Source organism: Geodermatophilus bullaregiensis, assembly GCF_016907675.1.
GTDB classification, from domain to species: Bacteria; Actinomycetota; Actinomycetes; order Mycobacteriales; family Geodermatophilaceae; genus Geodermatophilus; species Geodermatophilus bullaregiensis.
This window is the reverse complement of sequence record NZ_JAFBCJ010000001.1, coordinates 3,767,928-3,993,817: the sequence shown is the minus strand read 5'-3', so window position 1 is coordinate 3,993,817 and position 225,890 is coordinate 3,767,928. Positions and strand designations below refer to the sequence as shown.

Annotated in this window: 218 protein-coding genes, 4 tRNA genes and 11 pseudogenes (1 of these 233 only partly in view); 119 read left to right on the top strand and 114 right to left on the bottom strand. The window is 74.2% G+C overall.

Annotated features, from left to right (window positions below):
* Together JOD57_RS19135 and JOD57_RS19130 are read right to left on the bottom strand one after the other, a co-directional pair.
* On the bottom strand, positions 1-643 hold the 5' portion of the coding sequence (locus JOD57_RS19135; RefSeq protein WP_204693475.1) for a nucleotidyl cyclase domain-containing protein. It extends 248 nt beyond the left edge of the window; 643 of the gene's 891 nt are visible here — the first part of the coding sequence; it begins with the start codon at positions 641-643; its stop codon lies beyond the left edge, outside the window.
* Positions 603-749, bottom strand: coding sequence for a hypothetical protein (locus JOD57_RS19130; protein ID WP_204693474.1), 147 nt, complete (start codon positions 747-749; stop codon positions 603-605). Before JOD57_RS19130 ends, JOD57_RS19135 begins: the two co-directional genes overlap by 41 nt.
* 79 nt (positions 750-828) lie before the next feature.
* Between JOD57_RS19130 and JOD57_RS19125 the strand changes: the two genes are divergently transcribed.
* The 3 genes from JOD57_RS19125 (at position 829) to JOD57_RS19115 (ending at position 3,148) form a co-directional block, all read left to right on the top strand.
* Positions 829-1,704, top strand: coding sequence for a hypothetical protein (locus tag JOD57_RS19125; RefSeq protein ID WP_204693473.1), 876 nt, complete (start codon positions 829-831; stop codon positions 1,702-1,704).
* Between the two features lie 216 nt (positions 1,705-1,920).
* Complete coding sequence (locus JOD57_RS19120) at positions 1,921-2,970, top strand: NlpC/P60 family protein (protein WP_204693472.1); 1,050 nt, start codon at positions 1,921-1,923, stop codon at positions 2,968-2,970.
* Positions 2,971-3,075: 105 nt separating this feature from the next.
* Positions 3,076-3,148 (top strand) — tRNA-Arg (locus JOD57_RS19115).
* A gap of 67 nt (positions 3,149-3,215) precedes the next feature.
* Here the strand turns inward: JOD57_RS19115 and JOD57_RS19110 are convergent.
* Positions 3,216-3,848: an alpha/beta hydrolase family protein gene (locus tag JOD57_RS19110; protein WP_204693471.1), complete on the bottom strand. Its 633-nt coding sequence runs from the start codon at positions 3,846-3,848 to the stop codon at positions 3,216-3,218.
* A gap of 110 nt (positions 3,849-3,958) precedes the next feature.
* Positions 3,959-4,450: a hypothetical protein gene (locus tag JOD57_RS19105; protein ID WP_204693470.1), complete on the bottom strand. Its 492-nt coding sequence runs from the start codon at positions 4,448-4,450 to the stop codon at positions 3,959-3,961.
* A 152-nt stretch (positions 4,451-4,602) separates the two neighbouring features.
* Here JOD57_RS19105 and JOD57_RS19100 point away from each other — a divergent pair, with 152 nt between their 5' ends.
* On the top strand, positions 4,603-5,331 hold the full coding sequence (locus tag JOD57_RS19100; protein WP_204693469.1) for a winged helix-turn-helix transcriptional regulator: 729 nt from the start codon (positions 4,603-4,605) through the stop codon (positions 5,329-5,331).
* 228 nt (positions 5,332-5,559) lie between these two features.
* Positions 5,560-6,216, top strand: a complete 657-nt coding sequence (locus JOD57_RS19095; RefSeq protein ID WP_204693468.1) for a DUF4333 domain-containing protein — start codon at positions 5,560-5,562, stop codon at positions 6,214-6,216.
* A gap of 46 nt (positions 6,217-6,262) precedes the next feature.
* Here the strand turns inward: JOD57_RS19095 and JOD57_RS19090 are convergent, their stop codons facing one another.
* The gene (locus tag JOD57_RS19090) at positions 6,263-7,309 is read right to left on the bottom strand and encodes an LLM class flavin-dependent oxidoreductase (protein WP_204693467.1); all 1,047 of its coding nucleotides are present in this window, start codon (positions 7,307-7,309) and stop codon (positions 6,263-6,265) included.
* Between the two features lie 132 nt (positions 7,310-7,441).
* Between JOD57_RS19090 and JOD57_RS19085 the strand changes: the two genes are divergently transcribed.
* Positions 7,442-9,430 carry a putative bifunctional diguanylate cyclase/phosphodiesterase gene (locus JOD57_RS19085; protein ID WP_307824792.1) on the top strand — a complete coding sequence of 663 codons (1,989 nt, stop codon included), beginning with the start codon at positions 7,442-7,444 and terminating at the stop codon, positions 9,428-9,430.
* Positions 9,431-9,455: 25 nt separating this feature from the next.
* On the opposite strand, the gene JOD57_RS19080 is transcribed toward JOD57_RS19085, so the two are convergent.
* Both JOD57_RS19080 and JOD57_RS27045 read right to left on the bottom strand, forming a co-directional pair.
* On the bottom strand, positions 9,456-10,250 hold the full coding sequence (locus JOD57_RS19080) for an SGNH/GDSL hydrolase family protein (protein WP_204693466.1): 795 nt from the start codon (positions 10,248-10,250) through the stop codon (positions 9,456-9,458).
* 28 nt (positions 10,251-10,278) lie between these two features.
* Positions 10,279-11,703, bottom strand: a complete 1,425-nt coding sequence (locus JOD57_RS27045) for a dihydrolipoyl dehydrogenase family protein (protein WP_204693465.1) — start codon at positions 11,701-11,703, stop codon at positions 10,279-10,281.
* Between the two features lie 35 nt (positions 11,704-11,738).
* On the opposite strand from JOD57_RS27045, the gene JOD57_RS19070 reads away from it, so the two are divergent.
* Both JOD57_RS19070 and JOD57_RS19065 read left to right on the top strand, forming a co-directional pair.
* Positions 11,739-12,242, top strand: coding sequence for a flavin reductase family protein (locus tag JOD57_RS19070; protein ID WP_204693464.1), 504 nt, complete (start codon positions 11,739-11,741; stop codon positions 12,240-12,242).
* 57 nt (positions 12,243-12,299) lie between these two features.
* Complete coding sequence (locus tag JOD57_RS19065; protein ID WP_204693463.1) at positions 12,300-14,903, top strand: bifunctional FO biosynthesis protein CofGH; 2,604 nt, start codon at positions 12,300-12,302, stop codon at positions 14,901-14,903.
* A 115-nt stretch (positions 14,904-15,018) separates the two neighbouring features.
* Here JOD57_RS19065 and JOD57_RS19060 read toward each other — a convergent pair whose 3' ends face one another.
* The 3 genes from JOD57_RS19060 to JOD57_RS19050 form a co-directional block, all read right to left on the bottom strand.
* A complete protein-coding gene (locus JOD57_RS19060) occupies positions 15,019-15,630 on the bottom strand; it encodes an Rv0361 family membrane protein (RefSeq protein WP_204693462.1) in 612 nt (203 codons plus the stop codon).
* Between the two features lie 122 nt (positions 15,631-15,752).
* Positions 15,753-17,606 (bottom strand): putative bifunctional diguanylate cyclase/phosphodiesterase, encoded by a 1,854-nt coding sequence (locus JOD57_RS19055; protein ID WP_204693461.1) that lies wholly within the window; start codon positions 17,604-17,606, stop codon positions 15,753-15,755.
* A 74-nt stretch (positions 17,607-17,680) separates the two neighbouring features.
* Positions 17,681-18,583 (bottom strand): ATP-grasp fold amidoligase family protein, encoded by a 903-nt coding sequence (locus JOD57_RS19050; protein ID WP_204693460.1) that lies wholly within the window; start codon positions 18,581-18,583, stop codon positions 17,681-17,683.
* A 137-nt stretch (positions 18,584-18,720) separates the two neighbouring features.
* On the opposite strand from JOD57_RS19050, the gene JOD57_RS19045 reads away from it, so the two are divergent.
* The 3 genes from JOD57_RS19045 to JOD57_RS19035 all read left to right on the top strand — a co-directional run bounded on the left by JOD57_RS19045 (position 18,721) and on the right by JOD57_RS19035 (position 21,478).
* Complete coding sequence (locus tag JOD57_RS19045; RefSeq protein WP_204693459.1) at positions 18,721-19,053, top strand: hypothetical protein; 333 nt, start codon at positions 18,721-18,723, stop codon at positions 19,051-19,053.
* Positions 19,054-19,071: 18 nt separating this feature from the next.
* On the top strand, positions 19,072-20,094 hold the full coding sequence (locus tag JOD57_RS19040; RefSeq protein WP_204693458.1) for an NADPH:quinone reductase: 1,023 nt from the start codon (positions 19,072-19,074) through the stop codon (positions 20,092-20,094).
* Positions 20,095-20,221: 127 nt separating this feature from the next.
* On the top strand, positions 20,222-21,478 hold the full coding sequence (locus tag JOD57_RS19035; protein WP_239568642.1) for an IS30 family transposase: 1,257 nt from the start codon (positions 20,222-20,224) through the stop codon (positions 21,476-21,478).
* A 221-nt stretch (positions 21,479-21,699) separates the two neighbouring features.
* Here the strand turns inward: JOD57_RS19035 and JOD57_RS19030 are convergent, their stop codons facing one another.
* Positions 21,700-22,530, bottom strand: a complete 831-nt coding sequence (locus JOD57_RS19030) for a cyclase family protein (RefSeq protein ID WP_307824791.1) — start codon at positions 22,528-22,530, stop codon at positions 21,700-21,702.
* A gap of 247 nt (positions 22,531-22,777) precedes the next feature.
* The gene (locus JOD57_RS19025) at positions 22,778-23,932 is read right to left on the bottom strand and encodes an acyl-CoA dehydrogenase family protein (protein WP_204693456.1); all 1,155 of its coding nucleotides are present in this window, start codon (positions 23,930-23,932) and stop codon (positions 22,778-22,780) included.
* A gap of 147 nt (positions 23,933-24,079) precedes the next feature.
* Between JOD57_RS19025 and JOD57_RS19020 the strand changes: the two genes are divergently transcribed.
* Complete coding sequence (locus tag JOD57_RS19020; protein WP_307824790.1) at positions 24,080-24,703, top strand: SACE_7040 family transcriptional regulator; 624 nt, start codon at positions 24,080-24,082, stop codon at positions 24,701-24,703.
* A gap of 36 nt (positions 24,704-24,739) precedes the next feature.
* On the opposite strand, the gene JOD57_RS19015 is transcribed toward JOD57_RS19020, so the two are convergent.
* Both JOD57_RS19015 and JOD57_RS19010 read right to left on the bottom strand, forming a co-directional pair.
* Positions 24,740-26,554 carry a hypothetical protein gene (locus JOD57_RS19015; protein WP_204693455.1) on the bottom strand — a complete coding sequence of 605 codons (1,815 nt, stop codon included), beginning with the start codon at positions 26,552-26,554 and terminating at the stop codon, positions 24,740-24,742.
* Positions 26,555-26,681: 127 nt separating this feature from the next.
* Positions 26,682-27,899, bottom strand: a complete 1,218-nt coding sequence (locus JOD57_RS19010) for a hypothetical protein (RefSeq protein ID WP_307824789.1) — start codon at positions 27,897-27,899, stop codon at positions 26,682-26,684.
* 168 nt (positions 27,900-28,067) lie between these two features.
* Between JOD57_RS19010 and orn the strand changes: the two genes are divergently transcribed.
* From orn to JOD57_RS18980, 6 genes are all read left to right on the top strand, one after another.
* Positions 28,068-28,757: an oligoribonuclease gene (gene orn / locus JOD57_RS19005; protein WP_204693454.1), complete on the top strand. Its 690-nt coding sequence runs from the start codon at positions 28,068-28,070 to the stop codon at positions 28,755-28,757.
* 58 nt (positions 28,758-28,815) lie between these two features.
* Positions 28,816-28,888 (top strand) — tRNA-His (locus JOD57_RS19000).
* A gap of 71 nt (positions 28,889-28,959) precedes the next feature.
* Positions 28,960-30,585 carry a peptide chain release factor 3 gene (locus JOD57_RS18995; RefSeq protein WP_204693453.1) on the top strand — a complete coding sequence of 542 codons (1,626 nt, stop codon included), beginning with the start codon at positions 28,960-28,962 and terminating at the stop codon, positions 30,583-30,585.
* A gap of 93 nt (positions 30,586-30,678) precedes the next feature.
* Entirely contained in the window at positions 30,679-31,632 is a 954-nt protein-coding gene (locus tag JOD57_RS18990; RefSeq protein ID WP_204693452.1) for a 3-hydroxyacyl-CoA dehydrogenase NAD-binding domain-containing protein, read from the top strand.
* A complete protein-coding gene (locus JOD57_RS18985) occupies positions 31,632-32,369 on the top strand; it encodes an acetoacetate decarboxylase (RefSeq protein WP_204693451.1) in 738 nt (245 codons plus the stop codon). The genes JOD57_RS18990 and JOD57_RS18985 overlap by 1 nt, the downstream gene beginning before the upstream one ends.
* Before the next feature lie 22 nt (positions 32,370-32,391).
* Positions 32,392-33,603 carry a CaiB/BaiF CoA transferase family protein gene (locus tag JOD57_RS18980; RefSeq protein ID WP_204693450.1) on the top strand — a complete coding sequence of 404 codons (1,212 nt, stop codon included), beginning with the start codon at positions 32,392-32,394 and terminating at the stop codon, positions 33,601-33,603.
* Here JOD57_RS18980 and JOD57_RS18975 read toward each other — a convergent pair.
* From JOD57_RS18975 to JOD57_RS18960, 4 genes are all read right to left on the bottom strand, one after another.
* Complete coding sequence (locus JOD57_RS18975; RefSeq protein ID WP_204693449.1) at positions 33,600-34,193, bottom strand: GNAT family N-acetyltransferase; 594 nt, start codon at positions 34,191-34,193, stop codon at positions 33,600-33,602. The genes JOD57_RS18980 and JOD57_RS18975 overlap by 4 nt on opposite strands.
* Positions 34,194-34,262: 69 nt before the next feature.
* A complete protein-coding gene (locus tag JOD57_RS18970) occupies positions 34,263-34,463 on the bottom strand; it encodes a DUF1918 domain-containing protein (protein ID WP_204693448.1) in 201 nt (66 codons plus the stop codon).
* 97 nt (positions 34,464-34,560) lie between these two features.
* Positions 34,561-35,310: a hypothetical protein gene (locus JOD57_RS18965; protein WP_204693447.1), complete on the bottom strand. Its 750-nt coding sequence runs from the start codon at positions 35,308-35,310 to the stop codon at positions 34,561-34,563.
* The gene (locus tag JOD57_RS18960) at positions 35,307-36,221 is read right to left on the bottom strand and encodes an ABC transporter ATP-binding protein (RefSeq protein WP_239568636.1); all 915 of its coding nucleotides are present in this window, start codon (positions 36,219-36,221) and stop codon (positions 35,307-35,309) included. Before JOD57_RS18960 ends, JOD57_RS18965 begins: the two co-directional genes overlap by 4 nt.
* 109 nt (positions 36,222-36,330) lie before the next feature.
* Between JOD57_RS18960 and JOD57_RS18955 the strand changes: the two genes are divergently transcribed.
* Both JOD57_RS18955 and JOD57_RS18950 read left to right on the top strand, forming a co-directional pair.
* Positions 36,331-37,461 (top strand): sensor histidine kinase, encoded by a 1,131-nt coding sequence (locus JOD57_RS18955; protein WP_204693446.1) that lies wholly within the window; start codon positions 36,331-36,333, stop codon positions 37,459-37,461.
* Positions 37,458-38,108 (top strand): response regulator, encoded by a 651-nt coding sequence (locus JOD57_RS18950; protein ID WP_204693445.1) that lies wholly within the window; start codon positions 37,458-37,460, stop codon positions 38,106-38,108. Before JOD57_RS18955 ends, JOD57_RS18950 begins: the two co-directional genes overlap by 4 nt.
* Here the strand turns inward: JOD57_RS18950 and JOD57_RS18945 are convergent.
* Positions 38,078-39,364, bottom strand: coding sequence for an MFS transporter (locus JOD57_RS18945; protein ID WP_239568634.1), 1,287 nt, complete (start codon positions 39,362-39,364; stop codon positions 38,078-38,080). The two genes, JOD57_RS18950 and JOD57_RS18945, sit on opposite strands and share 31 nt — an antisense overlap.
* Before the next feature lie 316 nt (positions 39,365-39,680).
* Between JOD57_RS18945 and JOD57_RS18940 the strand changes: the two genes are divergently transcribed.
* Positions 39,681-39,926 (top strand): hypothetical protein, encoded by a 246-nt coding sequence (locus JOD57_RS18940; protein ID WP_204693443.1) that lies wholly within the window; start codon positions 39,681-39,683, stop codon positions 39,924-39,926.
* Positions 39,927-39,938: 12 nt separating this feature from the next.
* On the opposite strand, the gene JOD57_RS18935 is transcribed toward JOD57_RS18940, so the two are convergent.
* From JOD57_RS18935 to JOD57_RS18920, 4 genes are all read right to left on the bottom strand, one after another.
* A complete protein-coding gene (locus JOD57_RS18935) occupies positions 39,939-40,226 on the bottom strand; it encodes a MoaD/ThiS family protein (RefSeq protein WP_307824788.1) in 288 nt (95 codons plus the stop codon).
* The gene (locus JOD57_RS18930; protein ID WP_204693442.1) at positions 40,223-41,305 is read right to left on the bottom strand and encodes a WD40/YVTN/BNR-like repeat-containing protein; all 1,083 of its coding nucleotides are present in this window, start codon (positions 41,303-41,305) and stop codon (positions 40,223-40,225) included. The genes JOD57_RS18935 and JOD57_RS18930 overlap by 4 nt, the downstream gene beginning before the upstream one ends.
* Before the next feature lie 111 nt (positions 41,306-41,416).
* Entirely contained in the window at positions 41,417-41,848 is a 432-nt protein-coding gene (locus JOD57_RS18925; RefSeq protein WP_204693441.1) for a hypothetical protein, read from the bottom strand.
* A 65-nt stretch (positions 41,849-41,913) separates the two neighbouring features.
* Positions 41,914-43,101, bottom strand: a complete 1,188-nt coding sequence (locus JOD57_RS18920; protein WP_307824787.1) for a L,D-transpeptidase — start codon at positions 43,099-43,101, stop codon at positions 41,914-41,916.
* A gap of 171 nt (positions 43,102-43,272) precedes the next feature.
* Between JOD57_RS18920 and JOD57_RS18915 the strand changes: the two genes are divergently transcribed.
* Both JOD57_RS18915 and JOD57_RS18910 read left to right on the top strand, forming a co-directional pair.
* A tRNA-Lys gene (locus tag JOD57_RS18915) sits at positions 43,273-43,345 on the top strand.
* A gap of 466 nt (positions 43,346-43,811) precedes the next feature.
* Positions 43,812-44,771, top strand: a complete 960-nt coding sequence (locus JOD57_RS18910; protein WP_204693440.1) for a collagen-like domain-containing protein — start codon at positions 43,812-43,814, stop codon at positions 44,769-44,771.
* A gap of 367 nt (positions 44,772-45,138) precedes the next feature.
* Here JOD57_RS18910 and JOD57_RS25670 read toward each other — a convergent pair whose 3' ends face one another.
* The 13 genes and pseudogenes from JOD57_RS25670 to JOD57_RS18850 form a co-directional block, all read right to left on the bottom strand.
* Positions 45,139-45,453, bottom strand: a complete 315-nt coding sequence (locus JOD57_RS25670) for a hypothetical protein (RefSeq protein ID WP_239568631.1) — start codon at positions 45,451-45,453, stop codon at positions 45,139-45,141.
* A gap of 65 nt (positions 45,454-45,518) precedes the next feature.
* Positions 45,519-45,739: pseudogene (locus tag JOD57_RS27345) on the bottom strand (glycosyl hydrolase 115 family protein); the annotation flags it as partial.
* 472 nt (positions 45,740-46,211) lie between these two features.
* Positions 46,212-47,459, bottom strand: a complete 1,248-nt coding sequence (locus JOD57_RS18900) for an MFS transporter (RefSeq protein WP_204693439.1) — start codon at positions 47,457-47,459, stop codon at positions 46,212-46,214.
* A gap of 99 nt (positions 47,460-47,558) precedes the next feature.
* Positions 47,559-48,668 (bottom strand): ABC transporter ATP-binding protein, encoded by a 1,110-nt coding sequence (locus tag JOD57_RS18895; RefSeq protein ID WP_204693438.1) that lies wholly within the window; start codon positions 48,666-48,668, stop codon positions 47,559-47,561.
* A 92-nt stretch (positions 48,669-48,760) separates the two neighbouring features.
* On the bottom strand, positions 48,761-49,876 hold the full coding sequence (locus JOD57_RS18890; protein WP_204693437.1) for a mandelate racemase/muconate lactonizing enzyme family protein: 1,116 nt from the start codon (positions 49,874-49,876) through the stop codon (positions 48,761-48,763).
* Positions 49,877-49,949: 73 nt separating this feature from the next.
* Positions 49,950-50,834 carry an NAD-dependent epimerase/dehydratase family protein gene (locus JOD57_RS18885; RefSeq protein ID WP_204693436.1) on the bottom strand — a complete coding sequence of 295 codons (885 nt, stop codon included), beginning with the start codon at positions 50,832-50,834 and terminating at the stop codon, positions 49,950-49,952.
* On the bottom strand, positions 50,831-51,670 hold the full coding sequence (locus tag JOD57_RS18880) for a sugar phosphate isomerase/epimerase family protein (protein WP_307824786.1): 840 nt from the start codon (positions 51,668-51,670) through the stop codon (positions 50,831-50,833). Before JOD57_RS18880 ends, JOD57_RS18885 begins: the two co-directional genes overlap by 4 nt.
* Positions 51,667-52,833, bottom strand: a complete 1,167-nt coding sequence (locus tag JOD57_RS18875; protein ID WP_204693435.1) for a dihydrodipicolinate synthase family protein — start codon at positions 52,831-52,833, stop codon at positions 51,667-51,669. The genes JOD57_RS18880 and JOD57_RS18875 overlap by 4 nt, the downstream gene beginning before the upstream one ends.
* On the bottom strand, positions 52,830-53,999 hold the full coding sequence (locus tag JOD57_RS18870) for a Gfo/Idh/MocA family protein (RefSeq protein WP_204693434.1): 1,170 nt from the start codon (positions 53,997-53,999) through the stop codon (positions 52,830-52,832). The genes JOD57_RS18875 and JOD57_RS18870 overlap by 4 nt, the downstream gene beginning before the upstream one ends.
* Complete coding sequence (locus tag JOD57_RS18865; protein ID WP_204693433.1) at positions 53,996-55,408, bottom strand: Gfo/Idh/MocA family oxidoreductase; 1,413 nt, start codon at positions 55,406-55,408, stop codon at positions 53,996-53,998. The genes JOD57_RS18870 and JOD57_RS18865 overlap by 4 nt, the downstream gene beginning before the upstream one ends.
* Positions 55,409-55,490: 82 nt before the next feature.
* Positions 55,491-56,828, bottom strand: a complete 1,338-nt coding sequence (locus tag JOD57_RS18860; RefSeq protein ID WP_204693432.1) for an ABC transporter substrate-binding protein — start codon at positions 56,826-56,828, stop codon at positions 55,491-55,493.
* 50 nt (positions 56,829-56,878) lie between these two features.
* On the bottom strand, positions 56,879-57,772 hold the full coding sequence (locus JOD57_RS18855; RefSeq protein WP_204693431.1) for a carbohydrate ABC transporter permease: 894 nt from the start codon (positions 57,770-57,772) through the stop codon (positions 56,879-56,881).
* Positions 57,762-58,661 (bottom strand): carbohydrate ABC transporter permease, encoded by a 900-nt coding sequence (locus JOD57_RS18850; protein ID WP_204693430.1) that lies wholly within the window; start codon positions 58,659-58,661, stop codon positions 57,762-57,764. Before JOD57_RS18850 ends, JOD57_RS18855 begins: the two co-directional genes overlap by 11 nt.
* Positions 58,662-59,208: 547 nt before the next feature.
* Between JOD57_RS18850 and JOD57_RS18845 the strand changes: the two genes are divergently transcribed.
* Genes JOD57_RS18845 through JOD57_RS18830 form a run of 4 tightly spaced genes read left to right on the top strand, consistent with a single transcriptional unit; the run spans position 59,209 to position 63,477 of the window.
* Positions 59,209-60,363 carry a Gfo/Idh/MocA family protein gene (locus JOD57_RS18845; protein ID WP_307824785.1) on the top strand — a complete coding sequence of 385 codons (1,155 nt, stop codon included), beginning with the start codon at positions 59,209-59,211 and terminating at the stop codon, positions 60,361-60,363.
* 2 nt (positions 60,364-60,365) lie between these two features.
* The gene (locus JOD57_RS18840) at positions 60,366-61,286 is read left to right on the top strand and encodes a DUF6807 domain-containing protein (RefSeq protein WP_204693428.1); all 921 of its coding nucleotides are present in this window, start codon (positions 60,366-60,368) and stop codon (positions 61,284-61,286) included.
* The gene (locus tag JOD57_RS18835) at positions 61,283-62,383 is read left to right on the top strand and encodes a LacI family DNA-binding transcriptional regulator (protein WP_307824784.1); all 1,101 of its coding nucleotides are present in this window, start codon (positions 61,283-61,285) and stop codon (positions 62,381-62,383) included. The genes JOD57_RS18840 and JOD57_RS18835 overlap by 4 nt, the downstream gene beginning before the upstream one ends.
* A gap of 17 nt (positions 62,384-62,400) precedes the next feature.
* Positions 62,401-63,477, top strand: a complete 1,077-nt coding sequence (locus tag JOD57_RS18830; protein ID WP_204693427.1) for a M24 family metallopeptidase — start codon at positions 62,401-62,403, stop codon at positions 63,475-63,477.
* A gap of 58 nt (positions 63,478-63,535) precedes the next feature.
* Here the strand turns inward: JOD57_RS18830 and JOD57_RS18825 are convergent, their stop codons facing one another.
* Positions 63,536-63,790 carry a hypothetical protein gene (locus JOD57_RS18825; RefSeq protein WP_204693426.1) on the bottom strand — a complete coding sequence of 85 codons (255 nt, stop codon included), beginning with the start codon at positions 63,788-63,790 and terminating at the stop codon, positions 63,536-63,538.
* Between the two features lie 446 nt (positions 63,791-64,236).
* Between JOD57_RS18825 and JOD57_RS27465 the strand changes: the two genes are divergently transcribed.
* Positions 64,237-64,488, top strand: coding sequence for a DUF8691 family protein (locus JOD57_RS27465; RefSeq protein WP_504739273.1), 252 nt, complete (start codon positions 64,237-64,239; stop codon positions 64,486-64,488).
* Positions 64,469-66,127 carry a nitrilase-related carbon-nitrogen hydrolase gene (locus JOD57_RS18820; RefSeq protein WP_204693425.1) on the top strand — a complete coding sequence of 553 codons (1,659 nt, stop codon included), beginning with the start codon at positions 64,469-64,471 and terminating at the stop codon, positions 66,125-66,127. Before JOD57_RS27465 ends, JOD57_RS18820 begins: the two co-directional genes overlap by 20 nt.
* Here the strand turns inward: JOD57_RS18820 and JOD57_RS18815 are convergent.
* The 3 genes from JOD57_RS18815 to JOD57_RS18805 all read right to left on the bottom strand — a co-directional run bounded on the left by JOD57_RS18815 (position 66,077) and on the right by JOD57_RS18805 (position 70,193).
* Positions 66,077-68,347: a helix-turn-helix transcriptional regulator gene (locus JOD57_RS18815; protein WP_204693424.1), complete on the bottom strand. Its 2,271-nt coding sequence runs from the start codon at positions 68,345-68,347 to the stop codon at positions 66,077-66,079. The genes JOD57_RS18820 and JOD57_RS18815 overlap by 51 nt on opposite strands.
* 103 nt (positions 68,348-68,450) lie before the next feature.
* On the bottom strand, positions 68,451-69,032 hold the full coding sequence (locus JOD57_RS18810) for a hypothetical protein (protein WP_204693423.1): 582 nt from the start codon (positions 69,030-69,032) through the stop codon (positions 68,451-68,453).
* Between the two features lie 12 nt (positions 69,033-69,044).
* Positions 69,045-70,193 (bottom strand): zinc-dependent alcohol dehydrogenase, encoded by a 1,149-nt coding sequence (locus tag JOD57_RS18805; protein ID WP_204693422.1) that lies wholly within the window; start codon positions 70,191-70,193, stop codon positions 69,045-69,047.
* 203 nt (positions 70,194-70,396) lie between these two features.
* Here JOD57_RS18805 and JOD57_RS18800 point away from each other — a divergent pair, with 203 nt between their 5' ends.
* From JOD57_RS18800 to JOD57_RS18775, 6 genes are all read left to right on the top strand, one after another.
* Positions 70,397-70,582 carry a hypothetical protein gene (locus tag JOD57_RS18800; protein WP_204693421.1) on the top strand — a complete coding sequence of 62 codons (186 nt, stop codon included), beginning with the start codon at positions 70,397-70,399 and terminating at the stop codon, positions 70,580-70,582.
* A gap of 40 nt (positions 70,583-70,622) precedes the next feature.
* Positions 70,623-70,970, top strand: coding sequence for a hypothetical protein (locus tag JOD57_RS18795; RefSeq protein ID WP_204693420.1), 348 nt, complete (start codon positions 70,623-70,625; stop codon positions 70,968-70,970).
* A gap of 39 nt (positions 70,971-71,009) precedes the next feature.
* The gene (locus JOD57_RS18790; protein ID WP_204693419.1) at positions 71,010-72,092 is read left to right on the top strand and encodes an FAD-dependent oxidoreductase; all 1,083 of its coding nucleotides are present in this window, start codon (positions 71,010-71,012) and stop codon (positions 72,090-72,092) included.
* 139 nt (positions 72,093-72,231) lie between these two features.
* Complete coding sequence (locus tag JOD57_RS18785; RefSeq protein WP_204693418.1) at positions 72,232-73,152, top strand: ABC transporter ATP-binding protein; 921 nt, start codon at positions 72,232-72,234, stop codon at positions 73,150-73,152.
* Positions 73,149-73,967 carry an ABC transporter permease gene (locus tag JOD57_RS18780; RefSeq protein ID WP_204693417.1) on the top strand — a complete coding sequence of 273 codons (819 nt, stop codon included), beginning with the start codon at positions 73,149-73,151 and terminating at the stop codon, positions 73,965-73,967. The genes JOD57_RS18785 and JOD57_RS18780 overlap by 4 nt, the downstream gene beginning before the upstream one ends.
* A 114-nt stretch (positions 73,968-74,081) precedes the next feature.
* Positions 74,082-74,429 (top strand): hypothetical protein, encoded by a 348-nt coding sequence (locus JOD57_RS18775; RefSeq protein ID WP_204693416.1) that lies wholly within the window; start codon positions 74,082-74,084, stop codon positions 74,427-74,429.
* Positions 74,430-74,505: 76 nt separating this feature from the next.
* Here JOD57_RS18775 and ocd read toward each other — a convergent pair whose 3' ends face one another.
* Entirely contained in the window at positions 74,506-75,543 is a 1,038-nt protein-coding gene (gene ocd / locus JOD57_RS18770; RefSeq protein WP_204693415.1) for an ornithine cyclodeaminase, read from the bottom strand.
* A gap of 124 nt (positions 75,544-75,667) precedes the next feature.
* Here ocd and JOD57_RS18765 point away from each other — a divergent pair, with 124 nt between their 5' ends.
* Entirely contained in the window at positions 75,668-76,099 is a 432-nt protein-coding gene (locus JOD57_RS18765) for an Lrp/AsnC family transcriptional regulator (protein ID WP_204693414.1), read from the top strand.
* Positions 76,100-76,176: 77 nt separating this feature from the next.
* Here the strand turns inward: JOD57_RS18765 and JOD57_RS18760 are convergent, their stop codons facing one another.
* The 3 genes from JOD57_RS18760 to JOD57_RS27040 all read right to left on the bottom strand — a co-directional run bounded on the left by JOD57_RS18760 (position 76,177) and on the right by JOD57_RS27040 (position 80,008).
* Complete coding sequence (locus tag JOD57_RS18760; RefSeq protein ID WP_204693413.1) at positions 76,177-77,331, bottom strand: MFS transporter; 1,155 nt, start codon at positions 77,329-77,331, stop codon at positions 76,177-76,179.
* A 74-nt stretch (positions 77,332-77,405) separates the two neighbouring features.
* Entirely contained in the window at positions 77,406-78,059 is a 654-nt protein-coding gene (locus JOD57_RS18755; RefSeq protein WP_307824783.1) for a response regulator transcription factor, read from the bottom strand.
* The gene (locus JOD57_RS27040; protein WP_204693412.1) at positions 78,056-80,008 is read right to left on the bottom strand and encodes a sensor histidine kinase; all 1,953 of its coding nucleotides are present in this window, start codon (positions 80,006-80,008) and stop codon (positions 78,056-78,058) included. Before JOD57_RS27040 ends, JOD57_RS18755 begins: the two co-directional genes overlap by 4 nt.
* 172 nt (positions 80,009-80,180) lie before the next feature.
* Between JOD57_RS27040 and JOD57_RS18745 the strand changes: the two genes are divergently transcribed.
* The 4 genes and pseudogenes from JOD57_RS18745 to JOD57_RS25655 all read left to right on the top strand — a co-directional run bounded on the left by JOD57_RS18745 (position 80,181) and on the right by JOD57_RS25655 (position 81,861).
* Positions 80,181-80,663, top strand: coding sequence for a hypothetical protein (locus JOD57_RS18745; RefSeq protein WP_204693411.1), 483 nt, complete (start codon positions 80,181-80,183; stop codon positions 80,661-80,663).
* 27 nt (positions 80,664-80,690) lie between these two features.
* The gene (locus JOD57_RS18740) at positions 80,691-81,185 is read left to right on the top strand and encodes an allene oxide cyclase barrel-like domain-containing protein (protein WP_204693410.1); all 495 of its coding nucleotides are present in this window, start codon (positions 80,691-80,693) and stop codon (positions 81,183-81,185) included.
* Between the two features lie 144 nt (positions 81,186-81,329).
* Positions 81,330-81,488 (top strand): annotated as a pseudogene (locus JOD57_RS27035) (DUF488 family protein); the annotation flags it as partial.
* Between the two features lie 37 nt (positions 81,489-81,525).
* Positions 81,526-81,861 (top strand): DUF488 domain-containing protein, encoded by a 336-nt coding sequence (locus tag JOD57_RS25655; RefSeq protein WP_239568625.1) that lies wholly within the window; start codon positions 81,526-81,528, stop codon positions 81,859-81,861.
* Positions 81,862-81,880: 19 nt separating this feature from the next.
* Here the strand turns inward: JOD57_RS25655 and JOD57_RS18730 are convergent, their stop codons facing one another.
* From JOD57_RS18730 to JOD57_RS18720, 3 genes are all read right to left on the bottom strand, one after another.
* Positions 81,881-84,223, bottom strand: coding sequence for an ATP-binding cassette domain-containing protein (locus JOD57_RS18730; RefSeq protein ID WP_204693409.1), 2,343 nt, complete (start codon positions 84,221-84,223; stop codon positions 81,881-81,883).
* A gap of 152 nt (positions 84,224-84,375) precedes the next feature.
* Positions 84,376-86,001 carry an L-glutamate gamma-semialdehyde dehydrogenase gene (gene pruA / locus JOD57_RS18725; RefSeq protein ID WP_204693408.1) on the bottom strand — a complete coding sequence of 542 codons (1,626 nt, stop codon included), beginning with the start codon at positions 85,999-86,001 and terminating at the stop codon, positions 84,376-84,378.
* A gap of 13 nt (positions 86,002-86,014) precedes the next feature.
* Positions 86,015-86,947 (bottom strand): proline dehydrogenase family protein, encoded by a 933-nt coding sequence (locus JOD57_RS18720; RefSeq protein WP_204693407.1) that lies wholly within the window; start codon positions 86,945-86,947, stop codon positions 86,015-86,017.
* Between the two features lie 130 nt (positions 86,948-87,077).
* Here JOD57_RS18720 and JOD57_RS18715 point away from each other — a divergent pair, with 130 nt between their 5' ends.
* The 3 genes from JOD57_RS18715 to JOD57_RS18705 all read left to right on the top strand — a co-directional run bounded on the left by JOD57_RS18715 (position 87,078) and on the right by JOD57_RS18705 (position 91,311).
* Entirely contained in the window at positions 87,078-88,217 is a 1,140-nt protein-coding gene (locus tag JOD57_RS18715) for a helix-turn-helix domain-containing protein (protein ID WP_204693406.1), read from the top strand.
* Between the two features lie 98 nt (positions 88,218-88,315).
* A complete protein-coding gene (locus tag JOD57_RS18710) occupies positions 88,316-88,936 on the top strand; it encodes a biliverdin-producing heme oxygenase (RefSeq protein ID WP_239568619.1) in 621 nt (206 codons plus the stop codon).
* Positions 88,933-91,311: a SpoIIE family protein phosphatase gene (locus tag JOD57_RS18705; protein WP_204693404.1), complete on the top strand. Its 2,379-nt coding sequence runs from the start codon at positions 88,933-88,935 to the stop codon at positions 91,309-91,311. Before JOD57_RS18710 ends, JOD57_RS18705 begins: the two co-directional genes overlap by 4 nt.
* 42 nt (positions 91,312-91,353) lie before the next feature.
* Here the strand turns inward: JOD57_RS18705 and JOD57_RS18700 are convergent, their stop codons facing one another.
* The 4 genes from JOD57_RS18700 to idi all read right to left on the bottom strand — a co-directional run bounded on the left by JOD57_RS18700 (position 91,354) and on the right by idi (position 93,995).
* Entirely contained in the window at positions 91,354-91,620 is a 267-nt protein-coding gene (locus JOD57_RS18700) for a hypothetical protein (RefSeq protein ID WP_204693403.1), read from the bottom strand.
* 39 nt (positions 91,621-91,659) lie between these two features.
* Entirely contained in the window at positions 91,660-92,433 is a 774-nt protein-coding gene (locus JOD57_RS18695) for an SDR family NAD(P)-dependent oxidoreductase (RefSeq protein WP_204693402.1), read from the bottom strand.
* Positions 92,434-92,564: 131 nt separating this feature from the next.
* Positions 92,565-93,347, bottom strand: a complete 783-nt coding sequence (locus JOD57_RS18690) for a polysaccharide deacetylase family protein (RefSeq protein ID WP_204693401.1) — start codon at positions 93,345-93,347, stop codon at positions 92,565-92,567.
* Between the two features lie 105 nt (positions 93,348-93,452).
* Positions 93,453-93,995, bottom strand: coding sequence for an isopentenyl-diphosphate Delta-isomerase (idi, locus tag JOD57_RS18685; protein ID WP_204693400.1), 543 nt, complete (start codon positions 93,993-93,995; stop codon positions 93,453-93,455).
* A gap of 60 nt (positions 93,996-94,055) precedes the next feature.
* Here idi and JOD57_RS18680 point away from each other — a divergent pair, with 60 nt between their 5' ends.
* From JOD57_RS18680 to JOD57_RS27030, 4 genes and pseudogenes are all read left to right on the top strand, one after another.
* Positions 94,056-94,889 carry an alpha/beta fold hydrolase gene (locus JOD57_RS18680; RefSeq protein ID WP_204693399.1) on the top strand — a complete coding sequence of 278 codons (834 nt, stop codon included), beginning with the start codon at positions 94,056-94,058 and terminating at the stop codon, positions 94,887-94,889.
* Positions 94,890-94,908: 19 nt separating this feature from the next.
* Positions 94,909-95,040, top strand: a pseudogene (locus tag JOD57_RS18675) (Hsp20 family protein); the annotation flags it as partial.
* A gap of 107 nt (positions 95,041-95,147) precedes the next feature.
* A complete protein-coding gene (locus JOD57_RS18670) occupies positions 95,148-95,906 on the top strand; it encodes an alpha/beta fold hydrolase (protein WP_204693397.1) in 759 nt (252 codons plus the stop codon).
* A complete protein-coding gene (locus JOD57_RS27030) occupies positions 95,903-97,237 on the top strand; it encodes a cytochrome P450 (RefSeq protein WP_204693396.1) in 1,335 nt (444 codons plus the stop codon). The genes JOD57_RS18670 and JOD57_RS27030 overlap by 4 nt, the downstream gene beginning before the upstream one ends.
* A gap of 16 nt (positions 97,238-97,253) precedes the next feature.
* Here JOD57_RS27030 and JOD57_RS18660 read toward each other — a convergent pair whose 3' ends face one another.
* Together JOD57_RS18660 and paaK are read right to left on the bottom strand one after the other, a co-directional pair.
* A complete protein-coding gene (locus JOD57_RS18660; RefSeq protein WP_204693395.1) occupies positions 97,254-97,862 on the bottom strand; it encodes a TetR/AcrR family transcriptional regulator in 609 nt (202 codons plus the stop codon).
* Positions 97,859-99,196, bottom strand: coding sequence for a phenylacetate--CoA ligase PaaK (gene paaK / locus JOD57_RS18655; protein WP_204693394.1), 1,338 nt, complete (start codon positions 99,194-99,196; stop codon positions 97,859-97,861). The genes JOD57_RS18660 and paaK overlap by 4 nt, the downstream gene beginning before the upstream one ends.
* 106 nt (positions 99,197-99,302) lie before the next feature.
* Here paaK and paaA point away from each other — a divergent pair, with 106 nt between their 5' ends.
* The 6 genes from paaA to JOD57_RS18625 all read left to right on the top strand — a co-directional run bounded on the left by paaA (position 99,303) and on the right by JOD57_RS18625 (position 103,627).
* A complete protein-coding gene (gene paaA, locus JOD57_RS18650) occupies positions 99,303-100,268 on the top strand; it encodes a 1,2-phenylacetyl-CoA epoxidase subunit PaaA (RefSeq protein WP_204693393.1) in 966 nt (321 codons plus the stop codon).
* Complete coding sequence (gene paaB / locus JOD57_RS18645) at positions 100,265-100,633, top strand: 1,2-phenylacetyl-CoA epoxidase subunit PaaB (RefSeq protein ID WP_372440253.1); 369 nt, start codon at positions 100,265-100,267, stop codon at positions 100,631-100,633. Before paaA ends, paaB begins: the two co-directional genes overlap by 4 nt.
* Before the next feature lie 85 nt (positions 100,634-100,718).
* On the top strand, positions 100,719-101,630 hold the full coding sequence (gene paaC, locus JOD57_RS18640) for a 1,2-phenylacetyl-CoA epoxidase subunit PaaC (RefSeq protein ID WP_204693392.1): 912 nt from the start codon (positions 100,719-100,721) through the stop codon (positions 101,628-101,630).
* Positions 101,627-102,139, top strand: coding sequence for a 1,2-phenylacetyl-CoA epoxidase subunit PaaD (gene paaD / locus JOD57_RS18635; RefSeq protein ID WP_307824782.1), 513 nt, complete (start codon positions 101,627-101,629; stop codon positions 102,137-102,139). The genes paaC and paaD overlap by 4 nt, the downstream gene beginning before the upstream one ends.
* Positions 102,139-103,218 carry a 1,2-phenylacetyl-CoA epoxidase subunit PaaE gene (gene paaE / locus JOD57_RS18630; protein WP_204693391.1) on the top strand — a complete coding sequence of 360 codons (1,080 nt, stop codon included), beginning with the start codon at positions 102,139-102,141 and terminating at the stop codon, positions 103,216-103,218. The genes paaD and paaE overlap by 1 nt, the downstream gene beginning before the upstream one ends.
* 4 nt (positions 103,219-103,222) lie before the next feature.
* Positions 103,223-103,627, top strand: coding sequence for a thioesterase family protein (locus JOD57_RS18625; RefSeq protein WP_204693390.1), 405 nt, complete (start codon positions 103,223-103,225; stop codon positions 103,625-103,627).
* Between the two features lie 18 nt (positions 103,628-103,645).
* On the opposite strand, the gene JOD57_RS18620 is transcribed toward JOD57_RS18625, so the two are convergent.
* The gene (locus JOD57_RS18620) at positions 103,646-103,972 is read right to left on the bottom strand and encodes an EthD family reductase (protein ID WP_204693389.1); all 327 of its coding nucleotides are present in this window, start codon (positions 103,970-103,972) and stop codon (positions 103,646-103,648) included.
* Positions 103,969-104,391: a nuclear transport factor 2 family protein gene (locus JOD57_RS18615; protein ID WP_204693388.1), complete on the bottom strand. Its 423-nt coding sequence runs from the start codon at positions 104,389-104,391 to the stop codon at positions 103,969-103,971. The genes JOD57_RS18620 and JOD57_RS18615 overlap by 4 nt, the downstream gene beginning before the upstream one ends.
* A gap of 106 nt (positions 104,392-104,497) precedes the next feature.
* Here JOD57_RS18615 and JOD57_RS18610 point away from each other — a divergent pair, with 106 nt between their 5' ends.
* The 7 genes and pseudogenes from JOD57_RS18610 to JOD57_RS27335 all read left to right on the top strand — a co-directional run bounded on the left by JOD57_RS18610 (position 104,498) and on the right by JOD57_RS27335 (position 110,568).
* Positions 104,498-104,689, top strand: coding sequence for a hypothetical protein (locus tag JOD57_RS18610; protein WP_204693387.1), 192 nt, complete (start codon positions 104,498-104,500; stop codon positions 104,687-104,689).
* 153 nt (positions 104,690-104,842) lie between these two features.
* Complete coding sequence (locus JOD57_RS18605) at positions 104,843-106,180, top strand: MFS transporter (RefSeq protein ID WP_204693386.1); 1,338 nt, start codon at positions 104,843-104,845, stop codon at positions 106,178-106,180.
* 49 nt (positions 106,181-106,229) lie between these two features.
* Positions 106,230-106,814 carry a helix-turn-helix domain-containing protein gene (locus JOD57_RS18600; RefSeq protein ID WP_204693385.1) on the top strand — a complete coding sequence of 195 codons (585 nt, stop codon included), beginning with the start codon at positions 106,230-106,232 and terminating at the stop codon, positions 106,812-106,814.
* The gene (locus JOD57_RS18595) at positions 106,811-108,073 is read left to right on the top strand and encodes an MFS transporter (RefSeq protein ID WP_204693384.1); all 1,263 of its coding nucleotides are present in this window, start codon (positions 106,811-106,813) and stop codon (positions 108,071-108,073) included. The genes JOD57_RS18600 and JOD57_RS18595 overlap by 4 nt, the downstream gene beginning before the upstream one ends.
* Positions 108,074-108,118: 45 nt before the next feature.
* Positions 108,119-109,237, top strand: a complete 1,119-nt coding sequence (locus tag JOD57_RS18590) for an NAD-dependent epimerase/dehydratase family protein (RefSeq protein WP_204693383.1) — start codon at positions 108,119-108,121, stop codon at positions 109,235-109,237.
* Positions 109,238-109,393: 156 nt separating this feature from the next.
* Positions 109,394-110,233 (top strand): annotated as a pseudogene (locus JOD57_RS27340) (DUF222 domain-containing protein); the annotation flags it as partial.
* A 140-nt stretch (positions 110,234-110,373) separates the two neighbouring features.
* Complete coding sequence (locus JOD57_RS27335; RefSeq protein WP_372440252.1) at positions 110,374-110,568, top strand: HNH endonuclease; 195 nt, start codon at positions 110,374-110,376, stop codon at positions 110,566-110,568.
* Positions 110,569-110,688: 120 nt separating this feature from the next.
* Here the strand turns inward: JOD57_RS27335 and JOD57_RS27330 are convergent, their stop codons facing one another.
* Together JOD57_RS27330 and JOD57_RS18575 are read right to left on the bottom strand one after the other, a co-directional pair.
* Positions 110,689-111,003 carry a PaaI family thioesterase gene (locus tag JOD57_RS27330; protein ID WP_372440304.1) on the bottom strand — a complete coding sequence of 105 codons (315 nt, stop codon included), beginning with the start codon at positions 111,001-111,003 and terminating at the stop codon, positions 110,689-110,691.
* 411 nt (positions 111,004-111,414) lie between these two features.
* Positions 111,415-112,569, bottom strand: a complete 1,155-nt coding sequence (locus tag JOD57_RS18575) for an acyl-CoA dehydrogenase family protein (protein ID WP_204693381.1) — start codon at positions 112,567-112,569, stop codon at positions 111,415-111,417.
* A gap of 200 nt (positions 112,570-112,769) precedes the next feature.
* Between JOD57_RS18575 and JOD57_RS18570 the strand changes: the two genes are divergently transcribed.
* Complete coding sequence (locus JOD57_RS18570) at positions 112,770-113,261, top strand: STAS domain-containing protein (RefSeq protein ID WP_204693380.1); 492 nt, start codon at positions 112,770-112,772, stop codon at positions 113,259-113,261.
* A 45-nt stretch (positions 113,262-113,306) separates the two neighbouring features.
* On the opposite strand, the gene JOD57_RS18565 is transcribed toward JOD57_RS18570, so the two are convergent.
* A complete protein-coding gene (locus JOD57_RS18565) occupies positions 113,307-114,161 on the bottom strand; it encodes an aldo/keto reductase (RefSeq protein ID WP_204693379.1) in 855 nt (284 codons plus the stop codon).
* Positions 114,162-114,287: 126 nt separating this feature from the next.
* Between JOD57_RS18565 and JOD57_RS18560 the strand changes: the two genes are divergently transcribed.
* A complete protein-coding gene (locus tag JOD57_RS18560) occupies positions 114,288-114,869 on the top strand; it encodes a histidine phosphatase family protein (protein WP_204693378.1) in 582 nt (193 codons plus the stop codon).
* Here JOD57_RS18560 and JOD57_RS25645 read toward each other — a convergent pair.
* Complete coding sequence (locus JOD57_RS25645; RefSeq protein ID WP_204693377.1) at positions 114,847-115,977, bottom strand: EAL domain-containing protein; 1,131 nt, start codon at positions 115,975-115,977, stop codon at positions 114,847-114,849. The genes JOD57_RS18560 and JOD57_RS25645 overlap by 23 nt on opposite strands.
* A 142-nt stretch (positions 115,978-116,119) precedes the next feature.
* Between JOD57_RS25645 and JOD57_RS18550 the strand changes: the two genes are divergently transcribed.
* Positions 116,120-116,737 (top strand): TetR/AcrR family transcriptional regulator, encoded by a 618-nt coding sequence (locus JOD57_RS18550; RefSeq protein ID WP_204693376.1) that lies wholly within the window; start codon positions 116,120-116,122, stop codon positions 116,735-116,737.
* Between the two features lie 3 nt (positions 116,738-116,740).
* Here the strand turns inward: JOD57_RS18550 and JOD57_RS18545 are convergent, their stop codons facing one another.
* Complete coding sequence (locus JOD57_RS18545; RefSeq protein WP_204693375.1) at positions 116,741-117,238, bottom strand: DUF427 domain-containing protein; 498 nt, start codon at positions 117,236-117,238, stop codon at positions 116,741-116,743.
* An 8-nt stretch (positions 117,239-117,246) separates the two neighbouring features.
* Complete coding sequence (locus JOD57_RS26450) at positions 117,247-117,537, bottom strand: DUF3618 domain-containing protein (RefSeq protein WP_204693374.1); 291 nt, start codon at positions 117,535-117,537, stop codon at positions 117,247-117,249.
* 90 nt (positions 117,538-117,627) lie between these two features.
* On the opposite strand from JOD57_RS26450, the gene JOD57_RS18535 reads away from it, so the two are divergent.
* Positions 117,628-117,708: transfer RNA gene (locus JOD57_RS18535), tRNA-Leu, on the top strand.
* Positions 117,709-117,848: 140 nt separating this feature from the next.
* Positions 117,849-119,951, top strand: coding sequence for a GDSL-type esterase/lipase family protein (locus JOD57_RS27025; RefSeq protein ID WP_204693373.1), 2,103 nt, complete (start codon positions 117,849-117,851; stop codon positions 119,949-119,951).
* Positions 119,952-119,977: 26 nt separating this feature from the next.
* On the opposite strand, the gene JOD57_RS18525 is transcribed toward JOD57_RS27025, so the two are convergent.
* Complete coding sequence (locus JOD57_RS18525; protein WP_204693372.1) at positions 119,978-120,898, bottom strand: DUF6910 family protein; 921 nt, start codon at positions 120,896-120,898, stop codon at positions 119,978-119,980.
* Between the two features lie 43 nt (positions 120,899-120,941).
* Complete coding sequence (locus JOD57_RS18520; protein WP_204693371.1) at positions 120,942-122,978, bottom strand: putative bifunctional diguanylate cyclase/phosphodiesterase; 2,037 nt, start codon at positions 122,976-122,978, stop codon at positions 120,942-120,944.
* 331 nt (positions 122,979-123,309) lie between these two features.
* Here JOD57_RS18520 and JOD57_RS18515 point away from each other — a divergent pair, with 331 nt between their 5' ends.
* The gene (locus JOD57_RS18515; RefSeq protein WP_204693370.1) at positions 123,310-124,194 is read left to right on the top strand and encodes a hypothetical protein; all 885 of its coding nucleotides are present in this window, start codon (positions 123,310-123,312) and stop codon (positions 124,192-124,194) included.
* 9 nt (positions 124,195-124,203) lie between these two features.
* On the opposite strand, the gene JOD57_RS18510 is transcribed toward JOD57_RS18515, so the two are convergent.
* The 3 genes from JOD57_RS18510 to rph all read right to left on the bottom strand — a co-directional run bounded on the left by JOD57_RS18510 (position 124,204) and on the right by rph (position 126,802).
* Positions 124,204-125,292, bottom strand: a complete 1,089-nt coding sequence (locus JOD57_RS18510) for an HPP family protein (protein ID WP_204693369.1) — start codon at positions 125,290-125,292, stop codon at positions 124,204-124,206.
* A 155-nt stretch (positions 125,293-125,447) separates the two neighbouring features.
* Positions 125,448-126,056, bottom strand: a complete 609-nt coding sequence (gene rdgB, locus JOD57_RS18505; RefSeq protein ID WP_204693368.1) for an RdgB/HAM1 family non-canonical purine NTP pyrophosphatase — start codon at positions 126,054-126,056, stop codon at positions 125,448-125,450.
* Positions 126,053-126,802, bottom strand: a complete 750-nt coding sequence (gene rph / locus JOD57_RS18500; RefSeq protein WP_204693367.1) for a ribonuclease PH — start codon at positions 126,800-126,802, stop codon at positions 126,053-126,055. Before rph ends, rdgB begins: the two co-directional genes overlap by 4 nt.
* 86 nt (positions 126,803-126,888) lie before the next feature.
* Here rph and JOD57_RS18495 point away from each other — a divergent pair, with 86 nt between their 5' ends.
* The gene (locus JOD57_RS18495; RefSeq protein WP_204693366.1) at positions 126,889-127,293 is read left to right on the top strand and encodes a YjbQ family protein; all 405 of its coding nucleotides are present in this window, start codon (positions 126,889-126,891) and stop codon (positions 127,291-127,293) included.
* A gap of 74 nt (positions 127,294-127,367) precedes the next feature.
* Entirely contained in the window at positions 127,368-127,856 is a 489-nt protein-coding gene (gene bcp, locus JOD57_RS18490) for a thioredoxin-dependent thiol peroxidase (protein WP_204693365.1), read from the top strand.
* Between the two features lie 10 nt (positions 127,857-127,866).
* Here bcp and JOD57_RS27020 read toward each other — a convergent pair whose 3' ends face one another.
* Positions 127,867-128,454, bottom strand: coding sequence for a QsdR family transcriptional regulator (locus JOD57_RS27020; protein WP_204693364.1), 588 nt, complete (start codon positions 128,452-128,454; stop codon positions 127,867-127,869).
* A 150-nt stretch (positions 128,455-128,604) separates the two neighbouring features.
* Between JOD57_RS27020 and gnd the strand changes: the two genes are divergently transcribed.
* Complete coding sequence (gene gnd / locus JOD57_RS18480; protein ID WP_204693363.1) at positions 128,605-130,041, top strand: NADP-dependent phosphogluconate dehydrogenase; 1,437 nt, start codon at positions 128,605-128,607, stop codon at positions 130,039-130,041.
* Positions 130,042-130,065: 24 nt separating this feature from the next.
* On the opposite strand, the gene JOD57_RS18475 is transcribed toward gnd, so the two are convergent.
* The 7 genes from JOD57_RS18475 to JOD57_RS18445 form a co-directional block, all read right to left on the bottom strand.
* Positions 130,066-130,545 (bottom strand): DUF4262 domain-containing protein, encoded by a 480-nt coding sequence (locus tag JOD57_RS18475; RefSeq protein ID WP_204693362.1) that lies wholly within the window; start codon positions 130,543-130,545, stop codon positions 130,066-130,068.
* A gap of 104 nt (positions 130,546-130,649) precedes the next feature.
* Positions 130,650-131,603, bottom strand: a complete 954-nt coding sequence (locus tag JOD57_RS18470) for a DNA polymerase domain-containing protein (protein WP_204693361.1) — start codon at positions 131,601-131,603, stop codon at positions 130,650-130,652.
* Positions 131,604-131,753: 150 nt separating this feature from the next.
* A complete protein-coding gene (locus tag JOD57_RS18465; protein ID WP_204693360.1) occupies positions 131,754-132,491 on the bottom strand; it encodes an MBL fold metallo-hydrolase in 738 nt (245 codons plus the stop codon).
* 73 nt (positions 132,492-132,564) lie between these two features.
* On the bottom strand, positions 132,565-133,329 hold the full coding sequence (locus JOD57_RS18460; RefSeq protein WP_204693359.1) for an HAD-IA family hydrolase: 765 nt from the start codon (positions 133,327-133,329) through the stop codon (positions 132,565-132,567).
* A complete protein-coding gene (locus tag JOD57_RS18455; protein ID WP_204693358.1) occupies positions 133,326-134,276 on the bottom strand; it encodes a PLP-dependent cysteine synthase family protein in 951 nt (316 codons plus the stop codon). The genes JOD57_RS18460 and JOD57_RS18455 overlap by 4 nt, the downstream gene beginning before the upstream one ends.
* 48 nt (positions 134,277-134,324) lie before the next feature.
* Positions 134,325-134,603, bottom strand: a complete 279-nt coding sequence (locus JOD57_RS18450) for a ubiquitin-like small modifier protein 1 (protein ID WP_204693356.1) — start codon at positions 134,601-134,603, stop codon at positions 134,325-134,327.
* 172 nt (positions 134,604-134,775) lie between these two features.
* Positions 134,776-135,249, bottom strand: coding sequence for a M67 family metallopeptidase (locus JOD57_RS18445; protein WP_204693355.1), 474 nt, complete (start codon positions 135,247-135,249; stop codon positions 134,776-134,778).
* Positions 135,250-135,345: 96 nt separating this feature from the next.
* On the opposite strand from JOD57_RS18445, the gene JOD57_RS18440 reads away from it, so the two are divergent.
* Complete coding sequence (locus tag JOD57_RS18440; RefSeq protein WP_204693354.1) at positions 135,346-135,702, top strand: hypothetical protein; 357 nt, start codon at positions 135,346-135,348, stop codon at positions 135,700-135,702.
* Here the strand turns inward: JOD57_RS18440 and JOD57_RS18435 are convergent.
* A complete protein-coding gene (locus JOD57_RS18435; protein ID WP_204693353.1) occupies positions 135,641-136,138 on the bottom strand; it encodes a DUF2017 family protein in 498 nt (165 codons plus the stop codon). The genes JOD57_RS18440 and JOD57_RS18435 overlap by 62 nt on opposite strands.
* Positions 136,135-136,431, bottom strand: a complete 297-nt coding sequence (clpS, locus tag JOD57_RS25630; protein WP_204693352.1) for an ATP-dependent Clp protease adapter ClpS — start codon at positions 136,429-136,431, stop codon at positions 136,135-136,137. The genes JOD57_RS18435 and clpS overlap by 4 nt, the downstream gene beginning before the upstream one ends.
* 36 nt (positions 136,432-136,467) lie before the next feature.
* Between clpS and JOD57_RS18425 the strand changes: the two genes are divergently transcribed.
* Together JOD57_RS18425 and JOD57_RS18420 are read left to right on the top strand one after the other, a co-directional pair.
* Entirely contained in the window at positions 136,468-137,751 is a 1,284-nt protein-coding gene (locus tag JOD57_RS18425; protein ID WP_204693351.1) for a nicotinate phosphoribosyltransferase, read from the top strand.
* A 16-nt stretch (positions 137,752-137,767) separates the two neighbouring features.
* Positions 137,768-138,343 (top strand): isochorismatase family protein, encoded by a 576-nt coding sequence (locus JOD57_RS18420; RefSeq protein ID WP_204693350.1) that lies wholly within the window; start codon positions 137,768-137,770, stop codon positions 138,341-138,343.
* A gap of 18 nt (positions 138,344-138,361) precedes the next feature.
* Here JOD57_RS18420 and serB read toward each other — a convergent pair whose 3' ends face one another.
* Both serB and ctaD read right to left on the bottom strand, forming a co-directional pair.
* Complete coding sequence (serB, locus tag JOD57_RS18415; protein ID WP_239568610.1) at positions 138,362-139,639, bottom strand: phosphoserine phosphatase SerB; 1,278 nt, start codon at positions 139,637-139,639, stop codon at positions 138,362-138,364.
* Between the two features lie 88 nt (positions 139,640-139,727).
* Positions 139,728-141,485 (bottom strand): aa3-type cytochrome oxidase subunit I, encoded by a 1,758-nt coding sequence (gene ctaD / locus JOD57_RS18410; RefSeq protein WP_204693349.1) that lies wholly within the window; start codon positions 141,483-141,485, stop codon positions 139,728-139,730.
* A 203-nt stretch (positions 141,486-141,688) separates the two neighbouring features.
* Here ctaD and JOD57_RS18405 point away from each other — a divergent pair, with 203 nt between their 5' ends.
* On the top strand, positions 141,689-141,970 hold the full coding sequence (locus tag JOD57_RS18405; protein WP_307824781.1) for a GlsB/YeaQ/YmgE family stress response membrane protein: 282 nt from the start codon (positions 141,689-141,691) through the stop codon (positions 141,968-141,970).
* Between the two features lie 108 nt (positions 141,971-142,078).
* On the opposite strand, the gene JOD57_RS18400 is transcribed toward JOD57_RS18405, so the two are convergent.
* The 3 genes from JOD57_RS18400 to JOD57_RS18390 are packed head-to-tail and all read right to left on the bottom strand — an operon-like array spanning position 142,079 to position 144,714.
* A complete protein-coding gene (locus JOD57_RS18400; protein WP_307824780.1) occupies positions 142,079-142,936 on the bottom strand; it encodes a putative RNA methyltransferase in 858 nt (285 codons plus the stop codon).
* Positions 142,937-142,949: 13 nt separating this feature from the next.
* Positions 142,950-144,188 (bottom strand): MFS transporter, encoded by a 1,239-nt coding sequence (locus tag JOD57_RS18395; RefSeq protein ID WP_204693348.1) that lies wholly within the window; start codon positions 144,186-144,188, stop codon positions 142,950-142,952.
* A 10-nt stretch (positions 144,189-144,198) separates the two neighbouring features.
* Positions 144,199-144,714 (bottom strand): metallophosphoesterase family protein, encoded by a 516-nt coding sequence (locus JOD57_RS18390; RefSeq protein WP_204693347.1) that lies wholly within the window; start codon positions 144,712-144,714, stop codon positions 144,199-144,201.
* Positions 144,715-144,794: 80 nt separating this feature from the next.
* On the opposite strand from JOD57_RS18390, the gene JOD57_RS18385 reads away from it, so the two are divergent.
* Positions 144,795-146,384 carry an MFS transporter gene (locus tag JOD57_RS18385; RefSeq protein ID WP_204693346.1) on the top strand — a complete coding sequence of 530 codons (1,590 nt, stop codon included), beginning with the start codon at positions 144,795-144,797 and terminating at the stop codon, positions 146,382-146,384.
* A 22-nt stretch (positions 146,385-146,406) separates the two neighbouring features.
* On the opposite strand, the gene JOD57_RS18380 is transcribed toward JOD57_RS18385, so the two are convergent.
* The 3 genes from JOD57_RS18380 to JOD57_RS25625 form a co-directional block, all read right to left on the bottom strand.
* Positions 146,407-147,369 carry a cytochrome c oxidase assembly protein gene (locus JOD57_RS18380; RefSeq protein WP_204693345.1) on the bottom strand — a complete coding sequence of 321 codons (963 nt, stop codon included), beginning with the start codon at positions 147,367-147,369 and terminating at the stop codon, positions 146,407-146,409.
* Positions 147,370-147,490: 121 nt separating this feature from the next.
* Positions 147,491-148,402, bottom strand: a complete 912-nt coding sequence (locus tag JOD57_RS18375; protein ID WP_204693344.1) for a cation diffusion facilitator family transporter — start codon at positions 148,400-148,402, stop codon at positions 147,491-147,493.
* 234 nt (positions 148,403-148,636) lie between these two features.
* Positions 148,637-149,557 carry a M23 family metallopeptidase gene (locus JOD57_RS25625; RefSeq protein ID WP_307824779.1) on the bottom strand — a complete coding sequence of 307 codons (921 nt, stop codon included), beginning with the start codon at positions 149,555-149,557 and terminating at the stop codon, positions 148,637-148,639.
* A 550-nt stretch (positions 149,558-150,107) separates the two neighbouring features.
* Here JOD57_RS25625 and JOD57_RS18365 point away from each other — a divergent pair.
* From JOD57_RS18365 to JOD57_RS18355, 3 genes are all read left to right on the top strand, one after another.
* Entirely contained in the window at positions 150,108-151,289 is a 1,182-nt protein-coding gene (locus JOD57_RS18365) for an alcohol dehydrogenase catalytic domain-containing protein (RefSeq protein WP_204693342.1), read from the top strand.
* Between the two features lie 170 nt (positions 151,290-151,459).
* On the top strand, positions 151,460-152,674 hold the full coding sequence (locus tag JOD57_RS18360; RefSeq protein WP_204693341.1) for an MFS transporter: 1,215 nt from the start codon (positions 151,460-151,462) through the stop codon (positions 152,672-152,674).
* Between the two features lie 41 nt (positions 152,675-152,715).
* Positions 152,716-153,609 carry an aldo/keto reductase family oxidoreductase gene (locus tag JOD57_RS18355; RefSeq protein ID WP_204693340.1) on the top strand — a complete coding sequence of 298 codons (894 nt, stop codon included), beginning with the start codon at positions 152,716-152,718 and terminating at the stop codon, positions 153,607-153,609.
* 78 nt (positions 153,610-153,687) lie between these two features.
* On the opposite strand, the gene JOD57_RS18350 is transcribed toward JOD57_RS18355, so the two are convergent.
* From JOD57_RS18350 to JOD57_RS18330, 6 genes are all read right to left on the bottom strand, one after another.
* Entirely contained in the window at positions 153,688-154,083 is a 396-nt protein-coding gene (locus JOD57_RS18350; protein ID WP_204693339.1) for a hypothetical protein, read from the bottom strand.
* A 457-nt stretch (positions 154,084-154,540) separates the two neighbouring features.
* Complete coding sequence (locus JOD57_RS18345; RefSeq protein WP_204693338.1) at positions 154,541-156,160, bottom strand: ABC-F family ATP-binding cassette domain-containing protein; 1,620 nt, start codon at positions 156,158-156,160, stop codon at positions 154,541-154,543.
* 42 nt (positions 156,161-156,202) lie between these two features.
* Complete coding sequence (locus tag JOD57_RS18340; RefSeq protein WP_204693337.1) at positions 156,203-156,409, bottom strand: hypothetical protein; 207 nt, start codon at positions 156,407-156,409, stop codon at positions 156,203-156,205.
* Between the two features lie 91 nt (positions 156,410-156,500).
* Positions 156,501-156,926 (bottom strand): DUF1801 domain-containing protein, encoded by a 426-nt coding sequence (locus JOD57_RS18335; RefSeq protein WP_204693336.1) that lies wholly within the window; start codon positions 156,924-156,926, stop codon positions 156,501-156,503.
* 14 nt (positions 156,927-156,940) lie between these two features.
* Entirely contained in the window at positions 156,941-157,066 is a 126-nt protein-coding gene (locus tag JOD57_RS26445) for a hypothetical protein (RefSeq protein WP_275582099.1), read from the bottom strand.
* A 10-nt stretch (positions 157,067-157,076) separates the two neighbouring features.
* Positions 157,077-157,676 (bottom strand): class I SAM-dependent methyltransferase, encoded by a 600-nt coding sequence (locus JOD57_RS18330; protein ID WP_204693335.1) that lies wholly within the window; start codon positions 157,674-157,676, stop codon positions 157,077-157,079.
* Between the two features lie 38 nt (positions 157,677-157,714).
* On the opposite strand from JOD57_RS18330, the gene JOD57_RS18325 reads away from it, so the two are divergent.
* A complete protein-coding gene (locus JOD57_RS18325; RefSeq protein WP_204693334.1) occupies positions 157,715-158,779 on the top strand; it encodes a winged helix DNA-binding domain-containing protein in 1,065 nt (354 codons plus the stop codon).
* Between the two features lie 133 nt (positions 158,780-158,912).
* Entirely contained in the window at positions 158,913-159,884 is a 972-nt protein-coding gene (locus JOD57_RS18320; protein WP_204693333.1) for an aldo/keto reductase, read from the top strand.
* Positions 159,885-159,938: 54 nt separating this feature from the next.
* On the opposite strand, the gene JOD57_RS18315 is transcribed toward JOD57_RS18320, so the two are convergent.
* Positions 159,939-160,385, bottom strand: a complete 447-nt coding sequence (locus tag JOD57_RS18315) for a nitroreductase family deazaflavin-dependent oxidoreductase (RefSeq protein ID WP_204693332.1) — start codon at positions 160,383-160,385, stop codon at positions 159,939-159,941.
* An 84-nt stretch (positions 160,386-160,469) separates the two neighbouring features.
* Here JOD57_RS18315 and JOD57_RS18310 point away from each other — a divergent pair, with 84 nt between their 5' ends.
* A complete protein-coding gene (locus JOD57_RS18310; protein WP_204693331.1) occupies positions 160,470-161,018 on the top strand; it encodes a dihydrofolate reductase family protein in 549 nt (182 codons plus the stop codon).
* 9 nt (positions 161,019-161,027) lie between these two features.
* Here JOD57_RS18310 and JOD57_RS18305 read toward each other — a convergent pair whose 3' ends face one another.
* Both JOD57_RS18305 and JOD57_RS18300 read right to left on the bottom strand, forming a co-directional pair.
* Positions 161,028-162,254, bottom strand: a complete 1,227-nt coding sequence (locus JOD57_RS18305; RefSeq protein ID WP_204693330.1) for a glutathionylspermidine synthase family protein — start codon at positions 162,252-162,254, stop codon at positions 161,028-161,030.
* Positions 162,255-162,258: 4 nt separating this feature from the next.
* Positions 162,259-162,645: a hypothetical protein gene (locus JOD57_RS18300; RefSeq protein ID WP_204693329.1), complete on the bottom strand. Its 387-nt coding sequence runs from the start codon at positions 162,643-162,645 to the stop codon at positions 162,259-162,261.
* Positions 162,646-162,795: 150 nt separating this feature from the next.
* On the opposite strand from JOD57_RS18300, the gene JOD57_RS18295 reads away from it, so the two are divergent.
* The 3 genes from JOD57_RS18295 (at position 162,796) to JOD57_RS18285 (ending at position 165,460) form a co-directional block, all read left to right on the top strand.
* Entirely contained in the window at positions 162,796-163,641 is an 846-nt protein-coding gene (locus JOD57_RS18295; protein ID WP_204693328.1) for a formate/nitrite transporter family protein, read from the top strand.
* 105 nt (positions 163,642-163,746) lie between these two features.
* Complete coding sequence (gene ypfJ, locus JOD57_RS18290) at positions 163,747-164,661, top strand: KPN_02809 family neutral zinc metallopeptidase (protein WP_204693327.1); 915 nt, start codon at positions 163,747-163,749, stop codon at positions 164,659-164,661.
* A 4-nt stretch (positions 164,662-164,665) separates the two neighbouring features.
* Positions 164,666-165,460, top strand: a complete 795-nt coding sequence (locus tag JOD57_RS18285; protein ID WP_204693326.1) for an enoyl-CoA hydratase/isomerase family protein — start codon at positions 164,666-164,668, stop codon at positions 165,458-165,460.
* A 13-nt stretch (positions 165,461-165,473) separates the two neighbouring features.
* On the opposite strand, the gene JOD57_RS18280 is transcribed toward JOD57_RS18285, so the two are convergent.
* Positions 165,474-166,316, bottom strand: a complete 843-nt coding sequence (locus tag JOD57_RS18280; protein WP_204693325.1) for a siderophore-interacting protein — start codon at positions 166,314-166,316, stop codon at positions 165,474-165,476.
* A gap of 298 nt (positions 166,317-166,614) precedes the next feature.
* Here JOD57_RS18280 and JOD57_RS18275 point away from each other — a divergent pair, with 298 nt between their 5' ends.
* The 3 genes from JOD57_RS18275 to JOD57_RS18265 are packed head-to-tail and all read left to right on the top strand — an operon-like array spanning position 166,615 to position 168,830.
* A complete protein-coding gene (locus JOD57_RS18275) occupies positions 166,615-167,475 on the top strand; it encodes an ATP synthase subunit B family protein (RefSeq protein ID WP_204693324.1) in 861 nt (286 codons plus the stop codon).
* Between the two features lie 2 nt (positions 167,476-167,477).
* A complete protein-coding gene (locus JOD57_RS18270) occupies positions 167,478-168,080 on the top strand; it encodes a phage holin family protein (protein WP_204693323.1) in 603 nt (200 codons plus the stop codon).
* Positions 168,081-168,128: 48 nt separating this feature from the next.
* Positions 168,129-168,830, top strand: a complete 702-nt coding sequence (locus JOD57_RS18265) for a DUF3618 domain-containing protein (RefSeq protein WP_204693322.1) — start codon at positions 168,129-168,131, stop codon at positions 168,828-168,830.
* Between the two features lie 99 nt (positions 168,831-168,929).
* On the opposite strand, the gene JOD57_RS18260 is transcribed toward JOD57_RS18265, so the two are convergent.
* The 9 genes from JOD57_RS18260 to JOD57_RS18220 all read right to left on the bottom strand — a co-directional run bounded on the left by JOD57_RS18260 (position 168,930) and on the right by JOD57_RS18220 (position 178,848).
* Positions 168,930-170,105 carry an acyl-CoA dehydrogenase family protein gene (locus JOD57_RS18260; protein ID WP_204693321.1) on the bottom strand — a complete coding sequence of 392 codons (1,176 nt, stop codon included), beginning with the start codon at positions 170,103-170,105 and terminating at the stop codon, positions 168,930-168,932.
* 109 nt (positions 170,106-170,214) lie between these two features.
* The gene (budC, locus tag JOD57_RS18255) at positions 170,215-170,988 is read right to left on the bottom strand and encodes a meso-2,3-butanediol dehydrogenase (RefSeq protein ID WP_204693320.1); all 774 of its coding nucleotides are present in this window, start codon (positions 170,986-170,988) and stop codon (positions 170,215-170,217) included.
* Positions 170,989-170,998: 10 nt separating this feature from the next.
* On the bottom strand, positions 170,999-171,937 hold the full coding sequence (locus JOD57_RS18250; protein WP_204693319.1) for an arginase family protein: 939 nt from the start codon (positions 171,935-171,937) through the stop codon (positions 170,999-171,001).
* Positions 171,938-171,988: 51 nt separating this feature from the next.
* Positions 171,989-173,509 carry a phospholipase D-like domain-containing protein gene (locus JOD57_RS18245; RefSeq protein ID WP_307824778.1) on the bottom strand — a complete coding sequence of 507 codons (1,521 nt, stop codon included), beginning with the start codon at positions 173,507-173,509 and terminating at the stop codon, positions 171,989-171,991.
* Between the two features lie 165 nt (positions 173,510-173,674).
* Positions 173,675-174,541, bottom strand: coding sequence for an ATP-grasp domain-containing protein (locus tag JOD57_RS18240; RefSeq protein WP_204693318.1), 867 nt, complete (start codon positions 174,539-174,541; stop codon positions 173,675-173,677).
* Complete coding sequence (locus JOD57_RS18235) at positions 174,538-176,052, bottom strand: aldehyde dehydrogenase (NADP(+)) (protein ID WP_204693317.1); 1,515 nt, start codon at positions 176,050-176,052, stop codon at positions 174,538-174,540. Before JOD57_RS18235 ends, JOD57_RS18240 begins: the two co-directional genes overlap by 4 nt.
* A 75-nt stretch (positions 176,053-176,127) precedes the next feature.
* The gene (kdgD, locus tag JOD57_RS18230) at positions 176,128-177,042 is read right to left on the bottom strand and encodes a 5-dehydro-4-deoxyglucarate dehydratase (RefSeq protein ID WP_204693316.1); all 915 of its coding nucleotides are present in this window, start codon (positions 177,040-177,042) and stop codon (positions 176,128-176,130) included.
* Between the two features lie 130 nt (positions 177,043-177,172).
* Positions 177,173-178,063 carry a LysR substrate-binding domain-containing protein gene (locus JOD57_RS18225; protein ID WP_204693315.1) on the bottom strand — a complete coding sequence of 297 codons (891 nt, stop codon included), beginning with the start codon at positions 178,061-178,063 and terminating at the stop codon, positions 177,173-177,175.
* Between the two features lie 206 nt (positions 178,064-178,269).
* A complete protein-coding gene (locus JOD57_RS18220) occupies positions 178,270-178,848 on the bottom strand; it encodes a GNAT family N-acetyltransferase (RefSeq protein ID WP_204693314.1) in 579 nt (192 codons plus the stop codon).
* A 100-nt stretch (positions 178,849-178,948) separates the two neighbouring features.
* Here JOD57_RS18220 and JOD57_RS18215 point away from each other — a divergent pair, with 100 nt between their 5' ends.
* Positions 178,949-180,187, top strand: a complete 1,239-nt coding sequence (locus JOD57_RS18215; RefSeq protein WP_204693313.1) for an FAD-dependent oxidoreductase — start codon at positions 178,949-178,951, stop codon at positions 180,185-180,187.
* Between the two features lie 30 nt (positions 180,188-180,217).
* Here the strand turns inward: JOD57_RS18215 and JOD57_RS18210 are convergent, their stop codons facing one another.
* Positions 180,218-180,988 carry an alpha/beta fold hydrolase gene (locus tag JOD57_RS18210; RefSeq protein ID WP_204693312.1) on the bottom strand — a complete coding sequence of 257 codons (771 nt, stop codon included), beginning with the start codon at positions 180,986-180,988 and terminating at the stop codon, positions 180,218-180,220.
* A 232-nt stretch (positions 180,989-181,220) separates the two neighbouring features.
* On the opposite strand from JOD57_RS18210, the gene JOD57_RS18205 reads away from it, so the two are divergent.
* Positions 181,221-182,204: an ATP-binding cassette domain-containing protein gene (locus tag JOD57_RS18205; protein ID WP_204693311.1), complete on the top strand. Its 984-nt coding sequence runs from the start codon at positions 181,221-181,223 to the stop codon at positions 182,202-182,204.
* Complete coding sequence (locus tag JOD57_RS18200; protein ID WP_307824777.1) at positions 182,201-183,043, top strand: ABC transporter permease; 843 nt, start codon at positions 182,201-182,203, stop codon at positions 183,041-183,043. The genes JOD57_RS18205 and JOD57_RS18200 overlap by 4 nt, the downstream gene beginning before the upstream one ends.
* A gap of 76 nt (positions 183,044-183,119) precedes the next feature.
* Here JOD57_RS18200 and JOD57_RS18195 read toward each other — a convergent pair whose 3' ends face one another.
* Positions 183,120-184,049, bottom strand: coding sequence for a glycosyl hydrolase (locus JOD57_RS18195; protein WP_204693310.1), 930 nt, complete (start codon positions 184,047-184,049; stop codon positions 183,120-183,122).
* Between the two features lie 34 nt (positions 184,050-184,083).
* On the opposite strand from JOD57_RS18195, the gene JOD57_RS18190 reads away from it, so the two are divergent.
* Positions 184,084-184,407, top strand: a complete 324-nt coding sequence (locus JOD57_RS18190) for a hypothetical protein (protein ID WP_204693309.1) — start codon at positions 184,084-184,086, stop codon at positions 184,405-184,407.
* Between the two features lie 1,055 nt (positions 184,408-185,462).
* Here JOD57_RS18190 and JOD57_RS18185 read toward each other — a convergent pair.
* Positions 185,463-187,088, bottom strand: coding sequence for a flavin-containing monooxygenase (locus JOD57_RS18185; protein ID WP_204693308.1), 1,626 nt, complete (start codon positions 187,086-187,088; stop codon positions 185,463-185,465).
* A 64-nt stretch (positions 187,089-187,152) separates the two neighbouring features.
* Positions 187,153-188,073: an alpha/beta hydrolase gene (locus tag JOD57_RS18180; protein ID WP_204693307.1), complete on the bottom strand. Its 921-nt coding sequence runs from the start codon at positions 188,071-188,073 to the stop codon at positions 187,153-187,155.
* Positions 188,074-188,374: 301 nt separating this feature from the next.
* On the opposite strand from JOD57_RS18180, the gene JOD57_RS18175 reads away from it, so the two are divergent.
* From JOD57_RS18175 to JOD57_RS18155, 5 genes and pseudogenes are all read left to right on the top strand, one after another.
* Positions 188,375-190,171 carry a sigma-54-dependent Fis family transcriptional regulator gene (locus tag JOD57_RS18175; protein ID WP_504739272.1) on the top strand — a complete coding sequence of 599 codons (1,797 nt, stop codon included), beginning with the start codon at positions 188,375-188,377 and terminating at the stop codon, positions 190,169-190,171.
* Between the two features lie 692 nt (positions 190,172-190,863).
* Positions 190,864-192,474: a serine/threonine protein kinase gene (locus JOD57_RS18170; RefSeq protein WP_204693305.1), complete on the top strand. Its 1,611-nt coding sequence runs from the start codon at positions 190,864-190,866 to the stop codon at positions 192,472-192,474.
* Positions 192,475-193,367: 893 nt separating this feature from the next.
* Positions 193,368-193,478: pseudogene (locus JOD57_RS18165) on the top strand (IS5/IS1182 family transposase); the annotation flags it as partial.
* A 657-nt stretch (positions 193,479-194,135) separates the two neighbouring features.
* Positions 194,136-195,044, top strand: coding sequence for a hypothetical protein (locus JOD57_RS18160; RefSeq protein WP_204693304.1), 909 nt, complete (start codon positions 194,136-194,138; stop codon positions 195,042-195,044).
* 882 nt (positions 195,045-195,926) lie between these two features.
* Positions 195,927-196,286 (top strand): hypothetical protein, encoded by a 360-nt coding sequence (locus JOD57_RS18155; protein WP_204693303.1) that lies wholly within the window; start codon positions 195,927-195,929, stop codon positions 196,284-196,286.
* Here the strand turns inward: JOD57_RS18155 and JOD57_RS18150 are convergent.
* The gene (locus JOD57_RS18150) at positions 196,258-197,400 is read right to left on the bottom strand and encodes a hypothetical protein (protein ID WP_204693302.1); all 1,143 of its coding nucleotides are present in this window, start codon (positions 197,398-197,400) and stop codon (positions 196,258-196,260) included. The genes JOD57_RS18155 and JOD57_RS18150 overlap by 29 nt on opposite strands.
* 247 nt (positions 197,401-197,647) lie before the next feature.
* Between JOD57_RS18150 and JOD57_RS18145 the strand changes: the two genes are divergently transcribed.
* The 11 genes from JOD57_RS18145 (at position 197,648) to JOD57_RS25620 (ending at position 205,764) form a co-directional block, all read left to right on the top strand.
* A complete protein-coding gene (locus JOD57_RS18145) occupies positions 197,648-197,992 on the top strand; it encodes a hypothetical protein (RefSeq protein WP_204693301.1) in 345 nt (114 codons plus the stop codon).
* Positions 197,992-198,207 (top strand): hypothetical protein, encoded by a 216-nt coding sequence (locus JOD57_RS18140; RefSeq protein WP_204693300.1) that lies wholly within the window; start codon positions 197,992-197,994, stop codon positions 198,205-198,207. Before JOD57_RS18145 ends, JOD57_RS18140 begins: the two co-directional genes overlap by 1 nt.
* A gap of 2 nt (positions 198,208-198,209) precedes the next feature.
* Positions 198,210-198,377, top strand: coding sequence for a hypothetical protein (locus JOD57_RS18135; protein ID WP_204693299.1), 168 nt, complete (start codon positions 198,210-198,212; stop codon positions 198,375-198,377).
* A 436-nt stretch (positions 198,378-198,813) separates the two neighbouring features.
* On the top strand, positions 198,814-200,970 hold the full coding sequence (locus JOD57_RS18130) for a type IV secretory system conjugative DNA transfer family protein (protein WP_204693298.1): 2,157 nt from the start codon (positions 198,814-198,816) through the stop codon (positions 200,968-200,970).
* A gap of 124 nt (positions 200,971-201,094) precedes the next feature.
* Positions 201,095-201,802, top strand: a complete 708-nt coding sequence (locus tag JOD57_RS18125) for a replication-relaxation family protein (RefSeq protein ID WP_204693297.1) — start codon at positions 201,095-201,097, stop codon at positions 201,800-201,802.
* Positions 201,803-201,928: 126 nt separating this feature from the next.
* Complete coding sequence (locus tag JOD57_RS18120) at positions 201,929-202,114, top strand: hypothetical protein (RefSeq protein ID WP_204693296.1); 186 nt, start codon at positions 201,929-201,931, stop codon at positions 202,112-202,114.
* A 218-nt stretch (positions 202,115-202,332) separates the two neighbouring features.
* Positions 202,333-202,707 (top strand): helix-turn-helix domain-containing protein, encoded by a 375-nt coding sequence (locus tag JOD57_RS18115; protein ID WP_204693295.1) that lies wholly within the window; start codon positions 202,333-202,335, stop codon positions 202,705-202,707.
* Positions 202,708-202,722: 15 nt separating this feature from the next.
* Complete coding sequence (locus JOD57_RS18110) at positions 202,723-202,944, top strand: hypothetical protein (RefSeq protein WP_204693294.1); 222 nt, start codon at positions 202,723-202,725, stop codon at positions 202,942-202,944.
* Positions 202,945-202,961: 17 nt separating this feature from the next.
* A complete protein-coding gene (locus JOD57_RS18105) occupies positions 202,962-203,420 on the top strand; it encodes an ImmA/IrrE family metallo-endopeptidase (RefSeq protein WP_204693293.1) in 459 nt (152 codons plus the stop codon).
* Complete coding sequence (locus tag JOD57_RS18100; protein ID WP_204693292.1) at positions 203,417-205,432, top strand: recombinase family protein; 2,016 nt, start codon at positions 203,417-203,419, stop codon at positions 205,430-205,432. The genes JOD57_RS18105 and JOD57_RS18100 overlap by 4 nt, the downstream gene beginning before the upstream one ends.
* Complete coding sequence (locus tag JOD57_RS25620) at positions 205,318-205,764, top strand: helix-turn-helix domain-containing protein (protein ID WP_307824776.1); 447 nt, start codon at positions 205,318-205,320, stop codon at positions 205,762-205,764. The genes JOD57_RS18100 and JOD57_RS25620 overlap by 115 nt, the downstream gene beginning before the upstream one ends.
* Here JOD57_RS25620 and JOD57_RS18090 read toward each other — a convergent pair.
* Positions 205,709-208,414 carry an ATP-binding protein gene (locus JOD57_RS18090; RefSeq protein ID WP_204693291.1) on the bottom strand — a complete coding sequence of 902 codons (2,706 nt, stop codon included), beginning with the start codon at positions 208,412-208,414 and terminating at the stop codon, positions 205,709-205,711. The two genes, JOD57_RS25620 and JOD57_RS18090, sit on opposite strands and share 56 nt — an antisense overlap.
* 19 nt (positions 208,415-208,433) lie before the next feature.
* Between JOD57_RS18090 and JOD57_RS18085 the strand changes: the two genes are divergently transcribed.
* The 5 genes and pseudogenes from JOD57_RS18085 to JOD57_RS25615 form a co-directional block, all read left to right on the top strand.
* On the top strand, positions 208,434-209,780 hold the full coding sequence (locus tag JOD57_RS18085; RefSeq protein WP_204693290.1) for an FAD-dependent oxidoreductase: 1,347 nt from the start codon (positions 208,434-208,436) through the stop codon (positions 209,778-209,780).
* Between the two features lie 1,369 nt (positions 209,781-211,149).
* Positions 211,150-211,965, top strand: a complete 816-nt coding sequence (locus JOD57_RS18080) for an alpha/beta fold hydrolase (protein ID WP_204693289.1) — start codon at positions 211,150-211,152, stop codon at positions 211,963-211,965.
* Positions 211,966-213,188: 1,223 nt separating this feature from the next.
* The gene (locus tag JOD57_RS18075) at positions 213,189-213,644 is read left to right on the top strand and encodes a hypothetical protein (protein ID WP_204693288.1); all 456 of its coding nucleotides are present in this window, start codon (positions 213,189-213,191) and stop codon (positions 213,642-213,644) included.
* Positions 213,645-213,657: 13 nt separating this feature from the next.
* Positions 213,658-214,518 (top strand): transposase, encoded by an 861-nt coding sequence (locus JOD57_RS18070; protein WP_307824775.1) that lies wholly within the window; start codon positions 213,658-213,660, stop codon positions 214,516-214,518.
* A gap of 447 nt (positions 214,519-214,965) precedes the next feature.
* Positions 214,966-215,160, top strand: a pseudogene (locus JOD57_RS25615) (IS5/IS1182 family transposase); the annotation flags it as partial.
* 51 nt (positions 215,161-215,211) lie between these two features.
* Here JOD57_RS25615 and JOD57_RS27015 read toward each other — a convergent pair.
* A pseudogene (locus tag JOD57_RS27015) lies at positions 215,212-215,370 on the bottom strand (hypothetical protein); the annotation flags it as partial.
* 786 nt (positions 215,371-216,156) lie between these two features.
* Here JOD57_RS27015 and JOD57_RS18060 point away from each other — a divergent pair.
* From JOD57_RS18060 to JOD57_RS18050, 3 genes are all read left to right on the top strand, one after another.
* Entirely contained in the window at positions 216,157-216,846 is a 690-nt protein-coding gene (locus tag JOD57_RS18060) for a GAF and ANTAR domain-containing protein (RefSeq protein WP_204693287.1), read from the top strand.
* 500 nt (positions 216,847-217,346) lie between these two features.
* Positions 217,347-217,694 (top strand): hypothetical protein, encoded by a 348-nt coding sequence (locus JOD57_RS18055; protein WP_204693286.1) that lies wholly within the window; start codon positions 217,347-217,349, stop codon positions 217,692-217,694.
* An 83-nt stretch (positions 217,695-217,777) separates the two neighbouring features.
* Positions 217,778-217,957: a hypothetical protein gene (locus JOD57_RS18050; protein ID WP_239573226.1), complete on the top strand. Its 180-nt coding sequence runs from the start codon at positions 217,778-217,780 to the stop codon at positions 217,955-217,957.
* 778 nt (positions 217,958-218,735) lie between these two features.
* Here JOD57_RS18050 and JOD57_RS18045 read toward each other — a convergent pair.
* Positions 218,736-218,960: a hypothetical protein gene (locus tag JOD57_RS18045; protein WP_204693285.1), complete on the bottom strand. Its 225-nt coding sequence runs from the start codon at positions 218,958-218,960 to the stop codon at positions 218,736-218,738.
* Between the two features lie 497 nt (positions 218,961-219,457).
* Between JOD57_RS18045 and JOD57_RS18040 the strand changes: the two are divergent.
* From JOD57_RS18040 to JOD57_RS27010, 4 genes and pseudogenes are all read left to right on the top strand, one after another.
* Positions 219,458-219,949: pseudogene (locus JOD57_RS18040) on the top strand (transposase); the annotation flags it as partial.
* A gap of 433 nt (positions 219,950-220,382) precedes the next feature.
* Positions 220,383-220,625: pseudogene (locus JOD57_RS18035) on the top strand (transposase); the annotation flags it as partial.
* Positions 220,626-220,896: 271 nt separating this feature from the next.
* The gene (locus tag JOD57_RS18030; protein ID WP_204693284.1) at positions 220,897-221,232 is read left to right on the top strand and encodes a DUF6092 family protein; all 336 of its coding nucleotides are present in this window, start codon (positions 220,897-220,899) and stop codon (positions 221,230-221,232) included.
* Positions 221,229-221,834 (top strand): nitroreductase family protein, encoded by a 606-nt coding sequence (locus JOD57_RS27010; protein WP_204693283.1) that lies wholly within the window; start codon positions 221,229-221,231, stop codon positions 221,832-221,834. Before JOD57_RS18030 ends, JOD57_RS27010 begins: the two co-directional genes overlap by 4 nt.
* 154 nt (positions 221,835-221,988) lie before the next feature.
* Here the strand turns inward: JOD57_RS27010 and JOD57_RS18020 are convergent.
* Positions 221,989-222,839 (bottom strand): annotated as a pseudogene (locus tag JOD57_RS18020) (HARBI1 family protein).
* A 677-nt stretch (positions 222,840-223,516) separates the two neighbouring features.
* Between JOD57_RS18020 and JOD57_RS18015 the strand changes: the two are divergent.
* Complete coding sequence (locus tag JOD57_RS18015) at positions 223,517-224,719, top strand: serine hydrolase domain-containing protein (protein ID WP_307824774.1); 1,203 nt, start codon at positions 223,517-223,519, stop codon at positions 224,717-224,719.
* 56 nt (positions 224,720-224,775) lie between these two features.
* On the opposite strand, the pseudogene JOD57_RS18010 reads toward JOD57_RS18015, so the two are convergent.
* Positions 224,776-225,360 (bottom strand): annotated as a pseudogene (locus JOD57_RS18010) (IS982 family transposase); the annotation flags it as partial.
* 364 nt (positions 225,361-225,724) lie between these two features.
* Positions 225,725-225,820: an Lsr2 family DNA-binding protein gene (locus JOD57_RS26435; RefSeq protein ID WP_204693282.1), complete on the bottom strand. Its 96-nt coding sequence runs from the start codon at positions 225,818-225,820 to the stop codon at positions 225,725-225,727.
* Positions 225,821-225,890 lie beyond the last annotated feature (70 nt).

The following is a 225,890-nucleotide window of genomic DNA, read 5'->3' as shown; positions in this document are numbered from 1 at the left end:
TCTCCGGCAGGATCGCCCCGAACTCGTCCGGAGGGGACGCGAACGGCACGTCGGTGTCCCGCAGCATGCTCTCGACCAAGCGGGCGACCGCGCGCTGGGCCGAGGACCGGGCGTTGACGTCGAGACCCGGATCGGTGGTCGTCACGCGGATCACGACGACGCTCAGCGGCCGGTCGTGACTGCGTGCCCTCATCACCTCCTCGTCGAGGCGGGCCTCCGCCGCCTCCGCGGTCACCAGCCCGAGCGATCCGTACGCGGGCCTCGCCGTCCCGCCGCCGTCGTCCTCGCCCACCCGACGTGCGTGGATGCCGGCGGAGACCATGCCCGTCAGCCACCCCGAGGCCACGAGGCCGAGGACCAGGGCCAGGTCCGTCACGAAGGAGGCCGTTGTCCAGCGGTCCGACAGGCGGAGCGCGAGGACCACCGCTGCCGCGGTCGCGAACCCGAGGACCAGACCACCGAAGGCGTCCAGGAACAGGGCGCAGACGGCGGTCACGACCACCGCGGCCACCCCGTACAACGAGTAGGGCGCCGCCACTGCCATCGCGACCGCGCCGGTGAGGGACGCGGCGACCAGGGCCAACGCCACCGGGACGTGCTGCTCAGTCCAGGCCGACATCAGCTTGCGCATCCGGCGCCTCACGCTCCCTCCATCGCCAGCGGGCGGCAAGGAAGAGTCCGGCGAACGCGATGGACGAGACGCCACCGAGCAGCAACGCCTCTGGCCACGTCGAGAGGTCGAGCTCCATGTCCGCTCCCTCTACCCTGGGCGGTGGCCGAATGGACGCCGTCGCCCTTGGGAGGCCCGTGCCGAGGAGCCGACCCATTGTGACTGCGTCCCGCCCCGGCCGCGCGGTGACGGCCGCGGCCGTCGCGACCGCCGTCCTCACCTCCTGCGCCGCCCCGGTCGGCTTGGGCGTAGTCGTCGAACGGGTGGTGGACAGCGGCCCCGGACGGGACTCATCCGCCTACCGAGCTCCCGACCCCGTGGACGCCCACCGGCTGGGCGGTGCGGTACTGGCCGTCCTGGCCGGGGCCGACGACCCCTCCCTCCCCGACGGCACCCAGGTGGTCGACGCCGTCGACGCCGACGGCCGGCCGGTCCAGGTCGTGACCGAGGGGGCGGACGGGGGACCGCCCCGGGGCTGGGGCGTCTACGCGGTCCGAGCGGGCGCAGGCGCTCCTCCGGGCCTCGTGGTGGAGGTCCCGCACCCGCGCGCCGACCGCTGGACCGAGGACCTCGGCGTCGAGCTGTTCACGCTGCTCGACGCCGATGCGCTGTTCGTGGCCGGGGCGCACCGCACGGCAGGCGACGGTGCGGCCGACGTGGCGCACCGGCCGGCCAGCGCCTTCGCGGTGGTCGACCGCGCCGTGGTGGGAGCCGGGACCGTCGTCCTGCAGGTGCACGGCTTCGACGAGTCCCGTCATCCCGGCGAGGCGCAGGTCGTCCTGTCGAGCACCGAGTCCCGTGCCGACCCGCTCGTGGAACGGCTCGCCGAGGGGTTCGAGGACGCGGGTCTCGGGACCTGCGTCTACGACGGCGAGCGGTGCTCCGCCCTGGCGGGCACACGCAACGTCCAGGCTGGGCACGCCCGGACGGTGGGAGCGACCTTCGTCCACCTGGAACTGGCGGCCGACCTCCGCACGACCGCGGCAGGGCGTCAGCGGGTGGTCGACGTGCTGGCCGCGGTCCTCGGCTCCTGACACCCGACCCCACCACCACACCACGCGGACGGCGTCGCCACCCCCGACCTGCGGGCGGACGCGCCGTCTGCCTGCCCCGTGCGGGTGGACTCCCTCCTCCCCCGGGGTGAGCCGTGCGCGCCGCTGCTCAGCAAGCAGGCGCCCCCGACCGATCCGGTCCCCACGACATCGGACGATCTGGCGCTCCTTCGCAGCGCCGGCTGGGGGACGGCACGGATGCTGGCTGGGATCGAGCAGGCGACACCGCGGCGCGGACGGCGGACCTTGGCAGCGGGCCTGCTCGCCGTGGTGGTGGGCTCCGTCGCAGCCGACACGGCGGTGGCCCCTGAGAGCGCCCCGGTCTGGGCCGCGCAGGACAGCACCGTCCCAACCGGCACGGTCGCCGCCTCCGTCGGCACGGACCCGGGGACGGCGACCAGCGGGCCGCTCCGCGAGGAGCGGCTGACGGCGCCGGACCGGGTCGTCGTGCGCGACGACCTCGGGGTCGTGGCCACCTTCACCGTGGGGTCACGCTCGGTGGCGCTGCGCGGCCCGCAGCGGGTCTTCGCCGAGTCGACCACCACCGCGACGGTCACGACGACGACCTGGGTGAGGCTCCTGACCCAGCCGTTCACCGGTGCGGTCGACCACGGCTGGCTGTCCGGACGACTGACCGACCGGAGCGACGACGTCCTCGAACTGGCACGGCAGTACGTCACCGGGGCCGGCGAGCGGTACGACGCCTCGGGCCGACGCATCGCCGGCGACGCCTCCTACGGCCCCCTGCAGGCCGACGGGACGCGCGAGGAGGGATCCGACTTCAACGACTACCTCGGCGTCCCCTGGACCTACGGCTCCCGCGTGGACCCGCCGGAGCCGGGGCAGTTCGCCGCCATGGACTGCTCTGGCTACGTCCGCACGGTGTACGGCTACCGCGCCGGAGTGCCCCTGTCACTCCAGCCCGACGGTGTGACACTGCCGCGGCGTGCAGTCCAGATGGCAGAGTCCGCTCCCGGGGCGGTGATCGTCCCCGACACCGGCCGGCGCCCCGCCGGCACCTCCACGCTGCTGCCAGGGGATCTGTTGTTCTTCGACGCCAGCACGGACGACGGCACCCTGGTCGACCACGTGGGCATCTACCTCGGCCTCGACTCGCAGGGAGCGGCACGCTTCCTCTCGAGCCGGAAGAGTGCGGACGGGCCGACCATGGGTGACGTCCGTGGCCGCTCCACGCTCTCGGGGACGGGCCTCTACGCGACCTCGTTCCGGAGCGTTCGGCGTCTGTGAGACCGACGGGTGGCACCGCACGACCACCCGTGATCGGTCGACCTGCGGGCGGACGACACGGGCATCTCGGCCGGACGCCGTCGAAGTGCGATGATCGGCGGCCGAGCGCCCGTAGCTCAGCGGATAGAGCAGGTGCCTTCTAAGCACTTGGTCGCAGGTTCGAGTCCTGCCGGGCGCACCCGATCTCCCAGGTGGTGATCCGCCTCGCCAGCCGCGATGTGAGGGCGCTGGACACGTGGGCTGTGTCAGCCCGGCATGAGATCGCCAGAGGTCCACGATGGCGACGGTCGGGTCGAAGTCGGTCGGCGATCGGCGGACCCGCTCGAGGTGGTGGGGGGCGGCCAGTTGTGTCCGCCGTTGACGATGGTGATCTGGAGGAACGCCTCGTTCCTGAGGAACAGCTGCGTCACCACCTCGGTGACGCCGGTGCTGCCCGGGACGAGGGAGGTGCTCGCCACGGGCGGCGCAGGGACGTTGTTGCGCGTCAACATCTCCCGGACGGTGAAGAACGGCAGCGTCTCCTCGAGCGGAGTCTCCTCCTGGGTCAGGGGTGGGCGGAAACCACGATCGGCAGTGCCCTGCACGTGGACCACGGGTGCCGGCGCGGGCTCCACACCTCCCCCCAGCTGGGCTCGGTGGTGCCGCGCCTTCTCGGGGTCGAGGGCCTTTCCCACCATCGCGACACCGCGGAAGGACGCGGCCAGGTCGGAGTTGGACAGCTGCCACGCCATGCCGGCGCCGTCGGAGAAGCCCGCGGCGTACACCAGGGTCGGGTCGGCCTTGACGTGGGGAACGGTGGCCGAGCCGGTGGCGTACGTCCGGGTGGTCAGTTCGAGCTTGCGGGCATAGACGGTCGTGCGGGCGTTAGCGTGGGCCACAGAGACCTCCGGTTGGAAACGGCGACGTCAAGCACCGCCACTCCTTCCGGAGGTCTCCTTCGCGATCAAGGCACCACGCCGACTGTCAACAACGTCCCTGGTCACGACGGCTAGAGCAGCAGTCTTCCCGTGCAGCGACTCTGCGACCAGCTGGTGCCGTTGCTGCTGGTCTCCGTGCAGATCTCCACCTGGACGACCTGGAGCTGGTCCGGGGAGCGGAGGTCCACCGACCAGCTGACGTGGCTGTTGTTGTTGGGTGCTCGCACCTTCCCGCCGTGGATGGTCCCCAGCGAGGTCCCGGCCCCGTCGAAGTACTCCATGTGCATGCGGCCGTACTGGAGCGGGACGTTGTCGAGGTGCAGGCGTCCTGTCAACGTCGCTTGGTAGAACCCGTACTGGTTGACGGCCCAGTTGACCGACCCCGACCCGAGGGGCGCTCCGAGCACGAACGTGTTGTCACCGAAGTCGACGCCCGGGGCTGTGAGGCGGACAGGATCAGGAGGGAAGACGGCCGCCTGGGCCTGCCCGGGGACGGTGACCGCGGTCATCACCGCGGCAGCAAGGGCCACGGCAGCCCGACGGATGATCGGTCCGGTTCTCATGTCGTTCTCCTCGATGGGTCTCTCCCCGTGCGGACAGGAGGTACGAGGAGAAGCGTGGCGGTGAGACGGAGGCGTCCTCCAGTTCAGGACCTGTAGCAGTCCAGTACCGGATCTGTACTACCGCCGAGGCCCACGGCTGCCTACCGTGAGGTGTGCCCACCACCTACGGGCAGTTCTGTCCGATCGCCAAGGCGATGGAAGTGCTGGACGAGCGGTGGATGATGCTCGTCCTCCGAGAACTCCTGCTGGGCAGCCGACACTTCAACGAGGTGCGTCGCGGTGTGCCGCGGATGTCGCCGACCCTGTTGTCCAAGCGACTGCAGACCCTCGTCAGAGCCGGAGTCGTCCAGCGGCACTGCGAGGGCAAGCAGGTGACCTATCACCTGACGCCGGCGGGCCAGGAGCTCATGCCGATCCTCGAGGCCATCGGCCGCTGGGGACTGCGCTGGATGCAGGACCTGCACGACGACGACCTGGACCCGTACTACCTGTTGTGGGACATCCGACGCAGCATCGACCTGGAGGCGGTGCCGGACACCACCACGGTGCTGAGCTTCAGCTTCTCCGACGTCGACTCCCCGGTGCGGCACTGGTGGATGGTCATCCGCAGACAGGGCGTGGACATCTGCGACTTCGACCAGGGCCACGACGTGTGGGCGCACGTCCGGACCACGCTGCGCACCCTCACCCAGCTGTGGCGGGGGGACTTCAGCTGGAGCGAGGCGTTGCGGTCGGGTGACGTGGTCATCGACGGCCAACCCGCCGCTCGCCGTGCCGTTCCCCGATGGCTCGGACGGTCCTTCCTCGCCGACACCCCACGGCCCGTCCCGCCGGACCTGGAGCAGGTGCCCACCACCCCGGGGACTCCTCGGTTGCCGTGAGATCGAGGACCGGTGCCGTACGGCGACGATCCCGCCGCACGACCGCAGGTCAGCACGGCGTTCGGCTCCGGACGGCTCCTGAGCACCTGGTCGCCGGTTCGAGATCGACCGGACGCGGGCGGGTGGTCGGTGCACTGCAAGTGGGCTGCCAGGGCGCTGCAAGTCGGCCCCGGCACGGTGCTCGCCGAGCACCCGGGGACGGCCCCGGGATCGACCGAGGAGCCCGCCATGACGCAGGTCCACGACCCCCGCCAGCCCGGCCAGCCGCCCTACGCCCAGCCCTACGGGGTCCCGGCGCCCGGTTACGGCGCCCTGCACGGCTTCGGCCACGGCCAGCCGCCGACCCAGCCCAAGAGGAGTGCCCTCCCCAAGATCCTCGGCGTGATCGGGGCGGTCGTCGTCCTGGCCGGGCTCGGCGTCGGCGCCCTCTTCCTCTTCGGCAGCCAGCAGCTCGACACGGCCGAGGCCGAGCGGCAGATCGTCTCGATCACCGAGGAGCAGACCGGCGTCACCGTCACCGACGTCAGCTGCCCCGACGACGTCGAGCTGGCCGCCGGCACCGTCACCACCTGCACCGCGATGGTCGAGGGCCAGGAGGTCACCTACACCGTCGAGCAGACCGACGACGAGGGCAACGTCCGCATCGACGGTGAGCAGGTCTTCGTGCCGGTGGCCGACGTCGAGTCCGCGCTGACCGATCAGTTCGCCAGCGAGGCCGGCCTGTCGGTGGTCTCCACCTGCGACGCCGGTGAGCGCACCGTCCTCGTCGCCGCCGACGGCCTCGAGCTGACCTGCGAGGCCAGCCTGGTCGACGACCCCAGCGACACCGGCACCGTGACCGCCCTGATCGACGCCGAGGGCAACGTCACCTTCGACGCCTCCTGACCCCGGGCGTCCCTGGGCGCCGGGCTCCCTCGCGGGGGCCCGGCGCTCAGCGCTGTCCGGCGGGCACCCACCCGATCGCCGGGGCGACGTGGCGGGCGACGTTCTCCAGCAGCGCGGCGTTGTACTCGACGCCGAGCATGTTCGGCACCGTGATCAGCAGGGTGTCGGCCTCGCGGACCGCGGCGTCCTTGGCCAGCTCCTCGGCCAGCCGGTCGGGCTCGCCGACGTAGCTCTTGCCGAAGCGGGCGCGCACTCCCTCCAGCACCCCGACCTGGTCGGAGGAGGACCGCTCGCTGCCGAAGTAGGCGCGGTCGAGGTCGGACACGACCGGGACGACGCTGCGGCTCACCGACACCCGCGGCTCGCGCTCCCAGCCGGCGTCGGCCCAGGCGGCCCGGTAGCGGGCGATCTGCTCGGCCTGCAGCTCGTCGAAGGGCACGCCGGTGTCCTCGACCAGCAGCGTCGAGCTCATCAGGTTCATCCCCTGCTCGGCGGTCCAGACGGCCGTGGCACGGGTGCCCGAGCCCCACCAGATCCGGTCGGCCAGCCCCGGCGACTGCGGCTGCACCGCCAGCCGGCCGCGGGCGCCGCCGGTCATCCCGGGGTCGGCGTCGACGACGGTCGCCCCGCGGACCGCGGCCAGGAACAGCGCCGTCTTCTCGCGGGCCAGGTCGGCGTCCGAGGACCCCTCGGGCGGCACGTAGCCGAAGGCCTCCGAGCCGTGCAGCGCCGTCTCCGGGGATCCCCGGCTGACGCCCAGCTGCAGGCGCCCGTCGGCGAGCAGGTCGGTGGCCGCCGCCTCCTCGGCCGTGTACAGCGGGTTCTCGTAGCGCATGTCGATGACGCCGGTGCCCAGCTCGACCCGGGAGGTCCGCGCCGCCATGGCGGCCAGCAGCGGGAACGGCGAGGCCAGCTGGCGGGCGAAGTGGTGCACGCGGACGAAGGCGCCGTCCAGGCCGAGCTCCTCGGCGGCGACGGCCAGCTCGACGCTCTGCACCAGCGCGTCACGGGCGGTGCGCACCCGGGAGCCGGGGATCGGCTGCCAGTGACCGAAGGACAGGAACCCGATGCGCTTCTCCGTGCCGGTCGTCATGGACCGACCAGCGCGCCCACCGGGGCGGGTGTTCCCGATGGGACGGGTTCGTCACCACATGTGACCGGTCGACCACGACTCTCCGTGCACCGGTTCCGTCACTCCGGGCGTCCGGTCGGCCACCCTGTCCGGGTGACTCTCAGCGCTCCCCACGTGCCGCGGCCCCGGGACGACCAGCCCGGGCAGCCGGGCGGCGCACCGACGGGGACGCGGCTGCGGGCCATCGACACGCTGCTGGCCGACCGCGGCCAGCTGTTCCGCGCCCTCTTCCTCTCCTCGCCGGTCCCTCAGGCGCTCGTCGACCTCGACGGCCACCTGCTGGTGGTCAACGACGCGCTGTGCGCGATGGCCGGCCGCGGGATCGACGACATGGTCGGCCGGCACGTCGACCTGCTGGCCCACCCCGACGAGGCGCCGCTGCCCGACGGCGACGGGCCGCTCACCGGGGAGCTGCGCCTGGACCCGTGGCTGCGCCAGGACGGCGAGCGCCGGCTGCGCCGCGCCGACGGCAGCGAGCTGTGGGTGCAGCAGTCGCACGACGTCGTCCACCGCAGCAGCGGCGAGCCGCAGTTCGTCGTCCTGTCGCTGGTCGACGTCACCGACCGGCGCCGCGCGGAGGAGGACCTGGTCCGCCGCGCGTTCACCGACGCGCTCACCGGGCTGCCCAACCGCCGGGCGCTCATCGACCGGCTGCACCACGCGCTGGCGCTGTCCCGTCGGCGCGGGCTGCAGGTCGGCCTGGTGCACCTCGACCTCGACCGGTTCCAGGCGGTCAACGACACCCTCGGCACCGAGGCCGGCGACCAGCTGCTCAGCCAGGTCGCCGACCGGCTGCGCTGGAGCACCCGCGTCGAGGACACCGCCGTCCGGCTGGGCGCCGACGAGTTCCTCATCCTCGCCGAGGACGTCGAGGACCTCGACGGCCTGCGCGCGCTGGCCGACCGGCTGCTCTCGGTGCTCGACGACCCGTTCCCGGTGGCCGGCCGGGAGATCGTGCTCTCGGCCAGCGTGGGCCTGACCCTCGGCTCCGACGTCGCCCCCGACGACCTGCTGCGCCAGGCGCACAGCGCGCTGACCCGCGCCAAGAGCGACGGCAGCCGGGCGCGCATCGAGGTGCACGACGGGGTGCTCACCGACGACGAGGTCGACCTGCTGCAGCTGGAGACCGACCTGCGCCGCGCGCTGGACGGCGACGAGCTGCGGCTGTTCTACCAGCCGATCGTCGACCTCTCCGACGAGACGCTGCTGGGCTACGAGGCGCTGATCCGCTGGCAGCACCCCACCCGCGGCCTGCTGCCGCCGGGCGCCTTCCTCGACGCCGCCGAGAACAACCGGCTGACCTCCCGGCTGGGCGCCTGGGTGCTCCACCGCGCCTGCGTGGACGCCGCCGGCTGGCCGGCCGGGCTGCGGGTGCACGTCAACGTCTCCGCCCGGCACCTCGCCGAGCCCGGCTTCAGCGACCTGGTCGACGCCGCGCTGGCGGAGTCCGGGCTGGCCCCCGACCGGCTGGAGCTGGAGATCACCGAGTCGACGGCGCTGTTCGCGGAGGAGGCGACGCTCAAGGCGGTGTCGGAGGTGACCGCACGCGGCGTGACGCTGGCGCTCGACGACTTCGGCACCGGCTACTCGGCGATCACCGCGCTGCACCGGCTGCCCATCCACACCGTCAAGATCGACCGCTCGTTCGTCGCCGACGTCGTCACCCAGCCCTCCACCGCGGCACTGGTGCAGGGCCTGCTGCAGCTGGGCCGGGGCATGGGCCTGCAGGTCATCGCCGAGGGCATCGAGGACCTCGACCAGGCCGACTGGCTGCGCCGGCACGGCTGCGCGATGGCGCAGGGCTACGCGTTCGGCCGGCCCGCACCGCTGCCCAGCCGGGCCGAGGCGCTCATGGCCGAGGTGCTCGTCGAGCAGGCCGCCGAGGAGGCCGCCGCGGTCCTGGAGGCCGTGACCGGCGAGCTCGAGGCGGTCGTCGCCGAGCTGCCGCCCGTCCCGCCGCCGGCCGGCGCCGACGGGCTCGACGTCTTCCCGCTGGACGACGAGGACGAGCCGCCGGTCCGCCCGTTCGTCGTGGTCGTCGACGACGACGCGTCCGGCGACGAGGACGACGACCGGCACTGAAGCCGTGCACCTCCGCGGAGGTTCCCTACGCCGGCGTCAGCGGGACCGGGCGCTTGGGTTCCCGGCCGTCGCCGGACGAGCGGCCGCGCAGCCGGCGGGCGATCCACGGGGCGACGAAGCCGCGCAGCCAGGCGGCCTCCTCGGCCAGCGCCACGCGCAGCGCCCGCGGTGGCGCGGGCGGCAGCGGGGTGCGCCAGTCGCCGCCGTCGTCGACCGGGACGCCGAGCGCCGCGGCCGCGGCCAGCGCGATGCGCCGGTGCCCCTCGGCGGTGAGGTGGATCCGGTCGCCGTCCCACAGCCGCCAGTCCTGCAGCCAGTCGGCGCCCCACTGGTCGAGGACGACGGCGCCATGCCGCGCGGCGATCGACCACAGCGAGGCGTTGAAGACGGCGACCCGGCCGCGGGTGCGCCGGATGATCGGCGTCAGCCGCGGGTCGACGCCGGTGGCCAGCAGCACGTCGGCGCCGTCGCTGCGGAAGCCGGCCACCGCCTCCTCCAGGGCCGCGGCCAGCCGGTCGGGGTCGGCGCCCGGGCGCAGCAGGTCGTTGCCGCCGGCCACCAGGCTGACCAGGTCCGGCCGCGCGGCCCGGGCCACCGGCACCTGCTCGGCGAGCACCTGCGGCAGCAGCCGCCCCCGGATCGCGAGGTTGGCGTACTCGACGTCGACGTCCGGCCGCGCCGCCGCCAGGTGCCCGGCGAGCCGGTCGGCCCAGCCGCGGTACCCGCCGGGACGCTCCGGGTCGGGGTCGGCCAGCCCCTCGGTGAAGGAGTCGCCGAGGGCGACGTAGCGGCGCCGGGAACGGTGGGACGGGACGGGCACCCCTCCACTCCAGCACGACCCCCCGGCGTCAGCCGCGCCAGGTCTCCAGCAGCCGCAGCCAGACCTCGCTGACCGTGGGGTAGGCGGGGACGGCGTGCCAGAGCCGGGCGATCGGCACCTCCCCGACGACGGCGACCGTCGCCGCCTGCAGCAGCTCGGCCACCGCCGGGCCGACGAAGGTCACGCCGAGCAGCACCTCGCGCTCGGGGTCGACCACGGCGATCGCCGTCCCCTCGTAGTCGTCGGCGAACAGCGCGGCGCCGGCCACCGAGCCGATCGGGTACTCGACGACGCGGTGCGGCCGGCCCGACTCGCGCGCCTGCGCGCTGGTCAGGCCCACGCTGGCCACCTGCGGGTCGGTGAACACGACCGACGGTGTGGCGGCACGGTCGGCGGTCGCGGTGTACGGCGACCAGTCCTCGACGGCGACCTGCTCGCCGCGGGCGCGGGCCACGATCGCCGCGCCGGCCTGGCGGGCCTGGTACTTGCCCATGTGGGTCAGCTGCCGGCGGCCGTTGACGTCGCCGACGCCGTAGAGCCAGGGCAGGCCGCGGACCTGCAGGGTGTCGTCGACGTCGAGGTAGCGGCCGGGCTCGAGGCCGACGGTGTCGACACCGATGCCGGTGGTGCGCGCCTGCCGGCCCACGGCGACCAGCACCTCGTCGCCGCGCAGCTCACCCTCGGCGGTGACCAGGACCACCTCGTCGTCCTCCCGGCGGGCGGCCCGCACGTCGGCGCCGAGCCGGACGTCGACGCCGCGGTCGCGCAGCGAGGCGAGCACCGCCTCGCCGGCCTGCGGCTCGGCGCCGGGGAGCAGCCGCGGCCCGCGCTGCAGCAGGGTCACCTGCGAGCCGAGGGCGTTCCACGCGAAGGACATCTCGCAGCCGACGTAGCCGCCGCCGACCACGAGCAGCCGGCGGGGCGCCTCCTTGGCGCTGGTCGCCTCGCGCGGCGTCCACGGCTGCACGTCGGGCAGGCCCTCGACCGGCGGGACGGCGGCGGCGGACCCGGTGCACACGGCGACGGCGTGCCGGGCGGTCAGCCGCGTCGTCCCGCCGTCGGGCCCGGTGACGACGACGACGCGCTCGCCGTCGAGCCGGGCGGTGCCGCGGAGCAGGTCGATGCCCGCGCCCTCGACCCACTCCACCTGCGAGGCGTCGTCCCAGTCGTGCGTGAAGGAGTCGCGGCGCTCCAAGGTGGCGGCGACGTCCTGCTCCCCGGTCACGGCGGCCGCCGCGCCCTTGACCGCCCTCGCCTCCTCGATGGCCTCGGTGCCGCGGATCAGCGCCTTGCTCGGCATGCACGCGTAGTACGAGCACTCGCCGCCGACCAGGTGCTCCTCCACCAGGGCCGCGCTCAGCCCGCCGCGGACGACGACGTCGGCCACGTTCTCCCCCGTCGAGCCGGCGCCGAGCACGACGACGTCGTAGGTCTTCTCCCCTGAGCTGCTCACGGGCGTGATCCTCGTCGTGTGGTCGACTGGCCGCCATGGCCTCCGTCGACGCCGTCGCCTACGCCGCCGCGCTGCGCCAGTACGCCGCCGGGGTCGCGCTGATGACCGTCCGCGACGACACCGACGACGTCGGGACCACGGTCACCTCGGTGATGAGCGTGTCGGCCGACCCGCCGCTGGTCGCCGTCGGCCTGACCGCCGAGGGCTACCCGGCCGAGGTGCTCGAGGCGGTGGGCAGCTGCGCGCTCACCGTGCTGGCGGCCGGGCAGGCGATCCTGGCCAGCCGCTTCTCCTCGGCCGGCCGGCCCGGCGCGCGGCACCTGCTGGAGTCGGTGCCGTGGTCGCGGGCGGCCGGCAGCGACGCGATCGTGCTCGACGGCGGCGTCGTCGCGCTGGACTGCCGGCTCGACCGCCTCGTCCCGGCCGGCGACCACGTGCTCGCGCTGCTGCTCGTCGACGACGTCCCGGTGCTGCGCCCCGACGCCGCGCCCCTGCTCCGCCTCCGCGGCCGCTACGTCGACGCCCCGGGGACCCGGTAGCGCGACGGAGGCCCGTCCCGTCCGCACGGCCGGCCGCCCGGACTACGTTCGCGGGTGATGAGCCAGCCGCAGACCCCCGTGCCGTCCGCGCTCCGGCGCGCCCTCGCCCGTGCCGAGCGGGGGGTGACCCTCGACGCCGGCGAGGCCGAGATCCTGCTGTCGGCCCGCGGGCTGGGTGAGGGCGCGCCGCTGGACCGGCTGCTCACCGCCGCCTCCCGGGTGCGCGACGCCGGGCTGGCCTCGGCCGGGCGCGCGGGGATCGTCACCTACAGCCGCAAGGTGTTCATCCCGCTCACCCACCTGTGCCGCGACCGCTGCCACTACTGCACGTTCGTCACCACGCCCGGGCAGCTCCGGGCCCAGGGCAAGGCGCCGTTCCTCTCCCCCGACGAGGTGCTCGACGTCGCCCGCGCCGGCGCGGCCCTGGGGTGCAAGGAGGCGCTGTTCACCCTCGGCGACCGCCCGGAGGACCGCTGGCCGGTCGCGGCCGAGTGGCTGGCGGCGCACGGCTTCGACTCCACGCTCGGCTACCTGCGGGCCATGGCCATCCGGGTGCTGGAGGAGACCGGGCTGCTCCCCCACCTCAACCCCGGCGTGCTGACGTGGGAGGAGGTCCAGCGGCTCAAGCCGGTCTCGGCGTCGATGGGGATGATGCTCGAGACGACGGCGACCCGGCTGTGGTCGCAGCCCGGCGGCCCCCACTTCGGCAGCCCCGACAAGGAGCCCGCGGTGCGGCTGCGGGTGCTCGAGGACGCCGGCCGCTCCGCCGTCCCGTTCACCACCGGCGTGCTGCTGGGCATCGGCGAGACGCCGGCCGAGCGAGTCGACGCCGTCCTGCGGATCCGGGCCGCGCACCAGCGCCACGGGCACGTGCAGGAGGTCATCGTCCAGAACTTCCGCGCCAAGCCGCGCACCGCGATGGCCGCGCACGACGACCTGGCGCTGCAGGAGTACGTGGCCGCCGTCGCCGTCACCCGGCTGCTGCTGGGCCCCCGGGCGCGGGTGCAGGCCCCGCCGAACCTGAGCGACTCCACCGAGCTGGGCCTGCTGCTGCGCGCCGGCGTCGACGACTGGGGCGGGGTCTCCCCCCTCACGCCCGACCACGTCAACCCCGAGCGGCCCTGGCCGCACGTCGACGAGCTCGCCGCGCTCACCGCCGAAGGGGGCTTCGCCCTGCGCGAGCGGCTGGCCGCCCAGCCGCCCTACGTGCTGTCCCCCGAGCCGTGGCTCGACCCGCGGGTGCGCCCGCACGTGGCCGCGCTGGCCGGCCCGGACGGGCTGGCGGTCGAGGGCCGGATCCCGGCCGGGCTGCCGTGGCAGGAGCCCGACGAGGCCTGGGTGTCGACCGGCCGGACCGACCTGCACGTCGAGGTGGACACCGTCGGGCGCACCGCCGACCGGCGCAGCGACTTCGACGCCGTCTACGGCGACTGGGCCGAGCTGCGCGACCGGACGACGGCCGCGCGCGACGGGCACAGCACCGCGCTGGCCGTCGGCGACCCCGAGGTGCACGCCGCGCTGCGGGCCGCCGAGCGCGACCCGGCCGGCCTCTCCGACGCGCAGTACCTGGCGCTGCTCGGCGCCGACGGCCCCGACCTCGGGGCGCTGTGCGCGCTGGCCGACGCCGTCCGCCGCGACGTCACCGGCGACGACGTCACCTACGTCGTCAACCGGAACATCAACTTCACCAACGTCTGCTACACCGGCTGCCGGTTCTGCGCCTTCGCCCAGCGGCGCACCGACGCCGACGCCTACACGCTCTCGCTGACCGAGGTCGGCGACCGGGTGGACCAGGCGTGGGCCGCCGGCGCCACCGAGATCTGCATGCAGGGCGGCATCCACCCCGACCTGCCCGGCAGCGCCTACCTCGACCTGATCGGCGAGGTGAAGCGGCGGCAGCCCGGCATCCACCTGCACGCCTTCTCCCCCATGGAGATCGTCAACGCGGCAGCCCGCACCGGGCTGTCGTTCGCCGACTTCCTCACCGCGGCGAAGGAGGCCGGGCTCGACAGCGTGCCGGGGACGGCGGCGGAGATCCTCGACGACGACGTCCGCTGGGTGCTGACGAAGGGGAAGCTGCCCGCGGCGACCTGGCTGGAGATCGTGCGGACGGCGCACCGGGTGGGCCTGCCGACGACGTCGACGATGATGTACGGCCACGTCGACACCCCCGCGCACTGGGTGGCGCACCTGCGCACGCTGGCCGCGGTGCAGGACGAGACCGGCGGGTTCAGCGAGTTCGTGCTGCTGCCGTTCGTGCACCACAACGCGCCGATCTACCTCGCCGGCGTGGCCCGGCCGGGCCCGACGGTGCGGGAGAACCGGGCGGTGCACGCCGTGGCCCGGCTGCTGCTGCACGGGCGGATCCGGAACGTCCAGACGTCGTGGGTCAAGCTCGGCGAGGCCGGCACGCGGGCGGTGCTGCAGGGCGGCGCGAACGACCTCGGCGGCACCCTGATGGAGGAGACGATCAGCCGGATGGCCGGCAGCGAGAACGGCTCGCTGAAGACCATCGCCGAGCTCGAGGCGGTCGCGGCGTCCATCGGCCGGCCCGCGCGGCAGCGCACCACCGAGTACGGGACGCCGTCGGCCGAGCGGATGGCCACCGCCCGCTCCGACGAGGGCCGCCGCCGCCTCACCCTCTCGATCGCCCCCACCTGACGCGCGAGATCGGCGATGTCGTCGTCATCAGCGTCTGATGACGACGACATCGCCGATCTCGCGGGAGGGGTCCGGCGCGCAGGCTGCCCGTGCGCCGGGCCCGGGGCCGTGCGGCTCAGAGGGAGTCGGCCAGGTCGTCGCAGACGCGGAGCTCGCCGTCCTCCACGACGACGTCCAGCGGGGTCTCGTCAGTGCCGAACACGGTGGAGATGCGGACGTCGACCTCCCAGCCCTCGCCGTCCTGCTCGACCTCGACGACACGACCGGGGGCGCTGAGCAGGCCGCCCAGGTAGTGGTCCATGTCCTCGGCGAACTCGTCCGCGTCGTCGTAGTCGTCCCGCTCCTCGCGGCACAGCGACTGGTAGGCGGTCGTGTAGTCCCCGGACTGCAGCGCGTCCACGTACCCGACGGCGACCTCACCCGGCGTCGTCGACCCTCCGCTGTCGGCAAGGACCACGGTGGTGACGAGCACGCCGACGGCGAGCACGGCGGCGCCGGCCACCAGCCGCCGGTTGCGGGCGGGCCCGGCCGGTCCGGGGACCGGGGACGGGCCAGCCGGCACGCCCGCCAGCCAGGACGGCGGGGTCGCGGGCGGGACGGGCGGGCCCCAGCCGGCGGGCCCAGCGGCGTGCGGAGCGGCGTACGGCGCGGCCGGCGGGCCGGCGGGCGGGACCCAGCCGGCCGGCCCCTGGGGGGGCGGCGACGGCAGCGACGGTGGGGTGGTCATGGCGGTGTACCTCCTGGTGGGTGGGGTGCTGCGGTGGTGGGAGTGGTGGTGGTGGGAGTGGTGGTGGTGGGAGTGGTGGTGGTGGGAGTGGTGGTGGGAGTGGTGCGGTCGTGTGCGGCCGGTCAGCCGACGGCGACCGGGGTCCGGGGCGCGGGGACGACGGACGGCGTGTGGTCGTGGGCGGGAGCGGGCTGCGGCCGGCCGAACAGGTAGCCCTGGGCGTGCGAGCAGGCCAGGTCGCCGAGCACGGCGTGCTGCTCCTGCGTCTCGACGCCCTCCGCGACGACCTCCAGCTGGAGGCTGCGGGCCAGCTCGATGATCGAGGCGACCAGGGTGGTCGAGCGGCCCTCGCTGCCCAGGTCCTGCACGAAGCTGCGGTCGATCTTGACGATGTCGGCGGGTAGCCGGCGCAGGTAGGACAGGCTCGAGTAGCCGGTGCCGAAGTCGTCGATGGCGATCCGCACACCCAGCCCGCGCAGGTCGCGCAGCTGGTCGACGACCTGGTCGACGTCGCGCAGCAGCACGCCCTCGGTCACCTCCAGGGTGAGCTGGCCGGCGGGCAGGCCGTGCCGGGCGAGGACGGCGTCGACCAGCCCGACGACGTCGTCGTCGACCAGCTGGCGCGGCGAGAGGTTGACCGCCATGCCGACGGGGCGGCCGGACTCCGCCGTCCAGACGGCCGCCTGGCGCACCGCCTGCTCGAGCACCCAGCGGCCGATCTCGACGATGTGGCCGCTCTCCTCGGCCATCGGGATGAACTCCACCGGCGGCACCATCCCGCGCCCGGGGTGGTGCCAGCGCAGCAGCGCCTCGTAGCCGGTGGTGCGGCCGTCGGCCAGCGCCACCGTCGGCTGGTAGTGCACGGCGAGCTGGCCGGCCGCGGTCGCGGCGACGAGGTCGGCGGCCAGGGTGGCCTTGTCCTCCGCGGCCTGGGCCATGCCCGGCGCGTAGCGGACCAGGCGGTTCTTGCCCTGCGACTTGGCCTGGTACATGGCCAGGTCGGCGTTGCGCAGCAGGGTCCCGGCGCGGCGGTCACCGGCGGTGGCGGAGTCGGCCACCCCGATGCTGACGTGCACCGTCAGGGGCCGCCCGCCGACGAGGACCGGCTCGGCGAGGGCGGCCAGCACCCGCTCGCCGATCGCCGTCGCCACCTCGGCGCCGCCGTCGACGACGATCGCGAACTCGTCGCCACCCAGCCGCGCGACCTCGTCGCCGGAGCGGGTGCAGGCCTGCAGCCGCTCGGAGACCGTGGTGAGCAGCTGGTCCCCGGCCGCGTGGCCGCGGGTGTCGTTGACGTCCTTGAAGTCGTCGAGGTCGAGGAAGAGCACGCTGACGGCGCCGCCGCGGCGGGCCAGCAGTCGCTCGGTGGTCTCGTGCACCAGCGTGCGGTTGGCCAGCCCGGTGAGCGGGTCGCGCAGGCCCTGCTGCTCGTTGAGCCGCCAGGACGCCAGGTGGGCCAGGCTCGCGGCCAGCACGAAGGCGCCGTGCACGAGGGCCCACAGCCACGGGTCGTGGTAGGCCGCGGCGTGTCCGAACACCGAGTGCGGGAACAGCGTGCCGAGCACCCCGTGGTGCAGCACGACCACGCCCAGGGCCAGGCCGAAGGGCGCCCAGCTCTGGTACAGCGAGACCAGGCCGACGACGACGAAGAAGTGGAAGTGGGACTCGGTCAGCCCCTCCAGGAGGTGCACGAGGAGCGCGGAAGCGGTCAGCAGGCTCACCGTGGTCCCGGCGGCCCGCAGCATGCGGCCTGCGCCGGGGAGCAGCGTGAAGGCCAGCGGGTAGGCCGTGGCGGCCGTCATGAGCACGGCGGCCAGGACCGAGCGGCCCAGACCGAGCGCCATCACGCCGATGCCGGCGGCCTGCACCGCGGACACCCGCACGAGCAGCAGGTGACGGCTCCGCCAGATCTCCCCGGGCAGCATCCGCCCCTCAGGCAGGTGACTGCGCAGGTGGGGGAGCACGCGGAGGTCCATGCGTCGTCCATCGGCCCGTCCGCGGGGCCGCTCCACGCGGCAGGGGACACCCCTCACCCGCGGGGGTGAGCGGGTCAGCGGCGCGGGAGGGCTCCCGCCGGGGCCGGCAGCAACCGGCGGGCGGGCGAGCGGGCGGTGCGCGCGGCCGGCAGCGTCCACCAGTTCCCGAGCAGCGCGTCGAGGTCCGGCTCGAGCCGGCGCAGCCCCGCGCCCGGGTAGGGCGTCAGCTCGCCGGCCCACAGCTGCCCGGCGTGCCGGTAGAGGTCCACGCGCAGCATGTCGAAGTCGGCGGCCACGGCCGCGGCGGCGGCGAGCAGGTCGGGCAGCCAGCCCGGGCGGGGCACGTCCGGACCGGCCGGGTACCCCCAGGTCCACGGCAGCGGCTCCCAGTCGGCGCCGTACAGCCGCGCCCGGTGCTCCCCCCGCCGGCCGGTGTGGACGCCGACCAGCCGCGGCACGCCGTCGAACACGAGGACCTTGAGGTCGGCGGGCGCCTCGCCGGGCCGGCCCACGTGCTCCTCGGCCAGCAGGAACGGCCGCGCGTGCCGGTAGGCCCACTCCTCGCTCTTGCGCCAGTAGCGCTCGGGCCCCCAGCCGGCGGTCCGCGCGGCGAGGTCGGCGACGTCGGGCCGCCCCTCCCCCACGAGCACCCGGCGGCACGAGTGGTTGGGCTTGAGCACCCACCGCGCGGGCAGGTCGACGCCGGCCAGCCCGGTGACGTCGGTGCCCGTCCAGTACGTCTCGGGGACCCGGACCAGTCCGGGCGCCCGGCGCGCGACGTGCTCCTTCCCCGCGAGCTTGTCGCACGTGGGCGCCAGCAGCGGGCGGCGGTCGCGGGTGATCCGCCAGTTCAGCTTCTCGGTGAACGTCCGCGGGTCCCGCAGCGGCGGCAGCCGCCCGTGGTGGCGACGGTAGAGCAGCGCGCGGCGCAGCGGCGGCACGACGCGGGCCAGGCGGGCGGGGTCCTCGACCGTCACGGGCGCCGTCCTACCCCGGAGCGGCGGCGGTAACGGTTCGGCCGCGGGAGGTCACGCCGGCCCCGCCGCCGGCCAGCCGTCCGGACCATGGCCCCCACCGCCGGCGAGCCGACGCCGGCCGAGGACCGGGAGCGCCCGTGGCCGAGCGCCTGACCCTCCGCGACGGCTACCTCTACGCCGTCTGCCTGGTCACCCTGGTCATCTCGGTCTTCGCGGCCGTGCAGCTGGTCCGGGGAGTGGTGGGGATCGCCTACCCCGACCCGGGCGTCGGCTACTACGGCGACCCGGCGCTGGACGACGAGGAGGAGCAGCGCCTGGCCGAGCGGTCGCTGGACTCGCAGCGCCGCTTCGAGGTGCTCGAGGTGGTCGGTGCCGGGACGACGCTGCTCATCGCCGGGCCGCTGTACCTCTACCACTGGCGGCGCATCCAGTCCGAGCGCGCCGCCGCCCGGGTCGTGCCCACCGCCTGACGTTGGCAAGGTGGCGGTGTGCGCGCCATCAGCTACCGCCGCACCGGCGGCCCCGACGTCCTGGAACTGCTCGACCTGCCCGTGCCCGACCCCGGCCCGGGCGAGGTGCGGGTGCGACTGGCCTTCTCCGGCGTGAACCCCACCGACTGGAAGTCGCGGTCGGGTGCCACCGCCGGCGCGCCGGCCGGGGAGGCGCAGGTGCCCGGCCAGGACGGCTCCGGCGTGATCGAGGCGGTCGGGCAGGGCGTGACCCCGGCCGTCACCGGCCAGCGCGTGTGGGTGTGGGAGGCGGCCTGGCAGCGTCGCTGGGGCACGGCGGCCGAGCACACGGTCGTCCCCGCGCGGCAGGCGGTGCTGCTGGGCGAGCAGGCGCCGTTCGAGCTCGGCGCGGCCCTCGGCATCCCCTTCCTGACCGCGCACCGGTGCCTCACCCTCGGCGAGTCGCTGCCCGACCGGCTCGGCCCCGGCGCGCTGGCCGGCCGCACGGTGCTCGTGCAGGGCGGCGCCGGGGCCGTGGGCAACGCCGCCATCCAGCTCGCCCGCTGGGCCGACGCCACCGTCATCGCCACGGTGAGCAGCCCGCACAAGGCCCAGCTGGCCGCGGCGGCCGGCGCCTCGCACGTCGTCGACTACCGGCAGCAGGACGTCGTCGCGGAGGTGCGCAAGGTCGCCCCAAGGGGCGTCGACGTCGTCGCCGAGGTCGCCCCGGCGGTCAACGCCGCCGTCGACGCGCAGGTGATCGGCCCGCACGGCGCCGTCGCGGTCTACGCCAACAACGGCGGCGACGAGGTGACCCTGCCGGTCCGCACGCAGATGGGCCCCAACGCGCAGTGGCACTTCGTGCTCGTCTACACCGAGCCCGAGCGCGCCAAGGTCATCGCCGTCGAGGACGTCAACGCCGCCGTGCTGGACGGCGCGGTGCGGGTCGGGGAGGAGGCGGGGCTGCCGCTGCACGTCTTCCCGCTGGCCGAGACCGCCGAGGCCCACCGCGCCGTCGAGGACGGCGCCGTCGGCAAGGTGCTGGTCGACGTGACGGCCTGACAGCGGTGTGCCGATTGGTTGGCGGCCGTGGCCTCCGACGCCGGCGGTGATGTGCGCCGAGGGCTCGTCCTGGAGACCCGGGTTCAAGGGGTCCACGCAACGCCCTCGATGGCCTGGGGTGGTTGCGATGGCGCGGATGGGGATCTCGCGTGAGGTCGAGCGGGGATTCTGGCGGTTGATCAGGAAGGGGCACTCGATCGAGCGGGCAGCGGTCGAGGCAGGTGTGTCGATCACCCAGGGACGACGGTGGTTCGCCAACGGTGGCGGCGTGGCGCTGATGTCGTTGGCCGAGCCGAGCGGCCGCTATCTGTCCGCCGCCGAGCGGGAGACGATCGATCTGTGCTGGGCGGAGGGCTGGACCCAGGCCCAGATCGCCCGCGAACTGGGCCGGCACCGCTCGACGATCTGCCGGGAGCTGGCGAACAACCGGCTGGCCCGCGGCCGGCGCAAGCCACTGCTGCCCGCGGGCCGGCGGCGCCGGCCTGGCCCGGTGCCGGGGCACCGGTCGCGGCCGCACTATCGAGCCGCCAAGGCCCAGCAGCGCGCCGAGCTCACGGCGCGCCGCCCGAAGACTCGCAAGCTGGCCGACCACCCCGCGCTGCACGCGTGGGTGCAAGACAGGCTCGAACAGCAGTGGAGCCCGGAGCAGATCTCGGCGCGGCTGCGCCAGGAGTTCCCCGACGATGAGTCCCTGCGGATCAGCCACGAGGCGATCTACCAGTCGATCCACGTGCAGGGTCGCGGAGCGCTGCGCCGGGAGCTGGCCGCCTGCCTGCGCACCGGGCGGACGCTGCGCAAGCCGCGGCGACGTGTCGATGGCCGGCGGGAGCGGATCAAGGACAAGGTGATGATCTGCGAACGCCCGGCCGAGGCCGACGACCGAGCCGTGCCCGGCCACTGGGAGGGCGATCTGATCGTCGGGGCGAACGGCCGCTCGGCCATCGGCACCCTGGTGGAGCGCAGCACCCGGTTCGTGCTGCTGCTGCACGTGCCTGGCGGCCCCGGCGACGCCCTCGCCGTCCGCGATCAGATCGTGGCCGCCATCGGCACCTTGCCCGCTGCCCTGCGCCGCTCGCTGACCTGGGACCAGGGCCTGGAGATGCGCCGGCACGTCGAGGTCAGCATCGCCGCCGACCTGCCGGTCTACTTCTGCGATCCGCACTCCCCGTGGCAACGGGGCAGCAACGAGAACACCAACGGATTGCTCCGCCAGTACTTTCCCAAGGGCAGCGACCTGTCCGTGCACAGCCCGGCCGACCTCGCCGCGGTCGCCGATCGGCTCAACGGCCGACCGCGCAAGACCCTGGACTTCCAGACCCCAGCCGAAGCCCTCAGCCAGCTACTCTCCGAAGATCAACAAGCTGGCGTTGCGACGACCCCCTGAAACCGCCTCTGCAGAACGAGCCCTCAGCGCACATCGCTGCAGCTCACGCCCCCACTGTGGTCGGCCGACCGGCACCAGCGCCCGCCAGCGTGCGAGCCCGGGCCAGCACCTGGCAACCAAGACCACACCGCTGTGACAGGGTCGCGACGCGCCTTGCGTCTTCCTCTCCCTGGACGAGTTCGAGGATCGCCCACCGCCGCCGGCGCGCCGCGCCCGCCGGTTCACCAGGAGGCGAAGACGCGCGCGGGACCGCCCGAACCCTCCTCGAACGGGATGAGGCCGACCACGATCGTCGCGCCCGTGGGTGGGATGCGGTCGAGGTGGGCGAGGTTCTCCAGCCCGTAGCGGTCGGCGCCGGTGAGCACCAGGTGGGTGTCGAAGGTCGTGGACACGCCCGGGTCGATGCTGAGCGTGTCGACGCCGAGGCTGCGGATGCGCCGGTGTTCCAGCAGCCACTCGCAGGTGTCCGCACCGAAGCCTGGGAAGTGCAGCGTCCCCATCGCGTCCGCGCCGCGGTAGGCCACCGGATCGCCGATCCTGGTGCCCCAGCCGGAGTTCATGAGGACGGCGGCGCCGTCCGGGATGCGGCCGTGGCGCTGCTCGTGCGCGTGGACGTCGTCGATCGTCACGACGGTGTCGGGCTCGTCCGCCGCCCGCGTGCTGATGTCGATGACGACGGCGGGCGTGACGAGCTCGTCGATCCGCAGCTCGGGCGCGAGGCGACCGCCCGGCGTGAAGTGTCCCGGCGCGTCGACGTGGGTGCCGGTGTGCTCGAAGACGCGCCACTCCTGCAGGTAGTAGCCATCCTCCTCGATCGTCACGACGGTGCGGCGGGACGGCGCCTCGGCCGGGACGAACATCGGCAGACCGGTGGTCAACGGGTGCGTGAGGTCGCACAGGCCGCGCCCGCCCCAGCTCGGGGTTCGCGGTGTCCGGTCCTCGGCCCGAGCGGTACCGGCCAGCGCAGCGGTCACGGCCGCGGCCGCCCCGCCCACCAGCGCTGCCCGCCGGGAGAAGCCGGCTCCGGTCCCGGCGCGCTCCTGCTGCGCCACCCTGCCTGTGTGCTCCGTGCACATGCGCGCTCTCCGTCGCCCCCGTCGTGACCGGGTGCCCCTGGGCTCGGGTGCCCGCGCACCATAGCCCTGGGACCGGCCGCGGGACCGCACGGTGCCGCGCGGTGCCCACCGCCGCGCAGGCGACCCCCCGACCCGGGGGATCGCCGCTCCGGCACGGCCACGGGTGCCGGTGCGTACGAGACCGGCGATGTCGCCGGGTGCGGGCCCTGAGGGGGTCCTCGGATCAGCCGACGCCGAGGTCGCGGGCGATGAGCATCCGCTGCACCTCGCTGGTGCCCTCGCCGATCTCGAGGATCTTGGCGTCGCGGTAGAAGCGGCCGACCGGCGTCTCGTTCATGAAGCCGTACCCGCCGTGCACCTGGGTGGCGTAGCGGGCGTTGTCCATCGCCACCTCGGAGCTGTAGAGCTTGGCGATGGAGGCCTCGCGGCGGAACGGCTCGCCGCGCAGCATCTTCTCCGCGGCCCGGTAGTAGGCCAGCCGGGCGGTGGACGCCCGGACCTCCATGTCGGCGATCATGAACTGCACGGCCTGGTTGCGGCCGATCGGCTGCCCGAACGCCTCGCGCTGGGCGGCGTAGCGCACCGACTCGTCGACGCACCCCTGCGCCAGGCCGACGGCGAGCGCGGAGATCGCCACCCGGCCCTCGTCGAGGATGGACAGGAACTGCGCGAAGCCGCGGCCGCGCTGGCCGACCAGGTTCTCCTCGGGCACGCGGACGTCGGCGAAGGACAGCTCGCGGGTGTCGGAGGCGTTCCAGCCGACCTTCGAGTAGCGCGGGCCCACGGTGAAGCCCGGCGTCCCCGACGGGACGGCGATCGCGGAGATCTCCTTGCCGCCGTCGGGACGGGTGCCGGTGACCGCCGTGACGGTGACCAGCTCGGTGAGGTCGGTGCCGGAGTTGGTGATGAAGGCCTTCGACCCGTTGACCACCCAGCAGCCGTCCTCCAGCCGTGCGGTGGTGCGGGTGGCGCCGGCGTCCGAGCCGCCGCCGGGCTCGGTCAGGCCGAAGGCGGCCAGCGTCTCGCCCGCGCACAGCCGGGGCAGCCACTCCTTCTTCTGCTCCTCGGAGCCGAACCGGTAGATGGGCATGGCGCCGAGCGAGACGCCGGCCTCCAGCGTGATGGCCACCGAGCTGTCCACGCGGGCCAGCTCCTCCAGCGCCACGCACAGGTCGAAGTAGGTGCCGCCCGAGCCGCCGTACTCCTCGGGGAAGGGCAGGCCGAACAGCCCGAGCTCGCCCATCTGCCGCACGATCTCGGTGGGGAACTCCTCGCGCTCGTAGAAGTCCCCGATCTGCGGTGCCACCACCTCCTGCGCGAAGTCGCGGACGGTCCGCCGCAGGGCCTCGGTCTCCTCGTCGAGCCGGTAGTCCAGCACGTGTGCTCCCTGGTGGTCGCGGGCGCCGGCGGGGTCACCGCGGGGCCGCCCGTGCAGCCGTCCCGGTCGGTCGGCCGCTCGACGCCATGTTAACGACCGTTCACATCGGGGTCCAGGGCCGGCGGGACGGCGGCTAGCATCCGCGGCGTGATCGCCAGCGCGCCCGACGCCGGGACCGGCACCGCGACCGACACGGCGCTGTCGGCCGACGCCGCCCGGCCCTCCCGGCGCGAGCAGATCCTGCGGGCGGCCGCGCAGCTGTTCGCCGAGCGCGGGTCCCGGGCCGTGGGGGTCGACGACGTCGGCGCCGCCGTCGGCGTGACCGGACCGGCCATCTACCGCCACTTCGCCAGCAAGGACGCGATGCTGGCCGAGATGCTGCTGCGGATCAGCGAGCGGCTGCTGGCCGGCGCGACCGACCGCGTGGCCGCCGCCGGCCCGGACCCGGCCGCGCAGCTGCGGGCGCTGGTCGCCTTCCAGGTCGACTTCGCCCTCGACAACCCGGCGCTGATCACCGTGCAGGACCGCGACCTGGGCTCGCTGCCGCCCGCCGACGCGGCGACCGTGCGCCGGCTGCAGCGCCGCTACGTCGAGGTGTGGGTCGGCGTCCTGGAGCGGCTGCACCCCGAGGAGGGCACCGACGCCAGCCGGGCCCGCGCGCACGCCGTCTTCGGGCTGGTCAACTCCACGCCGCACAGCGCCGGGCGGCTGCCGCGGCCGGCGATGGCCGGCCTGCTCGCCGCGATGGCCGAGGCCGCCGCCACCGCCTGACCGGGGCGCCTCCCGCGCGGGGAAGCGGGTTGGGCGTCAGTCCGTGGTGGGGGCGGGCATCGGGAGGGCGAGGGCGGTGCCGGCGACGAGGTCGAGGTCGGCCGAGGTGCCGGTCCCGCCGGGGGCGGCCCAGGCGGTCTCGACGACGGTGACCACGGACCCCTCCACCGCGCTGGCGTACTCGGCGCCGGAGAGCTCGGCGGGGCCGCCGGCGTAGCGGACGCCTTCGCGCAGCAGGTCGCTGACGTTGCCGCTGCCGTCGCGGTCGGTCAGAGCCCGCAGCGCGCCGGCCCCGGCGGCGTCGCCCGTGTCCACCGCCACCACCGAGACCACCGCGGGGCGGCCGGCGACGTCCGTGGAGTACAGCGCCCGCGCCAGGCCGGCGCAGTCGCGCTGCTCGAAGAAGTCGGCCACCGCGCCGTAGGCGTTGCCGGTGCAGGTGTCCTCGGTGCGCACCTGCTGGAGGACGAACGTGGTGCCGTCGAGCACCGTGCGCTGACCCGGCTGCGGCCCGGCCGGCACCTGGGCGGCGGGGGACGCGCTGACCGCGGCGGGCTGCTCCGGGGCGGCCGAGGCGGTGTCGTCGTCGCCGGTCAGGCCGACCACCGTGCCGACCACGACGGCGAGCAGGGCCAGCGCCGCGGCGACGAGCAGTGCGAGCCGTCGCCGGGCGGCCGGGGACCGGCGGCGCGGGCCGACCAGCGGGAGCGGCGGGTCCGCGGGCCCGGCGGCGGAGGGGACGGCCGGCTCCGGGGGCGCCGCCGCGGGGGCCCACCCGGTCGCGGCCGGCGCGGGGTCGTGCTCGCCGCCGCCGAAGAGCCCGCCGATGCCGCCGGTCTCGTCGGCGGGGACCTCCGGGGCGCCCGCCGGCGGGAGCACCGCGGGCTCCGGCGTGGCGAGGCGGGCGGTGGGCGCCCACCCCCGCGGCACGGGCGGGGCGGACGGCGGCGCCGCGGCCGACACGGCGCCGACCGGGGCGGGCAGGGCGGCGATCCCCGCCGCGGCGCGCGCCGCGGCCTCCTCGTCGGCGCGGATCGCGGCCACGGCCACCGCGGCGGCCGCGACCGGGTCGACCAGCGGCCCGGCCGGCGCGGCGGCGGGCGCGAACGCGGACGGCACGGCGGCGGGCACGGGAGCGGGAGCACCCAGCGCGGGGCTCGCGGCCATGGCCGCCGGTGCCAGCAGCTCGCGCTTGCGCAGGACGTAGGGCGAGTAGGGGAAGCCCTCGCCGTTGAGCTCCTCGACCGAGGGGCCGCGGCCCGGCAGACCGAGTGCGGTCAGCGCGGCGCGGACGTCGGCGGTGGTCCACAGCCGCGGGTTGTCCACGCCGGCGTAGCGGGCCGACCGGGCGATGCCCAGCAGCAGCGAGCGGGGTTCCAGCAGCGCCACCTGGTCGCCCTCGCCGAGGTCGCCGTCGGCGGGCACCAGGCCGGTGAGGTCGCCGACGAGGACGGTGAGCCGGGCGATCCGGCCGGGCTCGAGGCCGGCGCCGCGCAGCCGGACGGCGGCGTCCATGCCGGCGCGCATCAGCCCGTCCAGCGGCGAGGACCCGCCCCCGGCCAGCTGGAGCACCTCGCCGGGGCCGGCGCCGGGGCCGATGGTCCAGGAGCCCTCGGGGGCGGCGGTGACCACGCCGCTCTGGCGCACCACCTCGACGATGCGCACGACCGCCAGGCCCTCGGGCACGAAGAGGACGGCGTCGGCGACCCGCCGCTCCATCGGCCCGTCCACGACGGGGATCGACGCGACGACGGCGCCGCGGACGCTGCCGCCGCGGTCCCATCGGGTCAGCTCGGCGAAGAGCGCGCGCTCCCCCGCCGTCTGCAGCGGCGCCGCGGTCAGGGGCAGCACGTCGTCCTCCGGAGGTCGGGTGCGGTGCGCAGTCGCCGGAGGCGCACGGGGGCGGTCGTCGGACCCGCCGGGCACGCCGGAGCGGCCGCGCCCGACGTTACGTCATGTGACGGGGCGGTCCGGCTCCTCAACGCGACGACGCGCCGCCGGCGTCGGGCACGGCGGCGAGGACGTCGGCGGCGCGGCCCGGCTCGACGGGGCGCCGCCAGGCGGCGAAGGAGGAGCTGCGGGTGACCAGGTCCACCGCCGTCCAGAGGGCGGTGAAGCCGACGAGGACGAGCGCGACGGACCACCAGGAGAAGTCCCAGGGCGGCAGCAGGCCGGCGGCGTCCTGCACCCAGGCGGCGGCGTAGACCGCGGCCACGGTGGCGGGCGCGGCCGACCAGCCGGGCAGCCGGTGGGTGACCGCCAGGTCGACGCACACCGCGCCGACCAGCAGCACGAACGGCAGCACCGACGGCGGGAAGTCCAGCGCGACCAGGCCGAGCCACACCACGGCCCGGTAGGCGAGGTAGGTGCCGACGACGACCGACGCCGTCCACCGCAGGCCGACGACCTTCCGCGCGACGACGAGCGACAGCAGGCCGGCACAGACGAGCCAGGCCGGGTGCACCCAGGGGGGCACCGGGAGCATGAACATCGTGGGCGTCTGGCCCTGCGCGGCGGCGAAGTCGAGCAGCTGCGGCTCGGCCGTCGTCGCCCCGGCCTCGTAGGCGCGCAGCGACAGCACGCCGTACTCCTGGTGCTGGTTGGGGAAGACCGCGTTCTCGACGAAGAACAGCCACAGCCCGAGCGAGACCAGGTCGCGGGTGCGGCCCGGCGCGGCGTACAGCCACCAGCCGCGGATCGCCCCGGCCAGCATGATCGCCGTCCCGAGGTAGAGCAGCGCGTGGCTGGGGCTCCAGCTGGTGATGTCCAGCCCGTTGATCCGGTGGTTGACGATGTCGATCGGGACGGCGATCAGGAAGGTGCCGATCCCCCACTGCAGGAGGTGCAGCGCCCGCCGGTCGACGCCGTGGCCGGTGTAGCTGTGGAACACCACGAGCGCGACGACGACGGCCGTGCCCGCCGAGTTGAGCAGGTGCGGGGGCGCGAGGTCGTCGCGCAGCCACCGGAAGTGCCAGGAGACGTCCCACGAGGAGCCCAGCATCTTGAGCAGGAAGGCCCCGAGCCAGGCGGTGTAGATCCAGCGCAGCTCGGTCTGGCCGGTCGGCCGGCCGGGCTGGCCCGGCGTCGTGTGGGCCGACCAGAGCCAGCGGAGCAGCGCGACGGGGTGCCGGAGCCCGGCGGCCAGCGAGCCCGGCGCGGGGGGCACCGCTCGGGCACGCGCGGCAGGGTGGGGCACGGAGGGACTCCCAGGGGTGCGGGACGGGAAGGGCCGAGCCTATCGGCGGGACCGGCCGATTCCGACCCCCCGCGGAACGCCGGTGTGGCGGCTGCGTCACGGAGCGGACACGCGTGGCGGCCGGGACGGACGGGACTGCGCGACGGGCGCGACGTAGGGTCGGGCGTCGTGGCGGACACCGGCGGGCACCTGGTCTGGATCGACTGCGAGATGACCGGGCTGGACCTCACGAGGGACAAGCTGATCGAGGTCGCCGTGGTCGTGACCGACTCCGAGCTGCGGGTGCTCGACCCGGGGCTGGACCTGGTGATCTCCGCGGAGGACGCCGACCTCGACGGCATGGCCGACGTCGTCACCGAGATGCACGCGAAGTCCGGGCTGACCGAGGCGGTGCGCGCCTCGACGCTCACCCTCGCCGAGGCCGAGCAGCAGGTGCTCGCCTACGTCAAGCGGTGGGTGCCCGAGCGGCGCACCGCCCCCCTGTGCGGCAACTCGATCGCCACCGACCGGGGCTTCCTCGCCCGCGACATGCCCGAGCTCGACGACCACCTGCACTACCGGATGGTCGACGTCAGCTCGGTGAAGGAGCTGGCCCGCCGCTGGTTCCCGCGGGTGTACTTCGCCCAGCCGCCCAAGGGCCTGGCGCACCGGGCGCTGGCCGACATCGTGGAGAGCATCCGCGAGCTGGCCTACTACCGGCGGACGCTGTTCGTCGACGCACCCGGGCCCTCGACGTCGCAGGCCCAGCGCGCGGCCGGGGAGGTCTCGACGACCTTCGCCGACGTCCTCGCCGCCGCCGACGCGAGCGTCCCGGTCGAGGCGGTGGACGGCACACCCCCGGCGGCGTCGGGGAGCTGACCGGCTCCGGTATCGTTCTGCGTGCTCCCCGGCGCCGCAGGCCCCGGGAGTGCACGCGGTGGGTGTAGCTCAGCTGGTAGAGCACCAGGTTGTGATCCTGGGTGTCGCGGGTTCGAGCCCCGTCACTCACCCCTCGGAGAGGCCCCGGTCGGTTCGCCGACCGGGGCCTCTGCGTTCCACGCACCACCAGGGAGAGGCACCGATGACCACGACCGCCCCGACCCGCCCGGACGGCGCCGGCCCGACGCCGTCCGACGTGGTCGCCGAGGCCGCCCGCCGGCGGACGTTCGCCGTCATCAGCCACCCCGACGCCGGCAAGTCGACGCTGACCGAGGCGCTGGCGCTGCACGCCCGGGTGATCGGGCAGGCCGGCGCGGTGCACGGCAAGGCCGGTCGGCGCGGCACGGTGTCGGACTGGATGGACATGGAGAAGGCCCGCGGGATCTCGATCACCTCGGCCGCGCTGCAGTTCTCCTACCGCGACACCGTGGTGAACCTCCTCGACACCCCCGGGCACGCCGACTTCTCCGAGGACACCTACCGGGTGCTCACCGCCGTCGACGCCGCGGTGATGCTCGTCGACGCCGCGAAGGGCCTCGAGGCGCAGACGATGAAGCTGTTCGCCGTCTGCCGGCACCGCGGCATCCCGGTGGTCACCGTGGTCAACAAGTGGGACCGCCCCGGCAAGGACGCCCTGGAGCTGATGGACGAGGTCGCCGAGCGGACCGGGCTCACGCCGACGCCGCTGACCTGGCCGGTGGGGATCGCGGGCGACTTCCGCGGCGTGCTCGACCGGCGCGACGGCGGCTACCGGCGCTACACCCGGACGGCCGGGGGTGCCACGGTCGCCCCCGAGGAGCTGCTCTCCCCCGCCGAGGCCGCCGCCCGGGAGCCCGACGCCTGGGCCCGGGCGTGCGAGGAGGCCGACCTGCTGGCCGCGACCGCCGGGGAGCACGACCAGGACCTGTTCCTCTCCGGCGTGACCACCCCGGTGCTCTTCGCCTCGGCGATCTCCAACTTCGGCGTCGGCGCGCTGCTCGACGTCCTCGTCGACCTGGCCCCCGCACCGGCCGGCCGGCCCGACACCGACGGGGTCCCCCGTCCGGTCGACGCGCCGTTCAGCGCGTTCGTCTTCAAGGTGCAGTCGGGCATGGACGCCGCCCACCGCGACCGGCTGGCCTACGTCCGGATCTGCTCCGGGGTGTTCGAGCGCGGCATGGTGGTCACCCACGGGCCCACCGGCCGCCCGTTCGCGACGAAGTACGCCCAGCACGTCTTCGGCCGCGAGCGCGAGAGCATCGACGTCGCCTACCCCGGTGACGTCGTCGGGCTGGTCAACGCCTCGGCGCTGCACGTCGGCGACACGCTGTACGCCGGGCGCCCGGTCGCCTTCCCGCCGCTGACGACGTTCGCGCCCGAGCACTTCGCCGTCGTCCGGAGCCTCGAGACGGCCAAGCACAAGCAGTTCCGCCGCGGGATCGAGCAGCTGGAGTCCGAGGGCGTCGTCCAGGTGCTGCGCTCGGACCGGCGCGGGGAGCAGGCACCGGTCTTCGCCGTCGTGGGCCCGATGCAGTTCGAGGTGGCCACCCACCGGATGGAGCACGAGTTCTCCGCCCCGGTGCGGCTCGAGCCGCTCCCCTACACCCTCGCGATGCGCACCGACGAGGCCTCGGTCGCGGGCATCACCGCCACCACCGGCACCGAGGTGGTGCAGCGCAGCGACGGCGAGCTCCTCGCGCTGTTCACCAACAAGTGGGTCATGGGCGTGGTGCGCAACGGCAAGCCGCAGCTGACCCTCGAGCCCCTGGTCGCCGCCCAGCTCGGCTGACGCCGCACCGACGCGGGTGGGACGGAGGTCGCGTCCGGCGGGCGGATGTGTTCCGATGCAGGCGGGGAGCGGACGAGCGCACCGGGGGCGCACGTGGACCGGAGCAGGGGCACCGTCGCGGTCATCGGAGCCGGGACCATCGGGGTGTCGTGGGCGGCGCTGTTCGCCGCGCACGGCCACCCCGTCCGCGTGCAGGACCCGCGGCCCGACGTCGGCCCCCAGGTCGAGGCGGCCGTCCGCCACCTCACCCGGCTGCAGCCGGGCACCGGGGACGCCGCGGACCTGCTGGCCCGCATCGAGGTGGTCGACGACGTCGGGACCGCCGTCGCGGGTGCCGACGTCGTCCAGGAGAACGCCCCCGAGCGGCTGCCGCTCAAGCAGGAGCTCCTCGCCCGCATCGAGGCCGCGGTCGGCGAGCGGACGCTGATCGCCTCCTCGACCTCGGCGCTCATGCCCAGCGACCTCGCGCGGGGGATGCGCACGCCCGAGCGGCTCGTGGTCGGCCACCCGTTCAACCCGCCGGAGGTGCTGCCGCTGGTCGAGGTGGTGCCCGGTGAGCGGACCGCGCCCTGGGCGGTCGAGGCGGCGGTCGACTTCTACCGGTCGGTCGGCAAGAAGCCCGTCGTCCTGCACCGGGAGATCGGCGGGTTCGTGGCCAACCGGCTGCAGTCGACGCTGTTCCGCGAGTGCGTGTGGCTGGTGACCCAGGGCGTCGTCAGCGCCGCGGAGCTCGACGAGATCGTCACCGAGTCGATCGGCCCCCGGTGGGCCACGGCCGGCCCGTTCGAGAGCTTCCACCTCGGCGGCGGACCGGGCGGCATGCGGCACTTCCTCGAGCACCTCGGCCCCGGCATGGCGCGGCGCTGGAAGGTGGTCGAGCAGCCCGAGCTCGACGAGGCGACCGTCGAGCTGATCAGCGGCCAGGTGGAGGAGCGCTTCGCCGGGCGCGGCTACGAGGAGCTGACCGAGGCCCGCGACCGGGCCCAGCTCGCGGTCATCCAGGCCCGGGACGCCGCCCGGGACGCCGCCCGGGGCGGGCGCGGCTGATGGACGTCGAGGAGGTCCGCCGGCAGTCGACGACGCCCCTCGGCGCGCCCGCCTACCCGTCGGGGCGCTACCGGTTCACCGGGCGCGAGTACCTCAACATCCTGTACCGGACCGACGCCGAGGCGATGCGGCGCGTGGTGCCCGAGCCCCTGACGGTCGCCGACCCGCTGGTCAAGTTCGAGGTGATGCGGATGCCCGACGTCACCGGCCTGGGGTCGTTCACCGAGTCCGGGCAGGTGCTGCAGGTCCAGTACGAGGGCGAGAGCGCCGACTACCTGCACGCCATGTACGTCGACAGCCTGGCCTCGATCGCCAGCGGCCGGGAGATCAGCGCCTTCCCGAAGAAGGCGGGCACGCCGAGCCTCTACGTCGACTCCGACACCCTCGTCGGCACCCTGGACTACGGGACGCTGCGGGTGGCCACCGCGACGATGGGCTACAAGCACGCGCCGATGAGCGACGAGGACGCCGTCGCGGAGATCGGCCGGCCCACCTTCGGGCTGAAGGTGCTGCCCGGCTACGACCGGCGCCCGCGGATCCTCGAGCTCGTCCGCAGCCAGATCACCGACATCACCATCCGCGGCGCCTGGACCGGCCCCGCCCGGCTGCAGCTGTTCGAGCACGCGCTCGCGCCGCTCGCCGACCTGCCGGTGCGGGAGATCGTCTCGGCCAGCCACGTCCTCACCGACCTCACGCTGGGCCGGGCGAGCCTGGTCTTCGACTACCTGCAGGACTGACCGTGCGAACGGAGGACCGGCGATGGCCGCACCGCTGGAGGGCGTGCGCGTGGTCGAGGTGGCCACCTGGATGGCCGCCCCGGGAGCCGCCGCGCTGATGGCCGACATGGGGGCCGACGTCGTCAAGGTCGAGCCCCTCCGCGGGGACCCCATGCGCGGGGCCACCCGGCAGCCGCGGGTCCCCGAGGGGGAGGCGCCGGTCGACGCCGCGTTCCAGATGGACAACCGCGGCAAGCGCAGCATCGCCGTCGCGCTCGACGAGGCGCAGGGTGCCGACCTCGTGCGGCGGCTGGCGGCCCGCGCCGACGTCTTCCTGTGCAACCTGCTGCCCACCCGGCAGGCCCGCTTCGGGCTGGACGCCCCCGCCCTGCACGCCCTCAACCCGCGCCTGGTGCACGCCACGCTCACCGGCTACGGCCCCTCCGGACCCGACGCGGCCCGCCCCGGCTACGACCTCACCGCCTTCTTCGGGCGCGGCGCCGTCCTCGACGCGATGAGCGAGCCGGCCAACTCCGCGCCGCCCCGGCTGCGCCCCGCCCAGGGCGACCACACCGCCGCGCTGGCCCTCTTCGGCGGCGTGCTCGCCGCGCTGCGCCTGGTCGAGGCCACCGGCGAGGGGCAGGTCGTGGACGTCAGCCTGCTCGCCGCCGCCGCGTGGACCATGTCCAGCGACCTGTCGGCCACGCTGGTGGACGGGGTCACCCCCACGCCGCAGGGCCGCATCGCCCGGCCGCACGCCCTGCACGGCGGGTTCCGCTGCGCCGACCGCCGCTGGATCCTGTTGTTCATGCCCGAGCCCCGCTGGTGGCCGCCGTTCTGCGAGACCGTCGGTCACCCCGAGTGGGTCGACGACGAGCGGTTCGCCACCGTGGGTGCCCGGGCCGCGAACATGCCGGAGCTGACCCGGCTGATGGACGACGCCTTCGCCACCCGGCCGCTGTCGGAGTGGAGCGCGCTGTTCGACGAGCGGGGCTTCATCTGGGGACCGGCGTCCACGGTCTCGGAGTTCGCCGCCGACGAGCAGGCCGCCGCCGACGGGCTGTTCCCGACGATCGAGGAGCCGTCCGGACGGCGGTTCCGCACCGTGCGCGCACCGCTGCGCCTGCGCGGCGGCGACGTCGGCCCGCGCGGGCCCGCGCCCGGGGTGGGCGAGCACACCGCCGCCGTCCTCACCGAGCTCGGCGTCACCGGGGACGACCTGGCGGCGCTGACCCGCGACGGCGTGATCGCCTAGCCCCGCGCGGTCTCCTGCTGCGCGACCGGCGGAGCCAGGTCGCCGACCTCCACGACGAGCACGCCGGGGCCGTCGCGGTGCGTCGTCGTCGTGCCGTGCCGGGCGAGCATCGCCAGCGAGGCGCGGTTGTCCGCGGCCACCGTCGTCCGGAGCCGGGTCACGTCCGCCGGCCGGCGGGCCAGCAGGGCGGTCATGAGGGCGGTGGCGACCCCGCGGCCGTGCCAGGCGTCGGTCACCGTCACCGCGACGTCGGCCACCGAGGGCTCGTCGGGGTAGCGCACCAGGCGGGCCACGCCCACCGGCCGCGCCGGCTCCCCCTCGGGCAGCACCGTCAGCAGCAGCGCCAGGTGGTCCACGCCGTCCACGCCGTCGACCAGCAGCCGCAGCATCGAGTCGGAGAGCTCGGGCACGGGCGCGAGGAAGCGCCGCTGCCGCGAGGCCGGGGAGAGCTCCGCGTACCCCGCGCGCAGCAGGTCGTGGTCGTTGTCGAGCAGGGGCCAGATGAGCGCTGCCGTCCCGTCCCGCAGCGTTCCCTCGGTGAGGGGGCTGGGCGCGGTACGGACACGCGCGACGGTCCCCGGGGTGCTCATGTCCGGTGCAACGCCCCGCCGCGGCCGGACGATCCGCCCCGTGGGCAACGCCACCCCCTCGGGGGTCCCTCAGCTCCGGGACGGGTCCGGCTCCACGACGACCGCCGTCCCGGCCGGGTAGAAGAGCCCGGTGTGCCCGTCGGGCTCCCACCGCACCCGGTACGGCGGCCCCCCGTCGGGTTCGTGGCACTCGAGGACCACCCCGGTGCGCTCCGGCTCCCCCTGGTGGGTGGAACGGATGACGATCCTGTCCCCGACGTGAGCTTCCACGGCGGCCTCCCGGCGCAGTCCCCGGCCCGTGTCCTGGTCACAGCCTGCTCGCCGAGCCGGGAGCGGGCAAGGAGTTCGCCCCTCGTCCTGCCGGCGGTCAGGCGTCCCGGCGCTGCAGGGCCCACCGCGCGACGAGCACGGCGGCGCCCGCCCAGAGCACGCAGATCCCCAGCCCGGTCACCGGGCCGAAGAGGTCGACCGGACGCCCGTACGTCCGGATGGCGACGGCGCCGGCACGGTCGGGCAGGAACTGGACGGCGTCCTGCAGCACGGGGACCAGTTCGATGACCGGCGAGACGAGGAAGAAGGGCACCAACAGGCTCAGCGCCCCGGACTGGTCGCGCATGAGCACCCCGACGGCCATGCAGGACACGGCCAGGATCGTCGGCTGGACGACGGCCGCGACCAGCGAGCGGACCGCCCCCGGCGCGGCCAGCGTGATCCCCGCCGGCCCCAGCAGCGCCTGGGTGGTCAGGAAGGTGGCGACCGCGGTCCCCGCCGCGGTGAGCAGCACCAGCCCGGCGCCGACGCCGAACTGGGCGGCGAGGAAGACGCCACGGCGCGGGACGGCGGTGAGCGAGGTGTGCACGGTGTGCTGCCCGTACTCGCCCGCGGTCAGCAGCACGGCGAACACGATCACCGCGACGTGCCCGAAGTTCAGGCCGTAGTAGGCGAGCACCGCGGGGTCGTAGTCGGCCTGGGCCGCCTGCGACCGGCCGATCGCGGCCACGGCGCCGACGCTCACGCCGAAGACGGTGACCGCGTAGGCCAGCAGGCAGGCCCACGTCGACCGGAGGGTGGTGGCCTTGAGCCACTCGGCGCGCAGGGCCGGGACGACGGTGGTCACGCGGTACCCCCCGCGGCGGTCAGGGCGAGGAAGGCGTCCTCCAGGGACCGCTCGACGGCGGTGAGCTCCAGCAGCGGCAGGCCGGATCCGGCGGCGACCGCGCTGACGCGCTCCGCGGGCAGGCCGGAGACGAGCAGTACCCCGTCGTCCCCGGTGGTGACGGTCGCGCCGTCGGCGGCCAGCAGGTCGTGCAGCCGCCCGGCCCGGGGACTGCGGACGCGCAGGAGGTGCCCGGCGGAGCCGGCGAGGAGCTCGCGCAGCGGCGTGTCGGCGAGCAGCCGGCCGCGGTCGATGACGAGCAGGTGGTCGGCGGTGAGCGCCACCTCGCCCATGAGGTGGCTGGAGACCAGGACGGTGCGCCCCTCCCGGGCCAGGTCGCGCAGGGACGTGCGCAGCCAGCGGATGCCCTCGGCGTCCAGGCCGTTCGTCGGCTCGTCGAGCAGCAGCACCGGCGGGTCGCCCAGGAGCGCGGCGGCGATGCCCAGCCGCTGGCGCATGCCGAGGGAGAGGCCCCGGACCCGGCGGCCGGCCACCGCGGCGAGGTCGACCAGGTCGAGCACCTCGGCGACCCGGCGGGCGGGGATGCGGTTGCTGGCGGCCAGCCAGCGCAGGTGGTCGCGGGCGGTCCGGCCGGGGTGGGCCGCGGCGCTGTCGAGCAGGGAGCCCACCGTGCGCAGCGGCGCGGGGAGGTCGGCGTACGGGCGCCCGCCGACGTGCGCGCTGCCGCTGGTGGGCCGGTCCAGGCCGAGCACCATCCGCAGCGTGGTCGACTTGCCGGCGCCGTTGCGGCCGAGGAAGGCGGTCACCAAGCCCGGGTGCACGTCGAAGGTCAGGTCGTCCACGGCCACCGCGTCGCCGTACCGCTTGCCCAGTCCGCGGACCTGGACCACGGGCTCGTTCCGGGATCTCATGGCGCCCACGCTCGCGGGCGGCGCCGCCCGCGCGCCTCCCCCGCGGGGTCCGGCCGTCTCCCTCTCCAGCGGGAGGTCCGCGGCGACCGGGGCACGAGAGGATCGGACCGTGCGCAGCGTGCTCCGGCGGGGAACCTGGTCGCGGGTGCTGCACCTGGCCCTCGGCGCGTGGTTCGCCGTGGCCTGCGCGATGGTGTGGCCGGGGCTGCCCGATGCGTCGCCCCGGACGCTGGCCGGCCTGTTCCTCGCGCCCCTGCCGGCGCTGGCGGTGCTGGCCTGCGTGCCGGTGGTGCGCCGCAGCGAGGGCGTGCAGGCGCGGGCGCTGCTGCTGCCGGGCGACGACGAGGTGACCGTCGAGCCGTCGTGCACGTGGTCCGACCGCGGCCGGCTGCTGCTGTGGCTGTGCGTCCGCGTGGAGCTGGGCGTGCTCGCCTCCCTCGCCGTCGCCGGGGCGGTGTCCCTGCTGCCGGGCCGGCTGCCGTCCTGGGCGTGGGCGCCCGCGGCCGCCGCCGTCCTGCCGTGCCTGGTCCTCGTCCTCGCCGGCCTCGGCGCGCTCGCGGCGGCGGCGGCCCGGCGGCTGCTGCACCCGTCGCTCGCCGAGCGGCTGCGGGCACAGGAGGCGCGCACCGGGCGGCTGCTGGAGCGCACCCGCCTGGCCGCCGAGCTGCACGACTCGATCGGCCACGCGCTCACCGTCACGCTGCTGCAGGCCGGCGCCGCCCGGGAGGTGGCCGGCCGCGACCCGGCGTTCGTCGACGCCGCCCTCGCCGCCGTCGAGGACCGCGCCCGGCAGGCCGCCGCCGACCTCGACCGCGTGCTCGCGCTGCTCCGGGACGGCGCCCCGCCCCCGGACGCACCGACGCTGGCCGACGTCGACCGGCTCGTGGGCGCCGCGCGGGCCGCCGGCGCCGACGTCGACCTCCGGGTCGAGGGGCCGGTGGCCGGTCTGCCGCCGCTGGTCTCCCGCGAGGCCTACCGCATCGCCCAGGAGGCCCTCACCAACGCGCTGCGGCAGGCCGGCCCGGTGCCCGTCGCGCTGCGGGTCGAGGTGCACCCCGACGCGCTGGAACTCGACGTCCGCAACCCCGTGCCCGTGCCCGCGCCGGCCTCGGCCGGGAGCGGCAGCGGGGTGGCCGGCCTGCGCGCACGGGCCGCCGTGCTCGGCGGGACCGCCTCGGCCGGCCCCGTGGACGGCGGCTGGCGGGTCGCCGTCCGGCTGCCCCTGGCCGGGCCGGCGTGACGATCCGGGTGCTGCTCGTCGACGACGAGGAGCTGGTCCGCGGCGGGCTGCGGGCCATCCTCGACGCCCGCGACGACATCGAGGTCGTCGGCGAGGCGGCCGACGGGGCGGTCGTGGTCCCGCTGACCGCCTCGCTGCGCCCGGACGTCGTCGTCATGGACATCCGCATACCGCTGGTCGACGGCATCCAGGCCACCCGCGACCTGCGGCGCCGGCTCGACGAGCCGCCGCGGGTGCTCGTGGTCACCACCTTCGGCGACGACGAGAACGTCTACCCGGCGCTGCACGCCGGCGCCGACGGCTTCCTGCCCAAGCGGGCGCGCCCGGCCGAGATCGTCGACGCCGTCCGCGTCGTCGCCCGCGGCGACAGCCTGCTCTTCCCGGCCGCCATCCGGGCCCTCGCCGCCCGCCACGCGCCGGTGCGCGCCCGCGGCGGCCGCGCGCCGGCCGTCCTGACCGCGCGGGAGCGGGAGATCCTCACGCTCATGGCGCGGGGGCTGTCCAACGGCGAGATCGCCGGCGAGCTGTACCTGGGCCTGCAGACGGTGAAGACCCACGTGAGCAGCCTGCTGCGCAAGCTCGGCGCCCGGGACCGCACGCAGGCGGTCATCACCGCCTACGAGTCGGGGCTGGTGCCGCTGGCCTGAGCGGGCACGGCCGGCCGGTCCAGCGGGTGCGCGCGCTCGTCGGCCGGCAGCCGGGCGGCCAGCAGCAGGACGACAGCCAGCACCGGCGGGGCGAGACCGGCGACGAGGAAGGTCGCGGTCAGCCCGAGTCCCTCGCTGAGCAGCCCGGCGACGGCCACCGACACCGGCACGAGCGCGCCCGAGAGGACGAAGTCGAGGCTGGACACCCGCCCGAGCAGGGCGCCCGGCACCCGGCGCTGCAGCAGCGTGCCCCAGATGACCATGCCGCCGTGGATGCCGGCGCCGGCGACCAGTCCGGCGGCGACCATGACCTCCACCCGGGTGGCCGTGCCGAACACCGCCAGCGGCAGGCACCCGAGCGCCCACAGCAGCGTCATCACCGACAGGTAGCGCCGGGGCAGCGGCCGAGAGGCGACGGCCAGCGAGCTGAGCGCTCCCCCGACGCCGAAGGCGGCCAGCACCAGCGCGTGCTCGACCGGCCCTCCCCCGGCGCGGTCGCGGATCGCGAAGGGCGCGAGCACCTGCAGCGGCCCGGTGGTCAGCAGCAGCATCAGGGAGCCGAACAGCAGCGTGGCCAGCAGCCAGCGGGTGCGCAGCAGGTAGCCGCACCCCTCGCGCAGGTCGGCCAGCAGCGCCCGGGCGGGGTGCCCGTGCCCCGCTTCCCGCCGCACCGGCAGCACGGGCAGCCCGAGGACGCAGAGCGTGGCGCCGAAGGAGGCGGTCGCGGTGGCCAGCAGGGCGGCGCCCGGGGACGCCGCGGCGACCAGCAGCCCGGCCGCGGTCGGGCCGGCCACCTGGTACAGCGCCGGGCGCAGCGCCCCCTCGAGCCCGTTGGCCGCCAGCAGCTCCCCCTCCGGCAGCAGCGCCGGCACCAGCGCGGAGTAGGCCGGGTAGTGCAGCCCCAGGGCGACGCCCCCGAGCAGCCCGACGACGGCGAGCAGCGGCAGCGGCAGCGCTCCGGCCAGCGACAGGACGCCGGCCGCGGCCACCGGCACCGCCGACAGCAGCGTGACCGCGAGCAGCAGGTGCCGCTGGGGCACCCGGTCGGCCAGCACCCCGCCGGGCAGGGCCACCGCCAGCGTCCCGGCCGCGGACAGGCCGCTGACCAGCGAGAGCTCCGCCGGGCCGCCACCGAGCGCCACCACCTGCCAGACGGCGGTGACCGCCCACGCGCCGTTGGCCACCAGGGACAGGCCCAGGGACAGTGCGAGGCGGCGGTAGGCCGGGGAGCGCAGCGGCGCCAGAGCCGTCGGCATCCGCGCCACCGTGCCCCCTCCCCGCCGCCGTCCCGGCCCTCGTCCCGCCATCGTGCCCGGGGTCCGGCGGCCGTCCCCCACCCGTCCGCCGAGGGCGTACCGCCGCGGGCTCGTGCACGCCCGGGCCCGCCGACACGCCGTCCGGCTCCGTCCCGGGGATCGACGCCCACTCGGCGCGGGTCAGCACGGGTCCGCGGCCCGCCTGGTGACCACCCGCAGCCGTGCCCCCGTGCCGGGTGGGACGGTTGGGTCGGGTGCGCCGGACACGCGCCGGCAGGTGCTGGCCGGGCCCCGCGCGGGCTCGGACCCTGGCGCCATGACCACTGCCTACTCCTACGGGACCGCGCACGCGGTCGTGATGGTCGGCTCGGTCGGTAGCCCCGACGGCCTCCAGCCCCGCCAGATCGGCCCGGCGCACGCCACGATCGGCCGGGTCAACGGCCGCAGCCGCAAGTCGCTGTGCGGCGCCTACGTCGCGGTCGACGAGCAGACCCAGTGGCCGCCGGAGGACCACGAGGCCGACCAGCTCTGCCCGGAGTGCACCACGCTCGCGCTCCTCTGACGCCGCCCCGGGTCAGCCGCCGGCGACCGAGGGCAGCACCTGCACCACCGCGCCGCCGGGCACCGCGGCCGCCAGGCCCCCGGTGAAGCGGACGTCCTCGCCGTCGACGTAGACGTTGACGAACCGGCGCAGCGCCCCGGCCTCGTCCCGGATCCGGCGCTCGAGGACCGGGTGCTCGGCGCCCAGGGCATCGAGCAGCCCGGCCAGCGTCGCCTCGGCCGGGCGCACCTCCAGCCGCCGGAGGCCACCGGCCAGGTCGGCCAGCACGCCGGGCAGCAGCACCTCCACCCCGCCGGTCACGGCAGCCGCGCCGCGCGCACACACAGGACGTCGGGCAGGTGGGCGGCCACGAGCGTGAACGTGTCGCCCTCGTCGGCGCTGGCGTACACGCACCCGTCCCGGGTGCCCACGTAGACGCCGGTCGGGTCGGCCTCGTCGACGCAGGCGGCGTCGCGCAGCACGGCGGTCCACGAGGCGTCGGGCAGGCCGGCGCCGAGCTCGGTCCACGTCGCGCCGGCGTCGCGGGTGCGCTGCACGCGCAGCCGCCCGCCGGGTGGCACCCGCTCGGCGTCGGCGACCAGGGGCACCACCCAGGCCGTGCCCGGCGTCCGGGGCGAGGCGACGACGGGGAAGCCGAAGTCGGCGGGCAGCCCGCCGGCGATCGACGTCCACGAGCCGCCGGCGTCGTCGGTGCGGAAGACGCCGAAGTGGTTCTGCGCGTAGAAGCGGTCCGGGTCGCCCGCGTCGGCGGCCACCTTGTGCACGCACTGGCCGTACTCGGGCGCCGGCTCGGGCAGGAAGACGGCGCTGATCCCGGAGTTGCGCGGCTCCCACTTCTCCCCGCCGTCATCGCTGACGTAGACGCCGCCGGTGCTCATCGCGACCGTGACCCGCTCCCCGGTCGGGTGCGGCAGCACGGTGTGCACGGCCCCGCCGCCGGCGCCCGGGGCCCAGGTCGGCCGGTGCGGGTGGTCCCACAGGCCGCGAACCAGCGCGAACGTGCGGCCGCCGTCGTCGCTGCGCCACAGCGAGTGCGGCTCGCACCCGGCCCAGACGACGCCGGGCCGCTCCGCGGTGTCGGGCCGCAGCTGCCAGACGCGGGCCAGCGCGGCCCCGGTGTCGGCGGGGAACCGGATGGCGCCCTCGTCGGTCTCCGACCAGGTGCGGCCCAGGTCGTCGGACCAGGTGACGGTCGGTCCCCAGTGGCCGTACTGGACGCCGGCCAGCACGCGCGGCACCGGCCCGCGGACGTCGACGCCGACCGCGGCCACCTCCTGGGCGAGCAGGTGCGGGCCGTCGAGCGTCCAGGTGCGGCGGTCGTCGCCGCTGCGGGCCAGCCACAGCCCCTTGCGCGTGCCGATGGCGAGCAGGTCGGCCACGGTCCCTCCCGGTCGTCCCGGGGACCGGCGCGGCCCCCTCCTCCGAGGACAGACCGGGCTGGGCGGCGGAACTGAGCGGAGGGGACCGCCGTCAGCGGGAGCGCACCGCCGTCAGCGGCGGGTGGCACCCCCGGGGCCGTCGTCGGCCACCGGCGCGCGCCCGTCGGCGTTCCGGGTGCCGTGCCCGTCGGCCAGGCCGGGAGCCACCTTCTCGGCCTCGGCGCGCAGCCGCTCGGCGGCCGAGGCGTGCTCCTGCGCGGAGGCCGCGCGCTGGCGGGCCTCCTGCTCGGCCAGGCGGGTGCGCTCCTCGACCTCGGCCCGCTCGCGGCGGGCGCGAGCGGCCTGCTCCTCGGCCAGCGCCTGCTCCTTCTCGGCCTGCGCCCCCCGCAGCCGTGCCTCCTCGAGGTGCTCGCGCGCCTGGGCCCGCTGCTGCTCGCGGCGGCGGGCACCGGCCACGCGGCTGCGCTTGGCCAGCGCGAGGCCGAGCAGTGCCAGCAGGACGAGTGCGACGACGACGATGAGGACGATCACCCAGGTGTCCACGACTGCTCCCCTTCCCGAAGAGAACGCCGGGAGGGTGCCCCCCGCCCGACCTCGGGAAACGGAGATCACCTCAGCGCGCTACCGGCCTGCCACCGGTCCCACGGGATCGTCCAGTCGGAGATGTCCGAGGTGAGCGTCCCGGCGTCGGAGTTGCGGATCTCCACGACGTCGCCGGGCTGCGAGAAGTCGAAGAACCAGCGGGCGTTCTCGGTGGAGAGGTTGATGCAGCCGTGCGAGACGTTCTCCCGGCCCTGCTGCGCCACCGACCACGGGGCGGCGTGCACGAACTCGCCGCTGTCGGAGAGCCGGACGGCCCACTGGACCGGCGTGCGGTAGCCGTCGGGGCTGTCGACCGGCACGCCGTAGGTGCTGGAGTCCATGACCCGTTCGGTGTTCATCTCGGTGACCACGTGCGGTCCGTTGTAGCTCGGGGTGTCGGGGCTGCCGGCGCTCATCGGGAAGGTCTGGACGAGCCGGTCGCCGTCGTGGACCTCGAGGGTGTGCGTGGCGGCGTCGGCGATCGAGACGTGCCGGTCACCGACGGAGAAGGAGACCGTGCGGTCCTTCTCGCCGAAGACGCCGTCGCCCAGGCCGACGCCCTCGAGGTCGGCCTCGAGGGTGACCTCGGTGTCGGCCGGCCAGTACTCCGACGGCCGGAAGTGCACCTCGGTGTCGCTGAACCAGCTCCAGACGCCGTCGGTGGGGGTGGAACTGGTGACCAGCAGGTGGCTCTCGGCGGCGGCCTTGTCGGCCACCGGCTCGTCGAACCAGACGCGGATGGGCATGCCGACGCCGACCGTCGTGCCGTCGAGCGGGCCGATCGAGGGGGTGGTCAGCGTCTCGGGGATGGCAGTGGTGAAGGTGCTGGTCGCCTCGACCGGCTCGGCGGCCCCCTCGGCGGTGGCGGTCAGCGTGTAGGTGGTGCCGTAGGCCAGTGGGGCCTCCGGCGTCCAGACGTCGGTGTCCTCGTCCTCCCCGTCGGCCATCTCACCCGGTACCGCAGCGCCGGCCCCGTCCACGACGGTGACGTCGGCCAGCTCGCCGTCGGTCACGGAGATCTCCACCGGGGTGGCCGGGGCGACGTCCACCGAGCCGTCGGCGGGGGTCAGCTGCACCTGCGCTGGGGCGCTGGACGCGGAGGACGCGGAGGACGCGGAGGACGGAGCCGCCGCCGGCGCCGCGTCGCCCCCGTCGTCGCACCCGCCGAGCAGGACCAGCGCCCCTGCCGTGACCAGTGCCGCTGTCCGTCGCACCGTGGGTCTCCTCGTCGTCGCGAGCCGCGCCGGGAGGCGGCGCGGCCGTGCCCGGTCCAGTGTCCTCGCTGCTGCGGGGCGGGCGGTCCGGTCCCGTGACGGGACTCTCGGTCGGCTCTCCGCCGGGCGCTGGTATCGTTCCCTCCCGTGGCCCGGCCAGCCGGGAGACACGCGCCATTAGCTCAATTGGCAGAGCAGCTGACTCTTAATCAGCGGGTTCGGGGTTCGAGTCCCTGATGGCGCACATCGCAAGATCCCGACCAGCGGCGATGCCCACCGACGTCGCCGCTTCGTCGCCTCTGGGACTCCGATCCCCACTCATCTCCGGTTCTGGCCGTGGAAGCCCATCGACTCCGGCGATCTGGCACGGCCGTCAGCTGCTGCTCCACGTTCCAGCCAGCGGGTTGCTCGTCCTCGTCGAACCGAGGACACCCCTGAGCGCTCGGTGACGCCAGTGATCATCCGGGGTGACCGGCCCGTGGTCGGACGGCCTGCGCCAGCTGTCGTCGTGGTTCGTCTCACAGGGGCCGGGCGCTTGCTGCCGCTGGCACAGGGCATGGTGAGGCTGAGCGGATTTCGGGCCAGACCCGTCCGATGCCGGCCGGGCCGACACCAGCACGACTCGACGCGGGCCCGAGCGGGCCGATCCGCGGGTTGCCATCCAGACGCCGCCTGCCACCCGACCACCTACACGAGAGGCCGTTTCCACCATGGCGCAGTCCAAGAGCACGACACGCAGCGAGACCGTTGCGGTTCCCGTCGACGTCACCGTCGAGGAGGGCGACCGCGGTCGCAAGGGCCCGACCGGTCCGGTCGGTCCCGCCGGCGAGCCCGGTGACAAGGGCCCGACCGGTCCGGTCGGTCCCGCCGGCGAGCCCGGTGACAAGGGCGACAAGGGCCCGGTCGGCCCCGCCGGCGAGCGGGGCGACAAGGGTGAGAAGGGCCAGACCGGTCCGATCGGCCCGGTCGGTGAGCGCGGCGACAAGGGCCCGATCGGCCCGCAGGGCCCGCCCGGGCTGCGCGGCGAGACCGGCCCGCGGGGCGAGCAGGGGCCGGAGGGAGCGACCGGCCCGCAGGGCGAGCAGGGTCTGCCCGGCTCCACCGGCCGCCCCGGGGAGCAGGGCGAGCAGGGCCCGCAGGGCCTGCGCGGCGAGACCGGCCCCCAGGGTGTGGTCGGTGAGCGCGGTGAGCAGGGGCTGCAGGGTGAGCAGGGCCTGCGCGGCGCCCAGGGCCCGCGCGGTGTGATCGGCGAGACCGGTGAGCAGGGCGAGAAGGGCCTGACCGGTCTGCAGGGCCTGCCCGGCCTGCAGGGCGAGCAGGGTGCCGCTGGTGTCCGTGGCCTGCAGGGGCCGCAGGGCGAGCAGGGCGCGGCCGGTCCGGTCGGCCCGGTCGGCCTGCCTGGCGTGCAGGGGCCGCAGGGTCCCTCGGGTCCGGCCTGGCTCTACCAGCCCAGCACCGCCGAGCTGGCGTCCAAGGTCAAGCAGGCGGCGCTGGACGTCACGCCGCGCACCGTCTTCGACCCGCGGCTGGGCGTGCGCTACCTGGCCACGCTGACCTCGCGGCTGATCAAGCTGCAGGGTGGGCTGTTCCTCCGCGCCATCGTCGACACCGACGCCGCGGCCAACAACCAGACCGGCCCGGACCTGTCCAACGTGCGCTCCATCGCCTGACCGACACGGCACCCCCAAGGGCGCCTCGGGCCGTTTCAGCGGACCGGGGCGCCCTTCGCCGTCCGAGCCACCCCGGCTCGACGTGGCAGGCCGGGCCGGCCGACAGACACGATCACGCCATCCCCGGAACAGGAGTCGAGCACGGATCCTCTGGCGCGCCGGCCTCTGCGCACGTCTGCCGTGGGTGACGCGATGACCGCGCCCGGATCCCGCCAGCAGCAGCACCCAGGTGTAGCAGGAGCCGCTCCCGTCGTCTCGGCGGTCCGTGTGCCGGGGGTGTGCGCCGGTGCGGCATCCCGAGGCCCGGGGTGCGGCGCGGGCGCACCCGCTCGACCCGGACGGCCGCGGAGCCGACCTCGCCGGCGCCTCACTGCTCGGCGAGCCGCGGACTGCTCCGCCAGGACGCGTCCGCGGGGGGCCGCTCGTCGCCCGTGGTCAGGTGGATCCGGTCGATCCGGAGACGCGACTTGCGGGCCAGGACGGACAGGACGTGCTCGCCCCGGCCCACCTCGAGGTCGGTCAGGAGCGTCCAGCACCGCACCTGCGTCGTGGCGACGCCGAACAGGTCCCCACCCCAGAACTGGGCGTCCAGGGGCTGCGGGGTCCCGTCGAGGGCGAGCCAGCACGAGTCGTCGTCGCTGTCGTGCTTCGTATCGAGCAGTCGTGGGCGACGTCGGAGCACCCCTTGCTCTCCAGCCAGGGACGCCACTCGTTCTGGTTGCTGCGCAGCAGCACGTCGCAGTGGCTGGTGCCGACGACGATGCCCATCTCCTCGGCCGGGCGGCCGTTCTCCGGGTCCCCGTTGACGTGGGTGACGTGCATCGCCGGCCAGACGAGGTTGCCCTGAGCCGCAGGACCAGCTCGAGGACCCGCGCGTGGGTCTCCGGCCCGATGGTGCCGTCCGCGGTGTGCGCCGCCCACGCCTCGAGCTGTTCCTCGTCGTCGAGGAGGATGCCGCGGTACCTCACCGACGGGTGGTCGGCCAGGAGACCGTCGGCCCGGACGCGGATGCTCTCGCGGCGCCTCACCGGCACGTCGGCGGAGAACCCCCACGGCGAGACGCCGATCGCCTCGCAGACGTCGTAGATCCCGACGACGGTCCCGCGCCGGTCGGCGCCGACGACGTACAGGCAGTCGTCGACGACCTGGACGAGGAAGCCCTCCCACCCGCAAGGAGCCGTCCGCCTCGCGCAGCTCCGAGCCGGTGAGCCTCCCGGCGGCGATCACCGCGTCGACGTGCGGACTGACGCCGACCGTCCCGACGGCGATCCGGTGGCCGCCGGCCGTCCGGGGCGAGGCGCGCGTCGCAGCGGCAGACCCTCCCCAGGTCGCCGGCGGCGCGCCGGACGGCCGGGCTCTCGGCCGGGTCGACGTGGACCCTCGTCGTCCCCCCGGTCTCGGCGATGAGGGTCCCGCCGGACCCCGGGTCGGCCAGGTAGGTCATCTGCTGCGCTCCCCTCCGGCTCCGGTGACCGGTCCGCGTCCCGCGGCGGTGTCGCCCGCGCCGGTGGCCCGGCCCGGAGGGGGTGTCACGTCGTCGTCCTCCTCCACGTCGTGCCGGGCACCGACGATGGCGACGCCCAGGAGTGCACCGAGCAGCCAGAACGCGGCGGACAGCCCGGTGGTCCCCGCCAGGAGCCCGGCCGCCGCCGGCGTGCCCACGAGCCCGATCCGGTTGCCGACCAGGCGGAGGGCGAGGGCGGCCCCCCGGGCGTCCTCGGGGACCGCGCGGACGATGACCGTCATCATCAGCGGCTGCCCCACGCCCAGCAGGAAGCCGATGCCGGCGAGCAGCACGGCCAGGACCGCCACGTTGCCGGCCGCCGGCAGGCACGCCACCGCCAGACCCGACCCGACGGTGCTCAGCACCACCAGGCGGGGCCGGCCGAGCCACCGCAGCATCCGCGGCACCAGCACCCGGGAGGCCACCGTGGCCCCCGCGCGGACGCTCAGCAGGACCCCCACCGTCGACGGCGCGATGCCGCGGCTCTCCCCGAGCAGCGGGAGGTAGGCGGTCAGCAGGTCCACGGCCGCGGCGAGGACCAGGCTGGTGAACACCCCCGAGGGGACGCCGGGCAGCCGCAGGATCCGGGAGGCGGGCAGCGACTGCTCCCCCGGCCGCCCCTGCGGAGCGGGGAACCGCCGCCGGATCGCCAGCCAGACCGCTGCGGGCAGGCCGAGCGCACACAGGCCCGCGCTCACCAGCAGCGCGCGGGAGGTGCCGGAGGACAGGTCGCCCGGAGCGGTCGAGAGCACGAACCCGGCCAGCGCGGGCCCGACCAGCTGCCCGCCGGAGACGACGGCGGTGAACAGCCCGAACCCGCCGTCCAGCTGTGCCGGTGGCAGCCGGGCGACGACGTTCTCCCCGCCGACGATGCAGCCGAGGTTGCCCAGCCCCAGGACGACGTTGCCCGCGGCGATGCCGGACAGGGAGTCGCTGACCGCCAGCAGCACGCAGCCGGCCACCAGCAGGGCCAGCCCGCCCACGAGGATCGGCTCGGGACGGCGCCGGTCGGCCAGCCGGCCCAGCGGCAGCGCCACCAGCATCGGCAGGAGCGCGAAGGCACCGGTCAGCAGTCCGACCGCGAGCGCCCCCGCCCCGAGGTCGATGGCCCGGTAGGTGGTGACCGGCCGGGCCACCGCGATCCCGGCCTGGATGAGCGCCATGACGGCGAGCAGCTGCAGCAACCACCGGGGAAGCCGACCGCGCGGCGCGCGCCGGTCGTCAGGTGGCAAGGCTCAGGGCCGGGGCGGCCGGACGTCGGGGCAGGGCGGAGGGGTCCTCCCTCAGTGCGGGAGCCGCCGGCCGGTGCTGGTCGAGAAGACGTGCTCCTCGCCCTTCCGGATGGTCAGGCGGACCTGCTCGCCCTTCGCCGGGGGACGCCGGCCGTCCACCCGCGCGACGATCTGCTTGGTCTCGCCGCCGTGGAGGTACTCGGCCAGGTCCTCGTCCAGGAGGGACGCGTAGACGTACGCGTCCGAGCCCAGTTCCTCGACCAGGTCGATGCGGGCCGCGAAGCCCTCCCCCGCCGGCGACACCTCCAGCGCCTCCGGCCGGAAGCCGAGCGTGAGGGTGCGGTCGCCGCCGGCGGCCGACAGGGTCTCGCGGGACAGCGGCACGAGCACGTCCCCGAGCCGCACTCCCCCGTCAGTGACCGGGACCTCGGCGAGGTTCATGGCGGGCGAGCCGATGAAGCCCGCGACGAACACGTTGCTGGGGCGGTCGTACATCTCCCGCGGGCTGGCGACCTGCTGCAGGACGCCGTCCTTGAGCACCGCGACCCGGTCGCCCATGGTCATGGCCTCGACCTGGTCGTGGGTGACGTAGACGGTGGTGATGCCGAGCCGGCGCTGCAGGGAGGCGATCTGGGTGCGGGTCTGCACGCGCAGCTTGGCGTCGAGGTTGGACAGCGGCTCGTCCATGAGGAACACCTGGGGCTTGCGGACGATCGCCCGGCCCATGGCGACCCGCTGCCGCTGCCCGCCGGAGAGGGCCTTGGGCTTGCGGTCCAGGTAGGGCTCGAGGTCGAGCAGCTTGGCGGCCTCCTCGACCCGGGCGCGGCGCTCCTTCTTGCCCACCCCGGCGATCTGCAGCGCGAAGCCCATGTTGTCCGCGACGCTCATGTGCGGGTAGAGCGCGTAGTTCTGGAACACCATCGCGATGTCGCGGTCCTTGGGTGGGACGTCGCTGACGTCGCGGTCGCCGATCCGGATCGCGCCGCCGTCGACGTCCTCCAGACCGGCGAGCATCCGCAGCGACGTGGACTTGCCGCACCCGGACGGGCCGACGAGGACCAGGAACTCGCCGTCCTGGATCTCGAGGTCGAGCTGGTCGACCGCCGGCTTCCCGCCTCCGGGGTACACCCGGGTCGCCTTGTCGTAGGTGACCGATGCCATGAGAGCTCCCTCTTCCGGTGCCGTACACGCCGGCCCTGTGACTGTCCCCACAGTACGGCAAGCGCTTTCCCAGGGTCAATGCCCGAGCAGGATCAGTCCATCTCCTCGAGCCGGTCGGTGGCGAACACCAGGCCGTGGCCCGGACCGGTCTCCGCACGCAGCACGCCGCCGGCGACCGTGACCCCGCTCGGCTGCGCCAGCGCACCCAGCGCGGCGAACGAGGCGTCCTCGACGTCCTCGACCATCGTCGTGTCCGGCAGGCACAGCGCCAGCTGCCCGGAGAGGTCCGGCAGCAGGTGCGGCGCCACCGGCACGCTGGCCGCGCGGGCGAGCTGCGCGATCCGGAGGAACGGGGTGATCCCGCCGACCCGCACCGCGTTGGGCTGCACGACGTCCGCGGCGCCGGAGGCGAGCAGGTGGCGGTACTGGTAGGTGGTGTAGACGTTCTCCCCCACCGCGATCGGCACGCCGAACCCGGCGTCGTGCAGCCGCGAGAGCGCGGGCAGGTCGTCGGCCACCAGCGGCTCCTCGACCCAGTACAGGTCGAACCGCGACAGCGCGCGCACCGCCCGCAGCGCGGTCGGCAGGTCCCACCGCTGGTTGGCGTCGACCATCAGCTGCCGGTGCGGACCGATCACCTCGCGGACGGCGGCGACCCGCTCGACGTCCTCGGCGAGGTCGGGCCGGCCCACCTTGATCTTCACCCCGCGGCAGCCCTGGGCGACCCAGCGGCGGGCCTGCTCGCGCAGCTCGTCGAGCGGGTAGTGCAGGTTCACCCCGCTGCCGTAGGCGGGCACCGACTCCCGGCGGCGACCCAGGTGGTCGACCAGGCTGCGCCCGGCCGCCCTGGCCCCGAGGTCCCACAGCGCGATGTCCACCGCGGCGATCGCCATGGTGGTCAGCCCGCCGCCGCCCGCCTCGTGCAGGTGCCACCACAGCCGGTCCCAGACGACGCCGGGGTCCGTCGGACCGCCGACGACGACCGGCGCCACGTCGTGCTCGACCAGCGCCTGCACCGCGCGGGCGCCGATGGACGGCGTCCAGCTGAACCCGGTGCCGGTGCGCCCGTCGTCGGTGGTCAGCTCGGTGACCAGCAGGTGCAGCGCCGGGACGTCCTCGCCCCACGGCCGCGACAGCGGCAGCCGGAACAGCCGGCTGGTCAGCTGCTCGACCACGGGCGGCCGGGTGCCCACGGTCAGCGCGCTCACGCGTCCTCCTCGCCGGCGCTCGTCGTCCGCGTTCGCGGTGCTGCCGTGCCCGTGCGTGAGCTCGCGAGCTCGCTCACGACAGCTCCGTCCGCCAGCTGCGCGACGCCGTCCAGCCGAGCAGCTTCTCCGCCTTGGCGGTGCTGAACGCCGGCGCCGTCCCGGTGAGCCCGGCGGCCAGCTCCGGCGCCACGCCGGAGTACCGGGGCAGCAGCTCGGCCAGGGGCGCCTCGGCCAGCGCGTCCTGGGCGCCGACGAAGAAGACCTCGCCGTTGGGGATCTCCCCGGCCCGGCGCAGCAGGGTGTCGAGGAAGTCCGCGGCGTCCCGGGCGTCGACGTAGTTGAACAGCGCGACGGCGCCGTGCCGGGGATCGGCGATGCGCTCCCGGACGGTGTGGCCCTGCTGCGTCGGCGCGCCGTCCCACTCCTCCGGCGCGATCACGAAGCACGGCCGGAAGGCGGCCAGCCGCACCCGGTCGCCGTGCTGGGCGGCGAGCATCTGCACGGTCTGCTCGGCGGCCAGCTTGGACAGGCCGTAGGCGTTCCACGGCCGCGGCGGGTGGTCCTCGTCCAGCGGCAGGTAGGCCGGCGACCACCCCGCCGGGCTGCCGTAGCCCATGACCGTGGGGCTGCTGGCGGTCACGACCGTGCCGACGCCGAGGTCGACCGCGGACGTGAGCACGTTGTAGGCCAGCGCGGTGTTCGTGGCGTGGATGACCGACTCGGGCCGGCTGAACGGCACGGCGATCGCGGCCAGGTGGACGACGGCCTCGGGGCGGTACCGCGCCACCACGCCGTAGGCCTGGCCGAGGTCGGTGAGGTCGGCGGGGAACGTCGCCGCCGCCCTGCCCGGCGGCACGGCCACGACGTCCACCGAGACGACCTCGTGCCCGGCGTCGGCGAGCCCGTCGACGACGCTGCGGCCCAGGCGGCCGGCGCCGCCGGTGACCAGGACCCTCATCCCGGCACCACCACGTCGAGGTAGCGCTGCTTCACCGTCTCCACGACCTGGGCCTTGGGCTGCGCCCAGACGTCGGTGTTGAAGATCTCCACCTCGACGTCGCCGGTCCAGCCGGCGGCCTCGACCGCCGCCACGAACGGCGGGAAGTCGATGACGCCGTCACCCATGTAGCCGCGGGCCATGAGCACGTCGGCCGGGATCGGCACGAGGAAGTCGCAGACCTGGAAGGAGGCGATCCGCTCCCCCGCCCGCTCGATCGACCGCCAGACCTCCGGGTCCCACCAGACGTGGAAGGTGTCGACGACCACGCCCACCTGCTCCACCGGGAACGGCGCGGCGAGGTCGAGCGCCTGGGCCAGCGTGGAGAGGACCGCGCGGTCGGCGCAGTACATCGGGTGCAGCGCCTCCAGGGACAGCCGCACCCCGCGCTCCCCGGCGTGGGGCGCGAGCTCGGCCAGCGCGTCGGCCACCCGCTCCCGGGCGCCGGCCAGGTCCCGCGACCCGGCCGGGAGCCCACCGACCACCATCACCAGGCTCTCGGCGCCCAGGGTGGCGGCCTCGTCGATCGCCCGCCGGTTGTCCCCGACCGCCGCGGCCCGCGCCTCCGGCTCCACGGCGGTGAGGAAGCCGCCCCGGCAGTGCGAGGAGACCCGCAGCCCGGCGTCGCGGACCAGCTTCGCCGTGCGGTCCAGGCCGTACTCGGCGACCGGCTCGCGCCAGGTGCCGATCGCCTGCAGGCCGGCCGCGGCGACGCCGTCGACGAAGTCCGGCAGCGCCCAGCCCTCGACGGTCTTGTGGTTGATCGACAGCCGGTCCAGCCGCGGGTCGACGCTCACCGGTCCACCCCCACGGTCTGCAGGTAGGTGCGCATCCGCGTCGCCGCGAGCTCCGGGTCGGGCAGGAGGCCCGCGGCGTCGGCGAGGCGGAAGACCTCCGCCAGGTGCAGCGGGCCGCGGGCACTCTCCAGGCCGCCCACCATCCGGGAGCCGCGCTGGTGGCCGGCCAGCCAGGCGAGGAAGACGATCCCCGTCTTGTAGTAGTAGGTGGGCGTGCCGAACAGGTGCCGGGACAGCGCCACCGTCGGCTCGAGCAACCGGTCGTAGGTGGCGAGGTCGCCGCGGTCGAGGGCCTGCAGCGCCGTGGAGGCCGCCGGCGCGATCGCGTCGAAGATGCCCAGCAGCGCGTGCGAGTACGACTCGCCGTCCCCGCGGACGAGCGCCGGGTAGTTGAAGTCGTCCCCGGTGTAGAGCCGGACGCCCGCCGGCAGCCGGCGGCGCATGTCGACCTCGTGCTCCTCGTCGAGCATCGACACCTTGATGCCGTCGACCTTGTCGCTGTGGTCGGCGATCACCGCGAGCACCGTGTCGGTGGCCTCGGCCAGCTGCGCCGAGCCCCAGTAGCCGGCCAGCGCGGGGTCGAACATGGGGCCCAGCCAGTGCAGGACCACCGGGCGCGAGACCTGCTCGAGCAGCCGGCCGTAGACCTTGGCGTAGTCGTCGGCGCTGCGCGCCACCCGGGCCAGCTGGCGGCTGGCCATGATGATCACGTTCGCGCCGGCGCCCTCGATGACCTCGATCTGCTCGGTGTAGGCGGCCAGCACCTCGTCGATGCCGGCCAGGTCGGCCGGCGCCTGGTCGGTGCCCGCACCGCAGGCCAGCAGCCCGCCGCAGGCGGCCGCCTCGGCGGCCGAGCGGCGGACGAGCTCCGCCGTGGTGCTCCACGGCATCCCCATGCCGCGCTGCGCGGTGTCCATCGCGTCGGCCACGCCGAGCCCGTAGGACCACAGGTGGCGGCGGAAGGCCATGGTGGCCTCCCAGTCGACGTCCACCGCGCCGCCGGGGGTGTTGTCGCCGAACGGGTCGGCGACCACGTGCGCCGCGGCGTAGGCGGTGCGGCTGGTCAGCGGGCCGTCCGGGCGGGTGAAGGCGCCCGGCTGGCCGAGCCGGTGCTCGGCGAGCGTCCCGTCGGGTCGTGGCAGGTGGACGACCGGCGCGCTCACGCGGTCAGCTCCGGGATCTCCAGGCGCCGGCCCTCGGCCGAGGACTGCAGGCCCAGCTCGGCGAGCTGCACCCCGCGGGCGCCGGCGAGGAAGTCGTAGGGGTGCGGGGCGTCCTCGAGGACGTGGCGGAGGAACTGCTCCCACTGGATGCGGAACCCGTTGTCGAGGTCGGCGTTGTCCGGGACGACCTGCCACTGGTCGCGGAACCGCTCGGTCACCGGCAGGTCGGGGTTCCACACCGGCATGGGGGTGGTGGCCCGGTGCTGGATCCGGCACTCCCGGAGCCCCGCCACGGCACTGCCCTCGGTCCCGTCGACCTGGAACTCCACCAGCTCGTCGCGGTACACCCGCACCGCCCAGGACGAGTTGATCTGCGCGACGACGCCGTCCGGGAGCTCGAAGATGCCGTACGCCGCGTCGTCGGCGGTGGCCTCGTAGGCCTCCCCGCGCTCGTCGCGCCGGGTGGGGACGTGTGTGACCGCCTTCGCGGTCACCGCCTGCGGGCGGCCGAAGAGGTTCTCCAGCACGTACGCCCAGTGGCAGAACATGTCGACGACGATCCCGCCGCCGTCCTCCTTGCGGTAGTTCCAGCTGGGCCGCTGGGCGGGCTGCCAGTCGCCCTCGAAGACCCAGTAGCCGAACTCGCCGCGCACCGACAGGATGCGGCCGAAGAAGCCGCCGTCGATCAGCCGCTTGAGCTTCACCAGACCCGGCAGGTACAGCTTGTCGTGGACGACGCCGTTCTTCACACCGGCCTCCCTGGCCAGCTTCGCCAGGTCGAGGGCGCCGGCCAGCGACTCCGACGTCGGCTTCTCCGTGTAGACGTGCTTGCCCGCCGCGATGGCCGCCTTGATCGCCGCCTCGCGCGCCTGGGTGACCTGCGCGTCGAAGTAGATCGGCGCCGAGTCGTCGGCCAGGGCCTCGTCGAGGTCGGTCGTCCAGCGCTCGATGCCGTGCTGGGCCGCGATCTCGGCGAGCTTGCGCTCGTTGCGGCCGACCAGGACCGGCTCGGGCACGACCCGGCGGCCGTCGGCGAGCTCGAGGCCGCCGGAGTCGCGGATGGCGAGGATCGACCGCACCAGGTGCTGGCGGTAGCCCATCCTCCCGGTGACGCCGTTCATGATGATGCCGAGCGGGGTGGACACGGTGCCCTCCAGGGGGGTCATCGGGCGCTCCCCGCGGGAGCGGGAGCGGGAGCGGGGCGCAGGGGGATGCCGAAGTCGGCGAGGTGGACGATCCGGCCGGTGGCCAGGGAGCGGTTGGCGGCCGAGCCGACGAGGACGCTGCGGACGCCGTCGAGCCAGCCCGCCGCCTGACCGAGCGGGTCGGGTCGGGAGCCGGGGCGGAACAGGTCGTCGAGGAGGAGCGCGTCGCCGCCGCCGTGGGCGCCGGGGCCCTCGGGGACGGCGATCCGGCGGGCGGGCTCCCAGCGGCGCTGGAGCACCAGGTCGGTGCCCTCGACCCGGGCGCCGGTGGCCGGGGTGACCTCGTCCGGCGTGGCGCTCGGGTCGACCGCGACGCCGAAGCCGCCGATGACGTCGTCCGCGGCCAGCACCGCCGCCCGCTCGACGACGGACAGCTCGAGGCGGCCCTCGGTGCCGTTGACGCTCACGCGGTAGCCCTCCCACGGGCCGTGGGCGTTGAGCGAGTAGCTGAGCATCGCGCCGCCGCCGTAGCGCAGCAGCAGCGCCATGTTGTCCTCGATGGTGATGCCGGGGGCGAAGACGTCCTGGTCGCGGATGTAGCCGTCCTCGACCTCGGCGTCCAGGTACAGCTGCCGCAGCCGGTCGTTGCCGGCCAGGTCCAGGGCGAACGGGTCGCGTCCGACCTCGGGTGAGCCGTGGCTGCGCGCCGGGCGCTCGCCCAGGCCGCGGGCCTTGGCGTTCTGCTCGCCGTAGAAGCGCAGCTCGCCGAGCGCGAACACGGTCTCGGGGACGTCGCCGACCCACCAGTTGACCAGGTCGAAGTGGTGGGTGGCCTTGTGCACGAACAGGCCGCCGGACCGCGACTTGTCCCGGTGCCACCGGCGGAAGTAGTCCGCGCCGTGCACCGAGTCGAGCACCCACTCGAAGTGCACGGAGGTCACCTCGCCGATCGCGCCGTCGGCGATGAGCTGCCGGACGGCCGCGTTCCGGGGCGAGTAGCGGTAGTTGAAGGTGACGACGAGGTCGCGGCCGGTCTCCTCGACGGCGTCGACGATGGTGCGGCAGCCCTCGGCGTCGACGGTGAGCGGCTTCTCCGTGATGACGTCGCGGCCGGCGCGCATCGCCCGGGAGACGTACTCGGCGTGCGTGGCGTCGACGCTGGCGACGACGACGACGTCGGGCTGCTCCCGGTCGAGCATCGTGTCGAGGTCCTCGGGCGCGTAGGCCGGCAGCGGCGCGGCGCCGGGGTGCGCCTCGGCGTGCTGGCGCTGGTAGTACGCCATGCGGGTCCGGTTGGGGTCGCACAGTGCGACCAGCTCGCCGGCGTCGGCGTGGGTGCCCAGCAGCGCCGCGGTGTACATCTCCGCGCGGTGGCCGGTGCCGACGACCGCGTAGCGGCGGCGGGGCGCGGACGGGTCGGTGGAGGTCACGTCTCCCTCTCCGTGGAAGGCGGGTGGCAGGGGAGGCAGTGCCAGGGGGCGGCCGGCGGACGCACCGCCCCCTGGCCCGCGGTCAGGCGATCGCCGACTGGACCTCGGTCATGAACTGCTCGGCGGCGTCCTCCACCGAGACCTGGTCGAACAGGATCTGCTCGGTGTAGCGCTGCATGATCGCCTGCACCTCACCGGCACCCTGCGGCGGCAGGGCCGGCGGGTCCTGCAGGTCCGGGGTGATCTCCTCGACGAAGGCCACGGCGGCCTGGCCGGCCGGGTCGAGCTGCGGGGCGATCTGGTCACGCAGCTCGGTGTTCACCGGCAGCCCGCGGTCGGCCTTGACGATGTTGACCGCCTCCTCGGAGTTGATCAGCCAGTTGACGAGCAGCGCGGCCTCCTGCGGGCTCTCGCAGTCGCTGCTGATCGCCCAGAACATGGCCGGCTTGAGGTACATGCCGGTCTGGCCGTCGCCCTCCTCGGTGGGGAACCGCATGAGCTGCAGCTCCCGGCCGGCCCCCGCGGTCAGCGCCGGGAGCTCGTTGGTCCACCAGAAGCCGGAGGCGCCCCGGGCGGTGGCGACCAGCGCCTGGTCGACGCCGCCGTTGAAGACCTCGACCGTGGTGGACGGCGGCGGCTCGGCACCGGACTCCGACGCCTGCTTCTCGATGGTCCACCAGTCGGCGAGCGTCTCGGCGGTGAAGCCGATCTGGCCGTCCTCGTCGAACAGGGCCTCGCCGTGCTCGCGGGCGTAGATCTCGAAGTTGGTGTCACCGCCGTTGAGGCCCATCGCCTGCATGCCCCACGCCTGGCCACCGGTGGCCTGCGTCACCTGGGCGGCGGTGTCGACCATCTCCTCCCAGGTCCACGACGCGTCGTCGGGGACCGGCACGCCGGCCTGGGCGTAGACCGCCGGGTCGATGACGGTGGAGAACGCGTTGACCCCGGTCGGGATCGCGTAGGTCGCGTCCTCGACCTTCCCCGTGTCGGCGACCGCCTCGTCGAGGTTGCTGGTGTCGATGGTGCCGTCCTCGATGTACGGCGTGAGGTCGAGCAGGGCGTTGCGGTCGGCGTACTCCCGGACGTAGCGGGTGTCCTGCTGCTGGACGCAGGGGGCCTCGCCGCCGGCGGTGCTGGTGGCGAGCCGGTCGAAGTAGTCGGCGAAGCCGGTGAAGTCGCCCTCGATGGTGACGCCCTCGTTCTGCGACTGGTACAGGTCGATCAGCTGCTGGGTCGCCGCGTGCCGCGTGTCGCTGCCCCACCAGGACATGCGCATGGTGACCGGCCCGTCGTCCCGGGTGGTCCCCTCCTCGGCGGCCTGCCCGCCGCCCCCGCCGTCGCCGCCGCCGCACGCGGTGGTCAGCAGGAGTCCGAGGACACCGCCGGCCACACCCAGGCGGGTGGGCCACGTGCGGCGCACCCCGCTCCTCCGGATCGTTCGCACGTTCCATACCTCCTTGTTGGTGGTGGTCACTTGAGCCCCGTGGTGGCGATGCCGCGCACCAGGTAGCGCTGGCCCGCGAGGAAGAAGCCGAAGACCGGCGCCAGGGCGACGATCGACATGGCGAAGACCGGACCCCACGGCGTCTGGCTGGTCGCGTCGACGAACGTCCGGAGGGCGACCGGCACGGTGTACATGTCGGGGTCGGTCAGGAAGATCAGCTGGCTGAAGAAGTCGTTCCAGGTCCAGATGAAGGTGAAGATCGCCGTGGTGGCGAGAGCCGGCACCGACAGCGGGATGACGATCCGCCAGAAGATGGACCAGTGACCGCAGCCGTCGATGCGCGCGGCCTCGTCCAGTTCCCGCGGGATGCCCCGGATGAACTGCACCATCAGGAAGACGAAGAAGCCGTCCGTGGCGAGCAGTTTCGGCACGATCAACGGCCAGTAGGTGTTGATCCAGTCCAGCTGCGAGAACAGGATGTACTGCGGGACGATCACCACGTGGATCGGCAGCATCATCGTGCCGAGCATCACCGCGAACCAGAACTTCTTGAACCTGAACTCCAGCCGGGCGAACGCGTACGCGGCCAGCGAGCAGGCCAGCAGGTTGCCGATGATGGAGCCGGCGACGATCACCGTCGAGTTCAGGATGTAGTGGCCGAAGTCGCGGGGCAGCGCCGTCCAGCCCTCGGGGTAGTTCTGCCCGGTGACGCGCTCCGGGAGCAGCCCGGTCTGACTGAAGATGTCCTCGGTGAACTTGAAGGAACTCGAGACCATCCAGAGCAGCGGGTAGAGCATGGCGATCGCGCCCAGGATCAGCACGGTGTGCGCCAGCCACCGGGGCCGCTGCTTCTTCTCGCGGCGGGAGGGGAGCTTCTCCGTGGCGGCCAGCGGCTCGGCCACGGTCAGGTCAGTCGCCATAGAACACCCAGTACTTCGCTGCGATGAAGTTGACCGCGGTCAACCCACCGACGATGAGCAGGAGGACCCAGGCGAGCGCCGACGCGTATCCCATGTCGAAGTTGCCGAAGCCGCGCTGGTAGAGGTAGAGCGTGTAGAAGAGCGTCGAGTCCGCGGGACCACCCGTTCCGCCACTGACGATGAACGCCTGCGTGAACGACTGGAACGCGTGGATGACCTGCAGGACCAGGTTGAAGAAGATGATCGGCGAGAGCAGCGGCAGGGTGACCTTGAGGAACTGGCGCACCTTCCCCGCCCCGTCCAGCGACGCCGCCTCGTAGTACATCGCCGGGATCTGCCGCAGGCCGGCCAGGAAGATCACCATCGGGGCGCCGAACGTCCAGACGTTGAGGATGATCAGCGTGCCCAGCGCGTAGCTGGGGTCGGAGACCCAGCCCGGCGGGTCCTCCGCGCCCAGGAAGCGCAGGACGCCGTTGAGCAGGCCCTGCGCACCGAAGATCTGCCGCCAGAGGATGGCGATCGCGACGCTGCCGCCGATCAGAGAGGGCAGGTAGTAGATCGACCGGTACAGCGCCAGGCCGCGCAACCCCCGGTCGAGGATCATCGCCAGGAACAGCGCGAAGGCCAGCTGCAGCGGGACCGAGACACCGACGTAGATGAACGTGACCTTGAGCGACTGGTAGAAGCGCGGGTCGTCGAGCATCCGCTGGAAGTTCTCCAGCCCCGTCCACTCCGGTGAGCCGATGAGGCTGTAGTCGGTGAAGGCCAGGTACGCCGAGGCCAGGATGGGACCGGCGGTGATCAGGGCCAGCCCGGTGAACCAGGGGGCCAGGAACAGGTAGGGCGCGAAACGGCCCGGGTCCTTCTTCTTGCGTCTCGCGCGGGGCACCGGCTGACCGGCCTCCCGTGGAGCCTCGTCGTGCGGGTGTTCGCGCGACGAGACGTCGAGCGTTGACGACACGGGCTCTCACCTCTCTGAGGAGCTCGTCGGACTGGGGTGCGTCCGGATCGGCGGGTGTGCGAGCGGTCACATCCCGGTAAGCGCTTTCTAACCTTCTACCGGGGTCCTGTCAACGATGCGTCGCGGGCTCCCGACCTCCCGGTGCGGCCTGTGCGCTGCACCACAGTGGGCAAGCGCTTTCTACGCGGCGACGGTGAGTCCTGTCAACGGGCACGCCGCAGGCTCGCCGGCCGGTCGCCGTGCCGCACCGTCCGGCACCCGGTTGGCCTGCGGTTTCGTCCGACCGGTCGGCCTCCCAGGTGCTCGAGGCCGACCCGTGGCGTCGCCATACTCGGCAAGCCCTTTCTAAGAAGGACGCTCTCCGGTTACGCTCCGCCGTGGTCGAGACCGCCCCGGCGGTGCGGCCGGACCACGTGGACCGGGTCGAGGGGGATCTGTGTCGGACACGCCGGAACCGAGCGGCCGAGTCGTGCTGGTGGGTGCCCACGGCCACGGTCGCTGGCACCTGGAGAACCTGCGCCGGCTGGCCGCCACGAGCGGCGTGCGCCTGGTCGGCGTCTGCGACCAGCGCCCCCTGGAGGGCGAGCTGCGGGAGCTCGCCGGCGACGTGCCCGTCTCGGCTTCGCTCCCCGGCCTGGTCGCGGACACCGCCCCCGACGTCACGATCGTCTGCACGCCGATCCACACCCACACCGACCTGACGCTCGCGGCCGTGGACGCCGGCAGCCACGTGCTGCTGGAGAAGCCCCCCACCCCGACGCTGGCCGAGTTCCACCGGCTCGTCGCGGGGATCGACGCCTCCGGGAAGGCCTGTCAGATCGGCTTCCAGAGCCTCGGGTCCGAGGCCATCGGACGGGTGCGGTCCCTGCTGGAGGACGGGGCGATCGGCGACGTCCGCGGCATCGGCGGGGCCTGCGCCTGGATCCGGGACGCCAGCTACTACGGGCGCGCCGCGTGGGCCGGCCGGCGGACGGTCGACGGTGTGCCGGTCGTCGACGGCGCCCTCACCAACCCGTTCGCGCACGCCGTCGCCACGGCGCTCGCGGTCGCCGGCGCGACCGGCCCGGAGTCGCTGCGCACGGTGGAGGTGGAGCTCTACCACGCCAACCCCATCGAGGCCGACGACACCTCCTGCCTGCGGGTGCGCACCGCGGACGGCCTGGTCGTCACGATCGCGGCCACGCTGGCCGCCGAACGGCCCCGCACGCCCCGGCTCGTGGTCCACGGCAGCACCGGGCGCATCACGCTGGACTACAAGACCGGGACGGTCCGGCTGCAGGCCGGCGACGTCGACGAGACGACCGTCCACCCGAGCACCGACCTGCTCGAGAACCTGCTCGCCCACGTCCGCGACCCCCGCGTCCGGCTGCTCGTGCCCCCGCGCGCGACGTCCTCGTTCATGGAGGTCGTCGAGGCCGTCCGCTGCGCCCCGGAGCCCGTCGGGATCCCCCCGGAGCACCGTCGCCCCGAGGGCGGCGGCCGGACCGCACGCCAGGCCGTGCCGGGGATCGACGACCTGGTGGACGATGCGGCCGAGACGCTGCAGGTGTTCTCCGAGCTGGGCGCGCCGTGGGCGCGGCCGGGCACGATCCGGCGCCCGGACGCCGCGTACGCCGCGCGAGGGAGGTGACGGTGGCCCTGAAGGAGCAGCACCGGGGACACGTCCCCGAGCAGGCCGTCGCACCCGGCGCGACGATCGCGACCCTGGCCGTGGACGACGTGGTGGTGGCCTCCTACTGCGACGGCGCCGGGCTGCCGGCCGTGCTCGCCCCCCGCCCCTTCCTCCACCCGGTCACGACCCTGGCCGGCACCCCCGTCACCGACGCCCAGCCCGAGGACCACCGCTGGCACCTCGGGATCTCGGTGACCCTGCAGGACGTCGGCGGCGCCAACGTCTGGGGCGGCCGGACCTACGTCCGCGACGAGGGCTACACCTGGCTGGCCGACCACGGGCGGCAGGTGCACACCGACTGGCAGGAGCGGACGGACTCCGGCTTCCGCGAGACGCTGACGTGGGAGGGCCCCGACGGGCGCTCCCTGCTCGTCGAGGAGCGGGAGGTGCGCGCCTCCCGCGCGGACCTGCCCGGCGCGTGGCTGCTGGACCTCCGCACCTCCCTGCGCAACGCCACCGGGGTGCCGCTGACCCTGGGCAGCCCGGCCACCAACGGCCGCGCCGGCGCCGGCTACGGCGGCCTGTTCTGGCGGCTGCCCGCGGTCCGTGCGCCCCGCGTGTCCACCCCGGACGCCGAGGGCGAGGACGCCGTCCACGGCTCCTTGAGCCCGTGGGTGGCCCTCAGCTGCGGCGGCTCCTCCCCCTTCACCGTCGTGCTGGCCGGGCGGGACGCGGCCACGCGCCGCGACCCCTGGTTCGTGCGGGTGTCGGACTACCCGGGCCTCGGCGCGCAGCTGGCCCCGGAGCAGCCGGTCGGCCTGCCACCGGGGGACTCGCTCACCCGCAGCTTCCGGGCCCTGGTCGCGGACGGCGTCCTCGGCCCCGACGACATCGACCGCGGACTCACCGCTTCGGCAGCCGGGAACGGGAGCAGACCGTGACGACCGAGCCCCAGAGCCCTGCCCGGCGACGGCGCCGGCACAGCCGGGAGCCCGGCGAGGACGGCACCGGAGCCCGCCGCAACGGCCCGGTGCTGCTCTCGGAGGTGGCGGCCAGGGCGGGCGTCTCGCTGGCCACGGCCTCCCGCGTCCTCAGCGGCAGCCGCTCGGTCGGTGAGCCGTACCGCGGCCGCGTGCTCGCCGCCGCGCGCGAGCTGGAGTACACGCCGAACGCGCAGGCGCAGGCCGTCGCCCGCGGGGCCAGCAACGTCGTCGGGCTGCTCATCCACGACGTCCTGGACCCGTACTTCTCCAGCATCGCCAGCGGGGTCATGCGGCACGTCGAGGAGCGCGACCTCGTCGTCTTCCTCGCCTCCACCCACAGCGACCTCGACCGGGAGCTGGAGTACGTCGCCACCATGCGCTCGCACCGCTCGCGCGGCCTCATCCTCTGCGGCAGCCGCACCACCGACCGGGCGCACAACGAGCGGCTGGTCAAGGAGCTGGAGGGGTACCGGGCCGCGGGCGGGCAGGTGGCGGTGATCAGCCAGAACCGGCTCGGCACGCACGCCGTCGTCCCGCAGAACCGCGCCGGGGCCCGCAAGCTCGCCCGCGAGCTGTGCCGGCTCGGGCACGAGAGGTTCGCCGTGCTGGCCGGGCCGACCAACGTGCTCAGCTCGCGGGACCGGGTCACCGGCTTCCTCGAGGGCCTCGCCGACGCGGGCTGCGACCCCGACGCCGTCCAGGTGCTGCACGGGAGGTTCACCCGGGAGGGCGGCGAGCGGCTGGCCGCCGAGCTCGTGACCGGGGGCCTGCGGGCCACCTGCGTCTTCGCGGTGAACGACGTCATGGCCCTCGGCGCCCTCGCCGCGCTGCGCCGGTCCGGGATCCGGGTCCCCGACGACGTCTCCCTGGCCGGCTTCGACGACATCACCACGTTGCGGGACGTGGTCCCGACGTTGACGACGGTGCGCCTGCCCCTGGAGGAGATGGGCGCCCGGGCCGCGCAGCTGGCGCTGGACTCCGACCCGGCGTCCCCACCCCGTGCGGTGAAGGTGCACGCCGACGTCGTCCTGCGCGACAGCACCCGTCCCCTCTGAGCCGGCGGGGGCAGCACGTGTCACGGGTCCCGGCACCGGACCGCGAGGCCAAGCGCGAGCGGGTGCTCGACCTGCTGCGCAGCTCCGGGCACGAGCGCCTCGTCCTGACCGGCGTGGGCACCCTGGCCTGGTACCTCGACGGCGCCCGCCCCGCGGTCCGGCTCTCCGCGGAGCGCGGTGTCGTCGCGGTCGTCGTCGACCGGGACGGCGACACCGTCGTCGTCCCGGCCAACGAGGTGGACCGGCTGAGGGCCGAGGAGCTGCCCGGCGACGTCGCCGTGCGGGTCACCGACTGGTGGGCGCCGTTGCTCGGCCCGGACCTGGCCCCGGGCACCCCGGGCGTGCTGCACGAGGACGAGGCGGCGGCCGCCGAGGGCCTGCGGGCCGCCCGGGCGTCGCTGCTGCCGGGGGAACGGGCGCGCTACCGCTCCCTGGGCCGGGACACCGCCGAGGCCCTGACCGCGACGGCGCTCACGCTGCAGCCGGCGACGAGCGAGCGGCAGGCCGGCGCCCGCGTGGGAGCCGAGCTGATGGCCCGCGGGATCGACCCGGTCGTCGTCCTCGTCGCCGGCGAGGAGCGGCTGGGCTTCCGGCACGCACTGCCGACCACCGGTCCCCTGGGCCGGCGGGCGGTGCTCGTCGTGTGCGCCCGGCGGCACGGGCTGATCGCCAACGCGACCCGGTGGGTGTCCTTCGTCCCGCTGGACCCGGCCGGGCTCGAGGCCGTGGCGCGGATCCGCGCGGTCGAGACGGCCTTCCTGTCGGCCACGCGGCCCGGACGGACCCTCGGTGAGGTCTTCGCCGACGGCGTCCGCGCCTACGGCGAGCACGGCTTCGCGCCCGACGAGTGGACCCGGCACCACCAGGGCGGGCCGACCGGCTACGCCGGGCGCGACCCGGTCGCGACACCGGACAGCGCGGTGCCGGTCGTGCCGTGGCAGGCCTTCGCCTGGAACCCGTCCGCTCCGGGAGCCAAGACCGAGGACACGGTCCTGCTCGAGCCCGACGGGCCGGCGGTGCTCACCGCCGACGGCGTGTGGCCCACGACGCCCGACGACCTGGGGCTCCCCCGGCCGGACGTCCTCGTCCGCTGAGCCACCCTCCCCGCGACGCCGGGTCGGGGTGCCGGCGCACCGGCACCCCGACCGGTCCTCAGGAGAGCCCGCCGGCACCCGCCCCGGCCCGGACCAGGGCGGGGACCGCCTGGGTCGGGTCGATCCGCTCGTGGAAGGTGGGCGACCAGCTCACCGTCGTCGGGATGTCGGGGTCGTGCGCGGCGTGGTAGGCGTCCACCAGGCTGGTCCGCGACGCCGCCGACCGGCCGTCCAGCAGCGTGCCCGACTCGTCCAGACCGGCGTCGGTCAGCACGGCACCGCGCCGGTCGCGGACGAAGGTCGCCGGGTCCACCCCCCGAGGGCTCGGTCCCGGTGCCCCACACCGCCGGGGCGTAGGCGTCGACGTACTGCTGCAGGTCGACGCCGGGGACCTCGTAGGAGGCGCAGTCGACGCGGCCGTCGGCGGTCCGCCGGTCGGCGTCGAGCACGCCGTGGACGTAGACGATGCGCGGGGTCACGTCCCCGCGGGCCCGGGTCCCGCCCAGCGCCGCGCGGAACTCGTCCCACGTGTCGACGTGGTGGACCTGTTCCGGCGCGGCCGCCGAGCCGCCCGTGGTCCCTCCCTCGGCGGCGGCCCACCCGTCCTGTGTGCCCAGCACCTGCCGGCCCAGGTCCTCGTCGGCGGCCGCGGCGGTGGTCGGAGGTCCGGTGCCCCGCCCACCCGGGGTGGTCCTGCCGCGCGGGTGGTGTGCGCGCGGGAGGGCGGCGGCACGGTGGTCCTGACCGCAGGAGGCCACCGTGGGATCGACGTACTGCCTGGTCCTGAGTGGCCCGCTGCCGTCGGCGGTCGTCGGTGCCGTACGGGACCGGTTCGAGGACGTCCGTGTCTGCGCGGCACCGGCCGGCGTGGTCATCGAGTGCTCCATCCCCGACCAGGCGGCCCTGAGGGCGCTCCTGACCCAGGTCTGGGACGTGGGGGGCGCGGTCGTCCTGGTCGCCGTGGTGTCCAGCAGGAGTGAGAGGAGTCGACATGGCCACGATCAGCGGTGACCCGATCGCCAGGCGCACCGGTGAAGCGGACCTGCGCCGGCCTCGCCGGGTGCCCCCGCCCCACCCGGTCTCCCGGTGGCCCTGGCTGTGGCTGGTCGTGGGCGCGGCACTGCTGCCGTTCGCCGGTCTGCAGACGCTGGTGCCCCTGACGGCGTGGGTGGCGCCGGTCTTCCTGATGCGCTTCACGCGCAGCCGGCGGCCCGTGGTCGGCCTGCCCGTCCTCGTGGTGGCGATCTCCCTCGCGCTGCTGGTGGGCCTCCGGGGCGGGTTCTTCCCGGTCGAGGACGGGATCGGGTACTACGTCTTCGTCGCCGGCCTCGGCCTGGGCGGTGCGCTGCCGTTCGCGGTCGACCGCCTGCTGGCACCGCGGTTGACCGGCCTGTCCCGCACGCTGGTCTTCCCGGCGGCCGTCACCACGGTGGAGTTCCTGAGCACGTTCGTGAGCGCCTACGGCACCGCCGGGAGCGCGGCCTACTCGCAGTACGCCGGCCTCCCGCTGGTGCAGCTGGTGTCCGTCACGGGCATCTGGGGGCTGACCTTCCTGGTGAGCTGGCTGGCGCCGGTGGTCAACCAGCTCTGGGAGCGCGGGTGGTCGGCGCCGGGCGGGAGGACCCCGACCGTGCTCTTCGCCGCGGTTCTGGCCGCGGCACTGCTCTTCGGCGGAGCCCAGCTGGCGTTCGCCGCACCGGCTGCCGAGACGGTGCGCGTCGCCGCCCTCGCTCCCGACCGGCGGCTGTCCGAGCTCGCCTACTCCGCGCCGGCGGTGCCGCCCGGCGACGCCGCCGGGCGCGCGGCGGTCCGGGACGAGTACTTCCGCCCGGTGCTCGACGAGCTGTTCGCGCGCTCGGAGCGGGAGGCCGTCGCCGGGGCCGAGGTCATCGCCTGGTCGGAGGCCGCGGCTCGCACGCTCGAGGAGGACCAGGCCGCCGTCGTGTCCCGCGCGGCCGACGTGGCCCGGCGCCACGGGGTCTACCTGCAGGTCTCGATGATCGTGCAGCTCGCCTCCGGGACCGGGTCGGACGGGGGGCCGGTCAACGAGAACCACGCCGTCCTGCTGGACCCGGACGGCACGGTCGTGTGGGACTACCTGAAGTCCCGGCCCGTGCCCGGCGACGGGCACGACCCCGGCCCCGGCGTCGTGCCGACCGTCGACACGCCCCACGGCCGGCTGGCCACGATCATCTGCCAGGACGACTTCTTCCCCGGCCTGGTGCGGCAGGCGGGCAGGGCGGGGGTCGACATCCTGCTGGTGCCCTCCAGCGACTGGCGCGGCATCGCCGCGTGGCACGCCCAGCAGGCACCCTTCCGGGCCGTCGAGAACGGTGTCGCCCTGGTCCGCCCGACCCGCCAGGGCATCTCGTTGGCCACCGACGGGCAGGGACGGCTCCTCGGCCACAAGGCCGACTACGACCTCGCCTCCGACCAGACCCTGGTGGTGTCGGTGCCGACGCAGGGGAACGACACCTGGTACGCCCGGATGGGGGACACCGTCGCCTTCGCCAGTGCGCTCGGCCTGCTCGCCCTGACCGGGGCGGCCTGGCGCTCCCGCCGTCGTCCGGGCGGGGACGCGGGAACGGCACGGACCGGCTCAGACCAGGCCGAGCGCCCTGCCCCGGTCGACGGCCTCCCGGCGCGATGACGTGCCGAGCTTGCGGTACAGGCTCTTGGTGTAGCCCTTCACGGTGTTCACGGACAGGAACAGCGCGGCGCCGATCTCGCGCTGGGTGGCCGGGCCGGTCATGGCCCGGAGCACCGCGAGCTCCCGGTCGGTGAGGTCCTCGTGGAGGCCACCGAGGCGCCGTGCGGCCCGCACGGCGCCTCGGCCGAGCCGGGTCTCGACGGCCTGCAGCTCCTCGGCGGCCAGCCGTCGGATCGGCGCCGCGTCCGCGACCTCGCGGGCCCGGGTCACCGCCGCACGGGCGGCGACCCGGTCGCCGGCGGCGAGCTCCGCCTCCGCCAGGCTGCTCAGCGCCGTCACCAGCTCGACGTTCCTCCCCCAGACCTCGGCGAGCTCGACCGCGCGGCGCAGGCGGAGCCGGGCGACGGACACCTGCCCGTCCCGGTGAGCGAGGCGGCCCGCCGCCAGTCTGAGCCAGGTGACCGACGCGGCGGCGGCAGCACCCCACACGGCCTCCACGGCGTCGGCGGCCTCCGCGACCTCGTCGCAGACCTCCCGCGCCGCCTCCGGCGCACCCACGTGCACGAGGTCCAGGGCCAGCAGGCCGGCGGTCTGCAGCAGCGCGGGCGTCGGCAGCGCCTCCCGGGAGGGGCACCGCCAGGCCTCCTGGAGCAGGGCGACCGCCGCCCCGTGCTCCTCGGCGCGCGTGTGCGCGCCCGCCAGCGCGACCCGCGCCAGCACGTAGCCGGGGCGCCCGGGGTCGGTCTCGAGCTGCACGGCCCGGCGTCCCTCGATGACGGCGGCCGACGCCGGTTCGCGCTCCTCGTGCCCGTAGGCGGCCCGCATCGTGAGCAGGCACGCGCGGGCGCTGCGCCACCCGTCGATCGGCGGCGTGCGGTCGTCGACCAGGCGCTCGGCGGCGTCACACCAGTGGCGCACCCGGTCAAACCGGCCGCTGAGGACGGCGGCGTACGCCAGCATCACGAACACCTCGGCGTCGGCCGGTCCTCCGGCCGACGCCGCGTCCTCACCGAGCTGCAGGTAGGCGGCTGCGGCACCGGTTTCGAAGAACCACGCCTGCGACGACCGGAGCAGGTCCATCGCACCGGCGACGTCCCCGGCGGCGATCAGGAGCCGGGCGGCCTCGTCCATCCGGCCCTCCCGCGCGTACCAGTCCGCGGCGCGACCCAGCAGCGCCGAGGCGGCGTCGGGACCGGTGGACTCGAGCTCCCGTCGCAGCACCTCCCGCAGGAGGCCGTGGCACCGGTACCAACGCCGACCGGGGTCCAGCGCGGCCACGAAGAGGTTCGCGTCCTCGAGGTCCTGCAGGATCCCGGCCGACCCCGTGCGCCCGAGGACCGCGTCGCACAGGGGGCCGGACAGGCGCTCGAGGACCGACGTCCGCACCAGCAGGTCGCGCCACACCGGGTCCAGGGGGTCCAGGACCTCCGTCACGAGGAAGTCCAGGACGTGACGGTCGTCGCCACGCAGCCGGGCGACCGTCGCCTCGGGCTCGTCGGAGCCCCGGACGGAGAGCGCGGCGAGCTGCAGCCCGGCCGCCCAGCCCTCGGTGCGCTGCCACAGCCGGGTCACCGACGCGGGCGGCAGCCGGATCCCGGCGACCGCGGCGACCACGGCCGACGACTCGGCGGCCGTGAACCGCAGGTCCTCCTGCCGGACCTCGGTGAGCTCCCCTCGCGCCCGCATCCTGCCCAGCGGCAGTGCGGGGTCGGCTCGTCCGGCCATCACCAGGCGCAGCGACGGCGGCAGGTAGGCGAGGAGGAACTCCAGTCCCTCCCAGACCCGGCGGTCGTGCAGGACGTGGACGTCGTCCAGGACCAGGACGTGCCGGCCCGTGCTCGCGGCCAGGTCGTTGAGCAGCAGGGGCAGGGGAACGGTCACCGGGTCGACCCCGGGCGCGGACAGCGCAGCCAGCGCCCCGCCGCCCACTCCCGGGTCGAGGGCGCACAGCGACGTCAGCACGTACCGCCAGAACCGGACCGGCTCGTCGTCCGACCGGTCCAGCGACACCCAGGCCGTGCGGGGCCGTTCCTCGGGCTGCGTCGCCCACTGGGCGAGCAGCGTCGTCTTGCCCCACCCGGCCGGGGCCACCACGACGCACAGCCGCGTGCTCCGCGCCTCGCGCAGCCGCTCGTGCAGTCGCTGCCGGGCCACCGCCCCCGGTCGGGGCGGGGGCGCCGCGTGCTTCACGGACAGCAGGGGCGAGCTCGGTGGTCCCATGGCGACGGCCTCCTGACCCGGCCGCCCGATGCTCCCAGAACGGCTCGTCGGGGAGGGGGTCCGCGTCGACCACCCGCGCGGCCGGCGGTCCGTGCGCCCGGGCTCAGCCGCGGACGGCGCGCAGCACCCTCCGGACGACGAGCACGACCCCGCCGGCGCCGGCCACCCACGGCCCGGCGACGACCACCGGGTCGAGCAGCTGGTGCCGGACGTCGGAGCGCCCGCGCCGCGACCGCAGCCCGCCGCGGGTGAGCTCCGTCCTCAGCCCGGTGGCCGGCACGTCGGGCCGGCCGGAGACGAAGGACCGCAGGTGGTGCTCCCAGGCGTCGACGCGGTCGCCGACCACCAGCAGCACCCAGTGCGCCAGCCGGCCCTCGCTGAACCGGGCGTAGGCGGACCGCCGGATGGCCCCGGACAGGCCCCTGAGCGGCTGCGCGGTGCCGAACACCGGGGTGACGAAGGCGTGCTCGATCGAGCGCTCGCGGCCCTCACTCCCCGGCTGCCGCTCCGGGAAGTCCCAGTGGGCGCCGGTGTCGGCCGGGTACTGCAGCCGCGGGTGCGACGGCCGGTCGGCGGGGTCGAGGTCGACACCCCAGCCGGGGATGCGGGCGCGCAGCTCCTCCCGGCTCGGCGGGGGCGTGCGCTTGTCCCGGACGTACGCGCTCGGGATGTCGGACTCGGTCATCGTCGCTCCCCCTCAGGCCGCGTCGGGCACGATCAGCGGCTTGATGCAGCCGTCGAGCTTGCTGGAGAACACGTGGTAGGCCTCCGCGATGTCCTCCAGCGGGAAGCGGTGGGTGACCACCTCGCGCGGGGTCAGGTGGCCGTTGCGCACGTGCTCGAACATCCGCGGCCACTGCCGCTTCACCGGCGTCTGGTTCATCCGCAGGGTGAGGCCCTTGTTCAGGGCGTCGCCGAACTTCACCGCGTTGGGGATCGGCCCGTAGGCGCCGACCACCGAGACGGTGCCGCCCTTGCGCACCCCGTCGATGGCCCAGTTGAGCGCGACCGGCGACCCGCCCTGCAGTTTCAGCTTGGTGCCGGTCACGTGCTGCAGGAAGTTGCCGTCGGCCTCCGCGCCGACCGCCTCGATGACGACGTCGGCGCCCAGGTGGTCGGTCTGCTTCTTCATCTCGACCACGATGTCGTCGTACTCGTCGTAGTCCAGCGTCTCGGCGTGGGCCATGGTCCGCGCCTTCTCCAGCCGCTCCTGCAGGTGGTCGACGACGATCACCCGGCCGGCGCCCATCAGCCACGAGGACTGCGCCGCGACCAGGCCGACCGGCCCGGCGCCGAGCACCACGACGGTGTCCCCCTCGGCGATCTCGCCGAGCTGGGCGCCGAAGTAGCCGGTGGCGGCGGCGTCGGTGAGGACGACGGCGTCCTCGTCGTGCATCCAGTCGGGGATCTTCGCCGGGCCGACGTCGGCGAACGGGACGCGGACGTACTGCGACTGGCCGCCGTCGTAGCCGCCGGTGGTGTGTGAGTAGCCGTAGATCCCGCCGACCGCCGTCGCGTTGGGGTTGACGTTGTGGCAGTTCGAGTACAGGCCGCGGGCGCAGAACCAGCAGGACCCGCAGAAGACGTTGAACGGCACCATCACCCGGTCGCCGACCTGCAGGTTCTGCACCGACGGGCCGACCCGCTCGACGACGCCGATGAACTCGTGGCCGAACGTGTGCCCGATCCGGGTGTCCGGCATGAGCCCGTGGTAGAGGTGCAGGTCGGAGCCGCAGATCGCGGCCAGCGTCACCCGGACGATCGCGTCGTTCGGGTGCTCGACGGCCGGGACGTCCTTGTCCTCGACCCGGATCTTGTACGGGCCGCGGTACACCATCGCGCGCATCGATCTCGCCCTCCTCGGGGACTCCGGCCGTGCGGCCGGAGGCGTCCGTCAGGTCCGCCGGCACTGCTCGGCGACGGTTCCGTACCTTCCCCCGCCCGGCGGGACGTGGCCACTCGGGAGCGCACCGGCGGCGTTGCCCTCCATCCGGCCCCCGGGGCCATACCGTCGGCCTGCCGTCGCACCGACCACGGGGAGCCGCCGAGATGGACCCGCGCCCGCTGACCGAGCAGGACCGCATCGAGGCCTTCCGCCAGGCGCAGCTGAGCCACCTCGACCGGCAGACCGAGCTGCTCACGTCCATCCACCGCTGGGTGACCCTGGGGCTCGGCTCGGTGCTGCTGGCACTGCTCCTGCTGATCTACCTCACCTTCGTGATCGCCATCGGCTGACCGGCGGAAACGGGTTGCCGGCCTCCGTAGCGTCGCGGACGTGACCACTCCCCTCCTGCTCGAGCCGGTGCACCGCCCGGAGGACGGCGAGCTCGTCGGCCACCTGGCTGCCGCCCGCGACGGCCGGTGGGTGGCGTGCGCCGTCCCCGGGACGCCGTTGCGGACCTGCACGACCCGCGACGAGGCGGTGACCCTCCTGCGCTCCCGGGGGCTGGCCGTGCTCGCCGAGCGGTGGGAGTACCGGCCGGCCGACGGCGACGAGGTCCGGACGGCGTGGCTGGTCGAGGCCCGGCCCGGGGCGGTCGTGGTGCGCTTCGGGTACGACCCGGCGTCGGTGTCCCTGACCGGCGCCGACCTCGACCGGCTCGCCCCCGCCCGTCCGGTCTGACCCGCGGAAGCCCGGCGGGCCGGGCGGCGTTCAGCGGTCGTGGGCACTCCGCGGGACGTCGACGTCGTGGTGATCGGTGCGGGCCAGGCCGGCCTGTCCACCGCGTACCACCTGGCCCGGCTGGGCCTCCCGCCCGGCCGCGGCTTCGTCGTCCTCGACGGCGACGCCGCGCCGGGCGGAGCCTGGCAGCACCGCTGGCCGTCGCTGACGATCGCCACGACGCACCGGGTGCACGAGCTGCCCGGCCTGCCGTTCACCCCGGCGTCGGAGGACCTGCCCGCCGCCGAGGCGGTGCCGGCCTACTTCGCCGAGTACGAGCGGCGCTTCGAGCTGCCGGTGCAGCGGCCGGTGCGGGTGACCGCCGTGCGCCGCACCGGCGACGGCCGCTTCCTCGTCTCGGCGCCCCAGGGCGAGTGGCGGGCCCGCGGCGTGGTCAACGCCACCGGCACCTGGACCCGCCCGTTCGTGCCGCGCTACCCGGGCCAGGAGACCTTCCGCGGCCGGCAGCTGCACACCGTCGGTTACCGCGGCGCGGCGGAGTTCACCGGGCAGTCGGTCGTGGTCGTCGGCGGGGGCGCCTCGGCGGTGCAGCTGCTGGGCGAGCTCGCCGCCGTCGCCCGGACGACGTGGGTCACCCGCCGGCCGCCGGTCTGGCGCGAGGGCCCCTTCGGCGAGGAGCAGGGCCGCGAGGCGGTGGCCCGGGTCGCCGAGGCCGTGCGCGCCGGCCGCACGCCCGGCAGCGTCGTCGGTGCCACCGGGCTGGTCGTCACACCGTGGGTGCGTCGCGCCCTCGACGACGGCGTCCTCACCCGCCTGCCGGTGTTCGACCGCATCACCCCCGACGGCGTCGCCTGGGACGACGGCCGGACCGTGCGGGCCGACGTGATCCTGTGGGCCACCGGCTTCCGCGCCGCCGTCGGCCACCTCGCGCCGCTGCGGCTGCGCACCCGGGACGGCGTCATCCGGCTCGACGGCACCTCCGCCGTCGACGAGCCGCGCCTGCAGCTGGTCGGCTACGGGCCGAGCGCCAGCACGATCGGCGCCAACCGGGCCGGCCGCACCGCCGCCCGCACGCTGCGCCGGCTGCTCGACCAGGACACCGAGCTGGCCCGCAGCGCCTGAGCGGGGGTCCTCCCCCAGCGCGGGGTCGGGGTCGGCTCAGGGGCGGATCAGGGGCCCGCCCGGATGTGGCGGCAGCCGGCCGGGCGGGAGCCTTCCGGGCCATGACCACCTACCCTGCCCGTTCCCCGGCGGTGACCCCGTGATCGTCGCCTCCGGTCTCACCAAGCGCTTCGGCGACCGCGTCGCCGTCGACGACGTCTCCTTCACCGTCCGGCCCGGCCGGGTCACCGGCTTCCTCGGCCCCAACGGCGCCGGCAAGTCCACGACGATGCGCATGGTCATCGGCCTGGACCGGCCGACCGCCGGCACGGTCACCGTCGACGGCGCCCGCTACGCCGACGTCCCCGCCCCGCTGCGCGCCGTCGGGGCGCTGCTCGAGGCCCGCGCCGTGCACCCGGGCCGCTCCGCCCGCGCCCACCTGCGGTGGATGGCCGCCAGCAACGGCATCCCGGCCCGTCGCGTCGACGAGGTGCTCGGTCTCGTCGGCATCGAGGCGGTCGCCGGCCAGCGGGTGGGCCGCTTCTCCCTGGGCATGGGCCAGCGGCTCGGCATCGCCGCCGCACTGCTCGGGGACCCGCCGGTGGTCGTCCTCGACGAGCCGGTCAACGGCCTGGACCCCGAGGGCATCCGCTGGGTGCGCACCCTGGCCCGCGACCTCGCCGCCGAGGGCCGCACCGTGCTGGTCTCCAGCCACCTCATGGCCGAGATGGCGCTGACCGCCGACCACCTCGTGGTCATCGGCCGGGGCCGGGTCCTCGCCGACTGCTCGACCGCCGCCTTCATCGCCGAGCACGCCGCCTCCTTCGTCCGGGTGCGGACCCCGCAGCCCGGGGCGCTGGCCGACGTCCTGCGCCGCTCCGGCGCCGAGGTCGCCCGGGACGGCGACGAGCTGCACGTGCAGGGCGTCGACGCCGCGACCACCGGCGAGCTCGCCGCCGGCGCCGGCCTCGTGCTGCACGAGCTCGGCCTCGTCACCTCCTCGCTCGAGGAGGCGTTCATGACCCTGACCGCCGGCAGCGTCGAGTTCGCCGCCGCCCGCCCCGCCGAGGTGACCCGGTGACCGCTCCCGCCCTGACCCTCCCCGGCACCGCACCGCTCCCCGCGGGCGGCGCCACGCTCCCCAGCGCCGTGCACGCCGAGTGGATCAAGCTGTGGTCGGTGCGCTCCACCGGCTGGTCGCTGGTCGCGATGGTGGCCCTCGGCGCCGGGCTGACGACGCTGGTCTGTGCCCTGGTCGCACCCGAGCTCGCCGCCGGCCAGGAGGGCGAGCCGGTGGGCGCGTTCATCACCTGGGGGCTGCTGTTCGCCCAGGTCACCGCGGTCGTGCTCGGTGCCCTCGTCGCCACCGGCGAGTACGGCACCGGGATGATCCGCGCGACCCTGGCGGCCACTCCCCGCCGCGGCACCGTGCTGGCGGCCAAGGCGCTGGTGCTCACCGGCACGCTGTTCGTGGCCGGCGTCGTGACGGCGACGCTCGGCTGGCTGGGTGGCAACGCGTTCCTGTCGGCGGAGGGCATCGGCATCTCGCTCGGCGACGACGGGATGCTGCGCTCGCTGCTGGGCAGCGGCCTCTACATGGCCGGGCTCGGCCTGCTGGCGATGGCCGCCGGGCTGCTGCTGCGCTCGACCGCCGCGGTGGTGTCGGTCGTGCTCGCGCTGGTGTTCCTGGTCGGCAACCTGGTGATCCTCCTGCCCGGCGCGTGGGGCGAGTGGCTGACCAAGCTGATGCCGGGCAACGCCGGGTCGCGGATCGCGATGCCCGAGTCGTTCAACCCGCTGCTGCTCGACCCGTGGCCCGGGTTCGCCGTCTTCGCCGCCGAGGTCGCGGTGCTGCTCGCCGTCGCGGCGGTCGTCTTCTCCCGCCGCGACGCCTGAGGGAGGGACCTCGTCCTCCGGCAGCGTCGTGCTCCGCCCCCGATCGTGGGCAGAGCACGAGCGCGCCGGGGACACGGTGGGACGGGCCCGGCAGTGGGCAGGCACAGTGGAGGGGTGACCTCCCCCGACCCCACCGCCCTCGGCCGCGAGCGTGCCGGCGAGCTCCTGCGCCGGCTCGAGGCCGGCGACCCCGGCGGCGCCGACGCCGTGCTCGCCGACGTCGACGAGGTGCGCGACCTCGTCTACGTCGGCGCCGCGCTCACCGCGCTGGCCCGCGCCGAGGCCCGTGCGCTGCCGCCGGCGCAGCGGGCGCAGGCCAACACCCGTCAGCGCGACCTCGGCGCCGTCCGCGACGCCGCCCGCACCGACCCCGCCGGCCTGCGGCGGTGGCTGCGCCGGTCGGCCGAGGAGCTGCTGCTGCTCCGCTCGCAGCGGGCCGCCGCCGACGCCATCGCCGGCTGAGCCCGCCGGCGCCGGCCGGCGCCGGCGCACCCGGGCCGGCCGGGACCGGGAGGTGGCACCGGTCCCGGCCGGGCGCTCAGGAGCCGATCGGCGTGAGCGCGCTGACCATCCCGAAGAGGTCCTTGGGGTCCTCGGGCTCGGCGACGAGGTCGATGTCGTCGACCCACGGCGTGCCGCGCACCTCGTCGCGCACGTAGCGCAGCGCGGAGAGGTCCTCGACGGCGAAGCCGACCGAGTCGAACACGGTGACCTGGGTGGCCGAGGTCCGGCCCGGGACCCGGCCGGTGACGACCTGCCAGAGCTCGGTCACCGGGAAGTCGGCCGGCATCGCCTGGATCTCCCCCTCGATCCGGGTCTGCGGCGGGAACTCGACGAAGACCTCGACGTCGTCGCGCACCAGGATCGTGGGGTCGAGCTCGGTCTTGCCGGGGCAGTCGCCGCCGATCGCGTTGACGTGCACCCCGGGCTCGATCCACTCGGCGGGCAGCACGACCGCGCGGGCCTTGTCCGCGGTGCACGTGGTGACCACGTCGGCGCCCCGCACCGCCTCCCGGCCGGACGACGCGAGGGTGACGTCGAAACCGAGCGGCTCGAGGTTGCGGGCCAGCTTGGCCATGGCGGCCGGGTCGGTGTCCCACACCGCCAGTTCGCTGATCCCCAGGGCGCCGCGCATCCCGAGCGCCTGGAACTCCGACTGGCTGCCGGCGCCGATGAGCGCCAGCCGGCGGGAGTCGGGCCGGGCCAGGTGGCGGGCGACCATCGCCGACGTCGCCGCCGTCCGCAGCGCGGTGAGGAGGGTCATCTCGGCGAGGAAGACGGGGTAGCCGTTGGAGACGTCGGCCAGCGCGCCGAAGGCGGACACCGTCTGGAAGCCGCGCGCGGGGTTGCTCGGGTGCCCGTTGACGTACTTGAAGGCGTAGGTCTCGCCGTCGCTCGTGGGCATCAGCTCGATGACACCCCAGGGCGTGTGGCTGCCGACGCGGGCGATCTTGTCGAAGGACTCCCACCGGCGGAAGTCGTCCTCCACGTAGCGGGACATCCCCGCGATGATCCGTTCCGGCCCGGTCTCGGCCACCCAGCGGACCATGTTGCGCACGTCGACGAACAGCGTCATGACGGCCGCCTCCCCTCGATGGGGAGAACGCTAGGGATGGACGATCTGCACGGTCAATGAGCAGAGCGCGCGCATCGTGCGCAAGGACCGACCACATCGCCGCGCTGACCTGTACGGTCTGCACATGGCAGAGCTGAGCGACCTCGACCGACGGCTGCTGGCGGCCCTGCGCGAGGACGGCCGGGCGCCGGTGGCGGAGCTGGCCCGCCGGCTGGGGGTCACCCGGGCGACCGTCACCAGCCACCTCGACCGGCTGGTCGCCGAGGACGTGGTCGTCGGGTTCACCGTCCGGGTGCGGGACGAGACCCTGGCCGGCGGCGTGCGCGCGGTCTCGCTCATCGAGGTCGAGGGGCGCTCCACCGACGACGTCATCCGGCGGCTGCGCGGGTTCCCCGAGATCGAGTCGATGCACTCGACCAACGGCGCCTGGGACCTCGTCGCCGAGACCCGCACCGCCGACCTCGCCGAGTTCGACCGGCTGCTCAACCGGATCCGGGCCGTCCCCGGCGTGATCAACAGCCAGACCAGCCTGCTGCTGACCTCCGTCCTGCGCTGAGGTGACGTGGTCCAGTGGTCGGCCCCCTCGCAGGGGCCCGCTGCGAGCCTGCGAGCGGTGGGGGGCGAGGGGGGTCCTCAGGCCGGCCGGGTCGCCGCCCGCGCCACCGGCAGGGCCGCAACCAGCACGGCGGCCACGAGCAGGTAGGTCCACGACAGGCCGGCGCCGGCCGCGACCACGCCCAGGGCCAGGGCGCCGACCGCGGTGCCCGCGTCGAAGGAGGCGTTCCACAGGGCGCTGGCCGTGGTCGCCCCGCCCTCGCCGGCGCGGGCGAAGGCGGTGACCAGCGTCAGGTTCTGCACCGCGCCGTAGCCGGCGCCGAACAGCGCCGCGCCGAGGAGCACGACGGCGTCCCCGGTGGACAGTCCCAGCGCGACGACGGCCAGCCCCGCCGCACCGGTGAGCAGGGTGACCGGCAGCAGCCGCCCGGTGCCGAGCCGGTCGGCCACCAGCCCCGCCCGCCAGCGGCTGAGCGCGCCGGTGACGCCGAAGACGAGCAGCGCCGCCGTCGCCAGGAGGCCGTCGGGCCGCTCGATCGGGAGGAACGTCACCAGCCCGCCCCCGGCCAGGGTGACGACGAACAGCACCGCCGACGGCGCCAGCGCAGCCCGCACCGCGGCGCGCGACGACGTCCACGCGCCCGGCTCCCAGCGCACCGTGCGGGTCAGCACGGGCAGCAGTGGCAGGGCGAGCACGGGAGCGGCGGCCAGCCAGGAGAGCACCGCGGCGTGCCCGTCGAGCACCAGCGCCACGCCGGCGGGGACGGCGACCAGGTTGGGCACCGCGATGGCCAGCCCGTAGAGGCCGATCGACTCGCCGCGGCGCTCGAGCGGGGCAACCTGCGCGGCCAGCGTCGCCCCGAGCACGGTGAGCACGGCGAACCCGGCCCCGCGCACCGCCGAGACCGCCGAGAGCCACAGCACCCCGTCGCCGAGCACGTACAGCGGCGCGGGTGCGCCCAGGGCGAGCAGGCCGGCCGCGAACACCGGGCCGAGGCCGAACCGCGCGGTGAGCGCCGGGACGGACGACTGCACGGCCACCGTGACCAGCAGGAACACCGCCGTCACGACCCCGGCGGTGTCCGGCGACGCGCCGCCGGCGACCGCGTAGGCCGGCAGCGAGGCCAGCGTCAGGCAGTAGCTGACGAAGCCGAGCGTGGTCGCGCCGACCAGGGCGCGCATCGCCGGCAGCCGCCACAGCGACGCCCGCGGCCGCGTCGTCCCCCCGGTCATCCCGCTCCCCTCCGCGGGCGGTGTCGCCCGGCCGACCAGCATGACCGTGCGCGCACGGGCCGGTGAGGTGGGGGTTATCGACCGTGGCCGGGAGTGCCCATACCGGCCTCCCGGGCGCGGGAGACGGCGGCGGCTCGATCGGGGACCTGCAACTTCGTGAGGACGGCGGACACGTGGTTGCGCACGGTCTTGTCCGACAGGCCCAGCCGGCGCGCGATCTGGCCGGTCGGCAGCCCGGCGGCCAGCAACTCGAGCACCTCGCGCTCCCGACCGGTCAGCTCCGGGAAGGCCGGGGTGCGGGTGGCCGTCCCGGTCAGGGCGTCCGCGACCCGACGGGCGACCGCGCCGCCGTACAGGGCGTCACCGCCGGCGACGGCGAGCACCGCCCGCACGATCTCGTCCCGGTCGGCCCCCTTCAGCAGGTAACCGCGCGCGCCGGCACGCAGCGCACCCAACAGCGACGCGTCGTCCTCGTGCATGGTGAGCACGAGGATGCCGAGCCCGGGTCGCCGACGGGTCAGCTCGTCGATGGCCGCCGTACCGGACAGCGTCGGCATCGACAGGTCGGTGAGGACGACGTCCGGCGAGCAGCGGGCCACCTGGGCCAGCAGCTCCGCACCGTTCGCGGCCTCGCCCACCACGTCGACCTCCGGCGAGGCGTCCAGCACCGCACGCAGCCCGAAGCGATACATCGGGTGGTCGTCGGCCAGCACCACGCGGACGGTCACCGGCTGGCCTCCAGGGGGAGCCCCGCGACGACCCGCGTGCCGTCCGGCCCGGTGGTCACGGTGAGGTCGCCACCCACCGCCCGTGCGCGGGCGCGCATGGACTCCAGCCCCACGCCGGTGCAGCCCGGGTCGTCCCCGGTCGCGAACCCAGCGCCGTCGTCGGCCACGGCCACCTCGAGGCGGCCGTCCCGAGTCCGCAGACCCACCTCGGCCGACCGGGCGCCGGAGTGTCGGACCACGTTGGTCAGCGCCTCCTGCGCGATCCGGTAGGCCGCCGTCTCGACCTCCGGCGGCAACGGGGGCAGCTCCCCGGCGATCACCCGCACCGGCACCGACGGCGCCAGCGCGTCCGCGTGCCTGCCCACCGCGGCCACGAGCCCCGCGTCGTCCAGGGAGCCCGGCCGCAGCCCGTCGAGGATCCGGCGCACCTCGCCGACGGCGTCGTCGACCTCGTCCCTCAGCCGCGTGAGCAGCCCACCGGTCCGTGGGTCGACCGGCTCACGCAGGTGGGCCTGCACCGCCTGGACACCGAGACCGATCCCGGCGAGCGAGGGCCCCACGCCGTCGTGCAGGTCACGGCGGATGCGGTCCCGCTCGGCATGGGTGGCGGCGAGGACGCGGTCACGTTCTCGCTCGAGCGACCCGGTCAGCTCCAGCGCCCGGACGACGACGGCCACCTGGGGCGCCAGCGCCGCCAGCAGCCGCAGGTCCCCGGCGGTGAACGGCTCGCCCGGGTGCCGTTCGGCCACGCGGAGAGCGCCGACGTCCCGGCCACCGACCCGAAGGGGGACGGCGACCGCTCCGGCGCGGTCCGCCGGCTCCCCCGGTGGCAGGACCTGGGCGGCCGGCACGCGCAGCGCCGTGGTCACCGTGTCGAGGACGGCGGGAAGCAGCTCGGCCTCGTCGGCATCGGCCACTCGGTCGCCGAGCTCGGTCACCGCGGTCACCGGGTCGCGCCGTGACCCGTAGACGAACCGGTCGGCCGCCGATTGCAGCCACGTACGTGCAGGGTTCAGCGCGACCGCGAGCAGCGCCGCGGCCACCGCGCCGGTCACGGGCGAGAGGGTGCGCCCGAGCGCGGCCGCGACCAGCGCCGCTCCGGCCAGGTACAGGACGACGACGGCGGCGGTGAGGGCGGCGTAGACCAGCGCCCGGCTGACCATGATGCCGAGGAGCCGGTAGCGGACGACGCCGACGACGACGGCGCCCGGGACCATCAGGCCCAGCGGCAGGATGAGCCACTCGACCGAGTCGGGGAGGACGAAGACAGCCAGCATGAGTGGCAGGACGACGCAGACCAGCCAGGCCAGCTGTTGCCGCTCCGGGGGGCGGGCACGCACCAGCCGCACCACCGTGGCGACCCAGATGGTGACCGCGCCGCCGAGCACGGCCCCCCCGGCGGACACGGCGACGGGGATCCACCAGCTCCGGGGCAGGTCCACCGGAGCGGGCCCGGAGGCAGTGTCGTCGTACGCGGACTGGGTCAGGCTGCTCACGACCGTGAGGACGGCGAGCCCGACCGAGACCGCGCCGACCGGCCACCGCCACCAGCGCGCCGGTAGCTCGCCCGAGGGGTACAGCGCGACGAGCACGGTGGCCGGCAGCACCAGGGACGGCAGCCACAGCATCGAGCCGACCAGGGCCGCCCACCCTGCCAGCGGCCAGACCGGGTCGGCGACGTCCACGCCGTAGCCGCCGTACGCGCCGCCGCCGACGCTGAGCGCCTGCAGCAGTCCGGTGAGCACGAACAGCCAGCCGATCGCGTTCCGCGGCCGCAGGTGGACCAGCAGCGCGCCGGTGGCCGCGTAGACGAGGGAGTAGACGCCGCCGATGGTCGAGGCCGGGGGTTCGGCGACACGGGCGTCGACCCACGCCGACAGCACCGCCGCGGCGGCGCAGAGCAGGGTGGCGGCGACCGCGGCGCCGGTGCGGATCCATCGGGAGCCCACCGGGTCAGTGTGGCGGTGGCGGCGTCCCGGGTGGGGCCTGCGGTGTCCCGGCCGACCCGGGAGGTCGTCCCGGGTCGGCGGGCCGTGCGGCCCATCCGGTAGGTCGCCCGGGACGGCCACGGTGGTCGGCGTCCGGCTCACCGGGGGCCGGCTCGATCCGGGAGGACCCGCGATGACCGCCAGTCCCGCCATCCGTCCGACCACCGCGCGTCGCTCGTCACCGGACGCCTCGACAACCGCCGGTGCGGCCGTGGGGCTCGGCTGCACGCTGGTCGGCACCTACGTCGAGACCCCGTCGAGGGCCGGCCCCGGGGAGTGGGGGGTCGACTTCACCGGCAATGGCGGCTGGACGAGTCTCGCGGTGCTCATCGCCTTCGTCGCGGTGGCACTCGTCCTCGTCGGCCTGGCCACCGCCCGCGCCCGCGCCGTCCCGCCCGAGCACACCGCCCGGCGGGCGCTCGTCCTCGCGGTGCTGGGCGCCGCAACCGTCCTCGTCTTCTGGACCGGTGTGCCCGCCGTCCTCGCCGGCGGAGCCGCGGGGCTGGCGTTCGACGTCCACCGCCGCTTGGGCCGGTTGCCCGCCACCGCCCTCGTGGCGCTGGTCGTCGCTGTCCTCACCGCCGCCGCCGCCGTCTGGCTGGCGTTCGCCAGCTGATCCCTCCGTCCCCGAAGGAGCCCTCCCGTGACCACGTCTCGTTCCACTTGCCGCACTGCCCTGGCGGCGGTGGTGCTCGTCGCCGGTGCCGGCACGGCTCTGGCCGTCGTCCCCGCCGCGACCGCCGACCAGCCGCTGCACCTGGTCAGCGTCGCCGTCCCCGAACGCAACACCGACCTCGACCTCGGGGAGCTGGGGCCGAGCGCGGGCGACGCCCAGGTCTTCCTCGACGACGTGCAGCGGGACGGCCGGACCGTCGGCACCAACGCCGGCAGCTGCACGATCACGACCATCACCGAGACCCGGCTGGCCGTGCACTGCACCGCCACGCTGACCCTCCCCGAGGGGCAGATCACCGTCCAGGGCGCCGCTGAGGAGGATCCCGGCGTCGAGCCGACCGGCTTCACCTGGGCGGTCACGGGCGGCACCGGCCGCTGGGCGGGAGCGGGTGGAGAGGTGACCGGCACCTTCCGGACCGACACCGACACCGACGCCGTCGACCTGGAGGTCCGCCTCCGCTGACCTCTCCGCGACACCTCGGCAGCACGGCGCCGGGACCGCACCGCTGCTGAGCTGCGGTCCCGGCGCCGTGTCCGGCGGTGCGAGCAGCGTCGTCCATGGGTCGGGGAGGCGGCGGAGCCCCTGCGTGCCGGGTAGGCAGGGGCCGTGGCGCTGCTGACCGTCGGCCACGGGCCCGACGACCGCGCCCGCCTCGGCGCCCGGCTGACCGGGGCGGGGGTGGGGCTGGTGGTCGACGTCCGGCGCTTCCCGGGCAGCCGCGCCAACCCCGACGTCCGGCGCGAGGCGCTGGAGCAGTGGCTGCCGGCCGCGGGGGTCGGCTACCGCTGGGAGGCCCGGCTCGGTGGCCGCCGCCGGCTGCCGCCGGGCGAGCCGGTCGCCGACGGCTGGTGGACCGTCGCCCAGTTCGCCCGCCTACGCCGCGCACACCCGGACGCCGGGGTTCGCCGCGGCGCTCGACGAGGTGCTCGGCGAGGCGGCGACGGCGACCGTGGCGGTGATGTGCAGCGAGAGCGTGTGGTGGCGCTGCCACCGGCGGCTGGTCGCCGACGTCGCCGTCCTCGCCCGCGGCGTGCCGGTGCGGCACCTGGTGCCCGACGGCCGGCTGTCCGACCACCGCCCCTCGGACGGCGCGGTGCTGGGCGCCGACGGCCTCCTCCGCTGGCCGGGACCGCCGTGACCGCCGGCGGGGAGCCGGGTCAGCGCGGGGTGCCCGAGCGCGCCACCGACCGCGCCAGCGCCCACGCGGTCACGGCCAGGAAGACCGCCGCCTGGAGGGCCAGCACCCCCAGGTCCAGCGCCCAGCGCGACGTGGTGGGCGTGAACAACGGGTCCAGCTGGGGACCGGACAGGGGCTGCAGCTGGGAGGTCGAGGCCATCGCCGCGTAGCCGGCACGGGCGGGCAGCAGCCAGGAGACCTGCTCCAGGCCGGCCCGGTCGGCCAGCGGGAACAGCCCGCCGCACAGCACGAGCTGCCCCATGACCAGCGCGACCAGAGCCGGCATGGTCTGGTCGGTGGACCGCGCCAGCGCCGAGACGGCCAGCGCGGCGATGCACATCGTCACGCCCACCGCGGCCGCCGCGGCCGCGATCTCCCACCGGCCCCAGGGCAGCACCCGCGGGTCGTCGGGGCCCGGCAGGCCGACGAGCGCCAGGAGGGTGAACGCCACCGACTGGACCGCGACGGCCCCGCCCACGACGACGACCTTGCTGGCCAGGTAGGCGGTCGGCGACAGACCCACGGCGTGCTCGCGGCGGTAGATCGGGCGCTCGGCGACGAACTCCCGGACCGCGAGCGCGGCGCCCATCAGGGCCGCGCCCACCACCAGCACGATGATCCGCTGCTGCGCCTCGGCGGGGTCCCCGCCGGCCGCGCGCACCGACAGACCCGCCTCCCCCGGGAAGGCGTGGGCCATGACCGCGAGCACCACCGGCATCCCTACCAGCAGCGCCAGGAACAGCCGGTCGGCGGCCACGACGGCGAGGTTGCGCCGGACCAGCGTGCCCAGCTGGCGGACCGGCGCCGGCCGCATGGGCGCAGGAGCCGCGCCGGCCGGCGGCGGCATCGGCGTCACCACGGACGTCGCCCCGATGTAGGCCCGGCGGACCGGTGACTCGGCGAACCGGCCGACCCAGGCGGGGTCGTCGAGCGCCCGGAAGACCGCGGGGTGGTCGCGGACCCCGAAGTAGGACAGCAGCTGGTCCGGAGGGCCGAAGAAGGCGACCCGGCCGCCGGCCGCGAGCAGCAGCACGCGGTCGCACTGGTCCAGGGCGAGCACGCTGTGCGTGACCACGATGACCACCCGGCCGGCGTCGGCGAGCACGCGCAGGCCCTCCATGACCTGCCGGTCGAGTCCGGGGTCCAGGCCGGAGGTGGGCTCGTCGAGGAACAGCAGCTGCGGCGCGGTGAGCAGTTCCAGGGCGATGGACGTGCGCTTGCGCTGGCCGCCGGAGAGGGAGTCGATCCGCTGGTCGACCTGGTCGGACAGCCCCACCTCGGCGAGGACCCGGCGCACCCGCTCGTCCCGCTCGGCGGCGGTGGTGTCCTGCGGCAGCCGCAGGCGGGCGGCGAACCCGAGCGCCCGCCGGACGGTGAGCTGGCGGTGCAGCACGTCGTCCTGGGGCACGAGTCCGATCAGGTGCCGCAGGTGGTCGTACTGCTGGTAGAGGTCCCTCCCGTCCCACGTCACCCGTCCCATGCCGGCCGGGCGCAGGCCGGTGAGCGCGCCGAGCAGGGTCGACTTGCCGGCACCGGAGGGACCGATGACCGCCACGAGCTGCCCCGCCCGGACCGTGAGCGAGACGTCGTCCAGCAGGCGCTTGCCGCCGCGGGTGGCCACCCCGAGGTGGCGGGCGTCGAGGGTCGCCGTGTGGCCGCGGGGCAGGACGGCCGCACGGCCGTCCCAGGTGACCGTCGTGCTGCCCACCCCGATGGTGTCCCCGGCGGTGAGGACCGCCTCCCCGGACAACCGCGCCCCGTTGAGGTGGGTCCCGTTGGAGCTGCCCAGGTCGCGGACCACGGCGGTGCCCGGCCCGGCGACCTCGATCGCGGCGTGGCGGCGCGACACCAGCGGGTCGTCGGCCACGACGACGTCGCAGGCGGGGTCGCGGCCGATGACGACGACCCGCGACGGCGCCGCGTGTCCCGGCGGCGGAGCCGGGACGGCGTGTCCCGGCGCGAGGTGCGCGCCGGGACCGGACCGGATCACCAGTGTCGGGCCGTCGCGTCCGCCCACCTGCACCCGGTGCTCCCGGCCGGGCTCGAGCGGCCGCCCCGCCCCGGGCGGCGGGCCGTCCGCGGTACCGCCCGGCAGCGCCCACCCGTCGACGGAGGTGCCGTTGCTGCTGCCGAGGTCCCGCAGCACCCAGCCCCGCTCCTCGAGCTGCAGGGACAGGTGCGTGCGGCTGACCTCGACGTCCGGCAGCTGGACGTCGCACCGCGGGTCCCGTCCCACCACCACCGGGCGGGACCCGTCGAAGGTCCACACGCGGCCGCCGGCGACGAGCTGGAGGAGCGTGCCGTCCCGCGGTCCGGCCGTCACGCCCGGCACCGTCGCCGCCGACCCCGGTCCCGTCAACCGCTTCCCGGCCGCCGGGCGCGCCGGACCCGGCCGGTCAGGTCCTCGGCGTGCACGTCGTCACGCTGCGCCCACGGCCCCCTGCGAGGCGTCCCCGCGCGGTGGACGGACGGTCCTCAGCCCATGTGCGGGTAGCGGTGGTCGGTCGGCGGGACGAAGGTCTCCTTGATCGACCGGGTCGACGTCCAGCGCTGCAGGTTCTGCGCCGCGCCGGCCTTGTCGTTGGTGCCCGAGGCCCGCCCGCCGCCGAAGGGCTGCTGGCCGACGACGGCGCCGGTGGGCTTGTCGTTGACGTAGAAGTTGCCGGCCGCGAAGCGCAGGACGCGCTGGGCGTGCGCGATGGCCGCCCGGTCCTGGGCGATGACCGCCCCGGTCAGCGCGTACGGCGCCGCCGCCTCCATCTGGGTCAGCACGGTGTCGTAGTCGGCGTCGTCGTAGACGTGCACCGCGAGGATCGGGCCGAAGTACTCCGTGGTGAAGACCTCGTGCCCGGGGTCGGTGCCCTCGATGATCGTCGGGCGGACGAAGAAGCCCTCGCTGTCGTCGGCCCGACCGCCGGCCACGATCGACAGCGCGGGGTCGTCGTCGACCCGGTCGATGACGCCGGACAGCTTGGAGAAGGACCTGCGGTCGATGACCGCGCCCATGAAGTTCGAGAAGTCGGTGACGTCGCCCACCTCCAGCGACTCGGTGACCTCGACCAGGTCGTCGCGCAGCCTCGCCCACACCGACCGCGGCACGTAGGCCCGGCTGGCCGCCGAGCACTTCTGCCCCTGGAACTCGAAGGCGCCGCGCACCAGCGCGGTCCGCAGCACGTCGACGTCGGCCGAGGGGTGGGCGACGACGAAGTCCTTGCCGCCGGTCTCGCCGACGATGCGGGGGTAGCCGCGGTAGGAGGCGATGTTCTCCCCCACCGTCCGCCACAGGTGCTGGAACACCGGCGTCGACCCGGTGAAGTGGATGCCGGCGAGGTCCCGGTCGGCCAGCACGACGTCGGAGACCGCGATCCCGTCGCCGGTGACCATCGTGATCACGCCCGGCGGCAACCCAGCCTCCTCCAGCAGCCGCATGAGCAGGTGCGCGGCGAACTGCTGGGTGGGCGCGGGTTTCCAGACGACGGTGTTGCCCATGAGCGCCGGCGCGGTGGGCAGGTTGCCGGCGATCGCGGTGAAGTTGAACGGCGTGACGGCGTAGACGAAGCCCTCGAGCGGCCGGTGGTCGCTGCGGTTCCACACGCCCGGCGAGGACACCGGCTGCGCGGACACGATCTCGCGGGCGAAGTGCACGTTCCAGCGCCAGAAGTCGACGAGCTCGCAGGCGCTGTCGATCTCGGCCTGGTGGGCGGTCTTGGACTGCCCGAGCATGGTCGCCGCGTTGAGCGTCTGCCGCCACGGCCCGGCCAGCAGGTCGGCGGCCTTGAGGAACACCGCGGCGCGGTCGTCGAAGGACAGCTCCTGCCAGCCCGGCGCGGCGTCCTTCGCCCAGCGGACGGCGTCCTCGGCGTCGGCGTGCGTGGCGTGCGCGGCGGTGCCGAGGACGGCGGCGTGCCGGTGCGGCTGGACGACGTCGAAGCGCTCGCCGCCGCCCATCCGCTGCTTGTCGCCGAGGGTCATGGTCAGCTCGAGCGGCTCGGCGGCCAGCTCGGTCAGCCGCTGCTGCAGGGCCGCGCGCTCCGGCGAGCCGGGGGCGTAGCTCAGCACCGGCTCGTTGGTCGGCGGGGGGACGTTGGTGACGGCGTCCACGGGGGCCTCCAGATCAGGACGTGGTGACGAGGGAGCGCAGGAAGAAGCGCAGGTTCGCGGGGCGCTCGGCCAGCCGGCGGACGAAGTAGCCGTACCAGTCGACGCCGTAGGGGACGTAGGCGCGCACGGTCACGCCCTCGGCGGCCAGCCGGTGCTGCTCGGCGGGGCGGATGCCGTAGAGCATCTGCACCTCCCACGAGTCCGCCGCACGGTCGTACTCGGCCGCCAGCCGCTGGGCCAGCGAGACCAGCCGCGGGTCGTGGCTGCCGACCATGGGGTACCCCGGCCCGCGCATGAGCACGCCGAGGCAGCGGGCGTAGGCGGCGTCGACGTCGTCGCGGCCCTGGTGGGCGACCGACGGCGGCTCGTCGTAGGCGCCCTTGACCAGCCGCACCCGCGAGCCGGGTACCGCCAGCGCCCGGGCGTCGTCCTCGGTGCGGTGCAGCGCGGCCTGCAGGACGGCGCCGGTCTCGGGGTGGGCGCGGCGCAGCTCGGCGAGGGTGCCGAGGGTGGCGTCGACGGTCGAGGAGTCCTCCATGTCGAGGGTGACCGTCGTGCCGATCGCCGCGGCCGCCTCGACCACCGGCCGGACCAGCTCCAGCGCCACGTCCTCGCCGCCGGGCAGGGCCTGGCCGAAGGCGGAGAGCTTGACCGACACCTCGGCGGCCCGGCCGAGCCCGAGCGGGGCCAGCCCGTCGAGGGCGGCCAGGTAGGCGTCACGGGAGCGGCGGGCCTCGGCCCGGTCGGTGACGTCCTCGCCGAGGTGGTCGAGGGTGACCGCGAGACCCTCCCCGGTCAGCCGGCGGACGACGTCGAGCGCCTCGGGCAGCGTCTCGCCGGCGACGAACCGGTCGACGACGTGCCGGGTGACCGGTGTCCCGACCAGCGCGCGGCGCAGGGCCGGCCGCCGGGACGCGCCGAGGAGCAGGGCCTTCTGCGAGAGCACGGGCACCTCCGTGGGTCGTCGTGCGCCTCCGCGGGGGTGCACGCTCGAGGAGAACGCTAGGTCCGCCGCAGTCCGGCCACCAGGGACAGACGTACGGACTCCACCCGTCCGGTCTCATACAGTCGTACGAGTGCGCGACGACCTGCAGGACGTGGTCGACGAGGTGTCCCGGCTGCTCGGGGCACCGGCGACGCTGGAGGACGTCGACTTCACGCTGCTGGCCTTCTGCGCCCACCCCACCGACGGCGACGAGGAGGGGGACGCCGCCACCGCCATGGACGCCGTCCGGGCCCGCTCGATCCTCGGCCGCGGCTCCACGCCGGCCACCCGCCGCTGGTTCGAGGGCCTCGGCATCGCCCGCGCCGAGGGACCGCTGCGCACCCCGGCCGACCCGGCGGCCGGTGTCCTCACCCGGCTGCTGCTGCCCGCGCGCGCCGACGGCCGCACCCGCGGCTACCTCTGGCTGCTCGACGGCGGCCGCACCGACCCGGCCGACGCGGCCGACCCGGCGCTGGCCGCGGCGGTCGCCCTCGCGGCACGGGCGGGTCGGCTGCTGGCCGACCGGGACGACGACCGCGACCTCGGTGCGGCGCTGGCCGCCGTCCTGACCGCTGCCGGCCCTGCCCGCGACCGGGCCGTGCGTGCGCTGTCCGACCGGCTCGGGGACGGCGCACCGCTGGCGCTGGTCGCCCTGCACCCGCCCGGCGGCGCGCCGCCGGAGGGGTGGCGCCCCCCGCCGGCGGCCGCGGTCCTGCCCGGACCCGACGGTTCCGGCGGGGACGGGGTCGCGGTGCTGGTGCGGCTGGCCCGCGCGGCGGACCTGCGCCCGGCCGCGGCCGCCGCGGCGGCCGCTCTCGTCCGGCTGCCCGCCGGGGCCAGCGCCGGGGTGTCGGCGGCCACGACCGACGTCGCCGACCTGCCCGGCCGCTGGGCCCAGGCACGGGCGGCCGCGGCCGTCGCGGCCGTGGTGCCGCGGCTGGCGCCGGTCGCGCAGTGGGCCGAGCTCGGGGGCTGGCGGACGGCGGCCGCGCTGCCCGCGCCGGACCCCGCGGTGGCCCCGCTGCTGGCCGAGCCGCTGCTCGCCGCCACCGCGGAGGCCTACCTCGACGCGGCCGGGAGCGTGGCGCGGACGGCGGCCGCGCTGGGCATCCACCGTCAGACGCTCTACTACCGCCTGGGCCGGGTCGCCGCGCTCACCGGCCTCGACCTCGCCGACGGCGACACGCGGCTGCTGGTGCACGCCTCGCTGCGCCGCGCGCGGCTGCCGTGACCCGCGCACCACACGGAACCGGGCAGTCCGCTCGGGCGCGACGCCGTCCGGGGGGTGACCTACCCTCGCAGGTGCTGATGGCTGCGGGAGGAGAGGCGTTGCCTCGAGACGCGGGCGGAGCCGGCGACGTCCTCCGGGACCTGCGCACGGCCACCGCCGAGGAGCACGACCGGGTCGAGTCCATGCTCGACCTGATGGACCCCCACCTCGACCGCGACCGGCTGGTCGGCGTCCTGCGGCGGCTGCACGCCTTCTGGCTGGCGGCGGAGGCCGGCCTGGACGCCTGGGCCCGGCGGCGCCCGGAGGACGCCGCCGCCCTCGACTGGGACCGGCGCCGCCGCGCGGCGCTCTACGCCGCCGACCTGCGCGCCCTCGGCGCCGACCCCGAGCCGGCCGGGCGACCCGACCTCCCCGGCGTGCACGACACCGACGAGGCGCTCGGGCGGCTCTACGTGATGGAGGGCTCGACCCTCGGCGGCACGGTCATCGACCGCCACCTCGCCACGCTGCCCGGGCTGGCCGGCGGCCCGCGGCTGCGCTGCTTCAGCCCCTACGGCACCGACACCGGCGCGATGTGGCACGCCTTCCGGCGGGTCACCCGCGAGCACGTGGCCGGCCCTGGGGACGCCGGGCGGGTCGTCGCCGCGGCGCGCACCACCTTCACCGTCCTCGCCGACTGGTGCCGCCCGGCCGCCCGGCCGCAGGGCGTCGGTCCGTGACCGACGTCGAGCCGGACGTCACGGCCGACCTCGCGCCCGACGTCGCCTGGCTCGCGCCGGGGACGCCGGTCGACCTCGACAACTGCGCGCGCGAGCCGATCCACGTCCCGGGCAGCATCCAGCCCCGGGGCGTGCTGCTCGCCGTCAGCGAGCCCGACCTGGTCGTCGTCCAGGCGTCGGAGAACCTCGCCGAGCTGACCGGCGTCGGCTGGTCCGACGCGCTGGGCCGCCCGCTCATCGACGTGCTGGGCGTGGCGCAGACCGGCGCCGTCGTCCGCTCGGCCAGCGCCTTCGGCGACCTGCGCGAGCGCAACCCGGTGGAGATCACCCTCGACGTCGGCGGGGACCCGGTGCCGGTCGACGCGATCCTGCACCGCGCGGTGCTGACCGGCGCCGGCGACGAGCACGGGCAGCCGGAGCCGGGGGCGCCGCCGGTGACCAACCTCGTGGTGGAGCTGGAGCCGGCGCGTGGGCCGCGGCCGTTCTCCTTCCCGAACACCTACCAGGCGGTGCGCAGCACGGTCACCGAGCTCAACCGCGCCGCGACCCTGCAGGACCTCTACGACGTCACCGCCCGGGCCGTGCGCAGCCTCACCGGCTTCGACCGCGTGATGGTCTACCGCTACGACGCCGACTACAACGGCGAGGTCGTGGCCGAGGCCAGGGCCGGGCACCTCAACTCCTTCCTCGGCCTGCACTACCCGGCCTCGGACATCCCGGCGCAGGCCCGGGCGCTGTACGAGAAGAACTGGCTGCGACTGATCTCCGACGTCGACTACGTCCCGAGCCCGATCCACCCGGCCGCCCACCCGGCCACCGGCCGCCCGCTGGACCTGACCTACGCCACGCTGCGCAGCGTCTCGCCGGTGCACGTCGAGTACCTGCACAACATGGGCGTGCGGGCCTCGATGTCGATCTCGCTGCTGCGCGACGACCGGCTGTGGGGGCTCATCGCCTGCCACCACTACTCGGGCCCGCACGCCCCGCCGTTCGCCACCCGGGCGGCCGCGGAGTTCCTCGGCTCCACGCTGTCGCTGCGGCTGGTCGACCGCACCGCGGAGGACGAGGTGCACCGGGCGCTGCAGGTGCGCTCGACGCTGGCCTGGCTGACGTCGGCCACGCTCGACGAGGACCGCCCGCTGGCCGACACGCTGCTCGACAGCACCAGCCTGCTCGACGTCCTGCCCGCCGACGGTGTGACCGTGTGCCTGCAGGGCAGCACCGGCAGCAGGGGCGACACGCTGCCGGCGGACCTGGTCGAGGCGCTGGTCGGCTGGGCCGCCGCGCAGGGCGGCGAGGTCGTGGCCACCGACTCGCTGCGCCGCGACGCCCCGGAGCTCGACGTGCCGGTCGAGGTCGCCTGCGGCGTCCTCGTGCTGCCGCTGCCGGAGGGCCAGCACGTGCTGTGGCACCGCCGCGAGACGGTGCACGCCGTCGACTGGGGCGGCGACCCGCACAACAAGGCGATCGCCGAGCGCGAGGGCGACGGCGTCCGGCTCAGCCCGCGCAAGAGCTTCGACCGGTGGCGCGAGACGGTCCGCCACCGCTCCCAGCCGTGGACGCCGCAGGAGCGCTCCGAGGTCGCCCAGCTGCGCAACCACCTGCTCGAGGCGCTCTACGCCCGCTCGCGCCGCATCGTGCGCGCGGCGGAGACCCTGCAGCGCAGCCTGCTGTCCGACCCCCCGCAGCCCGACCACCTCCAGTTGGCGGTGCGCTACGTGCCGGCCACGCGCGAGGCCCAGGTGGGCGGCGACTGGTACGACGTCTTCGTCCAGCCCGACGGCTCGACGGTGCTCGTCATCGGCGACGTCGTCGGCCACGACACCGAGGCCGCCGCGTGCATGGCCCAGCTGCGCGGGCTGCTGCGCGGCATCGCCTTCGCCAACGCCGAGGGTCCCGCCCGGGTGCTCGCCCGCCTCGACGGCGCGATCGAGGGGTTGGGGCTGCGGGCGATGGCCACCGTGCTGGTCGGCCGCCTGGAGCAGACGCCGGAGGAGCGGGCCGCCGGGGTGACCCGGTTGCGCTGGGCCAGCGCCGGGCACCTGCCGCCCCTGGTCGTGGGCCCGGACGGCGCGCTGCAGGCGCTCACCGCACCGCGACCGGGGATGCTGCTCGGGGCGGACCCGCACGCGGTGCGCACCGACCAGGAGGCGGTGCTGCGCTCCGGCTCGACCCTGCTGCTCTACACCGACGGGTTGGTCGAGCGCCGGCGGTCCGGCTTCGACGACGGCGTCGCCCGGCTGGGGCAGGCGCTGGGCGAGCTGCACGACCGCCCGGTCGAGGAGGTGTGCGACGAGGTCCTCGAGCGGATGGTCCCCGACGGCGCGGAGGACGACGTCGCGCTCGTCGCCGTCCGCCTGCTGCCGCACGACTGACCAGCGCCCCTCCCGGCGGCCTCCCTGCAGGAGGGGCCTCCTTCAGCCCTCGGTCGGGTCGGCGTCGGAGAAACGGGCCTCCAGGCCGTCGCCCTGGGGCCCTCCCTCGCCGGGCAGGGGCACCTCGTCCTCGGCCGCCCGGAGCTCCGCGTCACCGGTCTCGGGCGCGCCGTCGTCCGCTCCCCGTTCGAGCTCGGCGAGCAGGCGCTCCTCGTCGGGGCGCAGGTCCCCGCCGCCGAGGTGCTCGCCCGGCTCGCCGGCGTCGGAGCCGGAGGCCATGCCGCTGTCGGGCAGGTCGGGGTCGGTCACGGGAGGCTCCTCAGCGGGGGGAGTCCGGCCGGGGGCCGGTCATCGGGGGAAGTTCGGTTCCAGACGCGGCACGATCTGCATCTCGGGCACGAACGCCGCCGGGTGCAGCAGCAGCAGCGTGCGCACGGTGTCGGCCACCGCCGACGGGGGCATCATCAGGTGGGAGGGGATGCCCCACTGCTCCATCATCGGGGTGTCCATGGCCGCCGGGATGACGCTCTGCACCCGGCACGGGAAGGGTCGCTCGGAGCCGTCGGGGAGCGTCACGGCCTTCTCCCGCAGCTCCCGCTGGATGCACCGGGTGGCGTTGAGGAAGCCGGCCTTGGACCCGTTGTAGGCGATCGCGCCGCTGCCCGAGGTGATCGCCGAGAGCGACACGACGTGCACGACGTCGGCCGTGCGCCCCTCGGGCAGGTGCTGCACCCGCTTCACGAACTCGCTGGTGAGGAAGACCGGCCCCTCGCAGTTGACCGCCATGACGCGGCGGTAGTCGTCGAGGTCGATGTCGGTGACGTAGCCCGGGCGGTCGATGCCGGCCACGTTGACCAGGACGTCGAAGGCGTCGCCGTGCCGCTCGAAGAGCGAGGCGACGACCGCGCGGCGGCTGCCGTCGTCGGTCACGTCGAGCGCGACGACGTCGGCGCTGCCCCCGGCGTCGGTCACCAGGTCTCGGGTCCGCGTGCTGCCGTCGGCGTCGATGTCGGCGACGACGACGTGCGCGCCGGCCTCGGCCAGCGACACGCACGTCGCCCGGCCCAGCCCGCTGGCCCCGCCCGTGACCAGCGCCACGCGGCCCTTCAGCTCCCCTGCCACCTGCTACCTCCGTCCACCGGCCCGGCCCGGGCCGTCGATCACGATGCGTCCCGCCCAGCCTCGCCGACGTCGCCCCCGCCCGCAGGTCGTGGGACCCGGGTGCCGGCGGCGACACGGGGGCACCACCGCGGTCAGGCCGGGGACGACCAGACGTCGGCGAGGGTGACCGTCACGAGCTGCCGGGTGTCGATGAGCTCGAGCAGCTGGTCGAGGACGGTGGACAGGGCCGGCTGGTTGGCGTGCCCGACGACGATCCCCTGGGCGGCGAACCACTGGTGCGCGGCGGACAGGAGGCCCTCGGCGCCGACCACGCGGCCGTCGTCGAAGGTGCCGTTCCACATCACCGTGGTCGGGTGGCCCAGGTCGGCGGCGATCGCGTCGGTGCGCGCGTCGTGCGACCCGAACGGCGGCCGCCAGAACGGGGTGGCGGGGACGCCGAGCGTGCGGCGCATGAAGTCCTGGTTGCGGCGGAGCTCGTCGACGACCTCGGCGTCGGACAGCGTCGTCACGTCCGGGTGCGACCAGGTGTGGTTGCCGAAGGCCACCTGACCGGACTCGATCAGCGGCCAGAGGTCGCCGGCGTTGTCGCCCCAGGTCCGGTAGGACCCGTTGGGGAAGAAGGTCAGCCGGGTGCCGGTCTCCCGCACCAGGGTGACCAGCGCGGCGACGACCTCGCCGTTGCTGCCGTCGTCGATGGTCAGCGCCAGCTGCGGGCCGGTGCCGGCCAGCCGGTCGACGACGCCGGTCGGGGCCGGGACGGCGACGATCCCGCCGGGCCCGGTGGGCGTGGCCGGGGCCGGCGGCCGGACCACGGGGGTGCCGGGGGCGGCAAGGTCCACCTCAGCGGCGCCGCGCCCCACGGCGGCGCCCGTCAGCCCGGCGGCGAGCAGCAGGAGGAAGCCCCGTCGGTCCACGCCGCGGACGCTAGGTCGGCACCCCGGCGGGCTCCCGGCAGCGACACCACGCGGCGCGCGTGCCCGCCACTGTCCGTGTCGCCTCGGCTACCCGACCTCGGGCCCTCAGGACGACGGGACGAGGCCGGCCCGCTCGATGAGGCGGGCCTGCTCGCGGCACCAGGGCGACCACGCGTCGCCCTCGACCTCCTGGCGACGGCGGAAGGCCGCCCAGTCGAGCAGCTCCCACTCCCCCACCTCGCCGGGGTCGGGGGCGGGCTCACCGCTGAAGCGGCCGAGGTAGACCGGGCAGACCTCGTTCTCCACGACGCCGCGGAACTCCGCGCGGTACCGGTAGCCGGGCAGCGCCGGGCGCAGGTCGGCCACCCGCAGGCCCAGCTCGAAGGAGGCGCGGCGGGCGATCGCGGCGTCGTCGTCCTCGTCGGGACCGGGGTGGCCGCAGACGGTGTTGGTCCACATGCCGGGGAAGGTCTGCTTGTCCGGGGCGCGGCGGGTGACCAGCAGCCGGCCGGCGTCGTCGAAGAGGTAGGCCGAGAAGGCGCGGTGCAGCGGGGTCTCGCCGTGGTGCACCAGGGGCTTGGGCATCGTGCCGATGGGCGTCCCGTCGTCGTCGACCAGCACGATCAGCTCCGCCGCGGTCACCGTCACCGCCCCATCCTCCCCGACGACCGGTGTTCCGGCACGCGTCCGGCCGGGCAAGGGCTGCGCATGCGACAGTTCCGGCGTGACGGCCTGACCTTCGACGTCCGCGACGGCGGTCCCCCGGACGGCGAGCCGGTGGTGCTGCTGCACGGCTTCCCGCAGGACTCCTCGGCCTTCGACCGCGTGGCGCCGCTGCTGCACGACGCGGGGCTGCGCACGCTCGCCCCCGACCAGCGCGGCTACAGCCCCGGCGCCCGACCGCGCGGGCGGTCGGCCTACCGGATGCGCGAGGTGGTGGGCGACGTCCTGGCGCTGCTGGACGCGGCCGGGCTGGGGAGCGCGCACGTCGTCGGCCACGACTGGGGCGGGCTGGTCGGCTGGGCACTCGGCGCCTGGCACCCGGAGCGCGTGCGCACCCTGACCGCGCTGTCGGTGCCGCACCCGGCCGCCATCGGGCGGGCGGTGCTGATCAGCGACCAGGGGCTGCGCTCGACCTACGTCGCCGCCTTCCAGGTGCCGGTGCTGCCCGAGCGGCTGCTGCTGGCCCGCGACGGCGAGCTGCTGCGACGGCTGCTGGAGAGCAGCGGGGTGCCCGGGGACGCCGCCGCCCGCTACGTCGCGCGCATGCGCGAGCCGGGGGCGCTGTCGGCAGCGCTCGCCTGGTACCGCGCGATCCCCCTCGCCGTCCGCGACACCGTCGGGCGGATCACCGTGCCGACCCTGCACGTGTGGAGCACCGGCGACGTCGCGCTCGGCCGCGCCGCCACCGAGCGGACGCGCGACCACGTCGAGGCGCCCTACCGGCTCGAGGTGCTCGAGGGCGTGCCGCACTGGATCCCGGAGCTGGCCGCCGAGCGCACCGCCGAGCTGGTCACCGCGCACGTGCGCGGCGCACCCTGATCCACCCGCGGGCCGGTTCTCCTACACCGTGACCCTGCCCGGCGACGTCGGCGCCGACGGCGTCACCGCCTCGCTGGCCGAGGGCGTGCTGACCGTCCGCGTTCCCGGGACCGAGCGGGTCCGCCCCCGCCGGATCGCCGTCACCGGCTGACCCCCGCGGGACCGAGGAGGGTCCGCGCGGGCGCGCACCCCGTGCGCCGTCCCCGCCGGCACGGACACCCTTGTCCGGCCGGCGGGGCCGACACGAGACTCCCGGCCATGAGCACCGAGCCCCTCGTGATCGGCTCCGGCCCGCGCCGCGTCCTCGCCCTGCACGGCTGGTTCGGGTCCGCGAGGGGGTGGGGACCGTTCGCCGACCTGGTCGACGGCGACCGGTACAGCTACGCCTTCGTTGACTTCCGCGGCTACGGCGCGCGGCGCTCGGAGACCGGCGAGCACACGATCGCCGAGATGGCCGCCGACGCCCTGGCCGCGGCCGACGCCCTCGGCTGGTCGGCGTTCGCCGTGCTGGGCCACTCGATGGGCGGCAGCGTGATGCAGCGGGTCGCCCTCGACGGGGGTGACCGCGTGACCGGCCTGCTGGGCACCAGTCCCGTCCCGGCCACGGGCGTGCCGTTCGACGAGCAGTCCTGGCAGCTGTTCAGCGGCGCGGCCGGGGAACGGGAGCACCGTCACGCGATCATCGACCTGACGACCGGCGGGCGGCTGAGCCGCACCTGGATCGACCGCATGGTGCAGTCCTCGCTCGACACCTCCGACCCGGCCGCCTTCCGGGCCTACCTGGACGCGTGGGCGGGGACCGACTTCGCCGACGAGGTGCGCGGCCGGCAGGTGCCGGTCCGGCTGGTCGTCGGGGAGCACGACCCGGCGCTGAGCGCCGCGGTGATGGAGCAGACGTTCCTGCAGCTCTACCCCGACGTGTCCCTCGAGGTGCTGGCCAACGCCGGTCACTACGCGGTGTTCGAGACGCCGGTCGCCCTGCTGACCGTCGTCGAGCGCTTCCTCGACGGGCTGTGACCCCGGACCGACGCCCGCTCGCGGGCACCGCCGGCCTCGTCGACCCGGCGACCTACGAGGAGGGGCCGCCGTTCGGGCTGCTGCGCCGGCTGCGGGCCGAGGCGCCGGTGACCTGGGTCGAGGAGCCGGCGTTGCACGGGCAGGCCGCCGGGCCGGGGTTCTGGCTGGTCCTCCGGCACGCCGACGTGGAGCGGGTGCTGCGCGACCCGGCGACGTTCTCCTCGTGGCTGGGCGCGACCCAGGTCCGCGACGCCGCGGACCTGGCGTGGGTGCGCCGGATGATGCTCAACACCGACCCGCCCGACCACTCGCGGCTCCGGCGCCTGCTGTCCCGGTCGTTCACCCCGCGCGCGGTGGCCGCACTCACCGCGTCGATCGAGGCGACCGCCGCCGGACTGGTCGACCGCGTGGTCGGCGGGGCCGCCGGGGGTCGCTGCGACTTCGCGAAGGACGTGGCCGCGGACCTGCCGCTGCTCACCCTCGCCGACGTCCTGGGGGTGCCGGCCGAGGACCGCTGGCTGCTGTTCGACTGGTCGAACCGGGTGATCGGCTGGCAGGACCCCGACTACGCCACCTCCGCGGCCTTCGACGGCACCGGCGGCACGGCGATGGCCCGGGAGGCGCTCGCGCTGCGCCCGGCGCCGGACCCCGACGGGCGGATGCCGGACCCGCGCACCCGCGCCGGCATGCCCGACCTCTACGCCTACGCCCGCCTGCTGGCCGAGGAGAAGCGCCGCTCCCCCGGCTCCGACGTCATGTCGATCCTGCTGGCCCAGGTCGACGAGGACGGCGGGCAGGTGAGCGCCGAGGAGTTCGAGAACCTCTTCTGGCTGTTCGCCGTCGCCGGCAACGAGACGCTGCGCAACGGCCTGCCCGGCGGGCTGATCGCGCTGCTCGAGCACCCGGACCAGCTGGCCGCGCTGCGCGCCGACCCCTCGCTGCTGCCCGGCGCGGTGGAGGAGATGCTGCGCTGGTGGACCCCGGTCATGGTGTTCCGCCGCACCGCGGCGACCGACGTCGACCTCGCCGGCGTCCGCGTCCGCGCCGGGGACAAGGTCGTCGTCTCGTTCACCTCGGCCAACCGGGACGAGTCGGTGTTCGCCGACCCGGACCGGTTCGACGTCCGCCGCTCCCCCAACCCGCACCTGGCCTTCGGCCACGGTCCGCACTTCTGCCTCGGCGCGCAGCTGGCCCGCGTGCAGATGCGCGCGCTGTTCGCCGAGCTGCTGCGCCGGACCGGCGCCGTCGAGCCCGACGGACCTCCGGCCCTCCTGCGCTCGAACTTCCAGCGAGGGGTCAAGCGGCTGCCGATCCGCTGGGCCGCCGCCTGAGCGGGGGGCGACCGGGTCAGGCGCGGGCGCGCAGGCCGCAGAACGTGGTGGTGACGAGCGCGTCGGCCAGGGCGTCGGCCGACAGGCTGCCGCCGGGGCGGTACCACTCGGTGAGCGAGTTGACCGTGCCGAACAGCAGCCGGCTGGTGACGGCCGGGTCGACGTCGGGCCGGACGTCGCCCTCGTCCTCGGCGGCGCGCACGAGGTCGGTGACGATGCGGTCGAACTCGCGGCGCCGCCCGAGCGCGGCCTCCTCCACCGGGGAGTTGCCCCGCACCCGGAGCAGCAGCGTGACGAACGGCAGCTCCGCCGCCAGCACCCGCACCGACCCGCGGACGACGTGCTCGAGGCGGTCGATCGCGCGGCCGGTGACCGCCGCGGGCTCCTCGGTGACGGCGAACAGCGCGTCCAGCGCCCGGTCGAGGGCCATGCGCAGCAGCTCGACCTTGCTCGGCACGTGGTGGTAGATCGCCGACTTGGTGACCCCCAGCCGCGCGGCGAGCTCCTCCATGCTCGTGGCGTCGTAGCCGCGCTCGTTGAAGACCGCGACGGCGACGTCCAGCAGGGAGTCCAGCGAGTGCCCGGGCCGCCCCCGCCGCCCGGTCGCGGTGCCCGACGTCGTCATGCCCGGTCGCGCAGGTCGTGCAGCCGCTGCAGCTTGCCGACCGAGCGGGCCAGCGTCTCGGGATCGACCACCTGCACCTCGATGCTGGTCCCCACCGTGTCCTTGACGGCCTGGGCCACCTCCTGCGCGGCGACGGCCCGGCGCGCCGGCGGGCAGTCCGGGCGGGCCTCGATCCGGCAGGTGAGGTGGTCCATCCGGCCGCGCCTGGTCAGCTCCAGGGCGAAGTGCGGCGAGAGCCCGGGGGTGCGCAGCACGACCTCCTCGATCTGCGTCGGGAAGAGGTTCACCCCGCGCAGGATGATCATGTCGTCGGTGCGCCCGGTGATCTTCTCGATGCGGCGCACGGCCGGTCGCGCGGTACCCGGGAGCAGCCGGGTGAGGTCGCGGGTGCGGTACCGGACGACCGGCATGGCCTCCTTGGTCAGCGAGGTGAACACCAGCTCCCCGACCTCGCCCTCCGGGAGCACCTCCTCGGTGATCGGGTCGATCACCTCCGGGTAGAAGTGGTCCTCCCACACGTGCAGGCCGTCCTTGGTCTCGACGCACTCCTGGGCGACGCCGGGGCCCATCACCTCGGACAGGCCGTAGATGTCGACGGCCTGGATGTCGAGGCGCTCCTCCATCTCGCGGCGCATCTGCTCGGTCCAGGGCTCGGCGCCGAAGACGCCGATCTCCAGGCTCGACCCCCGGGCGTCGAGGCCCTGCTTCTCGAACTCGTCGATGATCGTGAGCATGTAGCTCGGCGTCACCATGATCACCCGCGGCTCGAAGTCGGTGATCAGCTGCACCTGCCGCGGGGTCATGCCGCCGGACACCGGGATGACGGTGCAGCCCAGCTCCTCCGCGCCGTAGTGGGCGCCCAGTCCGCCGGTGAACAGGCCATAGCCGTAGGCGTTGTGCAGCCGGTCGCCGCGGCGTCCGCCGGCCGCGCGGATCGAGCGGGCCATGACCGTGGCCCAGGTGCGGATGTCGCCCTCCGTGTAGCCGACGACGGTCGGCCGCCCGGTCGTGCCGGACGACGCGTGCACCCGCCGCACCTGGTCCTGGGGGACGGCGAACATGCCGAACGGGTAGTTCTCCCGCAGGTCGGCCTTGCCCGTCGTGGGGAAGCGCGCCAGGTCGGCGAGCTCCCGGCAGTCGTCGGGGTGGACGCCGGCGGCGTCGAAGGCCCGCCGGTGGTGCGGCACGTTGTCGTAGGCGTGCCGCAGCGACCACCGGAGCCGCTGCAGCTGCAGTGCGCGGAGCTCGTCGACGGACGTGCGCTCCGCCGGGTCGAGGATCGCCGGGTCGGGCGCCGTCCCCAGCCGCCGGGTGGTGTCGCCGGTCGCCGTCATCGGTGCCTCCTTCTCGTCCGCGCCGCTCCTTGTGCCGCGCGTCCTCCTGCGGCACACTATTACCGACCGCCTGGTCAGTAAATACCTCGCGACCGAGGGAGACCCGATGTCCGCGCCCACGCTGGACCGGCCTGCGACCGACGAGACCGCGCTGCAGGAGCACTTCGACGCCACGATCGCCGCCGAGCGCCGGGTGGAGCCGCGCGACTGGATGCCCGAGGGCTACCGCAGGACGTTGATCCGGCAGATCGCGCAGCACGCGCACTCGGAGATCATCGGCATGCAGCCGGAGGGTGACTGGCTGCTGGCCGCCCCCAGCCTGCGGCGCAAGGCGATCCTGCTGGCCAAGGTCCAGGACGAGGCCGGGCACGGCATGTACCTCTACTCCGCGGCCGAGACCCTCGGCGCCGACCGGGCCGACCTGACCGACAAGCTGATCGAGGGCCGGCAGAAGTACAGCTCGATCTTCAACTACCCGACGCTGACCTACGCCGACGTCGGCGTGATCGGCTGGCTGGTCGACGGCGCGGCGATCTGCAACCAGGTGCCGCTGTGCCGCTCCTCCTACGGGCCCTACGCCCGGGCGATGATCCGCGTCTGCAAGGAGGAGTCCTTCCACCAGCGGCAGGGCTACGAGCTGCTGATGACGATGATGCGCGGCACCGACGCGCAGCGGGCCATGGTGCAGGACGCCGTCGACCGCTGGTGGTGGCCCTCGCTGATGATGTTCGGGCCGCCGGACGACGAGAGCCCCAACTCGGCGCAGTCGATGGCGTGGGGCATCAAGCGGCACAGCAACGACGAGCTGCGCCAGCGGTTCGTCGACATGACCGTGCCGCAGGCGCAGTTCCTCGGCGTCACGCTGCCCGACCCGGAGCTCGCGCCCGACCCGGAGACCGGGCGGTACCGCTTCGGCCCGATCGACTGGTCGGAGCTCAAGCGGGTCATCAGCGGCCAGGGCCCGTGCAACGCCGAGCGGATCGACCGCCGCCGGGCGGCCCGCGACGACAACGCGTGGGTCACCGAGGCCGCCACCGCCTACGCGCAGAAGCACGCCCGGTCCGTGGCATGAGCGCCGACGTCACCGCCGAGGGCGGGCACGGCGCCGTCCCCACCGGGCCCGAGGTGCCGACCGCGCCGTCGCCGTCGGTGAGCCGGCGCGACTGGCCGCTGTACGAGGTGTTCGTCCGCGGCAAGCGCGGCCTCAACCACGTGCACGTCGGCTCGCTGCACGCGCCGGACGACGAGATGGCCGTGCACGCCGCCCGCGACGTGTTCACCCGGCGCAACGAGGGCGTGAGCATCTGGGTGGTCAGGGCCGCCGACATCACCGCCTCGAGCCCCGACGAGAAGGACCCGATGTTCGCCCCCAGCGGCGACAAGGTCTACCGCCACCCGACGTTCTACGAGATCCCCGAGGACGTCCCGCACATGTGAGCGGGCCCCCTCCCTCCCCCGCACCTCGCACCTCGGCGCGAGGAGGGAGGGGCGAGGGCCGTTCCAGCACGTCACCAGGAGAGGCATGGCACACGAGGAGACCGTGTACGAGGCGCTGGACCACGCCCACGGGGGTGAGGGGCACTGGGCGTTCGGCACCGGCTTCGACGAGCCGCTGGCCGGCGTCGACACCACCGTCTCCGACGGCGTCGACCCGGCCGACCTGGGCGCCTACTGCCTGATGCTCGGCGACGACGCCCTGGTGCTCGCCCAGCGGCTGACCCAGTGGGTCACCGCCGCCCCCGAGCTCGAGGAGGAGGTGGCCGTGGCCAACGTCGCGCTCGACCTGCTCGGGCAGGCGCGGCTGCTGCTGGCCCGCGCCGGCTCGGTCGGCGTGCTCGGCCGCTCCCGGTCGCTGGCCACGGACTCCATCCCGGACGAGGACGCGCTGGCCTACTTCCGGGACCCCGACGAGTTCGCCAACACCGGGCTGGTCGAGGCGGGGAACGGCGACTTCGGGCAGACGATGGTCCGCCTGCTGGTGGCCTCGACGGTCCGGCTCGCGGTCTTCGCGCGGCTGCGGGACTCCCGCGACCCGGTGCTCGCCGCCATCGCCGCCAAGGGCGTCAACGAGCTGGCCTACCACCGCGACCACGCCGCCCGCTGGGTGCTGCGCCTCGGCGACGGCACCGCGGAGTCGCACCGCCGCGCCCAGGCCGGCGCCGACGCCGTCTGGCCGCTGCTGGCCGACCTGTTCACCGCCACCGACGTCGAGCGGCGCCTGGTCGACGCCGGCGTCGCCGTCGACCCGGCCCACGTCCGCGAGGAGGTGCACGGGGTGCTCACGACCGTGCTGGAGCAGGCGACGCTGCGGGTGCCCGGGTGGCCGGCCGACACGCCCCCGCGCGGCCGCACCGGCGAGCACGGCCCGGAGCTGACCGCGCTGCTGGCCGACCTGCAGGGCCTGGCGCGGCAGCACCCGGCGGCGACCTGGTGACGACGGGGATGGACGTCTGCACCGACCCCCGCGCGGTCGCCGAGACCGTCACCGACCCCGAGCTGCCCGCGCTCACCCTCGCCGACCTCGGCGTGCTGCGTGACGTGCGGGTGCACGACGGCACGGTCGTCGTCGACATCACCCCCACCTACAGCGGCTGCCCGGCGATGGGCGTCATGCGCGCCGACCTGCTGCACGCCCTGCACAGCGCCGGCTTCGACGACGTCGAGGTGCGCACCGTGCTCTCCCCCGCGTGGTCCACCGACTGGATCAGCGCCGAGGGCCGCCGCAAGCTCGCCGCGGCCGGCATCGCACCACCGGGGAGGGCGCCGGTGCGGGCCGCCGGGCCCGTTCCCCTGCAGCTGGGCCCGACCCGGCGGACGGCGACCTGCCCGCTGTGCGGCTCGCCCGACACCGAGGAGCTCAGCGAGTTCAGCGCCACCGCGTGCAAGGCCCTGCGCCGCTGCCGCAGCTGCCGCGAGCCCTTCGAGCACGTCAAGGAGATCTGATGACCAGCGCGCCTGCCCGCCGCCGGCCGCGGTTCCACCCGCTCCGGGTGGCGAGGGTCGAGCCGCTCACCGACGACGCCGTCGCGGTGACCTTCGACGTGCCGCCCGAGCTGGCCGAGGACTACGCGTTCCGGCCCGGGCAGGCGCTCACCCTGCGCCGGGTCGACGGCGAGCGGGACGAGCGCCGCTCCTACTCCATCTGCGCGCCGGTGGGCACGGCGCCGCGGGTCGGCGTCCGCGAGGTCCCCGGCGGCTTCTTCTCCTCCTGGCTGGTCCACCAGGTGCGCCCCGGCGACGAGATCGAGGTGCTCCCCCCGTCGGGGACCTTCACCGCCGACCTCTCGACCCCGGCCGACCACGTCTTCGTCGTCGCCGGTTCCGGCATCACCCCGGCGCTGTCGCTGGCCGCCAGCGTGCTGCGCGACGGCGAGTCGACCGTCACCGTCTTCTACGGCAACCGGCGCACCAACACGGTCATGTTCGCCGACGAGCTGGCCGACCTGAAGGACCGCTACGGCACCCGGCTGCAGCTGGTGCACGTGCTCTCCCGCGAGCCCCGGGACGCCGAGCTGACCAGCGGCCGGCTCGACGGCGAGCGGCTGCGCACGCTGGTCGAGGCCTTCACCGACGCCCCGCACGTCGACCACTGGTGGCTGTGCGGGCCGCACGGGATGGTCACCGACGCGCGCGAGCTGCTCGCCGAGCTCGGCGTCCCGGCCGGGCGGGTGCACCAGGAGCTGTTCTACGTCGACGACGTCCCGCCGGAGCCGGTCCGCGGCGACGACGAGACCGTCGAGGGGCCGAGCAGCCAGGTCACCGTCGTCCTCGACGGCCGCTCGACCACGCTGGCCCTCCCCCGCGACGTGCCGGTCCTGGACTCCGCCCAGAAGATCCGGTCCGACCTGCCCTTCGCCTGCAAGGGCGGCGTCTGCGGCACCTGCCGGGCGCGGGCCACCGACGGCGACGTGGAGATGCGGCGCAACTACGCGCTCGAGGCGGAGGAGGTCGAGGCCGGCTACGTGCTGACCTGCCAGACCCTGCCGCTGTCGGACGCCGTCACCGTCGACTTCGACGCCTGAGCCGGTGCGGCCGGTCGCCGTCGGGGAGGCCGCCGTCCTCGACGTCGTCGTCACCGAGGCGATGACCGTCGACTTCGACGAGCTGGGCCGCGTGCACCCCGTCTACGCCACCTACTCGATGGCCCGGCACTTCGAGGAGGCCGGCCGGAAGCTGCTGCTGCGGTACCTGGAGCCGGGCGAGGAGGGCATCGGGACGGCGGTCTGCGTCGAGCACCTCGCCCCGGCCTGGGTGGGCGACCGCATCCGGGTGACCGCCCGCTGCACCGAGGTCCACGCGGGCCGGCTCACCTGCGCCCTGGAGGCCGTCGACGCGTCCGGCCGGCTGCTCGGCCGGGGGACGACGGGGCAGGCGGTGCTGCCGGCGGACGTCGTCGCAGCCCGCCTGGCCCGCCCGGCCGCGCCGGGCTGACGCGGCCGGCCGGCACCGTCAGGACCGCTGCCCGGCGGAGGGGTGCGGCTCGGTGGCGAACATGGTGACCAGGTCCGTGCCGCCCCAGGACTGCAGGTCCTCGCCACCCGCGGCCCACTCCGGCGTCCGGAAGGCCGCCTTCATCGCCTCCGCCGACTCGAAGACCAGCTCGGCGAGGAGGGAGTACGCGGGCTCGCCGACGAACTGGCGGGTGACCCGGTGCACCCGGTTCTCGAGCAGCCCCGGCGTCTTCTCGATCAGCGGCACGTGCGTGCCGAAGTAGTGCTGCTCGAAGGCGGCCGGGTCGTCGGGGGTCCGGTACAGGGCGAAGTAGCTGACGGTCATGCGCTCGTTCCTACCGGGCCGGAGCCGCGCGCGGGGACCTCGTCGGACTCGCCCAGCCCGGCGGCGGCGAGGGCGGCGCCCAGGCCGTCGTCGTGCCGCTGGTAGGCGGTCACGACGCCGCCGGCGACGGTGAACCGCGAGGCGACGACGGCGCGGCCGCGCTCGGCGCCGGTGTCCGGGTCGGCCCAGGTGGCGTCCTGCTCGACGACGACGGCGCCGCCGGCGCCGCAGAACCAGCGCAGCGGGCGGGCGGTGAACCCGGCCCGCGCCATCCACGGCCCCAGCACCTCGCGGCCGCGCACGCTGCCGCGCGGCCCGACCACCTCCAGGTCCGGCGCGGACAGTGCCGTCGCAGCGTCCGCGTCGGCCCGGTCCACCGCGTCCAGCCACGCCTCGACCACGGCCAGCCGTCCCGTCACGCCGGCGACCGTAGCCCGCCCTGCAGGTGGGCGGCGGGTCGATCGGGGCATGGGCGGCAGGCAGGGTGGGCATCCCCGGATCCCCTCCGAGACCCCGGGAGCGACCGTGTCCACAGCCACCATCACCCGCCGCTGGCGGCTTGCGGCCGCCGGCCTCGCCGTCGCCGCCTCGTTCGGCACCGCCGCCTGCGGGGGCGACGTCGTCGACGACGGCGTCCAGCAGGAGGTCGAGGAGGGCGTCGACGACGCCGAGCAGGAGGTCGAGGACGCCACCGACGGCGAGGACGACGACGGCTGACCCGCCGGCACCGACGGGGCTGCTGCAGCACCACGTCGGGCACCGCCGGGGTGGCGACGCCGGACGGGCACGTGCCCTGCCCGTGGACGCCGGGGTGCCCGCCCGCTGACGCTCCCGCGTGACCGGTCCCCGCGCGGGGTATCGCCCGCCGCCGTGAGCACCGACGCGGCGTCCCCCACGCTGACCCGGGCCCAGCGGCTCGACCGGCTGCCGTTCACCCGCGAGCACGGCCGCCTCGTGGTCGGCTCCGGCGTGGGCTGGGCGCTGGACGCCATGGACGTCGGCCTCATCTCCTTCGTCATGGCCGCGCTCGCCGTCCAGTGGTCGCTGACGCCGACCGAGCTGTCCTGGATCGGCTCGATCGGCTTCGTGGGCATGGCCCTGGGCGCCACGCTCGGCGGCCTGCTCGCCGACCGCGTCGGCCGGCGCCAGGTCTTCGCGCTGACCCTGCTGGTCTTCGGCGCGGCCACCGGTGCCGCGGCGCTGGCCTGGTCGGTCGCGTCGCTGCTGGTCTTCCGGTTCCTCATCGGCCTGGGCCTGGGCGCCGAGCTGCCGGTCGCCTCCACGCTGGTCAGCGAGTACGCGCCGGCCCGGCTGCGCGGCCGGGTGGTGGTGGCGCTCGAGGCGTTCTGGGCGGTCGGCTGGCTGCTCGCCGCGCTGATCGGCTACCTCGTCGTCCCCCGCGGCGACGCCGGCTGGCGGTGGGCGCTGGCGCTGGGCGCCGTCCCGGCGGTCTACGCCGTGGTGGTGCGCCGCGGCCTCCCCGAGTCGGTGCGCTTCCTCGAGCTGCGCGGGCGCCACGGCGAGGCGGAGGCGGCGGTGCGGCGCTTCGAGACGGCCGCCGGCGTCCCCCCGGGGCCGGCGGTGGCACCCCCGGCCGGCCCGGTCCCGGCGACGCGCCCGTCCGGCCTGTGGGCTCCCGGCACCCGCGGGCGGACGGCGGCGCTGTGGACGGTCTGGTTCGGCATCAACTTCGCCTACTACGGCGCCTTCATCTGGCTGCCCACCCTGCTGGTGGCCTCCGGCTTCTCGCTGGTCCGCTCGTTCGGCTTCACGCTGCTCATCACGCTGGCCCAGCTGCCCGGGTACGCGGCGGCGGCCGTGCTGGTCGAGCGGTGGGGACGGCGGCCGACGCTGGTCGTCTTTCTCCTCGGGTCGGCGCTCGGCGCCGCGCTGTTCGCCCTGGCCGCCGGTGACACCGCCGTCCTGGTCTCCGGGATGGTGCTGTCCTTCTTCAACCTCGGCGCCTGGGGCGCGGTCTACGCGGTGACGCCGGAGGTCTACCCGACCGCGCTGCGCGGCACGGGCGCCGGTGCCGCCGCGGGGTTCGGCCGGATCGCCTCGATCGCCGCTCCGCTGTGCGTCCCGCCGCTGCTGGGCGCCGGCGGCAGCGGGCTGGTCTTCGGTGTCTTCGCCGCCTCCTTCGTCGTCGCGGCGGCCGGGTCCTGGGCGCTGCCCGAGCGCCGCGGCGAGTCGCTCGACACGGCCTGATGCAAAGAGGTCTTTGCAAAGCTGTCTCTGCACCCCTAGCCTCGGCGGCGTGCACGAGGAGGTCCCGCCGACGCCCGCCGTCGACGTCCACGACGCCCGCACGCTGCGCGCGCTCGCCCACCCGCTGCGGGCGACGCTGCTCGGCCTGCTGCGCGCCGAGGGGCCCTCGACCGCCTCGAAGCTGGGCCAGCGGCTCGGTGAGAGCAGCGGCAGCACCAGCTACCACCTGCGGCAGCTGGCCGGCTTCGGCCTCGTCGAGGAGGTGCCCGGCGAGGGCACCGGGCGCGAGCGGTGGTGGCGGGCCCTGCACCGCAGCACCCGGTGGCAGACCGAGGAGGTGGTCACCCAGCCGGGCGGGCGGGAGGTCGTCGAGGAGCTGACCCACCAGAGCCTGGCCACGCAGCGCCGGCTGCTCGCCGCGCACGCCGAGCAGCGCGAGGGGCTCGAGGAGGTCTGGCGCGACGCGACCTCGCTCAACGACTGGGCGCTGCACCTGTCCCCCGAGGGCGCCCGGGCGCTGCTCGACGAGCTCAACGGCGTCGTCGAGCGGTGGCGGACCGAGCGGGAGGAGCCCGGCCAGCCGCTGGTGCACGTGCTCGTCGACCTCTTCCGGCTCGCGGAGTACCCGTCGTGAGCCTCGGCGTCCGCTCCGCCACCCGCCGCTACGTCGGGCTGACGGCGCTGCACTGGCTGCCGGTGGGCCTGAGCGCGCCGGTCACCGTGCTGCTGGCCTCGTCGCGGGGCCTGTCGCCCGCCGACGTCGGGGTCGTGTTCGCCGTCTACTCCGCGGTGGTCCTGGTCCTGGAGCTGCCCACCGGCGGGCTGGCCGACGCCATCGGCACCCGGCCGGTCCTCGTCCTCTCCGCGCTGCTGTCCACGGCCGGTCTGCTGGCCGTGGCGGCCGCCGACGACGTCGTCGCCTTCGCGCTCGCCGAGGGGCTCCGGGGCGTCGCCCGGGCGCTGAGCTCCGGGCCGCTGGAGGCCTGGTACGTCGACGCCGTCCGCGCCGCCGACCCCGAGGCCGACGTGACCCCCGGCCTGTCCCGGGCCGGCGCGGCCGACGGTGCGGGCCTGTGCCTGGGCGCCGTGGTCGGCGGGCTGCTGCCGCTCCTGACCGACGACGCCGGCGACGGCGTGCTCGTGCTGCCCGTGCTGGCGGCCGCGGCGCTGGCGCTGTGCTCGGTGGTCGCCGTCGCGCTGCTCGTGGTCCCGGTGGGCGCCGTCCGCGGCTCCGGTCCCGCCGCCCTGCGGGCCGGCGTCCGCGAGGTGCCCGCCGTCGTCCGCGAGACCGCCCGGATGGTCGGCCGCGACCGGCTGCTGCGGCGGCTGCTCGCCGTGTCGCTGCTGGTCGGTGCGGTGCTGTCCACCCTGGAGCTGGTCGGCCCGCTGCACGTGGCCGAGCTCACCGGCAGCCGCACCGAGGGCTCGGCGGTCTTCGGCGTCGTCATGGCGGTGTCGTTCGCGGCTGCGGGCGTGGGCGCGCTCCTGGCACCGGCGGTGCGCCGTGCCGCCCGCGGCTCCGCGGCGGTGGGGACCGCCGGGCTCGCCGTCGTCGGCGCGCTGGCGGTCGCGGCCGTCCCGCTGGGCGGGCCGGTCGTGCTCGGCTGCCTGTTCGCGGTCTTCTACGTCACCAACGCGGCGGCCTGGCCGCTGTGGAAGCAGGTCATGCACGGGCAGGTGGGCGAGGGGCGGCGCGCCACCGCGCTGTCGGCGTCGTCGCTGGCGCTGCAGGTCGGCGCGCTCGGCGGCACCCTCGGACTGGCGCGACTGGCCGAGGCGGCGGGCACCGGGGCCGCCCTCCAGGCCGCCGGGGCGGCACTGGTGCTGGTCGCGGTGACCTCCCTGGGGCTGCGCCGAGGAGCCCGTGCGCCCGCCGGTGCCGTGGTGCGGTGACCGACCTCGCCGGTTGCCGCCCGGCGCTGCGGGTAGCGCGAGGACATGGCTGATCTCCCCCGCGACCACCTGAAGGGCCTCACGGTCGCCGTCACCGGCGCCAGCGGCAACGTCGGCACCGCCCTGCTGCGGCGACTGGCCGCCCCGGGGAGTGGCGTGGCCGAGGTCCGCGGGCTGGCCCGGCGTGAGCCGCCGGACACCGCCCCCTACGACCGGGTGACCTGGTACCACGCCGACCTCGGGGAGACCGCCAGCGAGCAGGCGCTGACCAACCTGCTCGAGGGCGCCGACGCCGTCGTGCACCTGGCCTGGGCGCTGCAGCCGGGACGCCGGCCCGACGAGCTGTACAAGGCCAACGTCGACGGCACCCGCCGGGTCATGCGCGCCGCGGTCGCCGCGGGCGTGCAGCACGTGGTGCACATGTCCTCGCTGGGCGCCTACGCCCCGGGCGCCGGCGCACGGCCGGTCACGGAGGACTGGCCCACCACCGGCATCCCGTCCTCGCAGTACAGCCGGCAGAAGTCCGAGGCCGAGCGGGTGGTCCGCGAGGTCGTGCGACGCAAGCCGGAGATCACGCTGACCGTCGTCCGGCCCACGCTGGTGCTGCAGCCCGAGGCCGCCAGCGAGATCGGCCGCTACTTCCTCGGACCGCTGCTGCTCGGCGCGGTCCGCCTCGTGCCGGGCCAGGTCGCCGCGCTGCTGCCCCTGCCGCTGCCCTCGCTGCAGGTGGGCTTCGTGCACGCCGACGACGTCGCCGACGCGATCACCCGGATGCTCGACCGCCGCGCCCCCGGCCCGTTCAACCTCTCCGCCGACCCGGCGCTCGACGCCGACGGCATCGCCCGCACCCTGGGCACGACGCGGATCCCGGTGCCGGCGGTGGCGCTGCGGACCGGCCTGTCGGCGGCCTTCCACGCCCACCTGGTGCCCACCGAGCCGGGGTGGCTCGACCTCGGCCTGCAGTCGCCGGTGCTCGAGACCGCCCGCGCCCGCACGCAGCTCGACTGGCACCCGGCCCACCGCGGCGACGACGTCCTGCGCCAGTTCGTCGCCGCCCTTGGCCGGGGCGACGGCGCCCCCGGGCCGCTGCTGTCCCCCACCGGCGGCAAGGAGCACGACCCGGGCGGCGACCCGGCCAACGTCCCGAACCGCCGCCCGGACTAGCCCGGCCGGGTGACCGCACCGCACCCGCCGGGCGTACCACGGGTGGGAGGCGGGCTCGCCGCCCCGAGCGCTGCGGTGACGCCAACCGCCCTCATCACCGCGTTGAGCTGCGGTTTCGTCTTGATCGAGCACTCATGACCGGCTAGTGTTTCGTACATGTGTTCGGGTCATCTGGCGAGTGGTGACGTCCTGGACGACGTCGCCGCGCTGGTCGCCGAGCGCAACCGGATCGACGCCGCGCTGGCCCGGCGGGTGCGGACCGCGGAGCTGACGCAGGCGCCCGAGCGCGACGGGCTGAAGAGCGTGGCGTCATGGCTGCGCGGGCACTGCCGGCTGTCGGCGGCCGCAGCCGGCCGGCTGGTCACCGCCGGGCGGGTGCTCGAGCACCTGCCCGCGCTGGCCGAGGCGCACGACACCGGGCTGGTCAGCGCCGAGCAGGTGGCCGTGGCGGCGCGGGCGGTGACGCCCGAGCGGCTGGCCGCGGCCGCCGCCCAGGGCGTGGACCTGGCCGTCATCGACGCGGTGTTCACCGGCGTGGCGATCGAGCAGGAGCACGCCGCGCTCGGGCCGGTCGTGCAGCGCTACCTCGACGACCTCGACCCCGATGGTCCGGAGCCCGATCCGACCGAGGGCCGGTCGCTCACCCTGTCCAAGCACGCCGACGGCGCCCTGAGCATCCGCGGGCAGCTCGACGCCGCCGGCGGGGAGAAGCTGCAGGCCGTCCTGGAGTCCGTCGTGCAGGCCGACCGCCCCGCCGGCGACGACCGCAGCCGCGCCCAGCGCCTGGGCGACGCGCTGGTGCAGCTGGCCGACAACGCCCTGGCGTCCGGGTCGCTGCCCACCCTGCGGACGGTCAAGCCGCACGTCGCCGTGGTGATCGACCTGGCGGACCTGGTCGACCCCGGCACGAGGCCCGGTGCCGTCCGGATGGGGTTCGGTGCGGTCATCTCCGCCGCCCGCGCCCGCTGGCTGGCCTGCGACGCCACCGTCTCCCGCGTCGTGATGGGCCCCGACGGCGCACCGCTGGACCTGGGCCGCGAGCAGCGCCTGGCCGACCGGCCGGCCCCTCCGCAGGGGCCCGCCGCGAGCTCGCGAGTGGCGGGGGGGCGGGGGGGTCCTTTCACTGGTGGGCCGAGGTGCACCACCTCGTGCACTGGCTCGACGGCGGCGAGACCTCACTGGCCAACTCCGCCCTGCTGTGCGAACGGCACCACACCAAGGTCCACCACGGCTTCCGCGTCGAGCGACGACCCGACGGGCGATGGCACACCTGGCGACCCGACGGCACCGAGATCCTCACCAGGCCACCACTCCTGCAACCCGCAGCGTGATCCGCCGACGCACCCGCGCGACCGCCCGCTGAGCCAGCGGCCGGTCGCGCGGGCCTGCGCGCATCCCGCCCGTCCGCAGCGCTCGGCGCAGGGCAGGTGCTCACTGCGGTACAGCGACGGTCAGCCGTCCGAGGACGACGTCCAGGCGCCGGCCGGCCGGTCCATGTGCGCGAAGACGCTGGCCGCCCGTTCGGGGCGCAGCGAGACGAACAGGCCCTCCGCCTCGGCGAGCACGGTGCCGGGGTCGTCCTCGGCGACCAGCCGGGCGGTCGCGGAGGTGCGGCGGCCGTGCGTCTCACCCATCTGCGCCGACAGCAGCAGCGGCACGCCCAGCCGCACCGGCCGGCGGTAGTGGACCGTCAGCGTGGCGGTGAGCCCACCGCGGCCGGCCGCGCGGACGGCGCGGGCCAGGACGTGGTCGAGCAGGGTGGCCACCACCCCGCCGTGCACCAGTCCCGGCGGACCCTCGTGCGGCTTGCCGACGGTGACCCGGCCGGTCGCCCGCCCGTCGGGGGTGTCGGCGGCCACCAGCGACGGCGCCACCGGGCTGCCCGGGCCGTAGACCGGGCTGTACCAGCGCTCACCCGTCTCGGGGTCGTCGACGCGGGCGACCTCGTGCAGCCCCCGGCCGCGGGCCCGCAGCCGGGCGGCGAGCCCGCGGGCCGCGGCCGCGACGTCCGCGAGCTCGTCCTCGGGGACCTCGGTGCGGACGGCGGCGTCGGCCAGCTCGCGCAGCGCCTCCCCCAGCTCGCCGACCGCCTCCCGGCGCGCGGCCCGCTCCCCCGCCGGCCCTCCTGCAGGGTCCCGCCGCGAGCTCGCGAGCGGTGGGGGCAGGAGGGTCCTTCCTCAGCCACGCGGCATGCCGGCCGCGCGCAGCAGGCCGCTGCCGACGATGACCCGCTGCACCTCGCTGGTGCCCTCGTAGAGCCGGTAGAGCCGGGCGTCGCGGTAGAAGCGCTCCACCGGCGTGGTGCGCAGGTAGCCCAGGCCGCCGTGCACCTGCACCGCCCGGTCGGTGGCGCGGCCGACCATCTCGCTGCACCAGAGCTTCGCCGACGAGGGACCGATCGAGGTGTCCTCGCCGCTGTCGTAGCGGGCGGCGACCTCGCGGACCATCGCCCTCCCGGCGAGCAGCTCGGCGTGCATGTCGGCGATCAGCGCCTGCACCAGCTGGAAGCGCCCGATCGGCGCACCGCCCTGCTTGGCGGTGGCGGCGTAGGCGACCGACTCGTCGAGCACCCGCTGCGCCATCCCGACGCACAGGGCGGCGATGTGCAGCCGGCCGCGGGACAGCACGGTGAGCGCCTTGGCGTAGCCGCGGCCCTCCTCGCCGACCAGCGCGTCGCCGGGCACGTGCACGTCGTCAAAGAAGACCTCCGACGTCCAGGCGCCCGACTGCCCCATCTTCACGTCCTTGGCCCCGAGCGAGACGCCGGGCGCCCTCGCGTCGACGACGAAGCTGGAGATGCCGCGCCCGCCCTTCTCGGCCGGGTCGGTGCGGGCGAAGACGACGAACAGGTCGGCCAGCGGGGCGTTGGTGATGTAGCGCTTCGCGCCGCCGATCACCCAGCCCTCGCCGTCGCGGCGGGCGCTGGTGCGCAGGCCGGCGGGGTCGGACCCGGCCTCGGCCTCGGTGAGCGCGAAGGAGCCGATCAGCTCACCGGCGGCCAGCCGCGGCAGGTACGCCTTCTTCTGCTCCTCGCTGCCGAAGCGGGCGATCACCTGCCCGGCGATGCCGTTGTTGGTGCCGAACAGCGAGCGGAAGGCCGGTGTCGTGTAGCCGAACTCGAAGGCGAGCTCGACGTCCTCGCGCATGTCCACGCCCAGGCCCCCGTACTCCTCCGGGAGGGCGTAGCCGAACAGGCCCATCTGGGCGGCGGCGCCGCGCAGCTCCTCGGGGATGCGGTCGTCGAGGTCGATCTCCTCCTCGCGCGGGACCACCACCTCCCGGACCAGCTCGCGCACCGCGTTCCGGATCTGCGTGAAGTCCTCGGCGTCCACGCCCCCATGGTGACGCCTGTCGCACCGCAGCCGGGACGCGGGTCGCGTGCACCTCGGGCACCGTCTGACGGGAGCAATCCGCAACCAACCGAACACGCCCCGTTGCTGGGATCCGGGATCGGCACTAGCGTCGGTCCCGGCGTCCGAACCCGTGATGCCGCAGACACCACGGAGTCCCCGTGCACCTCCACGTCGCTGTCGTGCCCGCTCCCGACCAGGTGGTCGTCCGCCTCACCGGGGACGCCGGCCGCCCCACGCTGACCCGGCTCGTCCCGGCCCTGACCCGGGCCGCGGGGCACGGGACGACCAGCGTCGTCGTCGACGTGGCCGGCGCGCGCTTCCAGGACGGGACCGCGCTGCAGGCCCTGGCCGGGTTCAGCGACGCCATGGCCGCGGCCGGCCGGTGCTGCCGCGTGGTCGGGGCCCCGGCCGTGACCCGGCGGCTGGTCCGCGAGGAGGGGCTGGCCGAGCACCTCGAGCTCGACGGGCCGCTCACCGGCCAGGACCCCGTGCGCCCCAGGCCGCGCCCGGGCGCCGGGCAGCCGGCGGTGGCGGCGCCGACGCCGACCTGGCTGACGCCCCCGTGGGACGAGATCCCGCCCGCGCGCCCCCGGCCGGTCCCCGACGACCTGTCCGGAGTGCACGGCGCGACCCGCCCGGGGGCGACGGTCCCGCGGGACCGCTGGCGCTGACGGGAGGCCCCTCCCGCGGCGGGCCGCCCGAGGGCAGGACCCGGTTCAGGCGAGGGCGTCGAGGCGGCTCATGTCCTCGTCGGAGAGGGTCAGCCGGGCCGCGGCCGTGTTCTCGATCAGGTGGTCGGCCGACTTGGTGCCGGGGATGGGCAGGACCACCGGCGACTTCTGCAGCAGCCAGGCCAGCGCGACCTGCGCCGGGGTGGCGTCGAGCTCGCGGGCGACGTCGGCGACGGGACTGTGCGGCGCGGCCAGGTCACCGGTGGCGATGGGGAACCACGGGATGAACGCGATGCCGTTCGCCGTCGCGAAGTCGAGGACGTCCTGCGACTGCCGGTTGGTCAGGTTGTAGAGGTTCTGCACGCTGACGACGTCGACGATCTCGCGCGCGGCCTGCAGCTCCTCGACCGAGACCTCGGAGACGCCGATGTGGCGCACCTTGCCCTCGGCCTGCAGCTCCGCGAAGGCGCCGAGCTGGTCGGCGAGCGGGACGTCGGGGTCGATGCGGTGCAGCTGGATCAGATCGATCCGCTCCACGCGCAGGTGGCGCAGCGAGAGCTCGACCTGCTGCTTGAGGTAGGCGGGGCGGCCGACCGGCGTCCAGACGCCCGGGCCCTGGCGGGTCAGGCCGGCCTTGGTCGCGATGACCAGGCCCTCCGGGTACGGGTGCAGCGCCTCGGCGATGACCTGCTCGCTGACGAACGGACCGTAGGAGTCGGCGGTGTCGATGAGGTCGACACCCTGGTCGACGGCGGCGCGGACGACGCGCAGCGCGGCGTCGCGGTCGGCGGGCTCGCCCCAGACGCCGGGTCCGGGCAGCTGCATGGCGCCGTAGCCGAGCCGGTGGACGGGCAGGTCCCCGCCGATGGCGAAGGTGTCGGTCTGTGCGGCCGTGGTCATGGACCCTCCCGGGTGTGCGGCCCGGAGCCGGCTGCTCCGGGGTCTCGTCCGGGCCAGCACCGCCCCTTGGGGGATGCTTCCCCGCGATCCGCGATGTGACCGGCGACACGGGCGAGGGAGGCTGCGGTGGGCGAGATCGTGGTGCTGCGGCACGGGCAGACGGAGTGGAGCCGCAGCGGCCAGCACACGAGCGTGACCGACGTGCCGCTGCTCCCCGAGGGCGAGCAGCGGGCCCGCGACCTGGCCCCCACGCTCGGGCGGCGCTCGTTCGCGGAGGTGTGGGTCAGCCCCCGCCAGCGGGCGCGACGCACCGCGGAGCTGGCCGGGCTGACCGCCACCGGCGTCGACGAGGACCTCGTCGAGTTCGACTACGGCGGCTACGAGGGCCGCACCACCGCCGAGATCAGCGAGGAGCTCGGCCGCCGGTGGTCGGTGTGGCGCGACCCCGTCGTCCCCGGGGAGTCCCCCGGCGAGTCGGTGGCCGACGTCGGCCGGCGGGTGGACCGGGTCCTGGACCGGGCCCGGTCCCGCCTGGACGACGGGGACGTCGCCCTGGTCGCCCACGGGCACGTGCTGCGGGTGCTCACCGCCCGCTGGCTGGGGCTCGGCCCGGAGGCCGGGGCGCTGTTCGCGCTGCCGGCCGGCGCCTACGGCGTGCTCGGGCACGAGCACGCGCGGCCGGTGCTCACCGGGTGGGGGCTGGACTGAGCTCCTCGGCACCGGGCGCGGCGTCGGTCTCGGCGGTGGCGGGCGCGTCGCCGGCCGGCGGGGCCACCGGCCTGCCGAACAGCCAGCCCTGGGCGAGGTCGGCGCCGAGCGCGGCCACCTCCTCGGCGGCCTGCTCGGTCTCCACGCCCTCGGCCACGACCACCGCGCCGAGGCGGTGCGCGTGCCCGGCCACCGTGCGCACCACCGCCCGGGCGCCGTCGTCGGGCAGCGCCGACACCAGCGCCCGCCCGAGCTTGACGACGTCGGGCCGGACGACGTCGAGCAGCGACCGGCTCGACCACCCGGCGGCGACCTCGTCGAGGGCCACCCGCCAGCCGTGGGCGCGGTAGGACTCGAGCACGGCCAGCAGGTGCCCGCGGTCGGTGACGGCGGCCCGCTCCCCCACCTCGAGCACCAGCTGCCGCGGTCCCAGCCCGGCCAGCTCCAGGGCCTCGGCGGTGCTGGCGAGGTCGGCGTCGGGCCGCAGCACCGAGGTGGGGTGGGTGTTGACGAACAGGTCGGCGTCGCCGATCCAGCCGGCGGCCCCGGCGATGGCGCACTCGCGGCCCACCCGGTCCAGCCGCGGCAGCCAGCCGGCGGAGTCCGCGACGAAGAACAGGTCGCCGCCGTCGATCGTGCGGCCGTCGGAGTCGCCGCGCAGCAGGGCCTCGTGCGCGACGACGGCGCGGCCGGTCAGGTCGACGATCGGCTGGTAGGCCGACCACAGCTCCGCCTCGGCGAGGACGCCCACCTCGGCGGTGATCCCCCGCCGGGCCAGCTCGGCGGCCAGCGTCGGGGCGGTGAGCAGTCCGGTGGCCAGCGCGGTGTACTCGCCGGCGGGGTCGGTGGCCACCCGCACCGCCTCGGCCTCAGCGCCGGTCAGCTCGCGGGAGAGCCGGTCGAACAGCCGCTCCACCCCCAGGCCGTCGCGCTCGTCGAGCAGGTCGAGCAGGCCGGGGGCGGCGAACACCGACAGCCCGACCGAGCGGGCGGTGGCGGCCACGGCCGGCAGCACGTGCTCCTGCTCCGTCGCCAGCAGGACCCGGGTGGCGACGTCCGGGAGGTGCCACTCCTCGCGCCGCCGTGCCGCGCCGATCGGACTGCCCACACCAGCAGGATGGCCGACCCCGCCGGCCGGCGCGGGCAGGCGCGCGGCGCGGTGCGGCGCCCCCCGCGGATCGGGACGGACCGGTACTCCTCCCGCGACGCGGACCGCCTCCCACGGCCGCCGGAGGCCCTAGGGTGCGCGCATGACCTCCGCAGTGCTCGCCGACCAGCCGCCCCGCGCCGGCCGGGGAGGTCGACCGCGCGATCCGAGCCGCGACGACGTCATCCGCGCGGCCATCCTGCGGCTGCTCGGGGAGGTCGGTTACGGCGCGCTGACGATGGACGCCGTGGCCACGGAGGCCGGCGTCGGCAAGGCCACGATCTACCGCCGCTGGCGCACCAAGCAGGACCTCGTCGTCGACACCGTCTCCGAGGTCAACCGGGCGTGGACGGTCACCGCCGACACCGGGTCGCTGGAGGGCGACCTGCGCTCGCTGGTGCACCGGATGGTGGAGATGATGGCCAGCCCGGTCGGCGCGGCCACCCGCTCGCTGCTGGCGGCCATGCAGCACGAGCCGGCCCTGGCCGAGGCGTTCCGGGAGGGGCCGCTGGCGGTGTGGCGGCGGGCCTACGACGAGACCTGGGCCCGGGCGCAGGCCCGCGGCGAGGTGGGTCCGGGACTGCCGGGGTCGATCCCGGCCGAGGCGAGCACCGCGCTGTTCGTGCAGCGGTGGCTGGTCACCCGCGAGCCGGTGGACGCCGCCTACGCCGACGCGGTGCTCGAGACGGTCGTGCTCCCGCTGGTGCACCGCGGGCGCTGAGCGTCACCACCCCCGCGTGCCCGGCTCCCCCTTGAAGGGGCCGACGACGTCGGCGGTGATCCAGCCGCCGTAGAAGTCCCCGGCCTGCGCGCGCACCTGCTCGCCGTCGACCAGCGCGCGGTCGACCTTGCTCGGGTAGAACGCCACCGCGCCGCGCAGGTGCTCGTACCCGGCGGTGGGCTGCTCGTAGGACCAGCCGACGGCGGGGTGCCGGCGACCGTCGACGACGGCGTCCCAGTAGGTCGCCGCCCCCTTCCACTCGCACCACGACGACCCGGCCGCCCGCTCGAGCACGCCGGGGACGACGTCCTCGCGGGGCACGTAGTAGACCGGCGGGTGACTGGTCTCGCAGACCCGCACCGCCCGTCCCGTCCGCGCGACGACGCGGCCCCCCAGCTCGACGACGACGCGGCGGGGCGTCACCTCCGCCGACGGCGGGCGGGGGTAGTCCCAGACCGACTCCTGGCCGGGGCCGACCGGGTCGCGACGCGGGGTGCGCACGGCGGCGGTCAGCGCCTGCGGCGCTGGACCTTGCGGGGCTGGACCCTGCGGGTGGCGACCCTGCGCTTCGGGGCCCTCCGCTGCCGGACCTTCCGGACGGCGACCAGGGTCACCAGCACGCCGAGGCCGCCCACCGTCGCCTTGCCCGCCGGGGACACCAGGAAGCGCTGGACGGCGGCCTGCCCCTGGGCCTTGAGCCGCGTGGGGCTGCCCCGGTGGGCCAGGTGGTCCAGGGTCGCCGCCAGGGACTCCCGGGCGGCGTCGATCTCCAGCTGGATCTCTCGAGGGTCGCGAGGCACGGCGACAGCCTGCCAGACGCGGCGCCGACCGGCCCGTTCCCGCCGGGGCCGGACACCCGGCCGGGCCCGGCGACCTAGAATCCCGGCCACGCGGGAGTGGTGTAACGGCAGCCACGCCAGACTTAGGATCTGGTGCCTTCGGGCGTGCGGGTTCGACTCCCGCCTCCCGCACGCGGCCGGCCGGCCGGGCGCCGCGCCGGGACGCGCCGTCCGCGGTCACCACGGCAGCCGATCGTCTTGTCGGCGGTGTCTGACCACTCCTAGCCTGCGCTCCGCCCGCAGCGCGGCGGGCACCGGGCCGAGGGGGAACCGTGTCCGTCGGGGGCAGCGCGGGGGTGCCGGGAACGTCGTCGTCCCCGAGCGGTGGTGCCACGGCGGAACGCCGCACCACGCGACTGCAGTGGCGGCGGACGATCGCCTTCCTGATCGGCCTGGGGCTCCTGCTGGTGAGCGCCCGGGCCGAGGTGGCGAGGCCCCTGGTGGTCATCGCGTTCGTGCTGTTCGCGGTCCTGGCCACCGTGTGGGTCCGCGGTCAGTACGCCGACTCGCTGGACGGGGAGGCGTGGACACCGCACCCGTTCTGGCTGGCGGGGCTCGCCGCCGTCGCGGCGGTCTGCGTGGTCGTCGGCGGCATCGGACTGCTGTGGTCCCCGGCCCTGCCCGGGGGGACCCTCCTCGTCGTCGGCGCGGTGGGCCTCTACCTCGTCGCGGGAGCTGTGATCTCCTCGCGGCGTCAGCAGGTCGCCGCCGCCCTCCGCGACGTCACCATGCCTCGTGAGGAGCCCCGGCGCACGCGGGTCCTGGTAGGTGTGGGCGTCCTGATCGGTGTGGGGGTCGTGGCGGCGCTGGGGACCAGCGCCGTCCTCGCCCTCGGGGGACCGGCCTGGACCAGGGGGATCGCGGCCGGCCTCGCGCTCGTCGCGCTGCTCACGCTGCCGGCCGGGGTGTCCCTGGCGTCCGAGGCGGCCATCGAGATCCTCCGGGAGCACGAGAAGCGCATCCCTCGCCTGCTCGCCATGGGGTCGGGAGCAGCGGTCGTCGTCGCGGCACTGGTCGCGGTCGTGATCACCGAGTCCATGTGGGCGCTGGTGGGGATCGCGGCCTTGGCCGGACTGGTGGTCGCACTCGCCTCCTCGACCCAGGCCGACATCGTGGTGGTGCTCGCAGTGATCGCGCTCATGGGTGTCACCCCGCAGCAAGCGCGACCACCGGTGTACCCGGCGGACGAGGACGAGGTCCTCGTCGCGCTCGGTGACTCCTACATGTCCGGGGAGGGTGCGGCGATCTACTTCGAGCAGACCGACGAGGGCGGGGGCAACGCCTGCCGCCGGGCGCCGACCGCCTGGGCAGCGCTGGCCGGGCAGGAGCCGCAGTTCGGCGGGCTGGACTTCCTCGCCTGCTCGGGCGCGCGCACCTACGACGTCCGCGCCCACGAGGGAGCGGTCCCGATGACACCGCCGGAGGTGGCGGCGGTCCCGGCGCCACCGCTGGCAGAGCAGGAGCACCTCACCGACGGACTGGACACCCAACTGGCCCAGTACGCCAGGCACGAGGGCGACTACGAGCCGGGCCTGGTCGTCATCAGCATCGGCGGGAACGACGCCGGGTTCGCGACCATCGGCCAGATGTGCGTGGCCCCGGGCGACTGCAGCACGGAGCGGGACACCTGGCTCGCCGGGCTGGACGAGGTCGAGCGCGAGCTGCGGCGGACCTATGCCGAGGTGCGGGCGGCGTTCGCAGGGGTCCCTGTGGTCGTCGTCCCCTACCCCTCACCCATCGCGGCGCTGGACGCGACGGGCACCAGCGTGCAGTGCGACCAGATCTCGCTGGACCGCGCCGAGCGCACCTTCGTCACCCAGTTCCTCAACGCCCTCAACGGGCGCATCCACGCGGCCGCGAACGAGGCCGGCTTCCACTACCTGGCGGAGATGCGGAACTCGCTGCGGGACGCCCACCTGCAGCTGTGCGATCCGCTGAACGAGGAACGCCCGGGGATCAACTTCATCGGCCTGCGCTCGGTCAAGGGCGCTCCGGAGCAGCGCTTCAACCCGTTGAACTGGTCGCACAACAGTCTGCACCCCAACGAGCGGGGTCACGCGGCCATGCTGCGCACCTTCCAGATCTGGCGGGCGGAGAACCCGGACCTCGAGGTCGACGCTCCGAACGACCCGAGCGCGCCGACGATGGAGGAAGCCAGTCAGGAGGTCGCCGGAGCGGCGGACTGCAGCGTCTACGCCGACGACGGCTGCCGCGCCGAGGGCACCGCGTGGGCGCTGGGACAGATCGGCCGGTTCGGACTCACCTGGGGGCTCGGCCTGGGAGTCGTCGGCACGGGTGCGTGGGCGTTCGCCGTGGGCCTGTTCGCCTGGCGGCGGCACCGCCGGGCGCTGTACTCCGCGGCGCCCGACGACTGAGCCGGCCGGCGAGCCCGGCCGGGTCGTCAGTCCAGGACGGCGCGCAGCTCCAGCTCCACCGACGGCGCCCCCGGGTCGTCGGCGTCCACGACGGCCAGCAGGTGCGCCTCCCCGCCGCGGACGTCGCGCAGCGCCAGGCCCTCCACCTTGTGCACCCGGCCACCGACCTCGGGGATCCGGGCGACGGCCAGCACGTCCTCGCCGTCGACCAGCGCCAGCGCGGTGGCGACCACCGGGCCGTCGTCGACGGCGTTGGGGGTGTCCTCCGCGGCCGCGCTGAGCAGCTCGCGCCCGTCGGGCAGCGCCACGGCGTCGGTGACCGCCAGGCCCACGCCGTCGACCTCGCCGAGCCCGTAGCGGCGCGGCCGCGCCACCGGGACCGACGCGGGAGCGGTCCGGCCGAGGACGGCGGCCACCAGGTCGGCCAGCGGCACCTCCACGCTGGCCGAGGACACACCGGCGGCCAGGTTGCCGCGCTGGTACCAGCGCACCGTGCCGCCGGACCGGCTGCCGCCCTCCAGGTTCAGCTGGTCCCGCGGCAGGCCGAGGACGGCGACGACCCGCTCGTACAGCGGGCCCAGCTCCGTCGCCCGCGCGACCGGCCGCCCGTCCTCGAACCGCACCAGCACCCCGCGCGTCCGCCGCGGCGAGGAGCCGGAACCGAGCAGCAGCACGGCCGGCTCGCCGTCCACCTCGGCCGGGCAGGCCACCTCCAGGTCCGGCTTGAGGTGCTTGGTCCCCGCCGCCTCGGCGAACACGTCGTGGCCCTCCACCGGCGGCAGGACCCGCACCGGCGTCACCGAGCCGGCACGGCGCCAGGCCGCCGACGTGGCGTCGTCCTGCACGACCAGCCACCCGTCCCCCAGCGGCGCGATCCCGGAGGCGGCGCGCACCGGCGTCCCGTCGTCGAACCGCAGCGTCCTGACCTCGTCCACGAGTACCCGCACCGGCCTGCTGTGCCCGCCCGGTCCGCCACGCATGCGGCGCCGCCTACGCCGTCGCGGTGCCGGCCGCCGCCAGCTCGGGCACGACCGAGTGGCCGGACGCGTCGAGCCAGGCCTCCAGTCCGTCGGCCGGCAGTGCCCGGCAGACCAGCCAGCCCTGTGCCACGTCACAGCCCAGCTCCTCCAGCCGGTCCCAGGTCCGCTGGTCCTCGACGCCCTCGGCCACCGTGGTCAGCCCGAGGTTGTGCCCGAGCTCCACGACCGAGCGCACGATCAGCGCGCTGCGCGGGTCGACGGCCATCCGGGCGACGAAGGACCGGTCGATCTTCAGCTGGTGCACCGGCAGGTCCTTGAGGTGGGCCAGTGAGGTGAAGCCGGCGCCGAAGTCGTCGATCGAGAGGGTGACGTCGCACTCGGCCAGGCGACCGAGCACCCGCCGGGCCCGGTCCGGGTCGGCCATGATCGCGCTCTCGGTGACCTCCAGCTCCAGCGCGGACGCCGGGAGCCGCCAGCGGTCGAGCAGCTCGCGCACCTCGTCGACGAAGCGCTCGTCGACCAGGTTCGGGACCGAGACGTTGACCGCGACACCCAGGGAGAGGCCGGCGTCCCGCCACCGGGCGCCCTGCTCCAGCGCCGCGTCGATGACGTAGCGGGTCAGCGGACGGATCAGCGGCGTGCGCTCGGCGAGCGGGATGAACTCACCGGGCGGGAGCAGCCCGCGCTCCGGGTGCTGCCAGCGCACCAGCGCCTCCACGCCGCACAGCCGTCCGCCGGGGAGCGCCACCTTGGGCTGGAAGTGCAGGACCAGCTCGCGGTTGTCGATGGCGCGCCGCAGCTGACCGAGCAGGCCGAGCCGCTCCACGCTGTGGTCGTCGAGGTCCGCGTCGAAGACGCACACCCCGAGGCCGCGGTCCTTGGCCGTGTACATGGCGATGTCGGCACCGCGCAGGAGCGACTCGACGTCGTCCCCGTGGACGCCGGAGAGCGCGATGCCGATGCTGGCGTCGACGTCGAGGGAGACGCCGTCGACCTCGATGGGCGCCTCCATCGCGGCCAGGGCCCGGGTGGCGAGCTCCCGCGCGTCGTCGGGGTCGGCGGTGGACGGGAGCAGGATGGCGAACTCGTCGCCGCCGAGCCGCGCCACGGTGTCCGTCGCCCGGACCGCCTTCTGCAGCCGCGTGGACACCACCTGGAGGACGACGTCGCCGTAGGCGTGGCCCAGCGTGTCGTTGATGTCCTTGAAGCGGTCGAGGTCGATGAGCATCAACGCCGCCCCGTCGGCGCCGGCCAGTGCCTCCGTCACGCGCTGGCGCAGCAGCGTGCGGTTGGGCAGGCCGGTCAGCGCGTCGTGCAGCGCCTGCTGCCGGTTGCGCTCCGCCTGCGCCGCGACCTCGCGGCGGCTGTGCGTGAGGACCGCGGTGAACCAGGCGACCAGGACCAGCCCGACGCCGAACCCCGCCGGCGTGGCGACGATCATCAGGTCCTGCACGTCGCCCAGCGAGGCCAGGGACGCGCGGGCCTCCTCGAAGTGCTCCTCGGCCTCCTGGCGCAACAGCGACTCGAGGGCCTCGAAGGAGGGGTCGACGTGGGCCTCCTCGAACTCCTCGGCGTGCTCGGGGTCCTCGGCGGCGACGACGAGCAGTTCGTCCACGGCCGAGCGGTAGCTCTCGTGCAGCCGCAGCCACTCGTCGACCTCCGCGTCGTGTCCGGCGCCGTCGACGCCGGCCAGCTCCTCGATCGCCACGCGGGTGGCGGCGCCGGCGGCGTCGTACGCCGCGCGCAGCTCGGGATCGGGATCCGGCTCGGTCTCCATCTGCTCGAACAGCTCCTCCTGGAGCACGAGCGACCGCTCCGCCGCCATGGAGGCCTCCGACACCCTGGCGCTCTCCTGGCTCTGTGCGGCCACGTGGGCGTTGGTCACCGTGGCGGCCACCGAGAAGGCGGTGAGCGTGAGCAGGACCGCGACCAGCCCGACGGCTGCGGTGTGGGTGGGCAGCCGCAGGGCCCTGCGCCGCTCGTCGCGGGTCTCGGACCAGGGTCCCACCGAGGTGGCAGCCCCCGGCCGGCGGTCGTCGGTGTCCATGGCCCCTCGTCGGTCTCGGTGGTGCTCCGTACGGAGCCTGCGTCCCAGCAACGGAGGAGGGCGGCCACGGCTTGAGCCGGTGGCCGGGCGCTGCTCCCACGGGGTGAGACCGGGCCCGGCGCGTCGCGCGGGGCCGCGCCGTGTGCCCCGGCCGCGAGCAGGATCACACCCGGGGTGTCTGCGCAGGTCAACCGGTGCACCCCGGGGCGCACCGGCTCCAGCACGTCGCGGGCCGTCGTAGGCTCGCGGTGTCTGCCTGGCCGCACGCCGACGTGCCTGTGCCGGGCCCCGCCCCGTCCGCGCGTCCTCCGGACCCGACCCGTCGGAGCCCATGACCTCCCCACGCACCGAGACCAGCGACCGACCCGACGAGACCGCCGAGAAGGCCCCGCGGACCCAGCTCAGCGCCACCCAGGTGGTGGCCGGGGCCATGGCCGCGGTGTCCGCGGCGGTCCTCGCCTCCTTCTTCGGCGTGGCCGGCACCGTCATCGGCGCAGCCCTGGTCAGCGTGGTCAGCACCACGGGCTCCGCCGTCTACAGCGCCTCCCTCAGCCGCACCACCGAGCGGCTGCGCAGGGTGCGCACCCGGGTCGGCGGCCGGCCCCCCGCGACCGCGGACCCCGCCGGCGACGACACCGCCACCCGTGTGCTGCCCGCCTACCTGGACCCCCGCCGCGCCGCGCCCGTCTCGCGGCCGCTGCTCGCGCGGGTGCGCTGGCCACGGGTGGCCGTCTACGCCGTGACCGTCTTCGTCCTCGCGATGGGCGTCGTCACCGGCATCGAGCTCATCGGGCAGAAGCCGGTGTCCGCGCTGGTCGGGTCCGACAGCTCGTCCTCGTCCACCACCCTCGGCGAGCTCGCCACCGTGTCGTCCTCGCGGGACACCACGCCGACCTCCCCCGCCACGACGACACCGGCCGACGGGACGACCGAGGCCCCGGCGTCCACGGCTCCGGAGAGCGGCGCCGAGGAGCCCGGCTCGGAGGAGAGCGACTCCTCGACACCGGCCACCTCCACCTCGGAGTCCTCCCCGACGACGGACGACGGCACCGACTCCGGCACCGACTCCGGGACCGACGGCGACACCGGTACGGACCCGGGCACCGACAGCGGCACCGACTCGGGCACCGACTCCGGGACCGACGGCGACACCGGTACGGACCCGGGCACCGACTCCGGGACCGGCTCCGGGACGGGGGCCGAGCCCACGTCCTGACCCGGGCAGTCAGGAGCCGACCAGCGCCCGGTGCAGGACGGCGACCAGCTCGGCGCGGGTGACGATCCCGGCCAGCCGCCCGTCGTCGTCGAGCACCGGCAGGTGCCGCAGACCCCGGTCGGCCATGAGGCCGACCAGCTCGGAGACGGGGGTGTCGACGCCGACGGTGGTGACGGGGCTGCTCATCACCTTCGACACCGGGTCGAGCGCGGCGACGTCGAGGTTGAACAGGTCGTGCACGGTGACGATGCCGACGACCCGGCGGTCCTCGGTCACCACCGGCAGCGCCTTGACCGCGTGCTGGTTCATGAGCATCCGCGCCCGGTAGAGCGTCTCCTGCGGCTGCACGGTGCGGACGTCGCGGGCCATGAGCGCGCCGACGCGCAGCTGCCCGAGCCGGCGGTCGAGGGCGTGCGCCTCGGCCTCGCGGACCAGCGCCAGGACGTCGCCCGGCATGACGTCGAGACCCCGGTCGAGCCGGTCCATCGCCGCCCGCACGTCCTCGGTGCGCAGCCCGACCCGCTCGGTGGGCGGCGCGTCCGCGCCCGCCGGCGGCGGTGGCTCGGGCACGTGCGGGTAGGGCCGGCCGGTCAGGTTGTTGACCAGCGCCGCGACGAGCAGCAGGACCAGGGTGTCGACGCCGACCGGCCAGAGCACGAACGCCCAGCCGTGGTCGTGCACCGCCGCCCCGCCGACGGCGGTGAACAGCGCGCACGCACCGCCCGGCGGGTGCACGCAGCGCAGCACCATCATCAGCGGGATCGCCACGCCGACGGCGACCGCGGCGGCCAGCGTGACGTCGTCGACCAGCTTGCCGGCGGCCACGCCGACCAGCGTCGAGACGGTGTTGCCGGCCAGCACCGGCCACGGCTGGGCCAGCGGGCTGGCCGGGGCGGCGAAGAGCAGGACGGCGGTGGCGCCCATCGGCGCGACGATCCAGGGCAGCCCGGCCGGACCGCCCGGCACCGCCGACGCGGTCAGCCCGGCCAGCGCGATCCCGGCCAGGGCACCGAGCCCACCGCGGAGCACCTCGGTGCGCCGGTAGCCGACCGGCCCCGGGCGCAGCGCCCCGACCCACGCCCTGAGGTCCCCGTGCACCCGGTCCTCCCCCTCGGGCGCCGCCGCCCGTCGGCGGCGGACCCTACGCGCCGCGGAGCCCGCTCAGGAGGGGTCCGACCGCCCCTGCGTCCGGCCGGCCGCCGAGCGCGTCCGGGCCGGACGGCCACACCCCGGCCCCCGCCGGCACCCTCGGCTCAGCGGGCGCCGAGCTCCTGGGCGACCACCGGGACCAGCGCGGCGAAGGCCTGCCCACGGTGGCTGCGCGCGTCCTTCTCCGCCGGCCCGAGTTCCGCCGCGGTGGACTCCAGGCCGTCGGGCAGGAACACCGGGTCGTAGCCGAAGCCGTTGCTGCCGCGCGGCTCGCGGACCACCTGCCCGCGCCACTGCCGCTCGATGACGTGCTCGCTGCCGTCGGGGGTGACCAGCGCGGCGGCGCAGACGAAGGCCGCGCCGCGCCGCTCGTCGGGCACGTCGGCGAGCTGGCCGAGCAGCAGCGCGGTGTTGGCCGGGTCGTCGCCGTGCCGCCCCGACCAGCGCGCCGAGAGGACGCCGGGCATCCCGTTGAGCGCGTCGACGGTGATGCCCGAGTCGTCGGCCACGGCGGGCAGCCCGGTGTACCGGACCGCCTCGCGGGCCTTGAGCAGCGCGTTCTCGGCGAAGGTCGCGCCGGTCTCGGGCGCCTCCGGGTACTCGTCGACGTCGCGCAGGCCCACCACGTCGACGCCGGGGACGGCGGTGGCCAGCAGCCGCTGCAGCTCGGCGAGCTTGCCGGCGTTCCGGGTGGCCAAGAGCAGCCGGGTCATCGCTGCCGCGCCTGCTGCAGCGCCTCCTGCTGCAGCGCCTCCTGCTGCACGCGGGTGAGCTCGGCGCACCCGGCGACGGCGAGGTCGAGCAGGCGGTCGAGGGTGGCCCGGTCGAACACCGCCCCCTCGGCGGTGCCCTGAACCTCCACGAACCCGCCGTCACCGGTGCAGACGACGTTCATGTCGGTGCCGGCGCGCACGTCCTCCTCGTAGGCGAGGTCGAGCCGCGGCTCACCGTCGACGACGCCCACGCTCACCGCCGCCACGGACTGCACGATCGCGGCCTTCCTCGCGAGCTTCTTCCGGGCCCCCAGCCAGGAGACGGCGTCGGCGAGGGCCACGTACGCGCCGGTGATGGCCGCCGTCCGGGTGCCGCCGTCGGCCTGGAGGACGTCGCAGTCGATCGCGACGCTGTTCTCCCCCAGCGCCGCCAGGTCGATCGAGGCCCGCAGCGAGCGGCCGATGAGCCGGCTGATCTCGTGGGTGCGCCCGCCGATGCGGCCCTTGACCGACTCGCGGTCGCCGCGGGTGTGCGTGGCGCGGGGCAGCATCGCGTACTCGGCGGTGACCCAGCCCAGGCCCGAGCCCTTGCGCCAGCGCGGCACGCCCTCGGTGACGCTGGCCGCGCAGAGCACCCGGGTGCGGCCGAACTCGACGAGCACGGAGCCCTCGGCGTGGTCGAGCCAGTTGCGGGTGATGGTCACCGGGCGGAGCTGGTCGGCCGAGCGGCCGTCGGGGCGGGTCACGGACGCCGAGCCTATCCACGCCGTGCCACCGCCTCCTTCCGGACGTTGCCGCGCGGGGAGTGCCGGCACCCGTCAGGATCGGCGTCGTGCGATCGGAGCTGCGGACGGTGCGGACCGGGGGGGTGCCGGCGGTGGTCGACCTGACCGGGGAGTGCGCGGAGTTCGTCCGGGCCCAGGGCGACGGGCTGCTGCACGTCTTCGTGCCGCACGCCACGGCCGGCGTCGCGATCATCGAGACCGGCTCCGGCAGCGACGACGACCTGCTCGCCCAGCTCGACGAGCTGCTGCCCCGCGACGACCGGTGGCGGCACCGGCACGGCAGCCCGGGGCACGGCCGCGACCACGTGCTGCCGGCGTTCGTGCCGCCGTCCACCAGCGTCCCGGTGCTCGAGGGGCGGCTGCAGCTGGGCACCTGGCAGTCGATCTGCCTGGTCGACCCCAACGGTGACAACCCGGAGCGGCAGGTGCGGCTCTCCTTCCTGGCGGGGTAGCCCTCCTCCGGGACGGCCACGGGCCGTTCCGCCCCGCTGCCGTCCCGTCCCCGGGGCACGGCATCATGCCGGGCATGACCGAGACCGTGCCCGCTCCCGTCCGTCTCGTGCCCGGCGACCCGGCCCCCGACTTCACGCTGCCCGACGCCGACGGCACCCCGGTCTCGCTCGCCGACCACCGCGGCCGCCGGGTGATCGTCTACTGCTACCCCGCCGCCCTCACCCCGGGGTGCACGACCCAGGCGGTCGACTTCACCGCCGCGGCCGGCGAGCTGGCCGAGGCGGGGCTGGACATCATCGGCATCTCGCCCGACCCGCCGGAGAAGCTGCAGCGCTTCCGCGAGCAGGAGGGCCTGGGCATCACCCTCGTCTCCGACCCGGACAAGCAGGTGCTGGCCGCCTACGGCGCGTACGGCACCAAGAAGCTGTACGGCAAGGAGGTGCAGGGCGTCATCCGGTCGACGTTCGTGGTCGACGCCGAGGGCCGCGTCGAGCGGGCCGCCTACAACGTCAAGGCCACCGGGCACGTCGCGAAGCTGCGCCGCGACCTCGGCCTGGACTGACCCGCGTCGGTCAGGCCCGCAGCCCCAGGACCCCGGTGACCAGCGCGTCGCAGACCGTCGCGGCGGCCTTGAGGTCGGGCTCGCGCGAGACCATGACGTCGGAGTACAGGAACGACTCCCCCAGCCGCACGACGGCGTAGGACAGCAGCGGCAGCGGCACCTCCGACGTCAGCCCGAGCGTCTCGACGTCGCGCTCGAACAGGGCGGTGTAGGCCTCGATCATCCGCGGCTGCACCCGCCCGCGCGGGTCGGTGAGGATCCGCAGCGCGGTGGCCGGCTCCTCGTCGATGAGGTGGCGCAGCGACGGCGCCGTCCCGAGCACCGAGCGGAAGTCCTCGATGACCGCCAGGCTGCGCAGCCGGCCCGGCTCCCCCTCGCCCTCCGGCCGGGAGTCGTGGGCCTCGGCCGCCTGCCGGAGCGTGCGCTCGGCGAGCCACCACAGCGCCTCCCCGAGGAGGGCGTCGCGGTTGCCGACGCGGCGGAACAGCGTGACCCGGGAGATGCCGAGCTCGGCGGCGAGGACGGTGGTGTCGAGACGCTCCTCGCGGAGCAGCGTGTGCGCGGCCCGCCGCACGACCTCGTCGGGGGGCGCGATCACACGGCGAGCCTAGGGCCGCGGTGACCTGCGGGTACACCGTCGGAGCAGCGGTCCGTCCCGGACGAGCCGGGGGCCGGCCGGCCTCGGGTCGCTCGGGCCCGCGCCGCCGGCATCGCCAGAGCCCCACCGGGTGCGGCAGCATGGCCGGGCATGAGCGAAGAGATCGGCGTCACCGGGCTGGCTGTCATGGGGGCCAACCTCGCCCGCAACCTGGCGCGTCACGGCTGCCGGGTCGTCGTCCACAACCGCACGCGGGCGCGCACCGACGCGCTGCTGGCGGCGCACGGCAACGAGGGCGAGTTCGTCCCCACCGGTTCGGTGCAGGAGTTCGTCGCCGCGCTGCAGCGACCACGCCGGGTCATCGTCATGGTCCAGGCCGGCGCCTCGACCGACGCCGTCGTCCAGGAGCTGATGGAACTCCTCGACGAGGGCGACGTGCTCGTCGACGGCGGGAACGCCCGCTACACCGACACCATCCGGCGGACGGCGGCCCTTGCCGAGAAGGGCGTGCACTTCGTCGGCTCAGGGATCAGCGGCGGTGAGGAGGGCGCGCTGCTCGGGCCGAGCATCATGCCCGGGGGCTCGGCCGAGGCCTACCGGCTGATCGGCCCGCTCCTGGAGAGCATCGCGGCCGTGGTGGACGGGACGCCGTGCTGCACCCACGTCGGCGGCGACGGCGCCGGCCACTTCGTGAAGATGGTGCACAACGGCATCGAGTACGCCGACATGCAGCTCATCGCCGAGGCCTACGACCTGCTGCGCACCCGGCTGGGCATGTCCCCCGCGGAGATCGGCGAGGTGTTCGCCGGCTGGAACGAGGGCGACCTGGACTCCTACCTCATCGAGATCACCGCCGAGGTGCTGCGGCACGTCGACGGTGACACCGGCCGGCCCTTCGTCGACGTGGTGCTCGACCAGGCCGAGCAGAAGGGCACCGGGCGCTGGACGGTGCAGTCGGCGCTCGACCTCGGGGTGCCGGTGAGCGGCATCGCCGAGGCGGTGTTCGCCCGCGCGCTGTCCGGGCACGCCGAGCAGCGGGCCCCGGCGCGGGAGGCACTGCCCGGCCCGTCGTCGCAGCCGGAGCCGGTGGCCGACCGGGACGGCTTCGTCGAGGCGGTCCGGCAGGCGCTGTACGCCTCGAAGGTGGTGGCCTACGCGCAGGGCTTCGACCAGATCACCGCAGGTGCGCAGGCCCACGGCTGGGACGTCGACCGGGCGGCGCTGGCCACCATCTGGCGCGGCGGCTGCATCATCCGGGCGCGCTTCCTCGACCGGATCCGGCAGGCGTACACCGACGAGCCGGAGCTGGCCACGCTGCTCGTGCACCCGTACTTCCGCGACGCCGTGGCCGAGTGCCAGGACGGCTGGCGCACGGTGGTGGTCGAGGCGGCCCGCGCCGGCATCCCGGCACCCGGCTTCGCCAGCGCGCTGGCCTACTACGACGGCCTGCGCGCCGAGCGGCTGCCGGCCGCGCTGATCCAGGGCCTGCGCGACCTGTTCGGCGCGCACACCTACCGGCGGGTCGACCGCGACGGTGCGTTCCACACCCTCTGGTCGGAGGACCGCCGCGAGGTGACCACCGGCTGAGCGGCGCCGCGCCCCGGCCGGACCTCACGCCGTCCACGTCCCCGGCCGCGGCTGCCCGTGCGGCCCGCCGTCCCAGCCGGCGTCCCACGGGAAGCAACCGGCCGGTGAGGCCCAGGCCAGCTGGTAGGCCGGCACCGAGTGCTCCGCCGGCCGCTGGTACCAGCGGTTGGCGCCGAGCAGCACCGCGCCGGGGTCGGGGCACTCCTCGACGACCAGCTCCTCCCGCGCCGCCTCCAGCAGCTCGCCGGGCACCAGCGACCGGCCGGCGACGACCTCGGTGGCGACCGCGTCGAGCAGGGCGTGCGTGGCCTGCGCGCCGCGGCCGACGACCACCAGCTCGGGGTGGCCGAGCCCGAACAGGCCGATGGTGTAGCCGAAGGCCGGCTCGTCGGGCCGGTCGCCGGGGCCGACGTACTGCACGGCGTAGCGGGCGCGGCGGATGACCGCGGCGAGGTGGGCGTCCTCCTGGTCCAGCCAGGCGGTCGTCTGCGGATCGGGCGTCATGCGGTGCAGCCTGCGCGTCGGCACCGACAGGACGCGCCCGCGCACACGCGGTCGTGGACGGCGGGTCCGGCTGTGGACGACGGCGGCCGGATCGTCGTCCGGCGTCAGTCCCCGGCGGTCCGCTTGGCCCGCGCCCGCCGCTTGCCCTCGTGCATCGCGGCCACCCGGGCAACGGGGATGGTGTGCCCCTCGGCCACGAGGTCGGCGGGCAGGTCCTGCGGCGCGGGCAGCAGTGCCGTCCACGGGTCGCCGTCCCCCAGCCGTTCCGGCGCCGTCCGCACGGTGACGTCGCCCGGCCGCGCGGAGGCCAGGTCCTCCCACGCGACCGGCGCCGACACGGGCAGGCCCGGGCGGATGCGCGGGCTGTAGGCGGCCACGATCGTCGAGGAGCCCGAGCGGGTGGAGTCGAGGAAGACCCGGCCGTGCCGGTCCTCCCTGATGTAGGCGGTCGTGGCCAGGTCCGGGTCGAGCGCCGCGGCGCGGGCGGCCAGCGCACGGGTCGCCGCGGCGGCGTCCTCGGGGCCCAGACCGCGCACCGGGACGACGACGTGCACGCCCTTGGACCCGCTGGTCTTCACCGCCCCCGCCAGCCCGGTGTCCGCCAGCGCCCGCCGCACCAGGTCCGCGGCCCGCACGACCACGTCGAAGTCGGCGTCCTCCGGCGGGTCGAGGTCGAGCACGATGCCGGTCGGCTCGGTCTCGGCGCCGGCGCGGAAGAAGGGGACGTGGAACTCCACCGCCCGCTGGTTGGCCAGCCACAGCAGCGTGCGGCGGTCGTCGCAGAGCACCTGGTGCACCTCGCGGTGCGCGCCGAACGACCAGACCGGCACGGTGCGCACCCACTCCGGCGCGCCCTTGGCGACGTTGCGCTGCATGAACGGCTCCTGGCCCGGCCGCACGCGCTTGACCGACAGCGGCCGGCCGGCCAGCTGCGGCACGAGGCGGTCGGCGAACGCGTCGAGGTGGTCGACCAGGTCGCCCTTGGTCACCTCCAGCCCGTCGCCGAGCGGCTGGTCGAGGCTGGTCAGCCGGACGCCGTCCCGTTCGTCGTCGACCACCGGCCCACCGTGCCGTGTCCCCGCGGGCCCGGCAAGCGCGACGCCCCTCGCCGGGGGACGTCCTCCCTCACCGCAGCGCGTCCTCCCTGACCGTGGGACGTCGGGGAGGACGCGCCACGATCAGGTCACCTGATCCTGGCGCCGCCCGCCTCAGACGTCGTAGGACGCGCCCGGGCGGGCCAGCTCGGCGGCCGGGAACACCGCCCGGGCGGCGGCCAGCTGCGCGGCCGGGTCGACCCAGGCGGGCACGTGGGTGACCAGCAGCCGCCGCACCCGGGCCTCCGCCGCGGCCTGGCCGGCCTGCCGGCCGGTGAGGTGCAGGTCGGGCGGCAGGCCGTCGACCTCGGGGTGGGCGGCCTCGGCCAGCAGCACGTCGGCCCCGTACGCCAGGTCGACGACGGCGCGGCTCGGGCCCGTGTCGCCGGTGTAGACCAGCGAGCTGCCGTGCGCGGTCAGCCGGATGGCGTGGCACTCGGCCGGGTGCGCGGTGCGGGCGGTCCGCACGGCGAAGGGACCCAGCCGGGCCGAGACCGGCGTGACCGCGAAGTCGAAGACGTCGGTCAGCGGGGCGGCGTCGGCGTCGTAGGCCGCGGCCAGCCGCCGGTCGGCGCCGGCCGGGGCGATCAGCGGCAGCCGGCGGCGCGAGGAGCGGCCGGAGTAGCGGTGCCAGACGACCAGCGGGGCGACGTCGAGGCAGTGGTCGGCGTGCAGGTGCGAGAGGTACAGCGCGTCGATCGAGTCGGGGTCGGCCAGCGCCTGCAGGGCACCGAAGGCGCCGTTGCCGAGGTCGAGCAGCAGCCGGAAGCCGTCGTGCTCCACCAGGTAGCAGGAAGCCGCCGACGTCGGGCCGGGGCCGCTGCCCGAGCACCCGACCACCGTGAGCCTCACGCTGCCGTCCTCCGCCGGTCCTGGCCGACGCCTCGTTCGCTCACCATGCCGCGGGCCAGGCTAGCTGCCGCCCTCACCGTGCCCGCAGCACGGCCCCGGCCGGCACGGAGAGCACACCGGCGGCCCAGCGCAGGCCGGTGAGGTCGCGGACGACGACGTCGGCGCCGGCCCTCAGCGCCCGCTCGCCGATCCCGACCACCCGCGCGCCGGCCGCCCGCCCGGCGGCGACCCCGGCCGGGCTGTCCTCGAGCACCACGGTGTCCTCCGGGCGCAGTCCCAGGGCCCGCGCGCCGAGGCGGTAGCACTCCGGGTCGGGCTTGCCCGCGCGCACGTCCGGGCCGGTGACCATCGCCGTCGGCAGGGGCAGGCCGGCGGCGGTCAGCCGGGCGGTCGCCAGCGCCGGTGTGCCGGAGGTCACCACGGCCCACACCTCCACGGGGAGGGAGGCCAGCAGGTCGGGGGCGCCGGCGACGGCGGGCACCGTCCCGGCGTCCTCGAGCTCGTAGCGGTCGATCAGCGCGGTCGCCGCCACCCGCCGCGCCCCGGGCACGAGGTCGGCGACCGTGTCGGCCGACCGGCGGCCGTGCACCACGGCCATGACGCCGGCGGGGTCGAGCCCCTGCTCGGTGGCCCACCGCGACCAGGACGCCGTGACGGCGGCGTCGGAGTCGACGAGGACGCCGTCGTTGTCGAACAGCAGCCCCCGCGCGGGCAGGCGCAGGCCACCGTGCAGGGGCCCGCCGCGAGCCTGCGAGCGGTCGGGCTGAGGCCCCCGCTCAGGCGCCCGCCCTGAGCTCGCGAAGGGTGGGGGGAGAGGGGGTCCTTCGCCCTCCGTCACGCCCAGAGCTGGCCCTCGAGGGCCGCGGTGGCCTCGTCGAGGGTGCCGGCGTAGGCGCCGGTGGAGAGGTACTTCCAGCCGCCGTCGCAGACGATGAAGACGATGTCGGCCCTGCGGCCCGCGGCGACCTCCTTGTCGGCGATGCCCAGGGCGGCGTGCAGGATCGCCCCGGTCGAGATGCCGGCGAAGATGCCCTCGCGCTCGACCAGCTGCCGGGTGCGGTGGATGGCGTCCTCCGGCCCGACGGAGAAGCGCGAGTCGAGCAGGTCGGGGTCGTAGAGCTCGGGGATGAACCCCTCGTCGATGTTGCGCAGCCCGTAGACCAGCTCGCCGTAGCGCGGCTCGGCGGCGATGACCTGCACGCCGGGCTTGTGCTCGCGGAAGTAGCGCGAGCAGCCCATCAGCGTGCCGGTGGTGCCCAGGCCCGCGACGAAGTGGGTGATCGAGGGCAGGTCGGCGAGGATCTCCGGGCCGGTGCCGGTGTAGTGCGCCTCGGCGTTGGCCGGGTTGCCGTACTGGTAGAGCATCACCCAGTCGTCGTGCTCGGCGGCCAGCTGCTTGGCCATCGCGACGGCCTGGTTGGAGCCGCCGGCGGCCGGGGAGCTGATGATCCGCGCGCCGTACATCTCCAGGAGCTGGCGGCGCTCCACCGAGGTGTTCTGCGGCATGACGCAGATCAGCCGGTAGCCGCGCTGCCGGGCCACCATCGCCAGTGAGATCCCGGTGTTGCCGCTCGTCGGCTCCAGGATCGTGTCACCCGGGGAGAGCCTCCCCTCCTTCTCGGCCGCCTCGATCATCGAGATGGCGGCCCGGTCCTTGATCGAGCCGGTGGGGTTGTGGTCCTCGAGCTTGGCCCACAGCCGCACGTCGGAGGTCGGCGACAGCGACGGCAGCCCGACCAGCGGGGTGCCGCCGAGGGAGTCGACGAGGGAGGCGAAGCGGGCCATCGGGTGCTCTTCCGGGAGAAGGGACGGGAGGTGGTAGGAGGGCGCGCCTCAGCAGCCGCCGGCGACCGCCGGGAGGATGGTGACCGAGTCGCCGTCCTTGACCCGGGTGTCCAGCGCACCGGTGAAGCGCACGTCCTCGTCGTTGACGTAGACGTTGACGAAGCGGTGCAGCTTGCCCTCCTCGGTCACCAGGCGGCCCTTGAGGCCCGGGTGCTGGGCGTCGAGGTCGTCGACGAGCGCGCCGAGGGTGTCCCCGCTGCCCTCGACGGTCTTGCTGCCGCCGGTGTGGGTGCGCAGGATGGTCGGGATCCGGACCTCGATGGCCATGGTGTGCGGTTCTCCTCGGGAGGGGTCGGGGACGTGCGTCAGCGCTGCGGAGGACAGCGCGGGAGTGCTCTCGGTCGCGGGCAACGCCCGCTCGCCGCGGCGCATTCCGCGGCCGGCCCCGTCCAGGGCACCGCCCCGAGCCTGCGCGGGGTGGGGAGGACGGGGTCCTCGCTCAGTCGTAGACGACGGTCGTCGGCGAGTGGCCGAACAGGTAGGACTCGACGACCTCGACGTCCTCCTCGGTCACCTGGCCGTCGACGATCCGGAAGCTGCGGAACTCGACCTCGTCGCGGGCCAGGCCGGTCTGCCGGCCGTGGTGCCGGGTGGAGACGAGGACGTAGTGCGCGTTCGGCTCGGAGGCGTACGCGACGTCCGTCCGCGAGGGGTGGGCCTCGGTCGCGGTGTGCGAGTGGTAGACGACGACCGGTTCCTCGTCGCGGTCGTCCATGTCCCGGTACAGCCTGAGCAGGTCGGCCGAGTCGAACTCGTAGAACGTCGGCGACCGCGCGGCGTTGAGCATCGGGATGAACCGCTCGGGACGGTCGCTGCCCTCGGGGCCGGCGACGACGCCACAGGCCTCGTCCGGGTGGTCCTCCCGGGCGTGGGCCACGATGGCGTCGTAGGTCGCGCGGTCGATGCGCAGCACGGCACCCAGTCTAGGCGGCGCCGCGCGGCGGCCGGGACGACGGTCCGCACACGGGCCGGTCACCGGCAGGTCACCCACCGGATACGGTGCGGGACCGTGGTCCTCGAGCTGCTCATGGTCGCCGGCGTGGCCCTGTTCGCCCTGCCGTCGCTGTGGCTCGGCGTCCGGGGGCTGACCCGGCGCACCGGGCACTACAGCAGCGACGTCACCGCCGACCGGGTCTCGCTGGTCCTGCTCGTCGCCGTCCGCGCGCTCGTGCTGCTGCTGGTGCTGGTGCTCTCGGCGGTCGTGCTGGTCTCCGCCGTCGGGGCGGCGGTGCGCGACCTGGAGATGCCCAGCCTGGTGTCGGTGTTCTTCGTCCTCGACCTGCTGCTCGCGGTGCTGGTGGTGCTCACCTTCGGCCGGCGCGACCGGCGGCGACCGCGTCGACGAGCGACCCCTGCAGTGCGGTGAGCCAGTAGTAGACGGCCAGCTGCTGGCCCTCCTCGCCCGTCGGGTCGTCGGGCGGCTCGGTCTCCTCGGTGACGCCGATCCGCTCCCCCAGCGCCAGCCGCAGGTCGTTGGTGGTGCGCAGCCAGGCGCCGGCCTGCTCGCGGTCCAGGCGCACCACGCCGCCCCCGGCCGCGAGCGTGGCCCGGACGGCGGCGAGGTCGTCGGTCTTGCCGCTGCGCAGCGCCGCCTCGGTCAGCTCGCGGTAGTCGGCGGCCAGCTGCGGGTCGCTGCGGTGCCCGGCCGGCAGCAGCCGGTCGAGCACCGGGTCACCCTCGACGTCGGCGGGGTCGGCGGCCAGCAGCTGCTCGAGCTGGTCGAGCAGGAGGCCGAGGACGCCGGCCTCGGCGGGGTCCAGGCGGGCGACGACGTCGTCGCCCCTGCGGCGGAACGGTTTCACGAGTCCCGCTGGTAGGTGGCCCACAGGCCGTAGGCGTGCAGCCGGCTGGTGTCGTGCTCCATCCGCTCGCGCGGGCCCGAGCTGACGATCGCCCTGCCCTCGTGGTGCACCTGCAGCATCAGCTCGGTGGCCGTCGGCTCGTCGTAGCCGAACAGCTCCCGCAGCACGTGGGTCACGTAGGTCATGAGGTTCACCGGGTCGTTCCAGACGATGGTGACCCACGGCCGGTCGAGGTCGGCGGTCTCCTCGACCGTGGTCTCGGGTGTCCGCGTCGGCGCGAGGGGTCCGGCCACGTCACCACTCTAGGACGGCCCACCTAGGCTCCGGCCATGCCGACGGGTCCTGCCCTCCTCACCGACCGGTACGAGCTCACGATGGTCGCCGCCGCCCTCGCCGACGGCACCGCCGACCGCGACTGCGTGTTCGAGGTCTTCGCCCGGCGGCTGCCGCACGGCCGCCGCTACGGCGTCGTCGCCGGCACCGGCCGCCTGCTCGAGGCGCTGCCGGACTTCTGCTTCGGCGACGACGAGCTCGAGACGCTGCGCGCCCAGGGGCTCACCGACCCCCGGCTGCTCGACTGGCTGGCCGACTTCCGCTTCTCCGGCGACGTCGACGGCTACGCCGAGGGTGAGCTGTTCTTCCCCGGCTCGCCCGTGCTCACGGTGCGCGCGCCGTTCGCCGAGGGCGTGCTGCTGGAGACCCTGGTGCTCTCGGTGCTCAACCACGACAGCGCGATCGCCTCGGCCGCCGCGCGCATGGTCGGCGCGGCCTGCGAGCGGCCGTGCATCGAGATGGGCTCGCGGCGCACCCACGAGCAGGCCGCCGTCGCCGCGGCCCGCGCCGCCTCCCTGGTCGGGTTCGTGGCCAGCTCCAACCTGGAGGCCGGACGGCGTTACGGCGTCCCGACGACGGGCACCAGCGCGCACGCGTTCACCCTGCTGCACGACGACGAGACCGCCGCCTTCCGCGCGCAGGTCGAGGCGCTCGGCGCCGGCACCACCCTGCTGGTCGACACCTACGACGTCGTCCAGGGGATCCGCAACGCCGTCGCGGTGGCCGGGCCGGAGCTGGGCGCGATCCGGCTGGACTCCGGGGACCTGCCCACGCTGGCCACGCACGCCCGCGAGCTGCTGGACTCCCTCGGCGCGACCGGCACGCGGATCATCGTGACCAGCGACCTCGACGAGTTCGCCATCTCCGGGCTCATGGCCGCCCCGGTCGACGGCTACGGGGTGGGCACCTCGCTGGTCACCGGCTCGGGCGCCCCGACCGCCGGGATGGTCTACAAGCTGGTCGAGCGCGACGGGGTGCCGGTGGCCAAGCGCTCGGAGGGCAAGAACTCCGTCGGCGGCCGCAAGACCGCCGTCCGCCGGCACGACGCCGACGGGACGGCGACCGCCGAGGTGGTCACCAGCGGCCGGGTCGAGCCGCGGGACGGCGACCGGTCGCTGCTGGTCGACCTGGTGCGCGGCGGGCGGGTGGTCGACCCCGCCTCCCCGGCCGACGCGCTCGCCGCGGCGACGGCGCACCACCGCCGGGTGCGGGAGGCGCTGCCCCCCGAGGCATGGGCGCTCTCGCGCGGGGAACCGGTGCTGGAGACGGTGACCGAGTGAGGACCGGAGGGCCGCGATGACCCGCGCACTGCTGGTGGTCGACGTCCAGAACGACTTCTGCGAGGGGGGCAGCCTGGCGGTGTCCGGCGGCGCGGCCGTGGCGGCGGCGATCAGCGCGCACGTCCGTGACGCGGCCGGGGAGTACGCGCACGTCGTCGCCACCCGGGACCACCACGTCGACCCCGGCGGCCACTTCGCCGAGCAGCCGGACTTCCTGGAGACGTGGCCGGCACACTGCGTCGTCGGCACCGGCGGGGCGCAGCTGCACCCCGCGCTGGACCGCGAGCCGCTCGAGGCCGTCTTCGACAAGGGCGAGTACGCGGCGGCCTACTCGGGCTTCGAGGGGCGCGCCGACGGGACGCCGCTGGCCGACTGGCTGCGCGAGCGCGGGGTGGACGCCGTCGACGTCGTGGGCATCGCCACCGACCACTGCGTGCGGGCCACCGCGCTCGACGCCGTCGCCGAGGGTTTCGCGACCCGCGTGCTGCTGCACCTCACCGCCGGGGTCGCGGAGGCCTCCACCGACGCCGCCCTCGACCAGCTGCGCACCGCCGGCGTCGAGCTGGCGGGACGGGTGCACCGCGCCGGCTGACCTGCCGATGCCGCAGCGTCACAGCGCGTCGAGGACCTCGTCCCTCGTGAACCCGAGGACCTGCAGGACGGCGTCGAGGTAGGGCTGGTTGAGCGCGGTGTGGGCCTGCTCGCGCACCACCGGCTTGGCGTTGAAGGCGATGCCCAGGCCGGCCGCGTTGAGCATGTCGAGGTCGTTGGCGCCGTCGCCGACGGCCACCGTCTGCTCCAGCGGGATGCCGTGCTCGGCGGCGAAGCGGGCCAGCGCCCGGGCCTTGCCGGCGCGGTCGACGATCTCGCCCACCAGGCCGCCGGTGAGCCGGCCGCCGGCCACCTCGAGGGTGTTGGCCGCCGCGAAGTCCAGGCCCAGGGAGACGGCGAGCGGGTCGGTGATCTGGGTGAAGCCGCCGCTGACGATGCCGCAGCGGAAGCCCAGCCGCTGCAGCGTCCGGATGAGCGTGCGGGCGCCCGGGGTCAGCTCCAGGTGCTCGCGGACCTCGTCGAGGACCTCGACCGGCAGCCCCGCCAGGGTGCGCACCCGGGCGCGCAGCGACTCGGCGAAGTCCAGCTCGCCGTTCATCGCGGCCGCGGTGATGCGGGCGACCTCGGCGGCGCGGCCGGCGCGGGCGGCCAGTTCGTCGATGACCTCGCCGCGGACGAGGGTCGAGTCGACGTCGAGGACGATCAGCCGCTTGCTGCGCCGGGCCAGCCCCACCTGCTCGACGGCGATGTCGGCTCCGCCGGCGGCGGCGACGGCGGCCAGCGCGGTGCGCAGCTCGGTGGCCTCGGCACCGGAGACGGTCAGCTCCAGGCTGGTGACCGGGTAGTCCGACAGCCGGCGGATCGCGTCGATGTTGCCGCCGACCCCCGCGATGGCCGTGGCGGCTCCCGCGACGGCCGCGGGCGGCACGGGGCGGCCGAGCAGGATGACGTGGTGCGGGCGGCCCGTGCGGGCGCTGTCCGGGCCCGGGCCGGAGGCCGACTCGACCTCCACCCGGACCCCGGTGGCCTCGGCGACCCCGGCTCCCAGGCGGGCCAGCCCGGAGAGGAAGACGGCCTCGTCGACCGGCCCGTCGGCCGGCAGGGCGGCCAGGACGACGCCGAGCACCAGGTGGCCGTGCACGACGACCTGCTCGACGTCGACCACCTCGACCGGCGCCAGGCCCTCGGCGCCCTCGGCGCCCTCGGCCAGCGCACCGAAGAGCCGGGCGGTCACGCCGGGCCGGTCCGCGCCGGTGACCGTCAGGAGCGCGCGGGGCCCCTCGAGCATGGACTGGGGAGGTGTGCGGGGAGCGGGGTCGAGCGGCACGGCCGTCATCGTGCCCCACCGTCCGGCCCGCCTCCCGGGGCGGTCCGGACGCGGCGACGCCCCGCCGGCCGGGGCCGACGGGGCGTCGCTGGTGCGATCAGAACGGATCGGGGTCGTTGGGACCCTGACGGGGACCGGAGTCGCCGGCCAGCTCGCTGACACCGCCGTAGGGCTCGTGCCGCTTGCCGACGTGCGCCTCGCGCTGGAGCCGCTCGATGAGGTGGGGGTAGTGCGCCTCGAAGGCCGGGCGCTCCGACCGGATCCGCGGGATCTCGGTGAAGTTGTGCCGCGGCGGCGGGGACGACGTCGCCCACTCCAGCGAGTTGCCGTGACCCCAGGGGTCGTCGCGCAGCGCGAGCCGGCCGTACTTCCACGACTTGGCCACGTTGTAGAGGAACGGGATCGTCGAGGCGCCGAGGACGAACGACCCGATCGTCGAGACCACGTGCAGCGTGGTGAAGCCGTCGGTGGGCAGGTAGTCGACGTACCGGCGCGGCATGCCCTGGGTGCCCAGCCAGTGCTGGACCAGGAACGTCGCGTGGAAGCCGAGGAAGGTCAGCCAGAAGTGCAGCTTGCCCAGCCGCTCGTCCATCATCCGGCCGGCCATCTTCGGGAACCAGAAGTAGATGCCGGCGTAGGCGGCGAACACCACGGTGCCGAAGACGACGTAGTGGAAGTGGGCGACGACGAAGTAGCTGTCGTTGACGTGCCAGTCCAGCGGCGGGCTGGCCAGCAGCACACCGGTCAGCCCACCCAGGAGGAAGGTGACCAGGAAGCCGATCGAGAACAGCATCGGCGTCTCGAAGGTGAGCTGCCCGCGCCACATCGTGCCGATCCAGTTGAAGAACTTGATGCCGGTCGGCACGGCGATGAGGTAGGTCAGGAAGGCGAAGAACGGCAGCAGCACGGCGCCGGTCGCGTACATGTGGTGCGCCCACACGGTCAGCGAGAGGCCACCGATGAGCAGCGTCGCGGCGACCATGCCCTTGTAGCCGAACAGCGGCTTGCGGGAGAACACCGGGATGACCTCGGTGATGATGCCGAAGAACGGCAGCGCGATGATGTAGACCTCGGGGTGGCCGAAGAACCAGAACAGGTGCTGCCACAGCATCGGCCCGCCGTTCTCGTCGGAGAAGACGAGGGCGCCGAGGTTGCGGTCGGCCAGCATCCCCAGCAGCGCCGCGGTGAGGATCGGGAACGCGAGCAGCACCAGCAGGCTGGTGACCAGCGTGTTCCAGGTGAAGATCGGCATCCGGAACAGGGTCATGCCCGGCGCCCGCAGGCAGACGATCGTGGCGGTGAAGTTGACCGCGCCGAGGATGGTGCCCAGACCGCTGACCGCCAGACCGGCGAACCACATGTTGACGCCGACGCCGGGGGTGTGCACGACGTCGGAGAGCGGGGCGTAGGCGTACCAGCCGAAGTCGGCGGCCCCGCCCGGGGTGAGGAAGCTCGAGATGACGATCGCGCTGCCGAAGAAGAACAGCCAGAACGAGAAGGCGTTCAGCCGCGGGAAGGCGACGTCGGGCGCACCGATCTGCAGCGGCATGATCAGGTTCGAGAACGCGAAGAACAGCGGCGTCGCGAACATCAGCAGCATGACGGTGCCGTGCATCGTGACCAGCTGGTTGTACTGCTCCGGCGAGAGGAACTGCAGCCCCGGCTGCCCCAGTTCGCCGCGGATCAGCATGGCCATGAAGCCGCCGATGACGAAGTAGGCGAACGACGTGGCCATGTACATCAGGCCGATGGTCTTGTGGTCCGTGGTCCGCAGCAGGTTCGACAGCTGGGAGCCCCGCTGGACCTCGCGAGCCGGGCTCGGCCGGCTCACGATCGGTGCAGGCGCGATCGTCACGAGCCGCAGCTTAGACCGTGTCCGGCGGGGCCGTCCGGCCCGACCGGGAGGGCACGCCGCGACACGGAGCGTGCACCCTGGCGCGCCCGCAGGTCACATCATGATCACGATGGTTTCCGCCCTGCTCAGGAGGGGAACAGGACCGTCCGGCGCTGGAGATCCCAGGCCCCGGCCACCTCGGCCACATGCTCAGGAGGTCCACCGTGGAGATCCTCTGGAACATCATCGTGCTGATCGTCGTCGGCGCGATCGCCGGCTTCATCGCACGCGCCGTCGTCCCGGGCAAGCAGTCCATGAGCGTCGGCATGACGATCGTGCTCGGGATCATCGGTTCCCTCGTCGGGAACCTGCTCGGCAGCCTGCTCAGCGGACGCGGCTTCGAGCTCGGCACCGCCGGGATCATCGGCTCGATCATCGGCGCGATCGTCGTGCTGCTCGTGTACGTCTTCGCCACCCGTGGACGGTCCCGCGGCACCCGCGTCTGACCCGGCACCCGGCCCTCCCCGCGCCATGGGGGACGGCGGGGAGCCCGACAGCGGTCCCAGGAGGGGCCCGGCCACCCGGCCGGGCCCCTCCTGGCGTGTCGGGCCGGGTCAGACCGTCCAGGTGGTGACGTCCACGGCGAGGGTCACCGGCACCTGCGCCGGCAGCCGGGCCACCGCGGCGGCCAGCTGCTCCGGCGCGAGGTGCCGCGCGTGCGGCCCCATCCCGACGACCGCGGTGACGGCGCGCCGGTCGAGCACCAGGGTCTCGCGGTGCCGCACTCCCCCGGCCGGTGCCAGGTGCGGCTCGAGCGCCGCGGCCAGCCGCTCCGCCTTGTCCGGGTCGACCCGCAGCAGGCCCAGCGGCCCGACCAGCTCGGCGAGGTGGTCGGGCGCGGGGGTGGCCACCACCAGCCGGCCGCCGGGGCGCAGCACCCGCGCGGTCTCGGGGCCGTTGCGGGGGGCGAAGACCACCGTCACCCGGTCGACGGCGGCGTCGCGGACCGGCAGCCGGGCCCAGGTGTCGGCGACGACGGCCAGCGCCCGGGGCGAGGCCCCGGCCGCCCGCCGGGCCGCGTAGCGCGACGAGTCCAGCACCACGCCGACCGCGCCGGGCAACCGGTCGAGGACACCGGCCAGGTGGTGCCCGGTGCCGCCGCCGAGGTCCAGGACGCCGTCCACCGGCCCCTCTCCCGCGGCGACCGCGTCGGCCAGCACCCGGGTCAGCCCGGCGTAGGTGCCGGCGGCAAGCACCTCGGCCCGGTCGGCCACCATCGCCGCGGTGTCGCCCGACGGCGGCGTGTGCCCCGGCGGCAGCAGTGTGACGTGACCCTGCCGGGCGCGGTCGAACGAGTGCCCGGCGGCACAGCGCAGGCCGGCGTCGCCGGGCAGGGCTGCCAGGGGCTGCCGGCACACCGGGCAGGCGAGCAGCGCCACCGCCCGCTCGGGCCAGGGGCGCCGGGCGCTCACGGCCGGCCCGCGCTCACGGCCGGCCCGCGGGCGCGGCCACCGGCGGCTGCGCCGGCGGGGGCGGGGCCTCGGCCGCGCGCCCCGGGACGACCGGCACGGCGACGAGCGCGGCGGCCGCCCCGACGGCGAAGGCGGCCGGGTAGCCCGGGCCGGCCTCGACCAGCAGCGCGGCCAGCGGCACGGTCAGCGCGGCGGCCAGGTTCTGCGCGGTGTTGTGCGCGCCGAGCGCCCGCCCGGCCCAGGCGCTGCCGGCCTGCTCGGCCACCGAGGTGAACGCCACGCCGTTGGGGCTGACCGTGGCCACCGCGGCGAGCGCCACCGCCGCGGCCGCCACGGCGGGGCCCAGGACGTCCGGCGTCAGGGCGGCGACGAGCGCCAGGACACCGACGGCGACGGCCACGGCGACCGCGACCCGGCGCAGGGGACCCAGCCGGCTGCCCGCCCGGTCGGACCACACGCCCGCGCCGAGGCGCGCCGCCACGCCGCCGACCTGGGTGACCGCGAGCAGCGTGCCGGCGGCCGCGACCGCCCAGCCCGCGTCGTGCACCAGCCAGTCGAAGGCCAGCCCGGCGACGGCGAACTGCGGCACCACCAGCAGCGTGCTGGCCGCGTGCACCCGCCAGAGCACCGGTCCGCGGTACGGCGAGGCGGGGCGCGGGGCGCCGTCGGCACGGAGCGGGCGCGCCGGGTCGCGCACGAGCAGCGCCACGAGCACGGCGGTGGCCCCGCAGCCGGCCGCCAGCAGCGCGAACGCCCCGCCCGGGCCGTCGCCGGCCAGCCGCGGGAGGAGCAGGGCGGCGAGCCCGACGCCCAGCGGCTGCCCCGCCTGCCGGATGCCCATCGCCAGCCCCCGCTGCGCCGGCGGGAACCAGCCGAGCACCAGCCGGCCGCTGGCCGCGTGCACCGAGCCGCTGCCCGCGCCCGCGAGCAGGAGCCACAGACCGGTGGGCAGCGCGGCGTCGGCGAGCGCGGCGCCGGTGAGCCCGCCGGCGGCGATCGCCAGGCCGCAGGAGAGCACGAGGCGCTCGCCGTGGCGGTCGGCCAGGGCGCCCCAGAGCAGCAGGGTCAGCACGAGGCCGGCGGTGGGGGCGCTGACCAGCAGCCCGGCCTGCGGCAGGCTCAGCCCCTCCTCGCGCAGCGCGACGGTGAGGAACGGCAGGCCGTTCTGGGCCGCGCAGGCGGCGACCAGGCCGGTGAGCCCGACGGCGAGGTACCGCCAGCGGGCGGCCGGTGGGGCCTGCGACCCGGTCACCGCGCGGCCGTCACGGCCGGGGCCCGCGCGGCACCGGGTGGAAGGTCACCTCGAACAGCGCGCCGTCGGCGGCGACGGCGGTCACGAACGTGCCGTGCGGCTGACGGCGGCGGTCGGTGGGCGAGCCGGGGTTGAGCAACCGCAGGCCGGTCCCGGCGGTGGTGTCCCAGGGGATGTGGCTGTGCCCGAAGAAGAGGACGTCGGTGTCGGGGAAGCGGGCGGCGCAGCGGCGCTCGCGCCCCTTCGCGTCGCCGGTCTCGTGCACGACGGCGATCCGCAGCCCCTCGACGTCGGCCCGCGCCACCTCGGGGAGCCGCTCGCGCAGCGCCCCGTGGTCGTTGTTGCCGTGGACGGCGAGCAGCCGGCGGGCCCGCGCCTCGAGCGCGTCGAGCAGCGAGACGTCCACCCAGTCGCCGGCGTGCACCACGAGGTCGGCGGCGTCGACGGCCGCCCACAGCGCATGAGGTAGGTCACGTGCGCGCCGGGGCAGGTGCGTGTCGGCCATCACGACCAGCGAAACGGGCACGGGGTCATGGTTGCAGAGGGTTACCTTGCAGGTTCGGCCGACGAACTCGGTCCCCTCCCCCGCACGACCCTGAGGACCTCATGACCCACGCCTCCACCCCTGCCGCCGGTCCGGAGACCACGGCGACAGAGCCCTACGAGAAGCGCTGGCTGGCGCTCGGCGTCATCGCGATGACCGTGCTGCTGGTCATCCTCGACGCCACGATCGTCAACATCGCGCTGCCCGCCGTGTCGACCGACCTGGGGATCACCGCGGCGTCCCAGCAGTGGATCGTGACCGCGTACACGCTGACCTTCGGCGGCTTCCTGCTGCTCGGCGGGCGCATCGCCGACTACTGGGGCCGCAAGCGGACCTACCTGGTCGGTGCGGTCGGCTTCGCCGTCGCCTCGGCGCTCGGCGGCATCGCCCAGAACGAGGCGATGCTGTTCGCCGCCCGCGCCCTGCAGGGCGTCTTCGGCGCCCTGCTGGCCCCGGCGTCCCTGGCGCTGCTGACCGTGCTGTTCACCGACCCGAGGGAGCGCGCCAAGGCCTTCGGCGTCTACGGCGCCATCGCCGGCGGCGGCTCGGCGGTCGGCCTGCTGCTCGGCGGCGTGCTCACCGAGTACGCCGACTGGCGCTGGTGCTTCTGGGTCAACCTGCCGGTGGCGCTGCTCGCCGTCGTCCTGGCGATCCCGATCGTCCCGGAGAGCAAGGCCCCCGGGGACACCCGCTACGACATCCCCGGCGCCGTGCTGATCACGCTCGGCCTGGCCTCGATCGTCTACGGCTTCACCCGGGTGGCCGAGGCCTCGCAGACCAACGCCGCGGAGGCCGCGGCGGCCAACGCCCGGGCGGCGGCGCAGGGCGACCCGACCCTGGTGACGCCGGACAGCGGCTGGACCGACGGTGCGGCGTGGCTGTTCATCGTCGCCGGGCTGGTGCTGGTGGCGCTGTTCGTCCTGCTGGAGCTGCGCACCCGCAACCCGCTGCTGCCGATGCGGATCGTCCTCGACCGCAACCGCGGCGGGGCCTACCTGACCTCGACGCTGGTCGGCGCCGGCCTGATCGGGGCGTTCTTCTTCCTGAGCCTGTACTTCCAGCAGGTGCTCGGCTACGAGCCGGTCGTGGCCGGCCTCGCCTCGCTGCCGACGACGCTGGGCGTCTTCGTCTCGGCCGGTGCGGCCAGCGCGCTGGTGCCGCGGGTGGGCCCGAAGCCGCTCATGGTCCTCGGCGGGCTGCTGGCGGCCGCGGGGCTGTTCACGTTGTCCTTCGTCGGCGTCGACACCGGCTTCTGGGCGCTGCCCTTCCCGGGCCAGCTGCTGCTCGGCCTGGGCCTCGGCTTCACCTTCGTGCCGCTGTCCAACCTGGCGCTCGTGGGCGCCGGGGAGCACGACGCCGGTGCGGCCAGCGCGATGCTCAACGCCACCCAGCAGGTCGGCGCCTCGATCGGCACCGCGGTCCTGGCCTCGCTGTCGGTGGGCGCCATCAGCACCTACACCGCCGACGTCCTGACCTCCGGGGCCGACCCGCAGGACCCGGCGGTCGGCCTGGCCGCGCAGGTCGAGGGCTACACCACCGCCTTCACCTGGGCGGCCGGCCTGCTGGTCCTGGGCGCCGTCGCGGCGGCGGTGCTGGTCAAGGCGACCAAGCAGGACCTGCCGGCGGGCGACGCCCCCGTCCACGTGGGGTGAGCCGGGGGCGACGACCCGGGAGTCAGCCCCCGGTGCGGCCCGCCATGTCGCGGAGGCGGGCGTTGTAGGCCTCGAGCTCGGCGTCGTCGGTGCGCTCGGCGACGCGGGTGATCCGCTGGCCGCGGCGCTCCTCCGAGCCCATCCACGAGAACAGCACGACGGCGAGGACCAGCACCGTCGGCAGCTCGCCGAAGGACCAGGCGATGCTGCCGGCGGTGTTCTGGTCGGCCAGCGGGTCGACGCCCCAGGCGGCCGGCGGGTCGGCGAAGGTCCGCACCACCAGCGACGACGACATCATGATCGCGACGCCGAAGAAGGCGTGGAACGGCATCGGGACCAGCAGCTCGAGCATCCGGCCGCCGTGGCCCACCTGCCGCGGCCACGGGTCCTGGGCGAGGATCGGCCCGAAGAAGAGCAGCCCGGTGACGGTGAAGTGGGCGAGCATGAACTGGTGCCCGACCGGGTCGCCCATCAGGGCGTCGAAGACGGGCGTGAAGTAGACGCCGTAGAGGCTGACCAGGAACAGCGGCAGCGTGAACAGCGGGTGGGAGACGAAGCGCGCGACCCGGCTGTGCAGCGCGTCGAGCAGCAGCGCGCGCGGCACCCCGGCCACACCCCTCCCCCGCGGCAGCGCCCGCAGCGCCAGCGTCACCGGCCGGCCCATCAGGAGCAGCAGCGGCGCCACCATCGACAGCACCATGTGCTGCGACATGTGCACGCTGAACAGCACCATGCTGTAGCCGTTCAGCCAGGTGCCGGTGACGGCGAACAGCGCGAGGCACCCGGCGGCCCACGACGCCGCCCGCCACCACGGCCAGGCCACGCCCGAGCGGCGCAGCCGGACCGTGCCGACCAGGTAGGCGGCCAGGCCGAGCAGGGCGAGCACCGGCAGGACCGACCAGGCGTCGAGGTGCGGCAGGAACAGCCGCCCCCACGTGGGTGGCTCGTCGGGCACCCACATGCCCGAGTGGTGCCCGTGCTCCACCTGCGCCTCCAGCCCGATCGGTCGTCCGCTCCCACTGTCCCACCTGGTGACGAGATGGAACGGCCACCCTTCAGGGCCCCGCGCCGAGCGTGCGAGGCGTGGGGGGGAGGGTGGTCCTTCGTCAGTCGTGGACGGGCGCCTCGTGGCCGGCGTGCGCCTCCGCCTCGATCTGGAAGGTGCAGTGGGCGACGTCGAAGTGCTCGCCCAGGCAGGACCCGAGCGCGTCGAGCACCCGCCCGCCGTGACCGGCGGCCAGCGCCTCGTCGGTGACGACGACGTGCGCGGACAGCACCGGCAGCCCCGAGGTGATCGTCCAGGCGTGCAGGTCGTGGACGCCGACGACGCCCTCGACGCCGAGCACGTGCGCGCGCACCCGGTCCAGGTCGACGTCGCGGGGCGCGGCCTCGAGCAGCACGTCGAGCGCGTCGCGCAGCAGCGCCCACGCGCGCGGGAGCACCAGGCAGCCGACCAGCAGCGCGGCGAGCGTGTCGACCGGCGTCCACCCGGTCAGGGCGACGACGCCACCGGCGACGAGGACGGCCACCGAGCCGAGCGCGTCGCCGAGCACCTCCAGGTGGGCGCCGCGGACGGCGAGCGAGCCGCGGCGGCCGCGGTGCAGCAGCGCCAGGCCGGCGAGGTTGGCGGCCAGCCCGGCGGCGGCGACCCCCAGGACCACCCCGGAGTCGATCTCGGGCGGGTCCCCGACGCGGCGCACCGCCTCGACGACCACCACGACCGCGACGCCGGTGAGCAGCAGCCCGTTGGCGACGGCGGCGAGGATCTCCGCCCGCTGCCAGCCGAAGGTGCGCCGTCCGCGGGCCGGGCGCTGGGCCAGCGTGACCGCGCCGAGGGCCAGCCCGATCCCGAGCGCGTCGGTGGCCATGTGCCCGGCGTCGGCGAGCAGGGCCAGCGACCCGGACACCAGCGCCCCGACGACCTCGGCCACGAGCACCGCGACGGTGAGCCCGAGGACGACGGCCAGCCGTCCGCGGGAGCTCCCCGCGGCGGTCCCGTGGTCGTGCCCGGCACCCATCGCCCACCTCCTGCAGGGCAGTGTCCCCGACCGCCCCACCTGCCCGGACCGGCCGGGCCGGGACAGCGGCGGCCCTGCTGCAGGGTCCCGCCCCGAGCCTGCGAGGGGTGGGGGGCAGCGGCGGCCCTGCTGCAGGGTCCCGCCCCGAGCCTGCGAGGGGTGGGGGGCAGCGGCGGCCCTGCTGCAGGGTCCCGCCCCGAGCCTGCGAGGGGTGGGGGGCAGCAGGGTCCTTTCTCAGACGGTGACGCCGCGCTCCCGCAGCCACGGCAGCGGGTCGACGCGCTCGCCGTCGATGCCGCCCACGTGCACCTCGAAGTGCAGGTGCGGGCCGGTGGACTGCCCGCGGTTGCCCAGCAGCGCGATGGTGTCGCCGGCGCGGACCACCTGGCCGGGCTCCACGAGGATCTCCTCCATGTGCCCGTAGACGGTGACGTCACCGTTCCCGTGCCGGACGTACACGACCAGGCCGTAGCCGCCGGCCGGGCCGGCCTCCAGGACGACGCCGTCGGCAGCCGCGTACTCCGGCGTGCCGACCGGCGCGGCCAGGTCGATGCCGGCGTGCAGCGAGCCCCACCGGGGGCCGAACGTGCTGGTCAGCCGGGCGCCGTCGACCGGCAGGACCGCCCGCGGACGGGCGGCCTCGGCCGCTGCGGCAGCGGCGGCCTCCGAGGCGACCCGGTCGGCCTCGGCCTGGGCCTGCGCCGCGGCGGCCTCCTCGGCCTCGCGGGCGGTGCGGCTGGCGGTGACCTCGCCGAGCAGCACCTCGGCGTCGGACTCGATGACCGCCGCCTGCGCGGCCGGTGACAGGTCCTCGCCACGGATGCCGAGCTCCTCGGCCACGCTCACCGACGCGCCCACCGGGGTGGGGCCCTCGGCCAGCGCGACCCCGTCCCCGGCGGTGGCCGTGCCCAGCCCCACCGCGCCCACGACGGCGACGGCCAGGTAGAGGCCGGGACGGCGGCGCGGCGCGCGCAGCCGGCGGAGAGGCGCGTGGCGGCCCCTGCGGAGACCTGCGTCCCCGGCGGCGGCGTCGCCCTCTGCGGCGGTCTCGGTCCCGGCGTCGACGACCTCGGCGTCCGGCGCCGGTGCGACGACGGCCAGCGCCTGGGCGTCGGCGGCCGCGACCAGCTCGGCCGCGTCGGCGACGGCGGCCACCGGAGCCGTGCCGGGCCGCGACCGGGGATGCGGCGTCGGCCGCGGACGCGGGCCGGGACGGCGGGCCGGACGCGGTGCCGTGCCCTCCCCCGCCGACGACGTCTCCCCCTGACGTCGCTGCGGGGCCTTCCGCTGGGCCGCCGTCCCGGCCGTGGGACGTCGCCGGGCGGGCGTCGTCGCTGCGGCCGTGCGGGAGGGGCTGCCCGCGGCGGTGCGCGGGGCGGTCCCTCCGTCGGAGAGGCGGTCGGGGTGGAGCTCGGTCATGCACCTGACTTCCGTCGGGGACAGGGGATCTCGTGCGGTGCCCGGGGAAGCGGACGGGACCCATGTAAACACGCCGTTATGTTTTCGTGACCTGACCGGGTGGGTACGTGGGTGCGGTTGTGTGGCGCTGCCCACAGAGCTGCACGGATGTCGTTCGACGGCCCGTCGAACTGGCTTCACGCTGGGTCACGAACACGCCGGTTGAGCGTTGAACCGGGCGCGATGAGGCTCACGTGGGGCAGAACCCGGGACAGAACCCCTGGACGAGCACCCGAGGAGCGGACTCATGCGCGCAGTGACCTGGCACGGCCGTGCCGACGTACAGGTGGACACCGTCCCCGACCCGACCATCCAGGAGGACACCGACGTCGTCGTCGAGGTCACCTCGAGCGGCATCTGCGGGTCCGACCTGCACCTCATCGAGGTCATGGCGCCGTTCATGTCCGTGGGCGACGTCATGGGCCACGAGCCGATGGGCGTCGTCCGCGAGGTGGGGTCGGCGGTGACCGCCGTGCAGCCGGGCGACCGCGTCGTCGTGCCGTTCAACATCTCCTGTGGCACCTGCTGGATGTGCTCGCAGGGGCTGCAGTCGCAGTGCGAGACCACCCAGAACCGCGAGCAGGGCTTCGGCGCCTCGCTGTTCGGCTACACGAAGCTCTACGGCCAGGTGCCCGGCGGGCAGGCCGAGTACCTGCGGGTGCCCTTCGGCAACACGCTGCCGATCAAGGTCCCCGGCGGCCTGCCCGACGACCGCTTCGTCTACCTCTCCGACGTCCTGCCGACCTCCTGGCAGGCCGTCCAGTACGCCGCCGTGCCGCCCGGCGGCACGCTGCTCGTGCTGGGGCTCGGGCCGATCGGCGACATGTGCACCCGCATCGCCCACCACCTCGGCATCGACGACGTGTACGCCTCCGACGTCGTCCCGGAGCGCATCGCCCGGGCCATCGCCCGCGGCACCGAGGTCATCCGCTCCACCGACCAGGCCGACGTCGTCGGTGCGATCCGCGACGCCACCGACGGCCGCGGCCCCGACGCGGTCATCGACGCCGTCGGCATGGAGGCGCACGGCTCCCCGCTGGCCAGCCTCGCGCAGAAGGCCACGGCGATCATCCCGGACGCGATCATGGCGCCGGTGATGAAGGTCGCCGGCGTCGACCGGCTGGCGGCGCTGAACACGGCCATCGAGGCGGTGCGGCGCGGCGGGACCATCTCGCTGTCCGGCGTCTACGGCGGGGCCACCGACCCGATGCCGCTGTCGAAGATGTTCGACAAGCAGGTCCAGCTGCGCATGGGCCAGGCCAACGTGTGGCGCTGGGTGCCCGACATCCTGCCGCTGCTGGTGGAGGGCGACCCGCTCGGTGTCGACGACTTCGCCACCCACCGGGTCCCGCTCGAGCAGGCGCCGCAGGCCTACGCCGACTTCCGCGAGAAGAAGGACGGCGCGGTGAAGGTGCTGCTCCAGCCCTGACCCAGGCCCTCCGTGCCCGTCCGCGGACCCGCCCCGTGCAGGTCCGCGGACGGGCACGTGTGAGCAGACGCACCCGGCACCCGGGGCATGACCGCCGGGATCCGGGCGATGCACCAGGGGACCGGACGACGACGTCCGTACGCCCGCCGTCGTCCCTGGAGTGCTCCCCCGTGCCTCGCGCCCTGCTCGCCCTCGCCGTCGGCGCCTTCGGCATCGGCACCACCGAGTTCGTGGTCATGGGCATGCTGCCCGAGATCGCCACCGGTCTCGGCGTCTCGGTGTCGGCCGTCGGCCTGCTGATCTCCGCCTACGCCGTCGGCGTCGTCGTCGGCGCCCCGACCCTCACCGCGCTCGGGGTCCGTTTCTCCCCGCGGCAGACGCTGGTCGCGCTGATGGTCGTGTTCGTCGTCGGCAACGCGCTCTCGGCGCTGGCGCCCACCTACGAGACGCTCGCCGCCGCCCGCGTGCTCACCGCGCTGGCGCACGGCTCCTTCTTCGGCGTCGGCGCGGTCGCCGCCCGCCGGCTGGTCGCGCCGGAGCGGGCCACCCAGGCCATCTCGCTCATGATCGTCGGCCTCACGCTGGCCAACGTCGTCGGCGTCCCGCTGGGCACCTTCGTCGCCCAGCAGACCAGCTGGCGGTTCGTCCTCGGCGGGATCGCCGTCATCGGCCTGGTCACCATCGCCGGTCTGCTGGCCTGGGTCCCGGCCGGGGTGGGCGAGCGCGGCGACCTGCGCGCCGAGCTCGCCGCGTTCCGCCGCGGGCAGGTGTGGCTGGTCCTGGGCCTGACGATGGTCGGCTTCGCGGCGCTGTTCGCCGTCTACAGTTACGTCAGCCCGATCCTCACCGAGCTCGGCGGCATCCCCGAGGGCTGGGTGACGCCGGTGCTGGCGCTGTTCGGCGTCGGCACCACGGTCGGCACGCTGGCCGGCGGCCGGCTCGGGGACCGGTACGGCTTCTCCTTCGTCGCGGTCGGCCTGCTGGCCACCGTGGTCCTGCTCGCCGCCTTCGCCTTCCTGGCGCGCACGCCGGTCGCCGCCGTCGTCCTGCTCGTGCTGTTCGGCACCGTGGCGTTCTCCATGGGCCCGGTGGTGCAGAACGGCGTCATCGAGGCCGCCCGGGTGCGCGGCGGCAGCCTGGTCTCGGCCGCCAACCAGGCGGCGTTCAACGTGGCCAACGCGGCGGGCGCGGCGCTGGGCGCGCTGGTCATCTCGCGGGGCCTGGGCTACACCGCGCCGATGTGGGTGGGCGCCGCGCTGGCCCTGGCGGGGACCGTGCTGGCCCTGCTGGCCCGGCGGGCCGACCACCGGGAGACCGCGCGGGTCGACGCCGACGTCCGGCAGTGGCGGCAGACCGTCGGCGCGGAGGTCCGCCGCGCCGCCTGAGGTCCCGCGCGTGGCACCGCGCGACCGGGTAGGGAGCCGTCATGACGACGACGACCGCCGAGAGGTCAGGACAGTTCGTGCTCGGGGACCGCACGGTGAACCGCATCGGCTACGGCGCCATGCGGCTGTCCGGCCCGCACATCATGGGGCCCCCGGCCGACCGGGAGGCCGCCGTCGCGGTGTTGCGCCGGGCCGTCGAGCTCGGCGTCGACCACGTCGACACCAGCGACTACTACGGCCCGCACGTCACCAACGAGATCATCCGCGAGGCCCTGCACCCCTACCCCGAGCAGCTCACCATCGTCACCAAGGTCGGCGCCCGGCGGACGCCGGACGGCGAGTGGCCCGAGGCCCTCTCCCCCGACGAGCTGCGCTCGGCGGTGCAGGACAACCTCGACCACCTCGGTCTCGACGTGCTCGACGTGGTCAACCTGCGGATGCCCGGCGTCGACGCGCCCGTGGAGCGCTCGCTCGCCGAGCCGTTCGGCGTGCTGGCCGAGCTGCAGCAGCAGGGGCTGATCCGCCACCTCGGCGTCTCCAACGTGACCACCCAGCAGTTCGCCGAGGCGCGGTCGATCGCCCCGGTGGTGTGCGTGCAGAACCACTACAACCTCGTGCACCGCGACGACGACCCGATGGTCGACGCGCTGGCCCGCGAGGGCATCGCCTACGTGCCGTTCTTCCCGCTCGGCGGGTTCACGCCACTGCAGTCGGCGGCCCTGGAGACCGTCGCCCGGCGGCTGGAGACCACGCCGATGCAGGTCGCGCTGGCCTGGCTGCTGGCCCGCTCGCCGAACCTGCTGCTCATCCCCGGGACGTCGTCGGTGGCGCACCTGGAGGAGAACCTGCAGGCCGCGGCACGGGTGCTCGGCCCGGCGGAGATGGCCGAGCTCGACCGGATCGGCGGCACCGGGGAGCCCGACGTCGACCTGTGAGCCCGCTCGCGGCGACGTGCGGGAACGGCCCCCGTGCAGGGTCCCGCCGCGAGCGAGCGGGGGCAGGGAGGTCCTCCCTCAGTCGGCGTCGTTGGCGAGCAGCGCCCGCGCCTCGGCGGCCTCGTCGTCGTCGAAGCCCATGTGGCCGGACTCGCCGCGGCGGGCGACCTGGGCGTCGACCCACCGCCGGTGCGCCTCCCACGCCGACTGCCGGGTCGCGCCGAGCGCGCGGCCGATCTGCGCCCATGACGCCCCGGTCGTCCGCGCGGTGCGCACGGTGAGCTGGCGCCCCTGGGCCGCGCGCCGGGCGATCACCTCGCCGAGGGCCAGCAGCTCCAGCGCCTCCTCACGGGAGAGCGGGCGCGGGCCGCCCGGGTCGTCGGGGTCGGCCAGGGAGTCCCGGGCGCGCAGCTCCTCGTACCGCCGGACGGCGCTGCCGAGGGTGTGCTGCCGTTCGAGGTCGTCGACGTCCATGCCCCAGCGTCCGTCAGGCTGCCCTGACTGTCAAGGCGTCCTGACGGCGCGGCGAGTCGGGCCCCGCCGGCCGCGGACGCCTGCGTCACGGGCGCCTCGGCAGGCCGGCCGGCGTAGGGGGTCGATGACGTGGAGCCACCCGCCGCCCGCCTGCCGCTGCGCCAGCTCGGATGCGACCCCCGACATCTGCACGTCACCGGCGCTGTGGCTCCACTCGCTCCCCAGCAGGGCCAGGTCCCCCGTCTCGACGACGTGGTGGGTGGCGACCGTCATGCGGCCCTCAGGGCGAACAGCGGGGTCATGGCCTCACGGATCGCCGCGGTGCCCGTGAGGGTCGCGCCGTCGGGTCCGATCAGGCAGGCGTCCGCGGCGTAGAGGGCGACGAAGCCCTCGACGTCCCCGTCGTTGACGGTGCGCTCCCGTAGGCCCGGGCCACCGCCGATGGTGCTCCCGCCGGTCAGCGGGCGCGGGCGACCCGGGTCTCGTCGAACACCGGCTCGGCCGACTCGTACACCCGCCCGTCGGCGCCGAAGATGAGGAACCGGTCGAAGGTGCGGGCGAACCAGCGGTCGTGCGTGACCGCGAGGACCGTGCCGTCGAAGGCGGCCAGCGCCTCCTCGAGCGCCTCGGCGGAGAGGACGTCGAGGTTGTCGGTGGGCTCGTCGAGGAGCAGCAGCGTCGCGCCGGACAGCTCCAGCACGAGCACCTGCAGCCGCGCCTGCTGCCCACCCGACAGCGTGCGGAACGGCTGGTCGGCGGAGTCGGTGAGCCCGTAGCGGCGCAGCACCGCCATGGCCCGGCCCCGGTCGACGCCGGGACGACCGGGCTCGCCGTGCCACAGCAGGTCGACCGGCGTCCGGTCCTGCCATTCGGGGTGGGCGTGGGTCTGGGCGAAGAACCCGGGGACGACGCGCGCGCCGAGCCGCCACGAGCCGGTGTGCGCGACGTCCTGCCCGGCCAGCAGCCGCAGGAAGTGCGACTTCCCGGCGCCGTTGGCGCCCAGCACGGCGACCCGGTCGCCGTACCAGACCTCCAGGTCGAAGGGCCGCATCAGCCCGGACAGCTCCAGCTGCTCGGCCGTGACGGCCCGGACGCCGGTGCGCCCGCCGCGCAGCCGCATCGCCACCCGCTGCTCCGGCGGGCGGTCCGGCGGCGGGCCGGCCGCCTCGAACTTCGCCAGCCGGGTCTGCGCGGCGGAGTAGCGGCTGGCCATGTCCGGGGAGTTGGCCGCCTGCTGCTGCAGCGTGCGCACGAGGTCGACCAGCCGCTGGTGCTCCTCCTCCCAGCGGCGGCGCACCTCGGCCATCCGCTCGTGCCGCGCCGCGCGGGCCTCGGGGTAGCCGGCGAAGCCGCCGCCGTGCACCCACGTCGTCCCGCCCTCGACGGTGACCACCCGGTCGGCGACGCGGGAGAGCAGCTCCCGGTCGTGGCTGACGAACAGCACGGTCTTGCGGGTCTCCCGCAGCCGCTCCTCCAGCCACCGCTTGCCCGGGACGTCGAGGTAGTTGTCCGGCTCGTCGAGCAGCAGGACCTGCTCGGGTCCGCGCAGCAGCGCCTCGAGCGCCAGCCGCTTCTGCTCACCCCCGGACAGCGTCGACAGCTCGCGGTACTTGCAGCGGTCGTAGGGGACGCCGAGCGCGGCGACGGTGACCGTGTCCCAAGTGACCTCGGCCTCGTAGCCGCCCGCGTCGCCCCACTGCGCCAGAGCGCCGGCGTAGGCCAGCTGCGCGGGCTCGTCGTCGGTCTCCATGAGCGCCAGCTCGGTGGCCTCGAGGGTGTCCCAGGCCTCCCGGACCGCCGGCGCGGACAGGTCGACGAGGAAGCGCTGCACGGTGGTGTCGTCGCGCACCGAGCCGATGAACTGCCGCATGACGCCCAGGCCGCCGCTGCGGCTGACCGTGCCGGCCTCGGGCACAAGGTCGCCGGCGACGATCCGCAGCAGCGTCGTCTTGCCCGCGCCGTTCTCGCCGACCAGCGCCGCGCGGGCGCCGTCGCCGACCCGGAAGGAGACGTCGTCCAGCAGCACCCGGCCGCCCGGCAGCGTGTGCCGGACCCCGCTCACGTCGACGTAGCCCACCGGCTCATCGTCCGGCGCGGGGCAACCCGGTTTCGCGCGGGTTCAGGCCACCGACTCCAGCCGGGTGCGGGCCAGCCGCTCGACCAGCTCGGGCAGCGCCGTCGCCGGGACGCCGCTGAGGTCGCGGCGGCACGACCGGACGACGCTGCCGACCACCTGCGGGCGCAGCCGCGGGCGGAACTCGTCCACGAGGCGCGCCACCGCCAGGTCCACGGCTGGGTCGAGGGCGAGGTCGTCGGTCGACGTCATGCGGGGGCTGCACCTCTCGGCCGATCCGGTTCCGTTGGGGCTACAGCCTGGCCGAGCCCGCCCCCGGGGACCAGGGACCAAGGTCACGGGGTCAGGTCGCGAAGTACGCGTTCACGCCGGTCGACGTCGCCGCGACGGCGTCCCGCAGGAGGGCCGACAGCTCGCCGCTGTCGATGCGGTCGAGCGAGCTGAAGCGGATGCAGCTCTTCCCGCAGGACACCCTCCCCAGCCGCTCGGCGCGCGTCTCGGGCAGGTAGGCCCCGTCGACGACGGCGCACACGTACAGCGACAGGTGCCGCTTCTGCGCGGCGAGGGCGATGAGCGGCCACTGCGTCGTCTCCCTGGCCGACCGCGGCCGGTAGGGCATCATCCCGTAGCCCAGGACCTGCCCCGACCCGGCGGCCACCAGCTGCCGGTCCAGGCCGGGCGCGGCCGCCCGCACCAGGGCGTCGACCCGCCGGAGCTCCTCGGCGCGCGGCCCGGCCGCGGCGAACCACTCCTCGATCGGTCCGGTCACCGCGCACACCCCTCTCAGTCGAGGACCAGGGACAGCACGGTCGCGCCGGCGGCGAGCACCATCGCCAGGACGATCACCGCGGCCACCAGCCGTCGCCGCCGCTCGGCCCCCGGGCCGCCGGCTCCGCCCATCCCCATCACGCGTCGGACGCTACCGCCGGGCACCGACGGGACCCGCGGGCCGCCGTCCCCACAGCAGGGTGTCCAGGGCAGTCCCCGCCGGCGTCGCGCGGCGCACCTGCCCGAGCCGGTCGACGTCGAGCAGCTCCGCCACCGGGGCCAGCCGCCCGGTGCTGTGCAGGATGGCCGGGTCCTGCGGCCCGCCGACGCCGTGCGCCGGGTTGTCGACGTCGTGGCCGAGCACGAGCAGCCGGCCGCCCGGGCGCAGCCAGCCGACGGCGCGCCGCAGCAGCGCCGTCGTCCCCTCGGCCGGCAGGTGCAGGTAGGCCACCAGCACGAGGTCCTGCGAGGCCGGCGCGGTGTCCCAGGCGGTGACGTCGGCGGTCACCCAGGTGACCCGGTCCGCGCCGGGCTGGGCCTGCCCGCGGGCCAGCCCGGTGGCGGAGAAGTCGACGGCGCTGGCCCGCCAGCCGCGGCCGGCCAGCCACAGCGCGTGCCGGCCCTCCCCCGCCGCCAGGTCGACGGCGTCGCCGGGAGGCAGCGGCCCCACCAGCTCGGCGACCAGCGGGTTGGGCTCGGCCGACCACTGCTGCCGGTCGGCGTATCGGGCGTCCCAGTCCTCGGCGCGCACCCGGCGAGTCTGTCAGCGACGGCTGGCAGAGTGCCGGCATGACCACGTCGCCCCGCGAGGTCGCACTGCTGCGGCTGGTCGCCCAGCGGGTGGCCGGCCCGCCGTTCCCCGACGCGGCCGCCGCGGTGCGGGCGCTCGGCGCGGTGCAGGGGCAGGACCTCCCCGGCGCGCTCACCTCGGTGGCGCTGCGCACCGCCGACCGGTCGCGCGCCGGCGTCGTGGCGGCGCTGGACGCCGGGGACGTCGTCCGCTCGTGGCCGATGCGCAGCACGTTGCACCTGGTCGCCGCCGAGGACCTGCCCTGGATGCTCGCCGTGCTCGGCCCGCGGGTGCTCGCGGGTGCGGCGAGGCGGCGGGCGACCCTGGGGCTGACCGAGGCCGACTGCGAGCAGGCGCGCGAGGCCGCGCTCGGCGCACTGACCGGCGGCCGGCGGCTGTCCCGCGCCGACCTGCTCACCGCCATCCGTGACGGCGGCGTCGAGGTGAGCGGCCAGCGCGGCTACCACCTGCTCTGGTACCTCGCGCAGACCGGCACGCTCGTGCTCGGCCCGGCCGCGGGCGGCGACCAGTCCTTCGTGCTGCTCGACGAGTGGGTCCGCGAGCCGCGCCGGCTCGAGGGCGAGGAGGCGTTCGGCGAGCTGGCGCTGCGGTTCTTCACCGGCCACGGCCCGGCGACGGTCGCCGACCTGGTCCGGTGGGCCGGGACCACGGTCCGCGACGCCCGCGCGGGGCTGGCGCTGGCCCGCCCGGCGCTGGAGGCGGTCGACGTCGAGGGCACCGAGCTGTACCTGGACCCGGCCACGCCCGAGCGGCTCGCCGCGCACCGCGCCGACGCCGAGGGTCTGCACCTGCTGCCCGGGTTCGACGAGTTCGTCCTCGGCTACGCCGACCGCACGTGCGCGGTGCCGCCGGAGTTCGCCGACCGCATCGTGCCGGGCGGCAACGGCGTCTTCCGCTCGACCGTCGTCGTCGGGGGGCAGGTGGTGGGCACCTGGCGGCGGACCGGCACGGGCGCCCGCCGCACCGTGACCGCCGAGCCGTTCACCGCCTTCCCCGCCGGCGTCGCCGAGCGCGTCCCCGACCTGGCCGCCGCCCTCCCCTGAGCGCGCAGCGCCGGTGGTCCTCCTGCACTGCCGGTCCTGCAGCACCCGCGGTGCACGAGCACCGCCGGCACCGTCGGCGACGGCGCACCCCGGAGCGGTGGCCGCCGTCGGACCGGGGCGGTTGGCTGGACGCATGGAGCACACGCGGCTGGGCGCCACCGGCCTGGAGGTCTCGCGCATCTGGCTCGGGATGATGAGCTTCGGCGAGCCCCAGCGCGGGATGACGCCGTGGAGCCTCCCCGAGGACGAGGCGATGCCGCTGGTCCGGAAGGCGCTCGAGGCCGGCGTCACCGTCCTCGACACCGCCAACGTCTACTCCGCCGGCTCCAGCGAGGAGATCACCGGCAAGGCGATCCGCGAGTTCACCGCCCGCGACGACGTCGTCCTCGCCACCAAGGTGCACGGCCGGATGCGACCCGGCCCCAACGGCGGCGGCCTCTCCCGGGTGGCTGTCCTGCGCGAGCTCGAGGCGAGCCTGCGCCGGCTGCAGGTCGACCACGTCGACCTCTACCAGATCCACCGCTGGGACCCCGCGACGCCGATCGAGGAGACCCTCGAGGCGCTGGACGCGTGCGTGCGCAGCGGCAAGGTCCGCTACCTGGGCGCGAGCAGCATGTGGGCCTGGCAGTTCGGCAAGGCGCTGCACACGGCCGGCGAGCGCGGCTGGCACCGGTTCGTGTCGATGCAGGACCACTACAACCTGCTCAACCGCGAGGAGGAGCGGGAGATGCTGCCGCTGTGCGCCGACCAGGGCATCGGGGTGATCCCGTGGAGCCCGCTGGCCCGTGGCCGGCTCACCCGCGACTGGGACGAGGCGACCCACCGCTCCGAGAACGACGCGTTCGGCCGCCGCCTCTACGACGAGCGCAGCGACCGCGCGGTCGTCGAGCGGGTGGCCGAGGTGGCCCGCGAGCGCGGCGTCCCGCGGGCGCAGGTGGCGCTGGCCTGGCTGCTGGCCAAGCCGGTGGTGACCGCCCCGATCGTCGGCGTCACGAAGGCGGCGCACCTCGACGACGCCGTCGCCGCGGTCGACCTGCACCTGACCGACGAGGAGGTCGCCCGGCTCGAGGAGCCCTACACCCCGCACGCCGTCGTCGGGTTCTGACTGCTGTCCGGTGCCGCCGGCCCCCGTGCCGGGTCCCGGCACGAGGGTCCTCGATCAGCGCTTCCGCTCGACCAGGAAGACGGGGATGACCCGGTCGGTCTTCTGCTGGTACTCCGCGTAGGGCGGGTAGGCCGCCACGGCCCGCTCCCACCACTCCGCCCGCTCCTCGCCGGTGATCTCGCGGGCGACGCCGTCCCACGGCTCCGGGCCGTCCTGCACCGTCACCTGGTCGGGGTGCTCGCGCAGGTTGGCGACCCAGGCCGGGTCCGTCGGCGCCCCGCCCTGCGACCCGACCATCGCGTACACGCCGTCCTCCTCCACGCGCATCAGCGGCTGCTTGCGGACCTTGCCGGTCCTCGCGCCGCGCGTGGAGAAGATGACGACGGGCAGGCCGGTGTCGAGCAGCGTGTTGGCCTCCCGGCCGCCGGTCGCCTCGTACCGCTCCACCTGGTCGCGGACCCACTGCTGCGAGCTCGGCTCGTACTCCCCTGCGAGTGGCATGTCCCGACCGTAACCGCGCCCGGCCGACGAGTTCGGGCCCCCCGCACGGTCTGCACCGGGGACACCCCCGACCCGAGGAGCGACATGGCCCGGCTCGTCATCACCCAGAACGTCACCGTCGACGGCGTCGCCGAGATGCTCGGCGACTGGTTCCTCCCGCAGGAGGGCGACGGCGGTGACCAGCTCGCCGCCGTCCGCGAGCAGATGGCCGCCCAGTCGGTCTTCCTCGTCGGCCGCCGGACCTTCGAGGACATGCGCGGCTACTGGCCGCAGCAGACCGGCGACACCACCGGCATCACCGCGCACCTCGACGCGGTGGAGAAGGCCGTCGTCTCCCGCACCCTCACCGAGCCCGGCTGGGCGAACACGACCGTGCTCTCCGGCGACCCGGTCGAGGAGGTCACCGGCCTGCTGGCCGGGCGCGACGGCGAGGTCGGGGTCACCGGCAGCATCCGGCTGTGCCACGCGCTGATCGGCGCCGGCCTGGTCGACGAGTACCGGCTGTTCGTGCACCCGCGGGTGCTCGGCCGCGGCCGGCGGCTGTACCCCGACGGCACCGACGTCCGGCTGACCGCGACGAGCAGCCGGACGTTCACCTCCGGCGTCACCCTGCTGACCTACCGGCCGGCCTGACCGCGGCCGTCAGCCGCCGTGGTCGATGGTGTGCGGCACGAAGAAGCTGAGGTTGTCGGTGATCAGCCCGTCGCTCTCGCGGATGCCCAGCCCGGCCGGCTCGCCGTCGACCACCCAGGCGCCCAGCACCGGGTGGTGCGGCCCGTCGACGCCGGCGAAGTCCGGCAGCGGCGCGAACTCCTGGACGACGTGGCCCTCGGTGCCGTACCGGCCGGGCATCGCGGTGACCACCTGCCCGTCGCGCACGATCTCGACGTTGGCGCCCTCACGGCCCCACATCGGCTTGCGCACGTAGGTCCGCCACGACGAGGGCATCTCGTCGGCGAAGTAGGCCGGCAGCAGCAGCTGCGAGAGCACGGGGTCGCCGCCGAACAGCCGCCAGAGCACCGGCAGCAGCGCCTTGGTGCTCCACAGCATCTTGTAGAGCGGCTCGATCCAGGTGGTGCCGCCGGGACGGGCGGCGTCGGCGAGGACGGCGGCACCGAACTCGTCCTCGATCAGCCACTCCCAGGGGTAGAGCTTGAAGACGACGTCGAGGTGGCGGCCCTGCGCGTCGTAGAAGCGGCCGTCGCCGGAGTCGAGCGCGATGTCCTCGACCACCAGCTCGACCGCCTCGTACCCGGCCTGGACGACGGTGTCCATGAGGTAGGCGACGGTCATGCGGTCCTCGCCGGAGGTCTCCTCGCTGGTCCACGCCAGGTGCACCCGCGGGCGCAGGCCGGTCCGCCGCTCCCACCGGGTGAGGTTGCGCTGCCAGGCCGCGACGAGCTTCTCGTGCAGCGCGTTCCACTGGTCGCGGCCCTGCCCGGTGAACAGGTGCCAGTTCCACTGGGTCACCGCCGACTCCACCAGCCCGGTCGGGGTGTCGGCGTTGAACTCGAGCAGCCTGGGCGGGCCGGAACCGTCGTAGCGCAGGTCGAAGCGGCCGTAGACGCTGGGCGGCTCGCTCTCCCAGGTGGCCCGGATCCCCGAGCGGGCGATCAGCGGGATGCCCATCCGGTCGAACAGGTCGTGCTCGACGACGTGGTCGCCGGCCGCCACGCACATCTCGAACAACTGGGCCACCCAGCCCTCGAGCCGCTGCACCTCGGCCGACGTGAAGTCGTAGAAGGGGCCCTCGCGCCAGTAGCTGCGGACCTCGCCGCCGGGCAGGTGGGTCCGGTTGTAGACCAGGCCCTGCGCCTCGATCTCGGCCTCCCACCCGGGCCGGACGACACCGCCCTCGACGCGCCGCACGGCCTCAGGAGCCGGAGCTCGTGCCGCCGGAGCCCGAGCCGATGCCGCCGGTGACCCGCTGCCCGCCGGTGACCTTGCCGGTGCCCGGGAGGCCGTAGCGCTGCCGGGCGGCGGTGTCGGTGGGGTTGATGCGGGTGCCGCCGGCGGGCAGCACGGTGCCGACCGGGAGGCCCGGCCGGAAGGCACCGAGGTACAGGAAGAACAGGCCTCCGCCGCCGCGGTAGTCGTCGTCGCAGTAGTCGTCGTCGACGATCTCGCCGTCCTCGTCGGTGCAGTAGGCGACCTGCTCCTCGGCCTCCTCGTCGGTGCCGCAGCCGGCGAGGAAGCCGGTGGCGGCGGTCGCCAGCACGGTGGTGGTGAGGGCGCCGCGCACCCGGTTCGAGAACGCCATGGACCCCTCCCGCCTCGGTGGACGACCCAGACACTAGGGCCCCGCCCCCCGGCCGGGACCGCGGTCGGCGTCCGCGCACCCGCTCGGGCGGCGCGGACGGTCCCGTACCGCTAACGTCCGGCGGCGAGGCCGCTGTCCCCGGGAGGCGCCATGACCGCCAAGGAACCCGCCGAGATCGCCCAGGTCGCCGCCGCGACCGGCGCCAAGAAGGTGCACCGCACGTGGGACCGCGTGCTGGTCAGCGCCTTCCTCGCCGGCGCCTACATCTCCTTCGGCGCCCTGGTCGCGATCACCGTCTCCTCCGGGCTGGACTCCGACACCTGGGGGACGCTGCCCACGCTGTTCATGGGTGCGGCGTTCACCCTGGGTCTGGTGCTCGTGCTCATCGCCGGGTCCGACCTGGCGACCGGCAACATGATGCTGGTCCCGCTGGGCGCGATGAACGGCAAGATCACCGTGGCGGACGTCGTCCGCAACGTCACCCTCGTGCTCTTCGGCAACCTGCTCGGCGCCCTGTTCGTCGCCTACTTCCTGGCCGTCTCGACCGGCGTCATCGGCGACCCGGACAGCACCGGCAGCGCCCAGCTCACCTTCACCCGGCTGGCCGAGATCGCCGACGGCAAGGTGCACCACACCGTGTGGGAGACCTTCCTGCGCGGTGTGGGCTGCAACTGGCTGGTCTGCCTCGCGGTGTGGATGTCGCTGGCCTCGACCAGCGTCTCCGGGAAGATCCTCGCCGTCTTCTTCCCCGTCATGGCCTTCGTCGCCATGGGCTTCGACCACGTCGTGGCCAACATGTTCTTCCTGCCGGCCGCCCTGTTCGCCGGGGTCGAGGACGTCGGGTGGGACGACACGCTGGTCAACTGGCTGGTCGCGGGCGCGGGCAACCTCGTCGGCGCGGTCCTCTTCGTCGGGACGTCCTACTGGTACCTGTTCCTGCGCGACCGGCCCGACGCCGCCCCGCGCACCGGCGCGGAGCCGGCAGAGCGCGCCTGACCCCGGCAGACGGCCCGGCCGCCTGCCCGTCCCCTGCCGGGTCGCGGTCCCCCGGGGCCGGTGGCACGGTCGAGCAGCACACCGGCACGGGGAGGACGGGACGGGATGCGGTACAGGGAGGGCGGCGACCTCGACACGTCGTCGATCCAGGACCGGCGCGGCCGCGGTGGTCTCGGCGGGGGCCGGGGGCTGGCCGTCGGGGGCGGGGGGCTCGGCGTCGTCGGGCTGCTGGTGCTCGTCCTGGTCCAGGTGCTCGGCGGGGGCGGTGGTGGCGGCGCGGCCATCGGTGCGCTGGAGGGCCTCGGCCAGGGCCAGACCGCCGACAACGCCGCCCTCGAGCAGTCCTGCGACGACAGCGAGGACGCCAACAGCTCGGTGGAGTGCGCCGTCGTCGCCGACGTCGACTCCATCCAGGACTACTGGTCGCAGGCGCTCGGGTCGCAGTACGTCCCCACCGACACGGTCTTCTTCTCCGGCCAGACGCCGACCGGCTGCGGCGGCGCCACGAGCGGCTCGGGACCGTTCTACTGCCCGGCCGACCAGCTCGTGTACATCGACCTGTCCTTCTTCGACACCCTGCGCTCGCAGTTCGGCGCCGAGGGCGGGCTGTTCCCCAACGCCTACGTGCTGGCCCACGAGTACGGCCACCACGTGCAGAACCTGCTCGGCACCAACCGGCAGGTGACGCCGGGCGAGACCGGTCCGGCCAGCGGCACCGTCCGCCTGGAGCTGCAGGCCGACTGCTACGCCGGCGCCTGGGCCAACCACGCCGAGACGGTGCCCGACGAGTCCGGCGAGCCGCTGATCGCCGAGATCACCCAGGACGACGTCGACCGGGCCCTGGACACCGCCGGCCGGATCGGCGACGACTTTATCCAGGAGAACCTCGGCGGCGGCACGGTGGACCAGGACGCCTTCACGCACGGCTCGTCGGAGCAGCGCCAGCGCTGGTTCCTCACCGGCTACCGGACCGGTGACCCGGCGCAGTGCGACACCTTCGCCACCGACGACCTGGGGTGACGGCGTGAGCGGGCCGCCCCGGGCCGAGCACCTGCGCGTGACGCGGGACGGCGCGGTCGCCGTCCTCACCATCGACCGGCCGGAGAAGCGCAACGCCCTGACGGCGGGCATGTGGGCGGCGCTGCCGGGCGTCCTGGCCGGGCTGGCCGGGGACCCGGCGGTGCGCGTCCTCGTCGTCACCGGCGCCGGGCCGAGCTTCTGCGCCGGCGCGGACATCGGTGACCTGCTCGGCGGGCCGGACGCCGAGGACCCGATGGCCCGGCTGCGCCGCGACAACCTCGCCGCCCAGGCCGCGCTGCGCGACTTCCCCCGGCCGACCATCGCGATGGTCCGCGGGCACTGCATCGGCGGCGGCGTCGAGCTGGCCACCTGCTGCGACCTGCGCTTCACCGACCCGACCGGCGTCTTCGGCGTCACCCCGGCCAAGGTCGGGATCGTCTACACCCCGACGTCGACCCGCCAGCTGGTGCAGCTCGTCGGACCGTCGACGGCCCGCTACCTGCTGTACTCCGGCGAGCTCGTCGACGCCGAGACCGCGCTGCGCACCGGCCTGGTCGACCGGCTGCTGGAGGCCGGCGACCTCGCCGGCGAGGTGCGGCGCCTCGCCGAGGTGCTCGCCTCGCGCTCGGCGCTGACCCAGCGCGCGACCAAGGAGGTCGTCGCCGCGGTGGTCGCCGGCGGCGACGGCGAGGCGGAGGCGGCGCGCTGGTACCGCGAGACGATCGCCGCGGGCGAGCTCGCCGAGGGCGTCGCCGCGTTCACCGAGCGCCGCGGGCCGCGGTTCCCGTGGACCCCGTGAGGCGGCCCTCCGGCTAGGCGACGCCCAGGCCGGCGTCCTCCGCCTCGACGGCGGCGTTCCACTCGCGCTTCTCGGCCTGCCAGCCGTCCTCGGTGCGGCCCAGCCGCCAGTAGCCCGACACCGACATCCGGTCGCGCGGGACGCCGAGTCCGGTCCGCAGGAAGCGGCGCAGCTCGCGGACGGCCCCGGCCTCGCCGTGGACGAAGGCGTGCACGTCGCCGTCGGGCAGGTCGGCCCCGCAGACGGCCGCGACGAGGGCGACCCCGGCGGCCGCGCCGCGGTGCACCCACGTGACGCGCACGCCCGGGGCGACGGCGAGGTCCTGCTCCTCCTCCGGGCCGGCGACCTCGACGAACACCTCCGCGCGGGCGCCGGCGGGCAGGGACTCCAGCGTGGCGGCGATGGCCGGCAGCGCCGTCTCGTCCCCGACCAGCAGGTGCCAGTCGGCGTCCGCGGCCGGCGACCAGGCCCCGCCGGGGCCGAACATCTGCAGCGTCTCCCCCGGCCGGGCCGCCGCCGCCCAGGGCCCGGCGACCCCCTCGTCGCCGTGCAGCACCACGTCGAGGGTCAGCTCGCCGCGGCCGGCGTCCCACGAGCGGACGGTGTAGGTGCGGGTCACCGGCCACTGCTCGCGCGGCAGCCGCGCCTGGACGTCCTCGACGTCGAACGGCGCGGTGTAGGACGCACCGGCCGGCGCGAAGAGCAGCTTGACGTAGGAGTCGGTGTGCTCCGGCGCGAAGCCGGCCAGCCCCTCCCCACCCAGGACGACGCGCACGAGGTGCGGCGTCACACGGGTGGTGCGCAGGACGGTCCCGGTGCGGGGGGTCCGCTTGCGGCGCGGGCGGTCGTCGGCCATGGGCTCTCCTCGAGGTCAGGGAAGGCTCACCTTACTCCGCCGCCGCCGTGCTTCCGTCCCGGTTTCGGACCCGGGCGTCCGGGTAGTGCGTGGCCAGCGGGAACGGCGACGTCGCCGGGCACGGGCCGCCGGCCCTGCCGGTTCCCACCGCCCCTTCCCCGGGCTCCCAGCCGACCGGCGCACCGGCGCCGGCAGCGCGCTGATCTGCACACATCCGGGCGACGGCCGTCGCCGGCATGTGTGGGTGATCGCGTACTGGGTAGCGCCTGCTCCGACCGAGATCCACTCAGGAGGAACGATGACCCACTCCATCGACGCCCCCCTCCCGCCGCCGCCCTCCTCGGGCGCGACCGGCTACGGGGACACGAGTACGACCTCGACCAGCACCGGCTCCCCCTCGACCACCGACGTGGCCAGGGACGAGGCGAAGAACGTCGGCCAGACCGCCAAGCAGGCCGGCAGCCAGGTCGCCTCGACCGCCGCCGACCAGGCGAGGAACGTCGCCGCCGAGACCAAGCAGCAGGCACGGAGCCTGGTCGAGCAGGGCCGCACGCAGGTCCGCCAGCAGGCCGTCACGCAGCAGCAGAAGGCCGGTCAGAGCCTGTCGGGCCTGGCCGAGCAGCTGCGCGGCATGGTCGACGGGAACGCGCCGGCTCCCGGTCCGGCCCGTGACCTGATCCAGCAGGCCTCGAGCAGGGTCGACGACTTCGCCCGCTTCCTGCAGAACTCCGAGCCGGCCGACCTGCTCGACGAGGTGCGCTCCTTCGCCCGCCGCAGGCCCGGCACCTTCCTCCTGGGGGCCGCGCTCGCCGGTGTGCTCGCCGGACGCCTCACCAGCGGCGTCAAGGCCGCCCACGCGAACAGCTCGGGCACCTCGCAGTTCGCCTCGACGCAGGGCACCCACGGCCAGGGCACCTACGGCCAGAGCGACTACTCGCAGGGCACCTACGTCGAGCCGACCCCGTCCTACTCCGGGTACGAGAGCACGACGGGCACGACGGCTTACGAGACCACGACGGGCTACGGCGAGCAGGCGACCACGGGTACGCCGCTGCCGCCGCCGCCGTACGGGACGACGCCGCCGGCCGGCAGCGTCGTGCCGCCGGCCGCCCCCGCCGGCTGGGACGACCCGACCCGCCGTCCGGGTCAGGGGGTCTGACGATGAGCACCCCGTACTCCGGCGCCACCCCTGTCGGTGGTCAGGGCTACCCGCCGGAGCCACCCCCGTCCGACTACGCCGCCCCGCCCACCTACGGGCAGGAGCAGGCGGACCAGGGATACGGCGGCGCCTCGGCCTACGGCACCGATCCGGCTTACGGCACCGACCCCTCCTTCGGCACACACGCCGGTGAGCGGGGCACGCCGATGACCGAGGCCGGCCGGCCCGACGTCGACGGCACCTCCGTCGGCCAGCTGATCAGCGAGGTCACCACGGACCTCTCGGTGCTGATGCGCCAGGAGCTCGCGCTGGCCAAGGCCGAGATCACGGTCGAGGCCAAGAAGGCCGGCCAGGGCGCGGGCATGTTCGGCGCCGCCGGCTTCGCCGGCTACATGGTGCTGATGTTCCTGTCCTTCGCCCTGTGGTGGGCGCTGGAGAACGTCATGGACGCCGGCCTGGCGGCCCTGATCGTGGCGGTCCTCTGGGGCGTCATCGGCGCCGTCGCCTTCGTGATGGGGCGCAAGAAGTTCCGCCAGGTCAACCCCAAGCCCGAACGCACCGTGGACACCCTCCAGCAGGTGCCCGGCGCCCTCAAGCCCCACTGACCCGCGGCCCCGGCCTCCCGGCCGGGGCCCCACCTCCCTGGAGCAGACATGACCAGCAGTGACCCGGAAGTCATCCGGCGGCAGATCGAGGACACCCGGCGCGAGCTGAGCTACGACGTCGACGCCCTCAACGAGAAGGTCAACCCGGCCCGCGTCGTCGACCGGCGCATGGCCTCGGCCAAGGGCCGTTTCGCCCGAGCCAAGGAGTCGGTGATGGGGTCGGCGCACGACACGAGGTCCTCCACGCGCGGGACCGCGCAGAACGCCGTGGGCTCGGTGCAGGGTGCCGCCCACAACGCGGCGGGCTCCGTGCAGGGTGCGGCACAGAACGCCGCCGGCACCGTGCAGGACGCCGCGCAGACCGCGGCGCAGGCCGTCCAGCAGGCGCCCGACGCGGTGGTCCGCCAGACGCAGGGCAACCCGCTCGCGGCCGGGCTGATCGCCTTCGGCGTCGGCTGGCTGGTCTCCAGCCTGCTGCCGGCCTCGGACAAGGAGCGGCAGCTGGCGCAGCAGGCCGAGACCGCGGTCCGTGAGCACAAGGACGAGCTGCTCCAGCCGGCCAAGCAGGTCGCGCAGGAGGTCGGCGAGCAGCTCAGGCCGGCCGCGCAGCAGGCCGTGGAGGAGGTCCGGTCGACCGCGCAGGACGCCGCGACCACCGTCAAGGCGGAGGGCCAGTCGGCCGCGCAGGACGTGCAGGGCCAGGCCCAGCAGTCCCGCCAGTCCGTGCAGAGCCAGACCTCGAACAGCTGACCGGAGGACCTCCCTGCGGGAAGGCCACCGGAGCAGCGCGCCCCGCCGGGATCTCCCGGCGGGGCGCGCTGCTGTTCGGGGGACCGGCCCGCGGCAGGGTCAGACGAACGCGCTGACCCCGGTGAGCGCCCGCCCGACGATGAGGCTGTTGATCTCGCGGGTGCCCTCGTAGGAGTACAGCGCCTCGGCGTCGGCGAAGTACCGCACGACGTCGTTCTCCAGCAGGATCCCGTTGCCCCCGAACAGCTCGCGGGCCAGCGCGACGGTCTCCCGCGCACGACCGGTCACGAACGCCTTGGCCAGCGCGGCCTGCTCGTCGCGGAAGACGCCGTCCTCCTGCAGCTGCGACACCCGCACCGCCATGCCGAGGCTGGCGGTCACGTTGCCGGCCATGCGGGCGAGCAGGTCCTGGATCAGCTGGAACCCGGCGATGGGGCGGCCGAACTGCACCCGCTCCTTGGCGTAGGCGATGGCCGCCTCGAAGGCGCCCATCTGGCAGCCGACCGCGTTCCAGGCGACGCCGCCCCGGGTCAGCTTGAGCACCCGGTTGACGTCCCGGAACGAGTTGCCCTCCGCCAGCTTGTTCTCCGCCGGCACCCGGCAGTCCTCGAGGACGATGTCGGCGTTCTGCACCGTCCGCAGGGCGTACTTCCCCTCCATCTTGGTGGCGGTGAAGCCGGGGGTGCCCTTCTCGACGACGAGGGTCTTCACCTGGTCGTCGGCCACGTCACGGGCGAACACGATCACGACGTCGGCGAAGGTGCCGTTGCCGATCCACCGCTTGGCGCCGTCGATCACCCACTCGTCCCCGTCCCGGCGGCAGGTGGTCTCCAGGCCCTGCGCGACGTCGGAGCCCCCGTGCGGCTCGGTCAGCGCGAACGCCCCGATCTTCTGCAGCGCCACCATGTCGGGCACCCAGCGCGCCCGCTGCTCGTCCGAGCCCAGCAGCACGATCGACCCCATCGACAGGCCGTTGTGCACACCGAGGAAGGTCGCCATCGACGGGTCGACCCGCGAGGCCTCCAGGGAGATGAAGCCGGTGAACAGCCGGGAGGCGCGGGGCCGGTGCTCCAGGTCGTAGCTGCGCCCGACCATGCCCTCCTCGGCGAAGCGCGGGACGAGGTCCATGGGGAAGGTGGCCGACTCCCACGAGTCGTTGACCCGCGGCCGGACCTCCTCGTCCAGGAAGCGCCGGATGCCCAGCAGCTCCTTGCGCTCGTCCTCGCTCAGCAGGGACTCGTAGTCGTAGAGGTCGCCGAGCAGTTCGTCGGTCATCGCGGGTTCCTCACGTCGTCGGGTGTCTCCCGCTGCTCTACCCGTCGGCGGGGCGGCGCAACTCCGCCGCGGCCGTCGTGCGGTGACCGCAGCCGACCTCGAGCACGGCTCAGACGTGCGGCTGGCCCGTGGAGGCGCTGGTGCCGCCGTCGACCGGCAGCACCGCCCCGGTGACGTAGCGGGCGGCCTCGCTGGCGAGGAAGAGCACCGCCGGGGCGACGTCGTCGGGCTCCCCGGGCCGGCCCAGGGCGATGCGGTCCTCGAAGGGCGCCAGCGCCGCGGCGTCGCGGCCGACGCCCTCGGTCAGCTCGGTGAGCGTGAACGCCGGCGCGACGGCGTTGAGCCGCACGCCCCGCGGGCCCCAGTCCAGGGCCAGCGAGCGGACGAAGTTGGTGATCGCCGCCTTGGTGGCGTTGTAGGCCGCCTGCCCCCAGTCGCCGCGCAGGCCCGACACCGAGGAGACGGCGACGAGGGTGCCGCGCACCTCCGCCAGGTGGGGCAGCGCGGCCTTGGCCAGGTGGAAGAAGGCGTCGACGTTGGTGGCGCGCAGCCGCTCCCAGGCGTCGTCGGCCAGGTCGGTCAGCGGGCCGGTCTCGTAGCCGGCGGCGTTGCTGACCACGACGTCGAGCCGGCCGAACCGGCCGACGACGTCGGCGACGACCTGCCGCACCTGCGCGGGGTCGGAGACGTCGGCCGGCAGCGGCGCGGCGCGCTCCGCGGGGACGCCGGCGAGCGCGGACTCCAGCCGCTCCCGGCGCCGTCCGGTGACCGCCACCGTCGCCCCGGCGTCGAGGAAGGCGCGGGTGATCGCCAGCCCGATGCCGGAACCGCCTCCGGTCACGAGGACGACGGAGCCGGAGAAGTCGAAGGTCGCGGTGCCCATGCCGGCCCTCCTACCCGGCGCTCCCGGGCGGGAACGAGACGTCGGCGACGTCGGCCAGGGCAGTGACGAGCACCCCGACGAGCCGGCCGACGTCGTCGGGGCCGGCGGCGTGGTCGGGGTTGACCTCGGTCGTGCACAGCCCACGGAACCCGGGGTGGGCGCACAGCCGCTGCAGCACGGCGGCCACGACGTCCAGCGGCAGGCCCTGCCCGTGGTCGGGGACGTCGGCCAGCGGCAGGTCGAGGAACTCGACGACGTCGACGTCGAGGTGCACGAGGAAGCCGTCGGGCCCGCTGACGGCGGCCGCGGCCGCGGCGGCGCTGCCGGCCGGGTCGGCAGCCACCTGTGCCGCGGGCGTCCGGGGCAGGCCGAGGCGGCCTGCGGTGGCGGCATCGGGCTCGGTGGGACGGACCCCGAGGGCGTGCACCTCCCCGACCCCGAGCAGCGGCCGGACCGGCCCGACGGCGAGCAGGTCCTCGTCGCACCCCGGCAGGGCCAGCAGGTGCGCCAGCGCCATCGAGTCGGCGACCCCGGTGGGGTTGTCGGCCGGCGTGCGCAGGTCGACCCCGCCGTCGACGTAGACCAGCCCCGGGCGGAGCCCGGCGGCGCGGGCGCCGGCGACGAGGCCGATCGTGGTCGTGCACTCGCCGCCGACCACCACGGGCAGCCGGCCGCTCCGCAGCGACCCGCTCACCGCGTCGCGCAGCACGCCCAGCCCGGCCGCGACCCGGGCCGCGTCGCGCACCCGGCCGGCCGGCGCCGCACCCGCGGTCCACCGCGCGGGCTCGAACAGCACCCGGGTGGCGACCACACGGGAGCGCGCGATCGCCTGCGGCAGGCCGGCGGCCTCGAGCGCCGCCCACGCCCGCTCCTGGCCGGGCCAGTGCGCGGCCGCGCTCGACGGCGCCGCCAGCAGGTCGACCGGGCGCCCGGCGTCTGCACTGCCCACGCCGCCTTCCTACCGCGGGGGTCCGACGGGACCGGCGCGGTGGCCGGGCGGTCAGCGGCGGCGGCGGCGGGCGGTGAAGGCCCGCTGCACACGACGCCAGCGGTTGGGCGTGTGCTCGGCGTCGAGCAGCTCGGTGTCGGCGAGGAAGCGCTCGAGCGGGTCGAGGTGGGGTGGCTCGAAGGGCACCAGCGAGCGGCCGGTCAGCCGCAGCAGGGAGTCGACGGCGCGCACCAGCGACCCGCCGCAGCGCTCGACGGTGGCCGCGACCTCCTCGGGGGCGACCCCCAGGTGCTCGCCGAGCAGCCGGTGCCGCAGGCCCAGGACGGCGGCCGACACCTCCGCCTCCCGGTCGTCGCCGGTGCGGGCCTCGATCGACAGGTCGCACTCGGTGTCCAGGCCCATCGACCGGTTGTTGAGGTTGGACGAGCCGATCCGCAGCAGCCGGTCGTCGACGCACATGACCTTCGCGTGCACGTAGACCGGCCGGCGTCCGTCGGTGACCGGCACGAGCAGCCGGAACCGGTCGTACCGGTCGGCGCGGCGGACGTGGTCGACCAGCTTGGCCCGGGCGGTGCCCATGGCCTTCTCCTCGAGCCAGCCGTCGGCGCTCTCGGGGTTGAGGACGACGAACTCCGGCCCGTCCTCCTCCCCCAGCCGCTCGGCGATCGCCTCGGCGACGCGGCGGTTGGCGAAGTACTGCGTCTCGATGTAGACGGTGCGCCGGGCGGCGGCGATCGCGGCCAGCCACAGCAGCTCGATCTCGTGCACCAGCTCGTCGCCGCGGTACGCGGGCCGGGTGCGCGAGACGGCGACGTCGACGTCGGTGAGGAACGGCTCGACGCCGTCGGGCCAGCACGCCTCGACGTCGGTCACCGGTTCCAGGCGCTGGCCGGTGCCGCTCTCCCAGCGTTCCCGGGCCAGGTCGCCGATCACGCGGGCGGCCGGCCCGGACACCAGGTTGGTGACGTCGTGCCACGGACCGCGCAGCCGGGTGGAGTGCGGGCGGTGCCGCATCGGGTGGCGGTCGAGGTGCTCGGAGGTGTCCCACCGGTCGGTGGTGACGTCGATGCCGCCGGCGAAGGCCAGGCAGTCGTCGATGACGACGATCTTCTGGTGGTGCGCGCCGCCGAGCGGGTGGTGGGTGTCGACGGTCATGCGCAGCCGGTCGGGGGTGCGGCGGTCGAGCAGCACGATCGGCGTCAGGCCGCGGCCCAGGGCGGCGACCATGCCGAGGTCCCACTGCAGGACGCCGATCTCCAGCCGCGGGTTCTCCTTCACCGCCCGCTCGAGGACGCGGCCCAGCCGGTCGTCGCGGGCGCGGCCGCCGGCGCGCGGGTCCAGGCGGATGCGCGGGTCGAAGTCCCAGCCGATGAACAGCACCCGCCGCTCGGCCCGCAGGACGGCGCGCTTGAGGGCGGCGAAGTAGTCGGCGGCGTCGACGAAGACGGCGTGCCGCTCGGCGCGCTCGATCCGCCAGCAGGTCTCCCCCGGGACGAGCAGGGCGTCGTCCGTGGGCGCCGGGACGGTGGGGGTGCGGGGGGTCGTCCCGGCGTCGTCGGCGCTCTCGATCACCCCGAGAGTGTGCCGACCTGCGCAAGCACGCTGGGCGGACGCACCGTCCGAGGGACCCGGAGGAGTGACGGCGGACCCTCCGCACCCCCCTGGGGGCACCGGGTCGAGGTCGAGCCGGCCGACGGCGACGACCGCGTGCGGGCGGCGGAGCCACCCACCACCCGTTCACGCCGCGATCGCGTCCCCGACCGCCCGGGCCAACCGGGGCAGGGCCTCCGGCGGCGCCTGCGGGAGGAACAGGCTCGGCTCGGTGAGCTCCAGCTCGAGCAGCACCGGTCGCCCCCCGGCGCCGGCGACGAGGTCGATCCGCGCGTACAGCAGGGGCCCCGCCTCCGGCACCAGCGACGGGACGGCGTCGAGGACCGCCTGCGCCACCTCCCGCTGCTCCGGTGTCGCCTCGACCGGCCGCAGGTCGCTGCGGCTGTCCCGGTCCTGGCGGACGCCCTCGCCACGCGCCAGCAGCGGCCCCTTGCGCACGGCATGGGAGAAGCGGCCGCCGGTGAACAGCAGCGCCGTCTCGCCGGCGTCGTCCACGCTGGACAGGTACGGCTGGACCATCGCCGTGCGGCCCGCGGCCGCCAGCTCGCCGGCGTGCGCCAGGGCGTCCCCGGCACCGGACCACCGCGCGGTGTCCCGGGAGCCGGCCGACACCGACGGCTTGACCACCCACTCCTCCGCGTCGGGCAGCTCGTCGGCCGTGGTGGGGTCCCAGACGGTGGGCACCACCGGGAGCCCGCAGCGCTCCAGGTCGCGCAGGTGCGTCTTGTCGCTGTTCCAGCGCAGCACCGGCGCCGGGTTGCGCAGCAGCGGGACGGCGTCGGCCCACGCCAGGAACTCCTCCCGCCGCCAGGCGTGGTCCCAGCAGGACCGGACGACGGCGAGGTCGTGGCCGGCCCAGTCCACCGCGGGGTCGTCCCAGCGGACGAGGTCGACGGCGAACCCGGCCTCCTGCAGCGCCGGGGCGGCGAGCGGGAGGTCGGGGTCGACGCGCAGGCCGCGCTCGGAGCCGACCAGGGCGACCCGCTTGGTCACCGCGGCAGCTCGAGGACGCCGTCGATGCGCCGCGGGATGCCGCGGAAGTCGTCGGTGAGCTCGGGCGGGAGCACCTCCTGCGGCGCGCCCTGCCAGGTGACCGGGCGCAGGAACCGGCGGATCGCCGTCGTCCCCACCGAGGTGTGCTGCGAGTTCGTCGACGGCCACGGGCCGCCGTGGTGCTGGGCCCAGGAGACCGCCACGCCGGTGGGGTAGGCGTCGTAGACCAGCCGGCCGGCCCGCGTGCGCAGCTGCTCGGAGACCGCCAGCGGCAGCTCGGTCTCCCCCGCGCCGCGCAGCACGGTGGCCGTCAGGGACGACGGCATCTGCTCCAGCGCCGCGGACAGCTCGGCCTCGCCGTCGTAGCGGGCCACGACCGAGACCGGCCCGAAGCACTCCTCGGTGACCTGTTCGGGCAGCGCGGCGGCGGTCGTCTGCAACAGCCGGGGCACGGCCTCGAACCCGCGGCCGGACGGGTCGCCGCCGCGGGCGATCTCCTCGACGCCCGGCGCCCCGGCCAGGCCGTCGGAGGTGCGGCCGTAGGAGGCGGCGATGCCCTCGCTGAGCAGCACCGGGGCGCCGGTGCCGCGCACGGCCTCGGCCATGGCGCCGACGACGGCGTCGCCCTCGGGCCCGGCCGGCACGAAGGCCAGACCCGGCTTGGTGCAGAACTGGCCGCCGCCGAGGGTGGAGGAGCCGACCAGCTCGGTGCCGATCGCCGTGCCGCGCTCGGCGGCCGCCTGCGGGGTGACGACCACCGGGTTGAGGCTGGAGAGCTCGCCGAAGAACGGCACCGGGTCCGGACGCCGCTCGATGATCTCCAGCAGTGCGCGGCCGCCGTTCACCGAGCCGGTGAAGCCGACGGCGCGGATGGCGGGGTGGGCCACCAGGTCGGCGCCGGCCTGCAGGCCGTGCACGATGCCCAGCGTGCCGTCGGGCGCCCCGACCTTGCGGGCCGCGGCGTCCAGGACGTCGAACACCAGCTGCGAGGTCGCCGGGTGCGAGCCGTGCGCCTTGACGACGACGGGGCAGCCGGCCGCGAACGCGGAGGCGGTGTCACCGCCGGGCACGGAGAAGGCCAGCGGGAAGTTGCTGGCACCGAACACCGCGACCGGGCCGAGCGGGATCAGCATCCGGCGCAGGTCGGGCCGGGGGCCCATCGGGGTGTCGCCGGCGTGGTCGATCGCGGCCTCGAGGTAGCTGCCCTCGTCGAGCACCTCGGCGAAGAGCCGCAGCTGGTAGCAGGTGCGGGTGAGCTCGCCGTCGAGCCGGGTCGGGCCCAGCGCCGTCTCGCGGTCGGCGACGGCGACGACGTCCTCCCGCCGGGCCTCCAGGGCGTCGGCGAGGGCGCGCAGCAGCGCCGCCCGCCCGTCCCGGCCGAGGGTGTCCAGGCCGGGGGCCGCGCCGAGCGCGGCGGCGCAGAGCCGCTCGACCTCGGCGGTCGTGGTCTCCTGGGCGACGACCTCGACGGCCTCGCCGGTGCGGGGATCGGTGCTGACGACGTCGGACACGGTTGCCTCCTGTGCTGCGGTGCGGGTGGTCAGCGGATCGCGCCGACGGTGACGCGGTCGACCGTCCGGGCGGGGTCAGGAGACCTTGTCGACCAGGGCGGTGAGCTCGGCGAGCTCGGCCTCGGTCAGGTCCGACAGCGGCGGGCGCACCGGGCCGCCGCCCCGCCCGACCGCGGTGAGGCCGGCCTTGACGATGGAGACCGCGTAGCCCCGGGCCCGGTCGCGGATGTCGAGGTAGGGGATCACGAAGTCGTTGAGCATCCGGTAGACGGCGGCGCGGTCCTGGGCGCGCACCGCCGCGTAGAACCGCAGCGCGAACTCGGGCAGGAAGTTGTACAGCGCCGAGGAGTAGGTGCTCACGCCCAGCTGGAGCAGCGGCAGCGCGAAGGTCTCGGCCGTGGGCAGCCCGCCGACGTAGACCAGCCGGTCCCCGACGCGGGCGCAGGTGCGGGTCATCTGCTCGATGTCGCCCACGCCGTCCTTGAGGCCGATCAGGTTGGGGTTGCGGTCGGCGACCTCGGCGACGGTGGTGTCGGTGAGCACCGCGTTGGCCCGGCTGTAGACGACCACCCCCAGGTCGGTGGCCCGGCAGACGGCGCTGACGTGGTCGGCCAGGCCCCGCTGGCTGGCCTCGGTGAGGTAGGGCGGGAAGAGCAGCAGCCCCGAGGCGCCGGCGGCCTGCGCGGCCTGCGCCTGGGCGACGGCGACGGCGGTGCCGCCGGTGGCCGGGGCGACGACCGGGACCCGGTCGGCCACCTCGTCGACCGCGACGCGGACGACCCGGTCGATCTCCGCCGGGGTCAGCGAGAAGCCCTCGCCCGTGCCGCCGGCGGCGAACAGGCCGGCGACGTCGAAACTGGCCTGCCACGCCAGGTGCTCGCGGTACCGGGTCTCGTCGAACTGCAGCTCGGCGTCGAAGTGGGTCACCGGGAAGGAGAGCAGGCCGGACTTCAGCCGGTCGGCGAGGGCGTCGGGGGGCAGCAGCGTCACGGATCGTCCTCGGGTCCGACGGGTCCGCGCCGGGTCGTCCGGCGGCGCGGGCTGTGGTCGCGGCCACCGTAGGAAGCCCATCCGATGCCCGTCCAATCGCATTCGCGCATCGGACGATGCACTGGGGGTATCAACGGCGGGCCCGCTGCTCCAGCACCGCGAGCGCCCGCCACAGGGCAGGGTTCTTCGAGCCCGTGGCCCAGAGCAGGTGCAGCTCGACCGGCTCGGGCACCGGCGTCTCCAGCCGCACGAACGCCACACCCTCGATCGACAGCCGGGCGGCGGACGCCGGGACGAACGCCACACCCCGCCCGGCCGCGACCAGCCACAGCATGGTGAGCACCTGGCTCACGGTGTGCACCGTGTTCTCCGCGGCGATCGGCACCACGCCGGCCACCAGGTCGTAGAAGTACTTCGCCGCGGTCGGCGAGTGCATGACGACGGGGACCGACGCCAGGTCCGCGGCCGTCACCGGCCGGCCCAGTCCCAGCAGCCGGTGCCCCACCGGCGCGGCGACCAGCAGCGCCTCGCGGTGCAGCAGGCGGTGTCCGAACGCCTCCTCGTCGAAGGGCGGTCGCCCCAGGCCGAGGTCGATCCCCTCGTTGAGCAGCCCCGCCACCTGCTCGCGGGTCACCATCTCGGCGAGGTCGACGTCGACGTCGGGCAGCTCCTGCGCCAGGTCGTCGAGCAGCTCGCCGAGCACCCCGTAGGCCGAGGCGGCGGTGAAGCCGATGCGCACCACGCCACTGGCCCCGGAGGACACCCGCCGGGCGAGCTCGGGCGCGGAGTCCGCAAGACCGAGCAGCCGCCGAGCCTCCACGAGGAAGACCCGGCCGGCGGCGGTCAGGGTGACCCGGCGGTTGTCCCGCTCCAGCAGCTGGGCGCCGACGACCCGCTCGAGCTTCTGGATCTGCCGGCTCAACGGCGGCTGGGTCATGCTCAGCCGAGCGGCCGCACGGCCGAAGTGCAGCTCGTCGGCGACGGCCACGAAGCCGCGGAGCTGCTCCAGGGTGAAGGCCATGCCGAGAAGGTATCAACCAATGCCTCGACGAATCCGGACGGTCATGACCCGGGCGTCCTACGCCGGACGACCTGGACGTCGCGCGATCCCGATGGGCGCCGGTCGGCACGCTGCTCGTGGGCAGCACCGCCCGGCGGATCCCGCTCGACGCCGACCGGCCGGTGCTCGCCGTCGCGCCCCGAGCCCCGGGCCCGCCGCCGGGCTCGTCAGGCGAGGACGCGGCGCACGAGGACCCGGGGGAAGCCGCCGGAGACGGCCCGGGTGTCCGCGACCTTGGTGAACCCGGCCGCCTCGAACAGTCTCCGGGTGCCGACGTAGGCCATCGTCAGGTCGACGTGCCGGCCTTCGTTGTCCACCGGGTAGCCCTCGACGGCCGGGGCGCCGCACGACGCGGCGTAGTCCACTGCCCCACGGACCAGAGCGTGCGCGATGCCCCTGCCGCGGTGACCCGGTCGCACGCGGATGCACCACAGGGACCACACGGGCAGGTCGTCGACGTGCGGGATCTTCGTCGAGCGTTCGAAGGGCAGCTCCGACCGCGGCGCGACCGCGGCCCAGCCGACCACCTCGCCGTCGTCGTACGCGAGCACCCCTGGGGCGATGGGTCGGCCGGTGAGTGCGCGGACGTACTCGGCGCGTGCCGGTCCGACCAGGGACCGGTTCGTCCTCGAGTCCAGCCGGTGGCTCAGACACCAGCAGACGTTGGCGCCCGGGCTCTTCGGCCCCAGCACCGTCGCCACGTCGTCGAACCGCGGCCTCGTCGCCGGCACGACCTCGATCGGCACCGGGCCACGCTAGCGCCGACCGGACGCGCGGGGTGGTGGTGCCGACCCGGCCGGCGCGGGAGACTGCGTCGGCACGGGGCCGTCCCCGAGGAGGCCGGCGATGGACGAGCGGACGACGTGTCTGGTGGTCGGGGGTGGCCCGGCCGGGATGGTGCTGGGCCTGCTGCTGGCCCGCGCCGGTGTCGAGGTGACCGTGCTGGAGAAGCACGCCGACTTCCTCCGCGACTTCCGCGGCGACACCGTGCACCCCTCGACGCTGCAGCTGCTCGACGAGCTCGGCCTCGGCGACGAGTTCGCCCGGCTGCCGCAGACGAGGCTCGAGCAGGTGGTCTTCCCGACGGCCGACGGCGGCACGGTGACGATCGGGGACTTCCGCCGGCTGAGGGTCCCCCACCCCTACGTCGCGATGGTGCCGCAGTGGGACCTGCTGGACCTGCTCGCCGACGCCGGACGACGGGAGCCGTCCTACACGCTGCGGATGCGCACCGAGATGACCGACCTGCTGCGCGAGGGCGACCGGGTCGTCGGGGTGCGCTACCGCACCGCGGACGGCGCCACCGGCGAGATCCGGGCCGACCTCACCGTGGCCTGCGACGGCCGCGGCTCGGTCGCGCGCCGGCAGGCGGGGCTGCGGCCGACGTCCTTCCCCGTCCCCATCGACGCCTGGTGGTTCCGGGTCCCCCGCCTGCCGAGCGACCGTCCGGCCGCGCTCGCCCCGCGGGCGGCACCGGGCCGCTTCGCCGTGGTCATCCCGCGCGAGACGTTCCTGCAGGTGGCCTACATCGGCCGCAAGGGCGCCGACCCGGAGCTGCGCGCCCGCGGCATCGAGGCGTTCCGGCGCGACGTCGCCGAGCTGATCCCCGAGTTCCGGGACCGGGTGGACGCGCTGGCCTCGATGGACGACGTCAAGCACCTCGACGTGCGCGTCGACCGGCTCCTGCACTGGCACGTCGACGGCCTGCTCTGCATCGGCGACGCCGCGCACGCGATGTCGCCGGTCGGGGGCGTCGGCATCAACCTCGCCGTCCAGGACGCCGTGGCCGCGGCGACCCTGCTCGCCGGGCCGCTGCGGAAGGGCACGCTGACCACGGGCGACCTGGCCGCGGTCCGTGCCCGCCGCCTCCTGCCGACCGTGCTCGTGCAGGGCCTGCAGCGGGCGCTGCACCGCGCCCTGGTCGGACCGCTCGTCGAGGGACGGCGCCCGGGCCCACCCGCGCCGGTGCTCGCACTGGTGCACCGGCTCCCCCGGCTGTCCGTCGTCCCCGCGTACCTGATCGGCGTGGGGCTGCGGCCCGAGCACGCGCCCGCGTTCGCCCGCCGCACCCCGGCGCGCTCCTGACGCAGCGGCGCGGAGGCCGGGGCCAGGCGGTCAGCGGTCGCCCAGGAACGCCGCCAGGAGGGGGAGCAGCAGGTCCGCGCGCCGGGTCACCTGCATGTGCGTCGTCCCGGGCAGGACGGCCAGCTGTGACCCGGGGATGAGCCGCAGCACGAGGGCGGCGTGCTCGACGGTGGTGAAGTCGTGGTCCCCCTGCACCAGGAGCACCGGGGCGGTGATGCCGGCCAGCTCCTCGTCCGACCAGCCCACGAGGTCGGCCTGCGAGGCGGACAGGGACGCGAGGAACTCCTCGAAGTGCTCCGGGTGGGGCGACAGCCGCCGGTAGGCCTCCGTGAAGTCGGCGAGGTCCTGCTCCGTGGGCATGCGGGTGGAGGTCGCCATCTTCTGCGGGTCGAGGAAGTCCTCGTGCATGCCGTCGGGTCGCACACTGGCCGAGCAGGGCACCACGGACAGGACGCGGTCCGGGTGGGAGACGGCGAGCTCGAGCGCCACGGCACCGCCCATGCTGTGCCCCAGGACGTGCGCCCGCTCGATGCCGAGGTGGTCGAGCAGCGCCACGACGTCCCCGGCCGAGTTGGCCGGCGTGATCGGGCGGTCGACGTCGGCGGTGCGCCCGTGCCCCTGCAGCTCGACGGCGACGACGCGGTGGCGCTGCGCCAGACCCGGGATGAGCCCCGCGAAGCTCAGGTCGATGGTGAGCATGCCGCCGTGCAGCAGCACCAGCGGAGTGCCTCGATCGCCGTGCACCTCGTGGTAGAGGTGCAGGCCGTTGACGTCGGCGTACCCGGCGGTGGTGGCGGTCATGGCGGGGCTCCTCGGTCCGGTCCCTCGTGCGAGGGTGCGTGGCAGCTCCGACCGCCCGGCGGCCCGGGACTCATCGGCCTGCCGCAGCGCACCGTGCGGGCCCTGGTCCCGCCCGGACGGCGACGTGGAAAACCCTTGTCCTCAAGTCCGCTTGAGGTTGCATCCTGGCTCGCATGCCCCTGTCAGCACACCCCGCCGCACGACCGGCGGCAGCCGAGCCCGGGGGGACGGCATGAGCCCCGCCCCGGCGGTGGAGGCCGTCGACCTGGTCAAGCACTTCGGCGACAACCGCGCCGTGGACGGCGTCAGCTTCGTCGTCCCCACCGGCTCGGTCCTCGGCCTGCTCGGCCCCAACGGCGCCGGGAAGACCACCCTGGTGCGGATGCTCACCACGCTGAGCGTGCCGACGAGCGGGACCGGCCGGGTGGCCGGTTTCGACATCCGCGAGCAGCCCAACGAGGTCCGTCGCAGCATGGGCCTCACCGGTCAGGCGGCGACGGTCGACGAGATCCTCACCGGGCGCGAGAACCTCCGGCTGATCGGCAGCCTGTACGGGCTGGCCAGGAGCTACGTCCGCGAGGCGACCGAGGACCTGCTCACCCGCTTCGACCTCGTCGGGGCCGCCGACCGGCCGGCGAAGTCCTACTCCGGCGGCATGCGCCGCCGCCTCGACCTCGCAGTGAGCCTGCTGGCGGCACCACCGATCCTCTTCCTCGACGAGCCCACCACCGGCCTGGACCCGCAGAGCCGGTCGGGGCTGTGGGAGGTGCTCCGGGAACTCGTCCAGGAGGGCACCACGCTGGTGCTGACGACGCAGTACCTGGAGGAGGCCGACCACCTCGCCGACGAGATCGTGGTGGTCGACAAGGGCCGGGTCATCGCCGCCGGGACCCCGACGCAGCTCAAGGACCAGGCCGGGCAGGCCAGCGTCGTGGTGACGCTGACCCACGCGGCGGACCTCGACGAAGCCGCCGGGCTGATGCGCGCGCACTCCCCCGAGGTGCACGTGGAGCGGGGCAGCCGGCGGCTGACGGCGCAGGCCGGCGGACTGGGCGACATGACCCGGATCGCCGCCGTCTTCGAGCGCAGCGGCATCGAACTCGACGACCTCGGGCTGGCCCGGCCCAGCCTGGACGACGTGTTCCTGCACCTGACCGGGCACCGCGCCGAGTCCGACGCGACCCCGGAACCGACCGACGAGGGAGTCGTCCAGTGACCGCCGTCCAGACCACCCGGCCACCGGCCGCCCGGCCGGCCATCGCCCCGCCGTCGCTGCTGCGGGCGTCGGCGACCATCGTGTGGCGCAACCTGGTGCACATCCGGCGGATGCCCGAGATGCTCATGGACGTCACGGTGCAGTCGGTGATGTTCGTGCTGCTCTTCGCCTACGTGTTCGGCGGCGCGATCGCCGTGCGCGGCACCGACTACAAGGAGTTCCTGCTCCCCGGGATCATGGTCCAGACGATGGTGTTCTCCTCCGCCATCGTCGCCATGGGGCTGACCAGCGACCTGCAGAAGGGCATCGTCGACCGGTTCAAGTCCCTGCCCATCCCCCGGTCGTCGGTGCTGGTCGGACGGAGCATCTCCAGCCTGATCCACTCCAGCATCGGCATCGCCGTCATGGGCGTGACCGGGCTGCTGATCGGCTGGCGGATCCGCAACGGCGTCGTGGACGCCGTGGTGGCGTTCCTGCTGCTGCTGCTCTTCGGCTTCGCGCTGATCTGGCTGGGCATCTGGGTCGGCTCGCTCATGCGGACCGTCGAGGCCGTGCAGGGCTTCATGTTCACGGTCATGTTCCCGCTGACGTTCGTGGCCAACACGTTCGCGCCGCCGGAGAGCATGCCGGCGTGGCTGCGCGCGATCGCGGAGTGGAACCCGGTCTCGGCCCTGACCCAGGCGTGCCGCGAGCTGTGGGGCAACGGCCCGGCCGCCCCGGCGGACGCCGCGTGGCCGCTGCAGCACCCGGTGGTGGTGTCGATCGCGTGGTCGCTCCTGCTGGCGGCCGTCTTCGCGCCGCTCGCCGTCGCGGCGTTCCGCCGCCGCTCGCGCGACTGACCCCGCGGCGTCCCGGCCGGACGGTTCCGGGCCCCGTCCCCACCGCGTGGTGGGGACGGGGCCCGGAACCGGCTGCTCAGGCGTGCGGGAAGGTGTCGGCGTAGGCCGCCGCCACCCGGGGCTGCTCCACCCCGCTGCCGGTCAGGTGCCAGCCGCTGTGCTGGTTGTTGATGTTGAACCAGGCCTCGGCGAACACCTGCCCCCGGCCCTTCCCGGCGTGTGCGTCCACCCACGCGAAGAAGTTGGTCACCCAGTACGGGTCGTCACCGGAGTTCGCGCCACCCTGTGCGTCGCCGTTGTTCGCGTACTCGGGCAGGTAGACCGGCAGCCCGCGGGTCTCGGCGAACCGCCGCCAGCGCTCCATGCCGATCGGGTCGGCGTCCGAGCCGCGCATCGAGCCGTCCGCCCAGGAGACCGTGGTGCCGGAGCGGCTGGTCCCGATGTAGGGCCACTGGTTGTACCGGTCCACGCCGACCAGGTCGTACACGCCGGCCTCGAAGAGGTCCGCGGCGTCCAGGTCCGCGGTCGAGGTGTCACCGTTGTACGAGATCGCGAACAGCGCCTCGGGGAACGCCGTGTCGGCGATGGACTCCCACCGCTTCATGCTGGCCTTGAACGCCGGGACCTCGGCGGAGGACACCGACCAGTCGAACCAGTTGCCGTTCATCTCGTGGGCGGGCCGGAGGATCGTCGGGTACAGGACACCGTCGATGGTGCGGGCGGCCCGGAGGCGGGTCAGGTAGTCCCGCCAGGCGTTGTCGAGGGAGCCGTTGGCGGCCGCGGTCCAGTCACTCGGGCCGCCGGGGGCGATGTCGAGCAGGCCGCGGTACTTCACCTCCACCGCTCCAGGACCCCAGCCCCATGCGCCACCGTTGGTGATGTCCTGCCAGGTCGACAGCATCGTGGTCGGAGCCCCGCGCCAGGTGCCGAAGGCCCCGTCGAGGCACCCCGAGCCCGAACACCCGGAGAACCAGCCGTTGGCCGGGAGGGCCAGGCCGGCGAGCACGGCCGCGCCGCCGTCACCGGTCGTGGGTGTGGGAGTGGGCGTTGACGAGGGCGTCGGGGTCGGCGTGGGCGTCGGGGTCGGCGTCGCGGTCGGCGTCGGCGTCGGCGTCGGGGTCGGCGTGGGGGTCGGCGTCGGGGAGGTCGTGGGCGTCGGCGTCGGGGTCGGCGTCGGCGTCGGCGTCGGCGTCGGCGTCGGCGAGGTCGTACCGCAGGTAGCGCCCGGGGCGACGACGACGCCGTTGCTCGTCCTCACCTCCCGCACCGTGACGGAGGTCCCCCTGGAGACGACGCTCTTCCTGCCGGTCACCGTGACCCTCACCGTGTGGCAGCCCTGCGGCAGGCTCGCGGTGGTGAAGTAGGTGCGGTCGGTGTTGACGGCGCGGTAGGTGTCGACGTTGCGCTGGGGCCCGCCGTCCACGCTCAGACCCGCCACCCCGGCGTCGGGGCCGGTGTGGCCGTAGATCGAGATCGTCCCGCCACCGGCACCGACGTCCACCGTGGCCGTGGCGGTCGACCCGGTGACCGAGGAGACCTGGCCGGACCAGCCCGGGGTCCACGTACCGGTGTAGGCGAACGAGCTGTGGGTGCCCGAGGCCGGCGCCGCCGACGCGGTGGGCATCCCGGCAGGGACCAGCAGGGCGGCAGTGAGGGCGGCCAGTCCCGCCCACCATCGAGTACGGATCACGAGAGTCCTTCGGGTCGGTGTGGAGCGAGGAGGGATCGAGTCGTGCGCCCCGCCTGCTCGGGGCCTCGGCCGCACCTGATGACGGGTCGACCGGACGTGCGGGGAGATCTCGACGGTGGGAGCTGGGGAGGAGTGCGACCGGGTTCGGCCTGCACGGGTCCGCCGAGGACGGCTGCTCGGGTGGCGGCTCCGGTCACGACGGCACGTCTCCTGTGGTCGCTGGTGGGACGAGAGGCACAGGTGGATCAGGTGGCGGCCCTCATCGGGATCACGCCGGCGTTCCGGTGAACCGATGAGGGCCTCGCGGCGGTGCGGGGCCCGTCTGCGACGCTGGACGGACGTCCGCCAGCCGCCTCACACCGTTGGTCAGCGGGGTCCGTGGGGCGACGCGCGGGGCGATCGAGCCGATCACCGTGGCTGGGAGTCGGCGAGCTGGATGGTAGCAGGGAGCGACTGCGCGGTCACACGGTGGATGCCGGGCCGACTCCTGCGGCCCGCCGGTGGTCCTCCCCGGTCGGGGGGTGCGGTCCGAGACGGCGGGCGGCAGGCGACAGCCCCGGCCGACGCCTCAGGTGCACGGGATCCGCACCACCCCGGGCGCACCGGGGTCCGGGCCGCCTGGGACCGCATGACGCGGCCTCCGCCCCGGCACCCGCCGTGGTGTCCTGACCTGTCGGCACGAGGACGGGCCCGGCCGTCGGCCGGGCCCGTCCTCGTGCCGACGGGGCGTCAGACGCCCGCCGCCTCGGTCTGCTTGCTCAACTCGAAGCCCTCGTAGCCGTTCTTGGCGACCTCAGCGAGCTTCTGCCGGTAGGCACCAATCCCGGCCATGAAGAACATGACCGCGTTCTTCTTCCCCGGGACGTTCGCTCCGAAGATCCACGAGTCGGCCTTCGGGAAGAGCGTCGTGTTGGCGATCTGATCGCAGGTGGCGGTCCAGGCGTCCTCCGCGACCTGCGTCGGCTCGATGGTCCGCACACCGTTGCGCTCGGCGGTGCCGATGAGCTCGCCGATCCAGTCGACCTGCGCCTCGATGCTCGGCGGCAGGTTGGTGAAGGGGCCGTTCGGGCCGAGGATCATGAACATGTTCGGGAAGCCGGCCTTCGACAGACCCAGGTAGCTGGTCGGCCCGTCGGTCCAGTGCTCGTTGATGTGCCGGCCACCACGCCCGCGCAGGTCCATCGCCCGGTAGTTGCCGTCGACCGCGTCGAACCCGGTGGCGAAGACCAGGACGTCGAACTCGCGCTCGACCCCGTCGGAAGTGCGCACACCGGCGGGGGTGATCTCCCGGATCGGGTTCTCCTTGATCGAGACCAGCTCGACGTTGCCCCGGTTGTAGGTCTCGTAGTAGCCCTCGTTGCACAGCGGGCGCTTGGCGTAGAGGTCGGTCGGGGTCAGCTTCCGCGCCGTCTCCGGGTCGTCGACGATCTCGGCGATCTTCGACCGGATGAACGCCGCGGCGGCGGCGTTCGCCTCGGGGTCGACGGCGATGTCGGCGAAGGTGCCGAACATGAACCGGAACCCGTTGCCCTTGTCCCAGTTCTCCTGGAACACACGACGACGCTCCTCCTCGGAGACGCTCATCGCCTCGACGCCGCTCTCCTCGAAACCGAAGGCGACGACGGAGTTGCGCACCTGCTCCCAGATGGCGTCGAAGTTCTCCTTGGTCCGGTCGACCTCGGCCTGGTCCACCGGGCCGTTCCCGGACGGCACGCAGTACTGGGGCGAGCGTTGGAAGACGGTGAGGTGGCTCGCCGTCCTCGCGGCGGCGACGATGAACTGCGTACCGGTCGAGCCGGTGCCGATCACACCGACCCGCTTGCCGGTGATGTCGAGGTCGTGCGGCCAGGCGTTGGTGTGGACGAGTGTGCCGCTGAAGGTGTCGCGACCGGGGATGTCGGGGATGTTGGTCCTGGCCAGCAGGCCGAGGGCGTTGACGAGGTAGCGGCTGGTGAGGCTCGTGCCGTCGGCGGTGGTCACCGTCCAGAGGTCGGTGTGCTCGTCGAAGGCGGCCCCGGTCACCTCGGTGTCGAGCTGGATGTCGCGGCCGAGGTCGTAGCGCTCGACGACGTGCTCGAGATAGGCGAGGACGTCCGGCTGGTCCAGGTAGCGGGTGGACCAGTCCCACTCCTGGAGCAGGTCCTTGTCGAAGGAGTAGCGGTAGACGAAGCCCTCGGTGTCGGACTTCGCGCCGGGGTACCGGTTGAAGTACCAGGTGCCGCCGACGCCGCCGCCCTTCTCCAGGGCCTTGACGGTCAGGCCGAGTTCGTTGCGCAGCTTGTGCAGCATGTAGATGCCGCCGAAGCCGGCACCGATGACGATCGCGTCGACATCCGGGGTACGACTGGTGCTCACGGATCCTCCTGGGGTCTCGAGGGCGGTGGCGCCCCGACGGGGGTGATGACGGGCGTGGTCGCGGTCAGCTGCGGTACCACTTCGCGATCGCGGCGATCTCGTCGTCGGCCTCGCGCGCGTTGCCGGCCAGGAACGGGAAGACGTGCTGCATGCCCTCGGCCACCGACAGGGTCACGTCGACGCCCGCGGCCTCCGCCTTGTCGGCGAGTCGGGTCGCGTTGTCGACGAGCACCTCCACCGAACCCGCATTGACGTAGAGCTTCGGGAAGCCGGAGAAGTCGGCGTGGAGCGGGTTCGCCAGCGGCGTCGTGGGGTCGATCTCCCCCTCGCCGAGGACGCCGGCGATCATGCCCTCGAGCAGCGGGACGGTGACCAGCGCGTCGGTCGCGGCGTTGGTCACCAGCGTCTCGCCCGAGTTCTCCATGTCCAGCCAGGGCGAGAACGCGATCACCCGGCCGGGCATCGGCTTGCCCTGCTCGCGCAGCGCCAGGGCGATGGCGACGGCCAGGTTGCCGCCCGCCGAGTCGCCGATCGTGGTGATGTCGGCCGGCGCGATGCCGCGCTCGGTCAGTGCGGTGAACGCCGCGACGCCGTCCTCCACCTGGGCCGGGTGTGGGTGCTCGGGGGCGCGGCGGTAGTCGAGGACGAACGACGTGACGCCCAGCGCCTTGGCCACGTGCGCCGCCAGCTTGCGGTGGCTGGAGGCCGAGCCGACGGCGAAGCCGCCGCCGTGGGTGTAGAGCAGCACCTCGGAGGTGTCCGCACCGGTCGGCAGCGCCCAGATCCCCGGCACCCCGCCGACGGTCTCCTCGCGGTAGGTCACGCCCTCCGGCTCCCGGGTGACCTGGTGCCACTCGTCGAAGATGCTGCGGAAGAGCCGCATGGTCAGGTCGGGCGTGGTGGCGATGATGTCCGACCAGTCGGCGTAGAGCGCGCGCAGGGCGTCGGACTCGGCCGACGGGTCGGCCGGGGGGGTCGACGGCACCGTTGTCACCTGGTTCCTCCTCGATCTCGTGTCACGGACCGTCGGGGCGGCCCCGTCCCTTGTGACGTACGACTCACTGTCGTCAGTCCACGGATCCCGTGGGTGTTCCGATCTGGAACGCCCACGGGCCTCCTCCGCCACTGGCGAGGACAGCGGCGTCTCCGGCGATCTGCCAGGCCGAGGGGAGCGGCCCGCTCCACGTCCGGGATCGGATCGCGACCGGTACTGGCAGACGGAGTGTGATGTGCGGCACGGTGGAGGCGGTGGACAGAGGGGCCGTGCACGACGGGGCGGCACCCGGATGGACGACCGCGGGGCGATGATGCGTCGAGACGAGAACCGGGACCTGCCGACCCTGTCGTCAGCCGAACGGGAGTACACCAGGCGCACCCGGGAGGCACTGGTCGATGGCGGGCTCTTGAGCACCCTGCCCGGTAGGAGCGGGGTACCCGAGCACATCGAGAAGAGCTGGCGCCGCTGTATCGGCGACCGGGTACCGGTGGCACCGGAGCGCATCGACTACCGAGAACCCGGGGACACGCTACCGGCGCTGTGTCGGGCCGCGGGCCCTGTCCTGGACCGCCTCAGGGACAGCTTCGGCGACGTCCCCGTGGCGATGGTGCTGTCCGACGCCCGCGGCCGGATCGTGCTGCGGCACGCCGCCACGCGCCGGCAGCGCGTGGTCATGGACCGGGCCAGCGCGGCAGAGGGGTTCGACTACTCCGAGCGGTCGGTCGGCACCAACGGGATCGGGACCGCGCTCGTCGAGCGCCGGCCGGTGCTGGTCCGAGGTCCGGAGCACTACAACCCCCTGCTGGAGGAGCTCACCTGCGCCAGCACGCCCATCATCGAGCCCGGTACGGGACGGTTGATCGGGTCGTTCTCGTTGGCCTGCTCGATGCGCGACGTGCACGCGCTCATGACGGTGATGACCGGCGACGTCGGGCGGCAGATCGAGGCGCGGATCCTGGACGAGGCCGGAGAGCGGCGCCGGCTGCTCGTGCACGCCTACCTCGTACTGGAGCGCACCGGGACCGGAGCGCTGGTCGTCGACGAGGAGGCGGTGCTCGCCAATCGTCTCGGTCTCGCCCACACGGGGCCGGAGCTGCACCCGTTGTTGTGGCGGTTCCTGTCAGAGCACGGACCGGACCGGATCCGGCAGATGCAGGTCCCGCTCACGGACGGCCTGCACGACGCGCTGGTGGAACCGATCCGCGACGGCGGCACCGTCGCCTACAGCGTGCGGCTGCTGCCCCGCCGACCCGCACGGCCGCCGGACGATCCGCCCGTGGCCGCTCCCGTCATCTCGGGGGTCGTACCCGTCGCGGTCCGCGAGCCACTGCACTTCCGCGACGACGTCGACCGCCAGCTCGAGACGGCCGTCCGGCACGGCGAGACGATCGCCCTGACCGGGGGGAGCGGCACGGGGAAGCTGCGGACGGCGCTGCGGACGTTGCGCCGGGCGGGCGGTGCTGACCCGCTGGTCGTCGAGCCCCATCTCGACGCCGGCTGGTTCGAGGCGGCGCGGACGGCCGTCACGGAGGGCCGCGGGCTGGTGCTGCGCCGGGTGCACGCGAGTCCCTCACCGACGGTCCCGCAGGTGCAGGCACTCGTCGCGCCGGGGATCCCGGTCGTGATCACGGTCGACCTCGACAACGCCGACGACGCCGTGCTCGGCCTCGTCCGCCGGGTCACCACCACCGTGCGGCTCCCCGCGCTCGCGCAGAGCCGCGAGCACCTGCCGGCGCTCGTCCACGCGATGCTCGCGGAGCTATCGGAACCGGAGTCCGCGACGCGGTTCTCGCCGGCCGTCTGGGATCTGCTGGTGTCCTGGCCCTGGCCGGGCAACCTCGCCGAGCTCCGCAACACGGTGGGGCTCCTGGCCCGCCGCGCCGCAGGTGGGACGGTCGAGACCGACGACCTGCCCGATGAGCTCCGCACCTCCCGGCGGACAGTCGGGCTGCTGCAGTCGGCGGAACGCGAAGCCGTGGCCGAGGCACTGCGCGCAGCGTGCGGCAACCGGAGCCGGGCCGCGCAGGCCCTCGGCATCGGGCGCAACACGCTGTACCGCAAGATGCGCGAGTTCGGGATCGGCTGACGGCGCTCGCACCCTTGCCTGGAGGCCGCCGTTCAAGGGGGCTGTGCTGTCGGCGGGCACGGCCGGGCCGACCACGACCACAGACGACTCAGGCCGCTCCCCGGGACGGGGAACGACCTGGTCAACGGGGTAGACCTGGAGGCTCGGCTCTCGAACCCTAATACAGCATTCAAGCAACTGCTGAAGCGCTGGCGGCAACTGCCAACTGATCTGCAGCCACTGATCAAAACGCGGAAGCGCCGCCCACCGCAGCGAGCCGAGGACCGACTCGGGCCGGGCGGCGTCGCCGAGCTGGTGGCCGCCTACCAGGCCGGCCGGTCTACCAAGAAACTGCAGCGGACGTACGGCTTGAGCCAGGGCGCGGTCCTGCGGCTGCTCGACGCGAACGGTGTGCCGCGCCGGCGGCGCGGCCTGACAGACGAGCAAATCCAGGAAGCTATCCGACTGTATAGCCAAGCCTGGTCACTGACGCGGATCGGAGACTGCTTCGGCAAGGACTACACCGTCGTAAGGAACGCTCTTCGCCGGGCCGGTGTACTAAGCCGGAACAGTCCGCCCAGCTAGAGGAGGTCAGCTCCACAACTCAGCACCGGGGCCTTGACAACTGGCCGGCCTGATCGGTGTGGACGGCACCGCTCGCGGTGTCGGATACTGCCCCGACACCCGTTGGACGATGAAACAGGCGTGGATGGATGGCAGTTCCGGAGAACGGTCGGATTGGCAGGTACCACGTCCGGGAGGAGTTGGGAAGCGGCGGTGGCGGCGCCGTCTACCGCGCCTGGGACCCCGTCCTCGACCGTGACGTCGCGATCAAGGTGTGCCACGAGCTCGCGGCAGGCGACGCTACGGTCCGCCAGCGTTTCGCCGACGAGGTGAAAAACCTCGCCAGGCTCAACCACCCGGCGATCGTCACCGTCTTTGAGTACGAGTCCCGCGGCGTGCCTTGGTTCGCCATGGAGTTCATTGAGGGGCCGAACCTCGACGCCGAGCTCGGCGCGGCGCGCGGACCGTTGCCCGTGCCGCGGGCGCTGGCCCTCGCGCGGCAACTGAGCGGTGCCATCGACTACCTGCACCAAGTCGGGATCGTCCACCGCGACGTGAAGCCGATGAACGTGCTTTTGCGGCGCCTCGAACACGGCCGGGAGAGCCTCGTCCTATCCGACCTCGGGATCTCCAAGGACCTCGCTTACCAGCACCGGTTGACCACTCATCCGATCGGAACCTGGGAGTACGCCGCTCCCGAGCAACTGGACATCAAGGCGCCGGTAACCCCACGGATCGACGTGTACGCCTTCGCCGCGGTGGTGTTTGAGATGCTGACCGGTCGGCGCCCCTTCATCGGTGACGATTGGGCGACCCTGATCGCCACCAAGTTGCGCAACGACTTCCCGCAGGCCCACGTCCTCCGGCCCGAGCTTCCAGCGGGTATGGACGGCGTGCTGCGGCAGGCGATGTCAGACGATCCCAACCAGCGGCCGGAGACCTGTCAGGAGGTCACAGAGCGGCTCGAGGCGGTGCTCGCACGGACCAGCGCGGCTACGAGCGGTGCCGGCCACGCCAATTTCGCGGGCCCAACCCAGGCCCAGAGCTATGGCGCAGGCTCGACCTACGGCGCAGGGATGAACCCGCCGCCTCCGGTGACAGGGGTAGCCGGACATCCACGCCAGGAGCGCCCGGAACCGGCCTCCCGGAACGGCTTACGAGCCCGCGGACTATTGGCTGGCATCCTTACAGTAATTGGCGCTCTCTATGTAGGCATCCAACTGGGGTCCCCCAACAACCCTTCAGAGACGGGCGCCCCCGAGGTCACCAGCAGCGCCCCGGCCGCGTCCGGCGCGAGCTCTTCGGACACGGGTCCACCGTCAAGCGCTCCTGCGCCAGCTTCGTCCTCCACGAGCGCATCTGTTAGCGCAGGTCCACCGACGATCAGGCATCAGGGAGACGTGCAACTCGCTCGTAATGGTGACTCAATCGACATCAACGCCCCAAGTAACGATCCCACATGGCGAGTGGGACAACTAGACCTCTCCGACACAGGGGCTGTCTCGCTGGACGCAGGCAATTTATACGTTTGGGATGCGAGTGGCACATTGCTTGGCCCCGGCGAGATCGGATCATACGAAGTCTGCAGCACTCAAACGACCTACACGAAAGTTTTTCCTGGGCGATCGGTAAACGAACTTGATGGGCGGGACTTCTGCATACGCACGGCGGAGGGGCGCTTCGCTACCATCCGTCTTGTTGACTACACTGATGAGACCGCCACGCTAAGCATCACCGTGTGGGAGCTAGCCGACAGATAAGCAATCGAGCATTTGACAGCGCCCGGCTCATTGAGTCGAGGCCTCATGATGCACCACTGGTCGTCCATATAGCCCTCACCTTGGTGACGCTCCCCCTTCGACGCGCGGCGAGGGTTAAAATGTCGACCTCCTGACCCCAGACGAGTGGGAGCTGGCGGCTCGGCTCACCCCCCGGTCGAGCGTTCAAGCGACTGCTCGCAGTCTGGCGGCTACTCCCGCAAGGTGCGGCACGGTCGGTTCCACCAGGGACACCCCGTCAGAAGCAGCGAGCCGAGGACCGAGCGGGCCTGAACGGTACCGCCCAGCTCTTCGCCGACTATCAGGCAGATCAATCCACCAAGTACCTCCAACGGACGTACGGACTGAGCCAAGGCGCGGTGCTGAGGCTGCTCAACACCAACGGCGTGCTGCGGCGGCGCGGACTGACAGACGAGCAGGTCAAAGCAGCCATCCGGCTGTATGGGGAGGGGTAGTCGCTGACGCGGATCGGTGATCACTTCGGTAAAGACCATACGGTCGTGAAGAACGCACTGCGGCATCACTGAGGCTTTCTCACCGGCTTCGGTCGGCGACGTGACGGCCTGATGCAGCGGCGCTGGTGGCGGCCGGAGTTGATGTAGGGACGGGCTCCCAGGGTCAGGGCAGGGCCCGTGCAAAGTCATCAGACACGCGGTTGACCTGCTCGGATGCCGGCGTAGAGAGGCTGCGATCCGGTGCCGACTCCGGGCCGTCGTGTCCAGAGACCGACCGCCAAGTCGCTCCGACCTGGGCTTAAGTCAAGTGCTCACCATGCAGGTGAGGGGCACAGCGGCGGCTCAGCAGGCTCGACCTCGGCCGCTGGCCGCCATAACCGCAGGTCAGACCGTGCAAAGCTGACTTTGCACGGGCCCTGGCTCAAGACCCGCTGGAAGGCCTTGAACGGAATCCGACTCTGCCCACGACGAATCGGTGCCATCGTCGCCGCAGCCCTTATCCTCACCACCACCGAACGACCAATGCGTTGAGAAAACCCCAGTGTCGTGCTACGGGCCTTAAACGGTGCTGGCGTACCTGGACGGGACAGCCACGGGCGAGATCGTTGAGGAAGGGCGCGCGGTTCGATGACGAAGGGGGACCTTGCGCAGCAGTTCCCCGCAGCTTCCCGGCTACGATGCGCGCACGCCACGATGCAGCAACCACTCCAGTGCGTTGACCTTGGCTGCGGACACAGCGCGTCGCGTCTAGGCTTGCTGAACCCTGCAGGGCTGCCTCGCCTTGCAGGGAGGGGGGAGAGCCGAAGGTATGCATGAACCCGGGACTACGGGTCCGATACGTTCAATGGTGACTGGCAGGCTGAATATCCTGCTTGTCATCTTTTTCGACAGCATCCTACTCGCTAGCTGGGCCCTGATTCTATGGGCATTCGACTGGGCGATTGCACAGGTGCCCAGTAAAGGCCACCTCGATTGGGAAGTCGGGCGGATGATACTCGCGGGCGCCACGCTCCTGCTGGTTCTAATCTTCATATACTGGGATCTTCGGGGGGCCAACGATACCTACCGCCATCACTATAAGTCCCAAAGGCGCGATGCTCGGATGATTGAGATTCAAGAAGTCATTCAGGCGCAGAGGGATTCTGGAGGCGGCTCGTCAGCTATGACACAACCTAAGGACGGTCGGGAATGACCGAGCGACTCCTGGAGAAGACTCGCAGACTCCACTCCTTCGCGGGAAGTAGGCCACCAGTGCGGGTCTTCGTTGCCCGCCTCACCGCACTGTTGGCGACCGCAGTCGTAATGGGTTGCCTGTTGCTTATTGCTGGCGCCTTCGGCTGGGGTGGAACGGCCATCGGAGCGTTGCTTTTGGGACTAGCCACCTACTATGGACTAGCCCGGCCCTTGAGTCGGAGGCGCAGGCCGCAATCGCAGGAAGACACATCTTTCGAGCATAAGTCAGTCGAACCTGAATCGACTGGCTCCAAGCCTTTCGGTCAGCTGGGGAGGCTTCCAGGTGCATCCAAGCAAGCGCTTGGCACCGAGCGGTTCGACGGGTCGAAGCCAGTCAGGCTCAGGCCTCGTCGGAAACGGATGCTCGCCACTACTTGCGTCATCGGTTTAACCGGTATAGTCGTAGGCGCTGCCACCATCGTCGGTCTAAACGTGGGCATCTCCCCCATTGCGGACCCTGCGACGCCTCCGCCCGTGACGACCGCCGCCAACTTCACGTTCCCCGCAGATGGCGACGAGGTCGCAAGTCCGATCCTAGCCCGCGGCTTGGCAGACCTTCCTGACAACTATTCCCTTTGGATTCTCACGAGGCCCGAAGACAATCGCTACTATACAGTCAACACGAGACCACTGATTATCGACCAGGAGAATCGGTGGGAATTCTCGGTGGTTATCGGCCAAGGTCCCGAAGACATAGGCAGGTCGTACGACCTGTTCCTAGTCGCTGGAATAGCCGGCTCCAATTCAATCGACACGGCGTTTCGAGACCATGGCAGCGACATCACTGTCGCCTTTGAAGCACTCCCAGTTGACGTGACGATTCTAGATAGCGTGCGAGTGACACTTGCGGGCGCGTCAGGTTGACGCCGAAGAGCAACTGGTCTGACAGCCCCGAATACGACCAGTGACTACTATTAGACACTCGAGACCCTGCGCGCGGCGCGGCGCTCGTTCGAGGCTCCATCCACCATACGTCGTTAACGACTAACTAGCGGGTCGACGTGATTTGTTGCCGAACCCGAGTAATGTGCGTCCGGCCTCCAACCGTCCCACCGCTGGGCCACTTACGCCTTTCGGTGACCAGCGGGACAGGTACGACTCGCTGGAACGGCATGTTCCTGAAGAGAAGGTGCGACCTCCCGCTGGACCTCTTCATGAATTGGCTCCATAGCGACATAGATGTTATGATCAAGCAATACGTACTGGACATCAGCGGCACCTTCAGGTCACGTTGCGCTGTCGGATGGTCAAGGGACAAGCACGTGTTAGGGGCATTATGAATATAAACTGGATGGAACTGCAACAGCAAGCTCAGCAGGCTACCGAGTTCTCCGTAGCAGACGATGACCTGTCGGGCCTCGAAATTAGGGACACGGCGAATGGCACCGGATTGGGGGAAGCATGACGGCTGGCGGGACGCAAGGAGCGGGACCTAATGGACCTGCGAACCAGGGGCATTGGCTTGCTCGGCACCCCTTGATGAACGGATTGGCAAGCGGCGTACTAGGCGCTCTTGCGACTCTAGCGGTAGGCCTCTTCGCCAGTGCGCAGGGGGCAATTACGATCAATGTGAACGGCTCCAGCCCAGCAGTGTCCTCAAGTGCGTCGCCTGACGCGGCTCCAACATCAAGCACACCGGATGCAACCTCGTCAACGACCCCGACCCCGACCCCGGCCCCAGTTCCGATTCCGTCAACGACGACGGCCAATCGCCCTGCGACGCCTCCGATCCGCCATCAAGGTGAGGTGCAGCTGGTCATCAACGGCGACGCCATCGACATCAATGCGCCGAGCACCGAAGAGACCTGGCGGGCAGGACAACTAACCGATTACGATCCGGGGGCGGTCTCGCTGAACACCGGCTACCTGCGGGTCCACAGTGCAAGTCAGCAGTTCCTTGATCCTGGCCAGGCTGGATCTTACGAAATTTGCAGCACCCGGACAGCCTACACGTCGGCCTTCTCGGGGAACGAGCCAAATGAGCTTGATGGACGCGACCTCTGCATCCGCACGGAAGAGGGTCGCTACGCGGTCATTCGCCTAGTGAACCAATCCGATGACCTGATCACCTTCAGCATCACGGTATGGGAGCTGGCGAGCCGTTAGGCCGGTACGTCGTTCCTTGGGTCGGGTCAGTTCGACAGCGTGATGGCCTCGGCGGCGCCTGGTTCGCCTGGTCGGATCGTCCACCGCCGCGCCACGGCGTGTCCGGCAGCTCCCAGGCCACGCCCTCATCCGTGAAGTCGGACGGCTCGAAGGTGTGCTCGTAGTAACAGACTGCATCAACCTCGTCCGTTACCGGCTCGGCGTACGTCTCCAGCACCGGTCGGATGTTCTCCGTCGTGAACATCTTGGGCGGGAAGTGCTCGATAAGCCAGACCGTCTTGGGCCGGATGTTACGAAATTGTAGTCGCGCCGTGAAGGCGTCGAACTCGAGCCAGCCGCTGCTGTAGACGGGTGCCATGTCCTGCGTCTCATAGGTAACCACGAAGCGGCGCCGATCACCACGGGCGGTCGGCGGGACGCGGATGAGTAGCAGCACCGCCTGCGTGTTGGGCTCGAAAGCCTGCTCCAGTTCGGCGCCCTCGGCGACATCCACCTGCACCGCGGTGCCGGCCCAGTAGTAGCTGCGCCGGACGGAGAAGCGCTCGACGCCGTCATGGCGAGCCGCGATGTCCCGCGTCTCCCGGACGATCACCCGGTTGGGCTCGACATAGATCGAGACGTCGAGGCGCTTTTGACTCCAGTCCTTGCGGTAGGCCCAAACGCGGTAGAGCTCGTTCTTGGCCGACGGTGCCTGACCGGGTGCTGCTTCCAGTGGCGGTTCGGGCAGCGGCATCATCGCCGCAACAAGCTTCTTGATTGACGCCCCGACGGCTCGTTCAACTGACTTGTAGCCCCTGATTGTTCGGTGGTTCACCCGGCGATCGGACCACTTCTCAGTTCCGTCATACTCGCTGCGGTTCCAGGCCCAGTCAATGAGCTCTCTGTCGGCCTCCGGCAGGCGATTGAGCCCGCGCTCTATCGCGGCTGCAAGCTTTGCCCGTTGCTGAGCCGGCGGCGCCGCCGTGTCGACGCCCAAGAAGCTGCGCAGCGCCTCAGGGAACGGCTTGAGCCAGCCCTCATCGGGTTTGTGCCAGCCGATACCGGCGCGCAGGTTCGTCAGCGCCTTGCCGAGCAACTGGGCCATCAGCAGACGCTCTGCTTCCTGCCCGGCCATGTGCCGGACGGTAGCGGCCGTCCTGGGCAACCGCGACTGACCTGTTAGCCGGACGGTCGGTGCGCTGTCCCTGAGACAGGGCGCCGCCACGGACCTGTCCGGCGCCCCCGTGCTGTCCCTGCCCCGGCGTCGCGGCGGGCTGGTGGACAGGCGCCAGCCAGCAGTAGGCAGCCGCTGCCGGTCTGACCTCGACCGGCTCCGATGACGGCTGCGCCCGGCAGTCGTCAGAGACAGTAGAGAGCACTCCATGTTGCAAGTCCCAGCGCGCGGCAGCGCCGGCCTGCGTCAGCAGGAACGCGTCATCGAAGGCGAGCTCATCGGCCGGCTGGTCCTGCCGCGTCCGATTAAGAGGGCCACCCAGTACGCCGTCGCGAAGCAGCTCGGCCGTGGCCTGGTCGGTGTAACCCGCGTCCAGACCACCCGGCGGGTCGTCGACGAGGTCCTGTACGCCCTCGAAGACCTGGAGGCTGAGGAGGCGGCAGCAATCGCCCGCGACCCGTTCAACGCCGGGCGCCGCCAGCGCTGGGTGGTCGACGTCTTCACCGCCGTCGGGCTGGACGCCATCCGCACCACCGGCCAGGCGTACGGCTGATGTTCGGCCTCGTCTTCGACATCGTCGGCATCGCGGTCGTGCTCATCGTCACCGGCTACGCCCTGGCGATGCACTACCTGCGCGCTGAACGGGATCGGCTGGCCGAGTTGCACCTCCTGGTGCAGGGCGAGGTGGTCGCCATGCAGCAGATCCAGCGCGTCCACGACGCCTACTTCGCCGCGCGCGACGAGCTCAGGCGCCGGCGGAGCAGCTAGCGATGCAGCGGGGATGGGAACTGCTCGTGCTGCTGATCATCTTCGGCATCCTGCTCCAGGAGGCCGTCGCGTTCATCCGCCCGCTCATCCCCTACGTGGTCGACGTTGTCGTGCTCGGCGGCATCACCGTCACCGTCATCACCGTCTACCGCAACCACCGCTCCTGGTGAGCGGTCAGTAAAGGCTCCTGCCGGAGCTGCACTGGTGGGGCCGTCGTCCATCACCCGGACGGCGGCCCCACGGTGCGGTAATTAACAACATCTCAAATTGCTTCGCTTCGTCGGAGGATGGCAACGACCGCTCGGTATTGTGGAATTGTCATTCACTATTGAACGTCGCAGGCTTGCAACGCATACTGAAATGGACATCGTCGCATGCCTGCGACGAATCGCGCTAATACATGAAAGGGGGTAGAGCTATGCCAAACAAAAGGCGCCTGCGCATTCGTGCGATACGGCGCAAGGAACCGGACCTGCAGAAGCTGAGCCGGGCGCTCATCGAGCTGGCGAGCGCGCGGGCTGAAGCGGAGGCTGAGGCAGCCCACCAGGCGGCTGCCGCTAATGGCACTACCCCCGATGCCGGGCCATCGCCCAAGGAGCAGGCCCGATGAGCGGCGCTACGGCGCCCGAGTGGTTCCGGCCCCGCTTCCCGGTCGTCGTCGAGCCGGCGCAGCTGACGAGCTTGCTCCGTGCCTTCCACGGCCTGGGCAGCGCTCACCAGGACCGGCCGGTGACCTTCCAGGCCGTCGGGCACGCCGGCCGCGTCAATCACTTCCTGCGGCTGCCCTCGGAGCGGATGACCGGCCTGCTGGCCCAGGCCCGTAGCGCGGTGCCCGGCCTGGCTTTCGAGCCGGGTGACGGTCCGGATGTCGGCCAGCCACAGACGGCCTGGCGGTTGTGGTCGTCCTCCTCCCCCCAGCCGCTGCGGACCGACGAGCCGGCGGCCGTCAGCCAGACTGTCCTCACCGCCCTGGCCGTGGCCCGCACCGACGAGATCGTCACCTTGCAGTGGCTGCTCGGCCCGGTGCGGCGGCCTGTTGTCGTACCAAACAGGCACAGCCCGGTCCTCAGCGAGTCCTGGCCGCGGGCCATGGCCAGCGCCCCGTTCAAAGCGCCCGCCGAGCTCGACGCCGAAGCCCGCCGCGCCCTGCGCAGCAAGCAGGGCGAAGCCGGCTGGCGCCTGGTCGGCCGCATCGCCATCCAGGCCACCAGCCGGGAGCGGGGCCTGTCCTTGCTCGGTCAGCTGCTTAGCGCCCTGCGGACCGCCGAAGGGCCCGGCGCCCGCCTCGGCGTCCGCCCGCTCCGGCCGAGCGCGGTCATGGCCGTACGGCAGCCGCTGTTCTGGGGCCTGGCCTGCAACCTGCATGAGCTGACCGCCTTGCTGGCCTGGCCCCTGTCCGACCTGCCCCTGCCGCCCGTCGCCCGCCGGCCGTCCAGGCTGCTGCCAGTGCCGCCGGAGGTGCCAAGGTCCGGGCGCATCGTCGCCGTCGACCCGCTGGCCGAGCGGCCCCTGGCCTTGACGCCCGTCGACAGCGCCCACCATTTGTGGATCTTGGGCCCAACGGGCGTCGGTAAGTCGACGACGCTGCTCAACCTGATTGTCCAGGATATGGCCGCCGGACGGACGGTTGTCGTCCTGGAGCCGAAAGGCGACCTGGTCCAGGACGTGCTGGCTCGGGTGCCGGATCACCGCCAGGACGACATCGTGCTGCTCGATCCGGCCGACGAGGCACCGGTCGGGCTGAACCCGCTGGCCACGACCGCTCCGCCTGACCTGGTCGCCGACCAGCTGCTGAGCGTCTTGGCCCGCCTGAACAGCGAGAGCTGGGGCCCGCGCCTGGCTGAGTTGCTGCACGCCAGCCTGCTGACGCTGGCCCGCACCCCTGGCACCAGTCTGGCCTTGCTGCCACCGCTATTGACCAACGGCAGCTTCCGGCGCCGCATCGTCGGCAAGCTGGACGATCCGCTGGGCGTCTCCCCGATCTGGGCTGCCTTCGAGCGCCTCAGCGATGAAGCCCAGGCTCAGACGGTGGCGGCGGTGCTGAACAAGGTGCGCGCCCTGACCGCCCGGCCGGCCTTGCGCGCGGTCCTCGGCCAGGTGGCGCCGCGCTTCAGCCTGCCGGACCTCTTCTCCAGCCGCCGACCCATCCTGCTGGCCAACCTGGCGAAGGGCGTGCTCGGCCCGGACAGCGCCCGCTTGCTCGGCACCTTGCTGCTGAACCAGCTATGGCAGGCTGCCCTCGGCCGCCAAGCCATCCCGCCGGAGCGGCGGCACCTGGTGTCGGTGGTCGTCGACGAGCTCCAGGACTACGCCGCCCTGCCCGGCGACCTCGGAGACATGCTGGCCCAGGCGCGCGGGCTGGGCCTGATGTTCGCCATCGCCAACCAGCACCTCGACCAGCTGAACCCGGCCCTGCGCAGCGGCGCCCTGGCCAACGCCCGCAGCCGGGTCATCTTCCAGACCGCCGCCGACGACGCCCGGCTGCTGGCCCGCGGCCACCGCGAAGTCCAGCCGGAGGACTTCACCCAGCTGGCGGCCCACGAGGTCTACCTCCGGCTCAGCGTCGGCGCAGCCGTAACACCCTACATGTCGGGGCTGACCAGGCCGGCCCCGGAGCAGGCGAGCGATCCGGAGACGATCCGGCGGTACAGCCAGGAGCACTACGGCGTGCCGCGCCAGGAAACCGACGAGGCCCTGCAAGCCGTCATCGACGGACCCGGCAACGGCAACCGGCCGATCGGCCGCACCCGGAGGCCGGCATGAACCGTCGTCCCAGGTATCCGATCGCCTCTCCGGTCAGGTGCTGGACGCTCGGGCCTTCGCCCTGGTCAGGTGGCCAGTCGCCGTCCCCACGGGACGGGACAGAGGTGTGGCACGGAGGTCCCTCATGACCGTCGCCCCCCGCCTCTCGGCGGCGGGACTGGAGCGCTTGCGGCAGGAGCTGACGGCCCGCGACTGGGCGGTGCTCGGCGATGTCGACCGCTGCCGGCTGCTCAGCGGCCGGCAGCTGCAGCGGCTGCACGTCGGCGAAGGTGAGACGGCTGCCCGGGCCGCCCGGCGTCTGCTCGCCCGGCTGACCCGGCACGGCCTATTGGCTCGCCTGGAGCGCCAGATCGGCGGCTTGCGCGCTGGCAGCAGCGGCTTCGTTTACGGGCTCGGGCCGGCCGGTGTCCGGCTGCTGCATCCGGGCGCACCGCGGCGCCGGCTGCATGAGGTCCGCGACGGCTTCCTGCGGCACACCCTGGCCATCGGCGACCTGTACGTCGAGCTGCGCCAGGCCGAACAGCGCGGCCTGCTCGACCTGCTGACGCTCGAGACAGAGCCGCGCTCCTGGCGACGGATGGCTGACGGCGACTGGCTCAAGCCCGACCTGCACCTGGTCATCGGCATCGGCGAGGAGGCCCTGCACGCCTTCGTCGAGCTTGACCAGGGCACCGAGCACTCCCCCGCGCTGCTCGGCAAGCTACGGCAGTACGAGACCGCCTACCGCGGCGGCGTCGAGGCCACGGCTGAGGCCTTCCCCGGGTGGTCTGGCTGGTGCCGAGCGACCAGCGGGCCCAACAGCTGCGCCGGCTGCTGCGGTCGCCGCGCCTGACGTCCGAGCTGCACGCCGTCGCCCTGCAGTCCGAGGCCTTGCCGGCCTTGACGGAAGGCGAACTGGACAGCCGACCACCTCCGGCGGAGCCCGACGCCGGAGATCACTAAAAGGAAAGGAGGAACCATGAACCACGAACAAGCAGCGGACCAGGCCGCCCGGGAGACGAGCATCGCCTGGGACGCCTTCCAATACTGGACCGGCAGCCAGGACGTCGACCGCTTCCACCAGGCCTACCTTGGCCGCTACCGGGACCGCCAGGCCTTCGGGGAGCAGTTGCTGTCCGAGCTTGGCGCCGACCGTCGGCTGTAGCGGCTGCCCGACTGGCTGCGGGCGTACGTCCGGCTTGACGGGGCTGCAGTCGTCGCTGATTTCGAGCAGGCCGGGCATTACCACATCGTCGATCTGCCGGACAACGGCGGCACATACGTCTTCGACGGCTACAGCTAACACACTTCCAACTAGCACATTGTCGTTGCAGGCCTGCGACGAATGGACGATAATAGAGGCACTAGACAGGAAATCCCTACATGCACCACAAAACACCGCTCGGCACATTACTGAGAAACCGTCGTCAGGAAGCCAGTCTCAGCCTCAGCCAACTGGCTGACCTAACGGGGCTCCACAAGTCCTACCTGGCCCGCATCGAGCTCGGTGAGGTCCGGCAGCCGTCACCGGAGAACCTCCAGCGCATCGCCGCCGCCCTGGAGCTGCCGGAGGCCACGGTCTTTGGCCTGCTCGACGAACGGACGCGCGACCAGCTGCCGCCACTGCCGCTGTACCTGCGGGCCAAGTACGACCTGCCTGACGCCGTCATTGACGAAGTAACAAACTACGTCGCCCGCTACGGCGACTTGCACCAGGGTCCGCATGACGGCGAAGACGAGAAACCTGATATGCACTAACGAAAGGAGGGAGATATGAAGGGAAAGAAAGTAGCAATAAACCACATCCATGACGACATGCCGTTGCCGACGTCGCGGCTGGCACCGCACGGTGAACGCGCCGTCCTGGCGGTGCTGCGGGCCAAGGCGCCGCGCCGGCCGCTCAATCCGGCTGAGGCCGCTCAGGTCGCCGAGTGGCAGGCCACGGCCTTGCTTGAGCTGGCCGGCCTATCCGGCCGCCAACGCCAGCCGCCCTGATCGCCGAACTGCCCCGGGTGCTGCTGCGCACCGACGTCGACCTGCCGGTCTCCGGCTGCACCTCGTGGCAGGCCGGCCGCTGGCTCATTGTGGTCAATGGGTCCGAGCCGCTACGGCGCCAGCGCTTCAGCCTGGCGCACGAGTTCAAGCACGTCATCGACCACCGCTACCACGACGAGCTGTACGTCGACCGCCCCGGCTTGTCGGCCTACAGCCAGGCTGAGCTGGCCGCCGACTACTTCGCCGCCTGCCTGCTCATGCCCAAGCGTTGGGTCTACCGAGCCTGGGGTGAGGGTTGCCAATACCTGCATGGCCGGAGCGGCCTGTGTAACCGCTTCGGGGTCTCACCGCCGGCCATGAGCCGCCGCTTGGCTCACCTCGGCCTGGGGACAGCCGCCGACGGACAACGCGCCGCGGGCGCAGACTCAGCCACCTACGCCCGCCTGAAGCGCCCCTGGATGAGGAGTCCGGCGTGAGCCTGTCCAAGTCGGAGAGCCCGGTCCTGCCCGAATCCGCCTCGGCTACTGCGGTGATCTACCTGCGGGTGAGCACTAAGGAACAGGCCGAGCGCGGCGGCGAGGCGGAGGGCTTCTCCATCCCGGCCCAGCGTCAGGCCTGCTACCGCAAGGCCGAGGCGCTCGGCGCCTCGGTCGTCGAGGAGTTCGTCGACCGCGGCGAGAGCGCCCGCAGCGCCGACCGACCGGAGCTGCAGCGGCTACTGCAGTTCCTCCGGCAGCAGCCCATCACCTACGTCGTGGTGCACAAGGTCGACCCCCTGGCCCGCTCCCGGGCGGACGACGTCATGATCAACCTGGCCATCCAGCAGGCTGGCGCCCGGCTCGTCTCAGTTTCCGAGAACATCGACGAGACGCCGAGCGGCATGCTGCTGCACGGCATCATGAGCTCGATCGCCGAGTTCTACTCCCGGAACCTCGGCGCTGAGGTCTCCAAGGGCCTGGTGCAGAAGGCCGCCGGCGGCGGCACCACCGGCCGGGCGCCCGTCGGCTACCAGAACGTCATCCGCTCCGATCATGGCCGCGAGCTGCGCACTGTCGAGCTTGATCCCGAGCGCGCGCCGCTGATGCGCTGGGCCTTCGAGGCCTACGCCGGCGGCGACTGGACCTTGCGGGGCCTGCTGACGGAACTGACCGCCCGCGGTCTGACCACCCGGCCGAGCAAGGCCCGGACCGCCAAGCCCTTGGTGCTGAGCCACTTCACCCGGCTGCTCAAGCATCCCTACTACAAGGGCGTCGTCCGCTACCGCGGCGTCGAGTACCCCGGCCGCCACGAGCCCTTGGTCTCAGCTGAGCTGTGGCAGGCCGTCCAGGACCGTTTGAGCGCCCAGGGCTACGCCGGCGAGAAGCAGCGTCTCCACCACCACTACCTCAAGGGCAGCGTCTTCTGCGGCCGCTGCGGCTCCCGGCTGCTCGTCGACCACAAGACCAACCGCCACGGCACCCGCTACGAGTACTTCATCTGCGCCGGGCGGCATGAGCGGCGGACGGACTGCCGGCAGCGAGCCCTGCCGATCGACGTCGTCGAGGATCTGGTCGAGCAGGAGTACCAGACCATCCGGCTCGATGCAGCAGCCGCCGCTGAGCTGCAGCGCCTGCTGCGCCAGGAGTTCCGGGCGGCCAACGAGCAGCTGGTGGCCGAGCGGGCCCGCCAGCAGCACCGCCGGGAGCAGCTGCAGGCTGAGCGCGAGAAGCTGCTCCAGGCCTTTTACGCCGGCGCCCTGCCGCTGGACCTGCTGAGAAGCGAGCAGGAGCGCATCAGCCGCGAGCTCGCCATCGCTGCCGCCTACCTCCAGGACGCCGACGAACGGCTGCAGCGGGTGCTCGGCACGCTTGACGACGCCTTGGCCCTGGCCCAGGACTGCTACCGGGCGTACGCCTTGGCTGAGCCGAAGCTGCGCCGGCAGTTCAACCAGGTGTTCTTCGCCAAGCTGCTGGTCTTCGACGACGAGTCCGTCAACCGCGAGCTGGCCGAGCCCTTCCGCCTGCTCCTGGCACCTGAGGTCCAGCGCGACCTGCGCCTGCGGTCGATAACCATTGCTGAGCTGCAGGCTCTGTCCCACGGCTGGCAGACGACCGCACGTCGTCCGTCAGCCTCAAGACAGAACGAACCCCTGACCGCTTCCGCGGTCAGGGGTTCGAGAAACAACTATCTGGTAGAGCTGAGGGGACTCGAACCCCTGACCCCCACACTGCCAGGCCGTCGATCGCGTTCACGGCGGTTCGCCGTCGTTCCGTACGTTGATCGACGTGCTGGTTCGTACAACGGCGAACATCGGCGCACGGACGCGAACGCCGCCAACTGCGACCACAACTGCGACCACGCCAGGCCGAGCCACTCCTGCCGCCGCGGCCCCGAGTGTCTCCGACGACCTCGTGGACGGTTGCGGGGCGACTCGCGCGGACGGACGGAGCAGGGTGGTGGTGTGTCGAGGACACTGCCCCGTGCCGCCGCTGTCGCCGATCGCCGGTGACCGGACTCTCCCGGGAAGTGCTGGCTGAGTTGGTCGCCGAGCTGGGACCGCGCTGGCAGGCGCGTCAGGACGCACGGCTGGCCGATCGGCCACGCCGGCGGGCGGTCGGGGCCGGCGCCCGGTGCCGGCTGGTGTTCGTCGACCGACTGCTGGCCACCCTCGTGCATCTGCGTCACGGCGTCACCCATGACGTCTTGGCCTGCTGGTTCGGGGTGTCCCGCTCGACCCTGGTCGACACGATCGCCCACCTGGGCGCCAGTCGCACCCGGGACCTCCCTAGTCCTGCGCGATCCGGGCAAGCTCGGTCCGGCCGCCGACGCCGAGCTTGGTGAAGACCTTGTGCAGGTGGAACTCCACGGTCTTCCGGGACAGGAACAGGCGGGTGGCGATCTCGGGGTTCGACGAACCGCCCGCGGCCAGCCGCGCGATCTCCAGCTCCTGCGGCGTGAGCCGGTCCCACTCCGTGGCCGCACGGCGGCCGAAGGTCTCCCCCGTGGCGCGGAGCTCCGCGCGCGCCCGTTCCGCCCACGGCAGCGCGCCCGCCCGGTCGAAGGCCTCCGCGGCCGGCCGCAGCGCGAGCCGCGCGTCCACCCGGCGACGCAACCGCCGGAGTGTCTCGCCGTAGGCCAGCCGGGTGCGCGCCTCGTCGAGCGGCCGGGTGGCCGCCTCGTGCGAGTCCAGCGCCTCCTCGAAGCTGGCCAGGTCCCCTCCGGCGAGTTGCGCGGTGCCCCGGTGGGCGAGCGCGATCCCCCAGGGCGTCCCGGCCCGTCGGGCCCAGCCCCCGAACCGCTGCAGCGCGTCGCGCCCGTCCTCGGGACGGCCGGCCCGCGCCGCGGCCTCGACCAGGTCGGGAGTCGCCCAGAGCGCCACTGCCGCATGACTCAGTCCTCGCCCGGCCACCACAGGACCCAGTCTCGCGAGCGCCTGGTCCGGGCGACCGAGACCGAGCTCGAGCAACCCGAGCGCCCAGCCGGCGCCGGCCCGGACGGCGCCCAGTCGACGCGCTTCGGCCTCCTCAACGGCGCCCACGGCGTGCCGTCGGCAGGTCTCCTCGTCTCCCCGCCAGGCGGCGACCAGGGCGAGCACGACGTCGGCCGTGGCCGACTGCTGGCCGAGCTCGCGGGCGAGCCGCACGCCCTCCTGACAGGTTCGCTCGGCATCGCCGAGCAGCCCCGATTGGGCGTAGGAGAAGGCGAGCCGGTTGAGCGTCGTGGCCAGGAGCCCGAGGGTCCCGGTGCGGCGGAGGACCGCCTCCGCTCCCAGGTAGCAGCGCCGGGCGGCCACCTCATCACCGAGGAGCAGCCCCGCCTGCCCGGCCCGCAGCAGCACCAGGGGGTCCTCGGTCCGCCGGGCGGCACTCGTCACCCGGCGCAGCCGGGCGGCGCCGGCCGCCCAGTCCCCGGCCGCGACCTCCGCCGTCCCCAACAGCAGATCCACGACCGGCCCGTCCTCGCCGGCGTCCCCAGGCACCACCTGCTGGACCAGGCGGCCGAGCTCGACGGCCCGTTGGCCGCCGGCGAGCGAGGCCGCCTCGCCGGCGAGCGCGAGTCGGGCCAGGGCGGACGACCGGTCCGGAGCTTCCAGCGCCGCGGTGACGAGGAGCGGATAGGCGGTCTCCGGCGATCCCCCGCTCAACTCGATGAGGCCACGCAGGCCACACAGTCCTGCGCGCTGCTCGGGCGCCCGGAGGAAGGGTTCCGCGTCGTCCAGCAACTGCACTGCGCGCGTCGGGTGACCGGCGTTCCAGCTCGCCTCGGCCGCAGCCACCAGCCGCAGGCCGCGGATGTCGGACCGCCCGGTCAGCGTCGCAGATCGGGAGAGAGCCGCCGCGGCGGCGGCGGGACCGGACCGGGTGCGCGCCCGTTCGGCCGACGCCTCTAGGAGATCGGCGACGGCGTCGTCGGGGCTCACCGCTCCGGCCGCGAGGTGCCAGGCCCGGCGGTCGAGGTCCTCCGCGCCGTCGAGGACGGCCGCCAGGCAGTGGTGCGCCGCCCGGCGGTCAGTGAAGCCGGCGTCCTGGTACACCGCCGACCGCACTAGAGGATGTCGGAACTCCACCCGTTCGCCGACAATCCGGACGAGGCCGCTGGCCTCCGCGGGACCGAACGCGGCCAGCTCGAGGCCCTCCGCCGCGGCCGCTCGGCTGATCACGCCGAGCCGGCCGGTGTCGTCGGCGGCCGCCAGGAGCAGGAGCCGGCGGGTGATCTCCGGCAGCCGCGCCGCCAGCGCCGCGAACACTCGCTCAACGCCGCCGCCGACGGGCAGCGGGTCGGGCAACGGCTCCAGCCCGGTCAGCTGCGCCGCGCTCATCACGCCAGGCACCTCGACGAGCGCCAGCGGGTTCCCGCCGGTGCCGGCGACCAGCCGCCGGCGGACGTCCTCGGTCGCAGTGGGTGCCCGCTCGGCGATCAGGGCGGCCGCGGCCTCCGGGTCGAGGCCATCGAGCACCAGCTCCGGCAGGCCCGCGGCGACGAACGCATCCCGGCCGGTGGCGCGGGTGGCGAGGATCAGTCCGGCACCCTCGGCCTCGAGCCGCCGGGCCGCGAAGACCAGCGCCTCCACCGAGGCCGAGTCCGCCCACTGCGCGTCGTCCACCAGGCAGACCGCCCCGGCGTCCGCCGCGACCTCGCCGAGCAGCGACAGCAGGCCGACGCCGACGAGGAACCGGTCGCCGCCGCGCCCCGGCCCCAGGCCGAGCGCCCCGCGCAGGGCATCGGCCTGCACGGGGGGCAGCGTGTCGAGCCGGTCGGTCACAGGGGTGAGCAGCTGCTGCAGCACCGCGAACGGCAGTTCCAGCTCGGACTCCACGCCGGCCGCCCGCAGGCAACGAGCAGACCCCGCTCGCTCCGCCGCCCACGAGAGCAGCGCGGACTTTCCGACCCCGGGGTCGCCGCGGACCACAAGCACCTGGCTGCGCGATGCCCGCGCATCCGCAAGCACGCCGTCGAGGCGGATGCGCTCCGACCGGCGGCCGAGCAGCACCCGGTCAGGTTAGTCCCGCATGACTGGGGAGGTCATCGATGCGATCGCGGTTCTGCGCCCGCCAACCTGGCCATCGGCACACATCCGACGCCGACGAGGGGAGCCGGCCATGTCGAACCACACCGCCGAGGAGCCCTGGGCCCGACAGCACGACGAGCCGAAGGGGATCGCCATCATCGGAGGCGGGCCGGCCGGGCTGGTGGCGGCCATCGCGCTCGCTCGGCGCGGGATCGCCACCACGGTCTTCGAGCGGGACACGCACCCCGAGATGGCCCCGCGCTTCAACCCGGACCGCTCGTACACCATCGACATCACCGGGCACGGCCTGCAGGCCCTGCGACACATCGACGCCACCGGACACTTCGACGACCGGCTGCTCCCGTTCCGGGGCATCCAGTACGGGGGCCGGGTGGTCGAGGACTGGCCGGGCCCGGGATGGACCGGCGCCCGTGGCGACATCCTGCGGGCGCTCACCGCGGTGATCAGCGATCGCCACAAGGACGCGGTCCACGTGGAGTACGGCTGCCGTGTCAGCGAGGTCGGCGTGCTGACCGGAGCCGTGTCGTACACGCCGCCGGGCGGGGAACCGATGACCCGGCAGTTCGACCTCGTCGTCGGCGCGGACGGCGCCGGCTCCGTTGTCCGCGACGCCATGCAGCGGCGCGTTCCCGGATTCACCGTGGCACGGAAGTCACTGCCCAACTACCTCACGATGATCGCGCTCGACCGGCTCGTCGACCAGCTCGACGAGACCTACCTCCAGGCCCTGGCGACCCGGCCGTTCTGCGTCGCCGGCGCGATCCCCGGCGACGACGAGTCCGACAGGCCGCGCTGGTTCTGCGGGATCGGCACCCGCCGGCCGCTCTCGTTCTCCTCGGCCGCGGCGGCCCGGGCCTACCTGCAGCAGCACTCCCCGCGCGTGCTCGACCTCGCCAGTGACGCAGCGGTCGCGGCCTTTGCCGACCGGACCTGCTACCACATCGGCCAGAAACTCACGTGTTCCCGGCTGGACGGCGGACGAGCCGTGCTGCTGGGTGACGCAGCCGGCCCCTTCCCACCCATCGGCCAGGGTGTCAACGCCGCCATGGAGGCGGCCGTCGCATTGGACAGGTCCATCGGCACTGCCGAACCCAGCGCCACCGGCCTGTCCGGGGCGGCGCAGAGATACAGCGCGGTGTGGAAACCGGAGCTGGACGCGATCTCCTGGATCAGCGAGAAGATGCTCTTCGAGAACCGGTTGCACACCCTGCGGGCCAACCTGACCATGCGCTGGGGCATCAACCCCATCGGCCGCGCCAAGAGCGAGGACATCCCGTGGTCCCGAGTGCAGGCGGACGCACGTCGCTGGGGACCGCTGTGGTGGTGACCGCGCCCGGCGGCTCCGACGGGCGCGCTTCGTGTGGAGCGTCGATGACCCGCGCGCCGACACGACCCCGTGCCGACGAGGGGCAGGGTGTCCGTGCTCCGGTGCCGGCTATGCGAGCCTGGGCGTTCCTTCGGTCGTCGACCGGTGTGTGGTCGATCTGCAGCGCGAGCTGGGTCCGCGAGCTGACACCGAGTCTGGCGAAGACACTGCGCAGATGGGCGTCGTCAGCGGAGGGTGTGGCGGCAAGGGCGGTGTCCACGCGGATCCGGGGCGCGAGAACTCGCCCGATGACTCACCCGCTTCCGCTCATGCGCCAACTGCGGTTCGCGGCTCTGCACAGCGCTTCTGGTGGTCGCTGCCCGATGATCCCGGGCGAGCCGATGCGGGTGCAGCCCAGCCGCGTCAGGCACCCGACCAGCGAAGACGCTCGATCCTGGCGTCCTCGTGAGGCTGGCACAGCGCTCACCAGCCCGATGACCTGCCGCCGGCCGCCGCGGAGGCGACGCGGATGATCCAGCTGGACAGCCGAGAAGTACGGTAGGTCAGCCGCTGACGGGTGGCCGGAGGGTAACTGGAGGTCGCCCTGACCGACGGCCTCGAGATCCCCGGACCACCGGAGGAACGGCTACAGATCCTGGGCCGACATCTCGGCCGACCCACCGAGGACCGCAGCTGCTTCCTGCGCCAACCCCCCAGAAGAACTGTGTTTCGTCCAACACACCCTTGAGTTGTAGTTGTGCCGTCTGACCGTGGCCGCCGACTGCAACCTCACCGGAGTCATCGGCGATCACCATCCGCGTAACGCCTCTGCCACTCCTTCCATTGGCCCCAAGATGGAGGTTGCCATCCTCCTGGAGATGGATGTCGAACCATTGACCACCGTTGTGGAAGTCTTGGTTCGTCGGCATTCCGCTCTCCTGAGGGTGACCTGTTCTCGGCGACGTGCAAGTGGGGAACCCGCCTCCGTCACCGCCGCGTCACGCCCGCGCGGTGTCGCGGGACCTACTTGCCCTCGACGCCCTCGCCGCGGCGCACTGGACCGCCGAACTCACGCGTCCCGAGGATCCGCTTCGAGCACAGCATCAGCCATCTCAAGAACTGGCGGGCCCTGTCCCGACACCTCGGCCGACGCGAACACCTGGACACGATCCTGCCCGCGGTCGCCAGCCTGGTCCCCAGAGCGTCAGCTCCTCGTGGCAGCCAGTTCGGCGGCACGGAGGACATGTCACACGTCGTCCGCGCTTCGTGACCGATCTCGGGGCTGCTCGCGCCGTTCGCCATCAGGTGCAAGCGGTGACTCGCCGAACTGCCTGCTCCCGCGTGCCCGATGCCTGGACTGCGGCCCCATAGGCCTTCCACCATCGCCGCCATGAGGGAGTCGATGGCGCGGGTCGCGATCGACGGCGGCGACCTGGAGACGGTGATCCTCGGCTCTGGCGACCCCGTCACCCTCGTGCCCACCGCGCTGACGGCGGACGAGTTCCTGCCGCTGGCCGAGCGGCTGCGGCGGCGGTTCCGGGTCGTTCACTACCACCGGCGCGGCTATGCCGGCAGCAGCCCGGCCACGCCACCCGGTTCCGTGGCACAGGACGCGGGTGACTGCGCACGACTGCTGGCGGCGCTCGGCCTCCAGAGGGTGCACGTCCTCGGTGCCTCCTACAGCGCCGCGGTGGCCATCCAGATGGCCGTGGACCACCCCGACCTGATCCGCACGCTCACGCTGGTCGAACCGCCACCGGTGCACGGCCCCGGGGATGCCATGTTCCGCGCCGCCAACGCCGACCTCCTGGGTGACCGGCAGGCGCGGGGAGCGGAGGTCGCCGTCGACCGCTTCCTCACGCGCACGATGGGGCCCGATTGGCGCGGCCGGCTCGACGGCGTCATCCCGGGCAGCTCGGCGCAGGTGTTGCGCGACAGCCGGACCTTCCTCGACGTCGACATCCCGGCGCTGCTCGCCTGGCCGTTCGACGCCTCCACTGCCACCCGGGTGCGCTGTCCGGTGCTGCACGTCGCCGGAAGCGACCACGGCCCCTTCTTCGACGGGGTCGGCGACCTGATCCGCGCGTGGCTGCCGCAGGCCGACCAGGTGGTGATCGCAGGCGCCGGGCACGACGTCGCACTGACCCACCCCGATGCGCTGCTCGGGGTACTCGTGCCCTTCCTCGCCCGCCATCGCGTCAGCTGACCATCGCCCCCGAGACTGCGGCGGGACGCGTTCAGCGCGGCGGAAGCGACCGCTACCTCGTGGCCTCCCGTCACCGCCCGGAGAGATCAGCGCCGGCGGCGGGAGTTGAGGCAAACTGCAACCAGAGACGACTCAGGCCGCTCTCCCGAGGGAGAACGGCCTGGTCGACGGGGTGGAGCTGAGGGGACTCGAACCCCTGACCCCCACACTGCCAGGGCGGCTGGGAGGGGTCCGCAGAGGCCCACTGCCGTCCATTCCCGCAGTTCATACGGCATACGGAACGGTGACGGACGGGCTCGAACGACCGCGAACAAGGTGCTTTGGCTACCAAAGTGGCACCGCCGCGAGGCAGCCTGATGCCATCAGGCACCGTGATTGAGTGACGTCAGGCAGCGCGACGCAGAGCTCGAAGCCAGCTTTACTGCACAGGTGCGGCTAGAAGGCTCTGGAGCTGTGTGACTCCTCGGAGCCGGCCGACCATGAGCGGCGGATCCTTACAAACTTGTGACCTGCGCTCTCGCTGTACACCTCCGGTGTACAGCCCTAGACATCGAGATCGCTGGAAGTACCAGGTCAGCGCGTACACCAGGTGAGCACGCCGTTACCTGCATGACTACGGTCAGCCGCCAGCCCTTGCCCCTCTGCCCACTAACGCGCAGCCACCTCGTCGTGCACGCTGTTCGCGGAGGTCAGGGCGGCATTCGTCTAGCTCAGACAGCAGACGACCCGGCGTTCGCAGCGCCGGGTCGTCCTAGCCTCCGCGCCCATCACCAGGGAGAAGCAGTGCGTGCAGAAGCGCACGTACACAGCCTTACACGGAGGTATCCCAGCACACCCGTTGACGAGGACTTGTCAACTCATGAGCCCAGCGACCCGTCGCCCCGACTGAGCGGTCGACAGCTGGTCGTGATCATCTGCACCGCCATCTTGGCCACGGCAGGAGTGCTTGTCGCCGTAGTCATGATCACCAAGTCGGCCGACTCGGTCGGCACAGTCGCCCCGTGGCTTGCGCTGCTCTTCGGCGCACTGGCAACGGGTGAGGGAGCACGACGGGCCTTGATGTAGGGACCGCGTGGCAAGACGCCGGCTGGCGAGCAGGAGTCCCTGGGGCTCGCCCAGGGACTCCTGCTCGCCAGCCGACCAAACGGTGGACCCGCCAAGTAGTCACGCATCGATCTTTTGTCATCACAGACTGTCAGTGCCGGGTTCTAACGTCCCGTGCCATGAGACAACCCGGGCTACTGCCCGACGCCTGGTTCAGCCGTGACCTGCCGGTGCTCGTCGAGGCCGTCCGTCACTTCGACACCTCGACCCAAGCGTTGACGGCCAGCTCCATCGCTGAGCGGATGGGCTGGGACGTCGAGACGGTCAGGGCGTCCGTGCGTGCCCTCGCCCGCGGCGGCTACGTGGTGGAGCAGCGGGCCAGCATGAGCTCGCTGCCGGGAGGCTCCATCAAGCAGGTATCCGCAGAGGCGTACCGAGAGGCCGGCGCCTGGCCCACCGCCGAGGCTGTCGCCGACCGGCTGCTGGCCGCGCTGCAGAAGGCCGTCGACCAGGCCCCCGAGGGCGAGGCCAAGGGCAAGGCCAGGCGAGCGCTCGACGCCTTCCTTGCCGCAGGCCGGGACTTCGCCGTCGACGTAGCCAGCGGCGTCGCCACCGGCGCCATCAGCGGCTCGTAGGCGGGACGTCGCCGTGCGGGTCGCTGCCGGCGTCCTGTTCGTCATCGCCTGCCTGGCCGAGCTGGGCAGCGTCGTCCTCATCGTGCGCGAGGCGCGCACCGCAGCCGGTGTCCTGCGCCGGTGGCAGAGGGCTGACAACCCGGCCAACCAAGGGCAGGGGACGTGGGCTCAGGTGCTGCTGATCAACGAGGTGGTGCGGACGCTGCTCGATGCGCGGGTCAGGATCGCCTCGGCCGTCGCCCTGCTGGTCGTCGGCATCCTCGCCGGCACCGCCTGGGTGCAGCGCATTCACGCAATCCTGCTGCACCAGGGCGCTCCGGCGATCGTCGGTGACCTGCTGGGGGCGGACAACCGGCGTCGACTCGAGACCGGAGAGCAGCTGTCTCTCACCGGCCGGCAGGCCGTCGCCACCGCGCTGCGGATCCCGGACGCGCTGGACGCCGAGCTGGCGCCGCTGCGCCGTGAGATCGCTGCGTTCGCTCGCCGCCAGCCCGGCTGCAAGGCGCTGCAGGCCCAGTACGGGGTCAGTGAGATCACCGCGGCCGCCCTATGGGCCGAACTCGGGGACACCCGCCGATTCGGCTCCTCGCGCAAGACGATGCGGCACACCGGCCTGGACATCACCGTCTACTCCTCCGACGGCAAGCGCACCCCGGGCAAGCTCTCCCGGCAGGGCTCCCCGCTGCTGTGCTGGGCACTGTTCGAGGCCGCGAAGTGCGCCGCCCGCCCCGGCGCCCCGGACCACGCCTACTACCGGCCGGTCGCCGACCGGCTCGGCGGCAACCGGGCCGCCCTCTCCGTCGCCCGCAAGATCACCCGGCGGGCGCACCACACCCTGCGTGCCCTCGGCGAGGAGGCCCTCGCCCCGGTGTGATCCTGCAGCCCTGGTGCGCGCATCAGCCCACCCACCGATGCCCGCGGCCTGCTCCTGCCCGCCCCCTGCCGGCGCGCCGAACCAGCGCGATCGGCCTCAAAAGACCGAGCGGCCGCACCCTGCCGGGACACCCCATCGATCATCATGTCGCCGGAGCCGCACCACCTCACCAACAGCTCCGCGCACCGAGATAAGGCCGGGCGCCCGCGCACCCCACCCCGATTCCTCACTCCTGCGGCCAGCACGCCGAGTCGGGAGCCGCCCCTGACCTGACTTGCCCCTCGTCCTCCTCCGCGGCGAGCAGCATGCGCCGGACCTCGCCGCGGTCAAGGTCGTTCGTCCACGGGCGCTCCACCTTGACCGCGGCAGCGGACCGACACCGCTTCAGGCCGACGGAGCAGACCCCGAAGAACGGACCCGGTTGACCGGGGGTCCCTCCACAGATAAGGGGGCCCGCTGACCGGCCCGAACCCGGTCGACCGCGGCAAACCCGGCTCGAAGTTGCACGTGCTCACCGATGCCGCCGACCTGCCGCTGGCCGTGGCGGTCAGCGCGGCCAACACCAAGGACAGCCTCGCACTCATCCCCTTGGTGCAGGCCATGCCCGCCATCCGCTCCCGGCGCGGACCGCAGCGACGCCGTCGTGATGGTGTCGTCGCCGTCGCCGTCGCCGACGTCGGTGACGGTGTCGTCGCCGGCGCTGCCGGTGAGGGTGTCGTTGCCGTTGCCGCCCTCGATGACGTCATCGTCGGGCCCACCGGTGAGGGTGTCGTTGCCGTCCAAGCCGTTGGTCGTCTTGCCCGGGCTGGCGTTGGTGCAGTCGATGGCGTCATCGCCGCCAGGTCCGGTCACCGTCGTGGCGGTCTGCGTCACGCCGACACCGACGACGCACGGAACGAAGGTTCCGAGGTCGGGGTCGGTGCAGCCCTTGACCGGGTCTGAAACGAAGTCGCCGTGAGCCGTGTGCGCGGCCACGACGTTCTTGCTGACGGTGATCTCCACGTACGGGTTCGTCTCCGACCCCGTGGCGTCACAGAGCGTCACCTTGTCAGTGGGGCGGCCTGGCTGGTCGCCGCCAAGCCGGTGAAACCGGCACCCGTCGGACGAGCCGGTCGCCGGTCACTCTGAGTAGTCAGCCGTTGACATAGGCCGGACATTGCGGGAGACTCATCAGGTCAGCAACCGAGCCGGACGCCCGCCCATCCGGGCTCACAGTCAGGGGCGTCGATGCCCATCTCGTTCCACGCCGGTGACGAGTTGCCCCCCACCGTGATTGCGGTACCGGCTCAGCATCCGGACCGGACAGTCGTGCTACTGAACCACACCCTTGTGGAGCTGATGTCCCCGCACGAGCGGATGGAACTGCTCAACGCTCTGTTCGCGAGAATGGATGAACCCCCGACCGGCGGCCGATTCGATGAGCTTGATGAGCTCGCCGCTCCCCGCCGCGAGCGCAGCCGACGAAACCGACGAGAACAACCGATATGCCGAGCTCAGCACGTCGGAGCAAACCGACTTCCGCGCCTGAACTGAGGCAGCACAACACACCTGACTGTGGGATTTATCGATGAGCAGCAGCTTCGTCAGGTGGTGGTGCTGACGTCCACCGGCCGAGAACAGCGGGGTGAGGTGAGACCGGTGGCCGAAGCGCGGAACTTCGACGAGCGGTTCGCCGCGGTCGCCCGCGGGCTGGTCAACGAGCCGAAGATGCGACACCTGCTGCAGCAGATCGCGGAGTTGGTCGCCGCCGACCTCGACGGGGAGGCCTACGCCAGCGTCTCACTGGTTGCACGGCGCCGGGAGGTGCTGACCGCGGCGGCCAGCGACGAGCGGGCGGCGCGCGCCGACCGGCTGCAGTACGAGGCGGGTCAGGGTCCCTGTCTGGATGCCCTCTGGGAACAGGACACCGTCCGGATCGATGACCTGGCCTCCGAGCAGCGCTATCGGGACTGGGCGCGGCGGGTCGCTGCGGAGACCGGGATCCGCAGCAGCCTGTCCCTGCGGTTGTGCACCACCGCGGACGGCCTGGGGGTGCTCAACCTGTACTCCTCGCAGCCGAAGGCCTTCCACGCGCAGACCCGCGGGGAGGGGCCGGCGTTCGCTACCCGGGCGGCGGTCGCGCTGCGCAGCGCGCAGCCCGAACGGCACCTGCGCGCCACGACCTCGCACCACCTGATCAGCCAGGCTCAGGGCATCCTCATGGAGCGATTCCAGATGACCGCCGAGCAGGCTCTCACGGTTCTGACCCGGGCCTCCCAGGACGCCAACGTCGAGCTCCGCGACCTGGCGCAGCACCTGATCGACATGGGGGACACTCCCGGCCGGTAGTCGCGGCGCCCACATGGAGGCGGCCCGGCGGCCGCACACATGAACCGCCGAACCGCGGTCACCTGAGTAGCCGGCCTCCCCCGCACGCCCTGCCCCTGCCCTACCCGAGGTGGGCGGCCTCACTGTTACACCGCTGCCATGGTCAGCCTCCACTGAACCCGGGGCGGTTCACGACGTGCGGGCGAGCAGACCACCGCCGGCCTGGTCTGGAGAAGGCGGCAGCCACAGAGACCAGCCAGTGGAAACTGAACCGACCACGGATGCGCGCTCGATCAGGGCCGGGTCATACTAGTGACTAATGTCACACGCTGCGTGGTCGACGACCGCTCCGCCTCAACATCCACAGCCTGCGGTCGCCCAGCCCCGCGAACCCAGCGCGGCCACCCGGGCGGCTCCTGCGGTGTTCACTGCCGCCCCTGCCGACCTACCGAGCGTCAGCTGCCGGTGCAGCGCCGGCATCCGCTGATGACCTGTCCAATCCTGAAGCTGGGGAGTCCGTCGTGCTCCATCCGCCTGCCGCGGTCGTCGTCGCCGAGGCAGAGTTGTCCGCCGCACCGCCGGGACGCACGGTCCGCCTCATCCTCGACCTGGGCTACGCCAGCGACGAGGCCGCCGCGGTCGCCCGCCATCTGGCCAGGGGCGTATTGACCCAGATCGAAGCGATACTTAACGATCCAGCCACTGCCCAGACCGCCGAGCTGCGCGGTGCGCTGGCCGCACTCGCCAGCGCACTCAGCGAGCAACCCGACGCACTTAGCGAGCAACCCGACGATCGAACCACCGTCACTCTGTTGGACACGCCGCTGGCGCGCGCCTGGCGGGCACATCCGGCCGGGTGGGGGCGGTGAGGGATTCCGGCAGGAGCTGTCACGAGAATCCATGGACCGTCGGCGCCGACCGCATGGCGCCGCGGCGCTGGTCCGGGGAGGTCGTGGCGATGCCCTCCGGTCGGCTGCATGCGGTCAGCGTCGCCGGCTTGATCCTCGGCCGGGCTCTGTGTCTGGCCCCGGTGACCCTGCTGGACCCGCGCGACTGGCGCTGGCCTGATGACGGCGATGAGGACTGGCCGCTGTGCTGGATTTGCCTCACGCTGACCCATCCTCGGTCCTGACTCGGGTGGCCGGCCGCGCGATGAGCACAGACGTTGGACCACTCAACGCCCAGGCCAGGCCAGGCCAGGCCACCGAGCCTCGTCCTCCTCGGCATCGCCGCCATCCTGCTGGCCCTCGTCATCGCGCTGGCCGCAATCGCCGCGCCCCCGCTCATCCCGCTCCGCCGGTATGCGGCTGACCCCGCCGAGCATGGCTCACCCGCCCGTCAACGTGGGCGAACCCGTGCGCTTGGACGGGCGTTGCCTCGAGGCCGCTGCACAGCGGCCGCAGACTGCACCCCCTGCCAAGCGCCGACCCATCTCGTGGAGCAGGCCAGAGGAGGCTGGGAGCGGTGGACCGGCACGACGCTGAGGACCCCTCCCGGCAACCAGCCGGCGGCACGCTGATCGGCTTTCACTGCCCGCGGTGCGGCCGGGTCCTTCCCGCCGCGAAAGGCCAGCCACATCCTGCGCCGACGTGTGTCGGCTCAAAGACCCGGACCGGCAGGCGCCATGAGCCCACCCCGATGCAGCCCCTCTTCCTCCGCTGAGCCCCTGCGCCACCTTCGAACCGTTGGGGTGACTTCGCTGGTCTGGAACCGCCCCCGGTTCGGTTGACCCCTATGGGATGCAGTAAGCGGGCCGTCGCCGCCCGTGCCGGGGTCTGCATTCCGCCTCGACCGCGGCAGCATCAATGCTGTCGAGCGCCGTCGCCGGACTCACCGCTGTCTGCACCCATCGGGGCGGGTCCACCTGGACGAGGGCATACCTGCGTGGAACGCCCCCGACGCAGCACGGCTCAGTCGGCATGATGAGGGGAACTGGTGGGCGGCGCCGCACCACGCGACGTCACGGCGGCACCAGCGCCTGAAGCCAGCTGCTTCATCATCACGGTTCTGTGTCCGACCTCCTCGCGCAACACGAGCAACCGGGCGTGTTCGTCGCGCAGCCAGAGCACCCCGAGCAGGAAGCCAGCTGCCAGCAGCACAACAGCCGTAAACACGGTAAGCAGGAACACCACCACCAGTTGCCACCCTCGCGTCGCGTGTCTCGATCCGTGCACCAGCCGAGATCCATTCGGTACAGCTGGCCCGCCCGGTACAGATACTCGCCGAGCCCGCCGAACTTCGCCATCAGCGCCACCCGGCCCCGGGCGTCATCTCGCTGCCTGACGGGCACGCATAAGCTGCTGTTGAGCCCGTGCCAGGTCACCCAGATCCGCACCAACCACGACAACGGGGCCCCAGGCGTGCACAACGGCACCCAGGGCGTCGGCACCGCCATCGACACCGTCGAGCAGACCCCTACCGTCATCACCGACGAGGACGAGGTCATCGACTACGACTCGCGGAGAGCCCGACGAGCTGGTGCATGCTTGTCCGGTCACCGTCACCGTCCACCGCTCCCGGGGCAAAAGAACGCGGGTCGTGGACTACTACACCGACCCACCGGCGGATACCACGGTCATCGCCGCCGACGAACTCGGCCCGGTGATGCCGCGCACCTTCGCCCCGCCGGCGGGCTGGACGCCCCGACGGCCACCGCCCCAAGGCGCCGCTGACCTACAGCCGGGGACCGGAGAAGACCTGGATCGACGGTGGCCTGCGCATCGGCGACGGGCACGCGGTGACGATGTGCGCGCCCTCGCGCAACAGCGCCCACTGGCAGGCGTTCCCCGCCCGGCTGGAGCAGGCCAATCCGACCGGAACCCTGACGGTGATCACCGACAACCTCTCCAGCCATTCCCGCCTCGCCACCCGGATCTGGCTGGCCGCCCATCCGCGCATCGAGCAGGTGTTCATCCCCAAGGGCGCCTGCCGGCTGAACCTGCAGGAGGCCTGGTGGCGGATCTTCCGCCGGCACGCCCTGGCCGGGCAGACCTTCGTCGACCCGGGCGAGATCGCCCAGGTCACCGAGCTGGCCACCGCACAGCTGAACACCCACGCCAAGCCATGGGTCTGGGGACGGCCACCGCCACCGCCCCGACCCCGCCGCTTTACCTACCTGCTCTGAGGAACGCAGCACTAGCTGGACCGCCCACCGAAGGCTCTACCAGCCGGCACGACCAGGTGATCGAATCCGCCCTGGACAGGTCGACGACGGCCCGCGGCTGACCATGCACGAGGTCGTGAGACTCGCTGGCTGGCCAGGACGGCGGCCTGGGGGCAGTGCGGGTCTCCATCCCGGACCGCCTTGCCTTCTCCATGTCGGCGCAGCGGCTAGTGGCGTCCACCAAGGTGGTGTGCGACGGCCCCCGGTGAGTAGGGGGCCCTGAACGTCGAGGCGGCCACCGCGTGATCTTCTGGGAGACCTCTCACAGTCCTTCAGGAGTTCGACGCGATGACCGCACCGAGCAGTATCGACCCTGCCCACTTCCTGCACGAGCAGCTGGCCCAGGCCAGCCCTGACCTGCTGCGGCAGATGCTGACCACGTTCATCAACACGCAACAACCCCTCCGAGCGGCTCAACCGGGAAATCCGCCGCCGCACCGACGTGGTCGGCATCTTCCCCGACCGCGACGCGCTCATCCGCCTCGTCGGAGCCGTCCTCGCCGAGCAGCACGACGAATGGACCGAAGGCCGCCGCTACCTCGGCCTCGACGTCCTCGCCCGCTGCCGCATCCGACGCGTTGCCGGCACCGACTCCGCGACCACCGAGGAGGTGACCATCCCGGCGCTCAGCGCCTGATACGACATGAAGATCACGCGGTAGCCGTCACACACCACGCCAGCGGACTTGACCCAGCGGCTCCTGCGGCGAGAGTTGACCTCCGCCCATGCCTTCACGACTCTGTGCACAAGTTGGCCATCGCTTCGCCTGGTGCGCAGGCTCGAGCTTGATCCTCGTGGTATCTGACAGGGCACTGGTGGCTCGGTCCGGTCGAGGTGTCCGACTCGCGTCCGGGACGGGACACCTCGGCCGGATCCGCTGGCAAGATCCCCGGTAGTGAGGAGCCGCCATGCCGACCACTGCCCACGTCTGGGTCCTCGACGAGGACGAGGCGGTTGAACTGCTGGCCTACCTGATCACCGCCGCCCGCACGCAAGTGGACGAGGCGGCGGAGTACGGCCCGATGCGGCTGCTTACCGCCGCTCACCGGCTCGCCGAACAGATCGCGCCGCGCTCCTCGAGAGCAATCGCTGCCTTCGTCCACGACGAGCTCGAGCAGGTCCCCGAGCTGGCCGTGCCTCGCACCGGACGAGAGGAATACGTCACGCGCCTCGACGAGCTGTGTCGGTCACTCGCCGCCCACCTGACCGCCCGGTGGGCACCGGACCCAGCGGGGCCGGCGTGACCGGCGTCGGCGCGGACGCAGAACGCGGCGCGGCCGTGCTCGCGGCGATCCGCAGCCGCCGGGTGGTGCGTGCGATGACGGCGGAGCCGGTCGAGCGCCTAGCGCTGGAGACCATCCTCGACGCCGCCCGCTGGGCACCCACCGCCGGCAATCGGCATCTGCAGCGTTTCGTCGCCACCGACGACCCCGCGACGCTGCGGGTGTTGCGCGCGGTGTCGCCGGGAATGCTCCAGCACCCGACCGCCGCCATCACCATCTGCACCGACCACGCTCTCGCGGCCAGCTACGGCTTCCCGTCGGACGCGCCCGGCCCTCGCATCGACGTCGGCATGGCGGCGGCGACCCTCATGCTGGCCGCGCACGCGATCGGCATCGGGGCCGGGCCGGTGACCTCGTTCAGTCGCGCCGCGGTTGGCGTCGCCCTCCGCCTGCCAGAGAGCTGGGCTCCCGAACTCGTCGTGTGCCTCGGCCACCCGCGGCCCGGCGGCCCGGCACCGATCCGCGGCCGGCCCCACCTGACCTGGCGCGACCTCACCACCTGGGTTCCGCCCAACCGCCGCCCCGGCGCGGACGCACCCGAGCCCCCGGGGAGCGACCCATGACGGCATTCACCGTCGCCGACCACCTGGCCAACCGACTCGCAGAGCTCAACGGCGACAACGTGTTCGGGGCGCCAGTCGACCACAGACAAGGGCTCTGAACCTGCGGGAGGTGCTCACTGAGCCATTCCCAGTAACGGCGCCGCGGGCCCGTTGATCATGTAGTGCGGTCGTGCGCGTGGTGGAGCAGGACGAGGGCGGCGGCGGTGATGGCGCCGATGCGCCAGGGGCAGAGGCTGACTCGGCGCAGCGCCTTGAAGGTGGTCTTGAGCAGGGAGTTGCCGCGTTCGGCCGGAGCGCGGGTGGCTGCGTGCAGCAGGTTCACGGTGCGCTGGCTGGCGGTCAACCGTCGGCCGGTGCGGTGCTTGATCGGCGTCGTCAGCGCCGCCCGCTCGCCTTCATAGCCCAGGTCGGCCAGGACGACATGACCTGGTCGGTCCATTCGGCCAGCAGCGGCAGCGCCTCGGTGTGGGTGCGCAGTGCGGTGGTGTCGTGCTCGCGGCCCGGCCGCACGGCAGAGGTCCACATCGGCCAGCCGTCGGGCGCGGCGATGACCTGCACGTTGCCGCCGTGGGCGGCGTGCTTGCCCGACCACCACGGATCCACCCGGCGATCCCCGCGGTCGGCCCGGGCGGTGGGACCCGGGGCATGGCAGCGGTCGGTGCGGATCAGCGTGCCGTCCACCGTCACGTGTGGATGGCCGGCGGCGCGGGCGGCCAGCAGCGCGCCGCGCAGCCCCGGCGCGGGCGCGGCGAGGACGTCGATGCCCTCGTGCGGATACCGGTAGGCCGTCGAGCGGCCGATGGCGTTGTCTCTGGCCAGCTGGGCCAGCCGGGTCCCGTCACAGAACCAGCGCAGCACCAGCACCGCCTGCCGGTAGCAGCCCAGCGCCCGCCGCCGACCTCGAGTCCCGCGTCGGCGGCGCTCGGCCGCCAGCAGGCGCGACACGAAGTGCACGGACTCCTCGGCGACCGGAAGCACGGCGGTGTAGGTGACAGGATCGGACACAGCAGGACCTCGGGTGGGGAAGACGATCCGTGAGAAGACGTCCCTCCTACCGGGGTCCTGCGCTTCTCCTGGTCACCTCACCACCGTCGGCGTGTCCTCCCCGACCTTCCAGGCGCCCCTACTGGGAATGGCTCACTGTCAGGGCCGGGGAGTGTCTGGGACAAGGGGCCGAGCGCTTCCGCAAGGGCATCATTTGCCAGGTTTGCGCAGCAGACCCGGCTTCGGCTTCAGTATTGCAACGGCACTTGTCCCCTGGGTCGGCCTGATCGCACAATCTACGGGGCGACACGGCGCTGAGAGCGTCATGACACAATAAAAGGTGCGAAGTCACCAGCACCAGAAACGACGTGCCGTTGCAATATCGCGACCGTGTCACTTCGAGCTCGGTGCGCCCTCCGTGCGCGGTGGCCAGCCCTGTCGAGGCCCTGGTGAGTGATCGAAGAATCCGTGCCCGACGGGCTGTGGGAGCGGATCGCCCCCTACTTTCGGCCACCTCCGACAGCTTCGACGATCATCCGGCTCAGACCTCTGCTGCACGGCGGCATCGAGTGGAACACTGGCCGCCCATCTCGCTCAGGGTCGGCTACCACGCCGGGTGGTATCGAGCCGGGAAAGAGGGTCTCGTGAGGATGCGCAGGAACAGGCACGGGGTCGGTTGGGGTCAGCGCGTCCCCGTCGTGGGATGCGTCCTGGCGGCGCTGTCGCTCGGCTTGTCGACGGTGGCATCGGCTGCACCGGCGACCCCGACCGTCACCCCGCCTCCGTCGTCGGCGGCAGCCATCGCGGACATCGTGCAGAGCGCGATGGCCGACGGGCACCTGCGCGCGGTCATCGTCAAGGTCACTCAGGGCGATCAGGTCGTGATCAGGCAGGCGTTCGGCACGTCGATGGAGGGAGTGCCGGCGACCACCGACATGCACTTCCGCAACGGCGCCGTCGCCTTCTCCTACCTGGGCACGCTGCTCCTGCAGTTCGTCGATGAGCACGAGGTCACGCTCGATGACACGATCGACCGCTGGATGCCGGAGTTGCCCGCCGCGGACCAGGTCACGCTGAAGATGCTGGCCAATCAGACCTCGGGTTACCCCGATTACGAGGCCGATCCGGCGTGGGAGGCCGCGTGGAACGCAGACCCGTTCCACATCTGGACGGTCCAGGAGCGGCTGGACTACGCGTTCTCCCGCCCCGTGCACTTTCCTCCCGGAACGAACTGGAGCTACGCGCACACCAACTTCATGATCCTCGGTGAGATCCTCGCTCAGATCGGTGGTCAGCCGCTGGACGTGCTCCTGAGTGAGAAGGTGCTCGGCCCGATGGGGCTGACCCACACCGTGCCGACGCAGACCTCTGACATTCCCAGCCCGGTTCTGCACTCCTACAGCTCCGAGCGTCGCGAGGCGCTCGGGATCCCGCCGACGACCCCCTTCTACGAGGAGGCAACGTTCTGGAACACCCAATGGGGCACCCCCGTCGGAGCCAACCAGACGACGACGATCGATGACATGGCCACCACTGCAGTGGCGGTCGGCACCGGCTCGCTACTGTCGGAGTCCAGTTATCACGCCATGACCGATCCGAATCTGCTGGGCTTCGGACACCCCGACCCCGCCTGCGCCCCCAGCTGCGGCCAACAGGTCAACGGGTACAACTACGGACTCGGCGTCGTGCGCTCCGGATCGTGGCTCCTGCAGAACCCGCTGCTGAGCGGCTACGGCGCCACGGAGGCCTACCTCCCGTCCGAGGAGATCGCCATCGCGGTAGTCGGGACCTATCTTCCCGGCGCATTCGATGCCCAGGGCAACTACTCGAACGCCTCCGACACGATCTTCCGCTCGATCGGAGCCCTGCTGGCACCGAACGATCCGCCCCCGACCCGCTAGACGAGTAAGTCCGAAGCCGGTCAGTGGTCGTAGGCGATCAGGGATCGGGTGACGGGCTAACCGGTGGCGCGGTTGTGCCAGATCGCGGCGGTCAGCGCCAGCAGCCGTTGGGCGATGCGGGTGGTGACCCCGGTCAGGCTGCGGCCGCCGTGCAGTTCCAGGTCCAGCTGGCCTTTGAGGGTGTCGTAGACGGACTCGATCAGCTGGCGGATCGGCGCCAGCAGGGCTTGGCCGGGCCGGGGTGCGCGGTTGCGGTAGGACGGGCGCAGCAGCTCGGCGCCCCGGGCGTGCAGATAGGCATCCAGCTCGGCGGAGACGTAGCCCTTGTCGGCCAGGATCAGCAGCCCGGGACGGGCGGCGAGCAGGTCGGTGTCGGCATCCAGGACGCACATCAGCACCTGGCGCTCATCGAGCTTCGGATCGGCTAGCGCCCAGGTGATCGGCAACCCGGCCGGCGTGCAGACCAGGTGCAGCCGCAGCCCCCAGAACCAGCGCGAGTGACTCGGGCAGTAGCTGTAGCCGGCGATCCCGGCCAGGTCCGACCGCAAGACGGCCGGCCGGGAGCGGGCGCACTCGATCGGCGTGGAGTCGACCAGCCAGACCGGATCGGCCCACAGGCCGGTGTCCGCGGCCAGCATCCGGTCGAACGAGAGACCCCAAACCAGCAGGCCAGCACGTCGTGGGTCACCCCGTGGCGCAGATGCACGAGGGCGACCAGCAACCGGTCAATGAACACCAGCCGGTATGAGGCACCGGCGCCGACTGCGCGCCGGCGCGGGCGGTCGGCCAGCCGGGCGTCCTGGCGCGCCTGCCAGCGCGGCCCCAGCTCGGCGACCAGTTCAGCGAGGACCTGTGGGGACAGCCCGGTCACGCGGCGATCAGCGACAGCGGCGGCACGGGCCAGGGTCCTGGACACACCACGACCCTGCTCCTTCCGTCACGAGCAACTTGCCCTGGCAACCATGCACGAGGTCGTTACTCGTCTAGGTGCCCTCTCCGTACGGATTAGTTGCCAGCCGCTCGGTATGCCTTGATCACCGCAGCAGGTACACGTCCACGGTTGCTGACCTCGTACCCCTTCGCAGCAGCCCAAGCCCTCACGGCCTTGCCGGGCGCACTCCTCGGCGGTCAGCCCACCACCCTGGGAGTACCTCATGGTTCTGGCATAGCG

Coding starts and splice junctions, on each gene's coding strand:
- JOD57_RS19130 (WP_204693474.1), bottom strand. CDS start 749: ATGGAGCTCGACCTCTCGACGTGGCCAGAGGCGTTGCTGCTCGGTGGC.
- JOD57_RS19120 (WP_204693472.1), top strand. CDS start 1,921: ATGCTGGCTGGGATCGAGCAGGCGACACCGCGGCGCGGACGGCGGACC.
- JOD57_RS19105 (WP_204693470.1), bottom strand. CDS start 4,450: ATGAGAACCGGACCGATCATCCGTCGGGCTGCCGTGGCCCTTGCTGCC.
- JOD57_RS19095 (WP_204693468.1), top strand. CDS start 5,560: ATGACGCAGGTCCACGACCCCCGCCAGCCCGGCCAGCCGCCCTACGCC.
- JOD57_RS19090 (WP_204693467.1), bottom strand. CDS start 7,309: ATGACGACCGGCACGGAGAAGCGCATCGGGTTCCTGTCCTTCGGTCAC.
- JOD57_RS19070 (WP_204693464.1), top strand. CDS start 11,739: ATGGCCTCCGTCGACGCCGTCGCCTACGCCGCCGCGCTGCGCCAGTAC.
- JOD57_RS19065 (WP_204693463.1), top strand. CDS start 12,300: ATGAGCCAGCCGCAGACCCCCGTGCCGTCCGCGCTCCGGCGCGCCCTC.
- JOD57_RS19060 (WP_204693462.1), bottom strand. CDS start 15,630: ATGACCACCCCACCGTCGCTGCCGTCGCCGCCCCCCCAGGGGCCGGCC.
- JOD57_RS19055 (WP_204693461.1), bottom strand. CDS start 17,606: ATGGACCTCCGCGTGCTCCCCCACCTGCGCAGTCACCTGCCTGAGGGG.
- JOD57_RS19035 (WP_239568642.1), top strand. CDS start 20,222: ATGGCGCGGATGGGGATCTCGCGTGAGGTCGAGCGGGGATTCTGGCGG.
- JOD57_RS18995 (WP_204693453.1), top strand. CDS start 28,960: ATGACCACGACCGCCCCGACCCGCCCGGACGGCGCCGGCCCGACGCCG.
- JOD57_RS18985 (WP_204693451.1), top strand. CDS start 31,632: ATGGACGTCGAGGAGGTCCGCCGGCAGTCGACGACGCCCCTCGGCGCG.
- JOD57_RS18980 (WP_204693450.1), top strand. CDS start 32,392: ATGGCCGCACCGCTGGAGGGCGTGCGCGTGGTCGAGGTGGCCACCTGG.
- JOD57_RS18975 (WP_204693449.1), bottom strand. CDS start 34,193: ATGAGCACCCCGGGGACCGTCGCGCGTGTCCGTACCGCGCCCAGCCCC.
- JOD57_RS18960 (WP_239568636.1), bottom strand. CDS start 36,221: ATGAGATCCCGGAACGAGCCCGTGGTCCAGGTCCGCGGACTGGGCAAG.
- JOD57_RS18945 (WP_239568634.1), bottom strand. CDS start 39,364: ATGCCGACGGCTCTGGCGCCGCTGCGCTCCCCGGCCTACCGCCGCCTC.
- JOD57_RS18940 (WP_204693443.1), top strand. CDS start 39,681: ATGACCACTGCCTACTCCTACGGGACCGCGCACGCGGTCGTGATGGTC.
- JOD57_RS18910 (WP_204693440.1), top strand. CDS start 43,812: ATGGCGCAGTCCAAGAGCACGACACGCAGCGAGACCGTTGCGGTTCCC.
- JOD57_RS18895 (WP_204693438.1), bottom strand. CDS start 48,668: ATGGCATCGGTCACCTACGACAAGGCGACCCGGGTGTACCCCGGAGGC.
- JOD57_RS18885 (WP_204693436.1), bottom strand. CDS start 50,834: ATGAGGGTCCTGGTCACCGGCGGCGCCGGCCGCCTGGGCCGCAGCGTC.
- JOD57_RS18870 (WP_204693434.1), bottom strand. CDS start 53,999: ATGACCCCCCTGGAGGGCACCGTGTCCACCCCGCTCGGCATCATCATG.
- JOD57_RS18855 (WP_204693431.1), bottom strand. CDS start 57,772: ATGGCGACTGACCTGACCGTGGCCGAGCCGCTGGCCGCCACGGAGAAG.
- JOD57_RS18820 (WP_204693425.1), top strand. CDS start 64,469: ATGGCCACGATCAGCGGTGACCCGATCGCCAGGCGCACCGGTGAAGCG.
- JOD57_RS18815 (WP_204693424.1), bottom strand. CDS start 68,347: ATGGGACCACCGAGCTCGCCCCTGCTGTCCGTGAAGCACGCGGCGCCC.
- JOD57_RS18810 (WP_204693423.1), bottom strand. CDS start 69,032: ATGACCGAGTCCGACATCCCGAGCGCGTACGTCCGGGACAAGCGCACG.
- JOD57_RS18805 (WP_204693422.1), bottom strand. CDS start 70,193: ATGCGCGCGATGGTGTACCGCGGCCCGTACAAGATCCGGGTCGAGGAC.
- JOD57_RS18800 (WP_204693421.1), top strand. CDS start 70,397: ATGGACCCGCGCCCGCTGACCGAGCAGGACCGCATCGAGGCCTTCCGC.
- ocd (WP_204693415.1), bottom strand. CDS start 75,543: ATGACGCTGTTCGTCGACGTGCGCAACATGGTCCGCTGGGTGGCCGAG.
- JOD57_RS18765 (WP_204693414.1), top strand. CDS start 75,668: ATGGCAGAGCTGAGCGACCTCGACCGACGGCTGCTGGCGGCCCTGCGC.
- JOD57_RS18760 (WP_204693413.1), bottom strand. CDS start 77,331: ATGACCGGGGGGACGACGCGGCCGCGGGCGTCGCTGTGGCGGCTGCCG.
- JOD57_RS18745 (WP_204693411.1), top strand. CDS start 80,181: ATGACCGCCAGTCCCGCCATCCGTCCGACCACCGCGCGTCGCTCGTCA.
- JOD57_RS18680 (WP_204693399.1), top strand. CDS start 94,056: ATGCGACAGTTCCGGCGTGACGGCCTGACCTTCGACGTCCGCGACGGC.
- JOD57_RS18670 (WP_204693397.1), top strand. CDS start 95,148: ATGAGCACCGAGCCCCTCGTGATCGGCTCCGGCCCGCGCCGCGTCCTC.
- JOD57_RS18660 (WP_204693395.1), bottom strand. CDS start 97,862: ATGACGACGTCGGGCACCGCGACCGGGCGGCGGGGGCGGCCCGGGCAC.
- paaK (WP_204693394.1), bottom strand. CDS start 99,196: ATGACGGCGACCGGCGACACCACCCGGCGGCTGGGGACGGCGCCCGAC.
- paaA (WP_204693393.1), top strand. CDS start 99,303: ATGTCCGCGCCCACGCTGGACCGGCCTGCGACCGACGAGACCGCGCTG.
- paaB (WP_372440253.1), top strand. CDS start 100,265: ATGAGCGCCGACGTCACCGCCGAGGGCGGGCACGGCGCCGTCCCCACC.
- paaC (WP_204693392.1), top strand. CDS start 100,719: ATGGCACACGAGGAGACCGTGTACGAGGCGCTGGACCACGCCCACGGG.
- paaE (WP_204693391.1), top strand. CDS start 102,139: ATGACCAGCGCGCCTGCCCGCCGCCGGCCGCGGTTCCACCCGCTCCGG.
- JOD57_RS18620 (WP_204693389.1), bottom strand. CDS start 103,972: ATGACCGTCAGCTACTTCGCCCTGTACCGGACCCCCGACGACCCGGCC.
- JOD57_RS18590 (WP_204693383.1), top strand. CDS start 108,119: ATGGCTGATCTCCCCCGCGACCACCTGAAGGGCCTCACGGTCGCCGTC.
- JOD57_RS18565 (WP_204693379.1), bottom strand. CDS start 114,161: ATGACCACGGCCGCACAGACCGACACCTTCGCCATCGGCGGGGACCTG.
- JOD57_RS18550 (WP_204693376.1), top strand. CDS start 116,120: ATGACCTCCGCAGTGCTCGCCGACCAGCCGCCCCGCGCCGGCCGGGGA.
- JOD57_RS18520 (WP_204693371.1), bottom strand. CDS start 122,978: ATGGACACCGACGACCGCCGGCCGGGGGCTGCCACCTCGGTGGGACCC.
- JOD57_RS18515 (WP_204693370.1), top strand. CDS start 123,310: ATGACCTCCCCACGCACCGAGACCAGCGACCGACCCGACGAGACCGCC.
- rdgB (WP_204693368.1), bottom strand. CDS start 126,056: ATGACCCGGCTGCTCTTGGCCACCCGGAACGCCGGCAAGCTCGCCGAG.
- bcp (WP_204693365.1), top strand. CDS start 127,368: ATGACCGAGACCGTGCCCGCTCCCGTCCGTCTCGTGCCCGGCGACCCG.
- gnd (WP_204693363.1), top strand. CDS start 128,605: ATGAGCGAAGAGATCGGCGTCACCGGGCTGGCTGTCATGGGGGCCAAC.
- JOD57_RS18475 (WP_204693362.1), bottom strand. CDS start 130,545: ATGACGCCCGATCCGCAGACGACCGCCTGGCTGGACCAGGAGGACGCC.
- JOD57_RS18455 (WP_204693358.1), bottom strand. CDS start 134,276: ATGGCCCGCTTCGCCTCCCTCGTCGACTCCCTCGGCGGCACCCCGCTG.
- JOD57_RS18450 (WP_204693356.1), bottom strand. CDS start 134,603: ATGGCCATCGAGGTCCGGATCCCGACCATCCTGCGCACCCACACCGGC.
- JOD57_RS18425 (WP_204693351.1), top strand. CDS start 136,468: ATGCCGACGGGTCCTGCCCTCCTCACCGACCGGTACGAGCTCACGATG.
- JOD57_RS18420 (WP_204693350.1), top strand. CDS start 137,768: ATGACCCGCGCACTGCTGGTGGTCGACGTCCAGAACGACTTCTGCGAG.
- serB (WP_239568610.1), bottom strand. CDS start 139,639: ATGACGGCCGTGCCGCTCGACCCCGCTCCCCGCACACCTCCCCAGTCC.
- JOD57_RS18385 (WP_204693346.1), top strand. CDS start 144,795: ATGACCCACGCCTCCACCCCTGCCGCCGGTCCGGAGACCACGGCGACA.
- JOD57_RS18375 (WP_204693344.1), bottom strand. CDS start 148,402: ATGGGTGCCGGGCACGACCACGGGACCGCCGCGGGGAGCTCCCGCGGA.
- JOD57_RS18365 (WP_204693342.1), top strand. CDS start 150,108: ATGCGCGCAGTGACCTGGCACGGCCGTGCCGACGTACAGGTGGACACC.
- JOD57_RS18355 (WP_204693340.1), top strand. CDS start 152,716: ATGACGACGACGACCGCCGAGAGGTCAGGACAGTTCGTGCTCGGGGAC.
- JOD57_RS18350 (WP_204693339.1), bottom strand. CDS start 154,083: ATGGACGTCGACGACCTCGAACGGCAGCACACCCTCGGCAGCGCCGTC.
- JOD57_RS18340 (WP_204693337.1), bottom strand. CDS start 156,409: ATGACGTCGACCGACGACCTCGCCCTCGACCCAGCCGTGGACCTGGCG.
- JOD57_RS18325 (WP_204693334.1), top strand. CDS start 157,715: ATGACCACGTCGCCCCGCGAGGTCGCACTGCTGCGGCTGGTCGCCCAG.
- JOD57_RS18320 (WP_204693333.1), top strand. CDS start 158,913: ATGGAGCACACGCGGCTGGGCGCCACCGGCCTGGAGGTCTCGCGCATC.
- JOD57_RS18315 (WP_204693332.1), bottom strand. CDS start 160,385: ATGCCACTCGCAGGGGAGTACGAGCCGAGCTCGCAGCAGTGGGTCCGC.
- JOD57_RS18310 (WP_204693331.1), top strand. CDS start 160,470: ATGGCCCGGCTCGTCATCACCCAGAACGTCACCGTCGACGGCGTCGCC.
- JOD57_RS18300 (WP_204693329.1), bottom strand. CDS start 162,645: ATGGCGTTCTCGAACCGGGTGCGCGGCGCCCTCACCACCACCGTGCTG.
- JOD57_RS18295 (WP_204693328.1), top strand. CDS start 162,796: ATGACCGCCAAGGAACCCGCCGAGATCGCCCAGGTCGCCGCCGCGACC.
- ypfJ (WP_204693327.1), top strand. CDS start 163,747: ATGCGGTACAGGGAGGGCGGCGACCTCGACACGTCGTCGATCCAGGAC.
- JOD57_RS18280 (WP_204693325.1), bottom strand. CDS start 166,316: ATGGCCGACGACCGCCCGCGCCGCAAGCGGACCCCCCGCACCGGGACC.
- JOD57_RS18275 (WP_204693324.1), top strand. CDS start 166,615: ATGACCCACTCCATCGACGCCCCCCTCCCGCCGCCGCCCTCCTCGGGC.
- JOD57_RS18270 (WP_204693323.1), top strand. CDS start 167,478: ATGAGCACCCCGTACTCCGGCGCCACCCCTGTCGGTGGTCAGGGCTAC.
- JOD57_RS18265 (WP_204693322.1), top strand. CDS start 168,129: ATGACCAGCAGTGACCCGGAAGTCATCCGGCGGCAGATCGAGGACACC.
- JOD57_RS18260 (WP_204693321.1), bottom strand. CDS start 170,105: ATGACCGACGAACTGCTCGGCGACCTCTACGACTACGAGTCCCTGCTG.
- budC (WP_204693320.1), bottom strand. CDS start 170,988: ATGGGCACCGCGACCTTCGACTTCTCCGGCTCCGTCGTCCTCGTGACC.
- JOD57_RS18225 (WP_204693315.1), bottom strand. CDS start 178,063: ATGGCCTTCACCCTGGAGCAGCTCCGCGGCTTCGTGGCCGTCGCCGAC.
- JOD57_RS18215 (WP_204693313.1), top strand. CDS start 178,949: ATGGACGAGCGGACGACGTGTCTGGTGGTCGGGGGTGGCCCGGCCGGG.
- JOD57_RS18210 (WP_204693312.1), bottom strand. CDS start 180,988: ATGACCGCCACCACCGCCGGGTACGCCGACGTCAACGGCCTGCACCTC.
- JOD57_RS18205 (WP_204693311.1), top strand. CDS start 181,221: ATGAGCCCCGCCCCGGCGGTGGAGGCCGTCGACCTGGTCAAGCACTTC.
- JOD57_RS18175 (WP_504739272.1), top strand. CDS start 188,375: ATGGACGACCGCGGGGCGATGATGCGTCGAGACGAGAACCGGGACCTG.
- JOD57_RS18170 (WP_204693305.1), top strand. CDS start 190,864: ATGGCAGTTCCGGAGAACGGTCGGATTGGCAGGTACCACGTCCGGGAG.
- JOD57_RS18160 (WP_204693304.1), top strand. CDS start 194,136: ATGACCGAGCGACTCCTGGAGAAGACTCGCAGACTCCACTCCTTCGCG.
- JOD57_RS18150 (WP_204693302.1), bottom strand. CDS start 197,400: ATGGCCGGGCAGGAAGCAGAGCGTCTGCTGATGGCCCAGTTGCTCGGC.
- JOD57_RS18145 (WP_204693301.1), top strand. CDS start 197,648: ATGTTGCAAGTCCCAGCGCGCGGCAGCGCCGGCCTGCGTCAGCAGGAA.
- JOD57_RS18140 (WP_204693300.1), top strand. CDS start 197,992: ATGTTCGGCCTCGTCTTCGACATCGTCGGCATCGCGGTCGTGCTCATC.
- JOD57_RS18135 (WP_204693299.1), top strand. CDS start 198,210: ATGCAGCGGGGATGGGAACTGCTCGTGCTGCTGATCATCTTCGGCATC.
- JOD57_RS18130 (WP_204693298.1), top strand. CDS start 198,814: ATGAGCGGCGCTACGGCGCCCGAGTGGTTCCGGCCCCGCTTCCCGGTC.
- JOD57_RS18125 (WP_204693297.1), top strand. CDS start 201,095: ATGACCGTCGCCCCCCGCCTCTCGGCGGCGGGACTGGAGCGCTTGCGG.
- JOD57_RS18120 (WP_204693296.1), top strand. CDS start 201,929: ATGAACCACGAACAAGCAGCGGACCAGGCCGCCCGGGAGACGAGCATC.
- JOD57_RS18115 (WP_204693295.1), top strand. CDS start 202,333: ATGCACCACAAAACACCGCTCGGCACATTACTGAGAAACCGTCGTCAG.
- JOD57_RS18110 (WP_204693294.1), top strand. CDS start 202,723: ATGAAGGGAAAGAAAGTAGCAATAAACCACATCCATGACGACATGCCG.
- JOD57_RS18085 (WP_204693290.1), top strand. CDS start 208,434: ATGACTGGGGAGGTCATCGATGCGATCGCGGTTCTGCGCCCGCCAACC.
- JOD57_RS18080 (WP_204693289.1), top strand. CDS start 211,150: ATGAGGGAGTCGATGGCGCGGGTCGCGATCGACGGCGGCGACCTGGAG.
- JOD57_RS18075 (WP_204693288.1), top strand. CDS start 213,189: ATGAGACAACCCGGGCTACTGCCCGACGCCTGGTTCAGCCGTGACCTG.
- JOD57_RS18030 (WP_204693284.1), top strand. CDS start 220,897: ATGCCGACCACTGCCCACGTCTGGGTCCTCGACGAGGACGAGGCGGTT.